Annotated in this window: 176 protein-coding genes, 6 tRNA genes and 7 pseudogenes; 112 read left to right on the forward strand and 77 right to left on the reverse strand. The window is 52.9% G+C overall.

All coding sequences use genetic code 11. The features are described 5' to 3' along the window. Nucleotides 1-2,017 (forward strand): family 78 glycoside hydrolase catalytic domain (locus M3090_RS03540; protein ID WP_249054021.1); only part of this gene is annotated, 2,017 nt, incomplete at its 5' end. A 153-nt stretch (nucleotides 2,018-2,170) separates the two neighbouring features. Here M3090_RS03540 and M3090_RS03545 read toward each other — a convergent pair. From M3090_RS03545 to M3090_RS03585, 9 genes and pseudogenes are all read right to left on the reverse strand, one after another. Beyond that, a complete protein-coding gene (locus M3090_RS03545) occupies nucleotides 2,171-3,367 on the reverse strand; it encodes an acetate kinase (protein ID WP_249054022.1) in 1,197 nt (398 codons plus the stop codon). 21 nt (nucleotides 3,368-3,388) lie between these two features. Continuing rightward, nucleotides 3,389-4,405, reverse strand: a complete 1,017-nt coding sequence (gene pta, locus M3090_RS03550; RefSeq protein ID WP_249054023.1) for a phosphate acetyltransferase — start codon at nucleotides 4,403-4,405, stop codon at nucleotides 3,389-3,391. Nucleotides 4,406-4,542: 137 nt separating this feature from the next. Then, nucleotides 4,543-4,722: pseudogene (locus M3090_RS03555) on the reverse strand (hypothetical protein); the annotation flags it as partial. Nucleotides 4,723-5,494: 772 nt separating this feature from the next. Continuing rightward, nucleotides 5,495-7,903, reverse strand: coding sequence for a DUF4906 domain-containing protein (locus M3090_RS03560; protein WP_249054024.1), 2,409 nt, complete (start codon nucleotides 7,901-7,903; stop codon nucleotides 5,495-5,497). A 5-nt stretch (nucleotides 7,904-7,908) separates the two neighbouring features. Next, on the reverse strand, nucleotides 7,909-9,033 hold the full coding sequence (locus M3090_RS03565) for a hypothetical protein (protein WP_249054025.1): 1,125 nt from the start codon (nucleotides 9,031-9,033) through the stop codon (nucleotides 7,909-7,911). Nucleotides 9,034-9,048: 15 nt separating this feature from the next. Then, nucleotides 9,049-10,065, reverse strand: a complete 1,017-nt coding sequence (locus tag M3090_RS03570) for a FimB/Mfa2 family fimbrial subunit (protein ID WP_249054026.1) — start codon at nucleotides 10,063-10,065, stop codon at nucleotides 9,049-9,051. A 5-nt stretch (nucleotides 10,066-10,070) separates the two neighbouring features. Then, complete coding sequence (locus tag M3090_RS03575) at nucleotides 10,071-11,852, reverse strand: Mfa1 family fimbria major subunit (protein ID WP_249054027.1); 1,782 nt, start codon at nucleotides 11,850-11,852, stop codon at nucleotides 10,071-10,073. A 14-nt stretch (nucleotides 11,853-11,866) separates the two neighbouring features. Then, nucleotides 11,867-13,309, reverse strand: a complete 1,443-nt coding sequence (locus tag M3090_RS03580; protein WP_249054028.1) for a DUF3868 domain-containing protein — start codon at nucleotides 13,307-13,309, stop codon at nucleotides 11,867-11,869. 158 nt (nucleotides 13,310-13,467) lie between these two features. Further along, nucleotides 13,468-14,055, reverse strand: coding sequence for a DUF3575 domain-containing protein (locus tag M3090_RS03585; RefSeq protein ID WP_249054029.1), 588 nt, complete (start codon nucleotides 14,053-14,055; stop codon nucleotides 13,468-13,470). Between the two features lie 1,293 nt (nucleotides 14,056-15,348). Here M3090_RS03585 and prmC point away from each other — a divergent pair. The 7 genes from prmC (at nucleotide 15,349) to M3090_RS03620 (ending at nucleotide 19,654) form a co-directional block, all read left to right on the forward strand. Beyond that, entirely contained in the window at nucleotides 15,349-16,212 is an 864-nt protein-coding gene (gene prmC / locus M3090_RS03590; protein ID WP_249054030.1) for a peptide chain release factor N(5)-glutamine methyltransferase, read from the forward strand. A 142-nt stretch (nucleotides 16,213-16,354) separates the two neighbouring features. Continuing rightward, nucleotides 16,355-16,828: a regulatory protein RecX gene (locus tag M3090_RS03595; RefSeq protein ID WP_249054031.1), complete on the forward strand. Its 474-nt coding sequence runs from the start codon at nucleotides 16,355-16,357 to the stop codon at nucleotides 16,826-16,828. Between the two features lie 103 nt (nucleotides 16,829-16,931). Next, complete coding sequence (gene pyrE / locus M3090_RS03600) at nucleotides 16,932-17,570, forward strand: orotate phosphoribosyltransferase (protein ID WP_249054032.1); 639 nt, start codon at nucleotides 16,932-16,934, stop codon at nucleotides 17,568-17,570. 9 nt (nucleotides 17,571-17,579) lie between these two features. Continuing rightward, complete coding sequence (locus tag M3090_RS03605) at nucleotides 17,580-17,993, forward strand: SRPBCC family protein (protein ID WP_249054033.1); 414 nt, start codon at nucleotides 17,580-17,582, stop codon at nucleotides 17,991-17,993. Nucleotides 17,994-18,050: 57 nt separating this feature from the next. Then, on the forward strand, nucleotides 18,051-19,391 hold the full coding sequence (argH, locus tag M3090_RS03610; protein WP_249054034.1) for an argininosuccinate lyase: 1,341 nt from the start codon (nucleotides 18,051-18,053) through the stop codon (nucleotides 19,389-19,391). A gap of 89 nt (nucleotides 19,392-19,480) precedes the next feature. Continuing rightward, a tRNA-Gly gene (locus M3090_RS03615) sits at nucleotides 19,481-19,553 on the forward strand. A 16-nt stretch (nucleotides 19,554-19,569) separates the two neighbouring features. Then, a tRNA-Leu gene (locus M3090_RS03620) sits at nucleotides 19,570-19,654 on the forward strand. 757 nt (nucleotides 19,655-20,411) lie between these two features. Here M3090_RS03620 and M3090_RS15975 read toward each other — a convergent pair. The 3 genes and pseudogenes from M3090_RS15975 to M3090_RS03630 form a co-directional block, all read right to left on the reverse strand. Then, nucleotides 20,412-21,239, reverse strand: a pseudogene (locus M3090_RS15975) (recombinase family protein); the annotation flags it as partial. Beyond that, the gene (locus M3090_RS03625; protein WP_249054035.1) at nucleotides 21,236-21,373 is read right to left on the reverse strand and encodes a hypothetical protein; all 138 of its coding nucleotides are present in this window, start codon (nucleotides 21,371-21,373) and stop codon (nucleotides 21,236-21,238) included. The gene M3090_RS03625 and the pseudogene M3090_RS15975, both read right to left, overlap by 4 nt. 58 nt (nucleotides 21,374-21,431) lie before the next feature. Next, nucleotides 21,432-22,430, reverse strand: a complete 999-nt coding sequence (locus M3090_RS03630; RefSeq protein WP_249054036.1) for an AAA family ATPase — start codon at nucleotides 22,428-22,430, stop codon at nucleotides 21,432-21,434. Nucleotides 22,431-22,647: 217 nt separating this feature from the next. Here M3090_RS03630 and M3090_RS03635 point away from each other — a divergent pair, with 217 nt between their 5' ends. Next, nucleotides 22,648-23,817 carry a hypothetical protein gene (locus tag M3090_RS03635; protein WP_249054037.1) on the forward strand — a complete coding sequence of 390 codons (1,170 nt, stop codon included), beginning with the start codon at nucleotides 22,648-22,650 and terminating at the stop codon, nucleotides 23,815-23,817. Nucleotides 23,818-23,819: 2 nt separating this feature from the next. On the opposite strand, the gene M3090_RS03640 is transcribed toward M3090_RS03635, so the two are convergent. Next, the gene (locus M3090_RS03640) at nucleotides 23,820-24,065 is read right to left on the reverse strand and encodes a hypothetical protein (RefSeq protein WP_249054038.1); all 246 of its coding nucleotides are present in this window, start codon (nucleotides 24,063-24,065) and stop codon (nucleotides 23,820-23,822) included. Nucleotides 24,066-24,221: 156 nt separating this feature from the next. Here M3090_RS03640 and M3090_RS03645 point away from each other — a divergent pair, with 156 nt between their 5' ends. The 9 genes from M3090_RS03645 to M3090_RS03685 all read left to right on the forward strand — a co-directional run bounded on the left by M3090_RS03645 (nucleotide 24,222) and on the right by M3090_RS03685 (nucleotide 31,219). Next, a complete protein-coding gene (locus M3090_RS03645; protein WP_249054039.1) occupies nucleotides 24,222-24,557 on the forward strand; it encodes an SH3 beta-barrel fold-containing protein in 336 nt (111 codons plus the stop codon). A 238-nt stretch (nucleotides 24,558-24,795) separates the two neighbouring features. Then, the gene (locus tag M3090_RS03650; RefSeq protein ID WP_249054040.1) at nucleotides 24,796-25,113 is read left to right on the forward strand and encodes a hypothetical protein; all 318 of its coding nucleotides are present in this window, start codon (nucleotides 24,796-24,798) and stop codon (nucleotides 25,111-25,113) included. 119 nt (nucleotides 25,114-25,232) lie between these two features. Then, complete coding sequence (locus M3090_RS03655) at nucleotides 25,233-25,814, forward strand: tyrosine-type recombinase/integrase (protein WP_249054188.1); 582 nt, start codon at nucleotides 25,233-25,235, stop codon at nucleotides 25,812-25,814. Between the two features lie 385 nt (nucleotides 25,815-26,199). Then, nucleotides 26,200-27,153 carry a DUF6175 family protein gene (locus tag M3090_RS03660; protein ID WP_249054041.1) on the forward strand — a complete coding sequence of 318 codons (954 nt, stop codon included), beginning with the start codon at nucleotides 26,200-26,202 and terminating at the stop codon, nucleotides 27,151-27,153. 12 nt (nucleotides 27,154-27,165) lie between these two features. Further along, nucleotides 27,166-28,206, forward strand: coding sequence for a hypothetical protein (locus tag M3090_RS03665; protein WP_249054042.1), 1,041 nt, complete (start codon nucleotides 27,166-27,168; stop codon nucleotides 28,204-28,206). Further along, nucleotides 28,200-29,531, forward strand: coding sequence for a hypothetical protein (locus M3090_RS03670; RefSeq protein WP_249054043.1), 1,332 nt, complete (start codon nucleotides 28,200-28,202; stop codon nucleotides 29,529-29,531). Before M3090_RS03665 ends, M3090_RS03670 begins: the two co-directional genes overlap by 7 nt. Before the next feature lie 27 nt (nucleotides 29,532-29,558). Further along, nucleotides 29,559-29,978: a hypothetical protein gene (locus M3090_RS03675; RefSeq protein ID WP_249054044.1), complete on the forward strand. Its 420-nt coding sequence runs from the start codon at nucleotides 29,559-29,561 to the stop codon at nucleotides 29,976-29,978. Then, nucleotides 29,975-30,445 carry a hypothetical protein gene (locus M3090_RS03680; RefSeq protein WP_249054045.1) on the forward strand — a complete coding sequence of 157 codons (471 nt, stop codon included), beginning with the start codon at nucleotides 29,975-29,977 and terminating at the stop codon, nucleotides 30,443-30,445. The genes M3090_RS03675 and M3090_RS03680 overlap by 4 nt, the downstream gene beginning before the upstream one ends. 18 nt (nucleotides 30,446-30,463) lie before the next feature. Then, nucleotides 30,464-31,219 (forward strand): hypothetical protein, encoded by a 756-nt coding sequence (locus tag M3090_RS03685; RefSeq protein WP_249054046.1) that lies wholly within the window; start codon nucleotides 30,464-30,466, stop codon nucleotides 31,217-31,219. A gap of 298 nt (nucleotides 31,220-31,517) precedes the next feature. Here M3090_RS03685 and M3090_RS03690 read toward each other — a convergent pair whose 3' ends face one another. Together M3090_RS03690 and M3090_RS03695 are read right to left on the reverse strand one after the other, a co-directional pair. Further along, nucleotides 31,518-32,438, reverse strand: coding sequence for a hypothetical protein (locus M3090_RS03690; protein ID WP_249054047.1), 921 nt, complete (start codon nucleotides 32,436-32,438; stop codon nucleotides 31,518-31,520). A gap of 104 nt (nucleotides 32,439-32,542) precedes the next feature. Next, nucleotides 32,543-32,710 (reverse strand): NUMOD3 domain-containing DNA-binding protein, encoded by a 168-nt coding sequence (locus M3090_RS03695; RefSeq protein ID WP_249054189.1) that lies wholly within the window; start codon nucleotides 32,708-32,710, stop codon nucleotides 32,543-32,545. A 601-nt stretch (nucleotides 32,711-33,311) separates the two neighbouring features. Between M3090_RS03695 and metF the strand changes: the two genes are divergently transcribed. From metF to M3090_RS03715, 4 genes are read left to right on the forward strand one after another with little or no spacing between them, the layout of a single operon-like run. Next, entirely contained in the window at nucleotides 33,312-34,265 is a 954-nt protein-coding gene (metF, locus tag M3090_RS03700) for a methylenetetrahydrofolate reductase [NAD(P)H] (RefSeq protein ID WP_249054048.1), read from the forward strand. A gap of 21 nt (nucleotides 34,266-34,286) precedes the next feature. Continuing rightward, nucleotides 34,287-35,414: an ATP-binding protein gene (locus tag M3090_RS03705; RefSeq protein ID WP_249054049.1), complete on the forward strand. Its 1,128-nt coding sequence runs from the start codon at nucleotides 34,287-34,289 to the stop codon at nucleotides 35,412-35,414. 37 nt (nucleotides 35,415-35,451) lie between these two features. Beyond that, a complete protein-coding gene (locus M3090_RS03710; protein WP_249054050.1) occupies nucleotides 35,452-36,804 on the forward strand; it encodes a stage 0 sporulation family protein in 1,353 nt (450 codons plus the stop codon). Continuing rightward, nucleotides 36,782-37,276 carry a gliding motility lipoprotein GldH gene (locus tag M3090_RS03715; RefSeq protein WP_249054051.1) on the forward strand — a complete coding sequence of 165 codons (495 nt, stop codon included), beginning with the start codon at nucleotides 36,782-36,784 and terminating at the stop codon, nucleotides 37,274-37,276. Before M3090_RS03710 ends, M3090_RS03715 begins: the two co-directional genes overlap by 23 nt. 38 nt (nucleotides 37,277-37,314) lie before the next feature. On the opposite strand, the gene cdaA is transcribed toward M3090_RS03715, so the two are convergent. Continuing rightward, on the reverse strand, nucleotides 37,315-38,076 hold the full coding sequence (cdaA, locus tag M3090_RS03720; RefSeq protein ID WP_249054052.1) for a diadenylate cyclase CdaA: 762 nt from the start codon (nucleotides 38,074-38,076) through the stop codon (nucleotides 37,315-37,317). An 11-nt stretch (nucleotides 38,077-38,087) separates the two neighbouring features. Continuing rightward, the gene (gene folP / locus M3090_RS03725) at nucleotides 38,088-38,951 is read right to left on the reverse strand and encodes a dihydropteroate synthase (RefSeq protein ID WP_249054053.1); all 864 of its coding nucleotides are present in this window, start codon (nucleotides 38,949-38,951) and stop codon (nucleotides 38,088-38,090) included. A gap of 330 nt (nucleotides 38,952-39,281) precedes the next feature. Here folP and M3090_RS03730 point away from each other — a divergent pair, with 330 nt between their 5' ends. Next, on the forward strand, nucleotides 39,282-40,586 hold the full coding sequence (locus M3090_RS03730; RefSeq protein ID WP_249054054.1) for a UDP-N-acetylmuramoyl-tripeptide--D-alanyl-D-alanine ligase: 1,305 nt from the start codon (nucleotides 39,282-39,284) through the stop codon (nucleotides 40,584-40,586). Between the two features lie 43 nt (nucleotides 40,587-40,629). Here the strand turns inward: M3090_RS03730 and M3090_RS03735 are convergent, their stop codons facing one another. Then, nucleotides 40,630-41,013, reverse strand: coding sequence for a VanZ family protein (locus M3090_RS03735; RefSeq protein ID WP_249054055.1), 384 nt, complete (start codon nucleotides 41,011-41,013; stop codon nucleotides 40,630-40,632). Nucleotides 41,014-41,118: 105 nt separating this feature from the next. On the opposite strand from M3090_RS03735, the gene M3090_RS03740 reads away from it, so the two are divergent. The 10 genes from M3090_RS03740 to murQ all read left to right on the forward strand — a co-directional run bounded on the left by M3090_RS03740 (nucleotide 41,119) and on the right by murQ (nucleotide 55,217). After that, nucleotides 41,119-42,483, forward strand: coding sequence for a sodium-dependent transporter (locus tag M3090_RS03740; protein ID WP_249054056.1), 1,365 nt, complete (start codon nucleotides 41,119-41,121; stop codon nucleotides 42,481-42,483). 10 nt (nucleotides 42,484-42,493) lie between these two features. Further along, complete coding sequence (locus M3090_RS03745) at nucleotides 42,494-43,684, forward strand: exo-beta-N-acetylmuramidase NamZ domain-containing protein (RefSeq protein WP_249054057.1); 1,191 nt, start codon at nucleotides 42,494-42,496, stop codon at nucleotides 43,682-43,684. A 20-nt stretch (nucleotides 43,685-43,704) separates the two neighbouring features. Further along, nucleotides 43,705-45,180, forward strand: a complete 1,476-nt coding sequence (locus tag M3090_RS03750; protein WP_249054058.1) for a sodium:solute symporter — start codon at nucleotides 43,705-43,707, stop codon at nucleotides 45,178-45,180. A 26-nt stretch (nucleotides 45,181-45,206) separates the two neighbouring features. Further along, the gene (locus M3090_RS03755; RefSeq protein WP_249054059.1) at nucleotides 45,207-46,688 is read left to right on the forward strand and encodes a glycosyltransferase family 2 protein; all 1,482 of its coding nucleotides are present in this window, start codon (nucleotides 45,207-45,209) and stop codon (nucleotides 46,686-46,688) included. 109 nt (nucleotides 46,689-46,797) lie between these two features. Then, the gene (locus tag M3090_RS03760; RefSeq protein WP_249054190.1) at nucleotides 46,798-47,772 is read left to right on the forward strand and encodes a DUF4922 domain-containing protein; all 975 of its coding nucleotides are present in this window, start codon (nucleotides 46,798-46,800) and stop codon (nucleotides 47,770-47,772) included. Further along, the gene (locus tag M3090_RS03765; protein WP_249054060.1) at nucleotides 47,769-49,073 is read left to right on the forward strand and encodes a SpoIID/LytB domain-containing protein; all 1,305 of its coding nucleotides are present in this window, start codon (nucleotides 47,769-47,771) and stop codon (nucleotides 49,071-49,073) included. Before M3090_RS03760 ends, M3090_RS03765 begins: the two co-directional genes overlap by 4 nt. Nucleotides 49,074-49,086: 13 nt before the next feature. Beyond that, nucleotides 49,087-50,394, forward strand: a complete 1,308-nt coding sequence (locus M3090_RS03770) for an MFS transporter (protein ID WP_249054061.1) — start codon at nucleotides 49,087-49,089, stop codon at nucleotides 50,392-50,394. Between the two features lie 97 nt (nucleotides 50,395-50,491). After that, the gene (locus tag M3090_RS03775; protein ID WP_249054062.1) at nucleotides 50,492-53,527 is read left to right on the forward strand and encodes an FAD-binding and (Fe-S)-binding domain-containing protein; all 3,036 of its coding nucleotides are present in this window, start codon (nucleotides 50,492-50,494) and stop codon (nucleotides 53,525-53,527) included. Next, nucleotides 53,524-54,366: a BadF/BadG/BcrA/BcrD ATPase family protein gene (locus M3090_RS03780; RefSeq protein WP_249054063.1), complete on the forward strand. Its 843-nt coding sequence runs from the start codon at nucleotides 53,524-53,526 to the stop codon at nucleotides 54,364-54,366. The genes M3090_RS03775 and M3090_RS03780 overlap by 4 nt, the downstream gene beginning before the upstream one ends. Nucleotides 54,367-54,380: 14 nt before the next feature. Further along, a complete protein-coding gene (gene murQ, locus M3090_RS03785) occupies nucleotides 54,381-55,217 on the forward strand; it encodes an N-acetylmuramic acid 6-phosphate etherase (protein WP_249054064.1) in 837 nt (278 codons plus the stop codon). On the opposite strand, the gene M3090_RS03790 is transcribed toward murQ, so the two are convergent. Together M3090_RS03790 and M3090_RS03795 are read right to left on the reverse strand one after the other, a co-directional pair. Next, the gene (locus M3090_RS03790; RefSeq protein ID WP_249054065.1) at nucleotides 55,210-56,283 is read right to left on the reverse strand and encodes a M20 family metallo-hydrolase; all 1,074 of its coding nucleotides are present in this window, start codon (nucleotides 56,281-56,283) and stop codon (nucleotides 55,210-55,212) included. The two genes, murQ and M3090_RS03790, sit on opposite strands and share 8 nt — an antisense overlap. A gap of 73 nt (nucleotides 56,284-56,356) precedes the next feature. Further along, entirely contained in the window at nucleotides 56,357-58,036 is a 1,680-nt protein-coding gene (locus M3090_RS03795; RefSeq protein ID WP_249054066.1) for a S41 family peptidase, read from the reverse strand. Nucleotides 58,037-58,158: 122 nt separating this feature from the next. Between M3090_RS03795 and M3090_RS03800 the strand changes: the two genes are divergently transcribed. Both M3090_RS03800 and M3090_RS03805 read left to right on the forward strand, forming a co-directional pair. Then, nucleotides 58,159-58,232 (forward strand) — tRNA-Asn (locus M3090_RS03800). 17 nt (nucleotides 58,233-58,249) lie between these two features. Then, nucleotides 58,250-58,323: transfer RNA gene (locus M3090_RS03805), tRNA-Asn, on the forward strand. 50 nt (nucleotides 58,324-58,373) lie between these two features. On the opposite strand, the gene M3090_RS03810 is transcribed toward M3090_RS03805, so the two are convergent. From M3090_RS03810 to M3090_RS03820, 3 genes are all read right to left on the reverse strand, one after another. Next, nucleotides 58,374-59,078, reverse strand: coding sequence for a ComF family protein (locus M3090_RS03810; protein WP_249054191.1), 705 nt, complete (start codon nucleotides 59,076-59,078; stop codon nucleotides 58,374-58,376). A 94-nt stretch (nucleotides 59,079-59,172) separates the two neighbouring features. Next, complete coding sequence (locus M3090_RS03815) at nucleotides 59,173-60,123, reverse strand: GNAT family N-acetyltransferase (RefSeq protein ID WP_249054067.1); 951 nt, start codon at nucleotides 60,121-60,123, stop codon at nucleotides 59,173-59,175. A gap of 2 nt (nucleotides 60,124-60,125) precedes the next feature. Then, nucleotides 60,126-60,947, reverse strand: a complete 822-nt coding sequence (locus M3090_RS03820) for a 1-acyl-sn-glycerol-3-phosphate acyltransferase (RefSeq protein ID WP_249054068.1) — start codon at nucleotides 60,945-60,947, stop codon at nucleotides 60,126-60,128. Nucleotides 60,948-61,279: 332 nt separating this feature from the next. Between M3090_RS03820 and M3090_RS03825 the strand changes: the two genes are divergently transcribed. The 16 genes from M3090_RS03825 (at nucleotide 61,280) to M3090_RS03900 (ending at nucleotide 78,784) form a co-directional block, all read left to right on the forward strand. Continuing rightward, nucleotides 61,280-61,783 (forward strand): RNA polymerase sigma factor, encoded by a 504-nt coding sequence (locus M3090_RS03825; RefSeq protein ID WP_249054069.1) that lies wholly within the window; start codon nucleotides 61,280-61,282, stop codon nucleotides 61,781-61,783. 175 nt (nucleotides 61,784-61,958) lie between these two features. Next, nucleotides 61,959-62,495, forward strand: a complete 537-nt coding sequence (locus M3090_RS03830; RefSeq protein WP_249054070.1) for a hypothetical protein — start codon at nucleotides 61,959-61,961, stop codon at nucleotides 62,493-62,495. Beyond that, nucleotides 62,492-62,968, forward strand: coding sequence for a division/cell wall cluster transcriptional repressor MraZ (gene mraZ, locus M3090_RS03835; RefSeq protein WP_249054071.1), 477 nt, complete (start codon nucleotides 62,492-62,494; stop codon nucleotides 62,966-62,968). Before M3090_RS03830 ends, mraZ begins: the two co-directional genes overlap by 4 nt. Then, nucleotides 62,965-63,906, forward strand: a complete 942-nt coding sequence (rsmH, locus tag M3090_RS03840) for a 16S rRNA (cytosine(1402)-N(4))-methyltransferase RsmH (protein ID WP_249054072.1) — start codon at nucleotides 62,965-62,967, stop codon at nucleotides 63,904-63,906. Before mraZ ends, rsmH begins: the two co-directional genes overlap by 4 nt. A gap of 10 nt (nucleotides 63,907-63,916) precedes the next feature. Beyond that, a complete protein-coding gene (locus tag M3090_RS03845) occupies nucleotides 63,917-64,264 on the forward strand; it encodes an FtsL-like putative cell division protein (protein WP_249054073.1) in 348 nt (115 codons plus the stop codon). A 23-nt stretch (nucleotides 64,265-64,287) separates the two neighbouring features. Further along, nucleotides 64,288-66,441 carry a penicillin-binding protein gene (locus tag M3090_RS03850; protein WP_249054074.1) on the forward strand — a complete coding sequence of 718 codons (2,154 nt, stop codon included), beginning with the start codon at nucleotides 64,288-64,290 and terminating at the stop codon, nucleotides 66,439-66,441. A 31-nt stretch (nucleotides 66,442-66,472) separates the two neighbouring features. After that, nucleotides 66,473-67,939, forward strand: coding sequence for a UDP-N-acetylmuramoyl-L-alanyl-D-glutamate--2,6-diaminopimelate ligase (locus M3090_RS03855; RefSeq protein WP_249054075.1), 1,467 nt, complete (start codon nucleotides 66,473-66,475; stop codon nucleotides 67,937-67,939). 29 nt (nucleotides 67,940-67,968) lie between these two features. Continuing rightward, on the forward strand, nucleotides 67,969-69,237 hold the full coding sequence (mraY, locus tag M3090_RS03860; protein WP_249054076.1) for a phospho-N-acetylmuramoyl-pentapeptide-transferase: 1,269 nt from the start codon (nucleotides 67,969-67,971) through the stop codon (nucleotides 69,235-69,237). A 132-nt stretch (nucleotides 69,238-69,369) separates the two neighbouring features. Continuing rightward, nucleotides 69,370-70,743, forward strand: coding sequence for a UDP-N-acetylmuramoyl-L-alanine--D-glutamate ligase (gene murD, locus M3090_RS03865; protein WP_249054077.1), 1,374 nt, complete (start codon nucleotides 69,370-69,372; stop codon nucleotides 70,741-70,743). Nucleotides 70,744-70,755: 12 nt separating this feature from the next. Continuing rightward, nucleotides 70,756-72,069, forward strand: coding sequence for an FtsW/RodA/SpoVE family cell cycle protein (locus tag M3090_RS03870; RefSeq protein ID WP_249054078.1), 1,314 nt, complete (start codon nucleotides 70,756-70,758; stop codon nucleotides 72,067-72,069). Between the two features lie 26 nt (nucleotides 72,070-72,095). Beyond that, nucleotides 72,096-73,259, forward strand: a complete 1,164-nt coding sequence (gene murG / locus M3090_RS03875; RefSeq protein ID WP_249054079.1) for an undecaprenyldiphospho-muramoylpentapeptide beta-N-acetylglucosaminyltransferase — start codon at nucleotides 72,096-72,098, stop codon at nucleotides 73,257-73,259. An 11-nt stretch (nucleotides 73,260-73,270) separates the two neighbouring features. Then, a complete protein-coding gene (locus M3090_RS03880) occupies nucleotides 73,271-74,650 on the forward strand; it encodes a UDP-N-acetylmuramate--L-alanine ligase (RefSeq protein ID WP_249054080.1) in 1,380 nt (459 codons plus the stop codon). A gap of 10 nt (nucleotides 74,651-74,660) precedes the next feature. Continuing rightward, nucleotides 74,661-75,398 (forward strand): cell division protein FtsQ/DivIB, encoded by a 738-nt coding sequence (locus M3090_RS03885; RefSeq protein WP_249054081.1) that lies wholly within the window; start codon nucleotides 74,661-74,663, stop codon nucleotides 75,396-75,398. Nucleotides 75,399-75,573: 175 nt separating this feature from the next. Then, nucleotides 75,574-76,986: a cell division protein FtsA gene (gene ftsA / locus M3090_RS03890; protein WP_249054082.1), complete on the forward strand. Its 1,413-nt coding sequence runs from the start codon at nucleotides 75,574-75,576 to the stop codon at nucleotides 76,984-76,986. Nucleotides 76,987-77,018: 32 nt separating this feature from the next. After that, nucleotides 77,019-78,308 (forward strand): cell division protein FtsZ, encoded by a 1,290-nt coding sequence (gene ftsZ, locus M3090_RS03895; protein ID WP_249054083.1) that lies wholly within the window; start codon nucleotides 77,019-77,021, stop codon nucleotides 78,306-78,308. A gap of 26 nt (nucleotides 78,309-78,334) precedes the next feature. Next, complete coding sequence (locus tag M3090_RS03900) at nucleotides 78,335-78,784, forward strand: GatB/YqeY domain-containing protein (protein WP_249054084.1); 450 nt, start codon at nucleotides 78,335-78,337, stop codon at nucleotides 78,782-78,784. Nucleotides 78,785-78,870: 86 nt separating this feature from the next. Here the strand turns inward: M3090_RS03900 and recO are convergent, their stop codons facing one another. Further along, nucleotides 78,871-79,602: a DNA repair protein RecO gene (gene recO / locus M3090_RS03905; protein ID WP_249054085.1), complete on the reverse strand. Its 732-nt coding sequence runs from the start codon at nucleotides 79,600-79,602 to the stop codon at nucleotides 78,871-78,873. A gap of 370 nt (nucleotides 79,603-79,972) precedes the next feature. Here recO and M3090_RS03910 point away from each other — a divergent pair. The 6 genes from M3090_RS03910 to M3090_RS03935 all read left to right on the forward strand — a co-directional run bounded on the left by M3090_RS03910 (nucleotide 79,973) and on the right by M3090_RS03935 (nucleotide 84,732). Further along, nucleotides 79,973-80,044, forward strand: a tRNA-Glu gene (locus M3090_RS03910). 42 nt (nucleotides 80,045-80,086) lie between these two features. Next, nucleotides 80,087-80,341, forward strand: coding sequence for a 30S ribosomal protein S20 (gene rpsT, locus M3090_RS03915; protein ID WP_249054086.1), 255 nt, complete (start codon nucleotides 80,087-80,089; stop codon nucleotides 80,339-80,341). A 200-nt stretch (nucleotides 80,342-80,541) separates the two neighbouring features. Next, on the forward strand, nucleotides 80,542-82,515 hold the full coding sequence (gene gyrB / locus M3090_RS03920; RefSeq protein ID WP_249054087.1) for a DNA topoisomerase (ATP-hydrolyzing) subunit B: 1,974 nt from the start codon (nucleotides 80,542-80,544) through the stop codon (nucleotides 82,513-82,515). A 204-nt stretch (nucleotides 82,516-82,719) separates the two neighbouring features. Further along, on the forward strand, nucleotides 82,720-83,625 hold the full coding sequence (locus M3090_RS03925) for a helix-turn-helix transcriptional regulator (RefSeq protein WP_249054088.1): 906 nt from the start codon (nucleotides 82,720-82,722) through the stop codon (nucleotides 83,623-83,625). 25 nt (nucleotides 83,626-83,650) lie between these two features. Further along, a complete protein-coding gene (locus tag M3090_RS03930; RefSeq protein ID WP_249054089.1) occupies nucleotides 83,651-83,983 on the forward strand; it encodes a hypothetical protein in 333 nt (110 codons plus the stop codon). Between the two features lie 50 nt (nucleotides 83,984-84,033). Continuing rightward, nucleotides 84,034-84,732 (forward strand): restriction endonuclease, encoded by a 699-nt coding sequence (locus M3090_RS03935; protein WP_249054090.1) that lies wholly within the window; start codon nucleotides 84,034-84,036, stop codon nucleotides 84,730-84,732. Nucleotides 84,733-84,816: 84 nt separating this feature from the next. Here M3090_RS03935 and M3090_RS03940 read toward each other — a convergent pair whose 3' ends face one another. Then, complete coding sequence (locus M3090_RS03940; protein WP_249054091.1) at nucleotides 84,817-88,071, reverse strand: S41 family peptidase; 3,255 nt, start codon at nucleotides 88,069-88,071, stop codon at nucleotides 84,817-84,819. 534 nt (nucleotides 88,072-88,605) lie between these two features. Between M3090_RS03940 and M3090_RS03945 the strand changes: the two genes are divergently transcribed. The 3 genes from M3090_RS03945 to M3090_RS03955 are packed head-to-tail and all read left to right on the forward strand — an operon-like array spanning nucleotide 88,606 to nucleotide 90,501. Then, nucleotides 88,606-89,448 (forward strand): alpha/beta hydrolase, encoded by an 843-nt coding sequence (locus tag M3090_RS03945; protein ID WP_249054092.1) that lies wholly within the window; start codon nucleotides 88,606-88,608, stop codon nucleotides 89,446-89,448. After that, a complete protein-coding gene (locus M3090_RS03950; protein ID WP_249054093.1) occupies nucleotides 89,445-89,924 on the forward strand; it encodes an RNA polymerase sigma factor in 480 nt (159 codons plus the stop codon). The genes M3090_RS03945 and M3090_RS03950 overlap by 4 nt, the downstream gene beginning before the upstream one ends. Then, on the forward strand, nucleotides 89,911-90,501 hold the full coding sequence (locus M3090_RS03955; protein ID WP_087335215.1) for a hypothetical protein: 591 nt from the start codon (nucleotides 89,911-89,913) through the stop codon (nucleotides 90,499-90,501). The genes M3090_RS03950 and M3090_RS03955 overlap by 14 nt, the downstream gene beginning before the upstream one ends. Nucleotides 90,502-90,591: 90 nt before the next feature. Here M3090_RS03955 and M3090_RS03960 read toward each other — a convergent pair whose 3' ends face one another. The 5 genes and pseudogenes from M3090_RS03960 to gpmI form a co-directional block, all read right to left on the reverse strand. After that, the gene (locus M3090_RS03960) at nucleotides 90,592-90,990 is read right to left on the reverse strand and encodes a copper resistance protein NlpE N-terminal domain-containing protein (protein WP_249054192.1); all 399 of its coding nucleotides are present in this window, start codon (nucleotides 90,988-90,990) and stop codon (nucleotides 90,592-90,594) included. Next, nucleotides 90,979-91,587, reverse strand: a pseudogene (locus M3090_RS03965) (hypothetical protein); the annotation flags it as partial. The gene M3090_RS03960 and the pseudogene M3090_RS03965, both read right to left, overlap by 12 nt. A 91-nt stretch (nucleotides 91,588-91,678) precedes the next feature. Further along, nucleotides 91,679-92,260 carry a DUF3109 family protein gene (locus tag M3090_RS03970; protein ID WP_249054094.1) on the reverse strand — a complete coding sequence of 194 codons (582 nt, stop codon included), beginning with the start codon at nucleotides 92,258-92,260 and terminating at the stop codon, nucleotides 91,679-91,681. Nucleotides 92,261-92,526: 266 nt separating this feature from the next. After that, nucleotides 92,527-92,730: pseudogene (locus tag M3090_RS03975) on the reverse strand (four helix bundle protein); the annotation flags it as partial. A gap of 119 nt (nucleotides 92,731-92,849) precedes the next feature. Next, nucleotides 92,850-94,370, reverse strand: a complete 1,521-nt coding sequence (gene gpmI, locus M3090_RS03980) for a 2,3-bisphosphoglycerate-independent phosphoglycerate mutase (RefSeq protein WP_249054095.1) — start codon at nucleotides 94,368-94,370, stop codon at nucleotides 92,850-92,852. Between the two features lie 397 nt (nucleotides 94,371-94,767). Here gpmI and M3090_RS03985 point away from each other — a divergent pair, with 397 nt between their 5' ends. After that, complete coding sequence (locus M3090_RS03985; protein ID WP_249054096.1) at nucleotides 94,768-95,694, forward strand: magnesium transporter CorA family protein; 927 nt, start codon at nucleotides 94,768-94,770, stop codon at nucleotides 95,692-95,694. Here M3090_RS03985 and M3090_RS03990 read toward each other — a convergent pair whose 3' ends face one another. Together M3090_RS03990 and M3090_RS03995 are read right to left on the reverse strand one after the other, a co-directional pair. Next, nucleotides 95,695-96,300 carry a ribonuclease HII gene (locus M3090_RS03990; protein WP_249054193.1) on the reverse strand — a complete coding sequence of 202 codons (606 nt, stop codon included), beginning with the start codon at nucleotides 96,298-96,300 and terminating at the stop codon, nucleotides 95,695-95,697. A gap of 104 nt (nucleotides 96,301-96,404) precedes the next feature. Next, nucleotides 96,405-96,788, reverse strand: coding sequence for a lipocalin family protein (locus M3090_RS03995; RefSeq protein WP_249054097.1), 384 nt, complete (start codon nucleotides 96,786-96,788; stop codon nucleotides 96,405-96,407). Between the two features lie 311 nt (nucleotides 96,789-97,099). On the opposite strand from M3090_RS03995, the gene M3090_RS04000 reads away from it, so the two are divergent. Together M3090_RS04000 and M3090_RS04005 are read left to right on the forward strand one after the other, a co-directional pair. Further along, entirely contained in the window at nucleotides 97,100-97,387 is a 288-nt protein-coding gene (locus tag M3090_RS04000) for a LysO family transporter (RefSeq protein ID WP_249054098.1), read from the forward strand. After that, nucleotides 97,377-97,979 carry a lysine exporter LysO family protein gene (locus M3090_RS04005; RefSeq protein WP_249054099.1) on the forward strand — a complete coding sequence of 201 codons (603 nt, stop codon included), beginning with the start codon at nucleotides 97,377-97,379 and terminating at the stop codon, nucleotides 97,977-97,979. Before M3090_RS04000 ends, M3090_RS04005 begins: the two co-directional genes overlap by 11 nt. Nucleotides 97,980-98,100: 121 nt before the next feature. On the opposite strand, the gene M3090_RS04010 is transcribed toward M3090_RS04005, so the two are convergent. Next, nucleotides 98,101-98,814: a YgjP-like metallopeptidase domain-containing protein gene (locus tag M3090_RS04010; protein WP_249054100.1), complete on the reverse strand. Its 714-nt coding sequence runs from the start codon at nucleotides 98,812-98,814 to the stop codon at nucleotides 98,101-98,103. Nucleotides 98,815-99,052: 238 nt separating this feature from the next. Here M3090_RS04010 and M3090_RS04015 point away from each other — a divergent pair, with 238 nt between their 5' ends. After that, nucleotides 99,053-99,895, forward strand: a complete 843-nt coding sequence (locus tag M3090_RS04015) for a head GIN domain-containing protein (protein ID WP_249054101.1) — start codon at nucleotides 99,053-99,055, stop codon at nucleotides 99,893-99,895. Between the two features lie 222 nt (nucleotides 99,896-100,117). On the opposite strand, the gene M3090_RS04020 is transcribed toward M3090_RS04015, so the two are convergent. The 5 genes and pseudogenes from M3090_RS04020 to M3090_RS15980 all read right to left on the reverse strand — a co-directional run. After that, entirely contained in the window at nucleotides 100,118-100,615 is a 498-nt protein-coding gene (locus M3090_RS04020; protein WP_249054102.1) for a hypothetical protein, read from the reverse strand. Continuing rightward, the gene (locus tag M3090_RS04025) at nucleotides 100,605-101,114 is read right to left on the reverse strand and encodes an RNA polymerase sigma factor (protein ID WP_249054103.1); all 510 of its coding nucleotides are present in this window, start codon (nucleotides 101,112-101,114) and stop codon (nucleotides 100,605-100,607) included. The genes M3090_RS04020 and M3090_RS04025 overlap by 11 nt, the downstream gene beginning before the upstream one ends. A gap of 68 nt (nucleotides 101,115-101,182) precedes the next feature. Further along, on the reverse strand, nucleotides 101,183-101,965 hold the full coding sequence (argB, locus tag M3090_RS04030) for an acetylglutamate kinase (protein WP_249054104.1): 783 nt from the start codon (nucleotides 101,963-101,965) through the stop codon (nucleotides 101,183-101,185). A 16-nt stretch (nucleotides 101,966-101,981) separates the two neighbouring features. Beyond that, on the reverse strand, nucleotides 101,982-103,874 hold the full coding sequence (gene speA / locus M3090_RS04035) for a biosynthetic arginine decarboxylase (protein WP_249054105.1): 1,893 nt from the start codon (nucleotides 103,872-103,874) through the stop codon (nucleotides 101,982-101,984). A 401-nt stretch (nucleotides 103,875-104,275) separates the two neighbouring features. Next, nucleotides 104,276-104,838: pseudogene (locus tag M3090_RS15980) on the reverse strand (IS982 family transposase); the annotation flags it as partial. Between the two features lie 503 nt (nucleotides 104,839-105,341). Here M3090_RS15980 and M3090_RS04045 point away from each other — a divergent pair. Continuing rightward, nucleotides 105,342-106,148, forward strand: coding sequence for a WG repeat-containing protein (locus M3090_RS04045; protein WP_249054106.1), 807 nt, complete (start codon nucleotides 105,342-105,344; stop codon nucleotides 106,146-106,148). Nucleotides 106,149-106,391: 243 nt separating this feature from the next. On the opposite strand, the gene M3090_RS04050 is transcribed toward M3090_RS04045, so the two are convergent. From M3090_RS04050 to M3090_RS04085, 8 genes and pseudogenes are all read right to left on the reverse strand, one after another. Beyond that, the gene (locus tag M3090_RS04050) at nucleotides 106,392-106,559 is read right to left on the reverse strand and encodes a hypothetical protein (RefSeq protein ID WP_249054107.1); all 168 of its coding nucleotides are present in this window, start codon (nucleotides 106,557-106,559) and stop codon (nucleotides 106,392-106,394) included. A 51-nt stretch (nucleotides 106,560-106,610) separates the two neighbouring features. Next, a complete protein-coding gene (locus M3090_RS04055) occupies nucleotides 106,611-106,862 on the reverse strand; it encodes a hypothetical protein (protein ID WP_249054108.1) in 252 nt (83 codons plus the stop codon). A gap of 175 nt (nucleotides 106,863-107,037) precedes the next feature. Next, nucleotides 107,038-107,205: a hypothetical protein gene (locus M3090_RS04060; protein ID WP_249054109.1), complete on the reverse strand. Its 168-nt coding sequence runs from the start codon at nucleotides 107,203-107,205 to the stop codon at nucleotides 107,038-107,040. A gap of 271 nt (nucleotides 107,206-107,476) precedes the next feature. Beyond that, nucleotides 107,477-107,693, reverse strand: a pseudogene (locus M3090_RS04065) (transposase); the annotation flags it as partial. Between the two features lie 219 nt (nucleotides 107,694-107,912). After that, a pseudogene (locus tag M3090_RS04070) lies at nucleotides 107,913-108,206 on the reverse strand (glycosyltransferase family 2 protein). Between the two features lie 151 nt (nucleotides 108,207-108,357). Beyond that, nucleotides 108,358-108,894, reverse strand: a complete 537-nt coding sequence (locus M3090_RS04075; RefSeq protein ID WP_249054194.1) for a shikimate kinase — start codon at nucleotides 108,892-108,894, stop codon at nucleotides 108,358-108,360. 253 nt (nucleotides 108,895-109,147) lie between these two features. After that, entirely contained in the window at nucleotides 109,148-110,386 is a 1,239-nt protein-coding gene (locus M3090_RS04080; protein WP_249054110.1) for an acyloxyacyl hydrolase, read from the reverse strand. Continuing rightward, complete coding sequence (locus M3090_RS04085) at nucleotides 110,370-111,386, reverse strand: hypothetical protein (protein WP_249054111.1); 1,017 nt, start codon at nucleotides 111,384-111,386, stop codon at nucleotides 110,370-110,372. Before M3090_RS04085 ends, M3090_RS04080 begins: the two co-directional genes overlap by 17 nt. Before the next feature lie 323 nt (nucleotides 111,387-111,709). On the opposite strand from M3090_RS04085, the gene argS reads away from it, so the two are divergent. Beyond that, nucleotides 111,710-113,503 (forward strand): arginine--tRNA ligase, encoded by a 1,794-nt coding sequence (gene argS / locus M3090_RS04090; protein ID WP_249054112.1) that lies wholly within the window; start codon nucleotides 111,710-111,712, stop codon nucleotides 113,501-113,503. Nucleotides 113,504-113,629: 126 nt separating this feature from the next. On the opposite strand, the gene topA is transcribed toward argS, so the two are convergent. From topA to M3090_RS04110, 4 genes are all read right to left on the reverse strand, one after another. After that, entirely contained in the window at nucleotides 113,630-116,002 is a 2,373-nt protein-coding gene (gene topA / locus M3090_RS04095) for a type I DNA topoisomerase (protein WP_249054113.1), read from the reverse strand. A 143-nt stretch (nucleotides 116,003-116,145) separates the two neighbouring features. Then, entirely contained in the window at nucleotides 116,146-117,780 is a 1,635-nt protein-coding gene (locus M3090_RS04100) for a TonB-dependent receptor (RefSeq protein WP_249054114.1), read from the reverse strand. 136 nt (nucleotides 117,781-117,916) lie between these two features. After that, nucleotides 117,917-120,946 (reverse strand): tetratricopeptide repeat protein, encoded by a 3,030-nt coding sequence (locus tag M3090_RS04105; RefSeq protein ID WP_249054115.1) that lies wholly within the window; start codon nucleotides 120,944-120,946, stop codon nucleotides 117,917-117,919. After that, nucleotides 120,943-121,485, reverse strand: a complete 543-nt coding sequence (locus M3090_RS04110; protein WP_249054116.1) for an NUDIX domain-containing protein — start codon at nucleotides 121,483-121,485, stop codon at nucleotides 120,943-120,945. Before M3090_RS04110 ends, M3090_RS04105 begins: the two co-directional genes overlap by 4 nt. Nucleotides 121,486-121,744: 259 nt before the next feature. On the opposite strand from M3090_RS04110, the gene M3090_RS04115 reads away from it, so the two are divergent. From M3090_RS04115 to M3090_RS04175, 13 genes are all read left to right on the forward strand, one after another. Then, a complete protein-coding gene (locus M3090_RS04115; RefSeq protein WP_249054117.1) occupies nucleotides 121,745-121,945 on the forward strand; it encodes a hypothetical protein in 201 nt (66 codons plus the stop codon). Between the two features lie 80 nt (nucleotides 121,946-122,025). After that, complete coding sequence (locus M3090_RS04120; RefSeq protein ID WP_249054118.1) at nucleotides 122,026-122,925, forward strand: glycosyltransferase; 900 nt, start codon at nucleotides 122,026-122,028, stop codon at nucleotides 122,923-122,925. 142 nt (nucleotides 122,926-123,067) lie between these two features. After that, nucleotides 123,068-125,302, forward strand: a complete 2,235-nt coding sequence (locus M3090_RS04125) for a glycosyltransferase (RefSeq protein ID WP_249054119.1) — start codon at nucleotides 123,068-123,070, stop codon at nucleotides 125,300-125,302. Nucleotides 125,303-125,394: 92 nt separating this feature from the next. Further along, entirely contained in the window at nucleotides 125,395-127,233 is a 1,839-nt protein-coding gene (locus M3090_RS04130; protein ID WP_249054120.1) for an ABC transporter ATP-binding protein, read from the forward strand. A gap of 101 nt (nucleotides 127,234-127,334) precedes the next feature. Continuing rightward, nucleotides 127,335-130,178: a triple tyrosine motif-containing protein gene (locus M3090_RS04135; RefSeq protein WP_249054121.1), complete on the forward strand. Its 2,844-nt coding sequence runs from the start codon at nucleotides 127,335-127,337 to the stop codon at nucleotides 130,176-130,178. 410 nt (nucleotides 130,179-130,588) lie between these two features. After that, nucleotides 130,589-133,597 carry a SusC/RagA family TonB-linked outer membrane protein gene (locus M3090_RS04140; RefSeq protein ID WP_249054122.1) on the forward strand — a complete coding sequence of 1,003 codons (3,009 nt, stop codon included), beginning with the start codon at nucleotides 130,589-130,591 and terminating at the stop codon, nucleotides 133,595-133,597. 42 nt (nucleotides 133,598-133,639) lie between these two features. Beyond that, on the forward strand, nucleotides 133,640-135,157 hold the full coding sequence (locus tag M3090_RS04145; protein ID WP_249054123.1) for a RagB/SusD family nutrient uptake outer membrane protein: 1,518 nt from the start codon (nucleotides 133,640-133,642) through the stop codon (nucleotides 135,155-135,157). Between the two features lie 12 nt (nucleotides 135,158-135,169). Next, nucleotides 135,170-136,012, forward strand: coding sequence for a LamG domain-containing protein (locus M3090_RS04150; protein WP_249054124.1), 843 nt, complete (start codon nucleotides 135,170-135,172; stop codon nucleotides 136,010-136,012). Nucleotides 136,013-136,018: 6 nt separating this feature from the next. Further along, nucleotides 136,019-137,674 (forward strand): glucoamylase family protein, encoded by a 1,656-nt coding sequence (locus tag M3090_RS04155; protein ID WP_249054125.1) that lies wholly within the window; start codon nucleotides 136,019-136,021, stop codon nucleotides 137,672-137,674. A 176-nt stretch (nucleotides 137,675-137,850) separates the two neighbouring features. Then, the gene (locus tag M3090_RS04160; protein ID WP_249054126.1) at nucleotides 137,851-138,627 is read left to right on the forward strand and encodes a prolyl oligopeptidase family serine peptidase; all 777 of its coding nucleotides are present in this window, start codon (nucleotides 137,851-137,853) and stop codon (nucleotides 138,625-138,627) included. Then, nucleotides 138,624-139,646, forward strand: a complete 1,023-nt coding sequence (locus M3090_RS04165) for a metallophosphoesterase (RefSeq protein WP_249054127.1) — start codon at nucleotides 138,624-138,626, stop codon at nucleotides 139,644-139,646. Before M3090_RS04160 ends, M3090_RS04165 begins: the two co-directional genes overlap by 4 nt. Nucleotides 139,647-139,844: 198 nt before the next feature. After that, nucleotides 139,845-141,419: a sulfatase gene (locus M3090_RS04170; protein ID WP_249054128.1), complete on the forward strand. Its 1,575-nt coding sequence runs from the start codon at nucleotides 139,845-139,847 to the stop codon at nucleotides 141,417-141,419. Nucleotides 141,420-142,059: 640 nt separating this feature from the next. Continuing rightward, nucleotides 142,060-143,796, forward strand: a complete 1,737-nt coding sequence (locus M3090_RS04175) for a family 43 glycosylhydrolase (RefSeq protein ID WP_249054129.1) — start codon at nucleotides 142,060-142,062, stop codon at nucleotides 143,794-143,796. A 31-nt stretch (nucleotides 143,797-143,827) separates the two neighbouring features. Here the strand turns inward: M3090_RS04175 and M3090_RS04180 are convergent, their stop codons facing one another. The 3 genes from M3090_RS04180 to M3090_RS04190 form a co-directional block, all read right to left on the reverse strand. Next, entirely contained in the window at nucleotides 143,828-144,460 is a 633-nt protein-coding gene (locus tag M3090_RS04180) for a viroplasmin family protein (protein ID WP_249054130.1), read from the reverse strand. Nucleotides 144,461-144,534: 74 nt separating this feature from the next. Beyond that, nucleotides 144,535-144,696, reverse strand: a complete 162-nt coding sequence (locus M3090_RS04185; RefSeq protein ID WP_249054131.1) for a hypothetical protein — start codon at nucleotides 144,694-144,696, stop codon at nucleotides 144,535-144,537. A gap of 454 nt (nucleotides 144,697-145,150) precedes the next feature. Further along, a complete protein-coding gene (locus M3090_RS04190) occupies nucleotides 145,151-145,417 on the reverse strand; it encodes an HU family DNA-binding protein (RefSeq protein ID WP_249054132.1) in 267 nt (88 codons plus the stop codon). Between the two features lie 435 nt (nucleotides 145,418-145,852). Here M3090_RS04190 and M3090_RS04195 point away from each other — a divergent pair, with 435 nt between their 5' ends. The 8 genes from M3090_RS04195 (at nucleotide 145,853) to M3090_RS04230 (ending at nucleotide 157,970) form a co-directional block, all read left to right on the forward strand. Next, the gene (locus M3090_RS04195; protein ID WP_410553169.1) at nucleotides 145,853-146,389 is read left to right on the forward strand and encodes a rhomboid family intramembrane serine protease; all 537 of its coding nucleotides are present in this window, start codon (nucleotides 145,853-145,855) and stop codon (nucleotides 146,387-146,389) included. Next, a complete protein-coding gene (locus M3090_RS04200; RefSeq protein ID WP_249054134.1) occupies nucleotides 146,370-147,269 on the forward strand; it encodes a rhomboid family protein in 900 nt (299 codons plus the stop codon). The genes M3090_RS04195 and M3090_RS04200 overlap by 20 nt, the downstream gene beginning before the upstream one ends. Nucleotides 147,270-147,275: 6 nt before the next feature. Beyond that, nucleotides 147,276-148,370 carry an endonuclease/exonuclease/phosphatase family protein gene (locus M3090_RS04205; RefSeq protein WP_249054135.1) on the forward strand — a complete coding sequence of 365 codons (1,095 nt, stop codon included), beginning with the start codon at nucleotides 147,276-147,278 and terminating at the stop codon, nucleotides 148,368-148,370. 166 nt (nucleotides 148,371-148,536) lie between these two features. Then, a complete protein-coding gene (secDF, locus tag M3090_RS04210; RefSeq protein WP_249054136.1) occupies nucleotides 148,537-151,551 on the forward strand; it encodes a protein translocase subunit SecDF in 3,015 nt (1,004 codons plus the stop codon). A gap of 493 nt (nucleotides 151,552-152,044) precedes the next feature. After that, nucleotides 152,045-155,239: a SusC/RagA family TonB-linked outer membrane protein gene (locus tag M3090_RS04215; RefSeq protein ID WP_249054137.1), complete on the forward strand. Its 3,195-nt coding sequence runs from the start codon at nucleotides 152,045-152,047 to the stop codon at nucleotides 155,237-155,239. Between the two features lie 150 nt (nucleotides 155,240-155,389). After that, the gene (locus M3090_RS04220; RefSeq protein WP_249054138.1) at nucleotides 155,390-157,288 is read left to right on the forward strand and encodes a RagB/SusD family nutrient uptake outer membrane protein; all 1,899 of its coding nucleotides are present in this window, start codon (nucleotides 155,390-155,392) and stop codon (nucleotides 157,286-157,288) included. 153 nt (nucleotides 157,289-157,441) lie between these two features. Then, the gene (locus M3090_RS04225) at nucleotides 157,442-157,636 is read left to right on the forward strand and encodes a hypothetical protein (RefSeq protein ID WP_249054139.1); all 195 of its coding nucleotides are present in this window, start codon (nucleotides 157,442-157,444) and stop codon (nucleotides 157,634-157,636) included. Nucleotides 157,637-157,640: 4 nt separating this feature from the next. Then, nucleotides 157,641-157,970, forward strand: a complete 330-nt coding sequence (locus tag M3090_RS04230; protein WP_249054140.1) for a type II toxin-antitoxin system RelE/ParE family toxin — start codon at nucleotides 157,641-157,643, stop codon at nucleotides 157,968-157,970. A 162-nt stretch (nucleotides 157,971-158,132) separates the two neighbouring features. Here M3090_RS04230 and M3090_RS04235 read toward each other — a convergent pair whose 3' ends face one another. From M3090_RS04235 to M3090_RS04265, 7 genes are all read right to left on the reverse strand, one after another. After that, the gene (locus tag M3090_RS04235) at nucleotides 158,133-159,590 is read right to left on the reverse strand and encodes a cellulase family glycosylhydrolase (protein ID WP_249054141.1); all 1,458 of its coding nucleotides are present in this window, start codon (nucleotides 159,588-159,590) and stop codon (nucleotides 158,133-158,135) included. 88 nt (nucleotides 159,591-159,678) lie between these two features. After that, entirely contained in the window at nucleotides 159,679-161,166 is a 1,488-nt protein-coding gene (locus M3090_RS04240) for a glycan-binding surface protein (RefSeq protein WP_249054142.1), read from the reverse strand. 12 nt (nucleotides 161,167-161,178) lie between these two features. Continuing rightward, nucleotides 161,179-162,813 (reverse strand): RagB/SusD family nutrient uptake outer membrane protein, encoded by a 1,635-nt coding sequence (locus tag M3090_RS04245; RefSeq protein ID WP_249054143.1) that lies wholly within the window; start codon nucleotides 162,811-162,813, stop codon nucleotides 161,179-161,181. 22 nt (nucleotides 162,814-162,835) lie between these two features. Beyond that, nucleotides 162,836-165,991: a SusC/RagA family TonB-linked outer membrane protein gene (locus M3090_RS04250; protein ID WP_249054144.1), complete on the reverse strand. Its 3,156-nt coding sequence runs from the start codon at nucleotides 165,989-165,991 to the stop codon at nucleotides 162,836-162,838. A 351-nt stretch (nucleotides 165,992-166,342) separates the two neighbouring features. Then, nucleotides 166,343-167,692, reverse strand: a complete 1,350-nt coding sequence (locus M3090_RS04255; protein ID WP_249054195.1) for a DUF1080 domain-containing protein — start codon at nucleotides 167,690-167,692, stop codon at nucleotides 166,343-166,345. A gap of 13 nt (nucleotides 167,693-167,705) precedes the next feature. Then, complete coding sequence (locus tag M3090_RS04260; RefSeq protein WP_249054145.1) at nucleotides 167,706-169,136, reverse strand: Gfo/Idh/MocA family oxidoreductase; 1,431 nt, start codon at nucleotides 169,134-169,136, stop codon at nucleotides 167,706-167,708. A gap of 268 nt (nucleotides 169,137-169,404) precedes the next feature. Then, on the reverse strand, nucleotides 169,405-171,006 hold the full coding sequence (locus M3090_RS04265) for an alpha-L-fucosidase (protein ID WP_249054146.1): 1,602 nt from the start codon (nucleotides 171,004-171,006) through the stop codon (nucleotides 169,405-169,407). Between the two features lie 314 nt (nucleotides 171,007-171,320). On the opposite strand from M3090_RS04265, the gene M3090_RS04270 reads away from it, so the two are divergent. Further along, nucleotides 171,321-172,199: an AraC family transcriptional regulator gene (locus tag M3090_RS04270; protein WP_249054147.1), complete on the forward strand. Its 879-nt coding sequence runs from the start codon at nucleotides 171,321-171,323 to the stop codon at nucleotides 172,197-172,199. On the opposite strand, the gene M3090_RS04275 is transcribed toward M3090_RS04270, so the two are convergent. After that, a tRNA-Arg gene (locus M3090_RS04275) sits at nucleotides 172,197-172,268 on the reverse strand. The two genes, M3090_RS04270 and M3090_RS04275, sit on opposite strands and share 3 nt — an antisense overlap. A gap of 158 nt (nucleotides 172,269-172,426) precedes the next feature. Between M3090_RS04275 and M3090_RS04280 the strand changes: the two genes are divergently transcribed. The 8 genes from M3090_RS04280 (at nucleotide 172,427) to M3090_RS04315 (ending at nucleotide 181,481) form a co-directional block, all read left to right on the forward strand. Next, the gene (locus tag M3090_RS04280; protein WP_249054148.1) at nucleotides 172,427-174,277 is read left to right on the forward strand and encodes a 2-oxoacid:acceptor oxidoreductase subunit alpha; all 1,851 of its coding nucleotides are present in this window, start codon (nucleotides 172,427-172,429) and stop codon (nucleotides 174,275-174,277) included. A gap of 16 nt (nucleotides 174,278-174,293) precedes the next feature. Continuing rightward, the gene (locus M3090_RS04285) at nucleotides 174,294-175,307 is read left to right on the forward strand and encodes a 2-oxoacid:ferredoxin oxidoreductase subunit beta (RefSeq protein WP_249054149.1); all 1,014 of its coding nucleotides are present in this window, start codon (nucleotides 174,294-174,296) and stop codon (nucleotides 175,305-175,307) included. 504 nt (nucleotides 175,308-175,811) lie between these two features. After that, the gene (gene glf, locus M3090_RS04290) at nucleotides 175,812-176,930 is read left to right on the forward strand and encodes a UDP-galactopyranose mutase (protein WP_249054150.1); all 1,119 of its coding nucleotides are present in this window, start codon (nucleotides 175,812-175,814) and stop codon (nucleotides 176,928-176,930) included. 63 nt (nucleotides 176,931-176,993) lie between these two features. Beyond that, nucleotides 176,994-177,710 (forward strand): glycosyltransferase family 2 protein, encoded by a 717-nt coding sequence (locus M3090_RS04295; RefSeq protein WP_249054151.1) that lies wholly within the window; start codon nucleotides 176,994-176,996, stop codon nucleotides 177,708-177,710. Between the two features lie 4 nt (nucleotides 177,711-177,714). Continuing rightward, entirely contained in the window at nucleotides 177,715-178,488 is a 774-nt protein-coding gene (locus tag M3090_RS04300) for a lipopolysaccharide kinase InaA family protein (RefSeq protein ID WP_249054152.1), read from the forward strand. Further along, nucleotides 178,485-179,381: a glycosyltransferase family 2 protein gene (locus tag M3090_RS04305; protein WP_249054153.1), complete on the forward strand. Its 897-nt coding sequence runs from the start codon at nucleotides 178,485-178,487 to the stop codon at nucleotides 179,379-179,381. Before M3090_RS04300 ends, M3090_RS04305 begins: the two co-directional genes overlap by 4 nt. Before the next feature lie 50 nt (nucleotides 179,382-179,431). After that, nucleotides 179,432-180,466 (forward strand): hypothetical protein, encoded by a 1,035-nt coding sequence (locus M3090_RS04310; RefSeq protein WP_249054154.1) that lies wholly within the window; start codon nucleotides 179,432-179,434, stop codon nucleotides 180,464-180,466. 43 nt (nucleotides 180,467-180,509) lie between these two features. Then, a complete protein-coding gene (locus M3090_RS04315) occupies nucleotides 180,510-181,481 on the forward strand; it encodes a glycosyltransferase family 2 protein (RefSeq protein ID WP_249054155.1) in 972 nt (323 codons plus the stop codon). Here the strand turns inward: M3090_RS04315 and M3090_RS04320 are convergent. Further along, nucleotides 181,400-182,320 carry a capsular polysaccharide synthesis protein gene (locus M3090_RS04320; RefSeq protein WP_249054156.1) on the reverse strand — a complete coding sequence of 307 codons (921 nt, stop codon included), beginning with the start codon at nucleotides 182,318-182,320 and terminating at the stop codon, nucleotides 181,400-181,402. The two genes, M3090_RS04315 and M3090_RS04320, sit on opposite strands and share 82 nt — an antisense overlap. Nucleotides 182,321-182,430: 110 nt before the next feature. Then, nucleotides 182,431-183,348: a glycosyltransferase family 8 protein gene (locus M3090_RS04325; protein ID WP_249054157.1), complete on the reverse strand. Its 918-nt coding sequence runs from the start codon at nucleotides 183,346-183,348 to the stop codon at nucleotides 182,431-182,433. 95 nt (nucleotides 183,349-183,443) lie between these two features. Between M3090_RS04325 and M3090_RS04330 the strand changes: the two genes are divergently transcribed. The 3 genes from M3090_RS04330 (at nucleotide 183,444) to M3090_RS04340 (ending at nucleotide 186,244) form a co-directional block, all read left to right on the forward strand. Next, on the forward strand, nucleotides 183,444-184,454 hold the full coding sequence (locus M3090_RS04330; RefSeq protein WP_249054158.1) for a glycosyl transferase family 90: 1,011 nt from the start codon (nucleotides 183,444-183,446) through the stop codon (nucleotides 184,452-184,454). A gap of 183 nt (nucleotides 184,455-184,637) precedes the next feature. Then, nucleotides 184,638-185,681 carry a 4-phosphoerythronate dehydrogenase PdxB gene (pdxB, locus tag M3090_RS04335; protein ID WP_249054159.1) on the forward strand — a complete coding sequence of 348 codons (1,044 nt, stop codon included), beginning with the start codon at nucleotides 184,638-184,640 and terminating at the stop codon, nucleotides 185,679-185,681. Between the two features lie 83 nt (nucleotides 185,682-185,764). Next, complete coding sequence (locus M3090_RS04340) at nucleotides 185,765-186,244, forward strand: PepSY-like domain-containing protein (protein WP_249054160.1); 480 nt, start codon at nucleotides 185,765-185,767, stop codon at nucleotides 186,242-186,244. A gap of 60 nt (nucleotides 186,245-186,304) precedes the next feature. On the opposite strand, the gene M3090_RS04345 is transcribed toward M3090_RS04340, so the two are convergent. Together M3090_RS04345 and M3090_RS04350 are read right to left on the reverse strand one after the other, a co-directional pair. After that, nucleotides 186,305-186,658: a hypothetical protein gene (locus M3090_RS04345; RefSeq protein ID WP_249054161.1), complete on the reverse strand. Its 354-nt coding sequence runs from the start codon at nucleotides 186,656-186,658 to the stop codon at nucleotides 186,305-186,307. Nucleotides 186,659-186,912: 254 nt separating this feature from the next. Continuing rightward, nucleotides 186,913-187,515, reverse strand: coding sequence for a phosphatase PAP2 family protein (locus M3090_RS04350; protein WP_249054162.1), 603 nt, complete (start codon nucleotides 187,513-187,515; stop codon nucleotides 186,913-186,915). A gap of 204 nt (nucleotides 187,516-187,719) precedes the next feature. Between M3090_RS04350 and M3090_RS04355 the strand changes: the two genes are divergently transcribed. The 4 genes from M3090_RS04355 to M3090_RS04370 all read left to right on the forward strand — a co-directional run bounded on the left by M3090_RS04355 (nucleotide 187,720) and on the right by M3090_RS04370 (nucleotide 191,757). Further along, complete coding sequence (locus M3090_RS04355; RefSeq protein WP_249054163.1) at nucleotides 187,720-188,409, forward strand: succinate dehydrogenase/fumarate reductase cytochrome b subunit; 690 nt, start codon at nucleotides 187,720-187,722, stop codon at nucleotides 188,407-188,409. A gap of 165 nt (nucleotides 188,410-188,574) precedes the next feature. Beyond that, nucleotides 188,575-190,521 carry a fumarate reductase/succinate dehydrogenase flavoprotein subunit gene (locus M3090_RS04360; RefSeq protein WP_249054164.1) on the forward strand — a complete coding sequence of 649 codons (1,947 nt, stop codon included), beginning with the start codon at nucleotides 188,575-188,577 and terminating at the stop codon, nucleotides 190,519-190,521. A gap of 35 nt (nucleotides 190,522-190,556) precedes the next feature. Next, nucleotides 190,557-190,928 carry a four helix bundle protein gene (locus M3090_RS04365; protein WP_249054165.1) on the forward strand — a complete coding sequence of 124 codons (372 nt, stop codon included), beginning with the start codon at nucleotides 190,557-190,559 and terminating at the stop codon, nucleotides 190,926-190,928. Nucleotides 190,929-191,001: 73 nt separating this feature from the next. After that, nucleotides 191,002-191,757 carry a succinate dehydrogenase/fumarate reductase iron-sulfur subunit gene (locus M3090_RS04370; RefSeq protein WP_249054166.1) on the forward strand — a complete coding sequence of 252 codons (756 nt, stop codon included), beginning with the start codon at nucleotides 191,002-191,004 and terminating at the stop codon, nucleotides 191,755-191,757. Nucleotides 191,758-192,256: 499 nt separating this feature from the next. Here the strand turns inward: M3090_RS04370 and dusB are convergent, their stop codons facing one another. After that, nucleotides 192,257-193,243, reverse strand: coding sequence for a tRNA dihydrouridine synthase DusB (gene dusB, locus M3090_RS04375; protein ID WP_249054167.1), 987 nt, complete (start codon nucleotides 193,241-193,243; stop codon nucleotides 192,257-192,259). Between the two features lie 106 nt (nucleotides 193,244-193,349). Here dusB and M3090_RS04380 point away from each other — a divergent pair, with 106 nt between their 5' ends. The 4 genes from M3090_RS04380 to dprA are packed head-to-tail and all read left to right on the forward strand — an operon-like array spanning nucleotide 193,350 to nucleotide 196,665. Further along, entirely contained in the window at nucleotides 193,350-193,811 is a 462-nt protein-coding gene (locus tag M3090_RS04380) for a DUF2059 domain-containing protein (RefSeq protein WP_249054168.1), read from the forward strand. 8 nt (nucleotides 193,812-193,819) lie between these two features. Then, complete coding sequence (locus M3090_RS04385; RefSeq protein ID WP_249054169.1) at nucleotides 193,820-195,088, forward strand: peptidase U32 family protein; 1,269 nt, start codon at nucleotides 193,820-193,822, stop codon at nucleotides 195,086-195,088. Nucleotides 195,089-195,125: 37 nt separating this feature from the next. Then, the gene (locus tag M3090_RS04390; protein WP_249054170.1) at nucleotides 195,126-195,536 is read left to right on the forward strand and encodes an acyl-CoA thioesterase; all 411 of its coding nucleotides are present in this window, start codon (nucleotides 195,126-195,128) and stop codon (nucleotides 195,534-195,536) included. Nucleotides 195,537-195,549: 13 nt separating this feature from the next. Further along, nucleotides 195,550-196,665, forward strand: a complete 1,116-nt coding sequence (dprA, locus tag M3090_RS04395; RefSeq protein WP_249054171.1) for a DNA-processing protein DprA — start codon at nucleotides 195,550-195,552, stop codon at nucleotides 196,663-196,665. 21 nt (nucleotides 196,666-196,686) lie between these two features. Here dprA and M3090_RS04400 read toward each other — a convergent pair whose 3' ends face one another. After that, nucleotides 196,687-197,916 carry an esterase gene (locus M3090_RS04400; RefSeq protein WP_249054172.1) on the reverse strand — a complete coding sequence of 410 codons (1,230 nt, stop codon included), beginning with the start codon at nucleotides 197,914-197,916 and terminating at the stop codon, nucleotides 196,687-196,689. Between the two features lie 326 nt (nucleotides 197,917-198,242). Here M3090_RS04400 and M3090_RS04405 point away from each other — a divergent pair, with 326 nt between their 5' ends. Both M3090_RS04405 and M3090_RS04410 read left to right on the forward strand, forming a co-directional pair. After that, entirely contained in the window at nucleotides 198,243-199,448 is a 1,206-nt protein-coding gene (locus M3090_RS04405) for a THUMP-like domain-containing protein (RefSeq protein WP_249054173.1), read from the forward strand. 118 nt (nucleotides 199,449-199,566) lie between these two features. Beyond that, complete coding sequence (locus tag M3090_RS04410) at nucleotides 199,567-200,265, forward strand: CDP-alcohol phosphatidyltransferase family protein (protein ID WP_249054174.1); 699 nt, start codon at nucleotides 199,567-199,569, stop codon at nucleotides 200,263-200,265. 114 nt (nucleotides 200,266-200,379) lie between these two features. Here the strand turns inward: M3090_RS04410 and M3090_RS04415 are convergent, their stop codons facing one another. From M3090_RS04415 to M3090_RS04455, 9 genes are read right to left on the reverse strand one after another with little or no spacing between them, the layout of a single operon-like run. Further along, nucleotides 200,380-202,950, reverse strand: a complete 2,571-nt coding sequence (locus M3090_RS04415) for a DUF5686 and carboxypeptidase-like regulatory domain-containing protein (RefSeq protein ID WP_249054175.1) — start codon at nucleotides 202,948-202,950, stop codon at nucleotides 200,380-200,382. A 9-nt stretch (nucleotides 202,951-202,959) separates the two neighbouring features. Next, nucleotides 202,960-203,382, reverse strand: coding sequence for an acyl-CoA thioesterase (locus tag M3090_RS04420; protein WP_249054176.1), 423 nt, complete (start codon nucleotides 203,380-203,382; stop codon nucleotides 202,960-202,962). 7 nt (nucleotides 203,383-203,389) lie between these two features. Next, complete coding sequence (gene fabG / locus M3090_RS04425) at nucleotides 203,390-204,118, reverse strand: 3-oxoacyl-ACP reductase FabG (protein WP_249054177.1); 729 nt, start codon at nucleotides 204,116-204,118, stop codon at nucleotides 203,390-203,392. A gap of 16 nt (nucleotides 204,119-204,134) precedes the next feature. Beyond that, on the reverse strand, nucleotides 204,135-205,613 hold the full coding sequence (locus M3090_RS04430) for a phytoene desaturase family protein (RefSeq protein WP_249054178.1): 1,479 nt from the start codon (nucleotides 205,611-205,613) through the stop codon (nucleotides 204,135-204,137). A gap of 15 nt (nucleotides 205,614-205,628) precedes the next feature. Beyond that, nucleotides 205,629-206,006: a beta-hydroxyacyl-ACP dehydratase gene (locus M3090_RS04435; RefSeq protein ID WP_249054179.1), complete on the reverse strand. Its 378-nt coding sequence runs from the start codon at nucleotides 206,004-206,006 to the stop codon at nucleotides 205,629-205,631. 6 nt (nucleotides 206,007-206,012) lie between these two features. After that, nucleotides 206,013-206,486 (reverse strand): beta-hydroxyacyl-ACP dehydratase, encoded by a 474-nt coding sequence (locus M3090_RS04440; RefSeq protein ID WP_249054180.1) that lies wholly within the window; start codon nucleotides 206,484-206,486, stop codon nucleotides 206,013-206,015. Beyond that, nucleotides 206,446-206,688 carry an acyl carrier protein gene (locus tag M3090_RS04445; RefSeq protein WP_249054181.1) on the reverse strand — a complete coding sequence of 81 codons (243 nt, stop codon included), beginning with the start codon at nucleotides 206,686-206,688 and terminating at the stop codon, nucleotides 206,446-206,448. Before M3090_RS04445 ends, M3090_RS04440 begins: the two co-directional genes overlap by 41 nt. 31 nt (nucleotides 206,689-206,719) lie before the next feature. Further along, a complete protein-coding gene (locus M3090_RS04450) occupies nucleotides 206,720-207,940 on the reverse strand; it encodes a beta-ketoacyl-[acyl-carrier-protein] synthase family protein (RefSeq protein ID WP_249054182.1) in 1,221 nt (406 codons plus the stop codon). Further along, complete coding sequence (locus tag M3090_RS04455; protein WP_249054183.1) at nucleotides 207,925-209,076, reverse strand: N-acetyltransferase; 1,152 nt, start codon at nucleotides 209,074-209,076, stop codon at nucleotides 207,925-207,927. The genes M3090_RS04450 and M3090_RS04455 overlap by 16 nt, the downstream gene beginning before the upstream one ends. A gap of 397 nt (nucleotides 209,077-209,473) precedes the next feature. Here M3090_RS04455 and M3090_RS04460 point away from each other — a divergent pair, with 397 nt between their 5' ends. Further along, nucleotides 209,474-212,281, forward strand: a complete 2,808-nt coding sequence (locus M3090_RS04460) for a TonB-dependent receptor (protein WP_249054184.1) — start codon at nucleotides 209,474-209,476, stop codon at nucleotides 212,279-212,281. A gap of 244 nt (nucleotides 212,282-212,525) precedes the next feature. After that, the gene (locus tag M3090_RS04465; RefSeq protein WP_249054185.1) at nucleotides 212,526-213,458 is read left to right on the forward strand and encodes a metallophosphoesterase; all 933 of its coding nucleotides are present in this window, start codon (nucleotides 212,526-212,528) and stop codon (nucleotides 213,456-213,458) included. An 80-nt stretch (nucleotides 213,459-213,538) separates the two neighbouring features. On the opposite strand, the gene M3090_RS04470 is transcribed toward M3090_RS04465, so the two are convergent. Next, entirely contained in the window at nucleotides 213,539-215,203 is a 1,665-nt protein-coding gene (locus M3090_RS04470; protein ID WP_249054186.1) for a BACON domain-containing protein, read from the reverse strand. 244 nt (nucleotides 215,204-215,447) lie between these two features. Between M3090_RS04470 and M3090_RS04475 the strand changes: the two genes are divergently transcribed. Further along, complete coding sequence (locus M3090_RS04475; RefSeq protein ID WP_249054187.1) at nucleotides 215,448-216,584, forward strand: N-acetyltransferase; 1,137 nt, start codon at nucleotides 215,448-215,450, stop codon at nucleotides 216,582-216,584. Nucleotides 216,585-216,731: the final 147 nt, after the last annotated feature.

Consider the following 216,731-nt stretch of genomic DNA (forward strand, 5'->3'; position numbering starts at 1 on the left):
CACGCCCCGCCTTGCCTGGCGCCTGCAAGACCCCAGGCAAGGAGCCCGGCAGACAGCCTATCGCGTGGTCGTAGGCACAGACTCCGCAGCCGTGGCCCGGGGCAAGGGAAACGTGTGGGACAGCGGACGACGGCCCACCCCCGACATGCTGCTCACCTACGACGGACCCGCCCTGCAACCCCTCACCCGCTACTACTGGCAAGTCCGCGTGTGGGACAAAGACCAGGTACCCTCCACATCAGAGACAGCCAGCTTCGAGACCGGACTGATGCAGACACACCCCTGGCAAGGCACCTGGATAGATGACGGACACGACATACACTACCGGCCCGCCCCATCCACCCTCGTCACCGCCCAACAAGCCGTGCCCATCCGCGCCGTCGACACCATCCCCGCCCGCACCTGCCACCGGCTGAACGACACCACCTACTTCTTCGACTTCGGCCAAAACATGTCCGGCGTCACCCACATCCGCGTCGGCGGCACACCCGGCACCACCCTCAGACTGAAACACGGCGAACGGCTCTACCCGGACGGACGCGTCGACCTCTCCAACATCGACGTCTACCACCGCCCCACCGACAACAGCGACCCCTTCCAGACCGACATCCTCATCCTCAGCGGACAAGGCCAGGACCAATTCACCCCCCACTTCAACTACAAAGGCTTCCGCTACGTCGAAGTCACCGCCGACCGCCCCATCCACCTGGACCGCGAGAGCCTCACCGCTTACTTCATCCACAGCGACGTACCCCCCACCGGACACATCGACGCCTCCGACAGCCTCATCCCCCAACTCTGCCGCGCCACCAACCGCGCCTACCTCTCCAACCTCATGGGCTACCCCACCGACTGCCCCCAACGCGAGAAAAACGGATGGACCGGCGACAGCCACTTCGCCATCGAAACAGCCCTCTACAACTACGACGGCTTCACCGTCTACGAAAAATGGATGGCCGACCACCGCGACGAACAACGCCCCGACGGAGTCCTGCCCGACATCATCCCCACAGGCGGATGGGGCTACGGCACCGACAACGGACTGGACTGGACCAGCAGCATCGCCCTCATCCCCTGGCACCTCTACCTCTTCTACGGCGACAGCAAACCCCTGGCCGACTGCTACGACCACATCAAACGCTACGTAGACTACGCCGCCGCCCATTGCACCGACGGACTCACCTCCTGGGGCCGGGGCGACTGGGTACCGGTGAAATCACGCGCCAACAAAGAACTGACCTCCTCCACCTACCTCTACGTAGACGCCTGCATACTGGCCCGCGCAGCCCGCCTGTTCGGCCGGACCGACGACCACGCACGCTACACCGCCCTCGCAGCCAAAACCCGCGAAGCCATCAACCGCAAATACCTCGACCCACAGACCGGCACCTATGCCGACGGCGTACAGACCGAACTGAGCGTACCCCTGTACTGGGGCATCGTGCCCGACAGCCTGCGCCGCACCGTAGCCCGCAACCTGGCCCGCCAAGTACAGGAAGCCGGCTATCACCTCGACGTGGGAGTGCTGGGAGCCAAAGCCATCCTGAGCGCACTGAGCGAAAACGGAGAAGCCGAGACAGCCTACCGCCTGGCCACGCAAACCACCTACCCCTCGTGGGGCAACTGGGTGGTCAACGGCGCCACAACCCTGCTCGAAAACTGGGACCTCCACGCCACGCGCGACATATCAGACAACCACATGATGTTCGGCGACATAGGCGGATGGTTCTTCAAAGGTCTGGGAGGCATCCTCCCCGACCCCGAACAACCGGGCTTCAAGCACATCATACTACGCCCCAACTTCCCCCAAGGCCTGGAACGCTTCGAAGCCACCCACCTCTCGCCCTACGGGGAAATCCGCTCGCAATGGGAACGCCAAGGCAAGCACATCACCTACCGCGTCACCGTCCCGCCCAACAGCACAGCCACGTTCTACCCGCCCGTCCAAGTAAAAGACAGGCAGCCCCTCCCCCTGGAGGCCGGCACGTACGAATGGCAACTGGAGTACGCAGAATAACACAATAAAGGCTGCGCCGGCAGCCTTCAGCAAGCAGAATCCCTTCTTCTGCTCCTCAAGACCGCCGACGCAGCCATCAATGACACACGGGCGAGGTTGCCTCAACCAGACATGCTCCCCGCCCGTGCTCTGTTCACTTGGCCTATCCTATGCTCAGGGTTTCAAGATAGCCATGGTATCCGAAGCAATCATCAGCTCCTCGTCCGTAGGAATGACCACGACTTTCACCTTCGAATCGTCGGTCGAAATCACAGCCTCTTCGCCACGCACCTTGTTCTTCTCCGCATCCAGCTTGATGCCCATGAACTCCAAGCCTTCGCAAGCACCCCAACGGGCCGAAGCCTGGTTCTCACCCACACCGCCGGTAAACACGAGGATGTCCACACCCCCCAAAGCCGCGGCATACGCACCGATATACTTCTTGATACGGTAGAAATACATGTTCTCGGCCAGGCGGGCACGCGGATTGCCGGCAGCCACAGCCGCCTCCAGGTCGCGCATGTCACTCGACTCGCCGAAGATACCCATCACACCGCTCTTCTTGTTCAGCAGATTAGACAGGCCGGCAGCATCCAAACCTTCCTTTTCCATGATGTAAGTCACAGCCCCCGCATCAATGTCGCCACTGCGCGTACCCATCATCAAGCCCTCCAGCGGAGTCAGCCCCATGCTCGTGTCCACACTCTTCCCATCCTTGATGGCCGTAATAGACCCTCCGTTGCCGATGTGGCAAGTAATGATACGCTGTCCCTCCGGATTGACACCCAGGAACTCACAGACACGCTTGGAGACATACCTGTGCGAAGTCCCGTGGAAGCCGTAACGGCGCACGCCATACTTCTGATACAGTTCATAAGGCACGGCATACATATAAGCATAATCCGGCATCGACTGATGGAAAGCAGTATCAAACACGCCCACCTGGGGCACATGGGGCAGGATGGCAGAAATGGCATGCACACCCTTCAGGTTAGCCGGGTTGTGCAACGGAGCCAAATCATTGCAAGCGGCAAAAGCCTCCAAGACCTCCGGCGTCAGCAACACCGACTGGCTGAACTTCTCCCCTCCATGCACCATACGATGGCCCACTGCGCCGATTTCATCCATCGACTTCACCACGCCATACTCTGCGCTGGTCAACGTTTGCAGGATAAATTCCACTCCCACCGTATGCTCGGGAATGTCCTTCTCCAAAACCTTTTTCTCGCCATTCGGCAAAGTCAACTTCAGGAACGAGTCTTTCAGACCAATCTTCTCGATACCCCCTTGGGCAATGACGGCCTTATGGTCCATGTCAAACAACTTGTACTTGATGGACGAACTGCCGCAATTCAACACTAATACTTTCATGTTTATAGATTTTAATGGTTCTCACTTCTGGTGCTTGGCTGCAATAGCCTGGTTGGCCGTGATGGCAATCATGCGATACACGTCTTCAATGGAACAACCGCGTGACAAGTCATTGACCGGACGCGCGATACCTTGCAGAATCGGGCCGATGGCATCGGCATGTCCCAAACGCTGTACCAGCTTATAGGAAATGTTGCCCACCTCGAGCGACGGAACAACCAGCACATTGGCATGCCCTGCAATGGCCGAACCCGGCGCCTTGCTGGCACCCACTTCCGGCACCAGAGCGGCATCAGCCTGCAATTCCCCGTCGATGGCAATGTCAGGAGCCATCTCCTTGGCAATCTTCAGCGCCTCCACCACTTTGTCCACCACCTCATGGCTGGCAGAGCCCTTGGTCGAGAAGCTCAACAAAGCCACTTTCGGGTCAAGGCCGGCCACAGCCTGTGCCGTACGGGCCGTGCACACGGCAATCTGAGCCAACTGGCTGGCATCAGGCACTGGCGTAACAGCCACATCACCCATCACCAGCAAACCATTCTGTCCATACTCCGGAGCATGAGTCAGCAACAACATGGCACCCGACACACACGTAATGCCCGGCGCCGTCTTGATAATCTGCAAAGCAGGACGCAGCACATTGCCCGTCGTATTGCGTGCACCGGCCAACTGCCCGTCGGCATCCCCGTTCTTTATCATCAGACAGCCCAAATAAAGCGGGTTCAACACCAGTTCGCGGGCTTCTTCGATGGTCATTCCCTTCTTCTTGCGCAACTCGCACAATAACTGGGCATATTCCTCTTTCTTAGGATTGTTTTCCGGGTCAATGATAGTAGCCTTATCAATATTTCCCAAACCCCACTCTTTGGCACAAGCACGGATTTCGTCAGGATTTCCCAACAGAATCAAGTCGGCAACCCCATCCGTCAATACTTGGTTGGCAGCTTTCAATGTGCGTTCTTCCGTGCCTTCGGGAAGAACAATGCGTTGGCGGTTCGCTTTGGCGCGCTCAACGATTTCATTAATTAACCTCTGCATGATACTTATGTATATTATACAATATTCACGAACAAATTACACTGTTCACCCTGCAAAAATACACAATTTTGATAGACGCAGATGGCAATACCGGATTGAAAAAAGGCCCGAATGACAAATATTATAATATTTAACATTCAAAAGATAACATCCGGACTCACGTTCTTATATGAATCCATACAACGGCCCACCGGAGCACCTATATACGTAGGGTCACATATCACATACCGGCTCCCGTCGGCCAGCACCACCGCATCGCCGGAAACCTCTTCGGTGAAACACACAGCCGAAGCAATATGGTCGGGATAATCCAACAAATTCACCAACGTGGCAAATCACAACAATTCTCCATCATCCTCTCTCACTAGCCAAGTTTGGCTAACTCCTTGAGTATTGGCAAACTCTCCTCACACAGTCATCTTCATACCTACAAAAAGAGGGCATATCAACCGATATACCCTCACGCAAACAAAACAAATAAACGACAAGGACTTCCTGAGGAATCCTCTGTTCCCTACGATTTCTCTAAACCGCAGGAACATATCCATGCCTCACGGCAAAATAATTACGCAAAATTAGTTTATAAATTATAAATTCTACCCATTTAACCTAAAAAATTAAATTACTTTCCTGTTTTTAACACATCAGTATCCGATGACGAAACAAAAATTCAACCACAGACAACACAGATAAAAGCGATTTGCACAGACGCGAAATCTGCGAAAACCAGTCTTATCGGAGTTATCTGCGGTTCCACGAAGACCATTCCTGCATCTACCCACCCGTCTCCTTTCAAGAAGCGAGGATGCCCCACCGGGCATCCTCAGCAAACAAAACAAACAAACGGTCAGAAATCCCTGTCGGGACTTCTAACACTTCTCTGCCGTATGCAGCAGAGAAGAGGTTCGCGCCTCACGGCGGGAAATTGATTATCCTAACTAAATTCAGGGTTTGTTTTAAACCCCGTTCTCTCTGTCATCCCGAACCCTGCCGAGGGATCTCACTATGGGCATGAGAGGAGTTAGGGAGATGTTTCTACTCCGCTTCGCTTGCTCAACATGACAGAAAGAGCAATTTTTAAACAGGCACTTACAACCTGTCGCGCACACAGCGGATTGGACCGGCAACCGATTTGACATAGTACATATAGTTCGACGTTTCAAAAATCATAAAAGCAGCATTGTTATGGGTGTGCAAAATATTCACACGGTTATTTATGTCGGTAGTAGCATTGTGATAATTCCCACAACGCCCTACTCTAATGCCTCGCCCATCTCCTACACGCGGTCCTTGATTCGGGAAATAAGAATAGGCTCCTGTTTTCCAATCTTGCATATAAATATACATACCTGTATATACCGGAACGCCAGCCCCTGTTCGATCCCAATCCCAACCCTCAATATCAGGATTGAGATTGATATTCGTTTGATAATGACCTTCCGGATTCCGACCATCTATGGTAAAGCCAAGCCACAACTCGCCAGGCGGTACTCTCCATCCCGAAGGACAGGGATCGAATATGGATTTCTCCGTTCCATAGTTATCATAGATATGTGGTCCATTAGGGTCAGTATTATAGCTGTACTTCTTCATCGTACCATCGTCCCTGGGTTTCAATCCGCCCCATAACTCATCATTATGTTGATGTGTCCAATCACCCTGAGCAAAGTAATTCCAACTCGCTTTCACATAGTCTTCATCCCTATCCGCTTGATTTGTCCCACACATGAATACAGTAGGATGTTGAATCGCATAATAAAGTGGATCGGCTATTCCTTGTATATCTTCTCCGGGACAAGAATGGAATAATTGATTCACATCATCAGATGCCGTCATACCTACGGTCGGTAGATTGGCATTGTCATACAGTTGTTCCGTTGTTTCCGGTGTATATTCCGTAGAATAATGACCATCCTGTGTCCGCAGCGGTGGGAAGGGATCTTTCCGTCCCCATTGATACAACATTCCAAACGGTTTGGTATCCCACCCGTCCGTAGGTGTATCGGCCAATGCCCCCAGATTGCAAGACATCACCTGGTAGCCGGAGATACGTGGCTCGCCGGAAGCCACTCCATAGATTCCCTTTTCATCCCACCGGTACGTATAATAGCGGATAGCCTTGCTCAAATTGCCCGGGTCATTGCCCGTCACCCAGATATGCCACGACCAGATAATCTCCTCGTCCCGGTTGTAAGCCGCAATCAAGGCATTGCCTTCCTTGGCAGTCTGGACATAAATCTTCTTTTCGTCCGGCTTATACCAAACAAGATCACCATTGGTATTATCTCCTATGGCCCCTTCCGTCTGCCAAAGTATTTCTACCTTGTCAATCGCCTTCTCCGGCACATCCGGATTCAAGTAATCTTCAATCTTGAATCCGCCTCCCGTTTCCACCCGGTAATAAGGCTCAAACGAAAGCAGGTTCCCCGGTTCGACAATGAAGCAGTTGGAAGACGGGATATGCAGTTCCGCACCTCCCTCACGGATAGTAACAACCACGTTGTACACACAATTCCGCCGGATGTTATAATCGTTCGGGAATTGGTCGTCGTCCGTATCTGTCCCCGGATAAGCATAATAATTGGGTTCTTGCGTAGCTCCCTGTTCCGTTTGCAAGGCCGCCTGCACGCCCAGCCGGAGCGCATTTACAGGAGCCACCTCTTCCTCCGCCCCTATGGCACGCACTCCGCCCTGCATATTCTCCGCCACATAGATGGTATAAGTCGTCCCTGCGCTGACCGGGTCATCGGCACTGCCAAAAGCCCGGGTAGTCCAGTACTCCATGTTTCCTTTCTCTCCGATAGTCTTGTCTCCTTCTTCCCCCGTCCGTGCACGCACCAGGCTCACTTTGGATATGCTGTTTATCTCTATCGAACGAAGTGTCATCCTGTCTGCCAAATCCTCGCCAATCTTCACCCTCACGTTCAGCTTAGCGAACATACGCGTCACCGGCACGGTAATCACACTTTCTGCGCTAACCTCTGCCTCCGCACGCCCTTCCATGGGGATGGAGAGTGTTTCTTCTCCGTCGTTGACGAACTGCGGTTCCAGGTTAAACACGGTCTGTTCCCTAAAGTTGTCCAAACCGCCGACTTCCCTTCCATTCAACCAATCCGCCCTGCCTGTATTGGCCACAATGTAAACCACCGACTTCTCTCCCGCCTCGTCCGGCCGCAGATAGACAGGCAAATCTTCCAGTTGACTTTGGTCGTCGATGGTATAATACCGCGGCTTCGTCAACCGCTTTCCGCTCGCAGCCTCAAACTGGCACACCCAGATGTCATGAATAGCCCGCTCGGCTTCCGTATCCTCGACCGGTGCTTTCGTATCCGCCTGAAGTTCTACCTGCAGTCCCTTGACCGACAGGCTCAGCGAAACCTCCACCAGTTCGCCCTCGTCGAAATCGTCCGCCGTCTGCCCTGTCAACAGTTCGTCACTGCATCCACCGGCCAGCCAGGCCATCAGAGCCAACAAGCCCCAACACCACTTACTTTTCATTGCTTTCAGAAATTAAAGTCATTGTCATATTCATTCTCCCAGTCGGAGACCTCAGCCTCGATTCTTCCGTCCACCAGCTTGAGCCTCACCTTGAAGCGGTAAAGGTTGTTCCGCATGATGTCGAGGCGCTTCGCATCGGCATTATCGGTCACGCCGCCCGTATATTCCGCAAAATAGATGTTATACTTCCCCTCGTCTCCCAGGTCGATTTCGACGTAGGAATACTCATCCCCCACGCCTTTGTTCTGATATTCCGTCAGATAAATCACCCAAACCACCTTGCCCGCCTCTTCGCTGGTCCGCAAGAACTCGGCTCGGTTGTTAGTCGCCCCGTTTTGATTCTTGCCGTCTATCAGATGCAGCGTGCCCAGGTAGTCATTCTCCCAATCTGTCCCTTGCCCGTAATCGTTTTGCGAGTACACACCGCTTGGCGCACAATAGCCCTTGCCGTTAAATCCACGGATATACGTCGTTGGCTTTGCCGGAATCTCCAGCGTCTCCGTGTCATACTCCAGCACCACTTCTACTTTGGCCAGTGCCCTCAACAGAGTGACAGGCTCAGGCAGCATAGTCCGTTTTCCCATCTCGAAGGCCACGTTCTCATATTCATGCACGCCGTAGAATGGAATCAGGTTGCCCGGCCCCAATTGCTGTATGCCGGGCCTCTTGAACTGCGCCCAGTCGGCATTACACAGTTCCTCAATCGTCGTCACGCCCGCCTCCAGATCGCCGTCGTTGTAAGTCGGCCAGTTAGCCAGCATCACCACCTTGAAGTCCCGATAGATGGCCATTCCTTCGGGCACTTCGCCCTGCACGGTATAGTCCACGTAGTTCGTTCCCTCCACGGCCACCACGCCGCTCGGCAGGAAGCGTGCAATGAAACGGTTGTTGCTATCAAAGAAATAAATCCGGTAGTCGCCGCCCGCCACGTCGATGTAGTTCTCATACGTGCTGCCTTCTTCGAAACCGTCTCCTGTTTGCGGATTAAGCGGCACGCGCAGCCCGATGTTGACCTGCATCCGTCCGTCGTCCGGGCTTCCGTCCACAGCCTCCGGGCTGCAAGAAACGGCCCCCAGACTGCAAACAAATGCGAAAGCCATTGCCACGATATGCCGTATCCTCTCTTTCATACGTCTCCTTTCCAATCATAAATCACTGCCCTGCAATACCACCCGCCAAGAGTTGATATAGATATAGGCATCCATCCAACGCTGGTCTTCATCCAGGAAAAACACCAACGAAAACCTGTCCTGCCTGTCCAGATATTCCTGGTCAGACATTTCACGGTCATAATAGCTCTTCACCAACAGCAACGTCTGAATCAACGGTACGGACAAGACAATCTCCTCCGTATCCAGCCGCCGCACAGTCAGGCGCGCCGTCCCGGCATGACCGGTCATCATCCGGGGCACCGTCAGGTCGGCCATCACCGCGCTGAGAGCCGAGGTCGCTTCATCTGCCACCCCGTCTTCGAACTCCGCCACACCCGACTCCGTGTGCCAGGCGTAATAGGTGATGTCTTCGTCGTCCAGCAGCGAGTTGTCCCAGTCCATCGCCCCGTTATCGTCCGTGACGGAAAATTCAAACAAGTCTTTATCCAACGCCTCGCCGGACAAACTTTGCAATACCACGCGAAGATTGTTGGTATTCTTTACCAAGGGTACGGTATAGGTATAGACACCTTCCGTCTCGCCGAACACCTGCTGCTGCACGTAGCCATGATACAGTCTGTCCAGATCGTCCGCACAAAAGGCCGCCCCCGTGGCATCGTGCTCACGACGCAACGTGCAGGTCAGTCCTTCCTTCCGCGAGGCTTCGGGAATCAGGAAAGAGCCTTTATCCGTCGTGCCGCACCAGGCCAGCAAATCATACGTGCCCGGCTCCACATCCACGGTCATGGCATAATCTTCCGACGCCAACGCCGCGCCAGCCTCGGTCTTCTGCCAGGCGATGCGCCCCTGCCCGTCCACGAGGTAGAGCGTCACCGACTCTACCTCGTGGGCAAAGGCATCGGCAAAAGCCATGTTCCAGTCATAGCGGAACTTTACTCGATAGGTCACCGAGCAATCGCCTTCACCGTCGTAGATCACGCTGTCGCAGGCCGCCAAAACCAGTCCGCAAAGCAGCAAACAGTAATTGCGTATGTATGAAAAAATCTTCATTCGCCTTACAAGTCCACACCTTGTTCCACAATCTTCCAAGACAAGATTTGGATGCTGGCACCCAGGTAATAGCGCTCGTCATCCTCATCGCCCGGCACAATGTCTTCATCGGGGTCGTAGATGCCCTTACCCACGTTCTCCAGCGTGTTGACAGTCACTTTGTAGTAATGGTTACGCACCACGCCGTAGTTGGCTTCGTCCACGCTTTCCTGATTAGCTTCGATGGGATTCAGATGCTCAATAGGAATGTTATAATACATCAGGCCGCCCTTATAGCCGATGGCCACGTTAGTTTTGTTGAACGCTGCCAAGGTAGCATCGAGCCCGGTAATGTCAGTTTCCGTAAACACCGTGTACGTATAACTGCCTTCTGTACCGCTCCGCTTATACAGCGTCACTGCGGTTTCTACCGCCTGGCTTTCTCCCGTGTCTTTTTTCTTCAACTGCACCAGCACTTCACCGTTGCCATTATCCACCAGTTCCACACAAGTCTTGTCCATCCGGGTATAAGTAGCACCCGCTTCTCCCGGTGTACCGGCAGAGCAATACCAGGCATCCCAATCGGCCTGTGTGGCGTTGAGCAGGTAATCTATGTACGACTCGTTTTCGAACAACACGCCGTTGTAGCGCACCATGTCCAACGCTGTACCATTCGCATCGCAAATCTTGGCTTTCAACAAGATGCTGGTGCGTGCGGCTGCCTTGGCGGCAATGGTGGCATTGTTTGTGTTTTCGGCACAATAGGCCGAAGCGGTACCCACGGTGTTCGTAATCTCGTCAGACGAAATGTAGTTCAAGTATTGGTTGGTCACCACATCCCCTCCTTCCGTGGGATAACCGTCGATGCCGTAGTTATAGGCCTTGCCCCAATAGCTGCGGTAGTTTGCGGCGTCGTTCCACGCAAAGCCGAGCCCCTGGTCTGTCCAAGTCTGGTCGATGTTCTTCACCAGGTACGAACTCTTGGCGGTGGCGTTCAAGGCCCAACCCAGCAGCTCCACGTAGATATCCTCGGCAGCCACGGCCGGAGTTTCCGTATTGCCTGACTCCGCATCGTTGTCACCCCCGGCCACGGTCACGCTCAGCTTGTAACGGCCATTGGCATCGGCCTTCGCCTTCAGGGCATCAGAAATGCCAAGCGTCACCTTAGCCGCCAGACGCTCCACATAGATATCGACCACGTTAGCCGGATTGGCCACAACCGGCTCCAGGGAGAAGTTGCTCGGTTGCAGTTCCGTCACATAATAGGGCGTCGTACTGCCCGTGCTCCGTGCATAGCTGGTGGTGCTCATGATGAAGTTCTTGGCCGAAGTCGATTTGTAAATGCCCGCTTCGCCTCCGGACAGGGTCTTCTCCATCTCAGTCAAGGTATTTGCCGGCGTAAACCCTGCCGGCACATTGAGTGCCGTCACCAGGTAGTTCGGATAATTGTTGGACGTCAAGCCGCGCAACACAATCACCGAATTGCCGTCGAACTCTATATTCCCATCGCCTTCCACCGCTGTGCCGCCGTTCCACACCGTGGCCTCCGTCACAAAATCGCCGGCCGTGTCGTAGAAGAAGAACCGGGCGTCCGAAACCGTGTGTTCAGTCTCCGAGCCGTTTTCAAAAGGATTGTCCTCGTTGCCAGCCGCCTTCGTACCGGCACCTGCGTTCGTAATGCGTACAGTCAGATAGGCCGTTCCTTCCGTCCCATCGGTCTCTCCATTGCCTGAAGCCACCCCGCTGTCTTCCGTGCAGCTTCCCAAAGCCAGGGTTGCCATCAACCCCCATAAGAAAATCTTTTTCATGTCTGTCTTCTGTTTTAGTTATTTCTACTTGAGTTATCATGCAAATCCATCAGTTCCTCCAAATGTTCCAACGCCTCCTCTGCCTGCTTCACACCGGCCTGTCCGGCCTGCCAGAACAGGGTGCGGGCCTCATCGTAGTCCTCCGTCAGCAAGGCCAGTACCCCCCGGGCATAAACAGCCTCAGGAGCCTGCCCCGCCTTGGCCAAGTAGCGTGCGGCAGCCAGCGTATCGCGCCGTTGCAAGGCTGTATTGGCAGCATTCAGATTGGCCACCGGGTCATTGGGATACATGCGGACAGCCGTCTCGAACACTTCGTTAAACTCCGTCGAACCCGGCTCACAGGTCTGTGCAGCCAGGTAGAACTCGTCCAGGCTCAACTTCTGCGGCTGCGTCAGCAGGATGCGCTTGATTTCGCCCACATCGCTGAAGCGACGCACAGTGTACTCGATACGGTAGTCTGTATGCCGCAGGGCAGGATAGCAGTTCTGCAACAAAAAGCGATAGTCCGCCGGATAAGCAACCCGGATACGGCGTTCCTTGCCGTCTGGTTCGCTGCCGCTGTCAATCAAGGCCAATATCTCCGTGCGATGCTCCAGGTTCGAAGCCTTGACATAGCGGCGCAGGCCTGCCCAGTCTTCCGGCTCGTATTCGGTCTTGATAATGTTTTCATCGAAATCATACAGACGGCAGACATGCCGCTTCAACGCCGCCGTACGCTCACGGGCCAGGTAGGTATTGTGCGCATAGCTGCCTTCGGGCGAAGCATAGCCCTTGAGCCATACCGCCGTGATATGGATATCCCTGTCATTGCGTACCGAATCTATCGTGGCTTGAATTTTGCCCAACTCGGCCTCGTTGCGCCGGTAATCCGGATAAATGACCGTCTGGTCTACGGGGAAATCCACAAAGGCCGAACCGCTGAGCGCAAAGCATTTCTCTCCCTTGGCCTCCGGACGTACATACGCCAAGGCAGGCAGCCAGTCCACGGCTTCCCGATAGCCCGCAAACACCACGCCCTGCTCGGCCAGCAACGTGCGACAACAACCGAAGTCGCGACGCACAAACTCCAACTGCGAGTGGTTCATCCACGATTCATACTCCACCAACGTCTGGTAAGCCACCGACTGCGGCATCTCCGACGCTTTGTAGGTCAGCTCGTCCGGACCGGACAACATGCCCTCATCGCCCCTCACATACTGGTAATAACGGGTGCGTCCATACAAACCAATAGAAGGTAAAGCCAGCGAGTCATCTCCCTGCACGATGCTGGGCGTCAGCAGCACAGCCCGGTTGCGCTCTACCTGCAAACTGTCAAGATGTACCTCCATCTGCACCTTCAGGTAGGCACCGTTGCGCTCCAGGCGCAGGTTCTCCACACGCACGCCTCCCAAGTCTTGCGCACCGATGCCGAGGCTGTTCAGCAGGAAAAAGGTCATGAGCAATATCATTTGTTTCATCGTTGTTCCTTTCTTTTAAGTAGATGTTCAAATTCAGTTTTCGTTATAAAGGGGAATCCAGGTATCTGTCATCCTGAGCGAAGCCCAAAGGGCACAGCCGAAGGATCTCACCATGAGCCATCCCCCTTTGCCCGCGCAAGAAGGTTCCGGCCACTTGCTTAGAATACATATATCAAATTCACAGCCGCTTTGGTGGGGCCGAAATAGTGATGAGGTTTGTCTGTCTCGACTTTCTCGCCGCAACCGGCACAACGGAAGCGGTCGTAGCGGGCATAGACATAACCAAGACCTATCTCTGCTTCCAGGTTCCAATGCCTGCCCAGAATCCAGGAATAACCGTAGCCGACGCCCAGACCACCCACCCAACCCTGGTAGCGGTAATCGGAAAGTTTGGAAAAATCAGTGCCCCAAAAAGAAATGCCATTGTCCACGCCTCCCACGTTGAACTGCCCCGCATGGAGGTGAAGCCCCAGAAAATGGCCGGCAAAGCGGTCGCAAAACCAATAACGCGCCTCGGGCTGGACAAACCAATGCTTCCACCGACGTCCGTGAGAGAAAGTCCAGGCATTGAAATCGCCTGTGACGTCGAGCGACCATTTCGGCGCCAGTCCTACCTCCAAGCCCAAGTTGACATTGGCAAAAGCGTCATAAAGCACGTTGGTCTTTACCGCCACATGCTGTCCATCGGCGGGGAGCCCGCGAAGCAGGAAGATACACAATAAAATAAAGCCGATTTTCAGTTTCATATAGTTTACATATAATAGATGACGAAACAAAAATGCAACCACAGACAACACAGATAAAAGTGACTTGCACAGATGCAAAATCTGCGGAAATCAGTCCTATCGGTGCCACCTGCGGTTACACAACGTTTTTTCATTCAATACTACACTCATACGCATATCCATTTGTTTCTTTGCATGCAATGTTTTCTTTGCAACCACAAATGTAGACATATAATTTATAATAAGTATTGTTACCCAATGGAAAATTAAGCAATATTCAGTTTTTTAACACTTTAAGAGCGTACTTAAAATTCTTTCCCCTGTCATCCCGAGCGTTGTTCTCCCCCGTTATTGGGTGAGCACAATGCCCAACATGACCGAAACTCAACCGGTAATAAGAATCTGTTTCGGAATGAAATGGGGCATTTCCATACCAGATGCAAGATAGGCAACTCAAAGGGATGTATCATAATGACAAACAGCTATCATTCTGTCATGTTGAGCGGAGCGAAGCGAAGTCGAAACATCTCACTTAACCAATCTTGAGATTCCTCGGCTACGCTCGGAATGACAGACTATACCTTAATGAAATAGTCAAAAGAGGTTTTGAGCGAAGCTAATGATAGGTAATCTCTATTTTGATACACCCTCTGGTAGCGATAGATATATCCCATATTTAAAAACATAAAGTATCACTACCACCTCCCCCTTCGGGTACTCCTCCTTCCCTAAGGAGGAGAATCAAGTTACCACGACCAAACTAAAATGTACAAACTCATCCTGCACAAAATTCAAAAATTCATTTCCCTGTCATCCCGAGCACAGTCGGGGGACCTCACTACGCGCCTGAAAAGCATTAGGGAGATGTTTCGACTACGCTTCACCCCCCCTCTTTGCTCCCCCGTTTGGAGGGGGAGAACAATGCCCAACAAGACAGAGAGAGCGATTTTAAAACCGACTCTAAGCATTACCCAACCTTTTAACATTATAACCCTCCTGCCACACTGCACAACAACAGCCCCAAGCTCCTCACAAGACCAGAAATCGTACATATTTATTACCTGTCTATCTCTCCCGAGCCACCCAGGGACCAAAGTCCTACCAAAGTCGTACCAAGTTCGAGTGCTTAGAAACGAACAAAGAACGAACATGGAACGAATTTGGAGCGTACCGATATACAGATTATTTACCATTCCATCTCCCCCACCCATGCGCCCGGCCGGAAACAGGCACCGCTCCCAAACATTTCGAAGAGGAAGGGCGAAGTATTTAAAAGAAAAACATTACTTTTGCGCCCACAAAATCCGGAACAGCATGAACCTGACCCCAGCCAATCTGCGCAACCTGTTGAAAGCCAAATACGACGACCGCGAAGCGGCCGCCTTGGCACGCATCGTATGCTGCGAGATGATGGGGCAGCGGCCGGCAGACTATGTGCTGAACGAGCCGCTCCGCCCGGACGCAGAAGCCGGGCAACGGCTGGACGACATCGTGCAACGCTTGCTGCGCTTCGAGCCTCTGCAATACATAGAAGGGAAAGCCCGTTTCCTGGGACGCGACTTCCGTGTAGGCCCCGGTGTACTGATTCCGCGGCCGGAGACTGAAGAGCTGGTGGAACTCATGCTGAAAGAGACCTCGCCGGGGGCACGCCTGCTGGACATCGGTACTGGCAGCGGATGCATCGCCGTCACACTGGCCCTGGAGGTGCCCGGCGCATACGTCGAGGCGTGGGACATCTCGCCGGAAGCCTTGGCCGTGGCGCGTGCCAACAGCGAAAGGTGGGATGCCAAGGTCACATTCAGGCAACAGGATGTCTTGGCTTGCCCCAAAGAAACTGAGACAGCTTTCGACGTTATGGTCAGCAACCCGCCTTACGTGACCGAATCCGAAGAGGCCGGCATGTCGCCCAACGTGCTGCTGTACGAGCCAGCCGGGGCACTTTTCGTGCCCGACGGTGACCCGCTTCTTTTTTACCGGCACATAGCACAACTGGGACTAAAATGGCTCCGGCCGGGCGGACGGCTGTATTTTGAAATCAACCGCACATACGGCCGGGAAATGGCGGCACTGCTGGAAGGACTGGGTTATACAGACATACGGATTGAAAAGGATTTGAGTGGGAACGACCGTTTCGCCATGGCCCAAGCCCCCTCCCTCCTCCCCCTGTGGGGGAGGTAATCGGAGCATATTAAGAGCATGTTACAGAGATGGTTCGCTCAGCACACCCCCTTCCGCGGGGTAGATAGCCGGAGCATATTACATAAACAATTTGGTTAAGCCCCCTCCCCACGAGGGAAGGATGGGGAGGGGCTATTTACTTATGGACGAGATAGACGAAAACAAAGAACTGAAACGCATGGAGGCCTATTGTGCACAAGCCGAACATTGCCGTAGCGAAGTGACCGACAAGCTCGTGCGCAAGGGAGTGCCCTACGACATGGCCGACCGGATTGCCGACCGGCTGGAGCAAGACAAGTTCATCGATGAGAGACGTTACAGCCGCGCTTTCATCCAGGACAAATTCCGTTTTGCCAAATGGGGGAAACAGAAAATCGGCCTGGCCCTGCGCCAGAAACGGATAGACCCGGCTGTCTACCAGCCACTGCTGGCCGGGATAGACACCGAAGAATATTTGGCCGTACTGAAAGCCCTGCTGGAGTCAAAAAAGAAAAGCCTTCACATCGCCGACGGTTATGAATGTCGTGCCAAACTGACCCGGTTCGCATTGGGACGAGGCTTTTCAGCCGATGACATCCGCCTTTGTATAGGGAGCGTGGACGAAGATGAATGGTAAGACAAATAAACACGCTGAAAAAAATATCGCCTTACTCTTTTCTTATGTCATTCCATTTATTTACTTTTGCACTTGATTTGATCACTTAAACATTTGGTTAGCTATGAAAACCTTAGAAAGACTGTTCGCTGAGAAACTGCTAAAAATCAAAGCTATTAAGATTCAACCGGCCAACCCGTTCACTTGGGCTTCGGGCTGGAAGTCGCCCTTCTATTGCGACAACCGCAAGACATTGTCCTATCCTTCCCTTCGCAGTTTTGTGAAGATCGAAATCACACGCCTGATTCTGGAACGTTTCGGACAAGTGGATGCCATCGCCGGCGTAGCAACGGGCGCCATCCCGCAGGGAGCATTGGTGGCCGACGCATTGAATCTGCCCTTTGTCTATGTACGCTCCACACCGAAAGACCACGGCTTGGAAAACCTGATAGAAGGTGAATTGCGCCCGGGCATGAAGGTGGTAGTGGTGGAAGACCTCATATCGACAGGCGGCAGCAGCCTGAAGGCAGTCGATGCCATCCGCCGCGACGGATGTGAAGTCATCGGCATGGTGGCCGCCTACACCTACGGATTCCCCATAGCCGAAAAATCATTCAAAGAGGCTAAAGTCCCCCTGGTGACCCTGACCAACTACGAAGCAGTGATGGACGTGGCACTGCGCACAGGCTACATCGAAGAGCAAGACATCGAAACACTGAACGAATGGCGAAAAGACCCCGCCCACTGGGACGCAGCCAAATAAAGACCGCGAATGACCAAATTTGAAAGCAGCATCAAACACGTGTCCGCCCCACAGGCGGCCGTGTATGCCAAATTGTCCGACTTGAACAATTTGGAGAAAATCAAAGACCGCATCCCGGAAGATAAGGTAAAAGGACTGACGTTCGACGCCGATTCGCTTAGCTTCGAAGCGGCGCCCGTGGGACGCATTACCCTGCAGATTGTAGAGCGTGAACCGGAGAAGTGCATTAAATTCGGAACAACGGCCTCGCCCCTGCCCTTCAACCTGTGGATACAGATTTTGCCTGTTACAGAAACGGAATGTAAAATGAAACTGACCATCGGCATGGACTTGAACCCGTTCATGAAAGCCATGGTACAGAAGCCTTTGCAGGAAGGCCTGGAAAAGATGGCAGACATGCTGGCCGTGATTCCCTACGAATAAGGAGCAGGGGACGAAAACAGAAGCATCATTATTCTTCATTCATCATTCTTCATTTATATGGCTCTGAAACTTTGGGAGAAATCCGTAGAAATCAATAAAGACATCGAACGCTTCACCGTGGGGCACGACCGTGAGATGGACCTCTATCTGGCCAAATACGACGTGTTAGGCTCCATGGCTCACATCACCATGCTGGAAAGCATCGGCCTGCTGACGGCCGACGAACTGAAACTGCTGCTGGCGGAGATGAAAAACATTTACGCCACGGCCGAGCGGGGTGAGTTCGTGATAGAAGACGGAGTAGAAGATGTACATTCGCAGGTGGAGCTGATGCTGACACGCCGGCTGGGCGACATAGGGAAAAAGATACACAGCGGACGTTCGCGCAACGACCAGGTGCTGCTGGACCTGAAGCTTTTCACCCGTGCCCAAATCAAAGACATTGCCGAGGCGGTAGAACAACTGTTCGGCGTGCTGCTCCGGCAGAGCGAGACCTACAAGGACGTACTGATGCCGGGCTACACGCATTTGCAGGTGGCCATGCCGTCGTCCTTCGGCCTGTGGTTCGGAGCCTATGCCGAAAGCCTGGCAGACGACATGCTGTTCCTGCAAGCGGCCTTCCGCCTGTGCAACCGCAATCCGCTGGGCTCGGCTGCCGGATACGGTTCGTCGTTTCCGCTGAACCGCACGATGACCACGGAGCTGTTGGGTTTCGACTCGATGAACTACAACGTGGTCTATGCCCAGATGGGGCGCGCCAAAATGGAACGCAACGTAGCCTTTGCCTTGGCCACCATCGCCGGGACACTGTCCAAGCTGGCCTATGACGCCTGCCTGTTCAACAGCCAGAACTTCGGCTTCGTGAAGCTGCCCGACGACTGCACCACGGGGTCCAGCATCATGCCGCACAAGAAGAATCCCGACGTATTTGAGCTGACACGCGCCAAATGCAACAAACTGCAGGCGTTGCCGCAACAAATCATGATGATTGCCAACAACCTGCCGTCGGGCTATTTCCGCGACTTGCAAATCATCAAAGAAATCTTCCTGCCGGCCTTCCAGGAGCTGAAAGACTGCCTGCAAATGACTACCTACATCATGCACGAAATCAAGGTGAACACCCACATCCTGGACGACCCGCGCTACGACCCCATCTTCAGCGTGGAAGAGGTGAACCGCCTGGCACGTGAAGGCATGCCCTTCCGCGACGCCTACAAGAAAGTGGGCCTGGAGATAGAAGCCGGCGAGTTCAAACCCGTCAAAGAGGTGCACCACACCCACGAAGGCAGCATCGGCAACCTGTGCAACGACCGCATCGCCGCACTGATGCAACAGACGATGGAAGGTTTCCATTTCGAACGGATGGAACAGGCGGAGAAAACCTTGTTAGGCAGATAAGCCAACATAAACCGAACTTTTCAAGAAAAAAAGTTGCGCAGCAAAGGGAAACTTCCTATCTTTGCAGCCGTTCTACATAAAAAGCCATTGCGGCAATAGCTCAGTTGGTAGAGCACGACCTTGCCAAGGTCGGGGTCGCGAGTTCGAGTCTCGTTTGCCGCTCTTTATTCATAAGGCTGCCCGGATGGTGGAATGGTAGACACGAAGGACTTAAAATCCTTTGGCCAGTAATGGCTGTGCGGGTTCAAGTCCCGCTTCGGGTACTCTAAGGGACGAATCGTTAAAATCACGGTTCGTCCTTTTGTTTTTATCTACATAAAGATTTGTATATGAGCTATTTAACACAAAGAACATATTGATACTCTTAGGTTCAATATCGCCCGAATTCTTATCATAGATAAATCCGTCCGAAAATAAGAGTTTTTGCAATTTCCGTTTTCCTTCAAGTCCTTGTAATTGCCACAATTCAAATAAGTTAGACCTCATTTTAAAGGCAAAATTAATAAATTTATCGAGGTTCAATATTCCCGTATCGAGGTTAGCCAATTCTATCTTCAAATCTTTGATTTCATTCTCTAATCTTCCAATCACCTTTTCACATATTCTCTGTTTCTTAGCATCAGTGCAAAGCACATAGTTCGTTTCAGCCTGCTCTAATTCTTTTTCTTTCTTCTTCACATTTGCTTTGATGCCCTTTACTCTCTCCTGATTTTCCTTATTCATTGCATCAAAAGTCATAGCAAGCTGTATCTTTAACAGATTCTCTACTTTGTCTGACAAAGCATAGCTATTCAGCAAAATTTCAAAAGCCTCATGCACTTTCCGTGTGGAGCTATTGAATCTACACCCCTTGCGCCCACATACATAATAGCCTATGTCAGTGCGTCCAAACCGCTTGCGCATCTTCGTAGAAATGCTAGCAGTCAAGTTATGCCCACAGCAAGGGCATTTAATACTACCTAACAATGGCGCATAGTCTTTATCAATCTTCAACTCATAGCCGCTATGATTCTTACTCAACTCACCATTGACCTTCAAGAAGATTTCTTCCGAAATAAGGGCAGGGTGATTACCCTTTACTATATCGCCCTGTAAAAACTTATGAGCCATATAACCACAGTAGAAAGGATTCTTAAATACCTCTGAAAGTTTCTGCTTGCAGATAATCAAGCCTTCAGAGGCTAACCGATGTCGGATTTCTTCATTAGAAAGTTTGTTATAAGCCTTCCACAAGAAAGCCTTGCGCAACAGTTTTCCTTCTTCATTGATGGTGATAACCTGCTCTTTCTTCGTTGTTTTTTGGTCATAACCCCTTGGAGCTTTCCCAATCCAACGTCCTTTCAATAAGGCTTTTATACTGTTTTCTATGGTAGTAGCTCGCTTTTCATCGTTCTGAAACCTTGCATTAGCCAACTCCATCAACTGCATATACTTTCCTACAGGAGTCCGAGGGTCGTAGGTCGATGTTGCCGACACTACATAAGCTCCCCTTGCCTCCACTTCTTCAATGATTGTCGTGCTTCCCGTCCGACTGAAACGGGAAGTACTAAATACAATTACTACATCAATCTTAATCTTACTTTTCCTAATGAAAGTAAGCATTCTGTTAAACTCTTTCCGTTCCTTATCACTCTTAGCAGATTCATAACTTCCGCCGAATTCACCGAGAACGGTGTAGGAGTGCTTAGCAGCATACTCCCTACACTTTTCTAACTGAACTTCAAGACTTTGACCATCTACCTGTTCGCTTGAACTAACGCGAGTATAGATCAACGCATTTCCGCCCTCTATTCTTTCACTTTCCTTCTCACCTTTTGCAAAATCCTTTAAATCAAATACTTTATTCATGCTACTGCTTTATTATAAATGTTAAACACTAATACTGAATACTCATAGAGAGTATCTACCAACACACTTACTTTTTTATTATCAATGTCAGAAAAATTCTTATCTTCTTTTACCATGCCTATATCTATCTTCATCCTATGATCAAAGTTAAATTATACCTATTATTGTCACAAACCGAAACAGAACATTGACCTAATTATTATCATTCTTTAGATCTATTTCTTTGTTTTCCAAAGAATTATCAGCTTTCTCCATAAAGTAAGCCATATAATCAAGAACCCATGCCTTTGCAGTCTTATCACTTACGCCTATCTTCCTACCTATTTCTCTAAACTTTTTACCTTCTTTATATAGTCTGTAAGCCTGTTCTTTTAGCGGAGTTATATCAGCTTTTCCCTTTAACAACTCTTTTTCTACGGCATATCCTTCTTCTGCAAACTCTATGAAGCCATCTTCCCGCTTTGTCAATGCACCGACAAGAACATGATTCTCATCCATACTGATAGCACAACTCCTTGCTTTAAGCTGCTTGAGATAAACTTTTCTTTCTCCTTCAACCTTGCCGACAGCAAAGCAAGAATCTATGAAGTTAGATAAGTTTTTACTCCCTGAAAGTTTATCTAAGGTAAGTATTGCATTATCCTTAGCCTTGGGAGAATGCCCAAGCAATAGAACACTTATCCCCAGCATCTCCATTTTAGACTTAAAATTAATAATAAACTTTGCCGCTTCATTCCCTTTTTGTAAGTTGGGATTCAGATAAGTTATATTATCCACTATGAAAATCTTAATCCCCAACTTCGTTGCTTCTTCTATCCTCCGAAACAATTTTTCCAAGCGTTCTTTATAAGAAGGACTATACTTATCCATGTCCAAGTTTGGCCGAAGTAAGTTTTCCGAAAAGACATAATGCCTTGCTCCATCTTCAGTTTCATATCTGTCGCTTAGCTGCTGTTCTGACAACTCATAGTCGAAATACATCACCTTCTTACCTTTCTTTGCTATTTCTTCTGCAATCTGAACTGCAATCATACTTTTGCCTACATTGGCTGTCCCAAAGAACACAGTCAATTCCTTCTCAATCCACAGATTTTTGTACAAATACTCACGCTTTTCTGCTTTCATTCCATATTCAACAATCTCATTTAAAGTTGAATATTCAAATACTGTATTATTCTTATATTCTTTCATCTTTTTATATTTTAAATTTAATCTTTGTCGTTTGGATCCTTTCGACATTGCAAAGGTACGTCACTTTACTCTCCTAAAAGTTATTATTTTTCAGACAGAATAATTAACTTGTTGATTATTAGATGTATATCTTAAAATAGGGGATTTTTGAGGGGATTTTATGGGAAAAAAGAAGGGATTTTTCTCAGATTCCGTATATTTGTGATGAAAAGACTTAATGCAAAATAGCAATATGCTCAAATACACTTATCATATAGAATACTACATAACTGATATACCGCAAGAAAAATATTATGGGTATTACAGTTGTGATGATGTATTAGAAAAGAGTATAATTATCACAAGCAAAAATGTGCATTCATTTTATATTGACCCCTTAAGTGTATTAGCATCCTTTATTGTTGAAGGGAAATATCTATCTAACAGTAAGCTGCAAGAGCTATACTTTTTAGGAGAGAATGGAACATATTCTATCCAAATCAACATTCTTGAATCATATACCAACAAATATGAGTCAAACAGATATATTTCAAATGACTTATATCTTATATTAGACAGAACATTTAGAGCCATCAAACTGATGACAGAAAGTGAGATAGAAAGAAACGAGGTTGATAGCATACATAATGTTATAGAAAATAAATTGGCAAAGATAGATTTGTATTCCAACTATTTACTAATAGAAACAGAATCGCCATTTCTTCTACATATTAATCGCACTAAATCCTTACAATATTGCAAGAAGGTTTTAACTGAAATTATTAGATTATTAGATGAAAAATCTATAGCGATTTATGATAGCATAGATTTCGGAAGTTTAGACGATTTACACAGAAAACTATACAAATCACTACAAACATCAATAAGATCCATGAGTCATATTCTGAACTTAATGACATCAATATTAGGATTTAGTTATGAATATACTCCATATATAGATCTACGGGATTACTTTAATAAGATTATGACTTATTTATGCTTAGAGTTAGGTGAGGATATTACCATTAAGAATGAAGAATCTTCAAAGAAAAAAGATCCAATAGAAAAAGAATATAGTAAAAAAGAAATATTAGAAAAATTATGTCCTACTTACTTACATCGGAATAAGGTGGAACAAATTCTAAATGAGATAAATGATTCTTACCATATCAATGAATGTTCTAAAATAGAAAAAGCAAGTTTGGTCTTGCTTATACGAGACCATTGCAATTTTTTAGATCAGAATATTGCAAAGAAATTCAATCAATTACGAAAACTTATTATGCAATATTATGGACAAACGGACATATCATATAAGGAAAATGATTGCCTTCAAAAGAAAGAAGAACTTTACTCACGATATCCAATGTTTTGGAATAAAATGAAAAATAAAGGAAGTTATATGTAATGCTATTTTTTTAATATTTGTCCTCTGCCACCTGCTTTTTGATGTAATACTCCTTTTCTTATGATACACTTATTATTAATATAAGGCTTATTAGGTGATAGGCCGTAATTTCGCAATGAACCATAAGTAATGCCGAGCTCTTCTGCCGAATGAAACTCAAATACATTAGCCACGCTTCCAAAGTATTCATGCACATCACCCATTTGAAGGTGTATAACTGTTCTTTCTTTCTTCTCTGATGTTTCCATATAAATTTGCTTTTTGCAAAGGTATTATAAATATGGCATATAATAAATATAAATCATCTATTTTAGACTCTTTAGATCTACATTTTTGCTTATAATGAATACATGTCATATATTTGTATTGTGATAATCAAGTAAAACTATTAAAAGCAAATAGATATGAAGGCAATACAATTTAGCAATGCAAACGTAGTTAAGTCGGCAATCAAGTGTATGGGTTATGAAATGGATGCGGCAACTTCCATCAGCAAGGGCATGATGATTGAAACATTGAAGAAACGTATGATGCGTGGTGAAGTGGTTAGGTTTTGCTATCAAAAGTTGGATGGTTCAATTAGATATGCGGTTGGGACACTTCAATCGGATGCTGTCAAAGCCAATGTTGTAGGTACAGGGATTCCCAAACGCTTTTATGGAATGTTTGCATACATAGACTTGCAGAAAATGGCGTGGAGAGGATTCAAAGAAGAAAGAATAATCGGTATTGTAGATTAAGTGAATGGGGCTTTATCAAGCTCCATTTTTCGTTTCTTACCTTTCCAAGTCAGAATAATAATGTTCTTCTCTTTTTTTATATTGTTCTGAAATGGAAAACAATATTAGATGATATATAATCAATAAAAGTCATCTCTTTAGATCTCTTTAGCTTGAGAAAATTGTTTATATTAAATAGATGTCATATATTTGCATTGTGATTAAGAAACAAAGTAATGACAATAAATCTTAAAGAGATATGGCAACAATAGAAATCATAAACAAGGCTTTAGCAGTAATGAACAACCACGACTGGTATTGGATGATGGCAGATTATACACACCCTGCAATTGATGAAGCAAGAGGAAGTATGAGATATTTTGTAGAACTTGTTGCCTTAATAAAAGATACAACTATTGAAAAGGCATTGCGTGAACTTTGGAAAGCAACATACGAAAATGTACACGCTAATCTTTGGAGTAAGGACGAAGAAGCCAACAAACAATATGAAATGAAGAAAGCAAAACTGATGGCAATCATACTCCCATCAGGAAACGGCCAAAGGATGGCTGCATAACAATATTCGCTTTTTAAGATATTTGAATATGGATTGAAAATCAGAATATTGTAAGTATAATATACCGAATCTCATTCAATAATAAGTAGAATCGTTTAAAAGTGAATGTTATGAAGCAAATGAATCATAGATACCAAACATCAGACTATATGGAATGGGACACGGCTATGAGCCTTATCCGTAAATTATATAGAGATGGCAATTACCGTATGTCTTTGTTGGTTGGTTGCGGTTGTTTCTTCGGGCTAAGGATATCCGATATTCTTACGCTGACTTGGGAGATGCTGTTGTCGGATGATAAGTTCGTTTTGAATGAGAAGAAAACAGGAAAGCGACGGGTTGTAAAAATCAATTCAGACTTTCAGCAGCATATCCATAAATGCCATGATGCGCTGAATATACAGAATGATAGTGAGAAGTGTTTTATCAGCCAAAAGAAAATGGTATATAGCACTCAGCGTATCAATGTCCTGCTTAAATTGATAAAGAAACAGTATAACTTGAAGATAGAACACTTTTCCACTCACACTTTTAGAAAGACATTCGGACGAAAAGTGTTTGAAAGTGCAGGTGAAAACGCAAATATGGCATTGATAAAGTTGTCTGAACTTTTCAACCATTCTAATGTGTCAATAACCAAAATTTATTTGGGTATCAGAGAAAAAGAGTTGCTTCAAACGTATGATTTGCTTGATTTTTAGGCATTAGAATAATTTATTTTAAGAAAAACGAGCGTTCTTCTCTTGAAAATCACTATCTTTGTGACGTGCATAGCCTAATGGCGCGTGTACGGACATATTGAAAGAAAGCGCATTTTCGCTTATTCTGACCGTGTGAACTTCGACAACTCACCGTATGGTAATATCAGAATAAGATGAGAAGGACGCTCTCTTTGGTGTGTGTATATTGTCTAAACGATATACCATCCAAAGTGGGGTTGTCTATTCTCCTTATCTATATTACAAGGGAGTCGAAGCCCTACACGGTGGATGAGGTGGATGGTGGCCTCACTTTTCTTCTTTATGCCTTTTTAATCTTAAACATAAATCGCATCGCAGGGCCATAGATGCTATCAAGTAAAGCATTATGGCACAAGCTAGACACATTTCTTATTGTAGGGAGTTGGCTATTATAGCTTTGTTAATGTTCTCCCTTTCTATTTTTGCGCAGAAGAAACCCACGCTGATGATTCTTCCAAGTGATAATTGGTGTACACAACGCTATTTTACCACTACCTATGAGAATCAAGGTGAAACCGTGCGAGTACCAAACTATCAGCAAGCCTTTCAAGAGGATTTGGAATTAAACCCTGTAATAAGCAAAGTTGGCGAACTGATGACTGGCTTAGGATATAGCCTCAAGGATGCCGAAATGGAATTGAAAAACATCTCAACAAGGGCTGCCGAAGATAATGCGACATTCAGTAAGTCAAGTGGCGCACAACTGACAGAAAGCCCGTTGGATATATTAAAACGTAGAGCCAAGGCCGATATTATTATTCAGGTGGGTTGGGTATTGAATGACGCTTCTTTGACATTCACGTTAGAAGCATTTGACGCATATACAAGCAAACGTATAGCCACTGCAACAGGCACAAGCCAAGATTATGCAGACGATATACCTTTATTATTGGAAAAGGCCATAAATAAACAAATCAAGCCATTTGACAAACAACTTACCGCTTTTTATGACAGAATGAAAAAAGAAGGCAGGGAAATTGTGCTGACGGTAAGAACATGGGATAGTTGGGATCAGGATTTGGAAAGCGAATATGACAATGATGAGTTGCTTAATCATATTTTAGTTTGGATGCAGGAAAACACGGTTAACCAACAGTTCAACCTGACGGACGCGACAGAGAACTTTGCCCAATTTGAGCAAGTGAAAATCCCTTTGAAAGACGATAGAGGTATCAATATAGACGCTCGCAGTTTTGCAAGGGGACTGCAAAAGTATTTAAGTAAATCACCTTATAACATAACTTCCAAGTTGATGATGAGGGGATTAGGTGAGGCAATTCTTGTATTAGGTGAAAAATAATGTATTTTGCGTATGAGAACGGTACTTTTATTATTCGTTTCTGTTTTCTTTGCCGTTGCCAATGCGCAACAGTTCAAGGACGATGTTGACAGGCTTACCATAAATCCTTATGTTCCGCCTTATGAGGATTTGTCCGATGAAACAGCCAAACTACTTCATACCAAGCTCGCGCAAATTGTTACTGCCAATGGTGTGGCAGACAATGAATATATCACACGTTTTATTCTTACGGCAAGAATTAATGTCCTAACGAAAGACATTGTGGCAGGGCCTCCACAACGCATCTCACAGAAATTGGAAATCACTCTGATGATGGGAGATGTTGAGACCGACAAGCTCTATTCCACCATGACCATAACAGCAATGGGTGTCGGAACAAGCGAGACAAAGGCATATATCGCCGCCATAAAGAGCATAAAACCGAGGAATGCGGAGATAACAGCCTTTATGGAGGAAAGCAAACAGAAAATAGTAGGCTATTATGAAACCAACAGTGAAGAAATCATTGCCGAAGCTAAAAAATTGGCAGGTATGCAAAACTATGAAGAAGCATTAACCTTGCTTTCATCCGTACCAAATGTTTGCAGCAAATGTTACAAGGAATGTTCGGAATTAGCCCCGTCCATCTATTATGATTGGATAAATGCAGATGGAGCATATTGCCTTCAACAAGCCCAGACAATATGGGCAGAGCAACCCAATAAGCAGGGAGCAGAAAAGGCAATGGAATATCTGTCTAAAATCAACTTCGCCGCAAGTTGTATGCCTGAAGTGCAAAAACTGACAGAGCAGATAAAGGAAAAGATGCTTATCGAAGATAAAAGGGAGTGGGAATTCAAGATGCAGCAGTATAAAGACAACATTGAGCGTGAAAAACGCCAATGGGCGCAATATGTGCAGGAATATCAGGACAGGCACGAGCGGATGATGGCACAGGATGCTCAAAGAGCGGCAAACCAACGGCTGATTATCAAGGCGTGTCGTGATATTGCCGTAGAAAGAGCGAAACATCAACCACGTGTAATTAACTATAACAGAATATTGGTATGGTAACTAAAAATTCAATTCGGAAAATAGCAGTATTTTTTATGATACTGTTGGTGAGTCTGCCGTTTGCAAATATTTGCGCGCACAGCTACCGTAGCAATAGCCAATCTTTAAGATGTGCATTGGATTATACAAAAGATTTAAGGGAAAAAGAGAAAAAAGAAAAAAACAAGGATAAACAAAAAAACGAAGGAGATGTAACATTAACCGTAATGGGTGATGGAGAAAACAAGGAACAAGCTATTCAAGTAGCATTGCGAAGTGCTATAGAACAGGCTTTTGGCGTTTTTGTATCAAGTCATTCAGAAATCTTAAATGACGAGTTGGTAAAGGATGAAATTGCCACAATAGCTTCTGGCAATATCAAAGAATTCAAATGCCTATCCGAAAATTATGTGGAAGGTAAATGTTTTGTAACTGTACAAGCTATTGTCTCAACGAACAACTTGATAAGTTATACTAAATCAAAGGGAGCATCGGCGGAATTGGCTGGAGCGACATTTGCAATGAATTTGAGAATGTTAGAGCTGAATAAACGAAATGAGGCTCTTGCAATGCAACATTTAGTCCGTCAACTTGCAGAAATAGCACCTATAATGTTCGATTACGAAATTAAGATAGGCGAATTTAATGCGGGGTTAGGTTGTCCATTAGAAATTTGCATCAACGTAAATGAAAATGCAAAAATTGCGTATAAAATGCTGACGGAAACGTTAGAGGCTTTATCTTTGAAAGAAGTTGAAGTTTCAGACTTAAAGAAGATTGGCATAACGACCCACAAGATGTCTTTTTCTACATATTTTGATGACAAATGGGTTGCTAGCAATACTCGCCCTCCGCATGAAATAATTTATCATTTTAGGCATCCTTATCACAAACTTTTCCATGAGTTATGTAATTGGTTTGTAGCTTGTTCTATGAACTTTAAGTTAACAGATGATTTTGGATCCTATTCGGTAAAATACACAACAGATTATAAAAATAAGGACTTCGTACTCCCTACTCCTATTGGATCCATGTATTTCGATTTTGATTGTAATCACATTAGCATTAATGTTAATGGGCCTCTCAAATTGGAACGGTACGGCCATCATGCACATACGTTTTTCAAAAATTCAGTTTTCTTGTATTTTGCACACGATGGATATTTTCAGGATGAGGTAGCGTTACCATTCCACTATTACAAAAATGGCTCTTCAAATAATAGTGGGCGTAGATTAAAGGCTTCAATACGCATGAGAAACATTGAAGAGTTAAGTACACTTACAAAGATTCAAATTGAGCGAGGACAGGAAATCTTGAAAGTATCAGATTTTATCAAATTTCAGTAGTGTTTTATAAATAAATTTAAGGGTGTTATGAAAATAGAAATTCTATTGCAGACGGGAATGTTTTTAGTAGCCGTTATCACTATTGTATATACTCAATATAAAGATAGGCGACAAAACAAAATATTGATGTTTTCCGAATATACGCGGAGGTATCAAGAGATACTTATCAACATGCCCGAAAGCATATTCAATGGTACTGAACACATAAATGCTAAGGCCCGAATGTATATGCGATTATATTTTGACCTTTGCAGTGAGGAGTATCACTTGTGGAGAAAGGGAATGATACCAAATCAAATTTGGGAGATGTGGAAAGAAGGTATGCAAATTACTACCAATCGGCCAATTTATAAAATGGCTTGGAAAGACTTAAGCGTTGAATACAACAAAGATTTTTGGCAATATTTCAATAGAGAAGTAATAAACAAGAAAGGAGGCGAACTATGAAAAAAGTTCTGATTTTATTTATTTTAGTTGTTTCCGCATTTATGGATGTTTTCGCTCAAAGCTACAATCAAGAGCGTATAGCATTAGAAAACTTCCTTGTAAGGATGTATAAAAACGCACCGTTTGAAGGAGTGAAGATAGTTTCGGATTATAACAATAACTATTTGCTTTCAGTGGTACTTGTGAAGAAGTCGGGTTCGGAGAGTACGATGAATCGCATAGCACAGTTGAAAAGTTCAAGACAAGTAAGTCAATATCTAAATGGCGTCATATCAACGGAAAGTGAGACAATCATCAAAATGACTGAAGATGTAAAGGAAGAAAAAACGATAGAAGAAATAACAGATATTATCAGAGAGAATTCCATTGGCTATACAAAAGCAATGGAAGTATTGAAAGCCTTTGATGCTACTGATAAGGAAAAATGTTATATGTTTTTCCGTAAAGTAGAGGAAATGAAAGATTAATCATTAAAAAGAATCGATATGAAACACTTAAATTTTATCCACATTGGATTAATTGCAGTATTATGTATGTTGTGGGGTTGCAATTCTTCATCAAATCCTCAAGACAGTATTGAGCAAAGTAGCACACAAAAAGTTGCTTCTGCCTCAAAGGGAAAGGATATTGATTTTAGCAAAATCAGAGTGTCAAGCAGAGGCATAGATTATCTTGATGAAGAACGGTCAGCACTTATCATTGAGTGTGGAGGCGGATTGCCTTTTACCCATTGTTCGCAAACTTCTTTATATCCTAAAAGTTCTGATTTTACTGAAAATGAGATGGATGAGACTTATGAGTTTTTTGACCGTTCAGAAGTTGAATTCGCCCAACTTTCAGAAGGTGAGCCATACGTATTGCTGTATAATGGTGATGAATTGATGGTCGCGTTAAAGCCTGACGTTCAAAACTACTCGTGCGATATTTATAGCTCAAAAATCAACACAATAATAGTTTATTCAGATAAATTAAAAATGAGCAATGGCATTCATGCAGGGTTGAGTGCAAAAGAAATGGTTGAAACTTATAATGCCAAAATAAGGTATGAGTCAGGGTCTGAAGTGGATTTCCTCTCTTTCGATATAGAGGGCTTCCCCTCCAATGTAAAGTTGATGGGTAGCTTTGATAGCGTAAATTCACATCTTGAAGGTGATTATGAATACTTGAAATTGGAAGATGTCAAAAACGGGAAGTTGGATGCTATTGTGATACTTCCACAGTGGATGGCCGATAGCTATTAAACAAATATAGTGTGTCATGTTTAAGGTTGGTCGGAAAGCCAACCTTTTCTTTTGTGTCTGAATATTCAAAAATATGTAGAAGTGAATATTTGCATTCTAAACAAATCATTGATATATAGAAACTTGCGATAATTTTTATAGAATGCGCCTTATACGAATATTCTATTTTGTACCTATATCGTTGCTTTTGAATATTTTAAAGGTGCGAAGTGCGAAGTGCGGAATCGAAATTCTCATTTCTTGAAAAAGTGAAAAATCTACTCCGCAACTCCGCATTTCCGCAATCATATCTTCAATCCTAAGCTACTAACGCTCTTATGTCTATGTTGGGAGCAGCTTCTGTTTGTATTTGGCTATACAAGTCTTTATAGACTTTCATCACTCTTGTTATTGAAGTTGTTTTAGCACTCAATGCCCTTACCTTAGCTTCAACCGCACTCATATCATAATCACATTCTTTAAGCAATAAACTATGCTCGTAATCTCTTAATGTCATAGTCCGTTGTTGGCAGGCATTGTATTTAATAGCCTCATCAATAACAGATAGGATTGGGTTTGCCTTTGATGCCAGTACCGCCGATAGAGTATTATTAGGAATGTTCAAGAGGTTTCTGATTTGATCCATGGTGTTTATGTTTAGCTCAAAACGTGTCTTGTCGTAGAAGTATGAAAGTATTTCATTGGGATTTGATACGGCATTCAGAAAGTATCGGTTATCTGCCGATTGTAGTTCTTTTGCCTTATCGTATATGATTAAGCGTTTCTTATATCTTGGAGTCTTTACTACGTTTTCTATTGTTATACCTTCTTTATGGTACGGTCTTGTTATCCATTTCTTGTAGTTGGATAGGTTTTGCCTCACATTGGTAATGATGTTTTGCATTGAGCCGCATTCTATATCTTTGGTAACATCGCATTTCACAACATTAGAATCTATCATAATAGCATCTACATTCAGATGGCAAATACCTAATCTGTTGATTTGTGACAAACAGGCCTTAGCCGTATATATGTCAATAAGGTTTGTATAATTGTCTAAAAGGATTTTTCCCGTAAATTCTAATACCAACTCATTGTGTTGATAGTTCACCATTACTAAAAGGTAGAAAGGTCTTTCTTGCTGATATTTATAATAGAGGATGCTATCCTCTTTGCTATTCAATATAAATTTGCTATAATCTATATCGCTGATGTAATCAATCTTCGTTACTAATTTCATTTTATCAAATTTGAGCATTTCAAATAAGTATATACATATTATTCAGTCTTGCAGAAATGCAAGTTTTGTCACCTTGAGAAGTGGTGATATTTTAAGGTAGGTTCTTAGCCTACCTTATTTTCTGTTGTCGGTTTATTGGGGATAGTTTTCCAATAGTCTTTAAGTCCGTTTGAAATAGCTTCTCTGTGTGTAAAAGACTTGCTTTTCCCTTTCATACTTTGGCTAATCTTAGCTTTTGTCTCATCCGATAATTCTCTGTACTGTCTTTCCATTGTTACTTGTTTATGTTCATTATTACATATATAAATATGGCCTACTTTGGAAAGTTTATCAAGAGTAATAAGTTTATCCACAAATTTTCTATAGAAATTTTTTCGAGAGACATAACAAACCGATTACCCCTTACCGTACTTATCTCTCAAAAATATAATAAGTAACGGGATACATAAGTTAAGGCGCACACCTATAAGGGTATACGCCTTCTTAAATGCTCAAATATGATACTGAAAATAAAATTAGATTTGTAAGGTAAATCTTAAATGGAGTTTATAAGTTTGGTTATACCCTCTACGCTTTGCAAATATTCCACGATGAGGCGAAAATCATTCCAAAGGTTCAACATTTCATCGTTTAAGGGTACTCTAAGGGACGAATCGTTGAAATTACGGTTCGTCCTTTTGTTTTTATCCTCTCAACAAGCTAAAAATAAAGATTCTGCTCGAAAAAACTGATTTACCTGATCTGGTTCAACACGCTCACTATTTTTATATTCTCAAAACCTTTCTATCCAATCATTCTTCCACGACTTGCTGCGTTTCTCAGTTTTTTGTTTTATCTTTGCGCTTATAGTTTTTGCTCAACAGAGATAGGACAATGAAAGTCATCGATTTGATAAAAAGCCAGAAGAAAACGGCATTCTCCATCGAAATATTACCTCCACTGAAAGGTACGGGGATAGAAAAGCTCTATCAATCCATCGACCAGTTGTTAGAGTTCAATCCCCAATACATCAACTTTACGACCCATCGCAGCGAATATGTCTATAAGGAACTGGGAAACGGTTTATTTCAGCGCAACAGATTGCGCCGTCGTCCAGGAACTGTGGCCGTAGCTGCTGCCATACAGAACAAGTATAACATCACGGTCGTACCGCACGTATTATGCAGTGGTTTCACGCGTGAAGACATAGAGTACATGCTGCTGGATTTACAGTTTCTGGGCATTACCGACTTGCTGGTTCTGCGGGGAGACAAAGCCAAACATGAATCCATCTTCATACCCGAGCCGGGAGGCCATACCCATGCGATTGAACTGGAAGAACAAATCAATAACTTTAACAAAGGTATCTTTGTGGACGGTTCGGAAATGACTGTTACCAAAACGCCATTCTCGTATGGAGTAGCATGTTATCCAGAAAAACATGAAGAGGCGCCCAACTTGGATTCGGATCTGTATTGGTTGAAAAAGAAAATAGATGCAGGTGCCGAATATGCTGTCACCCAACTGTTTTATGACAATCGCAAGTATTTCAGCTTTGTGGAACGGGCACGGGCGGCGGGCATCACTGTGCCTATCATCCCGGGAATCAAGCCTCTCAAGAAGCTCTCGCAACTGAACATCATTCCCAAGACTTTTAAGGTTGACATTCCGGAAGAGCTGGCACACGAAGTGGCCAAATGTACTACGGACGCCGAGGTACAACGGTTAGGTATAGAATGGTGCATCCAGCAATGCCGCGAACTGATGGCTCACGGCGTACCGAGTATTCATTTTTATACCATCGGAGCCGTAGACAGTATCCGCGAAATCGCTAAACAGATTTATTAACCCCAGATCATCCGCCAAGAAGTGTTCTATTTTAAAGACGTCATAGGGCAACAGGTAGCTAAAGAAAAGCTGAAACAAGAAGTGAGAGAAGGACGCATCCCTCATGCTCAACTGTTTTGCGGACCGCAAGGTAGCGGCAAATTGCCTTTGGCTTTGGCCTATGCACGCTATCTTTGTTGCAGTAACCGCAACGGGGAAGATGCTTGCGGCACCTGCCCGTCGTGCATAAAATGGAACAAGCTTGTACATCCAGACGTACATTTCATGTTCCCCATCGTAAAAAGTGCGAAGGGGAAGAAGGAGCTCTGTGACGACTATATAGCCAACTGGCGCCATTTGCTGACAACCACTCCTTACTTCAGCCTGAACCATTGGTTGGACGAGATGGGGGCAGAGAATGGACAAGCCATCATCTATGCGAAGGAAAGCGATGAGATAACCCGCAAGCTCAGTCTGAAGTCAGTAGAAGGAGGATACAAAATCACCCTCGTCTGGCTGCCCGAGAAACTGCATGAAGTTTGTGCCAACAAGTTGCTCAAACTATTGGAAGAACCTCCTGAACAAACCATCTTCCTGCTGGTGAGTGAAAATCCAGAGATGATACTCCCCACTATATTGAGCCGCACACAACGTTTCAACGTACCAGGCATTGCAGAAGAAGATGTGGAAATAGCGTTATGCGAACGTTATGGCATACAACCGGAAGACAGCAAAGCCATTGCTCACATAGCCAACGGCAATTTCATCAAAGCATTGGAGACTATCAGCCTGAACGAGGAAAACCAACAGTTCTTCGACCTGTTTGTCAGCCTGATGCGACTGGCCTGGCAACGCAAAATACGTGAAATGAAGCAATGGAGCGAACAAGTAGCAGCTTTAGGCCGAGAGCGGCAAAAGAATTTCTTGGACTATTGCCAACGCATGACACGTGAAAACTTCATCTTCAACTTGCATCGAAAAGAGCTGAATTACCTGACACGCCAAGAGGAAAACTTCGCCACACGCTTCTCTCCGTTTGTCAATGAACGCAATGTGACAGGCATTATGCAGGAACTAAGCGAAGCACAACTGCATATCGGGCAAAACGTCAACCCGCGTATGGTATTTTTCGACTTTGCCTTGAAGATGATTATGCTACTGAAACAATGAACGAACAGATTTTTTATACGATTAACAGAAACAAGATATGAAAGACAATAACGATAACCATACAGCCAAACAACACGAAGTGGCATCCGTCAAGCCCTTCGTCCTGCACAACGGAAGTGGAAACCTCTGTTGTAAAAGCTGCGGACGCCAAGACAAGCAACTGAACACGTATGACTGGTTAGCCGACATCCCGGGCAATACAGACGAATGTGACTTGGTAGAGGTGCAATTCAAAAACACTCGTAAAGGATATTACCGCAACAGCAACAAAATTCCACTGGAGAAAGGAGACATCGTGGCCGTTGAAGCGACTCCGGGACACGACATCGGAACGGTTACCCTGACAGGACGGCTGGTATTGCTGCAACTGAAGAAGGCCAATCTAAAGTCGGAAGCGGACATAAAACGCATCTACCGAAAGGCCAAGGCTGTGGACATGGAGAAATATCACGAAGCCAAAGCCAAAGAGCACAACACCATGATACGTTCCAGGCAAATTGCCAAGGACTTGAAGCTGGATATGAAGATTGGAGACGTGGAATACCAGGGTGACGGAAACAAAGCCATCTTCTACTACATTGCCGATGAACGCGTAGACTTCCGACAGCTCATCAAAGTATTGGCCGATGCTTTCCATGTACGCATCGAGATGAAACAAATAGGAGCACGCCAAGAGGCCGGGCGCATCGGAGGCATCGGCCCTTGCGGGCGGGAACTGTGTTGCGCCACATGGATGACATCGTTCGTATCGGTTGCCACTTCTGCCGCACGTTATCAAGACATTGCACTTAACCCACAGAAATTGGCCGGACAATGTGCCAAGCTGAAATGTTGCCTGAACTACGAAGTCGACACTTACGTAGAAGCCCAAAAACGATTACCCTCGAAAGAAGTTCCTCTGGAGACGAAAGATGCCACTTATTATTGCTTCAAGACCGACATATTAAGCAACCAACTGACTTACTCGACTGCGAAAGATGTGCTGGCCAATGCCGTGACCATCAGCGGGCGCAGAGCATTTCAGGTTATCAACATGAACAAACGAGGCGAGAAGCCTGAAAGCCTGTTGGAAGACTCTCAGCAAGGAATGGAAAAGAAGAGTGTGGACCTGGTAGAACAAGACGAATTGACACGCTTCGACCGCGCCAAGAAGACGAAAAACAAGAAGAAAAAGAAATCGCCGCAACCGCAGGCCGCTGCCAAACAATCCGGGCAACCCAAGCCCCAACAGCCTAAGCCCCAGCAGCAGTCTAAAAGCCAGTCCTCTGCCAAAAACCGGCAGGGAAAGCCCCAACAGCCGCAAGCCGCTGCCCGCAAAACCCCCAAGGCTGCGCCCGACAAGACGGCTAATGAAAAACGACCTGACAATGAAACACCGGACAAAGCATAAGCCGGATTTCCTCATCGCATGGGCCGGTCTGTTCATCATAAGCCTGTTGACGGCTTGCCGGCCACACGTGGTTTGTCACTCCTTTCGCCCCGTCTCTTCGGCGGGGTTGAAATGGAATGACACACTGCGTTTCGAGGCTGTTTTGCCAGACAGTACGTCCGCGTATGCTCTGTGTGTCGAGCTGCGCCACCGTGTGTCTTATCCATACTGTGAGTTACCTTTGCTGTTGGCCATACAGAACGATAGCCTGACAATCTCTTTCACTGACACATTGCAGGTGGTGGTGGCCGACGAACAAGGCCATTGGGTAAGCTCCGGTTGGAGTGACTTGCGCACGGTCTCTTCCCCACTTGTTTTTCTTCCGGCAGGGCTGAAAGATACTTGCCGCATCACCCTTACAAGCCTGCTGCCAGACAGTCTTTTGCCTGGCGTGAGCGATATCGGAATCAAAATCCTTTCCCTAAGACGTTGACCTCCGCCGAGAGCCAAGCCCGGAGCCGACGCTTCATCTCAACCCATAGTCAACATGCTTTCCAGCGCTTCGGCATTGAGGCGCAGGTAGAACTGTCCTTTGTAGGCCACGGAGATTGCCCCGGTTTCTTCGGACACGATGATGGCATGCGCATCGGACACTTGGGAGATGCCCAGGGCGGCACGGTGCCGCAGTCCCAGTTCTTTGGGGATGTCCAGATTGTGTGACACGGGCAATATGCAGCCGGCTGCCTTGATGTGCTTTTTGCTGATGACCATGGCGCCGTCGTGCAGCGGACTGTTCTTGAAGAAGATGTTCTCGATGAGCCTCTGGTTGATATTGGCGTCGATGACCTCGCCCGTACGCACCACGTCGTCCAAAGGCATGTCGTGCTCGATGACGATGAGTGCGCCGACCTTCTGTTTACCCATACTGATACAGGCCATGACGATGGGCATGATGTCTTCGTGCGTCACGTCGGCCTCTTTATTCCCCGTAAAGAAACGGACAAAGCGCTTGATGTGCTGGTGCGAGCCCAGGGTCAAGAGGAAGCGGCGTATCTCTTCTTGAAAGAGTATGATGAGCGCCAGGACGCCCACGCTGACTAACTTGTCGAAGATGGAGCCCAGGAGCTTCATCTCCAGCACTTGCGACACAACCAGCCAAATCAGAATGAAGACCAGGATGCCTATAAAGATATTGAGCGAGCCGGAGGCTTTCATCAGCTTGTACGTATAATACAAGAGCAGGGCGACCAGCAGGATGTCTATGAAATCTTTGATGCCAAATGCGAAAAACACGGAAGTACAGGTTAATGGTTAGCGGTAAATGAAGATTGAGCTTGCATGGCGCCGAACAGGCGGACAGCCTCGACGGCGGGGCGCACGTCGTGCACGCGCAAGATGCGGGCACCTTTCGTCAGGCACAAGGTGTTCAGCACGGTGGTGCCGTTCAGGGCTTGGTCGGGTGTGGTGTCCAGCACGCGGCAAATCATGGACTTGCGCGAAATGCCGGCCAGGACGGGCAGGCCGAACAGAGCCAGTTCGTCCAAGCAGGCCAGCAGGCGGTAATTGTCGTCCACGGTTTTCCCGAAGCCGAAGCCGGGGTCCAGGATGATGTCACGCACGCCCAGCTCGCGGAGCTGCTGCACCTTGCGGGCCAGGTAGAGGATGACTTCGCGCAAGACGTCGTCATAGTGCGGCGCTTGCTGCATGGTCTGGGGAGTGCCCTGCATGTGCATGAGGATGTAGGGGACGCCCAGCGCGGCGACGGTGGAGAACATGTCCGCATCGAGTTCGCCTCCGGAGATGTCGTTGATGATGGCCACGCCGTATTCCTCGACGCAACGCCGCGCCACGTCGGCCCGGAACGTGTCGACGGACAACACGGCCTCTTCACTGACCGCCCGCACGGCTTTCAGGGCCAGGCTGAGGCGTGCCCACTCTTCGTCGGGCGACACTTCGGCAGCACCGGGTCGGGTAGAGTATCCGCCGATGTCTATGATGTCGGCACCATCGGCCAGCAACTGCTCGGCGCGGCGGGCCACTTCGGTTTCGGAAAACGTGCGGCTTGCGGCGAAGAAAGAGTCGGGCGTCACGTTCAGGATGCCCATGACGCGGGGGACGGACAAGTCCATCAGGCGGCCATTCACGTTTATGTACAATGTATCCTGCATAGATAAGAATCTTTTCAACGGATGCGGCCAACGATGGCCCTCCGCATATTTCCTGCAAAGGTAAGGAATTATGCAGTCCCTTCATACGGGTGAAAGAGAAAAAAAATCGCAAGCGCTCGACAGAGCCTTGCCCCGTGTGCGGAAGAGGCACGGCCCGTGTGCGGAACGGGCGCGGCTCGTGTCCGTCAGAGCCACGGCGCTGTTTCGGTGCAAGCAACCACGTCGTGCAGAGCGGGATAGGAGGGACAGGAAAAGCGGCCTCCGGCGATGGATTTCCAAAAGAAAAGACCTACCTTTGCAGCGTTTTTTAATTGGCTTACAGAAAGACGTATGGACATAGATTCACTCTATCGGATATTCCTGCAATCCTCGGGCGTGACCACCGACAGCCGCCGTTGCCCCGCAGGGTCGCTGTTTTTCGCCCTCCGGGGCGACACGTTCGACGGCAATGCCTTTGCCGCCCAGGCTTTGGAGAACGGATGCACGCACGCCGTCGTCGACAACCCCGCCTGCCTGCCGCAAGATGACGCGCGCTATGTGCTGGTGGACGACTGCCTCCGCACGTTGCAGCTTCTGGCACGCCACCACCGTCGCACGCTGGGCACGCGCATCATCGGCATCACCGGCACCAACGGGAAGACGACGACCAAGGAACTGATGGCCGCCGTACTGTCGACCTCCTTCCGCCTGCACTACACGCAGGGCAATCTGAACAACCACATCGGCGTGCCCCTGACACTGCTAGGGCTGCGGCCCGAGCATCAACTGGCCGTGGTAGAGATGGGCGCCAGCCACCCCGGAGACATCCGTGAGCTGGTGGAGATAGCAGAGCCGGACTTCGGCCTTATCACCAACGTGGGCAAGGCTCATCTGGAAGGTTTCGGTTCGTTCGAAGGCGTCATACGCACCAAAGGAGAATTGTTCGACTACCTGCGCAGCCGGGGCGGGGCCACGGTGTTCGTACACGACGACAACGACTGGCTGAAAGACATGGCGCACGACTTGCGGCAAATCCGTTATGGCTCACGCGAAGGACTCTTCGTCACGGGCCGCATGACGCAGAACTCGCCCTACCTGGGATTCGAGTGGAAAGCCGAAGGCGAAAGCGCCGCACACACCGTGCAGACGCGACTCATCGGCGAATACAACCTGCCCAACGCGCTGGCAGCAGCCACCGTCGGACGCTTCTTCGGCGTCCCGGCCACGGACATCGACCGCGCCCTCGAAAACTACGTGCCGCACAACAACCGCTCGCAACTGGTACAGACCGCTGACAACACCCTCATCGTCGACGCCTACAACGCCAACCCCACCAGCATGATGGCCGCCATAGAAAACTTCCGCAAGATGCAAGCACCGAGCAAGATGCTCATCCTGGGCGACATGCGCGAACTGGGCGCAGACAGCGCCGCCGAACACCAGCACATCGTCGACCACCTCGAAGCCTGCGGTCTGACGGACGTCGTGCTCGTCGGCAGCCAGTTTGCCGCCACGCGCCACTCCTGTCCCACCTACGCCGACGCACCCGCCCTCATCGCCGCCCTGGAGGTCGAGCGCCCCACGGGAAAGACCATCCTCATCAAAGGCTCGAACGGCATCCACCTGCAAAGCGTGGCCGAAGCCCTGATGAAATGAAGGATGAAGAATCGCGCTGCGCGCTAAATGAAGAATCCAGAGGCTATTTGAAGAACTTTTTGCGCACCACCAACGCCACGGCCGACGCCAACACGGCGCCCGTGGCGTTCGCCGCAAAGTCCAGCCAGTCGCCGCCCCGGTAAGTCGTGCAATAAGCCTGGAGCAACTCCACCACCCCGCTGAACAGCACCGGACAGAGGAAAGCCCCCACCCACGCATGCCACAAAGGCGTGTGGTCGCGGCGGTGCGCCCGCAGAAATTCGAACCACAACATGCCCGACATGCCGAAGTACATACATACGTGCACCACCTTGTCGATATTGGGGATGCCATCCAACTCCGTGCTGGGCGGACGGAAGAAAGACAGATACACCACGGCCGAAATGACCAGCAGGGACACGGGATATCTTTTCAAGAAATACAGCATAGACTTCGAATTATTTACGTATTGCGCTCCAAAAGTACGGAAGTTTTCCTACATTTGCACGAAACAATCAGCTTTAATAACAATTTGTAAGAAAACCACGAAACAATGGCAAGCAACAACCGGGCCAACTTCGGCACCAAACTGGGCGTGATACTCGCCTCCGCAGGCTCAGCCGTAGGGCTGGGCAACATCTGGCGCTTCCCCTACATGACGGGCGAATATGGCGGCGCCGCTTTCATCTTCGTCTACTTAGGCTGCGTGCTGCTGTTCGGCGCGCCCATCATGATGGCCGAGTTCCTCATCGGGCGACGCTCGCAGTCCAACACCGCCCGCGCCTACCAGAAACTGGCGCCCGGCACCCAATGGCGTTGGGTGGGGCGCATGGGCGTGCTGGCCGGATTTCTTATTCTGAGTTACTACTCCGTCGTAGCCGGATGGACGTTGGAATACATCTGTGCCGCCGGCCTGGGCCACTTTGCCGGGAAAGGCCCCGCCGACTACGTAGCGTTGTACGACACGTTTGTCAGCAATCCCTGGCTCCCGGTGGTATGGACCGTCTTGTTCTTGCTCATCACCCACTTCATTATAGTGAAAGGCGTGGAGAAAGGCATCGAGCGTTCGTCCAAAATCATGATGCCCGCCCTCTTCATCCTGTTGCTCATCCTCGCCGTCTGTGCACTGCTGTTGCCAGGCTCCGGTCGGGGCATCGAGTTCTTGCTGAAGCCCGACTTCGAGAAAGTGGACGGCGGCGTGCTGCTGGCCGCCATGGGACAGGCCTTCTTCTCACTCAGCCTCGGCATGGGTTGCCTCTGCACCTACGCCTCGTACTTCAAGCCCGACACCAACCTGCCCAAGACAGCCTTCAGCGTCGCAGTCATCGACACCTGCGTAGCCATCCTGGCCGGCGTCATCATCTTTCCGGCCGCTTTCGCCGTGGGCATCCAGCCCGACTCCGGCCCCGGCCTGCTGTTCGTCACCCTGCCCAACGTCTTCCAGCAAGCCTTTGGCAACGTGCCCTTCATAGCCGCCCTGCTGGCGGTGATGTTCTACATCCTGCTGGCTCTGGCCGCACTGACCTCCACCATCTCGCTCCACGAAGTGGTGACCGCCTACCTGCACGAAGAGTTCAACCTCTCGCGCGGCAAGGCCGCCCGCCTCGTTACAGCCGGCTGCATCATTCTGGGCACGTTCTGCTCGCTGTCGCTGGGCGTGGGGCGGGAGTACACCCTGTTCGGCATGACACTGTTTGACCTCTTCGACTTTGTCACAGCCAAGCTGATGCTGCCGCTCGGCGGACTGTTCATCGCCCTCTTTACGGGCTGGTATCTGGACAAGAAGATTGTGTGGGAGGAGCTCACCAACCGCGGCACCCTGAAGGTACGCATCTACCGCCTCATCGTGTTCCTGCTGAAGTTCGTCGCCCCAATAGGCATCGCTTTTGTCTTTATCAACGAATTGAAACTCTTGTAAACACCCCGCTATGAAAGGAATCCGACCCTTACGAATCAGGCAACGCCTGTGGCTCGCGCTTCTGCTGCTGTGTGTCGGCCTGCCCGGCGCGGCACAGTCCCGTGTCATCCCCGGCGACGAACAGACGGAACGCTACTTTCCCCTGCTGGAAGGGAAACGCATCGCCATCTTCTCCAACCACACGGGCATGATTGGTGACAAGCACCTGCTGGACCTGCTGCTGGAAAACAAATTCAACGTCGTGGCCATCTTCTCGCCCGAACACGGGTTTCGTGGCAATGCCGACGCCGGCGAACACGTGTCCAGCTCGACCGACCCGCAGACGGGCGTCCCCATCCTCTCCCTTTATGACGGAAAACTGGGCAAACCCAGCGCAGCGTCCATGAGCAAGTTTGACCTGCTCATCGTAGACATACAAGACGTGGGCCTGCGCTTCTACACCTACTACGCCTCGATGTGCCGCCTGATGGACGCCTGCGCGGAACACGGCAAGCAGATGCTCATCCTGGACCGCCCCAATCCGAACGGTCACTACGTCGACGGCCCCTTGCTGGACATGCGCTACAAGTCAGCGGTGGGCTGGCTTCCCCTGCCCGTAGTGCACGGCATGACCTTAGGAGAGTTGGCCCGCATGGTGAACGGCGAAGGCTGGCTGCCGGAAGGGCGGACGTGCGACATCACCGTCATACCTTGCCGGAACTACACGCACCAGACGCCTTACCGACTGCCCGTCCCGCCCTCGCCCAACCTGCCCAACATGAAAGCGGTGTATCTCTACGCCTCGCTTTGCTATTTCGAAGCGACACCGGTCAGTCTGGGGCGCGGCACGTCGCTGCCCTTCCAGGTCTACGGCCATCCGGAGATGACGGGCTACCGCTACAGCTTCACCCCGCACAGCCTGCCCGGCGCCAAGAATCCTCCGCAGAAGGATAAGCTGTGCCACGGCGTCGACCTCAGCCAACTGAGTGAAGAGGAGCTCCGCCACAAAGGCATCGACCTGTCTTACCTCATCGACGCCTACCGCAACCTGAACCTGGGCGACCGCTTCTTTACGTCGTTCTTCGAGAAACTGATGGGCGTGGCCTACGTGCGGAAGATGATAGAAGACGGGCGTAGCGCGGAAGAGATAGAGGCGACGTGGGCCGACGACGTGGCGCGCTTTAAGCAACAACGCAAACCTTACCTGCTTTATGCAGAATAACCCTTAACGAAAGAAGACTTATGACCACTGCATGGATTGTCCTGATGACCATCGCGGGCTATTTCGCCCTGCTGTTCCTCATCTCCTGGCTTACGGGACGGAAAGCCGACAACGCCGGATTCTTCAACGGCAACAGGGGGTCGAAGTGGTGGATGGCTACGGTAGCCATGATTGGCGCCAGCATATCGGGCGTGACTTTCATCTCTGTGCCAGGTGCCGTACAAGCGGGAGGCTACAGCTACCTGCAAATGGTACTGGGCTTCTTCGTGGGATCTGTGGTCGTGGCGTGGGTACTGATTCCGTTGTTCTACCGCATGAACCTCGTCAGCATCTACGGCTACCTGGAGAGCCGCTTCGGACTGGTGGCTTACCGCACAGGCGCATGGTTCTTCTTCGTGTCGAAGATGTTGGGGGCATCGGTACGCTTTTTCGTGGTGTGCGTCGTGCTGCAAACGCTGGTATTCCAGCCGTTGAACATTCCGTTCGCCCTCAATGTCGTGCTGACGGTGGCGCTCATCTGGCTCTATTCTTTCCGGGGCGGGGTGAAGTCGCTCATCTGGACGGATTCACTGAAAACGCTGTGCCTGGTGCTTTCCGTAGTGTGCTGCATCGGTTTTATAGCCTGGAGCCTGGGCATCGGGCTGAGTGACCTGCCTGCCGCCGTCGCGGCTCATCCGACCAGCCGTACCTTCTTCTTCGACGACCCTAACGACGGGCACTACTTCTGGAAGCAATTCGCGGCAGGCATCTTCATGGTCATAGCCACCACGGGACTGGACCAAGACCTGATGCAGCGCACGCTGAGCTGCCGGAACTTCCGCGAATCGCAGAAGAACATGGTGCTGAGCGCCTTCATCCAGATTTTTGTCATCGGACTGTTCCTGGTCTTGGGCACGTTGCTCTATATGTATTCCGAAACCCGCCTGCCAGCGACGGAACAGGTGACGGGAGACGCCCTGTTCGGCGCAGTGGCGTGGAGCGACGGTTTTCCGCTCTTCATCGGCATTGTCTTCATCATCGGACTGATTGCGGCCGCTTACTCGGCGGCAGGCTCGGCGCTTACGGCACTCACCACGTCGTTCACCCTCGACATCCTGCGCGCCGGCCAGAAGCAGGACGAACACCACCTGACCCGGACACGCCAGCGAGTGCACGTAGCCATGTCCGTGACGATGATGGCCGTCATCATCGTCTTTTACGAGCTGAATGACGACAGCGCCATCAACGCCGTCTACAGCCTGGCGTCCTACACCTACGGCCCCATCCTGGGCATGTTTGCCTTCGGACTGGCCTGCAAACGGCCGGTGCGCGACCGTTGGGTGCCTGCGGTGGCCGTCCTGTCGCCCTTGCTGTGCTACGTCCTCCAGTCGAACAGTGAACGTTGGTTCGGCGGCTACCAAATCAGCTTCGAACTGCTGCTTATCAACGCTGCCCTTACCGTCGTGGGGCTTTGTCTGCTGATACGTCCCCGGACACTCCGAAAAGACTCTGAATGAATATCGAAACAAAACCTTATACAGTTATGACAACGAAACGAATCAGTTGCTTTGTGCCCTATGCCGACGAAGCACAAGCGGCAACTACCGTGTCCGAACTGCGCACATCCGATGCGGTAGGCGAAGTGTGGCTGCTGACCGCCGATGGGACGCTGCCCCCGCTGCCGGGCTGCCGCCTGCTGCCGGTACAGGATTTCTCCTCCAGCGAGACCGTGCGCCGCATGGCGCAACACGCCGACGGCGACTACGCACTGTTCTACCTCAAAGAAACGCACCTGAGCCTCGGCCTGTTTGCCCTGGAGCGGATGGTGCGCATCGCCGAAGACTCGGGCGCAGGCCTGGTCTACGCCGACCACTACCGGCTGAGCGGTGGCCGACGCAGCGAGGCGCCCGTCATCGACTACCAACCCGGCTCGCTGCGCGACGATTTCGACTTCGGCCCCCTGTGGCTGCTGCGTACCGACCGTCTGAAAGAGGCCGCTGCCCGCCTGACGACCGACTATCGCTACGCCGGCTTCTACGACCTGCGCCTGAAGCTGAGCCAGCGCGCCCCGCTGGTACACGTCAACGAATACCTGTACACCGAAGTGGAGGACGACATGCGCCCCAGCGGCGAACGTCTCTTCGACTATGTGGACCCGCGCAACCGGGAGCGGCAGGTGGAAATGGAGCAGGCCTGCACGGAACACCTGAAAGAAGTGGGCGCCTACCTCGCCCCGCAGTTTGAAGAACCGGACCTCGACGCCGGACAGTTCGAATACGAAGCATCGGTCATCATCCCCGTGCGCAACCGCGTCCGCACCATCGGCGACGCCATCCGTTCGGTGCTGGGCCAGCACACCAGCTTCCCGTTCAACCTCATCGTGGTGGACAACCATTCGACCGACGGCACCACGGAAGCCATCGACCGCTTTGCCGACGATCCCCGCCTGCTGCACCTCGTGCCCCGGCGCGAAGACTTGGGCATCGGCGGATGCTGGAACCTGGCGGCTGCCCACCCGCAGTGCGGACGCTTCTGCGTACAACTGGACAGCGACGACCTCTATGCGGACGAAGAAACGCTGGAGAAGCTGGTGGCCGCCTTCCGCGAGCAGCGTTGCGCCATGGTAGTCGGGACGTACCGCCTGACCGACCTGCAACTGCGCCCGCTGCCGCCCGGCATCATCGACCACCGGGAATGGACACCCGACAACGGGCGCAACAACGCCTTGCGCATCAACGGTCTGGGTGCCCCGCGCGCGTTCTACACCCCCCTGCTGCGCGAACTGCGGCTGCCAGACACGTGCTACGGCGAAGACTATGCCGTAGGATTGGCCATGTCGCGGCGATTCCGCATCGGACGCGTCTACGACGTGGTCTACCTCTGCCGCCGGTGGGAAGGCAATTCGGACGCCAACCTGGACATCATCCGCACGAACCGGAACAATCTGTACAAAGACCGCATCCGGACATGGGAACTGCAAGCACGCATCGCCCTGAACCGACGCAAGGAAAACGCTTGTGAATAAACCACTTGCTTCCCCCGAACAAGAGCCGTGCCCCGTGTGCGGAAGAGCCAAGCCCCGTGCGGACAAGAACCGCGGCCCGTGTGCGAGAGAAACGCCCAAGAACAACCGTATGAACGAAGACATAGATAACTTTCTGACCGGCCAACTGGCCCACTGGCCCACGGCGCAACACAACTACGCCGCCCTGAGCCGGGTGCGCGTAAAGACGCTGGACGTGGACGGGACGGCCTTCCGCGTGCAATGCAACCCGGCCCGTATCGTTTCGTCCGCCGCCCGCGTAGACGAGCGTTCCATCCGCCAGCGGGCGTGCTTCCTCTGTGCGGCGAACCGCCCGGCGGAACAAGAAGCCATCCGGGCGTTGGAAGGACGCTACGACATTCTGGTCAATCCCTTCCCCATCTTCCCGCGCCACCTGACCTTGGCCGCTACCGACCACATGCCCCAGCGTATCGCCCCGCGCCTGGCCGACCTGCTGTGCCTGGCCCGGATGTTGCCCGGCTACACCCTGTTCTACAACGGCCCGCGCTGCGGAGCTTCCGCCCCCGACCACGCCCATTTCCAGGCGGGCAGCCGAGGCTTCCTGCCCATTGAGACACAGTGGACATCCCTCCCGGCAGAGCGGTTGGGCGGCTGCGGACACTCGTCGCTCTACGGCTTGAATGGTGACCTGCGCCGTCCGCTGGTCATCGATACTGCCGACGAGGCGGAAGCCGCCGCCCTGTTTCACGCGGTCTGCCAAGCCCTGCCCGTGCCGCCCGGCCACGCCGAACCGATGCTGAACCTCCTTTGCTGGTACGACACGCCGCACTGGGTACTCATCCTCTTTCCCCGCCGTCGTCACCGTCCTTCGTGTTATGATGCGCCGGGCGACGGACGCCTGCTGTGCAGCCCCGCGTCGGTAGACATGGGTGGCGTGTTCATTCTTCCCATGGAGAAAGACTTCGAGCGCATCAACGCTGCCGACTTGCGACAGATACTCAGCGAAGTGTGCCCGTCGGCAGCGGACTTCGACGAACTGAAACAACGGATACGGTCTGCATGGGCCGCCTCCACCTCCAACCCTCTTTTAAAAGAAATCCCATGAACGAACCTCGCGTACAAGTAGGCATCCTGAGCCGCGAACGGATAGACTTCGTGCTGCACGGCTCTTACCACGCCGATACCATCCCGGTCAGCGGCCGGCAAACCGCCATCCTCGACCAAGGGCGCATCCGCTGGGGCGGCACCCTCTGCGACGAACTGCTGTTCACCCCCGATGACGAAGCCACAGACGCTTTCGACCTGCTGCAAGTCACCATCGGCATCGGCTTCCACTGGGAGCGGCACGAAGACCAACGCTTTCGCGGCGCCCTCCGCCTCCTCGTCGAAGACGGACGCCTGACGGCAGTCAACATTGTCCCGGTCGAAGCATACCTGACCTCCGTCATCTCCAGCGAGATGAGCGCCACGGCTTCGCCCGAACTGCTGAAAGCACACGCGGTCATCTCGCGAAGCTGGCTGCTGGCCAACCTGCAACACAAGACCGCTGCGCCGCTGCCCACCCACGAAGACGTGGAAGGCGGACGGCTGGTGTGGTACGAGCGCGATGCCCACACCCGCTTCGACGTCTGCGCCGACGACCACTGCCAGCGATACCAGGGTATCACGCGGGCGTCGACCGATGCCGTGCGGCAAGCCGTGGCCGCCACGCGCGGACAGGTGTTGGCTTACGAGGGACGGATTTGCGACGCACGTTTCTCGAAGTGCTGCGGCGGTGCCCTCGAAGAGTTCGCCACCTGCTGGGCGGACACATCCCACCCCTACCTGCGGCGGAAGCGCGACTGGACATCGGCCGGACTGCCCGACCTGACGCAAGAAGCCGAGGCCGAACGGTGGATACGCTCCGCACCCGACGCCTTCTGCCACACGACGGACGCGCACATCCTCCGCCAAGTGCTGAACAACTACGACCAGGAGACGACGGACTACTACCGCTGGCGCGTGGAGTACACGCAGGAAGAGCTGGCCGACCTCGTCCGCCGGCGTTCGGGTACGGATTACGGGGGCATCGTCGACCTCGTGCCCGTGGCACGAGGCACCAGCGGACGACTCTGGAAGCTGCGCATCGTGGGCACGAAACGGACGGCTGTCATTGGCAAGGAACTGGAAATCAGGCGTACGCTCTCGCCCACCCACCTGTACAGTTCGGCTTTCGTGGTGGACAAGACGGGGGGCTGCACGCCCGAAGGACTGCCCCGCCGGTTTGTCCTGACCGGTGCGGGCTGGGGACACGGCGTGGGGCTCTGCCAGATAGGCGCCGCCGTGATGGGAGAGCAGGGGTATGCTTACGATGCCATCCTGCGGCACTACTACCCCGGAGCCACATTGGAAAAGAAATACGAATAAAAATCTGTTGCCCATGAAACCTACTACCCCTTCGACCCGCCGCCGCTCGCCCTGGACCTGGATACCGACCCTGTACTTTGCCCAAGGCCTGCCCTACGTGGCGGTCATGACCATCTCCGTCATCATGTACAAACGCCTGGGGCTGTCGAACACCGACATCGCCCTGTACACCGGATGGCTGGGACTCCCATGGGTCATCAAGCCCTTCTGGAGCCCCTTCGTCGACATCGTACGGACGAAACGCTGGTGGACCCTGACGATGCAGGCCGTCATAGCCCTGGCGCTGGCGGGCATCGCCTTCAGCCTGCCCACGCCGTTCTACGTGCAGTTCACGCTGGCGGTCTTCCTGCTGATGGGACTCGCGTCGGCCACACACGACATTGCCGCCGACGGCTTCTACCTGCTGGCCCTGAACGAACACGACCAGTCGTTCTACGTGGGCATCCGCAGCACGTTCTACCGCATCGCCATGGTCGTGGGGCAAGGGCCGCTGGTCATCCTGGCCGGCCTGCTGGAGACAACAACGGGCGACATACCGCTGGCCTGGTCGGTGGTGTTCGTAGTGCTGTCGGCCTTCTTCTTCCTCGTCGTCATCTACCATCACTGGACGCTGCCTCGCCCCCCGGTGGACACCGAACACCGACACACCGATGTGCGCGGCATCGTGCAGGGATTTGCCGACGCCTTCCGCACCTTCTTCACCAAACGCCGCCCCTTGGAAACCGCCGCCGCCCTGGCCTTCATGCTGCTCTACCGCTTCCCCGAAGCACAACTGACCAAAATCATCCAGCCCTTCCTGCTGGACCCGACGGATCGGGGCGGCCTGGGGCTGAGCACCGCCCAAGTCGGACTGACCTACGGAACGGTGGGCGTCATCGGCCTGACACTGGGAGGCATCATCGGCGGCATGGCGGCCGCACGCGGCGGGCTCAGGCGCTGGCTGACCCCTATGGCGTGGAGCATGTCGCTTACCTGCCTGACGTTCGTCTACCTCAGCTACGCCCCGGCACCCTCGCTGCTGACGGTGAACCTCTGCGTCTTCGTGGAACAGTTCGGCTACGGCTTCGGCTTCACCGCCTACATGCTCTTCCTCATCCATTTCTCCGACGGGCCTTACAAAACCTCCCACTACGCCATCTGTACCGGTTTCATGGCACTGAGCATGATGCTGGGCATGATGGCAGGCTGGCTGCAAGAGCAGATAGGCTACCGCCACTTCTTTATCTGGACGGTGCTGTGCTGCGTCACGACCATCGGCACCGCCCTGCTGGTGAAATCGGCCTCCGGTCTCGGACAAAAAGGAAGCGGGGAAACAAACTGAACGGCGAGATAGACAGGCGAATGTTTGCACTCCCATCAGAAATGTGTAACTTTACCGCCGAAATCAAGGAATCTCCTGAAAAGACAGCTTTATAAGTATGGAACAGAATCGTTACACAGAGTTCTTACGCGAAGCACAAACCTTCATTCCGCAGGAACGTATTTATACCGACGAACTGCGCCGCCTGGCCTGGGGCACAGACGCCGGCTTCTACCGCCTCATTCCGCAGATAGTCATCCGCTCGAAAGACGAAGGCGAAGTGTCTCAACTTCTCCGTCTGGCCACGCGCTACAAACTGCCGGTCACTTTCCGTGCCGCAGGAACCAGCCTGTCCGGACAAGCCATCAGCGACTCCATCCTGATTGTGGCAGGCAAGCACTGGGAAGGATACAGCATCAGCCCCGACCACGAACAAGTCACTCTTCAGCCGGGGCTCATCGGCCAGCGCGTCAACGAACTGCTCGCTCCCTACGGGCGTAAGTTTGCTCCCGACCCGGCATCGGTGAAGAGCGCCATGGTAGGAGGCATCGTCATGAATAACGCTTCGGGCATGAACTGCGGCACACATGCCAACAGCGACCGCATGCTGCTGTCAGCCCGCATCGTACTGGCAGACGGAACGGTGCTCGACACGGGCGATACCGTCAGCCGTGCTTCGTTCGAAGTGACCCACCGCGAGTTCCTGCAACGTCTCTGCACGCTGCGCGACACCATCCGTGCCAACGAAAAGCTGAGCGAACGCATCCGTTATAAATACTCCATCAAAAACGTCACCGGACTGAACCTGCTACCCTTTGTCCGTTTCGACGACGCGTTCGACATCATCGCACACCTGATGGTGGGCAGCGAAGGAACACTGGCGTTCTTGTCCCAAGTGACCATGAAGACAGAGTACGACTACCCGCACAAGGCCAGTGCGATGCTCTACTTCACCAACATCAAAGAGGCCTGCCGCGCGGTGGTGGCCATGAAGAAACTGGTGAACGAGCAAGGCGAATGGCTGGTAAAGGGAGCCGAACTGCTGGACTACAAGAGCCTGTCGTCCGTAGACGACCCTATATATATAAAGTATGAAAAGGAAGCTGCCGACCCGTCGGGGCTGACCGCCATACTCGCCGAAACCAAAGCCCGTACGCCGGAGGAACTGGCGCAGAACATTGCACGGATAGAGACATGCCTCGCAGCGTTCAACACCTACATTCCCGTGCGCTTCACCGACAAACCGGAAGAATATGGCAAGTACTGGGCCATACGCTCGGGCATCTTCCCCTCGGTGGGCGGCACACGCCGGCCCGGCACGACCTGCCTCATCGAAGACGTGGCGTTCCACATTGACGACCTGCCCGAAGCCACCGCAGACCTGCAACAGCTCATTGCCCGCCACGGCTACGACGACGCCTGCATCTACGGACATGCCTTGGAAGGGAACTATCACTTCATCCTCAACCAAAGCTTCTCCACCGACAGCGAAGTCAAACGCTACGCCGACCTGATGGAAGACGTCAAACAACTGGTGGTAGACAAATACGACGGCTCGCTGAAGGCCGAACACGGCACCGGACGCAACATGGCTCCCTACGTGCGCTACGAATGGGGAGACGAGGCTTTCGGCTTCATGGAAGAGGTCAAACGCCTGTTTGACCCGCTGAGATTGCTCAATCCAGGCGTCATCTTCAACGATGACCCGGAATGTCACCTGAAACACTTCAAGCCGCTGCCACTGCTGTTTAATGAAGAACGAAGAATGAAGAATGAAGAATGGATGACTTCCAACGAACATTCTTCATCCCGTCCCGAAGGGACTATTCTTCATTCTTCATTAAAAAAGGTAGACCGCTGCATCGAGTGTGGCTTCTGCGAGGTGAATTGCGTATCATGCGGCTTTACCCTGTCTTCGCGCCAACGCATCGTCATCCAACGCGAAATAGCACGGTTGCGACAGAGCGGCGAGAATCCGGCCCGACTGGCTTTGCTGCTCAAGCAATACTACTATCCCGGCAATCAGACTTGTGCAGGCGACGGACTTTGCTCCATGTCCTGCCCTATGGGTATCAACACCGGTGACTTGACACACTTCGTCCGCCAGCAACTCCTGCCTCCCAAGAGCTTGGGCTACAAGACCGGCGACTACGCAGCCCGCCACCTTGCCGGCATCGAAAATGCGCTTCGCCCAGTCCTCACCCTGGCAGATGCGGCACACACAGTGTTGGGAACCACCACGATGAGCAAACTGACACGCAGCCTGCATCATTTACTGGGCATCCCCCAGTGGACACCTGCCATGCCCAAAGCTTATAAAATGAAGAATGAAGAACGAAGAATGGAGAATGAAGAACGGGCTGCTTCCAACAGTGATTCTTCATCTCCCCGCGAAGCAGGTATTCTTCATTCTTCATTAAGAAAGGTTGTTTACTTCCCCAGTTGCATCAATCAGACAATGGGACTGCCCCACAAATCGCCAGTAGAGCAACCGCTGGTGGATAAAATGCTAAAGCTGCTGCACAAGGCAGGCTATGAGGTCATCTTCCCCGAACACATGGACAAGCTGTGTTGCGGCACCATCTGGGAGAGCAAAGGCATGCCGGACATTGCCGACCGAAAAAGCGCCGAGCTGGAAGCTGCTCTTTGGAAAGCCAGTGAAGAGGGAAAATATCCCGTCTTGTGCGACCAAAGCCCTTGCCTGCACCGCATGCGGCAAACTATCCGGAAAATAAAATTGTACGAACCGGCGGAGTTCATCTATAACTACCTGCGCCCGTATCTCAAGTTCGTACCGACCAACCGTCCCGTCGCCCTGCACATCACCTGCTCTACGCGAGAAATGGGACTGGCAGACACCCTGGTCAAACTGGCCAAGCTTTGCACCACCGGACTTGTATTGGTGCCTGAAGAAATCGGCTGCTGCGCCTTTGCCGGCGACCGAGGCTTCACCCATCCCGAGCTGAACGCCTACGCCCTACGCAAACTACGCCCACAAATCGAAGCCAATGGTATACAGATTGGTTACTGCAACAGCCGTACTTGCGAAATAGGACTGACTACCAACAGTGGTATTCCTTATGTCTCCATTGCTTATTTGGTGGATGAATGTACAGAACCTGTCGGAAAAGAAAACGGAGGAGAAACAGCATGATACTGGTAGCAGACAGTGGTTCGACCAAGACAGACTGGTGCCTGATGGAAAAAGGCGGAGAGGCTGTTCAACGCTTTACGACCAAAGGCACTAACCCTTTCTTCCAAACCCAAGAGGAGATAAGCACTGAAATAGCAGCTTTAAAACCTCGCTTACAAGGAAAACTGCCCGAGGCCGTGTATTTCTACGGTGCAGGCTGCGGCTTCCCGGACAAAATAAACACAGTGACCCGCATCCTCCAACAACAACTGCAAACCAATCTCGTAGAGGTAAATACCGATATGCTGGCCGCAGCCCGAGGATTGTGCGGACACCATGCGGGAATAGCTTGCATACTGGGAACAGGTTCAAATTCATGCTTCTATGACGGGGAAAAGATTGTGGCCAACGTCTCCCCATTAGGGTTTATCCTAGGTGATGAAGGCAGTGGAGCTGTATTGGGCAAGCTGCTGGTAGGCAATCTGCTGAAGAATCAGATGACACCCGGACTGAAAGAAGAATTCTTGCAACAAACCGGACTAACCGTGGGAGAGATTATAGAACATGTCTACCGGAAACCATTCCCCAACCGCTTTCTGGCTGGGCTCTCACCTTTTCTGGCTAAACATGTCCACGACCCTAGCGTACACAACCTGATATGGGAAAGCTTTTGCGAGTTTTTCCGGCGCAACGTCATGCAATACGAGGGTTACCAACAATACAAGGTGCACTTCACCGGTTCCATCGCTTTCTATTACCAAGAAATATTGTACGCAGCAGCCAACCAAATGAACATCTGCATCGGCAACATCTCCCAAAGTCCTATGGAGGGATTATTACGATATCACACAGACCACTAATAAAGTTTATTGATATGAATGATACTTCGGACAGGGCTTTTATCAACATCTCAGAGCAGTCTTCACTTTATAATGACTTGGAAAAGAAATCTGTACGAGAAATACTGGAAGACATCAACAGAGAAGACCAAAAGGTTGCATTAGCTGTCAAAAGAACTATACCACAGATAGAAAAATTAGTAAATGAAATCGTCCCACGCATGAAACAAGGAGGACGTATCTTCTATATCGGTGCTGGCACAAGCGGTCGGTTAGGAGTGCTTGACGCCTCTGAAATTCCTCCTACCTTCGGCATGCCCCCCACGCTGGTCATCGGCCTCATCGCCGGAGGGGATAGCGCGCTGCGCAATCCTGTAGAAAAAGCAGAAGACGACACCCGACGCGGCTGGCAGGAACTGACTGAACACAATGTGACAAACAAAGATATTGTCATTGGCATTGCCGCATCTGGCACCACGCCTTACGTCGTGGGTGCTTTGCATGAAGCAAGCGCACACGGCATCCTCACTGCCTGCATCACCAGTAACCCCGGAAGCCCAATGGCAGCCGAAGCCGACATAGCAATCGAAATGGTGGTCGGACCAGAATTTGTTACCGGAAGCAGCCGCATGAAATCTGGCACAGGGCAGAAATTGATTCTCAACATGATTTCCACCTGCGTCATGATTCAATTGGGCCGCGTAAAAGGAAACAAAATGGTGAACATGCAATTGACGAACCAGAAACTTATCGATCGAGGAACACGTATATTGGTAGAAGAACTCGGACTGGATTACGGAAAAGCACATGCCCTCTTATTGATGCATGGTTCTGTCAAAGCAGCGGTTGATGCCTACCGAGGTACTACCTAAGAGTTGCTCCATCTAACAGCTTCAAGTACAATTCGATTGCCTCTGCTATCTCGTGAACAAAAACAAATTCATCAGCCGTATGCGAGCGACTACTTTTACCCGGTCCCATTTTCATGGAAGGGAAAGGCATCAATGCCTGATCTGACAAGGTAGGAGAACCGAAAGGCTTTCGACCTAATTCAATCGAACGCTGAACCAAAGGATGCTGTAATGAAACATGCGACGAACTAAGCCGGAAACTACGGGCACGAGCTTCACATTTCAAATGGGAAGTTATGATATCAAACAGTTCTTGATTAGTATAACATTCATTACTGCGTATGTCCACAACAAAAGTACAACGATCAGGGATAACATTGTGTTGCGTACCAGCATTAAGCATCGTCACGCTCATCTTAACAGGCCCTAACAACGGCGATACCTTCGGAAAGCGGTAATCTCGAAACCAAGCTATGTCTTCCAGCACCTTATAGATAGCATTATCTCCTTCCTCGCGTGCAGCATGTCCGGAACGTCCCGTTGCTGTAACATCCAATACCATCAATCCTTTTTCTGCAATGGCAGGCTGCATCTCGGTAGGCTCTCCCACCAACGCGAAAGCAATAGGAGGCAATTGAGGTAAAACACTCTCAATACCATCCCGACCAGAGATTTCTTCCTCGCAAGATGCCAAGAACAAAAGATTATACGATTGGGTAGTACGACACAGGGTAAGAAATACTTGTAACAGGCTGACGATACTGGCACCTGCATCATTACTGCCTAGCCCATAGAGTTTCCCATTGCTTTCCAGCTTCGGCATAAAAGGATCATGTCGCCAACCGCTTACAGGTTTAACTGTATCTATGTGTGAATTAAGAAGCAATGTCGGTTTCCGAAGATCAAACATCGGACTAAGGCTCCAGACATTATTTCCTTTACGGCCGGTCTCCATACCTTGACATTCGATGTATTGTTGTAAATAGTCCGCAGCTTTCACCTCTTCACGACTCACTGACGGTATGGCAATCAATGACTGTAGAAGATTAACAGCATTGGAAGTCAACTCTGTTACACTTGTTTCCATTTTGACAAATCTTAATTTAATCGCAATAATCTTCGTTTAAAGAAACGGTACCGCCCTAACCACCGCTTTATTATCAAGAAGCCACAGGAGCACTCAGCATTTTCTTATAAGATAACGAATCACCCAAAATCTTTATGGCTTCCTTCAAGTCAGGGTCATCCTTCAACTGCTGAATAATACTGCCACGTTGATAATAGTAGCGTTTAATAATCTCAATAGCCAACATGCTTTTTATTTCTTTTGAAAAATGATCCAAATCACGCTCCAGATTATGTTGTAACTTCTTCTCTAACGCATCGAATTCTGTAGATGCATCATCCAAATAGCCTTCAAATTCCGCCATCTCCTTCAGACTCTTCAATATTTTCTCGGTCTGTTGGTCATATTTAAAATCAGCCGCTTTCACCTTTTCCTTAAATTCTGCATAGTCGGCATCAGTTACTTCAAATTGTTCCGGCTGAGGCACAGTAGGATGCTTCAAACAGTAATCTGTAGCATAGTCAAAGATAAGATTATCATTTACTAAATAGAATAAGATATTCGGAAGTTTCTCGGCTTCGACTTCTATATCTGGAGTGACACCTCCTCCATCACGTACTACACGCCCTGCCCGTGTGTGAAAAACCGTAGTCAGGCTATCGGGAATACGCCCTACACTTCCATCTTCATTACGGTGAGTATAATCAATAGCTTGTACACACCGACCACTGGGAATATAATATTTAGAAGTAGTAATTTTAATAGTGCCTCCGTAAGGCAACGGACGTGTAGTCTGTACCAGTCCCTTACCAAAAGTACGATTTCCAATAATGACAGCCCGATCTAAATCCTGCAAAGAGCCTGCCAGAATCTCAGACGATGAAGCCGTAACGCTGTTTACCAGTACAGCCAGCGGAATATCCAAATCTAATGGCTCACGCAAGGTTTTGTACATATTACTAGACTGTTCCAGTTTACCTTTTGTCGTTACTAAGGTTTCTCCACGTGGCAAAAAATAATTAGCAATCTTCACAGCTTCATCCAACAATCCACCCGTGTTGTTGCGCAAGTCAATGACCAGCGAAGTAATGCCTTGCTTTTTCAAATCAAGAAAGGCTTGCTTAAATTCTTTCGACGGATTGCCAGAAAAAGTACTCAGACTGATGTATCCCACATTATTGTCTAACATGCCATAATACGGAATGATGGGTAACTGTATGGAACGCCTCACAATATCAAACTCCATTGGTTTCTTTTGACCCGGACGCTGTACTTTTAACTTAAAACTGGTTCCTACCTGACCACGCAACATTTCACTGACTTCTTGGTTATTTTTCCCTAACAAATCTTCGCCATCTATTTCCAGCAAGATATCTCCCGGTTTCAAACCGACCTCTGCTGCGGGCATGCCCTCATAAGGTTCCGCTATCATTGAACGCTTCAGTTTGGTATTCCAAGTGATGACAGAACCAATGCCACCATAAGAATTCTTCAGCATTTGCTCCAACTCGCTTTGATCTTCTTCCGGAAAATAGTTTGTGTATGGATCTAAAGAATAAAGCATGGCATCAATACCTTCGCGAATGGTTTTATTAGGATCGATGGAATCCACATAAAACAAATCTAACTCTTTCACTATGGAATTAAAGATATCTATATTCTTAGCCAATTGAAAACTTCGGCTGTCCCCGCTTGCGAACCCCCAGATGGCTGCAGTGCCTAACACGATCGCCAACACGAGAAAAACCTTACGAATCTTCAAAAATCGTTTCATATGCTCCTGTTTTTAGATGAAATTACTGTTATTCGGTTCTTTTTCTTCTTTTTTTCTGCAAAGATATTGCATATTTCAAAATATCCTATTACTTTTGCACCGCATTTGAGAAAAAACAACACTCTTCGTTAGCTCAGTCGGTTAGAGCATCTGACTGTTAATCAGAGGGTCCTTGGTTCAAGTCCAAGACGAAGAGCTATCATCAAATGCTATTCTTCGTTAGCTCAGTCGGTTAGAGCATCTGACTGTTAATCAGAGGGTCCTTGGTTCAAGTCCAAGACGAAGAGCAAAAGGCTGGGATATGACTTCATATCCCAGCCTTTTTTATTCTCAGTCCTCAACTGGTGGCCATTGCCAACGTCAGCACACTGACACGCAGCCCTTCCACATTTTCCAGCGCATCGGCCAAAGCTGTAATAGTAGCTCCCGTAGTCAATACATCATCAATTATCAAAACGTGACGATTCTGAAAGGCGGATGAATCACGCAATGCAAAAATGTCTTTCACATTGTCCCAGCGTTGAAACGCGGATTTGCGGGTTTGCGACTCTGTATTTTTAATACGGACCACTGAAACAGAATCTACAGGAATCTCTGTCAAAACAGATATCCCACTTGCTATACATTCACTTTGATTGTATCCACGACGACGTTTTTTAGACGGATGAAGCGGTACGGGCAGCAAGACATCCACTCCTTCAAAAAAGCCCGTCCTGAGCAGATCTGCCGCCACCATTCTCCCCATCGCCACACCTATATCTTTACGGCCTTCATACTTAAGTTGGTGTAGAATATGACAATACTCATTTCCTTTCTGATAGAAGAAATAAGAAGTAGCCCGCCCCAGAGGAAATTTTCCCCAAAAAGCGCGTTCCACCGGATTGTCTTTCCACAGATGATAGTTGGTGCGTGGCATCCCCATGTTGCATCGCAAGCACAAGACTTCCTCTTCTTCACACAAGCAGGCACCACACACCACGCAATGCCTCGGAATAAAGAGCCGGACTAAAGACAGAAGCCCCAACTTACAAAGCTTCCACATTTTATATATAAGAGCCATATTACTGAAAGCTATTCAGGAGGCATAAGCTATATCAGAGAGTGTATGGCGCAAAAGTGCGCAGAGCACCCCGCAATCACTTACTGTGACGTTTGGCTTCGTTCTCAACGTACGACTGAATGTGGCGCATGCGTTTCTCCACCAGGATTTCGTCTACGGCGATAAGGATGCCTGTCTCTTCTACGTTGCCAAACTCTGGATTGATGGCAGTGCCAAACATGCGCATAGTAGGACTGAGGCTCATGTAGGCATTGACCAGCGGGGGAATGTTGTAGCCCAAGCGACGCACTTCGGCATTCAGTATCTTGTAGTTGTCTTTGAAAGTATCCTTGCAGAAGAGAGCTTCCAGTTGGTGTTCGTCGGTTTCGATTTGCAACGGGTGAATGGGAGTTACCAATCCTTCTTTATCACCGAAATGCTTGCGAAGGAAATAAAGTATCATATCGCGCCCCGGGCGTGAGTAGTTGGGGTACATGGTAACTTTGCCAAAGAAGTAACGGACATTCGGCATGACGACAGTCAGCGCACCCAGCCCGTCCCAAAGATTGTCCAAAGCAAAGAGTCCCTTGCTGTCCACCCGGGTAGACTGATATTCGAGGGTGACAAAGGAGCGGGCCAGCTCAATGGTAGTGGGGAGGTAATCGCGCAGGAATTTGTCGGAGAAATGGAACATGTGCGCCGTAGCCAGCAAGGGCTGCCCTTTTTCGTCGAAGCGGACATCAGTGCCCAAGATATAGCGGTAGCCGCCTAATATTTCTTCGGCTTCGGGATTCCATACTATGAGCTGCTTATAAGGATTCTCCATGACATCAAACTCGTCAATGTCCACCGACTTGCCTGTTCCTCCGCCGGCGGCACGGAAGGCGATTTCGCGGAGCCGTCCTATCTCCTGCATCACGTTGGGTGAGTCATGAGCCGTGACAATGTATATCTGGTTGTTGCTGCGGTTGGTCATACGCAGACGTTTGTCCTCGGTCAATTCCGCCTTCAGCAGTTCTTTGCTTATCGGTGCAATGATTTCTTCCATATTCAGTTCAAATTATACACGATGTCTTTAACGTATTGTGCCCATTGCAGGGGTGTCTTCGACTTGTCGAAAGTCTGCCAGGGGATGGGCTTCCCGATGGTGATGGTAAATGTCTTGTGACGGTTCTTCAGCATCTCGTCGGCCAGGTAGAGCATGGCGATGTTGAATTTGATGCCCAAAGCCTTGCACAGATTGGCCAGGTTGTAGAAGAAGTTGGAGTTGCGCCCGTCAAAATGTATGGGCACCACATCGCGCTGATGCTGCACGCTCTTCACGATGAAGGCTTTCTTCCATTCCAAGTCACGGATAACACCGTGCCGACGGCGCGAACAAAGGCCTGCGGGGAACATCAGCAACTGGTTGTCCGAAGCGAAACCGGCCTCTACCATGCGTGGGAAGTCTTTGGCTTGCCGACCCGTCTTGTTGATAGGTATGCACAGAGGTGCCAGCCCGTGCAGGTTCATCAGCAGGTCGTTGACCAGATACTTTATCTTTCCGTCGTAGCGGGTGCCCAGCACGTAGCCCAAGGCTAGTCCGTCTTGCCCACCCAGGGGATGATTGGACACGAAGGTGCACAAGCCTTGTGCCGGCAGGTTTTCTTCACCCTTTACCACAAGCTTGGCGTCCAGAAAGTCGAGGCTGGCCTTCAGGAAGTCCACGCCGACTTTGTCTTGTGCGTCCCGCAGAAAGCCGTTCAGCTCGTCTTGGTGAACAATGCGTTTCAGGTAGGACACAACGAAGCGAGGGATATATTTAGACTTCTGCGGAGCCTTCTCGCGCAGTATCTTATCTATATCGATTAAAAACAGTGAATCGTCAGCCATTCTTGTTCAGATGAATTAACAGCGCAAAATTAAAGCATCTTTTTAATTTATTGCAAGGATTAGACAGAAAACTGCGTCTAAAATCTGTCAAAACCTACATCCGGCCTATCAAAAGCTCGTTTTGGGGCCCTGAATTGCTCAGAATGTGCCAGAATGTGCAATGTGAAGGAAACGGACAAAAAGGGACGAAAGAAACGCGAAAACGGGCGGTTAACAGATTTTTCTTAAAGATAATCGGGATTTGTCTTGCTAATGTGAAGATTATTCCGTAAACTTGTAGAAAATATCCGCCCCGAAAGACGGGAACGGCCTGAACCTAAAACAAGAATTTTATGAGTACTGCAACATTTGCCACCGAGCTGGTCGGCGTACAAGACGATTTGTTACGCTTTGCCTACAAGCTCACCGCAGACCGCGACGAAGCTAACGACCTACTGCAAGACACTTCACTGAAAGCGTTGGACAACGAGGAGAAATACGAACCTGCAACCAATTTCAAAGGTTGGATATACACTATCATGCGCAACATCTTCATCAACAATTACCGCCGCATCGTGCGCGAACAGACTTTCATCGATACGACGGAGAACCAGTATCACTTAAACACGCCCCAGGGAGAGGCCTTCGAGAGCACCGAAAGCACTTATGACCTGAAGGAGATGCACCGCATTGTCAATGCTTTGCCCAAGGAATACCGCATACCTTTCTCCATGCACATTGCCGGATTCAAGTACCGCGAGATTGCCGAAAAACTGAACATCCCGCTGGGAACGGTGAAAAGCCGCATTTTCTTCACCCGGCAACGGCTGCAACAGGAGTTGAAAGACTTCCGGTAGTCCGGTGAAGACAATTCGCCGAAGAATGGCTGTGACAAACTGACCAATCTGACAGATTGATTCCGGAACGGCGTGAGAATCGCCTGTTTCCACCCTCAGGCAAGGCTCTTCCGCATTTTTCAAGCGGAAGAGCCTTATTTTGTTAACCACCAGCCCGATAGCAAAATATTGACACTTGAAACAGAAAAGAAAAACCTATTTTCCCCACCCTTCGACCACCCGAAAACGGGGCAAACGGCATTTCCCGCCCCACGAAACCACTAATCAGGCACAGATTCAGCCCGCAAACACCCCGCAACAGCCGCGCCTCTGGCGGGTGACGGCCATGCTTCGTGCGCGTCATCACCCGCCCCAAACCGCGCCACAGCCGGGACAAGATTTCACACAGCCTCCATTTCACGTCCGGATGCAATTTTTCAAAAATCCGCCTTGTCAGATAATCCCACGGAAAGACATCTTTTTGACAGCAAAACACCCATATCTGCAACATCCTGACAATGCACATTTCTCCACCCACAGGCGTGCACCTCGCATGCAGAGGGAAGAAACGCTTTTCAGAATAAAACACCGTTCATTATCAAACGGATATGCTATCAACACACTGTTGAAAACTTCTCCGAAAGTTTTTCCGGCAAACATAGTGGGGAATTGTGGGGAATTGTGTACTTTTACCCCCGTTTATTATAATAAGGTAAAAAGAAACAAAACATGACACGTTTTTTGGGCAACATCGAAGCCAAGACAGACGCCAAAGGCAGGGTCTTCATCCCCGCCACCTTCCGGAAGCAGTTGCAAGCCGCATCCGAAGAGCGCCTCGTGCTGCGCAAAGACGTGTTTCAGGACTGTCTGGTGCTATATCCGGAAAGCGTCTGGTTCCAGACCCAAAACGAGCTGCGCCGCCGCCTGAACAAGTGGAACGCCCAGCAGCAAGCCGTCTTCCGCCAGTTCGTCAGCGACGCAGAAGTGGTCATGCCCGATGCCAACGGCCGCATCCTCATCCCGCGGCGCTACCTGCTGATGGCAGGCATCCAGAGCGACGTGCGCTTCATAGGCATGGACGAAACCATCGAAATCTGGGCCAAAGAGCGGGCAGACGCGCCCTTCATGGAAGCGGAAGACTTCAGCCGCGCGCTGCAAGAAGCACTGAAAGACAATCTGCCGAACGAACAGGAGGAACAGACATGACACAGGAAGCCACCACATACCACATCCCCGCGCTGCTGAAACCCAGCGTAGACGGACTGGACATACGCCCGGACGGGACGTACGTAGACGTCACCATGGGCGGAGGCGGACACACGCGCGAAATACTCTCGCGCCTGGGTCCCGACGGACGCCTGCTGGGATTCGACCAGGACGAAGACGCTGAACGGAACATACCCGACGACCCGCGCTTCACCTTCGTGCGCAGCAACTTCCGCTACCTGCGCAACTTCCTGCGCTACTACGGCGTCACACGCATAGACGGGCTGCTGGCTGACCTGGGCGTATCCTTCCACCACTTCGACGACAGCGAGCGCGGCTTCTCCTTCCGCTTTGACGGAGCCCTGGACATGCGCATGAACAAACGGGCGGGACAAACCGCGGCCGACGTCGTAAACAACTACGACGAGGAACGGCTGGCACGCGTCTTCTACCTCTACGGAGAGCTGAAAAACAGCCGCCGCCTGGCCGCCACCCTGGTCAAAGCACGCGCCAACAAGACAATCGGCACCATCGGCGAGTTTCTGGACATCGTGAAACCCCTCTTCGGGCGCGAACGCGAAAAGAAAGAACTGGCACGCGTCTTCCAGGCCCTCCGCATCGAAGTGAACCAAGAAATGGACGCCCTCAAAGAAATGCTCCAAGCCGCCACCGACGCGCTGCGACCCGGAGGCCGCCTGGCCATCATCACCTACCACTCGCTGGAAGACCGTCTGGTAAAGAACCTGATGAAAACCGGAAACGTAGAAGGAACCATACAGAAAGACTTCTTCGGCAACATACAGTCACCCTTCCGCTTGGTCAACAACAAAGTACTGACACCAGACGAAGAAGAAGTGGCACGCAACCCCCGCTCGCGCAGCGCCAAACTGCGGATTGCCGAAAAGAAAGAAACGGAAGAAAAGAATAACGACCACTAAACGACGCATCATGAAGAAAGAAGATACAAACAACAAACGCCGCCCGAAGCGCACCTCGTGGAAAAGCTTCATCGGAGGAGACATACTGGCCACCGACTTTGTCCGCCGCCAGGCCAAACTGCTGGGACTGATCATGCTCTTGGTCTTGTTCTACATACACAACCGCTATAAGTGCCAACAACAGATGATTCGCTTGGAAGACCTGAAAGAACAGCTAACCGACATCAAATACGACGCCCTGACACGCAGCTCGGAACTCATGGAACGCAGCCGCCAGTCACGCATCGAAGAATACATCGCCACCCGGGAGAGCGACCTGCAGACAGCCACAACCCCGCCCTACCTGATAAGAAAATAACCGCAAGAAAGGAGACACAAGATATGGCCGTAAACCGGAAAAGCATTATCAACCGCTACTTCTTCATCGTCGTAATCATGTTGTTGCTGGGCGTATTCATCATCGTCAAGGCAGCCATCATCATGTACGCCGAACGAGAATACTGGCACGAAGTGGCCAAGCGCTTCGTGCGCGAAAACGTGACCATACGTCCCAACCGGGGAAACATCCTTTCGGCCGACGGCAAACTCATGGCAAGCTCCCTGCCCGAATACCGCATTTATATGGACTTCATATCCGGCGAAAAAGACCCTGAACGCCGAGCCAAAGACCAGCGTCGACGGGACACAGCCCTCAAAGACAGCCTGGACAGCATCTGCACCGGCCTGCACCGCATCTTCCCCGACAAAAGCACAGCCTACTTCAAACGCCACCTGCAACAAGGGCGCAAGAAGAAAAGCCGCCACTGGCTCATTTATCCGGGACGCATCTCTTACATCCAATACAAAGAAGTGAAGAAACTGCCCGTCTTCCGCCAAAGCATCTACTCCGGCGGCTTCCACGCACAAATCTACAACCAGCGCAAGAAGCCCTTCGGCTCCCTGGCCTCGCAGACCCTTGGCCGCCTCTATGCAGACACAGCCATGGGGGCACGCAACGGCATTGAATTAGCCTTCGACTCCGTGCTTCGCGGCCGCAACGGCATCACCCACCGCCAAAAGGTCATGGACCGCTACCTCGACATAGTCGACATTCCTGCGCAAGACGGCTGTGACGTGGTTTCGACCATTGACGTCGGCATGCAGGACATTTGCGAGAAAGCACTGCGTGACGAACTGGAGCGCATCAACGCTTTCGTGGGCGTCGCCGTGCTGATGGAAGTTGCCACCGGCGAAGTGAAAGCCATCGTCAACCTGACCAAAGCCAGCGACGGACAATACTACGAGATGAACAGCAACGCCATCAGCGACCTGCTGGAACCCGGCTCTACCTTCAAGACGGCCTCTATCATGGTGGCCTTGGAAGACGGAAAAATAACGCCACACACCCTGGTAGACACCGGCAACGGGGTGATGAACATGTATGGAAGCAAGATGCGGGACCACAACTGGCACCGCGGAGGCTACGGCCAGATAGACGTGACACGCATCCTGGAAGTGTCGTCCAACGTCGGCGTGTCCTACCTCATCGACAAATACTATCGCGACGACCCACAAAAGTTCGTGGACGGGCTGAAGCGCATGAGCCTGGACCAGCCGCTCCATCTTCAGATTAAAGGCGAGGGCAAGCCTTATTTGAAAGGACCGGACGAACGCTACTTCGCCAAGACCACCCTGCCGTGGATGAGCATCGGGTATGAAACGCAACTGCCGCCCATGAACATCCTGACGTTCTACAACGCCATAGCCAACAACGGTGTGATGGTGCGCCCCAAATTCGTCAAAGCATTGCTGAAAGACGGAGAGGTGGTAAAGGAATACCCTACGGAGATTATCAATCCTAAAATCTGTTCAGATTCGACGCTCACGAAAATACGAACCATCTTGCGCAGCGTAGTGAAGAACGGCCTGGCCAAACCGGCCGGAAACAACCAGTTCTCCGTGTCCGGCAAAACAGGGACAGCCCAGATTTCAAAGGGTAAGGAAGGCTACAAGTCGGGAAGGGTGAACTACCTGGTCAGCTTCTGCGGCTACTTTCCTTCCGAGGCACCGCGTTACAGTTGCATAGTCTCCATACAGAAGCCTGGACTTCCGGCCTCGGGCGGCCTGATGGCGGGCAGCGTCTTCGGCAAAATCGCCGAACGGGTGTTTGCACAGGACTTGCGTTTCGACCTCTCCGCTGCCGTCGACAGCACGTCGTGCCCCTTGCCGAATGTCAAGCAGGGTGAACTGCAAGAGGCGCTGGCTGTGCTAGACGAACTGAACATCCCGGTAGAAGAAGAACGGACGGACAACAATCAGCCATGGGCTTGGGGCACCGCACAGCCGGACAGCAGTGAAATCCGGTTGCAAGAGCACGAATCGAAAGCCGGCCTCGTACCCAATGTCATAGGCATGGGCGCCAAAGATGCGGTCTACCTGCTGGAAAGCCACGGGCTGAGGGTACGCCTCAACGGCATAGGGCGAGTCAGAAGGCAGTCACTGCAGGCTGGAAGCCACGTGCAGAAAGGACAGACCATCGCGCTGACATTAAAATAAGAAGATAAACCAATACACATTATTATATATAATGAAACTGAATGAGCTACTAAAGACGGTGCAACCGACGGAAATCATCGGCAGCACGGACATCGAAATAACGGGTGTGAACATTGATTCGCGCCTGATAGAGAAAGGCCATCTTTTCATGGCCATGCGGGGCACGCAGACAGACGGGCACGCCTACATCCCGGCAGCCATCGAGAAGGGTGCCTGTGCCATCGTGTGTGAAAAACTGCCCGAGAACAGCCAGGCAGCAGACGTGTCGCCGAAGGTCACCTACGTAGTGGTGAAAGACAGCGAAGAGGCCGTAGGCCGGATAGCCACGTTGTTCTACGGCGACCCTACGTCGAAGCTGGAGCTGGTGGGGGTGACGGGTACCAACGGCAAGACAACGACGGCCACCCTGCTCTACCGGCTGTTCCGCTACTTCGGCTACAAGGCCGGCCTGATTTCGACCGTCTGCAACTACATAGACGACCAGGCCGTGCCCACGGAACATACCACTCCCGACCCCATCACGCTGAACCGCCTGCTGGGCCAAATGGCCGACGCCGGCTGCCAGTATGCGTTCATGGAGGTCAGTTCGCACGCCATCGCGCAGAAACGCATCAGCGGCCTGCGCTTTGCGGGAGGCATCTTCACCAACCTGACGCGCGACCATCTGGACTATCACAAGACGGTGGAGAACTACCTGCGTGCCAAGAAGAAGTTTTTCGACGACATGCCGAGCAACGCCTTCAGTCTGGTGAACGTGGATGATAAGAACGGCATGGTAATGGTACAGAACACACGCTCGCAAGTACGGACTTACTCCTTGCGCAGCCTTTGCGACTTCAAGGGCCGTGTCCTGGAGAGCCATTTCGAAGGCATGTTGCTGGACTTCAACGGTCAGGAAGTGGCCGTACATTTCATCGGCCGGTTCAATGCCTACAACCTCCTGGCCGTGTTCGGCGCAGCGGTACTGCTGGGTCAGAAGCCCGAACAGGTGCTCATCGGCCTCAGCACGCTACACCCCGTGGCGGGGCGTTTCGAAGCCATCCGCTCGCCGCAGGGCTATACGGCCATTGTCGACTACGCGCATACGCCTGACGCACTGGTGAACGTGCTGAACGCCATCCACGGCGTGCTGGAAGGGCGCGGCAAGGTCATCACCGTGGTGGGTGCCGGCGGCAACCGCGACAAGGGGAAACGCCCCATGATGGCCAAAGAGGCTGCCCGGCTGAGCGACCGCCTCATCATCACCAGCGACAACCCGCGCTTCGAAGAGCCGCAGGCCATCATCGACGACATGCTGGGCGGACTGAACGCCGAAGACCGGCAGAAGACGCTGTCCATCGTCGACCGCCGCGAAGCCATACGCACCGCCTGCATGTTGGCACAGCGGGGAGACGTCGTCCTGGTGGCAGGCAAGGGGCACGAGGACTATCAGGAGATAAAAGGCGTGAAACACCACTTCGACGACCGGGAGGAACTGAAGAAGATTATGAACAACTGACTACTAACCACTGAGGACTGAAGACTGATATGCTGTATTATTTATTCCAATGGCTCGACCAATATGACTTTCCCGGTGCCGGGATGTTCTCGTACACGTCTTTCCGCTCGCTGATGGCGGTCATACTGGCACTGCTCATCTCGAGCATCTGGGGCGACCGTTTCATTCACCTGCTCAAGCGGAAACAAATTACAGAAACGCAGCGCGATGCCAAGATAGACCCGTTCGGAGTGAACAAGGTGGGGGTGCCATCCATGGGAGGAATCATCATCATTGTGGCCATCCTGATTCCCTGCCTCCTGCTGGGGCGGTTGGACAACATCTACATGCTGCTGATGCTCATTACCACCGTGTGGCTCGGCTCCCTGGGGTTTGCCGACGACTACATCAAGATATTCAAGCGCGACAAGGAAGGGCTGCACGGCAAGTTCAAGATTATCGGACAGGTGGGGTTGGGACTGATTGTGGGGCTGACGCTCTACCTGAGTCCCCAGGTAGTCATCCGCGAAAATATCGAACTGGAGAAGACAGACGGCAGCATGGAAGTGGTGCACGCAGCCAAAGAAATCAAGGCCACGCAGACCACCATCCCGTTCTTCAAAAGCAATAACCTGGACTACGCCGACATCATGGGTTTTCTGGGCGAACATGCCCAGACGGCGGGCTGGATACTGTTTGTCTTCGTCACCATCTTCGTAGTGACAGCAGTCAGCAACGGGGCAAACCTGAACGACGGCATGGACGGCATGGCGGCGGGCAATTCGGCCATCATCGGGCTGACCCTCGGCATACTGGCCTACGTGTCGAGCCACATCGAGTTCGCCGGTTATCTGAACATCATGTTCATCCCCGGGTCGGAAGAGCTGGTTATCTTCATCTGCGCCTTCATCGGCGCACTGATAGGCTTCCTGTGGTACAACGCCTACCCCGCCCAAGTGTTCATGGGCGACACGGGCAGCCTGACCATCGGGGGCATCATTGCCGTCTTCGCCATCATCATCCACAAGGAACTGCTCATCCCCATCCTGTGCGGCGTGTTCCTGGTGGAGAACCTGTCGGTCATCCTGCAGCGCGTCTACTACAAGGCCGGCAAACGCTGCGGACGGAAGCAACGGCTGTTCAAGCGGACGCCCATCCACGACCACTTCCGCACGTCGCTGTCGCAGGTGGAGCCGGGATGCCGCGTAGTCTTCTCGAAGCCGGACCAACTGTTCCACGAGTCCAAGATAACCGTCCGCTTCTGGATAGTCACCATCGTGCTGGCAGCGATAACCATCATCACGCTGAAGATAAGATGACGGAAACGAAAACGAAATACAAGCCCGGCTGTCGTCCGCAAGAAGCGCGCCTCTTCCGAACCGAAAGCGCCGTTCGTCCGGACAACAGACAAAGCACATCCGCAGGGCCACGAGAAATGAATAGAAACTGATATGAAAAAAACAAAAGAAAAAGACATGGAAACCGAAAAGAAGAAACGAATCGTCATACTGGGTGCCGGAGAAAGCGGCGCCGGAGCAGCCGTGCTGGCACGGGTGAAGGGACTGGACACGTTCGTATCCGACCAAGGACCCATCAAGGACAAATACAAAGCCCTGCTGGACCAATACGGCATCGAATGGGAAGAAAACGGACACACGGAAGCCAAGATTCTGAACGCCGACGAGGTGGTGAAAAGCCCCGGCATACCGAACGATGCACCCATCATCCGGAAACTGAAGGAACTGGGCACGCCCATCATCTCCGAGATTGAGTTTGCCGGACGATACACCCATGCCAAGATGATTTGCGTCACCGGCTCCAACGGCAAAACAACCACCACGTCGCTCATCTACCACATCTTCAAGAGCGCGGGGATGAACGTGGGACTGGCCGGCAATATCGGCAAAAGCCTTGCGTTGCAAGTAGCCACGGAAAACTTCGACTACTACGTCATCGAGCTCAGCTCGTTCCAACTGGACAACATGTACCGCTTCCGCGCCAACATCGCCGTGCTGATGAACATCACGCCCGACCACCTGGACCGCTACGACCACTGCATGCAGAAGTACGTGGACGCCAAGTTCCGCATCACACAGAACCAAACGCCGGAAGACGCCTTCATCTACTGGAACGACGACCCCATCATCCGCCGCGAGCTGGCACGCCACGGACTCCGGGCACACCTCTACCCCTTCTCGGCCGTGAAAGAAGACGGAGCCATCGCCTACGTGGAAGATGACGAAGTGAAGATAAACGAGCCGATAGCCTTCAACATGGAGCAGGAAGAACTGGCCCTGACCGGCGTACACAACCTCTACAACTCCCTGGCAGCCGGCATCTCGGCCAACGTGGCGGGCATCGCCAAGGAAGACATCCGCAAGGCGCTGTCCGACTTCAAGGGAGTGCCCCATCGCTTGGAGTACGTGGCCACCGTGCGCGACGTGCGCTTCATCAACGACTCGAAAGCCACCAACGTGAACTCCTGCTGGTATGCCCTCCAAAGCATGAAGACGCCTACCGTGCTGATTCTGGGCGGCAAGGACAAAGGAAACGATTACCGCGAAATCGAAGAACTGGTGCGCCAGAAGTGCCGCGCCCTGGTCTTCCTCGGACTGCACAACGAGAAGCTGCACGCCTTCTTCGACCCTCTGGGCCTGCCCACGGCAGACGTGCAAACGGGAATGGAAGACGCCGTAAACGCAGCCTACCGGCTGGCACAGCGCGGAGACACGGTGCTGCTAAGCCCCTGCTGCGCCTCGTTCGACCTGTTCAAGAGCTACGAAGACCGTGGCGACCAGTTCAAGAGTTATGTCAGAGCATTGTAATTCCTCATCAGAATGGACCTTTTACGCAACATATTCAAGGGCGACAAAGTGGTATGGATCATATTCCTCTGCCTTTGCCTGATCTCCGTAGTCGAAGTGTTCAGCGCTTCGAGCACGCTGATTTACGACTCGGGCAACCACTGGGCGCCCATCACGCGCCATGCGAGCTTCCTGGCCGGCGGGGCCTTAGTGGTTATCTTCTTCCACAACGTCCCCTACCGTTGGTTCCAGCTCCTGCCCCGTCTTCTGTTGCCCTTAGCCGGCATATTCCTGATACTGCTGCTTGTCTTTGACAACCTGCACCTGGGCGGCCTGCTCGTCATCGAGAAGACCAACGAGGCAGGCCGCTGGGTCAAGCTGCTGGGCATCCCCTTCCAGCCATCCGAGTTCGCCAAGATGGGGGTCATCATCGCCACCGCCTACTACCTGTCCCGAGGACAGAACGAAAAAGGAGCCTCGCCCAAAGCCTTCTGGCAAATCCTTCGGGTGGCAGGCATCACTTGCCTGCTCATACTGCCGGAAAACTACTCCACCGCAGCGCTGCTCTTTATAGTGGTTTACATGATGATGATTGTCGGACGCATACAGGCACGCAAGCTGCTGGCGCTGGGAGCTCTGCTGCTGGCCGCCGCACTGCTGTTCGTAGGCTTCCTGTTCGTCACGCCCGACAGTTCACTGGAGAAAATTCCGTTGGGCCACCGTTTCACCACAGTCAAAGGGCGCATAGCAGACTTCGTATCCAGCGAAGAAGTGCCTCCCTCGAAATACAATATCAGTGACAACGCACAGGTGGGGCACGCACGAATCGCCGTGGCCACCAGCGGCATCCTTGGCAAAGGCCCGGGCAACTCGGTGCAACGCGACTTCCTGAGCCAAGCCTACTCGGACTTCATCTTCGCCATCATCATTGAAGAGCTGGGGCTGCTGGGCGGCGGGTTCGTGGTCTTTCTTTACTTGTGGCTGCTCATCCGTTGCTGGCGCATCGCCAACAAGTGCGAACGAACATTTCCGGCCTTTCTGGTGTTAGGCATTGGACTCATACTGGTCACACAGGCCATGTTCAACATGATGGTGGCCGTGGGGCTGGCCCCCGTCACCGGACAACCGTTGCCACTGATCAGCCGAGGCGGAACGTCCACCATTATCAACTGTGTGTACATCGGGCTCATCCTCAGTGTAAGCCGCTACAACATCGAACAGCAGCAACTCCGTGAAGCCGAAGAAGCAGCCGCTGCTGCCCAGGCGGAGCAGGTCGAGACACAGGACGTGCAGGCTCCGGCCGAGCCCAGTGCCCCTTCGCTGAACAATGACGATGAATTGGTATAGAATATAAACGATATAAAATTAGCATTATGGACACGAAAGACATACGTACAGACAAAGCCTCGCCCCGCATCATCATCAGCGGCGGAGGTACTGGAGGGCATATTTTCCCGGCCATCGCCATCGCCAATGCTCTGAAGGAGCTGTGCCCCCAAGCGGAAATCTTGTTCGTGGGAGCGGAAGGGCGCATGGAGATGCAACGTGTGCCAGACGCGGGCTACCGCATCGTAGGTCTGCCCGTGGCGGGATTCGACCGCAAGCGTCTTTGGAAGAACGTGGCCGTCGTTGTTAAGTTGCTGCGCAGCCAGTGCAAAGCCCGGCGCATCGTCAAGCAGTTCCGGCCCCAGGTGGCCGTGGGCGTGGGCGGCTATGCCAGCGGGCCCATGCTGAAGGTGTGCGCCCTGATGGGCATCCCCACCCTGATACAAGAGCAGAACTCGTACGCAGGAGTGACCAACAAGCTGTTGGCTCGGCAGGCGGCCAAGATTTGTGTGGCCTACGACGGCATGGAACGATTCTTCCCCGCCGAAAAGATTATTCTGACGGGCAATCCGGTACGCCAGAACCTGCTGGACACGCACATCGGCCGTCCCGAAGCGGCGGCACATTTCGGCCTGGACCCGCAGAAGAAAACGGTGCTCGTTCTGGGAGGAAGCTTGGGAGCCCGCACGCTGAACCGCACCATGGAAGCCGGACTGGGCACCATCGCATCGCATCCCGACGTACAGTTCATCTGGCAAACGGGCAAGATTTATATTGAAGAAGTCAAGGCAGCCATCGGGAAATTCACAGGCCGGGCGGTGGAAGGCACCCGGGTGCCGGAGATGCCCAACCTGTTCGTATCCGACTTCATCCGGGAAATGCCGATGGCCTACGCCGCAGCCGACCTGGTGGTGTCACGCGCCGGGGCTGGCTCTATCTCGGAGTTCTGTCTGCTGGGCAAGCCGGTTATCTTGGTACCTTCTCCCAACGTGGCCGAAGACCACCAGACCAAGAACGCGCTGGCGCTGGTCGAGAAAGATGCCGCCCTCTACGTGAAAGATGCCGATGCGCCTGCCATCTTGCTGGATACGGCCTTGCAGACCGTGGCCGACGACGGAAAGCTGGACGGACTGAGGCGGAACATCTTGCGGCTGGCCTTGCCCGACTCGGCGGCTGTCATTGCAAAAGAAGTCTTGAAACTGATTCACTAAACAAGAACAAAATGAACATCGAAAGCATAAAATCTGTTTACTTCGTCGGAGCCGGGGGCATCGGCATGAGCGCCCTCATCCGTTATTTCCTCTCGCGGGGGAAACACGTCGCAGGCTACGACCGCACGCCCAGCGAGCTGACGGCCCGGCTGGTGGAAGAAGGAGCCGACATACACTACGAAGAGAACACCGACTTGATTCCTGCCAACTGCCGCGACCCGCAGTCGACGCTGGTGGTCTACACGCCCGCCGTGCCCCAGACTCATGCCGAACTGACGTGGTTCCGTACACAAGGATTCGAGATACACAAGCGGGCGCAGGTGCTTGGCCTGATTACCCGCAGCAGCAAGGGGCTGTGTGTGGCAGGCACGCACGGAAAGACCACGACCAGCACGATGGCCGCCCACCTGTTGCACCAGTCGCACGTAGGCTGCACTGCCTTCTTAGGGGGGATTTCCAAGAACTACGGCACCAACTTGCTGCTCTCGCAAACCAGCCCTTACACGGTAATCGAAGCTGACGAGTTCGACCGCTCGTTCCACTGGCTGTCCCCGTGGATGAGCGTCATCACAGCCACCGACCCGGACCACCTGGACATCTACGGCACACGCGAAGCCTATCTGGAGAGTTTCCGCCACTACACGACCCTTATCCGCCCGGGGGGGGCGCTGATTATCCACCGGGGACTGGCCTTGCAACCCGAGGTGCAGGACGGGGTGACCGTCTATACATACAGCCGGGACGAAGGCGACTTCCACGCTAAGAACATCCGTATCGGCGGCGGAGAGATTACGCTGGACTTCGTGGCGCCCCGGACACGCATCAAGGGCATCCGCCTGGGCGTGCCCGTCAGCATCAATATTGAGAACGGCGTGGCAGCCATGGCGCTGGCGCACCTGTCGGGGGCGACGGACGAGGAAATCAAACGGGGCATGGAGACATTCCAAGGCGTGGAGCGACGTTTCGACTTTAAGCTGAAGACCGACCATTCGGCCGTGCTGAGCGACTATGCCCACCACCCGGCGGAGATTGCGCAGAGCATCCGCTCGGTCCGCGAACTCTACAAAGGGCGAAAGATAACCGTAGCCTTCCAGCCGCACCTCTACACGCGCACCCGCGACTTCTACCGGGAATTTGCCGAAAGCCTCTCGCTGGCCGACGAAGTGATACTGACCGACATCTATCCGGCACGCGAAGCGCCCATTCCCGGCATCAGCAGCCTCCTTATATATAACCTGCTGCGACCGGGCATCGAGAAACGCCTTTGCCGCAAAGACGAAGTAGCCGAGCTTGTAGGGCTAGAAGACATCGAAGTATTAATCATACTGGGAGCCGGCGATCTGGACAACTATGCGGCCGACATCGCACAAAAGCTCGCAGCCAAAGGATAAAGAGAAAACCATGTTCAAGAAGATTCTGATCATCCTCTGCACCACGCTGGCCGCCGGCTACCTGCTGCTGGCCATCACGGCTTTCAACCGCCGGGCGGCCGGACAGGTGTGCACCGGGCTGGAACTGCTTATCAAAGACAGCCTGAACGCCAGCTTCATCACCAGCCAAGAGCTGCTGTCGCTGCTGGACAAAGAAGGCCTGAACCCCGTAGGCAAAAAGCTGGACGAGGTGAACACGCAGCAGATGGAAGCAGCCCTGGACAAACATACGCTGATTGATGCCGCCGAGTGCTACAAGACCCCGGGCGGCAAGGTCTGCGTCGAAGTAATACAGCGCATCCCCATCTTGCGCATCATGAGCGACAACGGGGAAGACTACTACATCGACAACAAAGGCCACGAAATGCCCACCAGCACCAAGTGCACGGCTCATCTGGCAGTGGTGACCGGCCATGTCAGCAAAGAATTTGCCGCCCGAGAGCTGTATCCCTTCGGTCTCTTCTTGCAAGAAAACGACTTCTGGAACGCACAAACGGAACAGATACACGTACTGGCAGACCGTACCGTAGAACTGGTTCCCCGCGTAGGCGACCACCTCATCTACCTGGGCAAACTGAAGCACTACCGGAACAAACTGCAACGGGTGAAACTGTTCTACGAAAAAGCCCTGAGCCAAGTGGGATGGAACAAATACTCGCGTATTAACGTTGAGTTCGACAACCAAATCATCTGCACCCGCCGGGAATAAGACAAACCATACGCCCCTGAGACCCGCTCCAGAGGCCAGTGCATGACAGGCCAGGCTCTTGCGGACAACAGCCGCGCCTCTTCCGGACAACAGCCACGGCCGCCACGCACGACAAGCAACAGCCCAATAGGACAAAAACAAAAGAAAACAATAAACAACTATAACAACTATAACTATGGCAACAACAGACTTTATCGCAGCCATCGAGCTGGGTTCGTCACACATCGCCGGCATCGCCGGACGAAAGCATAGCGACGGAAGCATCGAAGTCCTGGCCTACGCCTGCGAAGACTCGGCCGCCTTCGTGCGCAAAGGACTTGTGTACAACATCGACAAGGCCGCCCATGCCATACGCTGCATCATCGCACGCCTGGAAGGGCAAATGCAACACTCCATCGCCAAGGTCTACGCCGGCATCGGAGGACAATCACTGCGCACGGTAGAAAACCAAGTCAGCCGCACGCTGGACGAAGAAAACATTATATCCAGCGAACTGGTCGACCAACTGTGCGACGAGAACCGCGACTTGCCGCTGGCCGACATGTGCGTACTGGACGTCGCCCCGCAAGAATACAAGATTGACAACACCCTCCACACAGACCCCGTCGGAGTGGCAGGCCAACGCATCACCGGCAGATACCTCAACCTCATCGCACGCCAGTCGCTCAAGAAAAACCTGGAGCAGAGCTTCGAGAAAGCCGGCGTCAAAATAGCCGACCTGCTCGTGGCTCCCACCGCCCTGGCCCACGCCGTCCTGTCCGAGAACGAAATGCGCGCCGGCTGCGCCCTGGTCGACCTGGGAGCCGCAACCACCACAGTCCAGGTCTACAAGAACAACATCCTGCGCTACCTCAGCGTCCTGCCACTGGGAGGAAACAACATCACGCACGACCTCGCCAACCTGAAGATAGAAGAAACCGAAGCCGAACAACTGAAACTGCACTACGGAGACGCCTTCTACCAGGAAGCCGAAGACGAAAACGCAACGCCCGCCACTTGCCTGCTGGACGACGGACGTAGCGTGAAACTGCGCGAACTGAACGACATCGTAGGAGCACGGGCCGAAGAAATACTGGCCAACGCCTGGAACCAGATTCAACTGTCGGGCTACGAAAACGAACTCTTCTCCGGCATCGTCCTCACCGGAGGCAACGCCAACCTGACCAACACAGAAACGCTCTTCCGAAGCCTGAGCCACACGGAAAAGGTACGTACCGCCCACTCCATACAAGAAGCCGTGCAAGGAGAACGCCTGCCGGAAGACGGACGGCAGAACACCCTGCTGGGACTGCTGGAGGCCGGCACCGAGAACTGCTGCGTGCCCGAAAAGCCCAAACCCTCGCCCGAACCCGAACAAGGCTCGCTGGACCTCGACGTAGAAGTCGTCCAGAAGCCTGAAGAACAGAAGCCCGCCGATGCGGAAAACAGCAAAGGACACAAGACAGGCAGCACCACATCCCAAAGTCAGAAGGAAGAGACGAAAACGGGCAAACAAGAAAAGAAAACATGGTTCCGAAGCCTGTTCGACAACATTCAGAAAGAAATGATTGAAGACAGCAGTGACTCCATGGACGACCGCAAGCATTGAACCGAACGTATAACGAATTATCAAGAAACAATATGGACGACAGAGTACAATTCGACTTCCCAACCGACTCACCAAAGATCATTAAAGTCATCGGCGTAGGAGGAGGCGGCGGCAACGCCGTCAACCACATGTACCGCGAGGGCATCCATGAAGTGACATTCGTGGTGTGCAACACGGACCGCAAGGCACTGGAAGAATCGCCCGTGCCCGTCAAACTGCAACTGGGGCACGAAGGCCTCGGAGCCGGCAACCGCCCCAGCAAGGCCAAAGAAGCCACCGAAGAAAGCATCGAAGAAGTGAAGGAGATGCTGAACGACGGCACGAAGATGGTGTTCATCACCGCCGGCATGGGCGGAGGCACCGGCACCGGAGCCGCCCCCACCATCGCCCGCATCACCAAAGAGATGGACATACTGACGGTGGGCATCGTCACCATACCGTTCCGCTGGGAAGGGGACAAGAAGATTGACCAGGCCCTGGACGGGGTGGAGGAAATCAGCAAGAACGTGGACGCCCTCTTGGTCATCAACAACGAAAAGCTCGGGGAAATCTATCCCGACCTCTCCGTGAAGAACGCCTTCGCCAAGGCCAACGACACCTTGCTGGTGGCTGCCAAGAGCATCGCCGAAATCATCACCATGCGCGGCATCATTAACCTGGACTTCAACGACGTCAAGACGGTCATGAAGGACGGAGGCGTGGCCATCATGAGCACGGGGTACGGCGAGGGAGAGAACCGCGTAAGCAAGGCCATCGAGAACGCCAAGCACTCGCCGCTGCTGAATAACAACGACATCTTCAACTCCCAAAAGGTACTGCTCAACATTGCCTACAGCCCCGACCACGAACTGATGATGAGCGAAATGGACGAGGTGAAAGACTTCATGAACCAGTTCAACCGCGACTTCGAAACCAAGTTCGGCATGGCCGAAGACCCAGCACTGGGAGAACAGGTGAAAATCACTCTGCTGGCCACCGGATTCGGCATCCAGGACATCCACATGAAAGAGATGGACGACCGACTGGAGCAACGGAGCCTGGAGGAACAGAAAAGAGAAGCCGAACTGGCCGCACGACGGGATGACTACTACGGCAAGGACGCCCACGGCAAATACCGTCCCGGACGCCACCGCCAAATATACCTCTTCAACCCCGAAGACTTGGACAACGACGACCTCGTGGGCATGGTGGAAAACTCACCCACTTACCGCCGCACGAAGATTGCCTTGAACAACATCCGCGCCAAGGCCGAGCAAGACATGCAGCAAGCCGAAGCCGCCACGCCCTCGGCGGGAGGAGAAGAGGGACTCATTGTATTTTAATTTCTTTATTCTTCATTCAACAGATCATGGATTTATTTGACAAAGTCAGCGAAGACATTAAAAGCGCCATGAAGGCCAAGGACAAAGTGGCCCTCGAAACTCTGAGAAACATCAAGAAAGTATTCCTGGAAGCAAAGACGGCTCCCGGAGCAAACGACACTCTGAGCGATGCCGACGCCCTGAAGCTCATACAGAAGCTGTCCAAACAGGGCAAGGACGCCGCCGCCATCTACGTGCAGCAGGGCCGCCAAGACCTGGCCGACGAAGAGCTGGCCCAGGTGAAAGTGATGGAACGCTACCTGCCCCAACAGATGACGCCCGAAGAGCTGGAAGCCGCCCTGCGCGACATCATCGCCCAGACGGGAGCCACGAGCGGCAAGGACATGGGCAAGGTGATGGGCGTGGCCACCAAGCAGTTGGCCGGACGTGCCGAAGGGCGCGCCATCTCCGCCAAGGTGAAAGAGCTGCTGGGCTGATGCCCGGAGACGGACGCTAAAAGAGACATCCCCACGAAAGAGCCTGAACAGAGGTTCTTCCGTGGGGATGTTTTTTCAGACGGGATTCAGTCGAACAGCTCCTTCAGCACCTCCGGCGACTTGAGCACAGGGAAAGCGGGCACATGCAGACGGTAGTAAGACAGGATGACTTCCAGGCAGCGCGCCCGCTCGGCACGGCTCAGGCGGAAGAAGCGCATGGTATCGTAGTTCATGCGCATCAGTCGGGCCAGATGGCTCGCCTCGGCCGGCGGCAGGCAGTCGGCGTGGGCAGAAGGGCGCACGGGTGTGAAGCAGGCCGCCCGCAAATCGAAATAATCGCCCGCGCGATAGTGCTCCAGGTTGGGATAAAGCCCCAGGAAACGTGACAGACGCATCAGGAAGACCAGGTGGAAATTGGAGAAATCGGCCTCGCACGCATCGAGCCACAGCAACGAATGTCGCAGGTAGGCAAACAAAGGGCGGTTCTCGGCCTCCTCGCGCAAGGCGTGATAAAGGAACTCGGCCAGAAACAGGGCGATGGCCGCCTTGCGGGGGTCGAACGGCAACGACGAGAAAGGATGCAACAGCTTCACGTCCTTCAGCCGGTGCACCGACGCCGTGGGGCGGAAGTCAGCCTCCATCTCCAGCAAAGCCAATGGCTGCAACAAAGCCCCCCGCGCACCCGACTTGCGCCCCCGTTGCGGCACAGACACCGCAAACGACGTCCGCCCTCCCGACTCCGTGTACACGGTAGCCATCACGCCCGTATCCTTATACTTCACCGTGCGCAGCACAATGCCGCATGTCTTTTGCCACATAACCGTATCCTTTCGTTTTTCAGCAGGCAAAGCTACAAAAAATAACAGGCATTCGCACGACAGACGGTGCAGAAAGATGCCGCATCGTCCCGTCGGCCCCACACCGAAACAGAGGCATGCCTCTTCCGAACACAAGCCACGGCTTTTCCGAGCACCAGCCGCGCCTCCGGTCCGGAAGAAGCAAGTGCCTGATAATAAAGCCCCCTTCAGCCCTCCCAAACACCCCGTTCCCCACATCCCATCCGTGAAAAAACAGCATCCGACAGAAAAATTTCTTCCGAATGTTTTGCCAATTCAAAAATAGTATCTATCTTTGCACCCGCAAACGAAGGAAAACAGGTTTGCACGAACCGAAAGGTTCCCAAAGGCCGGCCCCTTCGTCTATCGGTTAGGACGCAAGATTTTCATTCTTGAAAGGGGGGTTCGATTCCCCCAGGGGCTACAAAAAACATAAAAGGTAAACGAAATTAAAAGATTAGTCGAGATGGCAAATCACAAATCATCACTGAAAAGAATCAGACAAGAAGAGAAGAGAAAGCTTCACAACAGATACTATGCAAAGACCATGCGTAACGCTGTGAGGAAACTCCGCGCAACAAGCGAGAAGGATGCGGCTGTTGCCATGTATCCGGGCGTAGCCAAGATGTTGGACAAGTTAGCCAAGAAGAACGTTATCCACCGGAACAAGGCTAACAACCTGAAATCGAAGCTGGCTCTGCACATCAACAAGCTGGCGTAAGCAAAGAGCTGTACAACTACATAATAAATAGCAGGTTGGACTCCATACAGAGGGTTCAACCTTTTTTTGTTCCCCCTCAGCGTCCTTTGCCTCTCCAAGCCCCGAAAGCCAGTCAGAAAAGGAATTTATAACACCCTTTCACGCGGTTATTCCGGAGATTTTCACTACTTTTGCCTGTTATTTGGAAAATAGGTTTTAGTATGACAGCAGAAGAAAAGATAATGGGCGAGAACAACTACTCGGCCAGCAACATCCAGGTGCTCGAAGGCCTGGAGGCCGTGCGCAAACGTCCCGCCATGTATATCGGCGACATCAGTGAAAACGGCCTGCACCACCTGGTCTACGAAGTGGTGGACAACTCCATCGACGAAGCCATGGCAGGCTATTGCGACCACATCGAAGTAACCATCAACGCCGACAACTCCATCACCGTCCAGGACAACGGCCGAGGCATCCCCGTCGACTTCCATGAGAAGGAAAAGAAATCGGCCCTGGAAGTCGTCATGACCGTGCTGCACGCAGGCGGCAAGTTCGACAAAGGCTCCTACAAAGTGTCCGGCGGATTGCACGGCGTGGGCGTATCGTGCGTCAACGCACTTTCTACCCACATGACCACGCAAGTCTTTCGCAACGGTAAAATCTACCAACAGGAATACGCCTGCGGCAAACCCCTTTACCCCGTCAAGGAAGTAGGGACGTGCGAACCCGGCCAGACGGGCACCAAGCAGACTTTCTGGCCCGACGGCAGCATCTTCACCGTCACCGAATACAAATTCAGCACGCTCGAAAACCGTCTCCGTGAACTGGCTTACCTGAACAAAGGCATACGCATCACCCTGACGGACATGCGGCAAACGGACGACGAAGGAAACCCCGTGACCGAACAGTTCCATTCGGAAGAAGGAGTGAAAGAATTTGTACGCTACCTGAACAGCAACAACACGCCGCTGTTCAACGACGTCATCTACCTGAACACCGAAAAAGCCGGCGTCCCCATTGAATGTGCCATCATGTATAACACGGGCTACCGCGAAAACCTTCACTCTTACGTCAACAACATCAACACCAAAGAAGGCGGCACACACGAGGCAGGCTTCCGCGCCGCACTGACCCGCGTGCTGAAGAAGTATGCCGACGACAACTGCGCCAAAGCCTTGGAGAAAGCCAAAGTAGAAATCAGCGGCGAAGACTTCCGCGAAGGGCTGATTGCCGTCATCTCCGTCAAAGTAGCTGAACCCCAGTTCGAAGGGCAGACCAAAACCAAACTGGGCAACAACGAAGTGAGCGGCGCCGTCAACCAAGCCGTGGGCGAAGCTCTGACCAACTACTTGGAAGAGCATCCGAAAGAGGCTAAACTCATCGTAGACAAAGTATTGCTGGCAGCCACCGCACGCGTAGCCGCCCGCAAAGCCCGCGAATCGGTACAACGCAAGTCGCCCATGAGCGGAGGCGGACTGCCCGGCAAACTGGCCGACTGCTCCAGCAAAGACCCGGACGAATGTGAACTGTTCCTGGTCGAAGGAGACTCGGCAGGCGGCTCGGCCAAGCAAGGCAGAAACCGCATGTTCCAAGCCATCCTGCCCCTGCGCGGTAAGATACTGAACGTTGAAAAAGCCATGTGGCACAAAGCTTTCGAAAGCGACGAAGTGAACAACATCATACAGGCCCTCGGCATCCGCTTTGGCGTGAACGGAGATGAAAGCAAAGAAGCCAACATCGACAAGCTGCGCTACAAGAAGATTATTATCATGACCGATGCCGACGTCGATGGCTCACACATCGACACACTCATCATGACGCTGTTCTTCCGCTACTTCCCGCAACTCATCGAACAAGGATACCTGTACATCGCCACCCCGCCGCTCTACCGTTGCACCAAAGGAAAAGTCTCGGAATACTGCTGGAACGACCAGCAACGCCAACGCTTCATTGACACCTATGGCGGAGGCTCGGAAAATGCCATCCACACGCAACGCTATAAAGGTCTGGGTGAAATGAATCCCCAACAATTGTGGGAAACAACCATGGACCCCGAAAACCGTATGCTAAAGCAGGTAACTATCGAGAACGCTGCCGCTACAGACTATATCTTCTCCATGCTGATGGGCGAAGATGTAGGCCCGCGCCGCGAGTTCATCGAAAAGAACGCCACCTACGCCAACATCGACGCTTAAACATAAAATAAACAGGGGAACTATATTTCTTCACTCACATCTTACAAACTTATACGCCGGACGGAAAGTTCCCCCCGCCCGGCGTTTTTTCACCCCAGACCCATTATCCCGGGATTATACCTTGTCTTTTTATCTTCAAACGACACGTTTTGTCGTCCGCTCCCCTTATCTTTGCGAAAAAGTATAACGAAAAACACTATACCTATGGGCAAACGATTGGAAGGCCTGCAACGGATGCTGGTCATCGTCAATAAACTGAAAGAAAGCCGTTCCTATATCCCCGTGGAAGAACTGGAGCGCTATGTCACTCTCCGCATGGAGGAGCGGGGCTATACGGGTGTCAACCTGCGCACCCTGCAACGCGACCTGCAAGGCATCGCCTCCCTGTTCGGCATCCGGATAAAGCACGAACACGGGGGCTACCACATTGTTGAAGAAGACGAACTGGAGTGGAACCGCTACGAAGAGCTCTTGCTGAACTTCGACCTGCTGAACGCCCTGGAGGGCGACAGCACGCTGGCTTCATACGTCCTGCCTGAGCATCACCGCCCGCTGCACAGCGAATGGCTGGCCGCGCTAATCGGTGCCATCAAACACTCGCATCCCGTCACATTCCAATACACGCTGGTGCGGCACGATGACCGGCTGGTGGAAAAGAAAGTCCTACCGCACTTCCTGAAGGAGTCCAACCAACGCTGGTATCTCCTGGCCTACGAGGACAACACGCTAAAAACCTTTGGCGTGGACCGTATCCGCGACCTGCATGTGCTGGACAACGAGCATTTCCGGCGCAACACTTCGATAGACATACAGGCCCTCTTCCGCGATTGCTACGGCATCTGGGACCAGGCAGACATCCCCGTCGAAGATATCGAACTGCGTTACGATGCCTTGGACGGTAAATTCCTCAAATCCGTCCCCCTGCACCATTCGCAAGTGGTACTGGCCGACACGCCCGAAGAGTTCCGCATCGCCCTGCACCTGCGCATCACCAACGATTTCGTAATGGAACTGCTCTCGCGCAGCCGCTCACTGGAAGTCATCCGTCCCCAGCACCTGCGCGAACGGATACGTAACATTTACGAAGCGGCTTTGCAAAGAAATTCCTAATGCACCAGTTAAACCGATACCAACCATGACTACCAAAATCAAAAAGTTTCTAGGCTATTCCATCGTTGCCGCAGTACTCATCGGATTGGGCAAGCAATGCCGCCGCGAGATACCGACAGACAGTGTTAATTTTCCACCGGAAGTTTCCTCTTCGCGCAGTGCCCCTCTTCGCCAAGGGAAAGCATCGCCTTGTCCCCGGCAAGGTTCGTCCCCGCCTTCCTACACAGAATCCGACCTCTGGAACCGTCCCAACATGACTATGGATGGCGACGAAGGCATCAATCCCGCGGACGCCGAACCAACGGAGTACGACCTGATGCAAGAGGACCCGGATTTGTATGACTTCATAGCAGACTAAAAATAAGATTGAATGATTTCAATATGATTAATCATAAAAAGCGTTTAGATATGACCCCAAGAGAATATGAAGAATACGTTGGAAATTATTTTAAAGAACAAGGATATAAGATTGAGTTGACCCCTCAAAGCGGAGATTACGGAATTGATGTATTTGCTTACAAAGAGCATGAAAAGATAGCTATTCAAGCCAAAATGTATGGCAATTCTACAAGAAAAGTAAACCGGCAAATGATTATGGAGCTACAGGGTGCCAAAGAATACTTCGACTGTACAAAGGCTATTTTAGCGACTGATGGTGAGGTAATGCCTGATGCAAAAGAAGTCGCATCGAAATTGGGCATTGAGATATTGATAATTCAAGCCCACACAGATATACCCAAGCCCCAAGTCCGAACTGTCAATACCCAGAAAGAAGAACTCTTAGAAGAATACAGTTTTGATAATATCTGGGAAAAGTACATTTTTCCATTAAAAGGGAAAACACTACATAACTCCCGAGGAATCAACCAAATTACTGACGTTGATTGGAGTGGAATAAGCAGAATTACTTCTAAAGGAAATGACGGACGAATTAATATAGAGACTTTCAAAATGGCAATTAACAAATTGCTTACAGAAAAAGTAGTCACCAGAGATTACATCAATCAAAACTCTAAACGGGTATCTTCTGGAGTTATATTAATCCTGTCACAAGTACCCTTCTTTAAGCTTGAGGAAAAACCGTTAAGATTGATTTTTACCAAATAAACAATAAAAATTTACCTATAAAGAAAGGGATTGTCAGTCTGAATCAAAAGATAGAAACTTGCAATCCCTTTCTTTCAGTTCAGATCACTCTACCCCCAAATCCTTCATCGTCCGTGCCGCAGGCACACCCGGCAGCGGCTTGCGGTCCTTCAGTTGTTCGAGGGCCACTTCGATGGCTTTCTCCAACTGCTGGTCTACGCCGGATTGCTCCTGGATGGGGTCATTGTCGATGAGGATGTCCGGGTCAACGCCGTGGTTCTCCACAATCCACTGGCCGGTCTTGGCGTCGTAGTTGGTAAAGAAAGGTACGCGGATGTCCGTACCGTCCATGTAGGGCAGGGAGCCGCTGATGCCCACGATGCCGCCCCACGTGCGGGTACCGATGACCGTGCCCAACTTGTTGGCCTTGAAGCTCCAGGGGAAGAGGTCGCCATCCGAAGCCGAATACTTGTTGATAAGCAAAATCTTCGGACCGTATTGCGTGGCATCGGGGATGGTGCCGGTCTTGGTGGAGACGCGCGACATGGTCATGCGGTAAGGCTTGCGGAGCAGACGCTCGATAATCATGGGCGATACGTTGCCGCCGCCATTGGCGCGGTCGTCGATGATGAGGGCTTCCTTGTCGAGCTGCGGATAGAAGTAGCGGGCAAACTCGTTCAGGCCTTCCGGTCCCATGTCGGGGATGTAGATGTAGCCCACACGGCCATCGGTAGCTTCTTCCACACGGCGCAGGTTCTTCTGCACCCAGTTGTAGTGATAAAGCGGATATTCGTTGTCCGTGGGTTCCACCACCACTTTGCGGGCACCGTCGGCGGAGGCTTTGGTATTGACGGAAAGTTCGGTCAGCACGCCCGCCTTGCCGATGAGCAACTGGTAGATGTTCTTCACGGAGGCAGTAGATATGCCGTCGATGGCGGTGATGTAGTCGCCTTCCTTGATCTCCATGCCCGGCTCGGTAAGGGGCGAACGGAGTTTCTCGCTATACGGTGCGCCGGGCAGAATCTTGTCGATGCGATAGAAGCCCGACTTTTCGTCGCGGCTCAGCTCGGCGCCCAGCAGACCCATGTCGATACGTTCGGGCTTGGCATATTCGCCGGGATTGACGTAGGCATGTCCGCAAGCCAGTTCGGCAATCATCGCACCGATGATGTAGTTCAGGTCGAGACGCGTCTTGACATAAGGCAACAGCACAGCATACTTCTCCTTGATGGCTTTCCAATCCACGCCGTGCATGTTCTCCACATAGAAGCCGTCGCGGTAGGCACGCCAAGCCTCGTCGAAGATTTGCGCCCATTCCTGCTCGTAGTCTATCGGGGCTACCATGTCGCTCAAGTCTACCTTATCGTCCAATGTTACCTTGCGCGTAGAGAGTTCGCCCACGTAAAGAGAATTGCCGCGCATGTAGAGTGCCTTCTTGCTGCCGCAGACGGGTGCCAGGGCAGCACCTTCTGCCACCAGCTCGTCTTTCTGCTCCTTCAGGCTGAAAGCGTGCGTGCCACCATCGCCGTAGTACCACACCGTCTGCCCGTCGCTATACAGGTTCCAGTAATTGCCTGCCCGGAGGGGCAGCTTGACGATACGTCCCTCGATGCCTTCGGGGTCAATCTGCACCGTCTTGTCCTCGGCTTTCGTGTCTTTTTTCTTCTCGTTCTTGGCGGGGGCAGGTTTCTCTTCCTCCTTGCCGCTGTTCACCGCCTCATCTGCGGGCAGGAAGGGCGAGGGCGTATCGTCCGCCAGCATGGCCAGGTAGATGCCGCCCATACGGGTATAGACGTGGTTCCACTCCAGACGTCCGTAGATGGGATTGAAGTCTCGGTCGGACTCAAAGACCAGATACTGGCCGTCGGTACTGAAGACAGGCGACGAGGAGTTGTACCACTTCTCCGTCACGGGATATTCTTTCTTCTCCACCAGGTTATACACATATACCACGGAGAAGTCGTTCTTGGCGGGCTTGGTGTAAGTAATCCAACGGCTGTCGGGCGAGAAAGCCACGCCGTAGAATTCCTGTTCGAGGTTCTGCATCACCACGGTCTTCTGCTTCGAAGCCACGTCTACAGTGACGATGCGGTTCTTGCGGTCGGTGTAGAGCACGGTCTTGCTATCGGGACTCCACAGAAGGCTGCGGATGTAGGTATCATTGCCCGTAGTCAGCTGGACGGGGTCGCCTCCCTCGGCAGGTTGCAGGTAGATTTCCGTTTCGCCCGTGCGATCGGAGATGTAAGCAATGTACTTGCCGTCGGGACTCCAGTCGGCTCCGCGCTCGTTGGCGCCGGGCGTGCGGGTGATGTTGCGCGTCACTCCCTTCGTGGCAGGCACGTCGAACACCTCGCCGCGGGCCGTCACAGCCAGGCGTTTGCCGTCGGCAGAGAGTCCGGCAGCCGTCACATAGTCCGCCACGTGCTTCTGCTCGGTGCGGGCGTAGACATTCTCCGCATGAAGCGTGATGTGAATCTGCTCGGCGCGGCGCGTCTGCGGGTCGAAGCGGTAGAGATAACCGCCGTGCTCGTAGACAATCTGCCGCCCGTCGGTGCTGGGAAACTTGATGTCGTAGTCCGTATAGTCGGTCACCTTCTCCGTCTGCCCGTTAGCGGTGTGGTAGACAAAGAGGTTCATCGTCTTGTCGCGGTCGGAGATGAAGTAGATGTCCTCGCCAATCCACATCGGGCAGATGTCCTGCGCCACATTGTTGGTCAGGTTCTCCACTTTCTTGGCCGCAGGGTCGTACAGCCAGATGTCGTCGGCCATGCCGCCGCGGTAGTACTTCCAGTTGCGGAACTCGCGGAACACGCGGTTGTAGGCCATGCGCTTACCATTGTCCGGCGAGAAGCTGCAAAATCCGCCCTCGGGCAAAGGCAGGGCATGGGACATGCCACCGGAAAGCGGCGCCACCCACAGCCGTCCGTCGAAACCGTCGCTGATGCGGTTACGATAGACCACTCCCTCACCGTCCGGCGTCCAGGTCATCACGATGTTGTTCGGCCCCATGCGGTCGCCCACGTCGTCGCGCGCATTAGTCGCCGTGTAGGTCAGTCGCCGGGGTTCGCCGCCCTCGGCAGGAATGACGTAGACTTCGCGGTTGCCATCGTATTCGCCGGTGAAAGCAATGGTCTTGCCGTCGGGCGAGAAACGCGGAAAGATTTCATAACCCACGTGCGACGTCAGCCGCCGCGCTTCGCCACCCGTCAAAGGTGCCGTGTAGAGGTCGCCGGCATAACTGAACACCACGTCCGTCCCGTTCGTTGCAGGGAAGCGGAGCAGACGTGCCTCGTCGCCGTCGGCCTTGGCTCCTGCCGCCACGCTGAGGGCGAGCAGGGAGAAAAGGAATTGCTTCTTCATATTGCTTCTGTATGTTTTTTGATTAAACCACCACAAAGTTAAGACGAAAAAATCGAAATCCGGTGCCGTGCCACCTGCTTTTTCCTGCCTGTCTGTACGTTTTGCAGCAGTAAGAGAGGGTCGTGGCAGTAGCTTGAGTCGTGCTTTGTCCTGCAATAATTTTATAAAGAAGGCTGTTTTATCATATATAACAGGCTTCTTTATGCCATATAACAGCCTGTTTTATGGCATTAAACAGGCTTCCTTCAAATGCTAAAGTAAAGGGAAAGGCACCTCTTGGCAGAAGATAAAGCTGCTCATAGACTTGACAGGATGACATTATGCAGTCCAACGTAAATCCTCGATGTATTCTAAATAAAATTCATACCTTTGCTGGTAGTCCGCATCGTTGGCAAGACGAATGGCGATAATCAGAACAACCGGACATATTGTGGAGTATGAGATAGCTGGAAATGCAAAGACAAAAAGAACGCCGTCGGTTGTAACATTTCCACCGATTCTTTATCTAAAGGGCAAAGACAAAAAGAGAAAACAATGAAACAGCTTATCTTTGTATGGTTGCTCCTCTGCATGGGGACAGCCACTTATGCCCAGGCCTATCCCTTCGCCGTCAAGACATACGGCACGGGAACACAAGCCCTCGTCTTTATTCCCGGCTTTGCCTGCTCCGGCGAAGTATGGCAGGAAACAGTCACTGCTTTACAAGACCGCTACACGTGCTACGTACTTACCATGCCCGGCTTTGCCGGTGTGCCGCCCGAGACCTCTCCTTCGTTTGAAGGGTGGAAGAAACAAATCATCCATTTCATCCGTGACAGGCAGCTCCGCAAGCCTTACCTCGTGGGGCACAGCATGGGCGGAGGACTGGCTTTGGCCATAGCCGCCGATTGTCCCAACCTGTTGCAAGGCGTAGTGGTGGTAGATGCCTTGCCCTGCCTGGCAGCCCTGTACCGCCCCGATTTCCAGCCTTCGCTAGAGGAACAGACCCAAGCCTGCAACAGCCTGCTGCAACAACTCAACGCGATGAGCGACGAGCAATTCATCCGCCAACAACGCCTCAGCGCCGCTACCTTGTGCGAAGATTCCACCCGACAGGAAGCATTAGTGCGCTGGAGCACAGCTTCGGATAAACGAACCTTCGCACAGTTGTATGCCGACTATGCAAACACAGACCTAAGACTCCGGCTGTCTGCCATCCACGTACCGGTACTTGTATTGCTGGAACCTTCATTCCGCCGGGTTGAACCGCTGGTGCGCGAACAGTTTGCCGGACTGCCCGATGTCCGGCTGGAATATGCCTCGCAGGGCCTGCACTTCCTGATGTTCGATGCGCGGGATTGGTTCCTGCAGCAGCTTACCGCCTTTATACACCCATGAAGATGGATTTCGACGAGATATACAAACGCTATTGGGACAAGGTGTACCGCCTCTGCATGGGTTACTTCAATCGTCCCGCCCTGGCGCAAGACCTAACGCAAGATACTTTCGTGCAGGTATGGAAGCACCTCTCCTCCTTCCGGCAACAGGCAGACGTCGGCACATGGATTTTCCGCATCGCCACCAACATCTGCCTGCGCCAGTCCCAACTGCAACAACGCATGCCTACCACAGAACTGACTACCGAAATTGAGGAAAAAGAAACGGTGGAAACCGACCACCGTGTCCACCTGTTGTATCAATCCATCTCCCAACTGCCGGAAATAGACCGTCTGCTCATTTCCCTTTATCTGGAAGAAGTGAAACAGGCGGAAATTGCTCAAATCACCGGCCTATCCGAAACCAATGTGCGTGTCCGTATCCACCGCATCAAATCGGCCTTGGCCCAACAAATGAAGAAATATGAGACAGAATAACGATACCGACCTACAGGCGCTCTGGAGCAAGCAGACCGTCCCTTCTGCTAATCTGCAGAACATCCGACAGGAAATCAGATGTTTTCGCCGCCGCCAAATCGCCTTTTACCTGATAACAGGACTGCTGATGTTGCTCACCATAGGCTTTGCCCTCTTCATCGCTTTCTATTTCCGTCCCCGCCTGACAAGCACTTACATCGGGCTGGCACTGGGCGGTAGCGCTTTTCTGCTGGCACTATTCTCTGCCGGAAGGAGTGCACGCCTATATCACAGGCTAAACGATACTTGCCCCAACACGCAATACCTGCAAGCTCTGTCATCCCTCCGGAAGCAGGAGTATTTTCACCGTCACACGATGCTGACCGCGTACTTCGTTCTTCTGTCCCTGGGTCTGTGCCTATATATGTATGAATACACCTTTGCCCGCTCCTGGCCAACTGGCATAGCAGCATACGTCGGTCTGGCCGGATGGATTGCTCTCAACTGGTTCTACTTCCGTCCGCGCATTTTGCGAAAGGACAAACAGCGGCTGGAACAGTTCATCGGCCGAAACAAGGAACTGAGACAGCAATTGTAAATTCCCTATGTCACTTCGTTGAAATAAACCTATCAGCGTTAACCGCATAATCCATGTGTTCCGCGCAGTATGAAGCAAGATACGATGAGCTTATTCCGTGCGCTTCAAGCTGTAATTCAGTTGGGAATCGTTCTTCTCGAAATCCTTGTTCAACAGCGTCAGCGTCTGGTCGTCCTCACGCAGAAAGTTAAACACGTCTTTCTCCTTGCCGTCCACCAGCAGTTGCCAGACGGTGGCATCGGCGTCGGAGGAAGTGCCGCGCAGGGTCAGCCGCCGCCCGGTATAGGAGAAAGTGACATCTTTGCCGTCTTCTGCCTCCAAGTAAGTCATTTGCAATTGGAAGGTGCCGTCACCGCTGTGCTCGCGATGACGGAGCGTAAGCGCATAACGGATGCCCGGACAATCGGCTGCCGGAAGAAGTCCTTCGTAGTGAAGCTCCTGCCAGGCACCCAGATGGGCGTCATTATCCGCTTGGGGTTGGCTGAAGATAAGCTTCCCGCGGCGGCTGATGGTCCATACACCGTCGGTGTAGCGCAGGTTCTTGGTATCGTCGTCTTCCACGTTCCACACGTGTCCGCCGGAGGGCAAGGTGCGGCGATCCAACACCTCGCTTCCCTCCGATTCGCTGCCGAACAGTTCGGCTTTCAGCGAGTCAGGGCTGAAGACCACGTACATCACCTCCCCGCTCCCGTCGACTGCTTCCGTACGAATACCGTCTTCGAACAGGCGGATGCAGTCCTTACGCACTTCGCTCCACGTATAACCCGCCGAACCTATGCAGCCGTGCTCGTCGCGGTCGGCACCGACCAATGCCGCAGGATGTAGCACTAACTTCACGGCTTCCATGCCCGGCTGGTACTTGCCGGAATATGACACTTCCAGCGTATCGCCCAGCCGCAAGCCTTGTGCTTCCGTCCGGTCGGCATTCATGGTGCTGAAAGACAATGTATCTCCTCCGTCTACACTGACCACGGTCACCGTATTCATTGTTGCATCCGTCAAGATGCCCTTGACATTTCCCTTTCCGGCGGAACCGGCACAGCCGGCCAATAGGATGCCGCCCATCATCCAAAACAAACTCTTCATAACATTTCGTGTTTAGTCCGACCCAAAAATAAGACAAAAAAGAAAGACAATCAACAGGAAGCCCGATAAAGAACAAAAAGCCCGATAAAGGCTACAGCAACTTTTGCTTTTTCAGTTCTTCCACCGCCGTCTCCAACTCAGCATACCAATCGGCTCCAAACTTGCGGATGAGCGGTTCCTTCAAGAACTTATAGACAGGCAGGTTCTCTTTCTGCCCCAACAGCATGGCCGCCTTGCAGACGTCCCAGCGGTGGTAATTGACGCCCTTGAACTCGCCGAAGTCCTTCACCCGTATGGGATAAAGATGGCAGGAAACGGGTTTGAGAAAGTCGGTCTTACCCTCGCGGCAAGCCTTCTCGATGGCACAATAGCAGCAACCCCGGTCGTCATAACAGGTGAACACACAGTCCTTGCCATTGACGATGGATGTCACCAGGTCGCCTTCCCGGTCCACGTAGGCCACGCCCTGCTTGTCGATAATAGCCCGCGCCTCGGGCGACAATTCATCCCAAATGAGAGGCAGGACTTCTTCAATCTTTTCTATCTCTTCCAGTTCCAGGGGAGCACCGGCATCACCCTCGATGCAGCAGGCACCGCGACAGGCGGACAAATCACACAGGAACTTCTCTTTCAGTACGTCGAAACTGACGACAACGTCTCCAATCTGTAACACTTCTTAAATTGAGAATTGAGAATTAAAAATTAAACGCACGAAACTATCTGCCCAAGTTATTCTTCATTGATTTAACGATACTCACCAATAAGTAGCCCGGCATAATTAGTTTATACTATAATGGAGAATGAAGCATCTGTCATTCTGAGCGAAGCCCGTAGGGCGTAGCCGAAGAATCTCACTACATGCACTGCCCAAGAAGATTGTGTCCTTCGGGAGATGTTTCGACTTCGCTGCGCTCCGCTCAACATGACAGATACACATCCTATATTCATCTTATTCAAAAAATCGGCTTTGCTTTGGGCATGATGGGCTTCTGCCACCAATGCACCAATAGCCGTCCCGCTACGAAGCATCTGCTTGGAAAGGACATACTCTTGTTGAGAATTGCATAAAAAACGATATGCGTTCACTACGCGAATAGCGAACGCATACGTTTTAACACGGATAACATTATCCCTGTCCACCATTTCTTAAATTGAGAATTGAGAATCGAAAAATAGAATGTCCACGCTTTCTTGATATAAGAATAGAGAATTGAGAAATCAAGAGCAGTTCTGCGCTGCCATTATCTCTCAATTCTCAATTTTCAATCCTTAATTAAGTCCTTGCCCGTCATGTCAGCCGGCTGTGCCAGACCCATGATGTGCAGGATAGACGGAGCCACGTCGGCCAATACGCCGTTCTCTACCTTGGCGTCCTTGTTCGCAGTCACGTAAACGAAAGGCACGGGGTTGAGCGAGTGAGCCGTGTTGGGCGTACCGTCTTCGTTGATGGCGTGGTCGGCATTGCCATGGTCGGCGATGATGATGACCTCGTAGTCATTAGCCTTGGCAGCCTCTACGGTGTCGCGCACGCAGTTGTCGATGGCAACCACGGCCTTCTCGATAGCTTCGTAAACGCCCGTATGGCCCACCATGTCGCCGTTGGCGTAGTTCACCACGATGAAATCATACTGCTGCGTGTTGATAGCCTCCACCAGCTTGTCCTTCACCTCGTAAGCGCTCATCTCCGGCTTCAGGTCGTAGGTAGCTACCTTGGGAGAGGGCACCAGGATGCGGTCTTCGCCTTCAAACGGAGCCTCGCGTCCGCCGTTGAAGAAGAAGGTCACGTGCGCATATTTCTCTGTCTCGGCGATGTGCAACTGTTTCTTGCCCTGCTTGCTGAGGTATTCGCCCAGTGTGTCGGCCACGTTCTCCTTGTCGAAGATGATGTGCACGCCCTTGAACGAAGCATCGTACGGCGTCATGCAGTAGTATTGCAAGCCGGGGATGGTCTTCATGCCTTCCTCGGGCATATCCTGCTGGGTCAGTACCACGGTCAGTTCCTTGGCGCGGTCGTTGCGGTAGTTGAAGAAGATGACCACGTCGCCTTCCTTGATGGTGCCGTCGAAAGCGCAGTTGTTGATAGGTTTGATGAACTCGTCCGTCACGCCCTCGTCGTAGGATTCCTGCATGGCTTTCACCATGTCGTCAGCCTGCTTGCCCTGACCATTCACCAGCAGTTCGTAAGCCTCCTTGATGCGTCCCCAGCGCTTGTCGCGGTCCATGGCATAAAAGCGGCCCACGATGCTGGCAATGCGTCCGGCACTCTGTGCGCAGTGGTCGGTCAACTGCTGGATGAAGCCCTTGCCGCTCTTGGGGTCGGTATCACGGCCGTCCATGAAGCAGTGGATGAAGGTGCGTTCGCCGATGCCATATTCCTTGGCAATGTCGCAGAGCTTGAAGAGGTGGTCCAGCGAAGAGTGTACGCCACCGTTGGAGGTCAGGCCCATGAAGTGGATGTTTTTGCCGTGCTCCTTGGCGTAAGAGAAGGCAGAGACAATTTCCTTGTTCTTCAAGATGCTGCCGTCGGCACAGGCGCGGTTGATCTTCACCAAGTCCTGGTAAACGATGCGTCCGGCGCCGATATTGAGGTGTCCCACTTCGGAGTTACCCATCTGTCCGTCGGGCAGACCCACATTCTCACCGCTGGCCTGGAGCTGTGAGTGCGGATAGTTGGCCAACAGGCTGTCCCAGTAAGGAGTGGGGGTTACATAGATTACATCGTCTTTCTGGCGGTCGCCAATGCCCCAACCGTCCAGAATCATTAAAAGAGCTTTCTTAGCCATAGTATGTAAAAATTTAAATTGAACTTTTGCCTTTATGCGGCACAAAGTTACAAAAATCCCGGCGGGTAGCAACGGCACAGAGGCATAAAAGAACTGAAAATGTGGAAAGAGGCAAGGAGGGCACCAGACGCAGGCATCCGGAGGAAGCCCCGAAATGGCCTCCAGAGGCTCTGTGGAGCGGCTTCAGAAAGGTATATTACCTTTCGTAGAAGCCTTTGGGGGAGATGCCGGCCAAGGTCATGATTTGTCAGGAAAACGGTCAAAAGATTTGCCCTGCCGGATGCCGACCGGAAGACCGGAAAGACATCACCCGAAGGATGAACGGGGAGAACCGCCTTACCGTACCAAGATTTTTCCTACCTTTGCCGTACCGAACCCTACTAAATGACCTGTAACGATGAGAAAATACCTCTTCAGCGAGAACGGCTTCGTCGAACGGCCGGAATGGGCGCCCAACTGCTGGGTGAACGTGGAGTGCCCGGACAACAACGACTTCGACTTCCTGACCCAACAGCTACGGGTGCCCGAGGCTTTCCTGACAGACATTGCCGACGTGGACGAACGCCCTCGCACCGACACCGAGGGCAACTGGCTGCTGACCATCCTGCGCATACCCATGCAGAACGACAAGCCGGACATCCCGTTCGTCACCGTACCCATCGGCATCATCACCAACGACGACGTCATCATCTCCGTCTGCTACCACCGCACGGAGATGATGAGCGACTTCGTGGCACACACCCAGCGCAAGGGCATCGCCGTGAACAACAAGCTCGACCTCATCCTGCGCATCATTTACTCCTCGGCCGTATGGTTCCTGAAATACCTGAAACAGATTAACAACGTCGTCACCGAGGCGGAAAAGGAACTGGAGCGGAGCATCCGCAACGAAGACCTGCTGCGGCTGATGAAACTGCAAAAGTCGCTGGTCTACTTCGATACAAGCATCCGCGGCAACGAAGTAATGATTGGCCGCCTGAAAAACATCTTCCAAGACACAGACTACCTGGACATGGGCCTGCTGGACGACGTGCTTATCGAACTGAAACAGGCCGTAAACACGGTGAACATCTACAGCGACATCCTGACTGGCACGATGGACGCCTTTGCCTCCATCATCTCGAACAACGTGAACGCCATCATGAAACGCATGACCAGCCTGAGCATCACGCTGATGATTCCCACACTCATCGCCAGCTTCTACGGCATGAACGTGGACGTGCACATCGAGCACATGCCCTACGCCTTCGCGCTCATCGTGGTCGTATCGGTGCTGCTGTCGGCGGGCACCTTTGTGCTGTTCCGCAAAATCAAGTGGTTCTGATTACTCAAACTTCAGTTCCAGTTGTCCATCGCCCAACAGATTGAACGAACGGCGATGGTAAGGCGTCGTGCCATGCAGGGCGATGGCGGCACGGTGCTCGCGGGTGGGATAGCCCTTGTTGCGGTCCCAGCCATAGTCGGGATACTCGGCATGGAGGCGCAGCATGTAGTCATCACGATAGGTCTTGGCCAAGACAGAGGCGGCAGCAATCGAAAGATACTTGCCGTCGCCCTTGACCACGGTGGTATGAGGTATGCCGGGATAAGGGCGGAAACGGTTGCCGTCGATAAGCAGGTGCTGCGGGCGGACTTTCAGCGCATCCACAGCGCGGTGCATGGCCAGAAAGGAGGCGTTGAGAATGTTGATTTCGTCTATCTCCTGTGGCGAAACCACCCCCACGGCCCAGGCCAAGGCTTCGCGCTGGATGACAGGGCGCAGGTCGTAGCGTTGCCGTTCGGTCAGTTGCTTGGAGTCATTCAGCAGTTCGTTTCGGAAGTCCGGAGGCAGAATGACGGCAGCAGCATAGACGGCGCCCGCCAGACAGCCTCGGCCGGCCTCGTCGCAGCCGGCTTCTATCAAATCTTCGTGTAAATAGGGCAATAGCATGGTGCAAAGTAAACGGATTTTCCGGACATACGCTTCACGAAGTCCGAAAAATCCGTAGAAAAACTCTCTCAAAAAAATGATTGTCTCCGAAAAAAGCCAGTGCTTTATTCCACACGGTGGAAGATGGTACGGTCGAAGTACTCGCCATATTCGTCGCGGCCGGATACTTCCAATATCAATTCCGTCGAAGTCAGAGAAGCCACCGTAAATGCCCCGGAGGCTTCCGTCCCGTTTACAATCAGGCGATTGCCCGACGCGTTCCAGGTGCCGTTGTCACCGTCGAAGTAAACTGTGCCGTCTTCAAAAAACTCGGCATATTCGCCGTAGACAGGTTCTTCGTAAGGAATGCGTTCTCCATCGGGCGTGTAATAGTACCCTTCGTAACTCACCAGTTCCCAGCGGCCTATCAGCAGCCTGGTATCAAAGCCTTCTTCGTCGTCGCTGCACGACACGAACCCTGCGCTAAGTGCCAGCAGACATACCAGCATGGATCAAACTCTCAATGTTTTCATGTTCTTTTGTTTTTCGAACCCGCGGTTCCTGCGGGCAGTTAACCATTCAAACAAGAAATGCAAGAACCGACAGGACAATAAGCATCCCGCTGCAAATCTCCCCTAACAACAGACAAATTTAGAAAAAACGATAAGAAATGCCAAAAAGGGTTTCATACACATTTGCACCAAAACAAACGGACGATGCACCAAGCACGCGAAAAAAAGGACTAAGTGGATGAAAAAAATTCGGGACGTAATGCCTATTTTTGCAACCGCTTATGTAAGAACCGTTCTATAAGAGAAATATGTTCACCGTCATCTCACTCATGCTGGCCGGCATTGCGGCCGGATTCTTGCTGCGCCGCCACCGGCTGGGGGCCGTGCGGCGTCTTGTCACCGTGCTCATCTGGCTGCTGCTCTTCCTGCTGGGCGTCGAGGTAGGGGGCAACGAGCGCATCGTCCGCGGCCTGCACACGCTGGGGCTGGAGGCACTGGCCATCGCCACGGCGGCCACGCTGGGCAGCGTACTGGCGGCCTGGGGATTGTGGCGATGGGCCAACCGCAGAAAGGAGGGTGCTGGCCATGAAGGGTAGCCTCATCATCGTGGGATTTTTCGCACTGGGCGTGGCGTGCGGACTGGGCCAGGTCTTCCCCATCGACCCGGCGCAGACGGATGTCAGCTTCTACGCCCTCTGTGCGCTGATGTTCTGCGTGGGCTTGGGGCTGGGCAGCGACCCGCAGACGTTGCGCAACTTCCGCTCACTCAGTCCGCGGCTGATGCTCCTGCCGCTGGGCACCGTCGCAGGCACGCTGGCGGGTGCGGCCGCAGTCAGCCTGATGCTGGCCCACCGCTCGGCGGGCGACTGCCTGGCCGTGGGCGCGGGCTTTGGCTACTACTCGCTGTCCAGCATCTTCATCACGGAATACAAGGGGGCGGAACTGGGCACGGTGGCACTCCTGGCCAACATCATCCGCGAACTGCTGACGCTGCTGCTCGCCCCGCTGCTGGCCCGGTGGTTCGGTCCGCTGGCACCCATCTCGGCCGGGGGGGCCACGACGATGGACACGACGCTGCCTGTCATCACGCAGGCATCGGGCCAGCGCTTCGTCATCGTCTCCATCTACCACGGCTTTCTGGTCGATTTCAGCGTGCCCTTCCTCGTCACGCTATTCTGCAGCCTCTGAGACGAGATACCACTTTTCCACCCCCGGAACCGCTCTTCCAGACCGCCACGCTTCTGCCGGACAACAGCGATGCTTCCGACGGACAAGAGCCGCGTCCCGTCCGGGCCATAGCCCAGCCTCATCAGAACGTGCAGCGATGCTTCCCCAGCTCGTCGCGCAAGGCATGTGCCCGTCCGCCCGTCAGCGTGTCCAACAAATCCCAGAAACGCGGCCCGTGATTCATCTCGCGCGTGTGCGCCAGCTCGTGCAACAACACGTAATCTATCAGCGGCAACGGCAGCAGCAAGAGATGGAGCGACAGATTGATATCGCCCCGCGCCGAACAACTGCCCCATCGCCCGGTGCTGGAATTTATCTTCACTGAACGAAACGTCAGTCCATGCGCACGGGCCAGCATCTCCAGCCGCACGGGCAACACCTCCTTCGCCCGCCGGCGCATGGCCTCGGTGATGACCCGGCGCAACCACGCCTGCCGCGAAGCATCGCCCCAATCGGTCTGCGCAGGATAGAACAGTCTCACCCCGCCATCAGGCTCACGACGCAGCACGAAACGCGTCCCCGTCCCCTCGGCCAGCGACAGCCGGAAACACGGGGCATCGATGCGAAAGTCCGGCCCGATGGCCACCGGACGAAAAGCCGCCGACAGCATCCTGCGCAAGCGCGGGCGCAAGCCCTCGACAGCACGCTTCAACTCCTCCGTCCCCACACCAAGCGGAATGGTCACCCACAACTCCCGCTCCTTGGCACGAAACGTCAGGCGGCGCGCCCGGGCATTGACGCGGATATGAAAACGCCCCAGCTCAGGGTCTTCGTATATATATTCCAACTGGCTCATCGGCTGCAAAAAAACGAATAAACCGCGACATCGACAAGAAAAAAACGCACATTCCGAACACTGAAAACGGACGGCTTGTCCGATTCCGGACACTCGATAAAAAGCAAAGCACCTCATTATCACACGATTAACAGTTTGGCACAAATCTTGATACAAAAAAAAGTGAGACGCACGTGCAACTTTCTCCAACCGCCCTGCGTCTAACAGACAAAAGGAACACCCATTAACAAATAAGACAATGAAAGCAAAAACAATCCTCGGCAGCCTGCTCATCCTCTTGGCAAGCTGCCAGACAAGCGCCCAAGGATGGTTCGGACAAGAGACCATCAAAGAAAGCAAAAACTACGTGACGAAGGAAATCAACGTGAAAGACTTCACGCGCATCAGCCTCGCGGGAAGCCCCACCGTCACCTACACCCAACGGGACGGCAAGCCGGAAGTCGTCGTCTACACCTCCGACAACATCGCCGAAGCGCTGGACATCCACGTCAGCGAAAATACCCTGTACATCGGCTTCAAGAAAAACCTCCGCGTCTCCTACAAGAAGCTGGACATCCGCGTCTCCTCGCCCCGGCTGAATGCCGTCAACATCGCCGGATCGGGCGAAGTGCACATAGCCGACGGCCTCCAGACCGACGACCTGCAACTGAGCCTCGCCGGCTCGGGAGACCTAACCGGACAAGGCATCCGGTGCAACCAACTGAAGACCTCCGTAGCCGGGTCGGGCGACCTGCACCTGACGGACATCCGCTGCGTACAGACCACAGCCTTCGTGGCCGGTTCGGGCGACCTCTCGCTGAAAGGCCTCCTTTGCCAATCCGTCGGAGCCTCCGTAGCCGGTAGCGGCGACCTCGTGCTGAACGGCACCGCCGACCAGGCCAACTACCACGTATCCGGCTCGGGAGACCTCTCCGCCTCGAAGCTCAAGGCCCAACAGGTAGAAGCCTCGGTGGCCGGCAGCGGCGACATCACCTGCCACGCCACGGACCTCCTGAAAGCCAACATCTCAGGCAGTGGCGAGATAGGCTACGCCGGGAGCCCGCGCTTAGAGGTCCCCAAGAAAGGCATCTACAAACTCTGACCATTCTCTCTTAACAACAGCCCCCGCTCCTCTCCGGCGATGGAAAGGCGGGGGCACAAAATGACAAAAGGGACGCTGCTCACGCGGCATCCCTTTTATGTTAGTTTTTTCATAAGATTTTGAGAGAGAATTGAAACTTCACAGCCTCAATCATCCTAATAAAGCACACTAACTATATTTAAAGCAAATGAAAATGTTATATGAAACGCAAACGAAAAAGCGTCAATGCTCATTAATGGATTCCAGCGGCTTCTCCATGCCCTTCTTCAGACTGTCCATTTTCTGCTTCTCCATCGCCACGTCAGGCACCTCGCCCGACAAGGCCACGGACGGAGCCGAAATCTGCCGCCCGATGGTATCGCTCACCGCCACCTCCGGCACACTGCCGAAGAAAGAACGTTGCACCACACCACCCAATCCTATCACTATGGCCACCACAGCCACAGCCTTCAGCAATGGGAAGAAACGTGCGGACATCGTGACACGCCGTGCTTTCACCACCGGCATCTTCACCCGGCTCAACAACCGGGCATCGAAATCCTCACCCAAACTCTCCTGCTGCAAGCCTTCAACATACGTGAACCACTCCTTGCTGCGGCGCAACCTTTCAGGTACCTCACCATCGGCAAAGAACGCCCGCAACTGCGCTTCCTCCTCCAACGAAGTTTCGCCCAGCCAGTAACGCTGCAACAGGTCCTCTATATGTTTGTCAAAGTCCATAGCTATCTATATCAATAAACTGTTGTTTCACTTTCTGCCGCGCCCTGAACAGATTCACCTTCACTTGCTCTTCGCTGATGTTCAAGATTTCGGCAATCTCCTTATAGCTCTTCTCCTCGACATCCCTCAACTGCAACACCGTGCGCTGTTTCTCGGGAAGACGGGCTATCAGACGATGCAATAGCTGCAACCTCTCTTTTCCGACCAGACGTTCATGCGGACTCGAAGCATCAGGCATTTGCTCCGTTTCGGGCGTCAGCTCCACATTCCGCGCTTCCATCCGTTCACTCCGGTCAATAGCCAAATTCCGCGCCACTGTCAGGCAATAAGCCTCTACGGACGAGAATTGCGGCCATTCATCACGCTTGCTCCACACCCGAATCAACGTCTCCTGCACAATGTCCTCCGCCTCAGCCCTGTCGAACGTGATCCGCAAAGCCAACCGAAAGAGCTTGTCTTTCAACGGCAGGATGTCACGACGGAAATCGAGTGTTTGCATCTCTAAAAGATTGACGGTTGAAAAAGCGAAAAGTTACAGGCTGCCTCGCGGTTTTCACATTTATTTAATTATTGACAGATACGTGTCCCGCTACCGCTCCCCAGAGCAGAAGCCGACGTAATAATCACCTGGCTCACACCCGCCCTTAATGCCTCGAACGAGTTCTCCAGTTTGGGAATCATGCCTCCTTGTATGACGCCTTCGGCCACATAAGCCTGGAAATCACCCGGAGTAAGAACAGGAATGACACTTTCGTCGTCGTTCTCGTCACGCAACACGCCTTTCTTCTCAAAGCAGAATACCAACGTGACATCAAACAGCGCAGCCAGCCCCTTGGCAGTCTCTCCGGCGATTGTATCGGCATTGGTATTGAGTATATGCCCCTCCCCGTCATGGGTCAAAGGAGCCATGACAGGCACAATGCCCTGAGCGATAAGGCTGCCCAATCTGGCAGCATCCACTTGCCGCACATCACCCACAAAGCCATAGTCCACACCCTCTTTCACCGGCCTTTTGACAGAACGGATTACGTCCATATCTGCCCCCGTCAGCCCCAAGGCATTGACGCCCCGTGCTTGCAGACCGGCCACAATGTTCTTGTTCACCAAACCACCATAGACCATGGTGACTACCTGCAACATATCGGCATCAGTGATGCGACGCCCATTCAGCATCCGGCTCTCGATGCCCAAACGGGTAGCCAATTTCGTGGCCGAACGCCCGCCGCCGTGCACCAGCACTTTGTGGCCTTCGATTGCTGCAAAATCGTCCAACAACTGATGCAGGGTATTTTCCTCTTCTACGATTTTACCCCCCACCTTAATCACCGTAAGTTTCTCTTTCTGTGCCATCGCTTGTGTGTCGTGCTTATTCTAAATAAGTATATCCATAAAGTCCGGAACGGTAATTGGACAAAAACTCCTTACCTTCTTCCAACGAGATTTTCCCTTCTTTCACCGAATGAGACACCCATGTCTCCAATGTACGCACCAGTTTCTTGGCACTGTACTGCACATAGTCCAACACTTCAGCCACCGTCTCACCATCTATCACCTGGTCTATGGTGTAGCCTTTGTCATTGACAGAAACATGCACAGCATTCGTATCGCCGAAGAGGTTATGCAGGTCTCCCAGAATCTCCTGATAAGCACCTGTCAAGAACACCCCCATGTAATAGGGTTCCTTGGCTTTTATGGAGTGGACAGGCAAATAATGCGATACATTCTTGGCAGTGACGAAATTGGCAATCTTACCGTCCGAGTCGCAAGTGATGTCCTGCAATGTCGCCTCGCGGTCGGGCTTCTCGTCCAAGCGCTGGATAGGCATAATAGGAAATATCTGGTCAATGGCCCAAGTATCGGGCAACGACTGGAAGAGAGAGAAGTTGCAGAAATACTTATCGGCCAACAGCTTCGGAAGTCCGCGCAACTCGTCGGGCACGTGCTTCAGCCCGCCGGCAATCTGGTTCACCTCGCGCATGATGCTCCAATACAGACGCTCAATCTTGGCCCGCGTCTGCAAGTCCACAATGCCGTGGCTGAACAAGTCAAGAGCCTCTTCACGAATCTGCTGTGCATCATGCCAAGCCTCCAGCATCCGGTTCTGGTTCAGCTTGTCCCAGATATCATACAGCTCGCGCAACAATTCATGGTCATTCTCCGTCACCTCGTCCTCGTCGTCCCATTCCGGCAAAGTAGCCGTCTCCAGCACCTCGAAGATAAGCACCGAATGATGAGCCGTCAGCGCGCGTCCGCTCTCCGTGATGATATTGGGATGCGGGATACCTTTTTTGTCGCTGGCATCTACCAACGTAGAAATGGAGTCGTTGACATATTCCTGGATAGAATAGTTCACACTGCCCTCGCTGTTGCTGGAGCGCGTACCGTCATAATCCACACCCAGTCCACCACCAATATCTACAAACTCGACGGCAAAGCCCATCGAGTGCAACTGCACGTAAAACTGCGACGCCTCGCGCAAAGCCGTCTTGATGCGACGTATCTTCGTAATCTGGCTGCCGATGTGGAAATGAATCAGCTTCAGGCAATCCTTCAGGTTCTTTTCTTCCATGAAATCAAGCGCCTCAAGCAATTCGCTGGAACTCAACCCGAACTTGCTGGCATCGCCGCCCGAGTCTTCCCACTTGCCACTGCCCGACGAAGCCAGCTTGATGCGTATGCCTATGTTGGGACGCACACCCAACTGCTTGGCCATGCGGGCAATCAGACGCAACTCATTCAGCTTTTCCACGACCAGGAAGATGCGCTTGCCCATCTTCTGCGCCAGCAAAGCCAGTTCGATGTAATTCTCATCCTTATACCCATTGCAGACGATAATAGAATCAGAGTCCATATTAATGGCAATCACCGCATGCAACTCAGGCTTCGAACCAGCCTCCAGCCCCAAATTGAACTTCTTGCCATGGCTGATGATTTCTTCCACCACAGGTCTCATCTGGTTTACCTTGATGGGATAGACCATAAAATTCTCGCCCTTGTAGCCATACTCTTCAGAAGCCTGCTTGAAACAGCTCGAGATTTTCTCAATGCGGTTGTCGAGGATATCCGGAAAACGCACCAACATGGGAGCCGTGACATCACGCAACTGCAACTCGTCTACCAGCTCTTTCAAATCGACGGCCACATCGTCCTTGCGCGGCGTCACCACCACATGACCCTTCTCATTGATGCTAAAATACGAAGTGCCCCAACCGTTGATGTTATACAGCTCTTCCGAATCTTCAATACGCCATTTTCTCATTTTCTGTTACTTTGCTGTTGTTAAATCATTTTAGTTTCCCGGCAAAGGTACGCATTTACAAAAAGATAGGAAAGAAGTATCGACATTTTGTTGGCAAGGCACCTTGAAATTAAACGAATATCCGCATCATACCAACGTTGTGGCCACCGTCTATGTCGTGCATGAAGGAGGCGAAGCAAGCAACAAGGAAAGGAATCAAGTTACTTGATTTCTCTTCTACTCCTCACCTGAGGGAAGACGAAGACTGTTTAACTGACCATTATTACTATTTAACGTGAGTTCGATATAATTCAAAACATCACAAGTTGCCTGTCTTTGACAAAACAAAGGTCAATAGCGGGCTTCTCTTCAAAAAAGCAGTATACAGCTATGCAGAAAGCAAGTTGGCAATGAAATTATTGAAACCAGGTTTGTTTCAACGGTTCACGGTCATCCACATTTCCGGGTGTGAACATGAAATTGAGGATTTCTCCCTTTGTCATTGATAATCAGGTGCAGTTTGAAGCCGAAGAATCACCTCATGGAACATTTTCCACGCTGTGCAAGACCTTCAAAGGTTTTGTGAATCAAGATGCGCTGGTTACGACATACCCGTAAAGGAGTGGAATCCACGAAACTAATTCCGGTACAAATACCCAGCAAGACCTCCTTGATGAAAACGGTCAGTTGTAACAGGACTTCCTTCCCCAGTTCCACAAAACGGTTATAGGACACACGACTGGGGAAGAGGTGCGTCAGATGCTTGCAGACATATTCTTTGTAAGTAACGCTTGAAGCATCTGGAAACCTCCCGAGCGGAACAGAATCATGATGACCATGATTCCGCATCGCTCATCCAGTTAGGCTTATTCCGATACTTATGATTCTTGTCGTCAACCAGATATTTTCCTTGTACTTCGGCAAATTCTTTGCAAAAATCATCCGCCATACAATAAATCTCTGTAACTTTGGCTTTCGAGAACATAGTGCTAATTGCTTAAATGTTATAATTGAGCACTACAAATTTGATGTTCTTATTGCTATTTTCCTAATTCTCAAACGAATATTTTTACTCCTTATATCGAACTCACGTGAATTTACGTTTGATTCGGCAGAGGGAATGGTGAAACTTGCGGCGATAAAAATGTTGTTGAACAAAATCTAAACAGGCTCTTTGAAAAATATCAATTCTTGAGCATCGCTTTTTTTCGAAAAATCCTATCTTTGCAGCATTAACCCTAAAAAGTGAACAGCGAATGAAGTAAAAGTATAACAAAGACATATTAGAAAAAGAAGTGTTTGCTTCTTGCTCGAAGTTATTCGAAAAATCGCCAATTAGAAGAATATGCCCTCAAAAGCAAGAGTGAATGCCTATGTCGCCAAGTGTGGACTTTCCTTGTTTGCATGATTATAGGCGTTTGGCAATGCCTCCAAATGGTTATAGGCCAAGTTGATATTTTTTATAGTATGACAATTTAAAGGACAAATATGACTGATCTTATAAATCGCATAAAAGAACTGCAGCAAAAAAATATAAAGATTTTAATTGATCCAAGAGAAGTTTTTCTATTCCCAAGAAACTTATTTAGACTAAAAGAAGTACTACCTATAATTCAGCACCATAAATATGGATTCATGGATAAAAAAGGCAATATTGTCATACAGCCCATATACGATGATTTCAAGGGGGAATTCTCTCGTATTAAGACTTCTATTTGTGTCAAGAAAAAAAATAAATGGGGTATAATTACATTAGATGGTCAGACTATTGCAGATTTTGAATATGACTTCATTTTCCCGAGTATAGTAAACTATGCAAATTATCAGAAAGTCTGCCCATATTATAATCAATTATATACCGTTTGCAGAAAACACCAATGGGGTATTTTGAAAAATGACGGTAGTATATTTGTAGAATTCGGAAAATACGATTGGATTGATGGATATGATTCGGGACTGGCCAGAGTAAAGAAAAAGGATAAATGGGGAATGATTGACTTTATGGGACAGATTGTTATACCTCTTAAATATGACAATATTTGGAATTTCTACGATAAAGGTAGGATTGATACCATAATAGAACAAGGAGATGTTCAGCATACAGTATTATTTAAAGATTTACTTTCCAAATATAATATTGAGTTCATAAACAATGAGTTTGATATGATTGATTTTGAAATTGCTGAAATCAATAAAACTCTTACAGTCCGTTCTGTTCAATCTATAAATGAAAATACATATAATGAGAATTTAGATTTTGATCAACAAGACCCTGAATTTTGGGATTCATTTTAGAGCTTATCATTTCAATTTTAAATGAATATCCGCATGTTGCCAATAAGCCAATCACATAGGATGATACAGATAGGAGGTGCCACATTCTTGCGGCATATGCATGGTAAACACACCGCAGGATGCGGTACCTCCTACAGTCTATTTGGCAATTTGCAAACATTCTTTATAAAATAAGAACCGTGGTTATCTCGTTAAATCTGTGTCATCTGTATGCCATATACACCTTTAGGATAAACTAAAGAACTATTGCAAACTTGTCAAGACCGGGTTCTCCAAATAATTGAAGAACCGGTGTACTTTACTTGGTTTACGCGGGTCGAGCATCTGAGGAGAATCCAAATCAAACGTAACGATTTGGCGCATGTCTTCTGCCGAAAGTTCAAAATCCCAAACGGACCGGTTCTCTTCCATACAGTTGAAATGGACGGACTTCGGAAAGACGCTTACACCTCGCTGAATATTCTACCGGAGGATGACTTGCGTTACCGACTTGCCATGTACTTCCGCGCTTCCTTTCAGCACGGAGTTGGTGAATATGCCGTTCATGCCTTCGGCAAAAGGTGCCCATGCTTGCGGCGCAATCCCATATTCTCGTAAAATCGCTAATTCATCTTCCCTTTGGTAAAACGAATGGAGTTTCAGTTGGTTTACCATCGGCTTGATTTCTGCCGTATAGCACAGGTCGATGATACGGTCGCTCTGGAAATTGCTCACACCATTGGATATGCTCTTTCTCCGACCCGTCTGTTATTGACAGATGTACCAAACGGCTTTCGGGAGTAGCGCCATGCCAATGCTTCACATTGGGGAAGGTCTTGATGACATCTCATTTTTTTCATCAACTGCTTTGGCTTCCCTTCTTCCTGATAATACCCCTCGCCATCCAGTATCAGCAACACTTGAGAAGCATCGGGATGGATATGCCAGTCATTATGGCTGCCTGCCTCGAACACCACAACTGACCGATGTCATAGCCCGTGTTCCGAAGCAATCCGGATATATAGACATCGCCTGCATAATGCTCGGATATGACTTTCTGTCCGGGTTGGAATATCATGTCTTTATCCTCCTTCCCGGTATCAGACACAACATTTTCCGTATATTGAACCAATGTCGGCATTCAAGAAGAACATTGATAACAAAATGAAAATTGCACTTAACCTTGAAATTTGCATACTTCATATTATTTAACGTGAGTTCGATATAATTCAAAACATCACAAGTTGCCTGTCTTTGACAAAACAAAGGTCAATAGCGGGCTTCTCTTCAAAAAAGCAGTATACAGCTATGCAGAAAGCAAGTTGGCAATGAAATTATTGAAACCAGGTTTGTTTCAACGGTTCACGGTCATCCACATTTCCGGGTGTGAACATGAAATTGAGGATTTCTCCCTTTGTCATTGATAATCAGGTGCAGTTTGAAGCCGAAGAATCACCTCATGGAACATTTTCCACGCTGTGCAAGACCTTCAAAGGTTTTGTGAATCAAGATGCGCTGGTTACGACATACCCGTAAAGGGGTGGAATCCACGAAACTAATTCCGGTACAAATGGCGGGCGGGATGCTGTCGCGGTTCAATTCTTGAGCTGAAATAGTGGCTATCCCATACATGAAAATTGAAAGAAAAATGATAATATTGTGTTTCATAAGGCTAAAGATTTTATGAAGAATAAGCTATAAGGATTTTTTTAGTTCTTCTTTTACCGGTAAATGCAAATACACCTTTATCGGTCAGTTTGGCGCCAGAACAGAAAGAAAAAGTCTTCAGACACACGGCAGATAAGCTATGTAAGGGTATTTGGCTGCATCGATCCCCCGATTGAGCGCTTGTCCCAATCCTTGGTTAGTTTCATTTTTTATATAAGCAACGCGCTTGTCTTCTAAATAATCAGTGATGAACTACTCTGTACAGTCCGTACTCCCATCGTTTATGATAATGAGTTCGAAGCAGGGATATGTTTGCATCATTAAACTCGCTATGGCACGACGAATGAAAGATGCTTGATTATAAACAGGCATTAAAACAGAGAACTGAATGTTGTCACTTATGTGCTGCATAGCAATAGTTAGATTAATTTGCCAAACTGCCTATTATATTTTCTGCATGCACAAATTTATCGATTATTCCTCAAAGACCCAAATTGGAGTTAACAAAAATGTAAGTTCTTGGTTAAAAATTCTTTTTGATTTTGGCCGTCACTTCGCCTCCTTATCCCTTCTTCAGACCCAGCACTTCCCTCAGCCGCTCCACCGACTCGTCAATCTGCTGGAGGCTTTCCAGCCGGCTTCCGTCAAACCGGTAACGAGCCTTCTCATAATAAGGCATCCGCCTGGCCAGCGCCTCGCTGATGAAAGCCCTCAATTCGGCATCCGACTTGCCCCGCAGGATAGGACGCTGCGCCGTAGCCACCCGCAAACGGCGGAACAAAGTCTCTTCGTCCACATCCAGAAAGACCGTCTGCCCCTGAGCGTTCATATAGTCCATGTTGTCGAAAAAGCAAGGCGTCCCTCCCCCCGTCGAGATGACCACGTTCTCAAAATCTCCCACCTCGTGCAGCATTTTCTGCTCCAGGCGCCGGAAGCCATCTTCCCCGCGCTCGGCAAACAACTGGCTTATCGTCTGGTGGAACCTCTCTTCCAGGTACCAGTCCAGATCGATAAACGACAAGCCCAACTCACGGGCGAAAGCCTTTCCCAAAGTCGTCTTGCCGGCACCCATATAGCCGGTCAAGAATATACGTACCATCATTTGCTCTGCGTTTGTGTGCAAAGGTACGCATTTGCAGGAAGATGCAAAAGGGAAAGTCTTATTTTATTCCCATTCTTTCAGCAAATAAGCACAGAGCGTTCAAATATCCTTACTTAATGTCCCTATTTCCGCCCGGACCAAAGTCCTACCAAAGTCGTTCCAAAGTCGTTCCACGTTCGAGTCCTTAGAAACGGAAAAAATACGAACAAAGAACGAATTTGGATATAACCGTTCCGGACAAAGACAAGGCTTATCTGCCTCCGAAACGGAAACCAAGGCCCAACATCAGGTTGTTCGGGTCTTTGAACTTGTAGAGCTGATAACCCACGTGCAGGAACAGACGGCGGGTCAGGTCTGTTTTCAGGGCCAGAATCTGGTAAAAGGAATTGGTGTCCACTCCACGGCAAAGCAAGTTGCGGCCAATGCCAAAATTGATGGAGAAGATGGGCATCACGATTTCCGCCCGGGCAGAGAGGCCTACGGCAAACTGCTCGATGAAAGGCGGACGGTGGAAGCGGATGTTAGCTGCATCGGGCGTTTCTTGAGTGTTGGCGATATGGGCGCCGATGTTGGCACTTTCGTCATACTGGGCATCCAGCGACAGGCCGGCGCGGAAACAAGGGCTGAAATTGTACATAGGGGTAAAGTTGAAGCCTGCGATAGCAAACGAGCCGGGCACCAGCACCGGTGAACTGTCCTCGGGAAATATCCCTTTACGGCGGGTAGCGCCATAGAAGATAAGGTCGTAGCTGAAGTAAGGCTTGAAAGAGACGGCCCGCGGAATGGAAACGGACGAAGGGGCTGCTTCTTCCCGCCTCTGGCCGGAACCGAAACGGCGGATGATGCCGATACTGCCTTCCAGCGTGTTCACTCCCCCATTGGGATAGTTCGTGTTGCCATTCGAAAAATGGGTCACACCTATGCCTGCCCTCAGGCTGGTTCGCGAGTCCAGTTGCCAGCAAAGCAGCAGTCCCAGGTTGATATAGGCATTGATGCGCGAACCTACGATGCTGTTCATCGGATTGTCTGTCGCATCATATTTCTTCCAGCCCCAAGACACGCCGAAGTTCCATTCGTAATCCAACGACAAACGCGGGCTGAACGCGGCAATCTGCGACGTCTGAAAGACATAAACGGCCAACGGGTTTCCCAACTCCGAGGAATTGAAAAAGGTATTGTAGCTCACGCCGATGCCTTGTATGGCATGGGGATAGACTTTTCCAAAATAACTGTCCGGAGAGAAGCGGAAGCCGTACTTCAAGTGGCCGGACAAGTTCGTCCGTATCGGCTTTTGGGCAGCGTTCTGCCCATCCAGGAAAGAATGGGTAGGAAACGTATAGGCCGGACGAAAGTCCAGGCCAAGGTAATGGGTCGGCTTGCGCGAGGTGCTGTCGTTTGGAGCCGTGGCGCCGGCACACGGCAAAACGGCCAGGCACAAGAAAGCAGCCAGCCAAAGGCAGCATAGTTTCAGCTTAATCACGTTCCTCATAAGTGTCGGTCTGGTCGGTTCGGGTGATGAAATGTTCCGGGGTCGGACAGTCGCTGTACAGCGTCCCGCTGAAGGTGCGCGTCCTCCCGTTCTCGGGATTGGAGCAGTAGACGGTGTAGGGGACGCTGTAATCCACAATGCCCACGTAGACGTCGATGCGTTGGTGCTTGCCGCCGGGAACGCCCACAAGACGCGATGCGTCCTTATCCAAGTCTGTCTCCAACTGCTGTTCTTGGATGCCGAAGGCCACGCGGGTGTCTTGCATCACCGGCTTCCCGTCCACGACGTCGGGGATAGCGATGGTGGGCAGGGGCTGGCCCAACAGGCGGGTGTAGTGCGTTTCGTCCCAAACAGGGCCGGGCGAGAAGAAACTTATCTTCCGCCGGATGTCCCGAAAGGGGTAGACCGTCCACCAAACCGTGTCGCTCCCCTGGCGGTTGTCTATGGTGAATGAGGCCACTTCTTCAACAGTGTAGTCGTGGGTAGAGAATTGCTTCCAGTCGTAGGCCACGCTGTCCACGCGATACTTGCCCGTGGGCAGGGCCGAGAGGCTGATGGTCTTCTCTTCGTACTCGTTGCCCACAGCGAGGGTGATGTCGACGGGGTTGTCGTAAAGGTTTTCATGGAGATACATCTCCAGTTCACGCCTGCTTTCTTTGCGGACCTCGAAGTCGAAGTAGTCACTGCGGAAGCGGACGATGCCCGTGGCTCCCTCGGCAAAGGGGAAGTTCCGGCTGTTGCCGTCAAGGTCGGTGGAGTAGACGTCAAGGTTGTTGGGCAGATAGTAGGCGTTGCGTATGCCCCAGTTATCGGCTTCAAAGGAGATGGTGACGCTCTCCCCGACCCCGGCGAGGGACACGGCCGGCGGTTCGCCGGGCAGAAAGTCGTCGATGAAGACATCGCTGTTGCAGGCGCCCGCCAGAAGTGCAATGGCCAGACAGGCCAACGGGGCGGCAAGCCGCAGGCGGAGGGATTGCAAGGTTCGTTTGATGGCAGTCATCGGATGCATGTGTTTGTTGGTGTTATCGTCGGCAAAGGTAAGATATTATTTTGTTCACACTTTGTTTTCCCTGCCTTTTATTCCGTGCGGAAGGGATATTTCTCTGCTATTAACATAAATACACATTCCGCTCCCCGCGTTAACAGTTATTGGCTGTTGCACTAACATTTAGTGCAGGGTGCACTAAGCGTTCGAGCAGAGTTGCCCGAACGTTTAGAGCAGGGTGCCCGACGGTTTCGAGCAGCTTTACCCGCCGGGGGCATGCTATGTCGTTTTTTTGTATTACCTTTGTCGCCACAGAGAAACAGTTTATATCACCACTCATGAAGATAGAAGAAAAACTGACCGCCGCCGTCGTGAGCGGCCTCAAGGCACTCTACGGGCAGGACGTGCCCGCCAAAGATGTGCAGTTGCAAAAGACCAAGAAAGAGTTTGAAGGACACCTGACGCTGGTTGTCTTCCCCTTCCTGCGCATGTCGCGCAAGGGGCCCGAACAGACGGCGCAGGAGATTGGCGAATATCTGAAGGCCAATGAGCCCGCCGTGGCAGCCTTCAACGTCATCAAAGGCTTCCTGAACCTCACCGTTGCCTCCTCCGCCTGGATTGAACTGCTGGACGACATCCACGCCCGGGAGCACTACGGACTGACCGCCGCCACGCCCCAGTCGCCCCTGGTGATGATAGAATATTCGTCGCCCAACACCAACAAACCCCTCCACCTGGGACACGTGCGCAACAACCTCCTGGGCAATGCCTTGGCCAACATCATCGCCGCCAACGGCAACCGCGTGGTCAAGACCAACATCGTCAACGACCGTGGCATACACATCTGCAAGTCCATGCTGGCCTGGCTGAAGTACGGCAACGGAGAGACACCCGAATCTTCCGGCAAGAAGGGCGACCACCTTATCGGTGACTACTACGTGGCTTTCGACAAGCACTACAAAGCCGAGGTGAACGAGTTGATGGAGCAGGGCATGACCAAGGAAGAGGCCGAAGCCGCCTCGCCCCTGATGAAAGAGGCCCGCGAGATGCTGGTGAAGTGGGAAGCCGGCGACCCCGAAGTGCGCGCCCTGTGGAAGAAGATGAACGACTGGGTGTACGCCGGATTTGACGAGACGTACCGCATGATGGGCGTCAGCTTCGACAAGATATACTACGAATCCGAGACCTACCTGGAAGGCAAGAAAAAAGTGCTCGAAGGCCTGGACAAAGGTCTGTTCTACCGCAAGGAAGACGGCTCCGTGTGGGCCGACCTGACGAACGAGGGCTTGGACCACAAGCTGTTGCTCCGTTCAGACGGCACGTCAGTTTACATGACGCAGGACATCGGCACCGCCGAACAGCGCTTCGCCGACTACCCCATCGACAAGATGATTTACGTGGTGGGCAATGAGCAGAACTACCACTTCCAGGTGCTCAGCATCCTGCTGGACCGCCTGGGCTTCGAGTGGGGCAAGAGCCTGGTACACTTCTCCTACGGCATGGTGGAACTGCCCGAAGGCAAGATGAAGAGCCGCGAGGGCACCGTGGTGGATGCCGACGACCTCATGGCTGAAATGATTGCCACCGCCCGCGAGACCAGCGGCGACCTGGGCAAGCTGGACGGACTGACGAAGGAAGAAGCCGAAGAAATCGCCCGCATCGTAGGATTGGGCGCACTGAAGTATTTCATCCTCAAGGTGGACGCCCGCAAGAACATGACGTTCAATCCGAAGGAATCCATCGACTTCAACGGCAACACGGGTCCCTTCATCCAATACACCTACGCCCGCATCCGCTCCGTGCTGCGCAAGGCCGCCGAGGCTGGCATCACCCTGCCCGACACGCTGCCCACAGGCATCGAGCTGAGCACCAAAGAGGAAGGCCTCGTGCAGATGCTGGCCGACTTTGCCGGGGTGGTGCGACAGGCTGGCACAGATTATAGTCCCTCGCTCATCGCCAACTACTGCTACGACTTGGTGAAGGAGTACAACCAGTTCTACCACGACTTCAGCATCCTGCGCGAAGAGAACGAGGCCGTGCGCCTGTTCCGCCTGGTGCTCTCCGCCGAAGTGGCGAAGATGGTGAAGCTGGGCATGGGCCTGCTGGGCATCGAGGTGCCGGAGCGGATGTAAACAGAAACGGCTGCAAGCCAAGAGAAATAAATAAGGCGCGGATTGCGCGCGGGCTTCACGGATGTTTTTATAGCTTCCGTGCTCCCTGCGCAATCCGCGCCTTCGTTTGTTTTTGTTCCCTACACTCTATTTGCTTGCCTTCACGGGCTTTTCTTTCTTCTGGGCTTTGGGCGTGCGTTTCTTGCGTGTAGAACCTTTTTCTTCCTGCAATTTTATCAGCTCCATGCACGATGCCAGGCTAAGGTCGGCCGGTTCGATGCCCGCAGGAATCTTGTAGTTATTGCCTTTATACGCTATGTAAGGACCGTAACGCCCGTTCATGATTTCGAGTTCGGGCTCTTCGGCAAACTGCTTGATATGGCGCTTGGCCTCTTCTTCCAGTTTGTTCTTCAACAGTTCTGTGGCTTCTTCCAACGTAATGCTCATAGGGTCCATTTCTTTCGGCAGGGTGACATAGATGCCCCGGCCGTGTACGTAAGGTCCAAAGCGTCCGGAACCGACAGTGACAGGTTGGCCGTCGTAATCGCCCAATGTACGCGGCAGTTTGAACAGGTTCAGGGCTTCGTCCAGCGTGATGGTCTCAATGGATTGGTCTCTGCCCAACTGGGCGAACCGTGGTTTTTCGGTCTCACCGGCTATTCCAATCTGTACCACAGGGCCGAAACGGCCTATCTTGACCGATACTTGCTTACCGCTCTTGGGGTCGGTGCCCAACACACGTTCGCCGGCCTTGTGGACGCTTTTAGCGGCCAGCGTGCTTTCCACAGAGGGATGAAACTTGTCGTAGAAGGTGTGCAAGACGCCTGTCCATTTCTTGTCGCCTTCGGCTATCTCGTCGAATTGTTTTTCCACGGTGGCGGTGAAGTTATAGTCCAAGATGTCGGGGAAGTATTCGGTCAGGAAATCGTTTACGACAAGCCCCGTGTCGGTGGGCAACAATTTGGACTTTTCCGCGCCGACCACTTCGGTGCTCATCGTATCCGTGATGTTTCCGTCTTTCAGGCAGAGGACGTTATAAGGACGTTCTTCGCCGGGCTTGTCCCCTTTCACCACGTATTCGCGCTGCTGTATGGTGGAGATGGTGGGGGCGTAGGTAGACGGGCGTCCGATGCCCAGTTCCTCCAGTTTGCGCACGAGGCTGGCCTCGGTATAGCGTGGCGGATGCTGGCTGAACCGTTCGGTGGCGGTGACATTGCTGCAAGTCAGTTGCTGTCCTTTTTCCAGAGGCGGCAGCAGTCCGGCTTCGTTTTCGTGGTTTTCCTGTTCTTCGTCCAGCGAATCGCGGTACACGCGCAAGAACCCGTCGAATTTCACCACTTCGCCCGTAGCTGTGAAGGCGTCGCTTCCTTGGTCGGTGCTGATGGTGACGGTTGTTTTCTCCAGCTCTGCGTCAGCCATCTGCGAGGCGATGGTGCGCTTCCAAATCAGTTCGTAGAGTCGTTTCTCCTGATGCGTCCCTTCTATCTTGGGGTTTTGCATGTTGGTGGGGCGGATGGCTTCGTGCGCTTCTTGTGCTCCTTTGGTCTTGGTGGCAAAGTGGCGCGTGCAGACGTAGCGTTCGCCCATCAACCGGGTGATGGTTTCGCGGCAACCGTTCAGGGCAAAGGTGGACAGGTTGACCGAGTCGGTTCGCATGTAGGTTATCATTCCGGATTCATAAAGGCGCTGTGCTACCATCATCGTCTGAGCCACGGTGAATCCTAATTTGCGGGCTGCTTCTTGTTGCAGGGTAGAGGTGGTGAAAGGGGCAGAAGGACCTTTGCGCAAGGGACGGGTGGTGATGTCGCTGATGGTAAAGACGGCCGAACGGCAGTGTTCCAGGAAAGCTTTTGCTTCGGCCTTGTCTTTGAAGCGGCGAGGCAGCTCGGCTTTCATCTCTACTGGTTTTCCGTCGGCATCGGGCACCAGAAAGACGGCTGTCACGCGGTAGGCCGCCTCGGTCTTGAAGGCGTTGATTTCGCGCTCGCGCTCTACGATGAGGCGCACGGCTACGGACTGCACGCGTCCGGCCGAGAGGGCCGGTTTGACCTTGCGCCACAGCACGGGCGACAATTCGAAGCCTACGATGCGGTCCAGCACACGACGGGCCTGCTGGGCGTCCACCAGGTTGAGGTCTATGCTTCGGGGATGTTCGATGGCGTTCAGTATGGCGTTCTTGGTGATTTCGTGGAACACGATGCGCTTGGTATGTTCCGGGGTCAGCTTCAGCACCTCGTAAAGATGCCACGCGATGGCTTCTCCTTCGCGGTCTTCATCGGAAGCCAGCCACACGGTGTCCGCCTTGGCGGCTTCTTCTTTCAGTTGGCTGACCAGGGCACGCTTATCGGCAGGTATTTCATATTCGGGCTTGAAGTCGTGCGCCAGGTCTATACTGAATGCTTTCTTCTTCAGGTCCCGTATGTGTCCGTAACTGGACAGTACCTTGAAGTCTTTCCCAAGGAACTTTTCGATGGTTTTTGCTTTTGCCGGAGATTCGACGATGACAAGGTTCTTCTGCATAAAATTCTTCGTTATTAATGACTCTTTCCATTGAATCCACGGCAAATGTAGGAAAAAAAGGAGGTTATTACCTTATAATATAAAGAAGTTTTAGAAAAAAAATTGTCCGGGGCCTCGTTTCTGCGGTCGGAGGCCCCGTTTTTTCAGAATCGGAAAGTCACTCCGCCCACCAGGTTGAAGCCTTCCGTGGGGCGGAACCAGACGTACTGATAGGTCTTGTTCAGCAGGTTGTCCAGGCGGGCATAGACGCCGATGCCGGGGAAGAGGTCGTAGGTAGCGCCCGCATAGAGGTTGTCGATGGGGTTAATGCGTTCACCCTCCACCTCGGTGCGAGTCACCTTGCGGTAGCCGACGTGCACGCGCAAGGGACGGACGGGATGGATGTCCAGTTTGAAATCGAACGTCACGGCGGGTTTGAAGGCCAGGACGCCCATCTCCTTTCCCGCGACGTCGGTGTCCCAACTGCGGTAAATGCTTTGCGCACTCAGGCGGAAGATGTCGCGATAGTCGTAGCTTAGTTCGGCGCCAAAATAGAAGTTGTCCGTGTCCCATGTGCCCAGACCCAGGGCGTGAGCGGAGGTTCCGACGGGCAGGTCGCAGTAGAACACATCGTCCTGCAGGTTCTGGTAGCCGCCGAACAGGTGCATCCAGTATCCCCATGCAGTGCCCCACTTGACGCCCAGCGCGGCGTTGACCTGCTCGTAGGTGGCGGCCAGTTGTCCGGTGGGTTCGGCATAGGGGCTGACCGACTCCAGGCGGCGGAAGTCGTTGAGCAGGCGGCCGCCCGTGGCTTGCAGGTAGAGGACGGCATTGGCAGGGAAGGCATAGCGCACGTGCACGTCGGGCGATACGCACAGTTCGTTCGTGAAGCCGAAGGCCGGGTCGACGTGCACGCCGGCGCGGATGTCCCAACGGCCGTTCTCGTATTGATAGTAGGGTGTGAGGCTCAGGGCGGTGTAGTTGTCGAAGTCGTTCTTGCTGTAAACAGCATTGTCCATCTGCAAGGCCAGGCCGACGGATTGCCCTTCGGAGATGATGCCCCAGACATCGGCCTTGGTGCGGGCCAGAACTTCTTGCGCGCCATCATAATCCGGACCGTGCTGCCGCTGATAGAGCATCAGGTTGGTTTCGGCACGGTATTGCACGGGCAGGTCGGCAGCGGTGGAGGCCACGCCCACGTGCACGTCGCCCGAAGTGAATTTCTGCTTACCGGCGTAGCTGTCCGGCAAGAGGTTGAAGTTGCGCAGTCCGAAATGCCCGGCCACGTTCAGGTCCAGGCGGCCGAAACGGTGGGTGTAGTCCACGGCGGCGCGGGTGCGATAGTCGAAGGCGTTCCACTTCGGCGCGTCATCGCCCCAGTCCAGCTTGCCGTCCATGCCGTCCATGCTGAAAGTCAAGCCGAGGCGGTCGGCAGAAGAGAGACGGAAGAGGTAGTTGGCATAGACGTCCAGGTTGTTATAGTTGCCATAGCCCGCCCGGACGTAGCCCGGTGTGGCTTGCTCGGGCACCTCGTCGGCGGCAAAGGCCTGCATGGTGTCTGCCGGGATTTGCGCAGCGGGGGACAGGGCGATGTCGTATTCCACCTGCCGGGGCGTCACCTGCGGCTCGTCCACGCGGGGCAGGACGTTGACCTTGGCGGCGTCGCGCAGGTGGGGGGCATATTCTTGTTCCACCACCACGGTGCGGTTCAGGGTGGTGTCGGGATTCTGAGTCTGAGCCGTCAGAGCTGCGGGCAGCAGCAGAAAGGCGGCGAGGGTGTATTGTATTTTTGTCTTCATTTTACGATAAGAAATAGGTAGTTGCAATCAGTCTTTTAAGAAGCCTGGGAACAGTGCGGTCCGTTGTCCGAAAGAAGCCCGCTTACCGTTCGGCAGAAGCGCGGCCCTTGTCCGGCGGAGGCACTTCCCCGGCGCATCACTTCAGTTTCTCCAGCCTTTCGTCAATCATCTGCTGAATGTCGTCGGCCTCCTGGTAGTTTTGTTGCAGGCTCAACAGGTATTGGCGCGCGTCGAGTTTCTTGTCCATCGCCACGTAGACGTCGGACAGGAGGACGAAGCTGCGTGCCAGCCAGTAGGCATGCGGCGTGCTCTGTTCGATGAAGTCCAGCACCTCTTTCTCGGCAGCGGCATAGTCGCCCTTGTCATAGAGCAGTTGCGCCAGCCGGTACTTGGCCTCGGCTCCTTGCAGCGTGCGCGTGTCGGTGGCCAGTTGCTCCAGGTCGGGCACGGCCTTGTCTGCATCATTCTGAGCCAGCCAGGCCTTCGCGCGGTCGTAGAGCGCCTCGTTCTTCAGCTCGGGCGTCAGGTTGCTCTCGGCCAACAAGCGGGTGGCGGCATCGACAACGGCCGCCTGCTGGTCGGGCAGCAGGAAGGCGCAACGCATCTCGCCCACGATGCCCAGCCGGCGACGTTCGGGCGTGGTGGCCTTCGTCTGCAATTGGCGGTAGTCGGCCAAGGCCTGTTCGTATTGCTTGCGGTTGAACAGGACTTCGGCGTGCAGCAACAGGGCTTCTTCGGAATACGGATTGTCGGGATACTCCAGCAACTTGCCCGCGTGCGACAACACGCCTTCCTCGTCGCCCCGCTGCTTGGCCAGGACGCAAAGACGGTAGTGCACATCGAGGCTGAAGGCTCCGTCGGGATATTTCTGCAAGTATTGTTCGAAACTGGTCTGCGCCGATGCCGCATCGCCCTTCATGTAGAGGCGGTCGGCCGCCACGTAGGTCAGCGAATCTTGCTCGCCTGCCTCGAAGCGCAGGCCTCCCGGCAATTCGGCCATCAGTTGGGCGAACTGGTCGACGCGATTGGTTTCAACGTAGATGGACTTCAGGTCGCGCACGGCCAGACGGGCCTCCTCGCTGCCCGGATAGCGCTTGACGACGTAGGTGTAGGCCTCGATGGCTTTGGCATAGTCATTGTCCTGGTAGTAGAGCAGGCCGATTTCGGCGGCAGCCTTGCGGCTGACAGGACTTTCCGGATGCTGCTCCACCAGTTGGCGGAAAGTGGCGATGGCCTGCACGCGCTGGTTGCTCTGCACGAACGAGCGCCCTTTCTCGTACATGGCGTCGATGGCATAAGGCGAGTCGGGATATTTCTCAGCCAGCTCATCCAGCAACGTCACCTTCGTGCCGTAGTCTTTCTGCAAGCCGGCCACCAAAGCCTGCTGGTAATAAGAATAATCGCCCGAAGGCATCCCCAGTTTCTCGGCCGTGGCATAATACTGTTTGGCCTCGTCGAAGCGGCGGACACGCAGACAGCAGTCGCCCAAGCGGTTGTAGGCATCGGCCAGAGCCTCGCGGTTGTCGCCCGTCTCCAAGCGGACATAGCTGGCGAAACGGCTTTCGGCCGCGGCATAGTTCTTCTGTTGGAAAGCGATATAGCCCAAGTTATAGTATGCCAATGCATACATCTCGCCACGACGTTGCGACGTAGTCGACAGATATTCGTCGAAAGCGGCAGCCGCCTGCGCCAGATGGCCCAAACGGTATTCGGCCTCTCCCTCCCAATAGCAAGCCTCGTCGCGCAGGCCCTGCCCGACGCTGCCCAAAGCAGGAGCCAGCTTCTTGGCCTGCCGGAAACGTGCGGAAGCTCCGGCAAAGTCGGCATTGGCAAAAGCCTGGGTGCCCAGTTGGAAAAGGATGCGCGTCTTGGCCCGCAAGATGTCGGTATTCGGTTCTTTGATGCGTTCGATGGATTGGAGAGCGGCCTCGTAACTGCGGGTGCTCATGTAGACATCCACCAGATAGCTGCTCACCTTGTCGGCATAGGCAGACGAAGGAAATTCGTTCAGGAAGTTTTCGAACACTGCGACCGACTCGCCGAAAGCCGAGTAAGCAGTCTCGTGTATGCAGAGCGCGTAATTGTAGGCCGCCTGCTCCTTCAGATGGCGGTCTGCCTCCGACACGGCCGCCTGTTCGAAAGCCATGCGCGCCTTGTTCTTGTCGCTCATCTGAAGATAAGCCAGCCCCATGTGCAGGTAAGCGTTCTGCGCCAAAGCATCATCTTCCAGCGTCACCCGACCCAACCACTCGGGGACCTTGGAGTAAACCCCGCACCGGTAACAGGCCATGCCCAGCATATAGCAGGCATCACGGCGGGGCTGACCGGACGAAACGGCATACTGTTCGAGCGGTTCCATAGCTTCCAGGAACTTGCCGTAGTGATAGAACGCCGTGCCCAAGACGCGCTGCATCTCGACAGCATGCACATCGGCGGGATGCGCCGAGAGATAATTCTGCGCCACAATTTCGGCCTTGTCATACTGCTGCTTGGCCAGGTAGATTTCGGCAATGTAATAAGGTACCAGCGCTTCGTACTTCTCATCTTCCTGCAAGCTGAGAAAGCCCTTCAGCGCCTCATCATAACGCTGTTGCGTATAGCGTATATAAGAAAGATAATATGTGCAGTCGGCAGCATAGCGCGGCGAAGTGGCCCGCAACGTCTCGAACCAGATGGCAGCCTCTCGCAAGTCACCCGTCAACAGGTAACAAGTGGCCAGGCGATACGTCATATCGTCACGCTCGTCGGCAGCCAGCCAGTCCAGACGCGCCTGCCCGAAGGCCTGCAAGGCTTGCTCATAGTCTTCGTCAAAGAAATAAGTGGAAGCAATAAGTGCCTGTATGCGGTTGGCGTGAGGAGTGTCGGGATATTCCGCCAGGAAACCTCGGAGCAAGTCCGCGCTCTGCGGGTCACCCAGTTCATAAGCGGCACAGGCCAGCATGTAGGCCGCCTCTTCGGCAGCGGCATCGTTACAGTCGCCGGCATTGCCCTGCAAGTAAGCCCGCAGGGGAGAGATGGCGGCCGAATAGGCTTTCTGTTCAAACAGCATGCGGCCTTCCGAATAAAGTTCTTGGGGAGTGGCCTTCTTTTCGAGACTTTGTGCCAGTCCTGCCGAAGAATAGCAACAAAGAGCCAGCCCCAGTAAGCGTGTAAATGTATGTTTCATTGGTTGTGCATATAAAAGTGTGGTTGTTTCAGAAAAAGTCCCAAGCCTCGGCGCACCGAATCCAGTCCGAAGTCCTCCAGGCGGATGTCCCGGCAGGGCAGGAAAAAGACATCGGCCGCATCGTCCATCGCCTGGAAATGAGCCGTGTCAGTCACCGTACAAAGGAAAAACATATCCAACGTATGAACCAAGAAACCGGAATACAGATAGAGGTTGGGCAGCGAAAAGAGGTATTCCGCTTTCTCCACCTCCAACCCGGTTTCTTCCTTTACCTCGCGGATGACGCCTTCTTCCCCGGTCTCGAACATGTCGACAAAACCTCCGGGCAAATCCAATGTACCTTTGGCCGGGTCTTTGGCGCGGCGGCACACCAGCAGCTCGTCTTTCCCGTTCAAGATAAGGGCTACCGTGGCCGACGAAGGATTGAAATAATACGTGAAGCCGCAATCGGCACAGTGTTTCGACTTGGCGTTATGCTCCTCGAAATGCGGCGACCCGCACTTGGGGCAATATCGGAATTGAGAAAGCGGATGTTCCATAAGCAGTTCGATACAGTATACGTTATCGGGACAAAGATAGGTATTAGCGACGTAACTTAGTACTTTTACCGAAGTTTTTTAGGGATTCTTGGCCGTAACTTTCCTTCGAAACAGAAACTTATTCTTTATGTTATTGTTTTTTTATTACAACGGTATGCAGTATATTTCGTAACTTTGCATTTCCAAAGACGAAGCAATATTTATCTGAACCCGCAGCATATGGTTCACATGTAGAGAAATAGATTAGAAAATGACGAGTATGATGAAACAAAATCCTTTGGTCAGCGCCATAAATCCTGATTATGAGAACATTCAATTCTCTCTGCAATACATTAGAGTCATCCTGCTCCAAGTTTTCACTGGCTATGAACTGAAATTGCAGGAAGAAGTTCCTACGGATGAAAACCGTGCTACCTTAGAATTTTATGGGAATAAACCGTATGCCAACAATAAAACCTAAACTTACTTGTTTGCCCAATGGCAACAGGAATCTCTGCTGGCAAGCGATAAATATTTTATGTAAAAAACAAAATTAGACATATGTTTTCCATCATCATTTGTTCTATCTCCCCCGAACGCTTATCACAATTGAAAGCGAACATACAGAAAACCATAGGGGTCGAGCACGAAATCATAGCCTTCGATAACCGAGAAAAGCGATATCCCATCGCCAGGGTCTATAACGAAGGAGCCCGTCAAGCACGCTACCCTTATCTTTTCTTTGTACACGAAGATGTTCTCTTTCATTCCGAAAATTGGGGAGAGGTAATTGCTGGAAAACTAAAAGAGCCTGATTGTGGCGTTATAGGCTTCGTAGGCAGCAAAATGAAGCTGAAAGTATATTCCGGTTGGATGCAATCAGGTGAAGACAGATGCGGTTTCTTATACCAAAGAGTTGGGAAAAACGCAGAATTTTGCGCTTTCAATGTTCTTTTGGAGCATCCCTTTGAAGAAGTCATTACAGTAGATGGCCTAGGGATGTTTGTACGCAAACAGCTTTGGGAAAAATATCCTTTTGATGAAAAAATGCTGACCGGTTTCCATTGTTATGATTTGGATTTTTCGTTGCAAATTGCTGCAACAAAACAGTACAAGAACTATATTTGCACCTCTCCCAAAGTATTGATAGAGCACTTCTCACTCGGAAACTTTGATTGCCAATGGGTAGAAAATACTATACGTATGCACAAGCAAAAATGGAATGCCTTCTTACCGCTAAAAGTACCTGGATATAAGATATCCAAATCGCAAGAGAAGAAATTAACAGAAAGATGTTTCAGCAATTTTATGCGGCACATGCTGAAAAGTGATTACCCACATAAATTGACAGTGATGAAGGAATTTATGCTTTGCCCTTTCTCTTGGAAACATTTCGGACATTGCTGGGCACATCTGTTTAGATACATAAAATATAATCACCGGACTCTGCAGAAGCAATAGCCTAGAAAAGAATCAAATAAAATAAATAAAAAAGATTATCCTTGATTCAGCAATTGTTACGGCGCTGAATCTTACATAATCAGAAAAAGGTGGTGCTAAATTGATAAATATAAATAGCTGTATAACTAAAATCGTTTTTAAAATGGCAGGCTTTAGAGCTAAAATAAAATCATGGGTGTACAAGAAAAAATTGTATTCAACAAGCTTGCGCACTATTGAAAAACGAAAAGTCTTGGGATTTACAGTCTTCAAACGGGTAGTAACAGAAGAGAAAATAGAAACTATCTATTTGAAGTCACTACATTTAAAAAAGAAGTTCCAGACAGAAAGTGTGTATCGGAACCTAATCCATGGCCAATTTAACGTAGTCGATTTGCCATTAGAGCCGACAACAAAGCCTTTGGTCAGCATCATTGTCCCCAACCATAACCAGGCTTCTTGCTTGACACAACGTTTAAACTCTATTTACCAACAGACTTACAACAATATTGAAGTGATTTTGCTGGATAATGCCTCTTCAGACAATAGCGTAGAAATAATGAAAGCCTATGCTCAAAAATATCCGGCAAAGACCCATTTACTCGCAAAGAAAAAGGAAACGACACAAACTTTCCAACTATGGAATGAAGGCCTTGCAATGGCACACGGTGAATACGTCTGGATTGCCGAAAGCGATAGCATCTGTGACACCAAATTCCTGGAAGAAGTTCTCAAAGGTTTGCTTTTCCAATCGGTCATGCTCTCGTTTGGCAAATGTGTATTTATGCAGGATGGCAAAAATATAGATAAGCTGCCTATATATCCAGCCAACTCTTTCGTATCATGGGCAAGACCTTTTGTGATGACAGCACATTTTTTCGTGAGCAAAATATACGCCACGAAAAACGTCATACCCAGCACGAGTGCTGCCGTCTTTAGGAACATAGGCACTATTCCCGATGAGATAATAAAAGAATGGGAAAAAATGCCTTCACTTGGCAACTGGTTATTCTTTTTGTGGTTAATTCGAGGAGGAGGAGTCAACTACACCCCCCGTGCACTCTGTCATTGCAATTTTTCTGGAGAAAACAAAATCTTCAAACAAGAATACAGACCAGAAGATTGCCGTGAGATATTTCATTTATCTTCCTTCATAGCCTCTCATTATGCCATAGATCTAGAAGCGTTCAGAGGCATTCAAAAAAATTTGCGCCAACATTATGTAAATACCCTTACCCAAGAATCAGAGTCCTTAGAAAGTATCTATGATTTGACTCAACTTGCCGCCCAGGCCCAAAAACGCCTCCCCAACATCGTCATTTGTGGTGCAGCTCTGACACAAGGTGGGGGTGAGATATTCCCTATTTATTTAGCAAATGCCATGAGAGCACTCGGAGCACCGGTGACTTTTATTGATTTCAGAAATGTCCCCTATGATAAAAATATCCGAAAAAAACTGGATGCCACCATCCCACTTATAGAATTAAGTAGTGTCACTTATTTATCAGACATTTTTGCTTGTTTAGGGACAGAAATCGTCCATACTCACGAAGGCAACATAGACCGTGCTGTTGGGCATGCCATAGGTAATAAACAAGGACGTTGCAAACACATCATCACGCTACATGGCATGTATGAAGCCATTGACAAAGATGGATTGAACTATATTTTGCGAACTGTATTGCACAGTTGTTCAACTTTTGTCTACATCGCAGATAAAAACCTGAAACCTTTGCAAAACATCTTACCGAAATTACGTTTACACAAGATAGGAAACGGCCTACCGGAAATTCCAGTTACACCACACCGACGGGAAGATTTAGGAATAGAGCCCAATGCCTTCTGTATCACCTTAGCCAGCCGAGCCATATATGAAAAAGGATGGAAAGAAGCCATTAAAGCTGTCAAAATAGCACACACCTTTTTAGAGAGACCAATACATTTAATATTACTCGGAGACGGAGAATGTTATAACGAATTGGAGAAAGACAAAGATTTACCACCATACATACATCTATTGGGCAGAAAAGGCGACGTGCGAAGTTATTTCGCCATGTCAGACATTGGTCTGTTACCTTCTTATTTCAAAGGCGAAAGTTTCCCATTGGTATTGATAGAAAGCCTTATGAGCGGCACCCCAGTCATAGCTAGCGACATTGGAGAGATACGCAACATGCTAACCAATGAAGCTGGAGAAATGGCCGGCATCGTATTCAGTTTGAACGACGGGAAAGTACCAGTAGAGCTTTTGGCACAGCACATCCAAGAATTAGCGTCCAATGAAGCATTATATCAAAAGCTAAAGGCCAATATTCCTAGCATTGTACAGAAATTTGACATATATAATACAGCTCGTCAATATCTTAAAGTTTATGAAGAGGCATTACATTCGAAATAACGTAAAATAGTCCGGCAGAAAAAAGCGACACCTCAATGTGTTGCCTGCCGTATATTTTTCGTACCTTTGCCCCCGCTATTCAACAGATTATTATGCTGAAACAATTCTTCACCCTTTTGGGCCGCTATATCAAGCCCTACCGAAAGTATATTACTTGGGCCGTAATATTGAACTTTGTGTCACAATGGCTCAATGTATTTTCTTTTGCAGCTATTATCCCCATCCTGAATATCCTGTTCAAAATAGACAAAGAAATCTATCAATACCAAGAATGGGACTGGAACAATTTGGACAAAGACGTAATTATCAACAACGCTTATTGGTGGATTAACAACTTCATCAACGAGCATGGAGCTTTTCTTACACTGGTCATGCTGGGTGGATTACTCATCTTCATGACGCTGCTAAAGACAACAGGCTACTTCGCCTCCTCGGCTGTCATGGTGCCGCTACGTACCGGTATCGTGCGCGACATCCGCATTGAGGTATATAATAAGGTATTGAAGCTCCCCCTCAGTTTCTTCTCCGAAGAGCGCAAGGGAGACATCATCGCCCGCATGAGTGCGGACGTCACCGCAGTAGAAAATTCTCTGACCAGTTCCATAGACATGCTGCTGCGCAACCCCATCGCCCTGATCATCTATTTCTGCACCCTGTTCACCATCAGTTGGCAGATGACGCTCTTCGTCATCGTCGTGCTGCCTCTGGCGGGCTGGGTAATGGGTATCGTCAGTCGCAAGCTGAAACGCCAGTCACTGACGGCACAAGCACAATGGGGCGACATCATGTCGCAACTGGACGAGACACTGGGTGGACTGCGCGTCATCAAGGCTTTCATTGCTGAGAAAAAGATGTCTGCTCGTTTCGTAAAGATAAACAACGAGTTCCGCGATGCAGTCAACACCATGGTTATCCGTCAAAGCTCGGCCCATCCCATGAGCGAGTTCCTGGGCACCTGCGTCATTGTCATCGTGCTGTGGTTCGGCGGCTCGCTCATCCTGAACAAGACCTACGCGCCAATGGACGCCGCCACGTTCATCTTCTACATGGTCATCCTTTACAGCATCATCAACCCGCTGAAGGAATTTGCCAAAGCCTTCTACAACGTACCCCTCGGCTTGGCCAGCATGGACCGTATTGACATGATTCTCAAGGCAGAGAACCCTATCAAGGATCCCGTTAAGCCATTGCCGTTGAAAGGCTTCGAGCAACAAATCGAGTTCCGCAATGTCAGCTTCAGCTACATACCCGACCGCCCGGTTCTGAAACACATCAACCTGGTGATACCTAAAGGGAAAACCATTGCATTGGTGGGGCAGTCAGGTTCCGGCAAATCGACCATGGTAGACCTCGTTCCACGTTACCACGACGTGAAAGAAGGTGAACTGCTTATCGACGGGAAGAACGTGAAAGACGTTTCCATCCAGAGCCTCCGGACACTTATCGGCAATGTGAATCAGGAAGCCATATTGTTCAACGATACGTTCTACAACAACATCACCTTCGGCGTGGAAAATGCTACGATGGAACAGGTCATCGAAGCCGCCAAAATAGCCAATGCGCACGACTTTATCATGGAGACGGAGAAAGGCTATGACACCATGATAGGCGACCGGGGCGGACGCCTGTCTGGCGGACAACGTCAGCGCGTAAGCATCGCCCGGGCCATTTTGAAGAATCCTCCCATTCTGATTTTGGACGAAGCCACCTCGGCGCTTGACACTGAATCTGAGCGTCTGGTGCAAGAAGCTTTGGAACGCCTGATGAAATCACGTACCACCATCGCCATTGCCCACCGTCTGAGCACCATTAAGAACGCCGATGAAATATGCGTGCTCTATGAGGGCGAGATTGTAGAACGGGGCACACATGAAGAGCTTATTGCCCTGAACGGCTACTACAAGAAACTGAACGACATGCAAAGTCTGTAAGAGGATACGCATGGCGCATATAAGGCCCGAATGGCTTGCCTGCAGCAAGCCATTTTCCTTTTCTGAAGATTCACGAGTTAAGACTATGCAATTATATTATAATGACAAATAATAGAGGTTACGTCAGTCTTTTGCTACTATTTCTTTGGAGCGGTCTTTTACAGGCGGCTTCCGTTTCGTTCGCCCCTGTCGTGCGCAACTTTTCCGTCTCCGATTACCATGCCAGGATACAGAATTGGGCGGTTGCACAGGATGCGGACGGCGTCATGTATATCGGCAACAGTAAAGGTATGCTGGAATATGACGGGAATACCTGGACATTGCACGAACTCCCCACGAAGGAAATCGTCCGTTCCATTTATGTAGCCGACGACGGGAAAATCTACGTAGGCTCTTACGAAGAGTTTGGCTACTTCGAGCGCACCTTTCCCGAAGGGCTCACGTATCATTCGTTGAAAAGCGAATTAGGCGAGTTCAAATTTCACAACGATGAAATCTGGAGCATCCTGCCAGTGGGCAATAAAATCATCTTCCAATCGTTCTGTTCCTTTTTCTTTTACGACGGAAACCGGGTCTGGGGAGAATACAGAGGAGAATTGCCTCTAAATCTGTTTCAAGTGCATGATACCCTCTACACGTGGCTCATCGACAAAGGGCTTTTCATCTACTCCAACGGGCTGCTGAAACCATTGTTCTCCAACCAAGACATCAAAAGCCCGGTGGTGGGAGGCCTGCCTTACAGGGAAGGAGTACTGTTCTTCACGGTCAATGCCGGCGTCTTTTACTATCATGACGAGAAGCTGGAACCTTGGCAGACAGCATGCGATGCCGACTTAAGGCGATACAGCATCAACCGTGTCTCCATGAGTCAAGATTCTTGCTACATTGTGGGAACGCTTTCTAACGGGCTATACGCCATCAACAAATCGGGCGGACTGCAATGGAAACTGAACACTGACGGCGGACTGCTCAACAACACGGTATTGGGTATCTGCTGCGACAGCAGCAACAACGTCTGGGCCGCCTTGGACAACGGCATTGCATACGTACAGAACACGCTGCCCATCTCTTACTACACACCGCCCTACGACAAGATAGGAATGGTCTACGATGTGCTGGTACACAAAGATGCCATGTATATCGCCTCCAACCAGGGACTATATTATTGGAAAGACGGAAAAATCAGCCTGGTCCCGGGGTTGGAAGAGCAAGCATGGTTTGTGGATGAATACAACGGCCAGGTGCTTTGCGGACATAACAAAGGCACATTCCTCATCTCGCAAGGCAAAGCCCGTCTGCTATCAAGCGCCACCGGCGCTTTGTGCATGCGGGAGATAACGCTCAACGGGCATCCATACTTATTGCAAGGCAGCTATTCGCCACTGTGCCTCTTCAAACAAGACCACAACGGCAGGTGGGTGTTCTCGCACATAGTGAAGGGGTTCAGCCACATGGCCAGTAACATCGAGACCGACCACCGGGGCAACATTTGGGTGGAACACATGAGGAAGGGGCTGTTCAGGCTACGCATCAGCCCTGACCTGAAGGAACTGCAAGAGGTGAGGCCGTACATGAAACTGGGCAATGTGGAAGATGCACATTTTACCCTTTTCAAAGTAAACGGCCGCGTGGTATTCTCCAACGGAGAAGCGTTTTATACGTATGAAGACGTGAATGACTCCATCGTCCCCTACGATTCAATGAATGAGCAGCTTGCCGAACTCAAAGACATCCAGAGCGTGAAGCATGGAAGCGGGAACGACTACTGGTTCCTGAACGACCGGATGGCTTACCTGGTGGAGTGCGAGATGAACCAATTCCACATCCGTTACCGCATCCCCTACGCCTTGTTTGAGGACCAGTTGCTGGAAGAACGGGCCACCATCAGTTATGACGCCTCCCAAGAGACTGCCTACTTATGCCTCAACAATGCCGTCGCCCGCATCATTTCGAAAGAACTGCCCACACATACCCCAGTCCCACCCCAGGCCGTACTGTCCATACTGCGCATGGAGGCCAAAGACGAGGAGAGTGGCGAAGAAAGACTTCTGGCAGTGGGGGCGGACAATCGGATAGACGGACATCTGAACACTTGGACGTTCACCCTGCGCTACCCGGCCTACAACAATTACGCCTACAAGGTGAGATACCGCCTCCAGGGCTTTTCCGAACAATGGACAGAGGCAGGACGCCAACTGTCACAAAGCTACGCGCGCCTGCCCTATGGAGACTATACGTTCCAGGCAGAAGTGTATGACGAAAACGGCACCCTGGCCTCCGTCGAATGTCCCTTTGTCCTGTTGCCTCCCTGGTACCTTTCCGGCTGGGCGATAGCCGGCTATATTCTGCTGGGCATAGCGCTCCTGTTCTGCCTGCAATATACGTTCTACTGGGCCATGAAACGGAAAAAAGACCACGCCATGGAGCACCAGCGCATCTTGCACCAGGCCGAACTGGAGAAACATGAAAAGAAAATCGTGGAGCTGGAGAAAGAACGGCTTGAAACCGACCTGCGTACCAAAAGCAAAGAACTGGCAGGCATGGTGATGACAAACATCGTACACCAGGAATTTCTGAACCAACTGAAGGAAGAGATACAAAAGCAACGCCTGGCACCCCAGTTCACACGCAAAAGCCTGGACAAGTTACTTTCGCTGGTCAACAACAACATTGTCTCCGACGAAGAAAACTGGCAAGTCTTTCAAGCCAACTTCGACCGCATCCATGAAAACTTCTTCCGCAACCTGAAGCAGCAATACCCGTCGCTGACCTCCGGCGACCTGCGCGTGTGTGCCCTCTTGCGGCTCAACCTGCCGACCAAAGAAATAGCCAAGCTGCTGAATCTCTCCATCCGTGGCGTAGACGCAGCCCGTTACCGCCTGCGCAAGAAGTTCAACCTCACCCCTGAAGACAGCCTGACAGCCTTCATGATTAGCTTCAAATAACCTCCTGCCCACCCCTGCTACGCGGCCACCGTCTGCCTCTCTTCGGCCGCCACGAAGCACAGCCGCCCTTGCCGCCCGCAAGAGCCCGGCCCGGTATGCGCAAGCAGCAAACACCTCAAGAATCTCCCCGCCGACCCATACGCCACCACCCCGTGAAGATATCGTCTTGTTCGAATCAGTCCGTCACATAAGGTAACGGGACGAGGAAAAGAAAAGGCATCCGCCTGACTCCAGCATCGCACAGTACATCAGAGAATTAGCACCAATTAAAGTAGTAAAAAAGTACCTCAGATTTGGGATACGGTAGTAATGTGTTAGGCTTTTAATTGGACTCAAAACCCATAGTTTTATAATTTTGCCCGAAGAGTTAGCTAATCTAAGTTCTAATATCAATTAAACATTCTTTCGTAATGAGAAAAAATCTCTTTGTATTTAGTTTGCTGCTGCTGATAGCGGTATTCGCGTCGGCACAAAACAAGATTACCGTCTCGGGCACGGTTACCGACCAGGCGGGAGAATCTATTATTGGAGCGTCTGTCCACGTAGACGGACAGAACACGCTGGGTGCTATTACAGACATAGACGGGAATTTCCAGATAGCAGGCGTCCCGTCTGATGCTACGCTGGTGATCACATACATCGGCATGAAAACTCAAGAAGTGGCCGTCAACGGGCGCAATTCCTTCAAGATTGTCATGCAGGAAGACTCGAAACTGATAGACGAAGTCGTGGTCGTCGGCTACGGTACAGCCAAGAAACGCGACCTGACAGGCTCTATCGTCACAGTAGGAGGCGAAGACATTGCCCGCAAGCCTGCCACCAACCCGCTGGCCTCCATCCAAGGCAAAGTAGCCGGCGTGCAAGTAGTCAACACCGGACGTGCCGGACAAGACCCTGAAATCCGTATCCGAGGCACAAACTCCATCAACGGCTACACACCGCTGTACGTCGTAGACGGTCTGTTCACCGACAACATCAACTACTTGAACTCGGCCGACATCGAATCGATGGAAATCCTGAAAGACCCTTCCTCGCTGGCCATCTTCGGTGTACGCGGTGCCAACGGCGTCATCATCATCACCACCAAGCGTGCCAAGGAAGGCAAAACACAAGTCAACATCAACGCATCAGTTGGCTGGAAAGCCATCTACGACCGCGTGGAACTGACCAACGCCGCCCAATTCCGCGAATTGTATAACGAGCAACGCATCGAGCAAGGCGTAGACCCCTACGACTACACCAACTGGGGAGGCGACACAGACTGGCAAGACGAAATGTTCCGAACGGGCTTCCTGACCAACAACAGCATAAGCATTACCGGCTCGACAGACAAGAGCAAATTCTATCTGGGCTTGGGCTACGTGATGGAAGAAGGCTCCATAGACACAGAAAAGCTAAACAAGTTCACGGTCAACCTGAACAGTGAATACGAAGTGACAGACTTCCTGCGTTTCGGCTTCCAGGTGAACGGCGTACGCGCCAAATACCCGGACGCCAAAGGCGTAGGCTCCGCACTGAAAGCCGCCCCCATTGCCCCCACGCACGATGCGGAAAGCGGATTGCTGCACACGATGCCCGACTTCCAACGCGCACAGGTGTGGAACCCACTGATTGATACCGAGCTGCGCGGTGCACACAACAAGTCGGAAAACTACCGCCTGACCGGAAACATCTGGGGCGAGATAGACATCCTGAAAAACCTGACGTTCCGCGCCACCTTCTCGTTGGACTACGGTTCCAGCCAGTCGCGCTCTTATTCCCCGCTGGTATATGTCTACAATCCCGACCTTGAGGGAGGCCCCGGTGCCGAAAGACTGGTAGACCGCGAAAGCATCAACCAAAGCAAATCGAACTCAATGGCCGCACAGTCTGACTATGTGCTGACCTACACCAACCAGTTCGGCGACCACGGCCTGACGCTGACCGCCGGTCTGACCACCAACTACAACTCCAGCTCCAGCCTGAGCGGCGGGCGTGACCAGATGGCCGGCTATGGCATCGAAATCGGCAACGACGTAGACAAATGGTGGATTTCCAGCATCAGCGACTCATCGACAGCCTCCAACGGCGGTTCACAGTGGGAAAGCTTCACCATGTCTTACCTGTTCCGCGCACTCTACAACTACAAGAACCGCTACCTGTTCAACGCCTCTTTCCGCCGCGATGGTTCTTCCAAGTTCTATACAACCGGCAACACCTGGGACAACTTCTACTCGTTCGGTGCCGGCTGGGTAATGAGCGAAGAGAAATTCATGCAAAACCAAAACGTCATCGACTACCTGAAGCTGAAAGGCTCTTGGGGATTGCTGGGCAGCCAGAACGCCGGTTCCAACTATCCCGCCTACGCCAACATCGTCAGCTCCGGCTCTGCCGTGTTCGGCGACAACATCATCAGCGGCCTGGGACCTGACAAACTGATTTCCGAAGACCTGGGCTGGGAGCACAACTACTCGTGGGAAGTAGGCTTCGACATGAACCTGTTCAACAACCGCCTGGCCATCTCGCCCGTCTTCTACAACAAGTCCACGCGAGACATGCTGGCAACGATACCGGGCATCTCGGGCACCAAGCCGGGCGTGCAGAACATCGGCGAAATCCGCAACCGGGGCTTCGAGCTGACCGCTTCGTGGAACGACCGGATAGGCGAAGACTGGACATACGGCATCAGTGCCAACCTGACGACCATCGACAACAAAGTATTGTCACTGGCCACCAAAGACTACGCCATCATCAGCGGCCCCTCGCGCACGGAAGAAGGTTACCCCATCGCCTACTTCTACGGCTATAAAGTGGCCGGCGTCTACCAGAACGAAAACGACATCCGCTTCTCGCCCATCAACACCCTGGCAACCGTGGCACCGGGCGACCTGAAGTTTGCCGATATCAACGGCGACGGCAAAATCACAACCGACGACCGCACCATGATTGGTAATCCGACTCCCGACTTCACCTATGGCTTCAACGTCAACGTAGGCTGGAAGAACGTCTACCTGAGCGTCGACATGATGGGCGTCTACGGAAACGAAATCTACCGCAACTGGGACAACAGCACCTTTGCGCAGTTCAACTACCGCATCGAACGACTGGGCCGCTGGCACGGTGAAGGCACATCCAACTGGGAACCGATTCTCGACCCCTCGCGTGCCATCAACTACGAAGATTCGGAATATTTCCTGGAAGACGGCAGCTTCTTCCGCATCCGCAACATCGAAGTGGGCTATAACTTCGACACTCGCCTGCTGAGCCGCATCAAACTGCAATCGCTGCGCGTCTACGCCAACGTGCAAAACCCCAAGACTTGGAGCCGTAGCTCCGGCTACACGCCTGAAGTGGGTGGCGGTTCAACGTCATTCGGCATAGACAGTGGCGGTTACCCGATGCCAACCGTATATACATTGGGCTTCAATCTTTCATTCTAACAGACATGAGCAACATTCAAAAAAACTAAAGGAATCCATATTATGAAAAGATACAAGATTTACGCAATAGCCCTTTTGACGGGTTTATTCCAGACAGCGTGCAGCGACATGTTCGACAAAAAACCGCTGGGCGCCTATACCGAAGACGATTTGACCGGCGGTACCTACGAAACGGAAGTCTTCAGCATGTATGCAGACTTGCGTGGCTTCCACCTGACCACAGGCAACACAGCCATGGCCATCCACAGCTACCGCTCGGAAGACGCGGAAAAAGGCAGTACAGCCTCTGACGGCGCTGCCACCGGACTGATGTATGACGACTTTGAATACTCTGCCAGCGACGGCATGCTGCAAAGCTACTGGACAGCCAACTACAACCTCATCCACAAGGTAAACAGCTTGCTGGACGAAATGAACCAGAACGAAAACCTGACGCAAGGCGACCTTGTCAACGAAGGAGAAGCCCGCTTCATGCGTGCCTTCTGCTATTTCAATCTGGTGCGTGCTTTCGGTGAAGTGCCTCTGATAGACTTCAAAGTGAACGAAGCCGGCGACGCCAACGTCCCCAAATCATCCGTGGCAGACATCTATAAACTGATAGACAAAGACCTGCAAGTAGCAGAAAGCAACCTGCCGCCCACATGGGAAGCCCAATACGTAGGCCGCCTGACGTGGGGCGCCGCCCGCTCACTGCATGCCCGCACCTACATGATGCGCAACGACTGGCCTAACATGCGCGCCGCCGCAGAAGCTGTAATTACTTCCGGATTGTACGACCTGAACACGCCTTACGACAAGATTTTCCGCGAAGACGGCGAAAACTGCTCAGAGTCTATCCTCGAACTGCAATGTACCGCCACCGAAGCCTTACCCGGCTCTAACGAAATCGGCAGCCAGTATGCCAGCGTACAAGGCGTACGCGGAGCAGGCGACTGGAACTTGGGCTGGGGGCACCACACACCTACCCAGAACCTGGCTGATGCTTTCGAAGAAGGTGACCCGCGCAAAGACGAGACACTGCTCTACTTCTACCGCACGGGCGAAGACCCCAGCACTTGCCCGGCCAACGAACCTTGGGGCGAAAAGCCCGTGGCCAACGCCGACGTGCTGAACAAATATTACAACAAGAAAGCCTACACCAATCCGGAGTGGCGCACCCGCTTCACCAAAGGAGGCTATTGGGTCAACGTCCGCCTCATCCGCTATGCAGACGTCGTACTGATGGCAGCCGAAGCCGCCTGCGAACTGGGCGACCTGGACACAGCCAAAGACTACTTAGAACAGGTACGTGCCCGAGCCCGTGGCACAAACATCGGCATCCTGCCCGAAGTGACCACCGACGACCAGGCCGAATTGCGTGATGCCATCCGCCACGAACGCCGTGTCGAACTGGGCATGGAAGGTGACCGTTTCTATGACCTGGTACGTTGGGGCATCGCTGCCGAAGTGCTGCACGCCGCCGGCAAAACCGGTTATCAAGAAAGACACGAACTGCTGCCTTTGCCTCAAAACGAAGTGGATAAATCGAATGGAGTATTAGTACAGAATCCTAACTATTAAAGAAAAACGATTATGAAGAAACATTATATGTCATTGCTGGCTTGCTGCCTGACAATGTTTATGCTGCAATCTTGCTTCCAAGACATGGACCATCCGGGCTTCGACTATCCGGAAAGCACAGGCGAAGCTCCCGACACCCCTCTGCTGATGTATTTGCCTTTTGACGAAGAAGACATTCGCGACAAAGGCGACTGGGGCTTCATCGTGGCCGACAACGGAAATGCCAAATTCTCGACTGACGCCGTCAGCGGCATGTCCTACCAGGGCGCTTCCGACGCTTACATACTGGCACGCACCCCCTCCATCTTAGGAGACGGCCTTCTGGACTTGGGCAGTTGCACAGTAGCCTTTTGGATGAAGGCAGAAAAAAACAACCCGGCCTACGGCATTTTCAGCATCCCTAATACCAAAACGTTCTGGGGAAATTTCGATATCTATCTGGAAAACCACAACAGCCAGACCGAGGCTTTCTTCAAGATACACTTATACACCTGCAACGCGACACAAGACAACATAGAGAAATGGGTAGAAGCTAAAGTTGAAAACGTGTTCGGTACAGAATGGGTACACATGGCTTTCGTCTATGACGGAAACACCTCCATCATGACAGTGTATCGCAACGGAGAAGTAGCTCTCACATCAGACTTGGCAGGCTACGGCCCGCTGAAGTTTAAGGATACAGGCGAAACGCTGGCCGTCGGTGCTTTCCAGTTCTCGACCACTCCCAGCCTGACGGAAGGAACAGGTGCACAGACATGGGCCTCCAACTTCATCGGACAGTTAGACCAATTCCGTTTCTACAACACAGCCCTCTCTGCCGATGATATCCGCGCCTTGTACGGAAACAAAGAATAAGACAGCATGAAAACGAAAGTATTCTATCTTTTACTATACGTGGGGACATTGCTGACTGCATGCAGCAGTAGCGAGGACGGCTCAGAGAGCCGTCCCCCTTTCAAGCTGGAAAGCATCACTGTCGGCGAAGCTGCCAATCAGGCAAACTTCACGGATGTCCCCCTCGATGCCTCCATCGAATTACAGTTCTCGGACGAAGTAGATGAAAGCACCATCAAAGCAAACATCCTGCTGACCACTGATGGCACAGATGTAGAATACACCTATACGCTTCCATCGCCCGAAAAGATTAGCATAAGCCCTTCGGAAAAGCTGAAAAACTTCACTACCTACAAACTGGTGGTGAATCCGGGTATAAAGTCTGTATCGGGGGCATTGCTGGAGAGCGGACAAACGTGTACCCTGCAAACAAGCATAGACAACTCGGATAAATTTGAACGTATCCCGTTGGAAGAACTGCTTACACTGGTACAAAAACAGACATTCGATTATTTCTGGAAATTCGGGCACGAACACAGTGGCATGGCCCGCGAACGCAGCACCTCTGGCAATACAGTCACGACCGGCGGGACTGGATTTGGCATTATGGCTATGCTGGTAGCTGCAGAACGCGGTTTTGTGAGCCGTACAGAAGCATTGCAACGCGTCCAACGGATTGTCACCTTCCTCGACGAAGAATGTGAAAACTACCACGGTGCTTTCTCTCATTGGATAAATGGAGAAACAGGAGACACACAACCGTTCAGCCCAGCAGACAATGGTGCCGACCTGGTAGAAACATCCTTCCTGTTCGAAGGACTGCTCACAGCCCGCGCCTACTTTGACGGGGCAGATGCCGGCGAAACAAAACTCCGCGAAGACATCACCCGCTTGTGGGAAGCAGTAGAATGGACTTGGTTCCAGAAAGACGGTGAACAAGTACTTTATTGGCATTGGAGTCCCAACTATGGTTGGACACAAAACCTTCCCATCCGTGGTTGGAACGAATGTCTGATAACCTACGTATTGGCAGCCTCCTCGCCCACTTACCCCATCAGCCGGGAAGTCTACGAACAAGGATGGGCTAAAGGAGGAAACATCCAGAACGGCAATTCTTATTACGGCATAACCTTGCCACTGGGTTCGGAGAAAGGTGGCCCGCTGTTCTTCACGCACTACTCCTTCCTGGGACTATGCCCCGAAGGCTTGCAAGACCAATATGCCGACTATTGGGAACAGAACCGTAATCACACACTTATCAACTATAACCACTGTGTGGAAAATCCGAACGGATACGCCGGATACAGTTCCTCTTGCTGGGGATTGACAGCCAGCGATGGCGATGACGGCTATTCAGCCTGGTCACCCACGAATGACCACGGAGTCATTGCCCCCACAGCCGCCCTGTCTGCCTTCCCCTATACACCGGAGGAATCGACAGCCGCCTTAGAATTTTTCTACTACAAACTGGGCGACAAGCTGTGGAAAGAATACGGTTTTGTAGATGCCTTCAATTTGGGTAAGGATTGGTACGACAACCAATACCTGGCCATTGACCAAGGCCCCATCATAGTCATGATAGAGAACTATCGAAGCCAATTACTCTGGGACTTGTTCATGAACATACCGGACATACAGACCGGACTGAAGAACTTGGGATTCACTTCTCCTTACTTGAAGTAACAACATGCGAAAGGGTTGCCCTTTCTGTCAGACGTAAGAAATGCCACATATGGCTACCGCCACGCGCGGACAGCCTGTTTCAATAGGGAAAAAGGATAATAGGCATAATCTGTCAAGATCATCTGACAAGGGCAGCCCTTTCGCTTTCATTTATCCAATTACTAACACATACTAAAATGAAAAGAATTTTTATAAGCTTGCTGGTATCTCTGCTTGCGTTCAACATCTTGTCAGCCCAAGACACTTTCGAAAAAAAGACCTATATTTCCACCTCAGGTGACACGCTGCGTTATCGTCTGCTCACACCATTAAACATGCAAAGCGGACAAAAATATCCATTGGTACTTTTTCTGCACGGTGCCGGAGAACGTGGCTGTGACAACGAAAAACAACTGACTCACGGAGGCCAGATGTGGTTGAACCCCGTAAACCGCGACCAATACCCAGCTTTCGTACTGGCTCCTCAATGCCCGCCTGACGCTTATTGGGCCTACACGGCACGCCCCTCATCATTCACCCCTGCTCAAATGCCGGCGGAAGCGCCTCTGTCTCCTATCTTCCGCACATTAAAAGAACTGCTGGACAAATTCTTGGCTGATTCCAGAGTTGACAAAAGCCGAATCTATGTCATTGGCCTATCTATGGGTGGAATGGGAACCTATGACTTAGCAATCCGCTATCCGGAAATATTTGCTGCGGCAATCCCCATCTGCGGCACCGTTAACCCAGCCCGTCTGAAAGAAGCAAAAGATGTCAAATTCCGCATCTTCCACGGCGATGCAGACAATGTAGTAACCGTAGAAGGCTCACGCCAGGCCTATCGTGCCCTGAAAAAAGCCGGTGCACAAGTGGAATACAAAGAATATCCCGGCTGCAACCACGGCAGTTGGAACCCCGCGTTCAATGAACCAGACTTTATGGAATGGCTATTTACACAGAAAAAAGAACGATGAAGCAAAAACTGACCCTCGCAATATTTCTGTTGACCGGATACCTGCTGACAACCGGATGCCAACCAGCGGAAGAATCATTCACCATCGTCGTCTTACCGGACACACAAACCTATCTGGAACAATGCCCGGAAGTGTTCGATTCGCAAATAGATTGGTTACTGGAACACCGGGATAGCATCGACGCCGTACTACAAGTAGGTGACCTGACACAAGACAACCGGCCGATTGAATGGGCCTACATGCAAAAAGCCTTCACGCACCTAGACAAAGCCCGCATCCCCTACGCTGTGGTGTGGGGTAATCATGACATCGGCAGCCGACCGGGAAAATATTCGGACGTGCACGACACGTCGCTGGCCAACAAATATTTTCCTCTTGCAGACAAAGCCCGGCAGCCTTATTGGGGAGGCAGTGCAGATGGAAAATCTTTGGACAATTACTTCATCACCTTGCAAGGTGCCGGCAAAAAATGGCTGATACTGAACCTGGAATTCGGACCGACGGACGGAGCCTTGGCATGGGCCGACTCACTACTGGCGTCACATGATGATTGTTATGTAGTGCTGAATACGCATGCCTACCTGTATTGTGACAGTACACTGCAAGATAGTACAGACTGGTGGCGTCCCCAAGACTACGGAATAGGGAAAATAGAAGGACGCCCCGTAAACGACGGAGCAGGCATTTGGAAAAAACTGGTAGAAAAACACCGAAACATCATAGCCGTATGCTGCGGACACGTACTAAAAAGCGGAGTCGGAACCTTAGTATCTACCGGAAATAACGGGAACAAAGTCTACCAAATGTTGGCCAACTTTCAGCGGGGCGTAGACGGCAGCCAATTGGGCGGTGAAGGCTATTTGCGCATCCTGACCTTTGTCCCCGCCGCCGGCGAAATCCGGGTGAAGACCTATTCCACGTGGAACAAAACCTACCACCCATCGCCCGCACATTGTTTTACATTCAAGGAAGTTAATTTCGATGACTATATATCTACAGGGGGAAAAAGTATTTCTTAAAGCCTGTCGTTTAAAATTCATTTTCCTGTCACCCCGAGCGTTGTTCTCCCCCGCCAAACGGGGAGGCAAGAGGGGGTATCGAGGAACCTCACTACGCGCCTGAAAAGTATTAGGGAGATGTTTCGCTTCCGCTCCAACAAGACAGAAAAAGCGATTTTTAGACAAACTCTTATTCACTCACATTTAAACATACCAACCATGAACATTTTACACAAGACATCGCTGGGACTGGCATCTCTCTCCGCCGTTCTCCCCGCCTGTGCGGAAGAACGGAAGCATCCGGCAGAAGACGAGCGCCCTAACATCATCTTCATCATGAGCGACGACCACGCCCGCCAAGCCATCAGCATCTACGGACACCCCATCGGCCAAATTGCACCAACACCTCATATCGACCGAATCGGGAAAGAAGGAGCTGTCTTCTATAATAATTATTGTTGCAACTCTATTTCCGGCCCCAGCCGTGCCGCCATACTCACAGGGAAACACAGTCATAAAAACGGATTTATGAGAAATGGCAACAAAGGATTTGACGGCTCTCAACAGACATTGCCCAAGATTCTGCAAGCCAACGGATATGAAACAGCCATTATCGGCAAATGGCATTTGATATCCAAACCTACCGGATTCGACCATTGGATGATACTCAACGACCAGGGCGATTATTACAATCCGGAATTTATCACAGAAAACGATACGACCAGACATCTGGGATATGTGACAGATTTAATCACACAATACTGTGAAGAATGGCTGACAAAACGGAAGAATCCGCAGAAACCCTTTTTCTTGATGATGCACCACAAAGCCGTACACCGCAATTGGGTACCTGCCGAAAGGCATTATCGGCTTTATGAACACGTATCGTTCCCGGTTCCTGACAACTATTTCGACACATACGAAGGACGATATGCAGCACAGCGACAAAAAATGAACATCTACCGCGACATGTATGAAGGCCACGACCTGAAAATGGTAGCAGGCATCGGCAGTGACAGCCTCCTTTACGATCCTTGGCCACATGCCTTCATGGGCACCATGACATCGGAAGAACAACAACGTTTCCTGGAGGCCTATCGCGAACGGAATGATGAATTTTATGCGCAAAAACGCTCCTTCAAAGAAGTGGCCGAATGGAAATACCAACGTTACCTGCAAGACTACATGGCGTGCGTAGCCAGTATAGACGAAAGCGTAGGAGAAATCTTAGACTACCTCCAGCGCACAGGGCTCGACAAAAATACAATCGTGATTTACACCACAGACCAAGGGTTCTATCTGGGAGAACATGGTTGGTTCGACAAACGTTTCATGTATGAAGAATCTTTTGGCATGCCCATGCTGATGCGCTGGCCCGGACACATTAAACCGGGAACCAAAGTGACGGGATTGACACAAAACATCGATTTCGCCCCCACTTTCCTTGACATGTGTGGCATCAGAATCCCCCAAGACATGCAAGGAGTTTCTTTCCGTCGCTTGGTCGAAGATGGAAAGACTCCCAAAGACTGGCGCAAATCTCTGTATTACCACTATTATGAATTTCCAGGCTTTCACAGTGTGCGTGCCCATTTTGGGGTAAAAATGGAACGATATAAACTGATATACTTTTATAAAGAAAAAATCTGGGAGCTTTATGACCTGAAAGAAGACCCGTCTGAGATGAAAAATCTATACGGCAAAGAAGGGATGGAGAAAATTACAGAACAGTTGAAAACCGAACTTGCCCGGCTGCAAGAAGTTTACCAGGTTCCACCTAAATTATGTCGCTAAAAGACGGAAAAACCGCATACCGATAATTTTTTCAGAACCTGTTTAAATTCATTTTCCTGTCATTCTGAGCGTTGTTCTCCCCGACAAACGGGGGAGCAAAGAGGGGGTTGAAGCATAGTGAAGAATTTCCCTAAGGGCTCTGCCCGTCTGGCAGCGCAAGAAAGAGATGTTTCGACTTCGTTTCACTCCGCTCAACATGACAGAAAGAACGATTCTTAAACAAACTCTCAAGTAAATGTTGATATTAAGTTTATACATGAATGGGCACCTCCTACTGCTAAAGTGTCAATTGATTTTGCATAAGTATATGTTCACATTTAGTTTTCTTTCATGATAGTATAAGCTATATTTCAGCATCTACTTAAGTAGCCGTTCATAATTAGTTTATACTATAATGGAGAATGAGGTATCTGTCATTCTGAGCGAAGCCCGTAGGGCGTAGTCGAAGAATCTCACTACATGCACTGCCCAAGGGAATCGTGTCTTTCGGGAGATGTTTCGACTTCGCTTCACACCCCCTCTTACCTCCCCCGTTTGTCGGGGGAGAACAATGCTCAACATGACAGATACACATCATATAAACTAAATATCAACAACTACTTACATACTTACAACAGAACAATTTTAAACACTTACGACAATGAAAAAGACCACCCAATCTCTACTGTTCGCATGCTTGGGATTGTCCATCGGCCTTCACGCCCAAGACATGCGCATGGACACCTATTGCAACCCTTTAAACGTAGACTATACCTACATGATTTACAACGCTGCCAAGGACATTTCTTACCGTTCAGGAGCAGACCCGGCAGTAGTAGAGTTTCGAGGAGAATATTATATGTTTGTCACCCGCACGCACGGCTATTGGCATTCCACGGATTTACAGAACTGGGATTTTATCAAGCCTGGCACAAACTGGTATCCTCAAGGATGCAACGCACCGGCAGCGCACAATTATAAAGACTCAGTGCTGTATGTGTGCGGCGACCCATCCGGCTCCATGAGTGTGCTCTACACAGACGACCCCAAGTCCGGAAACTGGAACGCCACTCCGGCCATCATCCACGGACTGCAAGACCCTGATTTATTTTTAGACGATGACGGCAGTGCCTATATGTATTGGGGATCTTCCAACAAATGGCCCATCCGTGCCATGCGCCTGAACAAGAACCACCGGTTCATCCCGGAGGAAGGAGAACCTGTCGAACTGTTCAACCTTGTGCCGGAGGAGCACGGATGGGAACGCTTCGGCGAAAACCACACAGACACCGTACTGGCAGGATATATCGAAGGCCCCTGGATGACCAAACACAACGGGAAATATTACTTGCAATATGCCGCCCCGGGGACAGAGTTCAATGTCTACGCAGACGGAGTGTATGTCGGAGACAATCCGCTGGGGCCTTTCACCTATCAAGCACACAACCCCATATCCTACAAACCCGGAGGATACATCAACGGAGCCGGACACGGCAGTACAGTACTGGGCCCCGGAAAACAATACTGGCATTTTGCTTCCATGTCCTTGCCGATAAACATGAATTGGGAACGCCGTCTTTGCATGTTTCCCACCTATTTTGACGAAGACGGCATCATGCACTGCGACACCCGTTTTGGCGATTATCCCCGCTACGCCCCTACTGTGCCCGGAAACAAAGGGAAATTCCGTGGATGGATGCTGCTTTCTTACCGGAAACCGACCAAAGGCTCGTCGGCCATAGAGGGACACACGGAAGAGGGCATCACCGACGAAAATTGCAAGACTTACTGGATAGCATCATCCAATGACAACACACAATGGGCAGAAATAGACCTGGAATCGCCGGCAACGGTCAACGCCATCCAAGTGAACTACAATGACTACAAGTCCGACATGTATGGGCGTTATCCCGACCTGTACCATCGCTACACCATCGAAGGCTCTTTAGATGGAACAAACTGGATAACACTGGTCGACCGCAGCCACAGTTTCAAAGACACCCCTAACGACTACGTGGAATTGGAATATCCTGCCCGCGTACGCTACATACGCTATAACAACATCCATGTGCCGACCCCCTATCTGTCCATCTCAGCCATCCGCATCTTCGGACTGGGAGAAGGAAAGGCCCCCCAACAAGTCAAGGACTTTACAGCCACGCGCCATTCCGACCGCCGCGACATCACGCTGACCTGGAAGCCGGTGGAAGGCGCACAAGGATACAATATCCTGTGGGGAATCGCTCCGGACAAGCTCTACAGCTCGTGGATGGTATATGGCAACGAAGGGAAACACCTGATGAAATGCCTTTCCACCGGCCAGAAGTATTATTTTGCCATCGAAGCTTTCAATGAAAACGGAGTGTCCAAACTCTCCAACTTGCAAGAAGTAGACTAAAAGAAACAAGCCATTCCGGCAGTCCGCCTTCTTATTTCCTGCCGAAATCCGCCGGGATTTCCCCCCACTGCTCCGTCTCCCACTTCCGTATGGGCGTGGAGCAGTCATTCTCGCGCAACCACTTCTCCGCACGCTCTATCAGTTGAAACAACGGTTCACTCCGGGCATCGCGGGGAAGCTTGGTTTTGCACTTCTTCTGCCGCACCCAGGCGATGGCATTCCGGCTGTCGCTGTAAACAGGCATCTCCAACCCCTTCTGCTTCAACCAGGCCAAGGCATGAACGATGGCCAGAAACTCGCCGATGTTGTTGGTGCCATATTGCGGACCGAAATGGAATACTTGCTGGAAACTGGGCAGATGGACACCCCGGTACTCCATCCGGCCCGGATTGCCGCTGCATGCCGCATCCACCGCCAGCGCATTGCCCTCCAGACCGGGAGGCAAAACCGGCACGTCCGGCTTCCGGACAGGATGCGAAGAGGACACGGGGCGGATATAATCCGCGTACGCCGAAGCGAAAGCCGCTTCCGCTTCCGGCAACGTATCGAACGACTTGTACTTGGCGCCCGCATACCCTTTGGTCTGCAACTGGCACTCCGTCCAACTGCGATAAATGCCCGGGGTGACCCCGACCCAGACAACGTAGAACTTCTGTTTTTTCATCTTACAAGTCTTTCAAAAACGGTTCGGAATGCCGGCAGACGCTATCAATGCCCACGCTCTCCGTCTGTTTCCACCTATATCGGTTTTTGACGGTATGCTCCACGGCACATGGCATCCGGCAACGCACCGGGCGCAAAGATAAGCAAAATCAAGATACGAACCCACCACCCGACATAAAAACCGTTCCACAAGGAAGCGGGGAAAGTCAATATTCTTTCCTTCCAAATTCGTTCCATGTTCGTATTTTGTTCGTTTCTATACGCTCGAAAGTGGAACGAACTTGGAACGACTTTGGTACGAATTTGGTACGAATTTGGCCGGAATCGTTTTTTAGGAAGGCCGGACGAAGGAGATGTAAACATTTCTCCCAAAAGACATGCCGGTAAGCCAACCGAGAGGCTGTTTAAAATTCGCTTCCTGTCATGCCTGGCAGAGCGCAGCGGGGTCGAAACGTCTCACTAACGCCTGGCAGGCACGCGGTGAGCACTCCCGCTGCCCCGGAATGACAGAAAGAAAATAAGATTTAAACAGGTTCTTAACGGCAAACAAGAAACAACGCCACCACGAACAAGAGGCAAAGCCATGAGACGAAGCCTGGGAACGGACACAAAAAGACGCCCAAGCCTGCACCCGCAAGAGGGGTACGGACTTGGGCGACTGTTCTGTCATTCTGCCCGGGCAGAATCGTCCTCAATCAATAGCTAAATCGGTTCCCGGTTTGAATTTCACCACTTTCTTGGCCGGGATTTTGATAATCTGCTTCGTAACGGGATTGATGCCGCTACGTTCTGCACGCTCGGACACGGCGAAGGTGCCGAAACCCACCAAAGCGACTTTATCGCCTGCTTTCATTGCTTTCGTTACTGCTGCGATAAACGCATCCAACGCATTCTTGGCTACTGCCTTCGACATTCCGCCTTCGGCGGCCATGGCGCTAATTAACTCTGACTTATTCATAACTATATTGGTATTAAAAAAAAGATGCGACGGAAGCGGCAGGCCCTTGCACTCTCTCCGGCTCTCTCCTGCATACGCTGTTCAAGGCAAAAGTAAGCAATATTTCTGAATATCAAATAAAAACGGTGAAAATTAACGTGAAAAAGCGGATTTTCCGGGAATCCGCCCGACTTTTTCTGTTGTAGAACAGAATTTATTCGTACTTTTGCCGCCGAGAACGACAAACCACCTTTTATGAATCCACTACCGACTGTCACCAAGAACCTGCTTATCATCAACGTGCTGATGTATCTGGCCACGCTGGCCGCCGAACGCTACGGCATCGACCTGGGCGACTACCTGGGGCTGCACTTCATCCTGTCCGACCGGTTCAACGCCGCACAGCTCATCACCTACATGTTCATGCACGGCAGCTTCTGGCACGTGTTTTTCAACATGTTTGCCGTGTGGATGTTCGGACGCATCCTCGAGCAAGTATGGGGGCCGAAGCGGTTCCTGTTCTACTACATGATATGCGGCATCGGAGCGGGACTCATCCAGGAAGTCGTGACCGGCATACATTATTATACCCTGCAAGCGGGTCTGTCGCCCGAAGCCATCGAGACGGTGATGCGCGAAGGGGCAAACGCCCTGCGGGAATACAAAAACTTTGTAGACCCGGCTCTGGCCAACCTGAACCTGACACTGAACAGCAGCACCGTGGGCGCCTCGGGTGCAGTCTACGGCATCCTCTTGGCCTTCGGCATGTTGTTCCCCAACGAGCGGATGTTCATCTTCCCCCTGCCCTTCCCCATTAAGGCCAAATGGTTCGTCATCGGCTATGCCGTCATCGAGCTGTATGCCGGACTGGCCAACAACCCTGCGGACAACGTGGCCCACTTCGCACACCTGGGAGGCATGATATTCGGCTTCCTGCTGATACTGTACTGGCGTAAGAAAAACAACGGAAACAATGGCTACTATTATAACTGACCTGAAAGAAAACTTCCGCCGCGGCGGCATACACGTCCGGCTCATCTACATCAACGTGGCCGTCTTCATACTGGTGGCGCTGACGGGCATCGTGCTGCAACTGTTCAACCTGCCGCCCACAGGCTTCCTGCAATGGTTCGAGCTGCCGGCCTCGCCCGCCAACTTCCTCCTCCAGCCGTGGTCTGTGCTGACCTACATGTTCCTGCACGCCAACCTCTGGCACCTGCTGTTCAACATGCTGTGGCTCTACTGGTTTGGCGGTCTTTTCCTGCAGTTCTTCTCGTCCAAGCACCTGCGGGGACTCTACCTGCTGGCCGGCATCTGCGGCGGTGCGCTCTACATGTTGGCCTACAATGTCTTCCCCTACTTTCAACATCAGGTAGACTACGCCTTCATGCTGGGCGCATCGGCTTCCGCACTGGGCATCGTGGCCGCCACCGCCTACCGTGAGCCCAACTACCCCATACGGTTGCTTCTCATCGGCACCATCCGCCTGAAATACCTGGCGCTGATAGTCATCGGCTTGGACGTACTGTTCATCACCTCCGAAAACGCCGGCGGACACATCGCCCACCTGGGCGGCGCACTGGCCGGACTGTGGTTTGCCGCCGGGCTGAGCCGGGGCACCGACCTCACCCGCTGGATTAACCAGGCCGCCGATGCACTGGCAGCCCTTTTCCGCCCCCGGCCCCGCAAGCCGAAGATGAAGGTGCACTACGGCGCCGGAACCAACGAACGGCAGAAGGACTACGACTACAACGCACGCCGGAAAGCACAAGCCGACGAAATAGACCGCATCCTGGACAAGCTGAAAAAGTCGGGCTACGAGAGCCTGACCACGGAAGAAAAGAAAAGCCTGTTCGATGCCAGCAAACGCTAATACGGCATGAAGCACCTGGGCAAACTTGTCATCCTGCTGCTTCTGGCCGCCAACCTCGCCGTCACCGGCCTGCTGCTGGCCACCGCTTACAGCCCTTACCTACAACCGACGCAGCACCCCGTGCTGTCGTGCCTGGGACTGGCCTTCCCCATCTTCCTGCTGCTCAACACAGCCTGCCTGCTCGGCTGGCTCATCATCCAGCAATACAAATGCGCCCTGCTGCCCCTGGCAGGACTGCTGCTCTGCCTGCCCCAAGCACGCACCTACCTGCCCCTCAACCTCCGCACAGAACGGCTGCCGGAAGACAACCTCAAGATACTATCCTATAATATCATGGGATTCGGCGCCTCTTCGCCCACCGACAGACAAAACCCCATACTGACGTACCTGCAAGAAAGCCGGGCCGACATCATCTGCCTGCAAGAATACAGCACAGGCAAAACCTCGAAACACCCCACGCAGAAAGCCATCGACAAAGCCCTGGCCGAATATCCCTACCACCGCATCGACGCCATAGGCAAGCAAAGCGGCAACAAAGTGGCCTGCTACTCCAAACTGCCCATCCTGTCCGCCCGGCCGCTGAAATACGCCAGCGCCAGCAACGGCACTCTGGTCTACGAACTGGCCTGGGGCGATGATACCCTCTTGCTCATCAACAACCACCTGGAGTCCAACAAACTGACCAAAGAAGACAAAGTAGTCTACGAAGACATGCTGCGCGACCCGGAGAAAGACAAAGTAGAAAGCGGCATGCGCCAACTGGTCGGCAAACTGGCCGAAGCCGCCGCCCTGCGTGCCCCGCAGGCCGACTCCATCGCCCGCGAAATAGAGCGCTCGCCCCACCGTGACATCATCGTCTGCGGCGACTTCAACGACTCGCCCATCTCCTACACACACCGCGTCATCGGACAAGAACTGGACGACGCCTTCACCCACTCCGGCCGGGGCCTGGGCATCTCATACAACCAAAACAAATTCTATTTCCGCATAGACCACATACTGACCAGCCCAAGCCTGGAAGCGTTCAACTGCACCGTCGACCGCAGCATCGCGGCCTCCGACCACTACCCCGTCACATGCCGCATAGCACGACGCGAATGACAGCTCCGAAGCATTTGTCCGTCCTTTTCCAAACAACGGCACAACACGACGTTTTCTAAAAAATAATGGGTCAACGACTTAGATTTGTGAAAAAAAAACTATATTTGCAGCCTTGTAAACAGCAGAAAACAATTAAAACAAGTAATCATAATAAACTAAAAGTAACATGCAAAACAAAGGATTTGTAAGGGTTTTTGCAGTACTGCTCACGTTGGTGTGCCTCTTCTACCTGTCCTTCTCTTTTGTCACTCGCCACTACACAAACAAGGCGAAAGAATACGCGAAAGGGGATGCACAGTTGGAACAAGACTACCTGGATTCACTGGCCAACGAGAAAGTGTACTTCGGCAACTGGACCCTGAAAGATTGTCGTGAGATGGAAATCAGTTTAGGTTTGGACTTGAAAGGCGGTATGAACGTCATTCTGGAAGTATCCGTGCCCGACGTCATCCGGCTGCTGGCCGACAACAAGCCAGACGAAGCCTTCAACCAAGCCCTGGGCAACGCTGCTCAGCAGGCCAAGACCAGCCAAGAAGACGTAATTACCCTGTTCATCCGGGAATATCACAGACTGGCACCTGAAGCAAACCTCGCACAACTGTTCGCCACCCAACAACTGAAAGACAAAGTCAACCAGCAATCTACCGACAAAGAAGTGGAACGCGTACTGCGGGAAGAAGTGAAGGCAGCCATTGACAACTCATACAACGTGCTGCGCACACGTATCGACCGCTTCGGCGTAGTACAGCCCAATATCCAAAGTCTGTCCGACAACTTGGGTCGCATCATGGTAGAACTGCCCGGTATCAAGGAGCCCGAACGTGTAAGAAAATTACTACAAGGCTCGGCCAACCTGGAATTCTGGGAAACTTACAATGCCAGAGACATTGTACCCTACCTGCAAACCGCCGACAGCAAGCTGCACACGATGCTGAGCCTGCAAGAAAACGCTGAAAAAGCTCAGCAAGACAGCACAGCAGCCCCGGCCGTGAAGGAAGAAAAAACCATCAGCACAGCCGACAGCCTGGCCGCCGCACTGAAAGGCGAAACCACCAACGCTGCTGCCGACCTGGAAGCCTATAAGAAACAAAATCCGCTGCTGGCCATCCTTCAGCTCAATCCCAGTGCACAAAGCCCCATCGTAGGTTTCGCCAACTATAAGGACACGGCAGAAATCAACCGCTACCTGGCCATGTCGGAAGTAAAAGCAGGATTCCCCAAAGACTTACGCCTGAAATGGGGTGTCGCCGCTTCGGATTATGACCCGAAAAAGCAAACCTTCGAGCTGTATGCCATCCGTTCGACACAGCGCGACGGCCGTGCCCCGCTGGAAGGTGACGTTATCTCTACCGCCAGCGACGACTACGACCAATACGGCAAGCCCTGCGTCAACATGACGATGAACAACGACGGCGCACGCCGCTGGGCACAACTGACCAAGCAGAACATCGGCCGTTCCATCGCCATCGTCCTGGACGGTTACGTATATTCCGCTCCGACGGTACAAAACGAAATCACGGGTGGAAGTTCAGTAATCACGGGTTCCTTCACGCCTGACCAGACCAAGGACTTGGCCAACGTGCTGCGTTCCGGTAAGATGCCCGCTCCGGCGCACATCGTGCAGGAAGATATCGTAGGCCCGTCGCTGGGCGCTGCCTCCATCCAGGCCGGCTTCATCTCGTGCGTAGTGGCCTTTATCCTGCTGATGGTTTACACCTGCTCCATGTACGGTTTCATCCCCGGCATGGTGGTGAACGCTGCCCTGTTGCTGAACGTGTTCTTTACGTTCGGTATCCTGACATCTTTCCAGGCAGCACTGACCATGAGTGGTATTGCAGGTATGGTGCTGGCCATCGGTATGGCGGTGGACGCAAACGTGCTGATTTACGAACGCACGAAAGAGGAGCTTCGCAATGGCAAGACGGTTAAAATGGCCTTGCAAGATGGTTACAAGAACGCTTTCTCGGCCATCTTCGACTCCAACTTTACATCTATCATCACCGGTGTCATCCTGTTCTACTTCGGTACGGGTCCCATCCGCGGATTCGCCACGACACAGATTATCGGTATTGCCATCTCGTTCTTCACGGCTGTTTACCTGACCCGTCTGGTGTACGACTACTTTATGAAGAAAGACAAGTGGCAACACTTGACGTTCGAGACGAAGCTGTCGCGTGGTGTGCTGCAAGACACTCACTTCGACTTCATGGGCCGCAACAAGACATGGGCTGTGGGCACTATCGTATTCGTAGTGCTGTGGGCAGGCTTCTTGGGCATACGCGGATTGAGCCAGAGCATTGACTTCACGGGCGGCCGCAACTATCAGGTGCGCTTCGACAAACCGACGGAACCTGAGCAGGTGCGCGAGCTGATGGAAGGCAACATGGGCGACGCTAACGTCAGCGTCATTGCCATCGGCACGGACGGACGGACGATGCGTATCAGCACCAACTACCGCATCGCGGAAGAGGGAAGCAACGTGGATACGGAGATTGAAGCCAAACTGTATGAACTGCTGAAACCGTTGCTGACAGAAGGCACGACGCTGGAGCAATTCGTAGACCGCGACAACCAAGAGGGCGGCACCATCATCAGTTCACAGAAGGTAGGCCCGAGCATCGCGGATGACACGACAGTGGCTGCTTTCTGGGCCGTATTCTTCGCTCTGATTGCCATCGGCCTGTACATTCTGTTCCGCTTCCGCAACATCGCATTCAGTATCGGCTCCATTGCCGCGCTGGCTTTCGACACGGTGGGCATCTTGGGTATCTACTCCATGTTCTGGGGTGTGCTGCCGTTCTCGATGGAAATCGACCAGACGTTTGTGGGCGCCATCTTGACTGCCATTGGTTACTCCATCAACGATAAGGTGGTAATCTTCGACCGCGTGCGCGAGTTCTTGCACCTTTACCCGAAGCGCAACAGCTACCAACTGTTCAACGACTCGCTGAACTCGACGTTGACGCGTACGTTGTTCACCGGTTCGTCCACGTTGATTGTACTGGTTGTCATCTTCTTCTTGGGCGGTGAGAGCATCCGCAGCTTCTCGTTCGCCATGATTCTGGGTGTGGTTATCGGTACGTTCTCGTCACTGTTCATCGGTTCGCCCATTGCTTATGCGCTGATGCACAAGAAGCGTGATGCCGGCAAAGGCATCGAACCGGCTCCCGCAGCCAAATAAAAGACACAATCATATCGTCTGAAAAAGGGGCGCTTCCTTCGGGATGCGCCCCTTTTGTCTTTCTCCGCTCCCGACGGGAAGTGACAGCCTGCACTTCCACTTTCAGAGGCTTAAAGGCACGTATCAAAAGTTGCCGCCCGCACCAGGGGAAGAAGCCGATATCCTCAGACCCGGTAACTGATGGCAACACGATGTCCTCCCACTGGCCGGCCACAGAATCCCAACAAACCGTGCGATAAAGCGCCGAATCCCAACTGTATTCCGCCGTCTTCGCCACCACCTCAAGGACAGGTTCTTTTCTCTTACGAAATCTTTACAATTACCCCGAAAACAGCGCGAACATAGCCAAATTTTGAAACAATCTCTTAACAAAACCGAAACAAGAGCCACACAAACATGTAACACGGGTGCCGTTATTTTGCGTTCGAAAAAACAAGTGCACAAGTTTCATCATCAATCAACACGAACCTAAGACTAAAAAAAAGGTATTATTATGAAGAGTAGAACAAAAGAACACATTCTGTTGCCCGTGTTCCTGTTAGGCATGGCAGCCTTCGCCCTGCCAGGCTGGAGCCACAACGGCGAACCCGGCAAGGTAGACCCTGTCGTGGAAGAAGAGATATTGCCCGACGGCAGAAAAAACGTGAAAGGTTTCATCTGCGACGAGAACGGCGAGGCCATCATCGGCGCCAGTGTCGTGGAAAAAGGTAAGCGGCAAGGCGTCATCACGGACGTGGACGGGACTTTCACGTTGCCGGTGACAGCCAATGCCAGCATCGTCATCAGTTACATAGGCTACCAGACGAAGGAAATCTCCGTAAAAGGCAAGTCGGCTTTCATGGCCATCCCCTTGCTGCCGGACACGAAGATGCTGGACGAAGTAGTGGTTGTCGGTTTTGGTAAGCAGAAGAAAGAGTCGCTGGTGGGCGCCGTGCAGTCGGTAAAGCCCGAAGACCTGAAAATGACCTCCAGCAGCCTGACCACCTCGTTTGCCGGAAACGTGCCGGGCATCATCGCCCGACAGACCAAAGGTGAACCGGGCTACGACGAGGCCGAGTTCTACATCCGTGGCGTGTCTACCTTCGGCTCGAGCACGGCACCGCTCATCATCCTGGACGGTGTGGAAATCAACGCCACGATGATGAACAACATACCTCCCGAGTCTATCGCATCATTCTCTGTGCTGAAAGATGCCACGGCCACTTCGCTGTATGGTTCGCGCGGTGCCAACGGTGTCATCATCATCACGACCAAGCAAGGAAAGATTTCCGAGAAGATGAGCGTGGACATACGCTTTGACAACACGTTCTCCATGCCTACCTTCATCCAGCAGATGGCCGACGGCCCGACGTACATGGAGATGTATAACGAGGCCAAGTATAACGATGCCAAACAGAACGGTACGGAATATACCCCTTTCTACAGCCAGGACAAGATTGACAAGACCCGCGCCGGCGCCAATCCGTACCTGTTCCCGAACAACGACTGGTACCACCTGCTGTTCAAGGACTTTGCCGTCAACCAGAACCTCAACCTGACGGTGCAGGGCGGCAGCAAGAACGTGGACTACTTCCTGAACGCAGGCATCTTCCTGGAGAACGGTATCACCCGCTCGCCCAAGGAAGCCGTGATGGACGTGGGCATGTACAGCAAGAAATACCTGTTCCAAAGCAATGTCAACGCCCGACTGACGCCGACCACCAAAATCGGCCTGAACATGAACGCGCAGATTTCGCAATACCATGCCCCCTTTGCCGGCACCGACTCGGGCGACCTGCGCGGCGAGATGCAGGTGGAAGACTTCTTCTACCTGGTGATGCGCGGCAACCCCGTGCGTTTCCCGGCCACGCTGCCCGCACAACCGGGCGACAGCTTCGTGCGCTACGGTAACAACACGTCGTGGGACGTGGGCAACGTGGATGTCAACCCTTATGCCAAGATGAGCAGCGGATACACCGAACGCAGCTACGTGTACATGACCACGGCCTTCAACATCGAACAAGACCTGAAGTTCATCACCCCGGGACTGAAGATCAGCGGCCTGGCCTCGTTCTACAATTACAGCTACAGTTGGCTGAACCACTGGATACAGCCCTACTACTTCAAGGTGTCGGACGACTATACGGTAGATGCCGACGGCAACTACCAGTACACCACATCGACCATCGGCACGGCTGGCAACACGGCCATGAAGTCATCGTCCGGACAAGACCCCACCAACCGCGTGTGGTCGCTGCAGGGCAAGCTGGATTATGCACGCACGTTCGGCCCGCACGACGTAGGCGCAACGTTCGTCTATCAGATGAAAGAAACGCGCAATGACAAAAACGGTGGCACGGAGAAGGAACTGCTGCCCTACCGTCAACAGGGGCTGGCCGGACGTTTGACCTACAACTACGACCTGCGCTACCTGGTGGAAGCCACCTTCGGCTACAACGGCTCGGAGAACTTCATGGAAGGCCACCGCTTCGGCTTCTTCCCCGCCATCGCTGTGGGCTGGACTGTGTCGAACGAACGCTTCTTCGAACCGCTGAAGAAGGTGGTCAACAACCTGAAGCTGCGCGCCACCTACGGTCTGGCCGGTAACGACGCCCTGGGGACACGCTTCCCTTACTTGACGGAAGTATCGCTGGGCAACTCGCTGAACTACTGGTACGGCTCGGACTACGGCAAGGCCAGCGGACCGCTGATTAACGTCTACGGAAACCCCGACGCCACCTGGGAGAAATCGAAGAAGCTGAACGTAGGTTTGGACCTCTCGCTGCTCGAATCGCTGGACTTCAGCATCGACTACTTCCACGAAGACCGTTCGGGCATCTTCATGCAACGCCGCTCCATCCCCTCGACCGTGGGCTTTGCCAACAAACTGCCGTATGCCAACATCGGCAAGGTGAAAAACATGGGCGTGGACATGAGCCTGACCTACAACAAAGTGCTGAAAAAAGACGTCACACTGAGCCTGCACGGCAGCTTCACCTACGCACACAACGAGGTGGTGGACAAGGACGAACCGTCGAACGTAGAAGCGTACTATTCGGAAATCGGCCATCCGGTGAACAGCCTGCGCGGATACATTGCCGAAGGCCTGTTCACGTCGCAGGAAGAAATTGACAACTCGCCCGTGCAGACGCTCTCCAATTATACCGTCGGCGACATCAAGTACAAAGACCTGAACGGCGACAACAAGATTGACGGCAACGACATCACGACCATCGGAAACCCCGAAATCCCGGAAATCGTCTACGGCTTCGGAGGCACGCTGAAGTGGAAGAAGTGGGACTTCTCCGTCATGTTCCAGGGCGCAGCCAAAGTCAGCCTGATGATGGAAGACCACCATCCCTTTGCCGACGCCGCACACCAGGGCTACAACATCTCGCAAGCCATCGTGGACAACCACTGGTCTGAATCGAACAACGTGGCCAACGCCGCCTACCCGCGCCTGACCTCGAACTTCCTGGAGAACAACATCCAGCCCAGCACCTTCTACCTGCGCAACGCAGCCTACCTGCGACTGAAGACGGCCGAAGTGGGCTACACCTTCACCCCCTGGCTGCGCGCCTACGTCGCCGGCACCAACCTGCTGACGTTCTCGCCCTTCGACGCCTGGGATCCCGAAATGGGCAGCGGCAACGGACTGAAATATCCGTTGCAGCGCACGGTGAAAATCGGCGTACAGTTCCACTACTAAGCCGATGCGCCCGGAACCATAGTGCGGAAGAAGCGCGGCCCTCGTCCGACGGAAGCAAGCCCCTACCGCACTCCCGGCCATCCGGCACCGGAACAGAAACGTAAACCAACCCAAAACAAGAAGAAACAAAAAACAACAAGAAGCAGATTTATGAAAAGAAACAAACTATACCAAACACTGGCCGTGGCAGCTACCTGCCTGACGCTGGGCTCCTGCGAATTTCTGGACGTGGTGCCCCAAAGCTCGGCCACGATAGACGACATCTACAAGACGCAGAACCAGGCCGAACAGATGGTGCTGACCTGCTACAAAGAAATACCCAACTACTTCCACCCCCAACAGTTCCCCGACTGGACGGCCGGCAACGACTTCGTCACAGGCTGGTACGGCTCCGTGCGCTACTTCCACTGGAAAAGCCTGGCCTACGGCAGCGAATCGGCCACGTCGACCTACTACTCGCTGTGGAGCAACAACGCCGCCTCCTACCCCACGGGCTACGTCAGCAAACTGGTCTGGGAAGGCATCCGCTACTGCTACAACGTGCTGAACAACATCGACCGCGTGCCCGACATCACGCCCGAAAACCTCAACTACTTCAAAGGCGAGGCACTCTTCCTCATCGGCTACTACCACCAGATTATGCTGGAGTATTACGGCCCCATCGTGCTGGTGAAGAGTGAAATGTCTGTCAACAGCACCCCCGCCGAGATGAACGTCCCGCGCTCGACCTACGACGAATGTGTCGACTTCATAGCCGACAAATACACCGAAGCCGCCCAACTGCTGCCCGCACGCTGGAACGACACCGGACACTACAACCGCGCCACTGCCGCCGCCGCGCTGGCCTTCAAGGCAAGACTGCTGCTCTACGCCGCATCGCCCCTGGTGAACGGAAACTCTGAGTTCTACGCCGACTTCAAGAACCCCGACGGCACGAACCTCATCAACCAAAGCTACGACCGCGAGAAATGGAAACGGGCCATGGACGCCGCCAAAGAAGCCATCGACTTCTGCGAACAGAACGGATACAAACTCTATGGAAACGCCACCACCGACCCCAAGGAAGGAAAAGACAACTACCACTACACCTTCACCGGACCTTCGGGCGAGTTTAACATGGACAACTGGAACGAAGTGCTCTTCGGTTATGGCAACCAAAGCGACCTGAGCTATAGCATCAAGAACATGGGGCCGCGCATCGGCATCAGCCAGTACTCCGGCGAAGGATTCCGAGGCTACCTCTTCCCCACCTTCGACTGCGTCAGCCGCTACTACACCAAGAACGGACTGCCCTGGAACGATGACCCTGAGACCAAAAACCTCAACCCCTACGAAATAGCACCGGGCGACAGCACCGTCCGCTTCCACCGCAACCGCGAACCGCGCTTCTACGCCTCCGTGGGCTTCGACCGCGGCGAATACGAGATACAGGGCGGGACGCGCATCCTGCACTGCCGCCGGGGCGAAGAACAGCAGAACGACGGCGACGTCAGCCACGAATACCAGACCGACAACGGCTACTACTGCCAGAAGTGGGTGTCCATCAAAGACTCGTATGACTGGAACAGCAAGACCTACACCAACAGCTCTTACGCATTTCCCTTCATCCGTCTGGCCGAAATGTACCTGAGCTACGCCGAAGCCGACTTCGAATACAACGGAAGCCTCAGCGCCCTCAGCCTGACCTACCTCAACAAAGTGCGCAACCGCAGCGGCCTGCCCAACTTCGAAGACTCATGGGCCCTGGCCGGAGGCATACCCACCGGCGAAAAACTGCGCGAAGTGCTGCACGACGAGCGCAGCATCGAGTTCGCCATGGAAGGCCGCCGCTTCCACGACATCCGCCGCTGGAAGATTGCCGAGACCGAAATGATGCGCACGCAGAAAGCTTGGAACCTGGCCGGAACCACCGCCGAAGAGTTCTACCAACTGACAGACATGAAAGAGGGCGGCACGCGCAACTTCGTTGCCCCCAAAAACTACTGGCTGGCCATCCCCCTGGACCAGATTCAGGTGAACCCCAACCTGGTGCAGAACCCGGGATATTAATAACAAACGGGGGCATCGCAGCAGACAAAAGAACCGCTTCTATTATCCAAACGTCTCGGACATTGACTCCGAGACGTTTTTTTGTGCGCGCATCAGTTGCATATTTCATTCGGAATCCTTAAATTTGTAGAGAACAACCAAAACATTGGCCTTATGAGCAAGCACATGACCATAGAAGAAAAAGACGGCCGCGTACGCGTGGAAATGAGTGCCCGCAAATGGCGGGAGTACGAACGCCTCATGGCCACTTACCAACTGGCACGGAAAATTGCCCGCGCCAACCGTCAAGCAGACAAAGCACCCGTGCACACCTTAGAAGAAGCTGAAGAAATCATCAATAACTTGTGAGAAGATGATCAACAGCATCAGTTACACGGAAGAATTTCTGGCCGAGTTCAAGCGACTGAGCAAGAAATATCGTTCCCTGCGCGATGATTTCAAGGAGTTGCAAGCCTCCTTGTGCGAGAATCCCAACCAAGGAAACGCTTTGCCCCTGCACTTGAGAAAGGTAAGGCTGGGCATCGCATCCAAGGGGAAAGGAACTCGTGGCGGCGCACGGGTGATTATCCGCTACTCGGTGGTAGACGGCGTTTTGCGCTTCATCTACATCTATGACAAATCCGAGATGGCCAACGTACGCACCGATTTTCTGAAAGACATTCTAAAGGATCTGGAGAACTGATAGGCGTCCATACCCCCGCTTCCCCTTTGCAAACAGGAGGATTCTTTTTGACCATCGACGCCGATACCCGAACATCTCCGGCGGAAAAAGAAAGAGGCACACCCCCGCGGGTGTGCCTCTTTTTCGTCATAATAATCACTGAGGTTCCTATATATTGCGGTGTCAGAAAGGATATTGCCCGGCAGCAGCACCTTCCATGATTTGGTCATGGATGGTGGGCAGGATGATCTGCAAGGTGGTGCGGTCATACAAACGATGTCCCGAGACATCCCACAGGAAAGGCGCCAGACCATTGTTCTTGGCCTGTTTCGTCACGTAGCCTAAGTAATAGCCTTCCGATTCCTCGCATTCGGCCTGCAAATCGGGGTCAGGATGCGTGCGATAGACCAAACCGTATTCACCCAGAATAACGGGAATGCCGCGGTCTACGAAGTTCTCCTTCATCAGAGCGAACTGCGAGTCTACATAACCTTCCTGATAAGCAGCGTCCATCGGAGCATATTTCGGGTCATCCAGATAACGCTCACCCCAGAAATAGTTGCAAGTAGCCGGATCTTCGTCCAGCGCAAAATTCCAAGGATAGAAGTGCACTTCCAGCAACAGGCGTCCCGGTGTCGGGTCTTCTGGAAATTCCATCCATCTGAGAGTTTTATCAATGTCAGTCGTGGGTCCTTGTACCACCAAGTTACGCCACAGGTTGTTGCCTCCCGTGGCCCGCACGGCATCCACAAAAGCCTGTTCGTAGCGTTTCAGGATGGCCATGTCATCCCGATTGTTCACCGGCGGCTCGTTCAGGCCGGCAAAGAGCAGCTTCCCGTCGTAGTCGCGGAAATTCGTGGCGATCTGCGACCAGATGGCATACAGTTTACTTTCCAAGGCTGCAATGTTGTCTTCCGTCTCCACGGCAGCGTTGATGTGGTCGTCCACCCAGCCGCCGTCCCAGTGAATGTTAAGGATAGCATACATGCCGGCATTCATGCAATAATCCACCACTTCCGTCACGCGGGCCATCCACGAAGGCTGGATGGTAATCCCGTCCGCCTCCAGATACTGGTTCCACGAGCAAGGAATACGCACCGCATTGAAGCCCATCTCCTTCATATAGTCAATGATGGCCTGCGAAGTCAGTGGAGCGCCCCAGGCCGTTTCCCCGCCGGTCGACTCCAACGTATTGCCCAAGTTGATACCCGCATAGATGTTTCGCGCCACGGTCAGGGCATCTTCCTCCATGCCTGCGGGATAAGTGTCCGCGCCCTCGGCCGTCTGCGTCACGGTGTATTGGCGTACATTGCCGCCCGCGTCAAAAGTCAATTGGGCGGTGCGGGTCTGCCCCGTCGTGTTCCGCAACACGGTCACGCGGATGGTCTGTCCCTCCGTGGCATTGCCCGACACGTTGGACAGCGTGCACCACGGCTGATTGCTGTTCAACGACCAGCCCGTGTTCGAACTGAGCGTCACTAACTGATGCATTTCACTATAGCCGAAGGTGAATGCCGTCACCTCCTGCCCGTCACGGCTGAGCGAGAACTCAGCCCCTTCTACCTTGTCATCCGAGCATGACTGTACGCACAGGGCCAACGCCAAGAGGACGAATTTTATACAAGAGAAAAGTGTTTTCATATCTTTCCTGATTAAGTGAGGTGTACCGCCCCGACAGCTAAACCGTCAGACGGCACACGCTCGTAATGTTAATGTTCTGAGTTATTCTTCAATCTTCAAGGGGAACTACACGGAAGTTATCCATGTGCATGCCGATATATACATCGGCAAAATCCGTCGGATTGGTGTAATAAACACCCAAATCACTGCTCCCTCGATTAATGAATTCTTGCCAAGTAGACTCTGCCACAATTTGCGACAACGGAACGCTGACTTGCATCCAATGGCCGGTTTCCATCTCACCACTGAAGGCACTGACCGGCACATAGTTCGTCAGACTATAATCGAAGTTACCGCCCATCTGTATTTGTACAACCGGACCTTCATAAGGTTCTTCAATATAGCATTCGAACTGCAATTCCAGATCTGCTATTGGCGTACCGCCTGCAATGGCATCCGTGGTATAAACCGCATTATTCACACTCTGATGCCACCAATAGTTCCAAGCGGAAATTGTACCCGTAATAGAAGTGAAATTACCCGTTGACACAAATGGAGGAGCACTTCCATCGGCAGTAAACACGCCAGAACCGTCACCCCAACTAAACGAACCTACATTGTCGAAGTCCAACACAACGTTTTCTACCGGATAGAACGTGCCCGGCAACTCTGCTGCACCACCGGCAGCATTAACCGTCAACGTACCTGATTGCGTAGGAGCTTGCGGCATGACAAAGGTCAGTTCATCGAAGGCTTCGGACACGGTAATATCTTCAGCCGGAATGGTGAATTCCCCATTCACGTCAATATTCGTCAGTGAAATAAAGTTCTGTCCTGTAATGGTCACCTCACTGCCCACTACCGGCATGGTGGAACTGATGCCCGTAACCGCCGGTTTAGGTGCATTGCGAATGAAGTCCACTACCGCCGTGTCCGTATAGCAGACCACGAACAGGAAGCCTTCCTCGATCACCGTAGATGGCGCGTTGAACGTAATCTCGTCATAATCGGCATTCACGGTGTAGTCACTTACCTCTTGGGCTACGGTGATGCTATCCTCCGAGAAATAAATCTTCTGAATTTCATAGAAATTGGCACCCACAACCGTCATTTCCTCACCTGGTTCTACCGGATAATCCACCGCCAGACGCGTGATGTACGGTGCCGGCGAAAGGATATGGAAGGCATAAGTAGCCGTTCCGTGATCGGTCACCACCCGGATTTCCGACGGCAGGTCAGGATTCGTGCCCACTAACTGAAACAGGTCGGGATTGTCCTCGTCCACTGACGGAATGGTCACAATAATACATGTCGACGTATTATACGTAGGGTTGAAACTTACTTGATAATTATTGATATAAAGTTCCTTTACTCCCCCCAAGTTCTCGCCGATGATGGCAATCATCGTACCGGGATAGGCATCCGTAAACGTACTGTCGGCTAAAGCCGGGTCGGTCACCCGCACGTAATGGATCACGGGCATGCCGCCCCCGTCTTCATCGTCCTGGCAGGCTGCCACGCCAAAGGCCGCCAACAGCACCAGCAGCAGCACGGCCCACCGGCCACTGTTCATTGTCTCGTTTAATATTCTTTTCATGATCGTATGGAATTATTCGTTAAACTCATAAGGTACAGGTTCCTCGTTCAGCAACGGGTTCTGGATTACGTCCGATTCAGGATAAGGCATGAAAATATCTTGATCACCACGTACATAAATATCAAAGTTGGGTTTATTCCAATAATCAGGTCCTTCCAAAAGAGTAATTCCATCAGCATCATAGCGTCCGAAATGCAAGTATCCTTGTTTATCTTTCACTATAGCATCGCACTTATAACCACGGTACTGACTATTAAAATAATCCAGCATCTTCTCCGGCTGCCAACAGTACCACGACACCATGTCGTACCAGTTGCAATACTCCATGCAGAACTCGATGCGCCGCTCGCGAATGATGTCGTCTATCGTGATGGATCGTTTAGTAGAGATCTTGGCTCGCGTACGCACCTTGTTGAAGTACGTCAGTCCCGGGCCAGACGACAGCGAAGCATTGTTGCCCAGACATGCCTCGGCATAGGTCAGATAAACGTCCGCCAAGCGCAGGATGTACGTATTCAGTGGCGAGTTCATCGACTGCACATAGCCGTCGTTGTCGTCGTCCGGACCTCCTACTACCCCTTTCTTAATGGGAGCCCCCGTGCCCGTGTACGTGTATCCGCCATCGGCGATACAGATATAGTCGTAATACGAACCTTGCGTGAAAAACGTAGCATTTCGACGAATAGTATCACCCAACTCATATTGTTGCAACATATCAATAGTACCGTTTAAGCCGCCACCCCATACGTTGACGCCACCCGTCACTTCTGTAGAGAAAGCCAAATCTGCATACATTGCATTACACGTGCCCCAGTCGCCCAGCGGCACCCATTGCATGGCCAACAGAGACTCCTCATTATTATTCTGCTTGTACTTGAACAAATCCTCGTATTCCCCCAGCAAGTTCAGTCCGCTGTTCTCGCAGACGTCCCCTGCATACTGGCGCGCCAATTCCAAATCTGCTTCATCGCGCTGGCCTCCCTTGCGCCAACCCGAACGAGCTAAATAGACCTTAGCCAGCATGCCCCTGGCCGCCCAGCAAGTAGCCCGTCCAGCTGTAGCTGTAGTCGGCAAGTTCTCGGAAGCATAAGTCAGGTCATTAATTATAAACTGAAAAACGTCTTCTTCACGATTAAGCGGACGCACAGGATTATCCACCAGTTCTTGGTTATCCTCAATTAAAATGACCGGTCCCCACAGACGTAGCAGATAAAAATAAGCACAAGCGCGCATCAGTCTAGATTCACCAATTGCTGTACGCTTTGCTTTTTCCGAGACATCTCCCGAGGTCTGCGTATTTACAGCCGTTATTACTGAATTAGCCATCGTAATTACCGAATATAAAGATGTCCAAGACAACGACAGATATTCATGTAATGCCGATACACGGAAAGTAGTAAATTCCGGAGTCATATACGGATTATAGGCGTCATTGGCACGCATACTACCTAAAGATAAAGCAGGACGATGGTAATCAAACCACGCGCGGTTGTACAACGGAGCCGTAGCGGCTTCCAGTGCTTCGTCGGAAGTATAGAACGTGGCATCCACGTAAGAGCTTTCGGGCACACGATCTAGGAAGCTGTCCTTACATCCGGACAACACACCTGCCGTTGCCATCAAAAGAAGTAATATTTTAGTTTTCATGTTTGTTATTGTATGTAAAGGTTTATAACGTAAAGTTCAAGCCAAACGTGAAGATACGTTGCGACGGGTAGCGGGCATAGTCCACCCCGCGCAGCAGCACGTTGTAGTTATAGGCGCCCACCTCGGGGTCGTAACCCTTGTATTTCGTAAAGGTGAAAGCATTCTGGATGTTCATGTACACCCGCAGGTTCTCGATCTTCCACTTGCGCAACAACTTCTGCGGGAAGGTATAGCCCAACGAGATGTTCTTGATACGCAAATAAGAACCATCTTCCACAAAACGATCGCTGAAACGGTTGTTTTGGTTACCATCATTAGTATTTATACGTTGTACTGTAGCTGAATTAGCATTGACCACATGCACGTTCCATATTTCCTCAGGTTGTGACGGGTCTATCAATTCTACGCGAGCAATATTAACAACTTCTTTCAACAAACCGCTATTGCGCATAGGATTTGTGAAATCCTGACGAAACATGTTGACCAGTTTATTGCCATACACACCGTTGATAAAGATATTCAAATCGAACCCTTTATAAGTAAATGTATTATTAAACCCATAAGAGAATTTCGGTTCCGGATTACCTATAAAAGTACGATCCTTCTCGTCAATAACCCCGTCATTATTAATGTCTTCAAACATAAAATCTCCTACCCAAACATCATTCCTGGATACTTGACGATCAGTAGGAAGAGGTACCTTTATACGATTACCTCTACTGTCTAACAGGAAATTGCCATTAGCATCTTTTCTATAGAAATCGCTTTCATCCATAAACATCCCCTTCACCTTATAACCGTAGAACTGTCCGACAGGCTGCCCCACTACAGAGTAAGTATAAGTCTGCGTATTAATGATACCCGACAGGCTTGCGGTTTCGGTATAAAGGTCGGTAATCTTATTGCGATTCAACGAAAGGGTAATTCCCGAACGCCATACAAAATCTTTGGTGTCTACATTCACCGTATTCAATGTAAACTCGATACCCTTGTTGGTCATGGCACCCGCATTGACCCACGGTGAAGAGATGATACCATTCACATACGAAGGCAGTGAAGCCTGCATCAGCAGGTTGTCCGTATTCTTGTAGTAAGCATCCACGATAAACTCCACACGGTTGTTGAACATATTCAGGTCCAAGCCCACGTTCCAAGCCTCTGTTTCCTCCCATTGCAGGTTTTCGTTCCGATAATTGCCTGCATAGAAGCCCGTTCCCCAGATGGTGGCTACCGATGTCATGGTAGTACCGTAGGCATACGCTCCGGCCGCCTGGTTACCCACAACGCCCCAGCCCAAGCGCAGCTTCAGGTTGTCCAGCCACGAAACATCCTTCAAGAACTTTTCATTCTTGATTTTCCACGCCAAAGCCGCCGAGGGGAAGTAACCCCAACGATTGGCGGGGCCGAAGTTCGACGAACCGTCGGCACGCAAAGTAAAAGTAACCAAATAACGGTCGTCGAAACCATAATTCAGTCGACCATAGTAAGACTCGATGGCCGATGAACCGCGCGAACTTCCATTTTTAGCAGTCAAGGCATCACCGACATTCAGTTCATGCACCGAATTCAAGAAAAAGTCTGTACGACTACCATTCAAATTTTCCCACGTATTTTCTTGAGCCTCATGTCCCACCATGGCCGAAACATTGTGCTTGCCAAAAGTACCGTTGTAGGTCAGGTAAGTCTTCAACGTCCAGTTACCACCATTATTAGCATTACGCGTACTAGACGATTGCTGAATATAATTACCATAATCATACGATGGCGTAAACTGGTAATCCGTGTTGAAATTATAATTGGCGGCATACTCTGCACGGAACACCAAACCCTTCCAGATATTGATGTCGGCAAAGAAATCGACATACATCTGCGTGCTACGATTGTAATTCTCGCGCAGCATAGCCTCAGCTACAGGATTTGTAAAATATGTACCATACATATTCTCCTGCTGCGCGCCATAACTGCCGTCCGGATTACGGACTGGTGTATCAGGCATCTGCTCAATAGCCGTACGAACTACATTACCATTGTCCACCGTGTTATGCTGCGTGCTACGCGACACCGTACCGCGCAAACCTGTAGTCAGCCACTTCGTAATTTTGTTGTCCATGTTGACACGCAACGAGAAACGTTCAAAGTCCGAACCGATGGCAATACCTTCTTGCGACAGGTAACCGCCTGAGAGCGAGAACCGGTTATTATCGTTGCCACCGGAAATATTCACCTGATGGTTGTGCATCAGCGCATTTTGATAGATTTCATCCTGCCAATCGGTTCCCTCGCCCAACAGACTGATGTCGGCAAACTCTTTGCGTGCGCCAAAGCCGATGACTTCGGCACGCAGGTTCTGGTATTCGGCATACTCCCGCAAATTCAGCACATCCAGCTTCTTCGGCAACTGCTGGATACCGAAATAGCCCTCGTAGGAGATGCGCGTCTTGCCTGCCTGTCCCTGACGGGTGGTAATCATGACGACGCCGTTCGAAGCACGCGAACCGTAGATGGCCGTAGCCGAAGCATCCTTCAGGATTTCCATGGAGACAATGTCCGAAGGGTTGATGGACGACAAGGCATTGGTGTTGTTGTTGGCATTACCCGAGATGGCCACACCGTCGATGACGTACAACGGCTCATTACCATTCAGCGAGTTGATACCACGGATACTCACCGAAATACCGCCACCCGGGGCACCGGAGTTCTGCGTTACCTGCACGCCGGCCGCACGGCCCTGCAAAGCCTGGTCGAGCGACGTGATGACAGACTGCTTGATTTCGTCTTCACCCACCGACACGACGGAACCCGTCAGGTCGCTGCGCTTCATCGTACCGTAACCGACCACGACCACCTCGTCCAGCAACTCGGCGTCTTCTTTCAGTTCCACATTCACCACCGAGCCTTCCACTTTCACCTCCTGGGTGGTAAAGCCCACATACGAGAATACCAGCGTAGCACCCGCCGGCACGGTCAGCGAATACTGCCCGTTCAGGTCGGTAACGACACCCTTTCCCGTATTTCCTTTCAGGTAAACACTCACGCCAATCAGAGGTTCTCCATCCGCCTCGGAAACTACGGTTCCTGAAACCGTCCGGCTTTGGAGAGGATTGGCCACCGAGAAATCAACAGCCGCAGGGCTCAACAACAAGAGCACCAATGCGACTCGGCACAAACAAATGTCCATGCTCTTTTTAAAAGACACATTCCTCATGATACAATCATTTTTTAAAGTTAACATTAATTGATTCCTTAATCTTATTCAAGAACTAAGAACGTGCAACGCCGTCAATGCAAAAGTACGTAACCAGCGTTGCAAAATGCCTAAAAAATGTTGCAGAAGAAGGTATAATTTGTGGCAGAGAGGGGATAAAATGTTGCCAAAAAGGGTATAAAAATAATCACGAGGCTTTCACTAAAGCCTTCTGAAGCCTCTAACGAGCGCCATCAGGGCAGAAAAAAGGAAGCTGTACAGACATACACAGAATCCCCGCCTGTCTGACGGGGATTCTGTGATATATCGCACGAACGGGTTACTTCAATCCAGTTCCTTAATCAAGATGTTCTTGAACCAGACCTCGTCTCCGTGGTCCTGCAAAAGAATGTAGCCCTCGGCCGCATTGCCGAAGTTGGGCCAGTCCTTGTATTTGCTGTAAGCTACCAGCGCATTCCACATGGCGTTGTTCCGCTCATACTCCAACAGTTTCACGCCGTTCAGCCAGTGTTCCACGTGATTGCCTTTCACGACAACGACAGCCGTGTTCCAGCCTTTCTTATCCACGGGTTTGTCCTCGGGGGCAGGAATCAGGTCGTACAACGAACCCAGACGGCGGTTGCCCTTCACGCCCAGCTTGGCGTCCGGGTGCCGGTTGTCGTCCAGAATCTGGAACTCGCAGCCGATGGCCGAGCCTGCTCCCTGGTTCATCTCCGGGTCGACAAAATACTTGATGCCGCTGTTGGCCCCTTCCGTTATCTTGAAGTCCACGCGGAGGATGAAGTCTTTATAAGTGCGGGGCGTCACGATGTCACCGCCGTTGGTCGATTCGCCGCCATTGCCCTTGCAGACTTTCAGCACGCCGTCTTCCACGACCCAGCCTTTGGAGGGGAAGGCAGTCAGCCGGGCACCTCGCCAGCCTTCGGTGGTCTGTCCGTCCCACAACAGTTTCCAGCCTTCTGCTTTCTGAGCCGGGGAAAGTGTGTTGTCAATCAGGTTCACTTCGGGAGCCGACTGGGCGTCGGGCGTCACATAGCGTGCCACGTCTTCCGTACAAATGCGGATGTCGCGCCAGGCCACCGTCTTGCCCGCTTCTTTTTCACTGCCGACGGCATGCACCTGCAAGGCAATGAAACCGCTGGGTGTGGCATCGTCCCAGATGCGGGCGCAGGGCACTCCGTTCAGCCACGTGCGGATGGAATGGCCCAGGCACTCGATGCGCACCTTGTTCCACTCACCGTGCCTGAAAGCCGTGCGGGCCTGCGGGTTCCGGGTCAGCGGATAAATCCACAGGCGGCGGGCCTCATCGTAGATGCCACCGCTCCAGGCGCGTTCCGAAGGGTCTATCTCGAACTGATAGCCGTGTACCCGCCCGTTCTGGTAGTCCTTCTTGCTTTCGCTGCGGAACTGGATGCCCGAGTTCATCGTCTCGTCCACCTTGAACTCCAGTTCCAGGATAAAGTCTCCGTAATTCTTCTTCGTCGCCAAAAACGTATTCGGCGTGTTCGCCCGTGTATAACCGACGATAGCATTGTCTTCCACCTTGTATTCGGCCTTACCGTTCAGGCGTTTCCACCCGTTCAGGTTCTTGCCGTTGAACAAAGGTTCCCAGGTCTGCGCCATCACCGAAGCGGCACAACCCATCAACAGAGCCAAAAGCAGATTCTTTTTCATCATTTCCTCCGTCTTATAGTTTATAGAATTGTTCCCAACCTCTGCGGGGCGGCATGCCGGCCAGCAGGGCATTGGCAAAGGCATTGTTGGTGAACTGCTTCGTGCGGGGGTCGAAGAAGAGCTGTGTGTTCAGGCGCTGCGCGATGACACCCAGGCAGAACACCTGGCTCAGCACGCCGTTGATTTCAAACGGCGAACGCGTCTTCTCCACACCCTGGCAGGCCAGCAGGAAGTTCTCGAAATGGTTGGACGGACTGGGCGGCACCTCGGGCAGCTTGTCTGCCATCTCGCGCGCCTTTTTTTCGGGGATGATGGAAAGCGTGCTGCCATGCGTGGCCCCCTTGAATGTCAAGTCTTTCGAATAGATAATCTTGCCCGGGTTCAGCTTTTCGTTCTGTGCATCGCCCTGGTTGGAGGAAGGGATGTTGGGGTCCAACGCAGAAACCCCGTAGCCCTCCGGCAGCGGCGGCAGGTTGTCCAAGCCGTCGTACCACGTCACGTCTACCGGCGGCATGCCGCGACGCTGGGCGAAACGGAAGAGGATGGTGGAAGAATAGGGGAAGAAATAGTCGTTGTGGCCCTTGGCATAGAGCATGTTGATTTCGTAAGGCAAGCCCAGCTCCAGGAACTCGTGCGCGGTGTCCAGGATGTGCGCACCCCAGTCGCCCAAGACGCCCATGCCGAAGTCGTACCAGCAACGCCATTGGCCCAGGTGATACTCCTTATTATATTCATGATAGGGGACGGCGCAGAGCCACGTGTCCCAGTCCAGGTCAGGAGGCAACTGCTGCCCTGCCGGATAGCGGCTGATGTTGCTGTCCCACGAGTGCCAGCGGCGCGGATTGTTCATGTGTGCGGTGATGGCCGTGACGTCTTTGATGATGCCGGCCTCCATCCACGCCTTGAACTGGAAATAGTTGGCCTCCGAATGGCCTTGGTTGCCGACTTGCGTGGCCAGTTGGGGGCGTTTGCGGGCCGCCTCCATCAGCAGTTCGGCTTCGTAGAACGTGCGTGCCAAAGGTTTCTCCACATACACATGCTTGCCCGAGGCCAGCGCCAGCATCGTGATGGGGAAGTGCGAATGGTCGGGCGTGGCAATGGCCACGGCGTCGAACTCCTTCCCCGCCTCGTCAAACAGCTTGCGGAAGTCCTTGAAACGTTTGGCCTTGGGATACATCCCCATCACCTTCCGCGTGTGCGCGGCGCCCATGTCCACATCGCACAAGGCCACGACCTCCACCATGTTCGTGCGGGCAAAGTCCTGGATGATTTGCTCTCCGCGGTTACCTATGCCTATGTAGGCAATCTTCACTTTCTCGCCTTTAGCCTTTCCCGACGCGCGTCCGGCCCCCAGAGGCATGCCATTCAACACGCTGCCGCTGCCCAATGCCACTCCGGCCGATGCCAGCGACAACGTCTTCAAAAAGTCTCTTCGTGTTGTCATGTTTTAAATATCTTTGTAATCTCACGAAGATACCCTCTTTTTACACAAAGGCTCAAACAAATTTCGATTCGTTAAACGTTTTTTGATTTACTTACGACAAATCCCGACTTCCTACCGGCACGAATACAGACAAATGACGTTTTTCCCATGAGTTGCCCGGCGGCCCACCAAAGTCGCCCCTCGGTCTTACCTCGCCCTCATGCAAGACAAGAGCGAGGTGCGGACCAGGCAGAGCTCTGATGCGGATCAGCCTCCGCTCTTCCGGCCGTCAGGCACCGTGCTTCAGCACTTCGTTGGAGGCTTCGGAAGGCAGGTCTTTGCCCACTTCACGGTCGAAGGCAATTTTGAAGGCATAGGCGTAGTCGCAGGGCTTCTGCTTGGGGAAGTCAATCTTCAGGCCTTCAGATGTCTTTTCCCAGCGGATGGCCTCGTCAGAACCCAGCATCGAGATGCTCTTGATTTGGGCGTCTCCGATGACGGCGGGCGTCAGCGACTTGACCAGGATGTGGCCGGCGTCCCAGTTGAGAGCGATGACATAGAAGTCGTTGCCCTTGGTGGTGAAGCGCAGGTCGCGCGAGGTGTAGGCCGTGGGTTCGTTGTCAGAGAAAGAGCCTTTGGAGACGACAGCATCGCCCTCGCCGAACTTCTTCCAAGGGCGGGTACCGTAGATGGCTTCGCCGTTCACCCGGAGCCACTGGCCGATGGAGAGGAGCACGCGCTTCTGCTCGTCGGTGATGGAGCCGTCGGCCTTCGGGCCTATGTTGAGCAAGAGGTTGCCGTTCTTACTGACAATATCCACCAAGTCTTGCACAATCTGGCCGGGCGTCTTGTTCTGCTCGCCCTCTACATAGCTCCACGAGCATTTACCCACCGACGTGTCTGTCTGCCAGGGGAACACCATCATTTTGTCGGACTTGCCGCGTTCCATGTCCCACACCTGAATGTCGGTAGGGTAACCCTGCTTGGTGCAGGCCGTCACCTCCCGGCCCCAGTCGAGAGCGTTGTTGTAGTAGAAAGCCAGAAAACGGTTGAAGTAAGGCATCAGGACGGGATGGTTGACCGTCCAATCAAAGTAGACCATGCTGGGCCGGTATTTCACTACCAGTTCGTAAGTGTGCTCCAGCCATTCACGGGCCACATCGTCGTTGTAGTTCACATATCCCGGCAGGCGGCGTCCGTAAAGAGTAATGGTAGAATCCTGCACATCGGAGGGAAACTCCATGCCTCCGTTGAAGAACCAGGCATTCTCGGCACGATGGGTGGAGACGCCGAACACCAGGCCCTGCTTCTCGATGGCAGCCTTCAGCAAACCGATGATGTCCTTGTGGGGTCCCATGTCTACGGCGTTCCAAGGGTTCAGGTCGCTGTCGTACATGGCGAATCCATCGTGATGCTCGGCCACGGGGATGACATACTTCGCTCCTGCCTCGCGGAAAAGCTGCGCCCACTCGTCGGCATTGAACTTCTCGGCCTTGAACATCGGGATGAAGTCTTTGTAACCGAACTCGGTGTGCGGGCCGTAAGTCTCGATGTGATGCTTATACTCGCGCGAGTCCTTGATGTACATGTTGCGCGAATACCATTCGCTGCCGAAAGCCGGGACCGAATAAACACCCCAGTGGATGAAGATGCCGAACTTGCCGTCGCGGAACCATTCGGGAAAGTGGTAATGGGCGGCGATGCTGTCCCAGTCGGATTGGAAGACCTCCGTACCTTGCTCCGAGGCCACAGAGTCGATGTTGTAATGAGGTTTCTTGGGAGCAGAAGTGCAGGCCGCCAGCGCGAAAGCCGCACAAGCGAGAGTCACACAAGCGAGGACGGGAAAGCAGACGACTTTCTTCGCACTCAGAATGGATAAACAGTTGTTCATACAAAATAAGAGTTTAAGATAAATATATGTGTTGAGTGGCCGAAGAAGCAAAGCCTCAGGCTGCCGGGCACGGCCGCACGGAATCGCCAACTTCTCCTTGGTCCACAACAAACTGTACATTTGACAAGGCAAAGTTAAGGACTTGTCCGCCGCAAGAATAGGACTTCATCCGTAAAGGATAGTACAAAATCGACATTTTACCCGCCTTTCCCGCTTATCCGGGTATAAAAACGATTCTTACCGAAAATACGGCTAAACTTTTGCAACAGGCGGAAGAATGGCTTACCTTTGGACACCTAAAATGAATCCTGGCCATGAACCCGCAAATAGAACAACTGAATCCCGTCGTGCTGAACACAGGCCTGGCCCTGCACGATGCGGACTGGAACTGGAAGAACGTGTACAGTCCTTTCACCCGTCTGTACTACGTGACAGAAGGCGAAGCACAGGTGGAATTGGAAGACGGCTTGCATGACTTGACACCGGGACACCTGTATATCATCCCCGCCTTTTGCCGGCACACAAACATCTGCCACGGCCCTTTCGTGCATTATTACCTGCACCTGTATGAAGACAGCCGCATGGACGAGAACCTGCTGGAACAATGGAACTTCCCGTTCGAAATCGAAGCGGGCAGGCTGGAATTGGAATTGTTCAGGAGACTATGCGAGATAACGCCACAGATGAAACTGCCCCAATCCGACCCGACGACTTATGACAATCACCCGACCTTGGTAAAGACGTTGGCCAAGAACCAGCAACTGGCTTTTTGCGACAAGGTGGAGTCGAGGGGCATCGTGCTACAACTGCTGGCCCGCTTCTTCCGGAAAGCGCAGCGAAAGCATACGGCGAAAGACGAACGCATCGGCAAGGCGATAACCTACATACGGCAGCACATGGATGAGGAAATCAGCCTGGAGGTATTGGCCAACCGGGCCTACCTGTCGAAAGACCACTTCATCCGCCTCTTCAAACAAGAGATGAACATGACTCCCCTGAAATACATTAACCTGAAGAAAATAGAGAAAGCCCAACTGATATTGGCCACCGAAGACTTGCCGGTAAAGGAAGTGGCTTACTGCCTGGCTTTTGAGGATGACTCTTATTTCAGCCGGCTGTTCAAGAAGATGACGGGGATGACTCCACAGGAATACAGAAGCAATATTTATAAGACAGGGAATCAACGCCAGTAGTCTCGCCGGGAATCGAACCCGGATCTAAAGTTTAGGAAACTTCTATTCTATCCGTTGAACTACAAGACCATTTTTCGGAAGCAAAGCGGAAAAGGCCCCGCTTGCGGGCGCAAAGATAATGCTTTCCACTGATTTTACGAAGAAAAGTTTTGAGAATCCGATTAACTTTCCGAAATTTGTCGGCCAAGTATAAGCTGAATCATATCATATTACTAATATAGAAGATTATGGAAAACGACATCAGGGTCAAAGAGCTGGACGAAGTGGTAGTCCGGTTTTCCGGCGACTCCGGCGACGGTATGCAGCTCGCCGGCAACATCTTTTCAACAGTTTCGGCTACGGTGGGAAACGACATCAGCACCTTCCCCGACTATCCGGCAGACATCCGAGCCCCGCAGGGTTCGCTGACAGGTGTTTCGGGATTTCAGGTACACATCGGCGCCCGCAAAGTGTACACTCCGGGCGACAAGTGTGACGTACTGGTGGCCATGAACGCTGCCGCCCTGAAGACGCAATACAAGTTTGCCAAGCCGGGCGGATGTATTATCATCGACACAGACGCTTTCCAGAAGTCCGACTTGGACAAGGCGGCTTTCACCACCGACGACCCTATCCAGGAACTGGGCATCAAGCAGGAACTCATCGCCGCACCCATCACGAAGATGGTGAAGGACTGCCTGGCAGACACGGGCATGGACAACAAAGCGATGCTGAAATGCCGCAACATGTTCGTCGTCGGGCTGGTGTGCTGGTTGTTCGACCGCGACCTGGCCATCGCCGAACTGTTCCTGCGCGAGAAATTTGCCAAGAAACCCGAAGTGGCCGAAGCCAACATCAAGGTGATACACGCCGGATGGGACTACGGACACAACACACACGCCTCCATCGCCCACTCCACCTGGCGCATCGAGAGCAAGGAGAAAGTGCCCGGCCGCTACATGGACATCACCGGCAACAAGGCCACGGCCTACGGCTTCATGGCAGCTGCCGAGAAAGCCGGGCTGAAACTGTTCCTGGGCTCATACCCCATCACACCGGCCACGGACGTGCTGCACGAGCTGTCGAAACACAAATCGTTGGGCGTGATGACAGTCCAGTGCGAGGACGAGATTTCGGGCTGCTCCACCGCCATCGGCGCTTCGTTTGCCGGAGCGCTGGCCGTCACCTCCACCTCGGGTCCGGGCGTCTGCCTCAAGTCGGAAGCCATGAACCTGGCCGTCATCACGGAGCTGCCCTTGGTAGTATTGGACGTGCAGCGCGGCGGCCCTTCGACGGGATTGCCCACCAAGTCCGAACAGACAGACCTGCTGCAAGCACTCTTCGGACGCAACGGCGAAAGCCCCATGCCGGTCATTGCCGCCACATCGCCGACGGATTGCTTTGACGCCGCCTACATGGCCAGTAAGATTGCTCTGGAACACATGACTCCGGTCGTGCTGCTGACGGACGGCTACGTGGCCAACGGCTCGGGAGCCTGGCGCCTGCCCAAGCTATCGGAATATCCCGACATCCGCCCGCCCTACGTCACCGAGGCCATGAAGGGACATTATGCACCCTACCAACGCAATGCCGAGACGGGCGTGCGCTACTGGGCCATCCCCGGACAAGAGGGCTTCGCACACATCCTCGGCGGTCTGGAGAAAGACAGTTGGACGGGAGCCATCTCGACCGACCCGGAAAACCATAACCTGATGTGCCGCCTGCGTGCCGAGAAGGTGGCGAAGATACCCGTGCCCGACGTCCGGGTGTATGGCTGCGCCGACGACGCCGACCTGCTCATCGTGGGCTTCGGAGGCACGTTCGGACACCTCTATTCGGCCATGGACGAGCTGAACAAGGCCGGGCGGAAGGTAGCCTTGGCCCACTTCGGCTACATCAACCCCTTGCCCAAGAACACGGCCGAGGTGCTGAAGAAATATCCGAAAGTCGTAGTGGCCGAACAGAACCTGGGGCAGTTTGCCGGATACCTGCGCATGAAGGTAGATGGCTTCGTGCCCTATCAGTATAACGAGGTCAAAGGACAACCGTTCGTCGTAAGCGAACTGGTAGCTGCCTTCACCGAAATCTTAAACCAATAATCAGGAGGACTACATCATGGACAACAACAATACTTACACAGCTAAAGACTTCAAGAAAGGGCAGCCCCGTTGGTGCCCCGGTTGCGGCGACCACTTCTTCCTGGCCTCCCTGCACAAAGCGATGGCCGAGCTGGGCATTGCCCCGTGGCAGACGGCCGTCATCTCGGGCATCGGCTGCTCCAGCCGCTTGCCTTACTACATGAACACGTATGCCATGCAAACCATCCACGGACGTGCCGCCGCCATCTCGACGGGCGCCAAGGTGGCCAACCCGGAGCTGACGGTATGGCAGATTTCGGGCGACGGCGACGGCCTGGCCATCGGCGGCAACCACTTCATACACGCCGTGCGGCGCAACGTAGACATCAACATGATTCTGCTGAACAACCGCATCTACGGCCTGACCAAAGGACAATACTCGCCCACGTCGCCCCGCGGCTTCGTCAGCAAGTCGTCGCCCTACGGCACGGTGGAAGACCCGTTCCATCCCGCCGAACTGTGCTTCGGCGCCCGCGGCCGCTTCTTTGCCCGCGCCGTCGCCACCGACGCGCAGGGCACGGTGGAGATTCTGAAAGCCGCCGCCCGGCACAAGGGAGCCGCCGTGTGCGAAATCCTCCAGAACTGCGTCATCTTCAACAACGGCACCTACGAGTCGGTGTACAACAAAGAAGGACGCGCCAAGAACGCCATCTACCTGGAACACGGCAAGCCGATGCTGTTTGGCGAGAACCACGAATACGGACTGGCCCAAGAGGGCTTCGGCCTGAAGGTGGTGAAGCTGGGCGAGAACGGCGTGACGGAGAAAGACATCCTCGTCCACGACGCCCACTGCATGGACAACACCCTGCAACTGAAACTGGCCTTGATGGAAGGGCCGGACTTCCCCGTCGCACTGGGCGTCATCCGCGACGTCTGCGAGCCGACCTACGACGAGGCCGTGCATGCGCAGATAGAAGAAGTCAGCGCCAAGAAGAAATACCACAACTTCGAAGAGCTGCTGCTGACGAATGATACGTGGGAGGTGAAGTAAGCCCAGCTCTTCACCACCGCAAAAAGACTCAGACAGAGGCTGCATCCACACAGGAGCCGACCGAAAGGCGTACATTCTCCTGTTTCCGGTGCAGCCTCTTCTGCGTGTCGGCCACAGTGCGCCGGAAGCATGGCCGCAACACCCGGGAAGCACGGCCGTCGCCCGCCGTTTGCCCCCGGAAAATGCACACCCGAATGTGCTGCAAAAACAGGCGAAAAGTACGTTTTTAGGTACCAAATGTACCTAAATCGTGCAAAAAAGGGCCAAAAATGCCGTTTTTACGCATTTTGGTACACAAAGCAAAGAAAAGAAAAGCAAAAAAAAGCACAGCAAACCTCCTCCTAAAAAGGTTCCCCCGAAACCGGGGAAACCGGAAGGACGGCCGGAGGCCGGAGGAAGGAGGGATGAAGGAAAGGGAAGAAGGACAAGACTGCAACTTTTGCGGGCAAGTTGTTGGAGTTGTGGAAAAGTTTGCATAGCTTTGCATCCAATGAAAACAGGCTTATGAACAACAAAACCTACGACTACCTTATCGTCGGTGCAGGACTCTTCGGCGCCACTTTTGCCCACGAAGCACGCCGGGCAGGCAAACGTTGTCTGGTCATCGACAAACGCCCGCACCGTGGAGGCAACCTCTATTGCGAAGACGCAGACGGCATCCACGTTCACAAATACGGCGCCCATATCTTCCACACAGACAACCGGGAAGTCTGGCAGTTCGTGAACCACTTCGTGGAGTTCAACCGCTATACGAACGCGCCGATGGCCAGCTACCAAGGCCGCTTGTACAACCTGCCTTTCAACATGAACACCTTCTACCAGCTTTGGGGAGTGACCACACCTGCCGAAGCCCGGGCACAGATAGAGAAGCAACGCGCAGCCTACGCCCACATCGCCGAGCCGGCCAACCTGGAGGAACAAGCCCTGAAGCTGTGCGGACGCGACATCTACGACCGTCTGATAAAAGGATATACCGAAAAGCAATGGGGACGTGCAGCCACCGAACTGCCGGCCTTCATCATCCGCCGCCTGCCCTTCCGCTTCACGTTTGACAACAATTACTTCAACGACGCCTTCCAAGGCATCCCCATCGGCGGATACAACCCACTGATAGACGGTCTGCTGGAAGGGACGGAAGTCCGCCTGGAGACAGACTACCTGACCCACAGAGCCGAACTGGACAAGTTGGCCGAAAAAACACTCTTCACAGGCTGCATCGACGAGTTCTTCGACTACAGCCTGGGACGGCTGGAATACCGCAGCCTGCGCTTCGAGGAACACCGGCTGGAGGATACGGACAACTTCCAGGGCAACGCCGTGGTCAATTATACAGAACGCTCCGTGCCCTACACCCGCATCATCGAACACAAGCACTTCGAGTTCGGCCGCCAGCCACACACGGTTGTCACCTACGAATATCCCGACACCTTCGCTCCGGGCAAGGAACCTTACTATCCCGTGAACGACGAGCGGAACAGCCACCTCTACGCCGCCTATCGCGAGATGGCCGGCACACAGCCCAATGTGCTTTTCGGCGGACGGCTGGGCCAATATACCTATGCCGACATGGACGACACGGTGGCCGCAGCCCTGGAAATGGCACGTAAAGTATTCGGACAATGATTTGCGCATTAGGCGGAAAAACCATACCTTTGCAATATTAACCCAACTATTGCGCACTGAATAATGGATTGCCTGCACATACTGACCCCTGTCAAAGACTCCATAGACCTGACGCTGGACACCATCCGCGCCATCACCGCTTCCCGGCTGTCCGTCCCACACACCTATACGGTGTACAACGACTTCAGCACGCCTGAAAACACGGCACGCCTGGAAGAAGCTGCCCGCGAGTATGGCTTCCGCCTGGTCAACCTGGCCGACGTGACCGACCATCCTTCGCCCAACTACCTGCTGGTGCTGCAAACAGCGCAACGCGAAGCCTTGGAAGCCAATGCCGGCCTGCTCATTGTCGAATCGGACGTAGTGGTACGGCCCGACACCCTGCAAGGCCTCTTCGACGGTGCCAACGACCGAAAGCAATGCGCCATAGCCGCCGCCGTCACCGTGGACGAAAACGGAGCCATCAACTACCCCTACCTGCACGTCAAAGGCAAAGAAGGCACAGTCTATGCCGAAAAGAAACATTGCAGCTTCTGCTGCTCGCTGCTGACACCGGAATTCCTGCGCGCCTTCGACTTCCAACGGCTGGACCCCGAAAAAAACTGGTTTGACGTCACCATCTCGCACGAAGCCCTGCAAGCCGGTTTCCACAACTACGTCTTTGCCAACCTGCCCGTCTGGCACCGCCCGCACGGCAGCCGCCCGTGGAAACAACTGAAATACAAAAATCCCCTGAAGTACTATTGGCTGAAATACACCAAGGGACTGGACAAAATCTGACGGTATGGGACTGTTCAATCATCAGACACTGGTGCTCCACCCGGACTATGACCGGCTGCATGACTTCATGCTCAGCCTGCCGGAACGCTTTGCCCGCGGCGAAGGCATACTGATTCACAACGGCCGCAACCAACTGAGGCGCATCCGCTACGAAGGTACAGACTACGTGGTGAAATCCTTCCGCCGCCCCAACCTGGTCAACCGCTTTGTCTACGGCATCTTCCGAGACTCCAAAGCCAAACGCTCGTACGACCATGCACGGCTGTTCCAGCAGATTGGCGTAGGCACTCCCCAACCCATAGGCTACCTGAACATCCGGCACGGCCTGCTGTTCGACCAAAGCTATTTCGTCACGCTGGCCTCCACCTGCCCCTATCGCTACGAAGACCTGTTTCACCGGAAGTTCGACTACGAAGACGACGTTCTGCGCGCCGTGGGACACGTCACCGCCATCCTGCACGAACACGGCTACGCCCACAAAGACTACGGCCGTGCCAACATCCTGTTCGACAAGACGCCCGAAGGCATCCGGCTGGACATCGTAGACCTGAACCGCCTGGCCATCGGCCCGCTGGACATGAAAGCCGGCTGCAAAAACCTGGAACGGCTACCCGCCACTCCGGCCATGCACCGCGTGATTGCCGACGAATATGCCCGCATGCGCGGCTTCGACCCCGAAGCCTGCTTCCGCCTGATGGTGGCCTACCGCAGCACCCAGCCAGGCAAAGAGCAGCAAGAAATAGATGCATTAAAGAACTATAACCTCCCCAAGATATGAAAGTCATCGCAGTAGTAGTCACCTACAACCGGCTGGAGCTCCTGAAACGAAACATCCATTGCCTGCGCCAAAACAAGCCCCTGGACTCCATCCTCGTGGTCAACAACGGCAGTACGGACGGCACCGGCCAATGGCTTGCCACACAGCCCGACCTGCACGTGCTGACACAGGAAAACGTGGGAGGCTCGGGAGGTTTCTATACAGGCATCCGGGAAGCCTTCAGGCAAGAAGCCGACTGGATTTGGTGCATGGATGACGACGTCTTCCCACGCCCCGACTGCCTGGAACAACTGCTGCGGCACGCCTCAGCCCCCCGCGTCGGCATCCTGGCACCACGCCGCCTGCTGGAAGGACACATCTTCACCAACGACTTCCAGCAACTGAACCTGACCAACCCCTTCGCCTCCATGTACCGCCGGAAACTGAAGAAACAAGCAGTGAACGAACCGACAGAAATATGCGGCACCGCCTTCGAAGGGCTTTGCATCAGCAAAGAAGCAGTCGCAAAAATCGGTTTTCCCAACAAAGACCTGTTCATCTTCTGCGACGACACAGACTACTGCATACGCGCCGTCTTATCCGGCTACAAAATACTATATATCCCCACAGCCCTCATGGACAAGCAACGGTTCTTCTCGGAAGACAACTGGGCCACACGCAACCAGAAAAAAAAGTGGAAACGCTTCTACCAAGTGCGCAACTCCACTTACCTGAATCATCACTACGGGCACAACTGGGCCGTACGATACCTACGCAGCTTCAATGGCGTAATAGGCTACATCCTGATAGCACTCCTCAGTTGCCCATTCTCAAAAGCATACAGAGCATCCGACATTCCACGCTTCTGGAAAGCTTATCAAGACGGACTCCGCGAAAAATTAGGAAAGTATTAAACAAGTATTGACAAACCCAAACAGTACCACCAACATAACACGCACTATTCATGAAAAAGCTGCACGACGTTTCTCTAATCTATGTATTCTCACCTGGTAACTCGACCACTGGCGGCATAGAATTGTTGCACCAACTGGTAGACTACTTGAGAAACCAGAAACAGAAAGCTTACATCTACTACTATAACGACCCCTCTGCCCATATCCCGGATGCCTACCAAAAATACAACATAAGCGTAACGACCACCATCGAAGATGCGGAAAACAACGTTATTGTACTGCCGGAAATATGCTTTCACCTGAGCAAGAACTACACGCACACACAAACCGTTTTATGGTGGCTCAGCGTAAATAACTACTACCACCAGGAGAAAAGGCACATCCCGCTCCACGAGATATTCTCTTACTCCAGGACTTATGGACTAAAACAAATCTGGCATAGAATCGCCGGACTGTTCCTCCTTCAATGGAGGTTCAAGACCGATTTCTCCATCAAAGACTCCATAGACAAAGAATACATCCACGCTTACCAGTCCGAATATGCCAAACGGCATCTGCAGGAACGCGGGGTAAGCAACTTATATCCACTGAAAGATTACATTAACACAGCGTTTATCTCCAACGAGACATGCCGAAACAAAAAGCCGGCCATACTCTATAATCCCAAGAAAGGCCTGAAGTTCACACGCAAGCTGATGAAAGCTGCTCCGGACCTGAAATTCATCCCCCTGCAAAACCTCTCCAGAGCAGCCCTGCAAGAGATACTTTCCGGCAGTGCACTGTACATCGATTTCGGGAACCATCCCGGAATGGACAGGCTGCCCCGGGAAGCTGCCGTCAACGGCTGCTGCATCATCACAGGCAGACAAGGAGCCGCCCAAAACGACATAGACATCCCCATACCTGTTGAATACAAGTTCGACGAACGCACAGCATCTGTACAAGGCATCACACAGCAGATCAGAAGCATACTGGCTGATTATGAATCGCACACTATCCATTTCGAAACGTACAGAAACAGAATCAAACGTGAACAGGAAACATTCTACAAACAAATAGATAACTTATTCCAGTTGAATACCTGAAAAAATGACGCCAAACTTATCCTCCCATCATACACAAAAAGCCATGGAACAGCCCATCGTCAGTGTCATAGTACCCAATTACAACTACGCCCGCTACTTGCCCCTGCGTATCGAATCCATCTTAAAGCAGACTTTCACCGAGTTCGAACTGATTTTGCTGGACGACGCCTCCACCGACGGCAGCGTGCCCATCTTGGAAACCTACCGGAACAACCCGCACGTGTCACACCTCATCGTCAACAGCGAAAACACGGGAAGTCCATTCAAACAATGGATGAAAGGAATCTTGCTGGCCCGGGGGAAATATGTCTGGATGGCAGAAGCAGACGACCTGGCCGAACCGCTGTTCCTGGAGACCTGTGTCCGGCTGGCGGAAGCCTACGCGGACACGGCTATCTGCTACACGGGGTCTGTGCTGATGGACGAGAAGGGAGAAACAGAAAAGCGGGACATCAACCATTGGGGGAAACGGGCCAGAAAAGAACATGCCTATTTCGACGGCCCGTCGTTTGCAGCCCATAACCTGTATTGGAAGAATTATACGGTCAACGCAAGCGGCATCCTGTTCAGGAGGGAATACGCGGCCGAGCTCTCGCAATCTGAGTTCTTGGACATGCGCTACTGCGGCGACTGGCTGTTCTGGTTCCAGATGGCCATGCAGGGCGGAGTGGTCGAAGTCTACCGCAACCTGAACTACTTCCGGCAGCACACGCAGAAAGTCACCCTGAAATCGCACCACGCCGGCAAAGGGATAGAGGAAGACATCTTGGTCTTGCAATACATGGAAAGCCGGCTGCCCGGGCTGAGCACTTACAAGAAGCGCCTGCGGCACGGGCTGGTTTACCAGAAAATCAACCGGGCACACCTGAAGCGGGAGGACAAACTGGCGTTGTACGAACTGGCGCGCCGCATGCTGCGCTCGACCACGGCCGACTACCGTCTGGAGCGCCTGAACCAGTTCCTGCGCCTGCTGTCGCCCACCTTGCTGACAAGGAAAAGAGACCGCCTGAAATAAGCACGCCCTCCCCTTGGCTCTCCTCGGTCTGGCCCATACGTCTCCATGATGTGCCCGTAATAAGTATTCTTACCCTCGGGGGTTGTTCTTTGCAACTTTATCTTGTACGTCAGCTTGTGGAAATCGTAATCCGTGCAGAAACGCCGCCATTCCCCATCCACATACTCGTCGTTCAGGCACTTGCCCAGCGGCCCCATCGCCGTGACAGGCACCTCTTCCACCATCCGGCTGATGGAGGGGATATATTTCCGGGCGATGGCAAATGCGTAATCTATCAGCAAATAGACAATCAGCTTGGTTTGCGTCTTCCAGTACAGCAGAAAGAAATCGTTCATGAACGACGGTAGCAGGTTGTTACGGCCGCAAGCCACAAAAAAACCGACCCATCCGCCCCGCGAGATATTATGGTAGATGGGGACATGGTGGCAAGTCCAGAACTTGCGGTCCGGCCTTATGAAAGAGTTAAAATGCTTGCAAGGAATCAAGACCGTGCTGTCTATCCAGATTCCCCCATGTTTGGCCAGCAAAGCCATCCGCAAGATGTCGGACAAATGCGTCAGGCTGATTTTCCCCTGCTTGACCTTGGTTCTGATATAGTCGGGTAAGTCAACATAGTCCCCGTGGTTGGCCTCCGTGATTACAATCACCGGATGCCTGTCGGCATGCATTTTTATCGAGTTCAAACAAGCCTTGGCAACGTCAGGCATGGTCTCCTCTCCCTGCCACCAGCAGAACCACACGGGAGAATCCTCCTCGATGGGCTCGCAAGCCTCGTTCGAGCGGTCCTTGTAGCGCTCCACAAGTTCTTTCCCTCCGGCCCTGTATAACAGAAACCACACGATGTACCGCTGCTTGACGGACGAAAGCCCCCTCCACTCGCTTAAAGAATCGCTTTACCTTGCCTTGTTTCTTTCTCATCTCCAACGACTGTGTTGTGTGACAAAAAGGACTATTTCAACCGCACGTACTTCGGCCGCCGCAATCCCACGTAGAAAGGCAACAGGCGGAAGAAACGGCGGACACGCCACCAAGGCCGGTCAAGAATACGCTCTCCTTGCCAGGGCGTCAAGTCCTGGTACTTGAAGTAAACCTCGCGCAACGGGTGCTGGCTGTCGTATTCCCACGGCTTGCGGTTGGTGAAATGCAGGATGACGGGATGACTCAACACTTCGGTCAGCCGCCCGCGCCAAGCCTCGTCCTGCTGCAAGGACAGGCGGTAGAAAGCGTCCTGCACGTTCCATTTCAAATCGACCAAACGCTTATGCCCGTGCAAGACGCTGTTCAGCAAATCCTGGTCGTTGAAGAGGATGCGCTCCGGATAGCGGTGGTAGTAGTCAGCGCACGCCCGGGGCACGTCGTGCTCGCGCCACCAGTCCAGATTGACCAGCAGCACGCCTGCGTTGAAATAAGAGTCCTCCATCGGATACTTCAGCACCTCGTAGCGCGCTGCCTCGCGGCAACCCATGTCTTCCACCGCCGCCACGCCCACGCCGTCCAGCGGAGTATCCCACAACGGGCGGACATCGCCCGTCACCACGATGTCGCAATCCAGGTAAAGCACCTTGTCGACCTCCCGTGGCAACAAGGCCGACAGGATACAGCGGTAGTAAGTGGCCATGGAGATGCGCTTGCTGAACTTGCGGATGGTGAATCCCTCCAACAACCGGAGGTCGGGCTCATAGAACAGCACCCGGCTGCCATACTTTGCAGCCAACTGTGTCAGGATGTCTTTCTCGCCGCCCGACAACCCGCGGGCAATGACATGGACGGAGAACTCTTCGCGACGGTTGTTTTCGAACAGCGAAACCAGCGTCACCGCGCAATGGCGGACGTAATGGGAGTCTATGTTGCAAGCAATGTGTATCATAATCCTGCTAATCGTTGCTGCAAAGATATAGATATAAAGAATAAAAACACTACCTTTGTCGAGAAAAAAACTTAACCGTCACAATCTATCACCCTATGAGCGACAGCATCTTCTACAAACTGCACAGCGGGAAACCTGTCAAGGCCTTGTATTTCCTGCGGAAATTCGCAGGCCTGGCCGTCCCCGACTGCTGGTATCGCGCCCGTCTGGAACGGAAATTGCAGCAGGCAAAGACACGCCCGGATTACGAATATCTGCAACAGCGCGTGGCCTACTACAACCGCATCAACACCCCGTGGCACGTCTCCGCGCCAGACAGCCTGCAACGCGACCGGAGCTGGATACACTACACCGGCGCCTTGGGCGACTACCGCCGCAAGCTGTTCCACACGGCCTATTACTTCGACCAGCACGACGTCACCCGCTGGTTCCCGCCACGCTTGCGCTGGAACTTCTGCCCCGGCGACGTCTACTTCACCCCCTCCGTGCCCACCATCGTGAAAAGCCGCCTGCTGACGGCCGACAACCAAAACTCGGTGGTGCTGAAGCTCGACAAGCTACGCCACTTCATGTACGTCTACGACACCAAACCCTTCCGCGAGAAAAAAGACTGCGCCATCTTCCGCGGGAAAATCCGTCAGAGCCGCCTGCGCACCCTCTTCCTGGAGAAATTCTTCGGCCATCCGCTGTGCGACTGCGGCGTGGTGGGACGCAACGAAGGCTGCCCCGACGAATGGATGACCCCCAAAAAGACCATCCGCGAACACCTGGACTACAAGTTCATCATCGCGCTGGAAGGAAACGACGTAGCCTCCAACCTGAAATGGGTGATGTCGTCCAACTCATTGGCCGTCATGACCCGCCCCACCTGCGAGACCTGGTTCATGGAAGGCACACTGAAGCCCGACTACCACTACGTAGAGGTCAAAGAAGACTTCTCGGACTTTGAAGAAAAACTGCGCTTCTACATCGACCACCCGGAAAAGGCCGAAGAAATCATCCGCCATGCCCACGAATACGTGGCCCAGTTCCGCGACAACCGGCGCGAAGAACTGCTGCAACTGATGGTGCTCGACCAGTACTTCAAGACCAGCGGACAACGGTGACACACCCAGGCGCTCTCTCTGCCCCGGACAAAGCCCGCCCCTGGCGCAGCACAGCCATGCTTCCTGTCCGCCAGCACCATCTGCGGTAAAGAATCTTGCAAAAAAAGGAACCATCCGAGCCGTTTTCCGCCCAAGAAAGCGTATATTTGCAGCCCGAAAACCGAAAGGAGACAAGAATAATATATGAGAATCATTGTCGATAACAAAATCCCCTTCATCCGCGAAGCCGTGGAAAGTATTGCCGATGAAGTAATCTACGCCGCCGGCAACGAATTTACGCCGGAACTTGTCAAAGAGGCCGATGCCCTCATCATCCGCACACGCACACGCTGCGACAGGCAACTGCTGGAAGGCAGCCGCGTGCAGTTCATTGCCACGGCCACCATCGGCTTCGACCACATAGACACCGACTATTGCCGCCAGGCCGGCATCGAATGGGCCAACGCACCGGGATGCAACGCCGCTTCTGTGGGCCAATACATCCACTCGGTCCTGCTGCTGCTGCAACTGAAGCGCGACAAACCCCTGGCCGGACTCAACATGGGCATCGTAGGCGTGGGACACGTGGGCAGCATCGTAGCCGAAGTGGCCAGCGACATGGGGCTGAAAGTCCTGCTGAACGACCCCCCACGCGAAGAAACAGAAGGCTCCGGACGCTTCCACTCGCTGCACACCCTGGCACAAGAATGTGACATCATCAGCTTCCACACCCCACTGGCGCGCGAAGGGAAATACCCCACCTACCACCTGGCCGACGCATCATTCTTCGCCTCACTCCGACGCAAACCCGTGTTCATCAACACCTCGCGCGGAGAAGTGGCCGACACGCAAGCCCTGCTGGCAGCCCTGGACAACGGACAGGTGTCCGACGCCGTCATCGACGTCTGGGAAAACGAGCCCGACATCGACCGCACCCTCCTGCAACGGGCCTTCATCGGCACCCCACACATCGCCGGCTACTCGGCCGACGGCAAAGCCAACGCCACACGCATGGCACTGACCGCCCTGTGCCGCCACTTCGGCATCAAGCCCGACTTCCACATCGTACCGCCCAAACCCGCCAACCTCATCATCACGGCCTCGAACGAAACAGAAGCCTGCCTGCAAATCTACGACCCCCGACGCGACAGCAACGCGCTGAAAGAACATCCCGAACGCTTCGAGGCACTGCGAGGAGACTATCCCCTGCGGCGCGAACGGCAAGCCTACTTGTTCAAACAAGGATAAAGGAGCTAAAAAATCCAACATTCCCAAATCTTTCCCAAATCGCTTCTTACCTTTGCCACAGAAACCTAAAACAAATAAGTGATATGAAAAAAGAAGTGATAAAAAGAGTAAAGAACGTGTGGATGCTGCTCCTGGCAGGCATACTGACCCTCGGGCTGCAAAGCTGCGACGACGATGACAACAACGACAACGTGGCACCCACCACAGAACTGCAAGCCGCCTTCAGCGCCCGCTTCCCAGGCGTAGACCCCAACCGCGTGGAATGGGAATGGGACGGACAAATGAACGCCTACGAAGCCGACTTCTGGGAAAACAACCTGGAGAAATCGGCCTGGTTCTCCGAAGCCAACGAATGGCTGATGACAGAAACAGACTACAACTATCCCTACACCGGAGTGCCGCAGGCCGTGATAGACGCCGCCAATGCCTCCAACCCGGACTACCGCCTGGAGGACATCGACCTCATCGAAACCCCGGACGGCTCTTACTACCTGGTGGAAAAAGAGTTGGGCGAACGTGACATCTACCTGTCCTTCGCCGCCGACGGCACGCCGCTCTCCTAAACCTCGACAAATGATTTGCCAAACAATCAGGGTGGAAGTTTCCTAAGCTTCCACCCTGATTCATGTCACCCCCAAGTCGCGGTACACCCGCCCGGCATAATAATAAGCCTCGGGCAACAGTCGGCGGTCGCCCTCCTGCTCGTAATAATCCAACACAGGGCGGATAATACTGTCCGACATATGGGTGACATACGCCTTGTCCGCCGCCTTCACCGTCAGCAGCCGGTAATACATCCGCACCCGTTCGGGCACGGTCGGAACACTGTCTGCCCACCCGTCCAACAGCCGCAGCGCACTGTCCGGCGCCACTTCTGCCAGCGAATCGGCCTGCAACAGCACACGGGGATACCTACCCTCACGGCAAGCGCAAAGGCAGAGGCAGCAGGCCAGAAGCACGTAAAATGAAGTCGGCATTTTCATAAGCACAAACATAGCAACCTGCTGCAAAGATAAGCATTAAAAACTGCCAACCACCTTGTCTGCACAATTTTTTGTCGGAGACAGAAAGACGGCATCCGCCCCCATCTGCAAGGTTGCATTTACCTTCCAAAGTCGTACTTTTTCCGTTTCTTGTTCGAGTCTATGGACTCGAACAAAGAACGACTTTGGAACGAATTTGGTACGACTTTGGTAGGAATCGAGTAGGTAGTGTACTTGTGTAAAGATTTTTAATCACCGAAGAGCCAACGGTTCAGCCAGCGGTTGATGTAGACATTGGCCACGGCCAGCCCTGCGCCGATGGCCGCGCCCGCCAGTACGTCGGACGGGTAGTGCACGCCTTCGTTCATGCGCGACACGCCTACCGAACAGGCCCACAAGGCGGAGGGGGCTATGACGTACCACTTGGGGTAGCGGATGCTGAGCGAAGTGGCCAGGGCAAAGGCCGTGGCCGTGTGGCCGGAGGGGAACGAGGGACTGCTCTCCAGGCTGTAGGGATGCACGCGGTCGGGATAGCGTTCGTAGGGGCGGTCGCGCCCCACGAGGTACTTCAGGCCGTAGGTGACGACAAAGGCGCCTGCCACACTGGTGCCTACGTAGACGGCGTCTTTCAGCAGGTCGCGGTCGTCCTTAATCCAAGCCGTCAGGGCCATGGCCACAGGGATGCCCACGGCCAGGTAGGGTTCGGACTTCGACACCACCTTATTATAATCGCGTATGAACCGCCCGTCCCAACTGTTGACACGGTGCACGGTATTGATGTCCCAGTTCTGGGCCGACAGGGGGCACAAGAGGGGAAGCAGGAAAGCGAAGAATAAAAGATATCTTTTCATAATCAACACATCGACCGGGCAAAGATACGCATTTTAACGATAGAGCCAAGAGGCAGGCTGCCGATAATGCACCTACAATGCGGAATTATTTCTTTAATCGCTTGTTTGATAAAGGTTTTTCATATACTTTTGCAAGGAGTTAGCAGAATCGGCCTTGCCAATGACATTTTCTAAACAATTTAAATAACTTTAATTCAATCATTTATGTGGTTAAGTAATTCATCTGTAGGAAGGAAAGTGGTGATGAGCGTTACCGGTATCGCCCTTGTCCTGTTTCTGACGTTTCACATGGCGATGAATCTGGTTGCCCTCATCTCTGCCAACGGGTACAACTGGATTTGTGAGTTCCTGGGAGCAAACTGGTATGCGCTGGCCGGCACCATCGGCTTGGCTGTTTTGTTCATCATCCACATCATCTATGCTTTCTGGCTGACGATGCAAAACCGCCGTGCACGCGGCAGCGAACACTATGCTGTGACAGAACGCCGCAAGGAAGTGGAATGGGCTTCGCAAAACATGCTGGTGCTGGGGCTCATTGTCATTCTCGGACTGATTCTGCACTTGGTCAATTTCTGGTCGAAGATGCAGTTGCCTGAACTGATGCACCAGATGGGCATGCATGCCGATACGCTGACGCTGGCTTATGCTGCCGACGGCGTGCATCACATCGCAAACACGTTTGCCAACCCCGTCTTTGTCATTCTGTACCTCATCTGGCTGGCAGCCCTGTGGTTCCACCTGACTCATGGCTTCTGGAGCGCCATGCAGACGCTGGGCTGGAACAACAAAGTCTGGATCAACCGCTGGCAGTGCATCTCCAACATCTATTCTACCATCGTCGTATTGTGCTTCGCATTGGTAGTTGTTGTATTCTACATCAAATCACTCATTTAATCAGTTAACGAGTTAACGAGTCTACAAGTTAACAAGTTAACGAGTCAACAAGAAGACAAGGCCCTCGTAGTCTGAAGCTTCGCCAACTCGTCAACTAAAAAAAGGTACATGGTTCCTCATAGCCTGAAGCCTTGTCAACTCGTCAACTAAAAAAAATAAGACATTATGACCAAGATAGATTCAAGAATACCGGAAGGTCCGGTAGCTGAGAAATGGACCAACTATAAAGCTCACCAGAAATTGGTTAACCCCGCCAACAAGCGCCGCCTGGACATCATCGTGGTGGGCACGGGCCTGGCAGGTGCCAGCGCAGCCGCCTCGCTGGGCGAAATGGGTTTCAAAGTATTCAACTTCTGCATCCAGGATTCTCCCCGTCGCGCACACTCCATCGCCGCACAGGGTGGTATCAATGCAGCCAAGAATTACCAGAATGACGGCGACTCTGTGTACCGCCTGTTCTACGACACAGTGAAGGGCGGTGACTACCGCGCCCGCGAAGCCAACGTTTACCGCTTGGCCGAAGTCTCCAACAACATCATCGACCAGTGCGTGGCACAAGGCGTGCCTTTCGCCCGTGAATACGGCGGTACATTGGCCAACCGCTCGTTCGGTGGCGCACAGGTATCGCGTACGTTCTACGCCAAAGGCCAGACGGGCCAGCAGTTGCTGCTGGGCGCTTATTCGTCTTTGAGCCGCCAGGTGGCAGCCGGCAATGTGAAGCTGTTCACACGCTACGAAATGCAAGACGTGGTCATCATCGACGGACGTGCACGCGGTATCATTGCCAAGAATCTGGTGACGGGCAAACTGGAGCGTTTCGCCGCACACGCTGTGGTCATCGCTACCGGTGGTTACGGCAATACTTACTTCCTGTCTACCAACGCTATGGCCTGCAACTGTTCGGCTGCTATGGCCTGCTACCGCAAAGGTGCGTTGTTTGCCAATCCGGCATACGTACAGATTCACCCGACATGTATTCCCGTACACGGCGACAAGCAGTCTAAGCTGACGCTGATGTCCGAGTCTCTGCGTAACGACGGCCGCATCTGGGTGCCCAAGAAGCTGGAAGATGCCAAGAAGCTGCAGGAAGGCACGCTGCAAGGCAAGGACATCCCCGAAGAAGACCGCGACTATTATCTGGAGCGCCGTTATCCGGCCTTCGGTAACCTGGTGCCGCGCGACGTGGCCAGCCGTGCCGCCAAGGAACGTTGCGACAAGGGTTATGGTGTGAACAACACAGGCCTGGCCGTGTTCCTGGACTTCTCCGAGGCTATCAACCGTCTGGGCAAGGATGTGGTGGCACAGCGCTACGGCAATCTGTTTGACATGTACGAGGAAATCACGGACGTATCGCCTTACGAGAACCCGATGATGATTTATCCCGCCATCCACTATACAATGGGCGGCATCTGGGTAGACTACGAACTGATGACCACTATCAAGGGTCTGTTTGCCATCGGCGAATGTAACTTCTCTGACCACGGTGCCAACCGTCTGGGTGCATCGGCTCTGATGCAGGGTCTGGCCGACGGTTACTTCGTATTGCCTTACACCATCCAGAACTACCTGGCTGACCAAATCACGGTTCCCCGCTTCTCGACAGACTTGCCTGAATTTGCCGAGGCAGAGAAAGCCGTACAAGCCAAGATTGACCACCTGATGGGTATCAAGGGTAAGAAGTCTGTTGACTCTATCCACAAGGAACTGGGCCACGTGATGTGGGAATACGTCGGCATGGGCCGCACGGAAGCCGGTTTGAAGACTGCCCTGACCAAGCTGAAGGAAATCCGCAAGGAGTTTGAGACCGAGCTGTTCATCCCGGGCGACAAGGAAGGCATGAACGTCGAGCTGGACAAGGCTATCCGCCTGAACGACTTCATCACGATGGGCGAACTGATTGCCTACGATGCCCTGAACCGCAACGAAAGCTGCGGCGGCCACTTCCGCGAAGAATATCAGACGGAAGAAGGCGAGGCTAAACGTGATGACGAGAACTACTTCTATGTGGCTTGCTGGGAATACCAGGGCAGCGATGACAAGGCTCCGGTGATGTACAAAGAGCCGCTGGTTTATGAAGCCATCAAGGTACAGACGCGTAACTATAAATCATAAGTTTTTGAGTTTATAAGTTATTGAGTTTATAAGTTATGGGAACTTATAGGGATTTATTGGCATGGCAGAAAGGCATCAAGCTGGCCAAAGCTGTTTATCAGCTTACTGCCAATTATCCCTTAGACGAACGCTTTGGATTGTCAAACCAAATGCGAAGATGTGCCGTTTCAATTCCTTCCAACATAGCAGAAGGATTTGGAAGAAGTTCCAATAAGGAATTAATTCAATTCTTATATATATCCTTAGGTTCTTCAAACGAACTGGACACGCAACTGACCATTTCTTACGAACTGTCCTACATATCAGGGAACCAGTTCCAAGAAATAGGAAAATTAAACTGCGAGGTCAGCAAAATGTTGCAGTCCTTGATCTATAGAAGAAAGGATGGATTAGACTCAAACTCTTAAAACATAATCAAAAATTCGGTGAGTGTAAGAACTTATAAACTTAAAAACTCACCAACTAAAAAACTTAAAAGCTATGGATAAAAATATATCATTCACCCTTAAAGTTTGGCGTCAAAAGGGCCCGAAGGCACAAGGCGCATTCGAAACCTACGAAATGAAGGACATCCCGGGCGATACGTCGTTCCTGGAGATGATGGACATCCTGAACGAACAACTCATCAGCGAAGGTAAAGAGCCCGTGGTGTTCGACCACGACTGCCGCGAAGGCATCTGCGGCATGTGCTCGCTCTACATCAACGGTCATCCGCACGGCCCGGCACAAGGCGCTACGACGTGCCAGATTTACATGCGCCGCTTCAACGACGGCGACGTCATCACCGTAGAACCGTGGCGTTCGGCCGGTTTCCCGGTCATCAAGGACCTGATGGTGGACCGCACGGCATACGACAAAATCATGCAGGCCGGTGGTTACGTAAGCGTCAACGCAGGTGCTGCGCAGGATGCCAACGCCATCCTCATCCCGAAGACCATTGCCGACGAAGCCATGGATGCCGCCAGTTGCATCGGTTGCGGTGCCTGCGTGGCTGCTTGTAAGAACGGCTCGGCCATGCTGTTCGTGTCGGCCAAGGTGAGCCAGTTGAACCTGCTGCCGCAAGGCAAGCCCGAGGCTCTGCGCCGCGCCAAGGCCATGCTGGCCAAGATGGACGAGCTGGGCTTCGGCAACTGCACCAACACCCGCGCCTGCGAGGCTGAGTGCCCGAAGAACGTCTCCATCAGCAACATCGCCCGCCTGAACCGCGACTTCATCCGCGCCAAGCTGAAAGATTAATCAGACTCCTTTCTACATTTGATTAATATCAACAAGAAGTCTCCTCATGCCCTCAGAGGCGGAGGGGACTTTTTTTATGGAAACGGCCTGGAAGGCACAAAAGGGGAATAAATGGCTGTCCGGGCAACTAACCGGCAGGAGAAAAAGCGAAACGGAAGCGCGACCCGGGGTAAAATGAACTTTAAAAGCATTTAATAGATTTAAAATTCCGGACAAAAACGAGAAGATTATTTGCAGTAATAATCAGAAAACGCTATTTTCGCACCGTGATTTTTTTCATAGTATTAGATTTAAGGTTAACAAAAGGTTGGGCTCGGCGGAGCCCATTTTTATTTTCTGCCCTCTGCAACGCTGTCCTTGAAAAATCTTCCCGACAATAGAAAAAACGCCTCTGACCGGCAAGTAAAAAAGCCGGCCGCAAGTGAGGCCGCGGCAGGCACCAGCCACGGCTCTTCCGAACAGGGAAGCCCGCTCTTGCGGGCAAGTGCCAAACCCTCGTTCAGCCGATGCCCAGCAGGGGTTCTATCTGCCGGAAGATGTCATACAACTCGGCCTGCGTTTCGGCCCGCAGCATGGCAATGCGCGTCTCGCGAAAATTGGGGATACCCTTGAACAGCGGGCTGGCGGCCAAGTGGCGACGGACGTGCAAGATGCCGCGCCGCTCGTCCAGCAGGCGCACGCTGTCGTCCACTTCACGGCGGAGCACATCCAGTTTCCACGCCGGTGTCAGTCCCTGCAACTCCTCCCCGGTCTGCAAGTAATGCTTGATTTCCTTGAAAATCCACGGGCGGCCGAAACTGGCACGCCCCACCATGATGCCGTCTACGCCGTAACGCTCAAAACATTCCTGCGCCCGCTGGGGGGTAGTGATGTCTCCGTTGCCAATGATGGGGATGTGCATGCGCGGATTGGCTTTCACCTCGCCGATAAGCGTCCAGTCTGCCTCACCCGTGTACATCTGTGCGCGGGTACGGCCATGGATGGTGAGGGCGGCAATGCCGCAATCCTGAAGCTGTTCGGCCAGGGTGACGATGATTTTGCTGTCTGCATCCCACCCCAGGCGCGTCTTGACGGTGACGGGCAGGCGGACTGCCTCGACCACGGCACGGGTGATGTCCAGCATGAGCGGGACGTTGCGCAACATCCCGGCTCCGGCGCCTTTGCCTGCCACACGCTTGACGGGACAGCCGAAGTTGAGGTCGATGACATCGGGCCGAGCCTGCTCTACGATGCGGGCAGCCTCGACCATCGTATCTACGTCGCGCCCGTAGATTTGAATGGCCACGGGACGTTCGGCATCGCTGATGTTAAGCTTCTGTTCGGTCTTGCTGACCGCACGTATCAGGGCATCGGCCGAGACAAACTCGGTGTACACCATGTCGGCACCAAACTCCTTACACATCAGGCGGAAGGCCGGGTCGGTGACGTCTTCCATCGGGGCCAGCAGCACAGGACGCTCGCCCAAGTCAATAGAGGCAATCTTCATATCTTCGTCGTTTTTAGGGGGCAAAGGTACGGAAAATCCACGCCCGCCGTATGGCAATCACGGGAAAAGCCGTATCTTTGTCCATCAATCTTTAAATTCAAACAACATGAAAAAGTTATTCATAGGAGCACTTGTCCTGGCAACCGCTCTGTTCATCCACATTCCGAACGCCGCGGCACAGGAGGCAAACAGTGAATACAAACAAGCATTGCAGGAGTTCATGAGCGCTTCGGGATCGCTGGAAAGCATGAACCAGCTCCTCCCGCAACTGATCAACATGGTTAAGACAACCGGTCCCAGTTTGCCCGACAGCTATTGGAAATCCGTGGAAGATAAGATGCGAGGCAAATTCAAGAACAAGATAATCGAAGGCTACGTGCCCATCTACCAGAAATACCTCACGCTGGACGAGCTGAAGCAAATCACCGCGTTCTATCAGACACCCATCGGGAAGAAGCTCGCCAAATCTTCTCCTGCCATCATGATAGAAGGCGCACAGTTAGGGCAGAAGCTGGGCATGGAAATGTTTAAAGAAATAGAGGAAGAAGCCAAAAACTACAAGCCGTAACCGCAAGAATGAATCAGAAAGACTTCGAAATAATGGCCCCCGTAGGCTCGCGCGACTCACTGGCCGCTGCCATCCAGGCCGGAGCCGACTCCATCTACTTCGGCATCGAGAACCTGAACATGCGCGCCCGTTCGGCCAGTACGTTCACCATCGACGACCTGAAGGAGATAGCCCACACGTGTGAACAGCACGGCATGAAGAGCTACCTGACCGTCAACACCATCATCTACGACCAGGACATCGCGCTGATGCGCACCATCGTCGACGCTGCCCACGAGGCCGGCATCTCCGCCATCATTGCCGCCGACGTGGCCGTGATGACCTACGCCCGCAGCATCGGTCAGGAGGTGCACCTCAGCACCCAGCTCAACATCTCGAACGCGGAGGCCCTGCGCTTCTATGCCCAGTTTGCCGATGTCGTCGTGCTGGCCCGCGAACTCAATCTGGAGCAAGTGGCCGAGATTCACCGCGCCATCGTTGAAGACAACATCTGCGGCCCCTCGGGACAGCCCGTACGCATCGAAATGTTCTGCCACGGCGCCCTGTGCATGGCCGTCAGCGGCAAGTGTTACCTCTCCCTGCACCAGATGAACCACTCGGCCAACCGCGGCGCCTGCATGCAAGTGTGCCGCCGCTCGTACGTGGTGCGCGACAAAGAGACAGACGCCGAACTGGAGATTGACAACCAATATATCATGTCACCCAAAGACCTGAAAACCATCCACTTCCTCAACAAAATGATGGATGCCGGCGTGCGCGTCTTCAAGATAGAAGGCCGGGCACGCGGACCAGAGTACGTCCGTACCGTCGTGGAGTGCTACAAGGAGGCCATCCGCGCCTACCTGGAAGATTCCTTCACCGACGAACGGGTGGAAGACTGGAACCGCCGGCTGGCCACCGTCTTCAACCGCGGATTCTGGGACGGCTACTACCTGGGGCAACGCCTGGGAGAATGGACACACCACTACGGTTCGGCAGCTACCGAGCGCAAAATTTACGTAGGTAAGGGTGTGAAATACTTCTCCAACATCGGCGTGGCCGAGTTCTTGGTGGAAGCCGCCGAACTGAACACAGGCGACAAACTGCTCGTCACCGGTCCCACCACAGGAGCCCTCTACCTCACCGCCGACGAGATGCGCGTCGACCTCCAGCCCGTGGCCACCGTCCACAAAGGGGAACACTTCTCCATCAAATGCGACAAGATACGCCCCAGCGACAAGCTCTACAAGCTGGTTTCGACGGAGGAACTGAAACGGTTCAAAGGACTGGCCAACTAACCAACTAAAGAATAAAAAACACGTATACCCCCAGCTTATGACCCACTATATCCACGAACTCCGACTGAAGGTACGCGACTACGAGTGCGACCTGCAAGGCATCGTCAACAACGCCAACTACCAGCACTATCTGGAACATGCACGCCACGAATTTCTCCTCTCTACGGGAGCCGGCTTTGCGGAACTGCACCGCCAAGGCATCGACCCGGTCGTGGCACGTATCACCCTGTCTTTCAAGACACCGCTGCGCAGCGGTGACGAGTTTATCTGCAAACTCAATTTGCGGAAAGAAGGCATCAAATATGTCTTCGAACAGGACATCTATCGCGCTTCGGACAATAAACTCGCTTTGAAAGGAATCGTAGAGGCTGTATGCGTGATTAACGGGCGCCTGGGGCAAAGCGAACTGTTCGACCGACTGTTTGCCCCTTATTTGAAAGAAGCTTAACCTTGCAGATACCATGAACTACTCTGACGAACGCCTTTGTTGCATAGCATTGACTCTTTGCGAAGGCATCGGAACGCTGACCGCACAGCGTCTGGTGAAGGTTGCAGGCAGTGCGGCCGATGTCTTTGCCCGGCGCAACGAACTGACTCAACTTTGTCCCGATATACAGCCCAATGTCTTGAAGGCCCTTGACACTCCGGGGACTTTCGACCGCGCCGAACGGGAACTTGCCTTTGCCGAAAAACATGGCATCGACTGCCTTACGCCGAACGATGTGCACTATCCTGCCAGGTTACGGCAATGCGAAGATGCCCCGCTTTTCCTTTTCTCCAAAGGGAACGCCGACCTCAATAGCCTGCGTGTAGTCAGCATAGTAGGCACGCGCCATGCCACAGAGTATGGCAGACAATTCTGCAACGAATTCATACGCGACATCGCTGCGGTTTGCCCCGACCTGCTCGTGGTCAGCGGACTGGCCTATGGCATTGACATCGCCGCCCATCGTGCCGCCTTGGCAGAGCAGCTTCCGACGGTAGCAGTCCTGGCTCACGGATTGGACCGCATCTATCCGTCTGCCCACCGGAAAACGGCCACGGAAATGCTGGCACGCGGCGGTTTGCTGACGGAGTTTCTGACAGGAACAGAACCCGAACGTTACAATTTCATCAGCCGGAACCGCATCGTTGCAGGCATGGCCGATGCAGTCATTGTGGTGGAATCCGGCGCGAAAGGTGGCTCACTCATTACTGCTGACCTGGGCAACGGATACAACCGGGAATGTTTCGCCGTCCCAGGCCGGGTGAACGACGAGCAATCGGAAGGTTGCAACAGCCTCATCCGGGACAACAAGGCTGCTCTGATAGAAAACGCAGAAGATTTCGTAAATGCCATGGGCTGGAACACAACGGCCGCCAAACCTGCCCCGATACAGCGCACCCTGTTTCAAGAACTGACGGAAGAGGGAAACCGCATCGTGCAGTTGCTTGCACAGCACGGGGACTTGCAAATCAATGCCCTGACGGTGGAAAGCAACCTGCCCATCAGCCAACTTAGCGGCGTACTTTTCGAACTGGAGATGAAAGGCATCATAAAAGCCCAGGCAGGCAATGTATATCACCTCCTGGGCTAAAAGAATGGTTGCACAGCCGATTTACTTGAACAGCTTTTGCGTGAACTCGGTCAGGTAGATGCGCCAGTTGCGCCAGATGTGTCCGCCCTCCGTCTCTACATATTCATACGGATACCCCTTCGCATCGAGGAACCGACGATAGTCGGCATTGACCTGATAAAGAAAATCGTCCTTGCCAATGGCAATCCAATAAAGTTTGGGACGGGCGCCAAACAAGGCCGCCATCTCCTGCCCGAACTGCGGGTCGCTGTTCATTTGGTCTAACGCAGAACCTTTGCGGTCGTTGCTGCCACCCAGGAAGATGGCCGAAGAGAACAGTCCCACGTAGTCGAACATCGTCGGATACATTTTGGAGATGGCAAACGAATGACCGCCGCCCATCGACAGTCCGCAGATGGCACGATGGGCCTTTCCCTTCAGCACACGATAATGCTTCTCCACATACTTCACGATGTCGGGGAAACTTTCTTCCATCGAAGCGACAGGCTTGGGCGACATGTGCCCCATGAACGTGGGTTTGTACATGCCACGCGACCATTCGCCCGGTGCAGCCTCGCAGTTGGGGTTGCCGTTGGGCATCACCACAATCATGGGTTTCACGCGTCCGGCCGCAATAAGGTTGTCCATAATCTGTGCGGCACGCCCCAACGTAGTCCATGCGTCCTCATCGCCTCCGGCGCCGTGCAGCAGGTAGAGCACCGGATACCGGTGTTTTCCGTCCTCATAGCCCGCAGGCGTGTAGACGGTCATGCGGCGGTTCATCTTCAGCGTGGGGCTTTCGTACCAGACTTTGGAGACATTGCCATGCGGCACGTCGTTCACGCTGTACAGGTCGCCCGTGTCGCCCGGCTCGTCTTCCACAATAAAGATATTGGTATAAGAAGCGATGTCGCGACACATGTAGACGTTGGACGGGTCGAGATAGTCCATGCCGTCCACCCGGAACTTATAAGAATACAATTCCGGCGCCAGAGGTTGCGACGTGTAGGTCCACAGGCCGTTCTTTCCTTCTTTCAGCGAAGCCACGCCCGGCGCTTCCATCTCGCCTTCGGGAATAGAAATCTTCGCAGGCGGCAGGAAATCGCCTGTCACCTCCACCTTCACCGCTTTGGGAGCGTAGAGGCGGAATGTCACTGTGCCGTCTTCCTTCACCTCGGGCGAGACAATCTCGTTGCCGCTGAACAAGGCTTGCTGTGCCCACGAAGCAAGAGCCAGCAACGAGCTAAGCGCTAAAGTCAATAATCTTCTCATACGAATCGTTTTTTAAAGTTAATAATATAGACATTCATTATACCCATAGAGCAACTTGCCAGGCCGGACGTTTCCGATGGCCGCCAAGCCACCACGCTCCAGCAAAAGCTTCTGGAGGCCGGATGCCACGCACAACGAGACTCCATGCCGGCACATGCAGCAGAAGCTGATGGCGGTCTGCACCACCGAAAGGCTTGGGCTGACTTCTGCTCACAAAAGTAATAAAATCAGATGAAACTTCGTCCGGCTAACAACAGAAAAGAAGCCCGAAGCCGCCGAAGCAGCGAAAAAATAACCTATCTTTGCATTTGTAAACCGATTTCTCTATGCTTCTGAACGAAGAAACCCTCCGCTTCATCCGCCAGCATGCCGCAGACGACGCGCGCACCCTGGCCCTGCACGCCCACCCCGAACCCGGCGTCGACCTGCCGGCAGCCGTGGCGCAGATTGCCGGCCGAAAGGTGCTGGCCGACAAGGTGCCGACCTGGGCGGCCGTCGACGACATTGTCTGCCCACCGCGCCTGTCTCTGGAGCAATGCTCGTCCGAGGCAACGGCACACCACAAGGCCGGCATCGTGCAACGGTTCGGCGGAAAGCGCCAACGGCTGGCCGACCTGACGGGCGGACTGGGTGTGGACTGCTCTTTCCTGGCGCCACTCTTCGAAGAAGTGGACTATGTGGAACGACAAGAGGTGCTTTGCGAACTGGCCGCACACAATTTTCCCCGGCTGGGCCTGACGCACATCCGCGTGCACCGGGCGGAGGCTACGGAGTTTCTGGAAGGGCTGTCCGCCGACTGGATTTTCCTCGACCCGGCGCGGAGAGACGCGCACGGGGGCAAGACGGTGGCCCTGGCCGACTGCGAACCGGACGTCACGCGGCTGGAAGACCGCCTGCTGGCCTGTGCGCCCCGCGTGCTGCTGAAGCTGTCGCCCATGCTGGACCTGACGCTGGCCCTGCACCAACTGGGGCGGGTGTGCGAAGCGCACGTCGTGGCCGTGGACAACGAGTGCAAGGAACTGTTGCTGGTGCTGGAGCGCGACTGTCCCGCCGGAGATGCCGACCGCGTGCCCATCCACTGCACCAACCTGCGCAGCGGCGCTCCCGCACAAACCTTCACCTTCACCCGACAGGCCGAGCAGAACGCCGCCTGCCCGCTGGCCGAAGCGCCCGGCATCTATCTCTACGAGCCCAACGCTGCCCTGTTGAAAGCCGGTGCTTTCCGCAGCCTGACGCAAGCATACGGAGTGAGCAAGCTGCATCCCAGCAGCCACCTCTACACGTCGGACTGCCTGGCAGAAGACTTCCCCGGCCGCCGCTTCCGCATCGTGGGCTGGAGCGGTTTCGGCAAGAAGGAGCTCAAGGCATTGCTGGGCGGCGAGCGGCAGGCCAACCTCAGCGTCCGCAACTTCCCCGCCCCGGTAAGCGAACTGCGCAAACGGCTCCGCCTGGCCGACGGGGGCAGCATCTACCTGTTTGCCACCACCCTGTCCGACGGACGGAAGGCGCTGATTCGTGCCGAAAAAGCCTGAATCCTTCCCCACGGCCAACCATCAGACCATTTGTAAGCCCGTTTACGACACTGTTTTGTGAAGCGGATGCCCTACTTTTGGGTTCAATTCATTTCAGTCAAAAAAAACAGAATACGTTATGGGAAAAGAAACATCTCGGAGGATACAGACCTCTATACTGAATGCAGGTGAAAAGAAACTGTTAATCTGGCTGGCCCGGCGTCAGCCACGTTGGATGACCTCGGACACACTGACCTATCTGGGCGTGTTCGGTTCGCTGTTGTTCGTCGTGGGAGGCGTCCTGTCCAACCAATGCGTCGAATGGTTGTGGCTGTCGTCTTTCGGCCTCTTCATCCATTGGTACGGCGACAGCCTGGACGGCACGCTGGCGCGCGTTCGCAACACCCAGCGCCCGGTCTACGGTTTTTTCATCGACCACACGCTGGACGCCATCACCACGTTTTTCATCTTTCTGGGCGCCGGCCTTTCGCCAGTGTTGCGCATGGACGTGTCGCTGTTGGGACTGGCCGGATACCTGTGCCTGGCCATCTACACCTATGTCTGCACCATCCTGAAAGGTGAGTTCCGGCTGACGTATGCGGCTTTCGGGCCGACGGAGTTCCGTTTGCTGCTCATCCTCATCAACACGGTCTTCATCTACGCACCGTGGGCCAAGTTGCGTTTCGACGTGGGTGGCGGAATCATCTTGGGAACGTTCGACTTCGTCGGTCTGGGTGTGGCCCTCATCTTGTTCCTGATATTCCTGGTACAGTTCCTTCGCGACAAACGCGAACTGGGCACCCAAGACCCGCTGAAGCCTTTCGACGGCGAAAAGTAAACGCCGGACACGAGGCACAGCTCTTCCGAACACGAGGCACGGCTCCTGCGCACTCCGGGCAAAACCGTTGTGGGCAAGAGGCGTGCCTCGCATTTTACAGCCGGCAGGCATGTGTCAGAAAGAAAGCTGCATGGTGGCCCTGACGCCGCGCACCTGAATGTCGGGATGATTCCGATAGTTCAGACGCCAGACGTAGTCCAGGCGAAGGAAGTTGAAGATGTTTTCGATGCCTACGCTGGCTTCCATATAAGGCGCCCGCCCCATGCGTTGGGTGACAGAAGGGAAAGCGTATAGTCCTTCGCCGTTCTGCGCCGGGTCGTTCTTGTCCGTCAGATGCCCCCAAAGGCCGCGGAAGCAGAACACCTCGCGCCAGCGCAGTTTCTTGATGAGCGGGATGCGGTTCAGCAAGGCGCCGTTCATGTAGTACGTCAAGTCCCACGACAAGTATTCGTCGTTGATGAACTCCAGCGCGTTCATGTTGGTGTAAGTTTCCGGCTGGATGGTGTAAGTCGTATTGGCGTTGGGCAAAATCAGCAGCGGATAGGGCACGCGCGTCCACACCTTCCCTCCCTTCAGCAAGGCATCCAGGTAGCCGAAGGCGGAAAACCAGAAGCGCTTCCGCATCCCCACCTCCGTGCGTTGGTAATCGAAAGACGACCCACAGAAACCTTTCTTCGCCATCACGTGGCTCAGGTTGAAGATGAGTGCGTCGTAGGTGATGGGGATGCGTTGGGTACGGGTCTGGTAGAACTTCTCCCCGCGCCCGTAGCGGAAGCGCAATTCCAGCTCTGTCATGTCGTAATGAGCCACCGGAGTCAGCGTCGTGCCGTCCGCGCCGATGCGGTCGAAGCGGGCATAAGGCGTGGCCTCTTCGCGCAGGTTGCGCACCGTGGCGCCGTACGAGATGCCGTTGTAGTGTTCGCGCGTATAAGTCAGTTCGGCTTTGCGCAGGTAGGTGGCGATGTTGTCCTTCTTGCGTTTGATGGCCAACATCACGTTGTCCTTGCTCGTGTACATGTAGTTTTGCCCCAGCTTGTTGAGGTCGTACATGTATTCGAACCTGAGCGAGTGTTGCGGAAACTCCAGCCGGAAATCCTTCCGCGGGGTGAAAGAATACTCCACCAGCCCGTCGTACTTCATCTTCCGGTCTTTCGTGCCATAGGCGGCATAACCCTCCAGAAACCAGTGGCGGTCGAACTGGGGCGTCGTCCCTCCCCCCAGACGGAAGCGGGCACCCTCGATGGCATTGCCGTTGATGGTACTGTTCATCGGCCCCAAGTCAAACTTGTTCTTCTCCGGGTTCTTGTTCGTAGGGATATAGCCCGACACGAGGGTGGTCACCACCTTCTCGGCAAAGTAGAAAATGGGGACAGAGCGCAGCCGCTGCATCAGCTTGTCCACGCCGTTGGGATTCTTCCGGCGTGCCATCTCCGGGCGATTCTCCGTCCAGAACATATCGGAACGCCGGTAAGCATCTTCCTGCTCCACCACGGGAGCCGGCTGGTCGAAAAGAGCCGCCTCTTCGGCGCCTGGCGGCTCAAAGCTATGCCCCCTGTACACGTTCAACCGTTGGGCATACATCCCCTTCGATTTCTCCGTCAGCTTGAAGTTCACACGGATGTCATCCTTCGTGATAAGGCGCGTGCTGTCGGCCGTACGGCGGAACTCCTGCTCTATGCTCATGTGCGAGACGAAGTTGAGGTTGATGTCCTTGGCCACATTCAGTACGGCGCGCCTCACAAAGTAAGTCGAGTCGAGCGCCACATAAAGATGGCCCGTGAAACCAAACGATTCGGAGTTGAAAGGCACGAAGCCCAAGTCCATGCACGGCTGGCCGGCCACCTGCACCGTGTCCAACAGGTAATACTTGTAGAAGGCAGGACCCAACGTAGACAGCGGACTGACGAAACGTTGCAGAAACAAGGGAATGTTGTTCTGAAAGATATCCACCTCGCGGAACGCTTCGTTCAGGAATTGCTGGATGCCCTCGCGCGAGAACACTTCGTCCACACCTGCCGACTTGCTGCCCAGCAACAAGACTTTCTCACTCTTCGGGTCGCGGCGGTAAAAGACGCGCTCCAAGCGTTCGCGCTCCGACACTGGCAGAACGGTCGTTCCGGTCTCCAGCGTATCTACGAACTCGTTCACAAAATCGAACTTCCCCGACGTTTTCCCCTCTTTCTTGGGCTTTGGGGTATATTCGTTCAGGGCAAAAATCATGCGCTGGTAGCGTTCGTAGCTGAAATAGTCGTGGTCGCGGGGCACATGGGCATCGCGGCGGGCAATGACCTTCCGGACAAATTCCACCGCCGGATTCCCCCGCCGCCGGTAACGCTCCCGGCCGGGCTTGATGACCACTTCCTCCAAAGCGATGCTGCTGGGCGACAAACGGATGTCCAGTCCGCGGGCAGCCTCCTTGCGGACGGGTATCCGCTTCGTGTCATACCCCATGTAGGACACTTCCAGCACGTGGCTGCCCGCCGCATTTGAAAAGGACAAAGAGAAGCGCCCCGCGTCATCGGTCTGCGCGCCAGTGTACGTGCCCTCCCACACCACTGCGGCGTAAGGCAAGGGCTCGCCCGTGATGGAGTCTGTCACTGTACCGGTGACAGACAGGCGCTGCGCCAGAAGCCAGGTTGTCCCCCAGTAGAGAAAGAAACATAACAGTAAGATTTTCTTTGTCATAGTTGCAGTTTAATCCTTCAAGAAACGCGCTTGCCAGCGGGTGTAATAGTCAGGCTTGTCCGTCAGCAGTTCGCCGTGCGGGTCGATGAAAAGCTGCGTGGTCTCTGCCGTGCAGCACAACGCCCCGTCGCGTTCCCGGTAAATCTCATAGCTGAAGTCCAAGCGGGCACCGGGTTTGCAGACATAACGCGTATGCACCTCTGCCACATCGTCCAGGCCCAACGGGGCCAGGTAGCGCACGTGCAAGTCGTAGACCGGAGCGTAAATGCCCGACCGGCTGATGTCGGCATAGCCTATGCCCGGATAACGCCGGCCGAACGACTCGCGCCCGTCTTCCAGGTAGCTGACGTAAGAGCCGTGCCAGACGCACCCCATAGCATCGGTCTCGCCGAACTTCACGCGGATGCGACAGATGTCTTCCAAGAGTTTCATAGATGGTTCAAGTATAAAGTCCGCCATTGATGGATACTACCTCACCCGTGATGTAAGCCGCAGCAGGCGACACCAGAAAGCCTACCAGCTCGGCCACCTCGTCGGGTGTACCCAGACAGCCCAGGGGGATGGCCTTTTTCAGTTCGGCCTCGTCCAGCCCCTCCAGCATGTCCGTCTGGATGAAACCGGGTGCCACGGCGTTGACAGTGACGCGTTTGCGGGCAACCTCCAGCGCCAACGACTTGGTGGCGGCAATCAGTCCGCCCTTGGCAGCGGCGTAGTTGCTCTGTCCCGCCATACCCTTGAGGCCGGTGACACTGGCCACGTTGACGATGCGCCCGTTCTTATGCAACTGCATGGCCGGCAAAAGGGCCTGCGTCACGTGAAAGAAGCCGTTCAGCGTGATTTCGAGCACCCGGCTCCAGTCTTCTTCGGGCATCAAGGCCATCACATGGTCACGACGGATGCCCGCATTGTTCACCAGCACTTCGATGTATTCGTCGGGGTGTTCCGTCTCCCAGGCTTCCAAGGCGCGGCTCACCTGCTGGCGGTCTGCCACGTCAAACATCAGAATCTCGCCGTCGCCCCCTTCGAGGCGTACCTGGTCGAGCGTATTTTTGGCCTCCGCCGCGTTGTGCACATAGTTAATGAGCACCTTATAGCCCATTCGGGACAACTTCAGGCTGACAGCCCGCCCGATGCCGCGGCTTCCTCCTGTAACCAATGCGTACTTCATTCTTCTTCCTTATTCTTTATTTATTTAATACATTGTTCCATATCCATTCTTTCCCCAACAGCTCCGCACACGTCTGCAAGGCCGTCATGGTGACTCCGTGTACTCCGTGCAACGCCAGGTTTTGCCCCGTCAGCCAGAGATTGGGCAAAGGGGTGCGGGGCGACAGCAAAGCCATCAGCGGCTGGCGGAAATCTTTCTGCAGCCCGTAGGCCGAACCTTGAGGGGTGCAGGTGTAATCGCGGAACGTCAGCGGTGTACTGACGTAACACGCTTCCACCAGCGTACTGATGCCCGGAATGACGCGTCCGGCCAAAGCCAGACATTCGTCGGCCAGGCGACGCTTCAAAGCCAGATAGTCTTCGCCCCGACGGCCCACCGTAGTATCGGCCCAGCGCCGGCAGTGTTCCCACGTCAGGGGAGTGAGCAAATCCAACTGCCGCGCATAACCGTCGTCCGGCACGGGACTGCTCAGCAAGACGCCTCCCACGGGACCTTCGTCCAGGTAAAATTCCCACGCATCGCGCCCCGCATAGACATAATGGTTGCAGTTCCGGTAGGGCAAGGCGCGCGGCTTCAGACGAAGCGACACGGTGCAAAGCCCGAAAGTGTTGTCTGCTGCCGTCAAGCGATGGCGATAGGATTTGCGCAAGACGCGGCTGTTTTCCAACCACGTGCACGTGACGGCGGGATGGACGTCGCTCAGGAAAGCGTCGGCCTCGTAGACCTCTCCGTCGGCGCAGCGTGCCGCCACCAGGCGCCCGTCTTTCTCCACCAGTTCCTGCACCTCGGCCCGGCAAAGCACCGTGCCCCCGCATTGCCTGATGCCGGACACCAGGCGCCTGACGATTTGCTCGCCACCGCCCCGCAAACGCCAGCTTCCTTCCAAATAGCCCGCCTGGCAATGAGCGAAAGAGAACAGGGGCAAGGACTGACGGCGCAATTCCATGGTCAATGCGTTGCCGCCCAAGACTTCGCGCAACAGCGGGTCGCGAAAGTGTTCCTGCACATAGTCCCAGGCACCTGTCTCCAGCAAACGTCCGAAGAAAGCAGCCGACTTGCCGTTGTCCGCCGGGGTCCATTCGTCAAACTGCCGACGCAACACTTCTTGCAACAGGTCCGCATAACGGCGCAGCGCCTCCCGTTCGGCCGGGAACTCGGCGGTCAAAGCCTCGACAAACGCGTCGAAACCCTGCATGATGGGAAAAGTGCGCCCGCCAATCATCACCAGGTCAAAAGCCTTGTCCATACGCTGCCAAGGCAGGTCGGCCAGGCCCAGGTAGCAGAAGACGGGGTACAACGATTCGCCCTCGCCCACTCCGCCTACGTAGTGAAAACCCGTGTCGAAAGACAAGCCGTCGCGCCGGTAGCTCTGCAAGCAACCGCCCGGCTGGGTGCCGCGTTCCAGCACCAGCACGCGGCGTCCTGCCCGCGACAAGAGGTAGCCACACTCCAGACCGCCCAAACCGGCTCCTATGACGATAACATCGTATTTCATCCTTCCGTTCTTTGCTCAATAGGGCAGCATCTCGCCCTTGTATTCCACGTAGACGCAGCCGCCACTGCTCACACGCGCCACGACCTGCCACTTACCGGAAGCAGGCGTCGCACTCAGGCTGACATCGACTTCGGGAGAAAGGTCTGGCGAGGCTATTGCCGTGAAGCGGCACTGCGAAATGGTATGAATGTGCAGCCGTTGCCCCACGAAGCGCTCGGCACACCGACGTATCAGCTCGACGTTGCAGACACCCGGGCACACCGGATGACCGGGAAAGTGTCCGCGATAAACCTCGCAATCGGGCAACAATGCCACGCGGAACATGGCGCCGCTGTCTGACGGAGTCGTGCCCAACAGGCGGTAATAACTGTTTTCAAAGGATTGTACTGCCATAAGCTGTTATTCGTCAGAACGGATGGATACTTTCATTTGCGTGTCGGCCACGGGTTGCCCGTCTGCCCGCACTTCGGCGGAGACAACCAGGATGCCTTCGAACTCGGTCTGTATGGTGACCACCGTGTGCAGCTCGTCGCCCACACGGGGCCGCCGGTGACAGTGAAACTTCTTCACTTCGCCGATGAATCCCAGCGGCGGCCGGGTAGCTCCCGCCTGCACGGCCCTCCATCCGGCAAAGGCCGATGCCGACTGGGCGATGTGCTCCAGCACACCGGTCTCGGCCAGGCAACCCTCGTCGTCCAGAAAAAAGTTTCCGGAGCAGACGGTGAAGCACGCCTCTGCCTCGTCGTCGGTTGCCCGCAACAAACGGTCTACCATGATGATGGGAGTCCGCTGGGGTATAAGTGCCCGGATGTCCGTTTCCTTGGGTTCCACGTCAGGCCAGGTGAGATTCAATGTAATTGTAAAGGTCGGCAAACGTTTTTATTTCGCGCAGTTCTCCGACGGGAATCTTTATCTTGTACGTTTGTTGGATGATGGCCACCAGGTCGACCAGGCTCAGGCTGTCCAGTTGGAGCGTCTCCCGCACGTTGGCTTCGGGCGTGAACAAGGCTGCATCTACTTCAAATTCATCAGCCAGCAGGCTGTTTACTTTCTCTACTATCTCTTGACGTGTCATAGCAATGGTGTTTTAAAAGTTCTTCTTATGTTTACAGATTTCTTACAATCAGGGTGGAATTGGTCCCTCCAAACCCGAAGGAGTTGGAGAGGAACAGGTCGAAATGCGCCTCGCGCGTCTCGGGCAGCACGTTGATGCAGGCCGTCTCTTCGTCCGGTTCTTCGAAATTGATGTTTCCCGCAATAAAGCCGGCCTTCATCATGAGGATGGAATAAATCAGCTCGCTTCCGCCCGCCATCCACATTTCGTGCCCCGTCTGGCTCTTGGTTGAGGTGACGGGCACCCGGTAGTCGCCGAAAAGGCGTGCGATGGCCTGTGCCTCGCGGCTGTCGCCGATGCGGGTGGAGGTGGCATGGGCATTGACGTAGCCTATCTGCGCAGGCGTGACGCCGGCGTGTTGCAGGCACAGTTCGAGCGAGCGTGCCGGACCGTCGACATTGGGCGTAGAGATATGGTCACCGTTTCCGGAGAAACCCCAGCCGACAATTTCAGCCAGGATAGGTGCACCGCGGCGCATGGCGTGTTCGTAACTCTCGACAATCAGCGTAGCTGCTCCCCCACCCGGCACCAGGCCGTCGCGGCTGCGGTCGAAAGGCCGGCTGGCACGCTCGGGTTCGTCCTCGCGAAGAGAAAAGGATTGTATGCCGTCGAAGGCGGCCACGCTGTACATGTTGTTCTCTTGGGCGCCGCCGCAGACGACGCAATCTTGCAAGCCGTCGCGCACCAGCAGGTAGGCCAGTCCCACGGAATGGGAGCCCGAGGCGCACGCGGCCGAGGCGGTGAGGTTGATGCCCCGCAAACGGAACAGGCAGGCCAGGTTCATGGTGACGGTGGAGTTCATCGACTGGAAGATGCTGCCGCTGCCACACGCAGCGGTGTCGTGGAACTCGCGGAACTTGTCCAGCCCTTGCATAGTGGCCTCGGCCACCGAGTCGTTGCCGTAGACGATGCCTACCTCGTGGGCGGCGACATAGTCGGGGTCGAGGCGGGCGTGTTGCAGGGCGTCGCGGGTGGCCATGTAGGCATATTGTGCTTCTTCGGGCATGAACTGCCTGAGGTTGCGTGAAACATAAGGCTTCAAATCGGGACGGGGCACACGGGTGCACAAAGCCGAACGGAATCCCGCCGCTTTCCGTTCTTCGCTAAAGACAACGCCGCTGCGCCCTTCATAAAGAGCCTGGCGGACGTCGTCCAACGTCGTACCGAGGCAGGACCAGATGCCCATGCCTGTGATTACTACTCTTCTTTCCATGTCAGTATTTTCTTATAGCACCGCCGCCGTTTGCCCACAGTCGGGTGGAGGGGCTTCCATTGCGACAGTTCTTTCAAGTTAGTTTCCAGTTGCGGCCCGGTTTCAGCCTGTTTGAAACCAAGCTTATTATATATAGGAAGCAAGTCGGCGAAGAACAGGGCGTTCACGCCCAAGCCCTGGTAGTCCGGGCGAACGGCCACGAGGTAAAGGTCAGCCTTGTCTTCTCGCTTCCACTTCAAGGCACGGAGCAAGTGAAACCAGCCCCAGGGCCACAGGCGTCCGCCGCTGCGCTGCAAGGCGCGTGTCAGGCTGGGCATCGTGATGGCAACGCCCACCAGCTCGCCTTCGGCATTTTCGACCACCGGCACCATGCGCAGGTCCAGCAGGGGGATGTAGCGGGCCAGATACTCGTCTATCTGGCTGTCTTGCAACTCGGTGTATCCGTACAACGGGGCATAGGCCTCATTCAGCAGGCGGAAGACGCGGCGCCCGATGTCACTCTCGCGCAACTCTTTGTGGGTCAGTTTGCGCACCCGCAGGCCGAACATCTCCTGCGCCAGCGCGGCTGTACGGGCATAGCGCTGGGGCAACTGCTTCGGAATCTCGATGTGCGCCTGCACCCAGTCTACTTCTTTCTGGAAGCCCAATGCCTCCAGATGCCGGGGATAGTAGGGCGGGTTGTAGATGGTGATAGAAGAACCGGGACGGTCAAAGTCCTCCAGGAGCATCCCTTCTTTGTCGAAATCGAAGATGGCCATCGGACCGACCATCTCCTCCATGCCCTGTCCGCGCCCCCAATCGGCCACGGCGTCCAGCAGGGCGGCCGAGATGCGGAGGTCGTCTTCAAACTCGATGAAGCCGAAACGCACCTGGCGCGTACCCCACTTCTGGTTGGCACGACGGTTGATGATACCGGCCACACGGCCCACCGGACGGCCGGAGCCGTCGTAGGCTACAAAGGCACGGATGTCTGAGAACTCCAAAGCAGAGTTCCGCCGCACGTCGAACGTGTTGCGGACATCACTCTCCAAATCGGGCACGTAACAAGGAAAATCCGCATACAAACGCCTGGGAAGACGGACAAAATCATCCATCTCACGACGGCTCTGCACCTCTTTTACTATTACTTCTTCCATAACAAAACGCGAAAGTATAGAAAAGTTTTCTCCATGCAAAAACATCATAACTGTCAGAGCATTTTTAAAGAATTAGAGACCAATACCTGCACGCCCGCCCAATGAAAGAAACGGACATCTGGCCACGGCGGCCGTCCGCCACGCCTGCGGCGCACACGGGGCACGGCCGTCACGAACACGGGCCGCGCCTCGTGTCCGCAAGAGGCACGCCCCTCGCAAAGCAAGCCCAGTCTTCATACATATGACAACCCGCCAGGAACTAAACACTCGTTACATTTCCGATGAAGGGGAAACAGGTTTGTAACAAGTCTGTCACTTTCTCTTCAAGATTCCGTAAGGAACCTGTAACACGCACCACGTACTTTTGCAGCAAAATCAAAAAAGAACTTTAAACAATATGAAACAAATCAAACGAGTATTTCTATCACTACTAATTCTCTTGATGGCCGGACTACCGCTGCTGGCCGATGAGAACGTGAACGAAACCAAACAAGGTGCCATCCGCGGACGCATCGTCGACAACACGCAGCAAACCCTTCCGGGCGCCACCGTCTACATCGAATCCCTCCACACAGGCGCCATCAGCGACGTGAACGGCTTCTACACCCTGGCCAACCTCGCAGCCGGCACCTACCGGGTGAAAGTCTCCTACGTAGGCTACTCGCCCGCCGAATTTACCATTACCGTCCCCGAAGGGAAAACCGTCGAACGCGACGTCACCCTGAACGAAGGCATCGAACTGCAAGAAGTCGTCGTGGGCGGCGCCTTCACCGGACAACGACGCGCCCTCAGCTCGCAGAAAAACGCCATGGGCATCAGCAACGTCGTCTCGGCCGACCAAGTGGGCAAGTTCCCGGACTCCAACATCGGCGACGCCCTGAAGCGCATCTCGGGCATCAACGTACAGTACGACCAGGGCGAGGCACGCTTCGGACAGGTGCGAGGCACCAGCGCCGACCTCAGCTCCGTCACCATCAACGGCAACCGCATACCTTCCGCCGAAGGTGACACGCGCAACGTGCAGCTCGACCTCATCCCCGCCGACATGGTGCAGACCATCGAAGTCAGCAAGGTAGTGACCGCCGACATGGACGGCGACGCCATAGGCGGCTCCATCAACCTCATCACCAAGAACACGCCTTACCGCCGCATCTTCAACGCCACGGCCGGAAGCGGCTACAACGCCGTCAGCAAGAAGGCGCAAGTGAACCTCGGGCTGACCTACGGAGACCGCTTCCTGAACGACAAACTGGGACTGATGATTTCCGGCTCTTACCAATACGCACCCGGCGGCTCGGACAACGCCGAGTTTGAATACGACGTCGACGACGACCAAGTCGTACTGAAAGAAGCACAAGTGCGGCAATACTACGTCACCCGCGAGCGCCAAAGCTACTCGCTGGCCCTGGACTACGAATTTAACGCAGACCACAAAATCTCCTTCAAAGGCATGTACAACCGCCGCAACGACTGGGAAAACCGCTACCGTGCCGTCTACAAAGACCTGGACGAAAGCGACCCCGCCGAACAGTCCATCGAACTCCAGACCAAAGGCGGAGCCAACGACACGAAAAACGCACGCCTGGAACGCCAACAGACCATGGACTTCACCCTGGACGGCGAACACAACCTGGGCGGACGTGTACTGATGGACTGGGCTGCCTCCTACTCACGCGCCAGCGAAGACCGACCCAACGAACGATACTTCGGACTGAAGATGGACAACAACACGGGCAGCAACCTGCTCAGCACCTTCCACGGCGTAGGCGGACGCACCCCCTACTCCACCCTGGCCATCCCCGCCCTGAGCGACGAAGCCTGGGAGCTGGACGAACTGACCAACAGCGACCAGAGCATCTACGAAAACGAATGGAAATTCCGCCTCAACTTCGAACTGCCCCTGGCCAAAGGCCTCTTCGGCAATACCCTGCGCTTCGGCGGGAAATACACCAACAAGACCAAGGACCGCGAGACAGAGTGGTACAAGTACGACGAGGCCTTCGACGACAACGACGCCTGGCGCAACAACGGCGCGGCACAAATACGCAGCGGCTTCATGGTGGGCGACTTCTATCCCGAAGGCACACAATTCGTCAGCAAGGAATACCTGGGCGGCATCAACTTCGGCTCCATGGAAGGAGAACCCGACAACGAGGAGATGTCCGGCAACTACCACGCCAACGAGCAAATCACCAGTGCCTACCTGCGCTTCGACCAGAAACTGGGCCGCAAACTCAACCTCATGCTCGGGCTCCGCATGGAACACACTGCACTGGACTACCGCGGCCTGAACTGGGTGGTAGACGAAGAAGAGGAGGAAAGCCTGGCCCCCACCGGCAACCGCAAGAACAACTACACCAACTGGCTGCCCAGCGTACTGCTGAAGTACGACGTCAACGACGACTTCAAGCTCCGCGCCTCGTTTACAGAAACGCTCTCACGCCCCAAATACGCGGCCCTCATTCCCAGCGTCAACTACAACAGTGCCGACGAAGAGGCCACCATCGGCAACCCGGACCTGAAGCCGACTACCTCGTACAACTTCGACCTCAGCGCCGAATACTACTTCAAGTCCATCGGCCTGGTCAGCCTGGGATTCTTCTACAAGAGCGTCAACGACGTCATCGTGGACGAAGCCTGGCAAGGCATGGCTCCCGAGATACCCATCAGCGGCACCTACGAGTATGACATCACCAAGCCCATCAACGCCTACGACGCCAACCTCTATGGCATAGAGGCAGCCTACCAACGCGACTTCAGCTTCATTGCCCCCGCCCTGAAATGCCTCGGCTTCTACGGGAACTATACCTACACGGCCAACAAGACCAAGAACCACCACTTCGAACACCGCGTGCTGGAAGAGGGAGAAGAAATCGACATGATAGGCTCGCCCGAACACACGGCCAACGCCTCGCTCTTCTTTGAGAAATGGGGCTTCAACCTCCGCCTCTCCTACAACTTCGCGTCGGCCTTCGTGGACGAAATGGGCGAAGTGGCCCAGCTGGACCGCTACTACGACAAGGTGAACTACCTGGACCTGAACGCCACCTACACCTTCGGCAAGCGTTTCAAGACGACCATCTACGCCGACGTGACCAACCTGCTCAACCAGCCCCTGCGCTATTACCAAGGCACCAAGGACCGCACCATGCAGGTGGAATACTACGGCGCACGCTTCAACGCAGGCATCAAAGTCAGCTTCTGACCACGCGAAGACTCATCGCAGCCCTGTACGAAAAGCCATCATAGCCTCGAACGAAAGTGTCTCACTGCCTCGTACGAAAGTCTTTCGCAGCCCTATACGATGAGCCTTCGCAACACCATACAATAGTTCTTCCGGGAACAGACACTGCCTTTTCCCGGAAGATTCCAGATTCGCGCCCCATCTTTGCAGGCCGAAAACAAAAAAAACAGAAGATATCAACACTAAAAACAGAAAGGAAATGAAAATGAAGAAAACACTCCTCCTGCTGCTCCTGACCCTCTGCGGCACATGGGCAGTGGCACAAGAGAAAATCGATTACAGCGTCTACGACGACAAATGCAACTTCTACATCGCCAACGACCTGGGCCGCAACGGCTACTACGACCAGAAGCCCATCGCCGAACTGATGGGCACAATGGCCGAGGAAGTAGGCCCCGAATGTGTCATCGCTGCCGGCGACATCCACCACTTCGACGGAGTCGCCTCGGTAAACGACCCCTTGTGGATGACCAACTACGAGCAAATCTACTCGCACCCCGAACTGATGATTGCCTGGCATCCCATCTGCGGCAACCACGAATACCGGGGCAACACGCAGGCCGTCATTGATTACAGCCGCGTCAGCCGCCGCTGGGAAATGCCCGCCCGCTACTACACCAAGACTTTCAACGAAGAGGGAACCACCATACGCATCGTATGGATTGACACGACCCCGCTCATCGACAAATACCGTCAGGAATACGACAAGTATCCCGACGCCTGCCAGCAAGACATCAACACGCAACTGGAATGGCTGGAAGCTACCTTGGCAGCAGCCAAAGAAGATTGGGTAGTAGTGGTAGGCCACCACCCCATTTATGCCGAGACATCAAAAGACGACGTAGAACGCCAAGACATGCAGAAACGGGTAGACACCATCCTGCGCCGTCACCGCGTGGACATGTACATCAACGGACACATCCACAACTTCCAGCACATACGCGTGAAGGGCAGCACCATCGACTACATCACCAACTCAGCCGGCTCGCTCAGCCGCAAGGTGAAGCCCATTGAAGGAACGGTATTCTGCAGCAGCGAACCGGGCTTCTCCATCCTGTCCGCCACACCCAAAACATTGGAGCTGCGCATGTTGGACAAGCACGGAAAAGTATTGCATACCGTCACACGAACTAAATAATACTTGAAAAAACGACTGATTATTGCTTCTTTTTCTGTCCCCCGCCTACGGCTTGGTGCCGCGCAGCGGGGGATTTTTCTTTATTCGCCCGACAGACGTTCCAACGTCAAGACCCTGGGCCTTGCAAACGGACGGCTGGGCGTTTCTGCCGCACGGGTCTGCGGTACAAAAGTCTGCTGGTCAAAAGCGATGAATTCCTCCAAACTGGGCGTATAGCTTTCGCCGCGCTGCAACACATTGTTATAAATGGCCCGGCGCGACGGGGCATTGAATCCCAAGATGTTGCTGCGCATCATGCTCTCTTCCGTCGAGCGGTAAGCCCCCGACCAATACGTGCAGGCACCCTCGATGACGCCCAAGCCCTGCCCGTCATAGCGCGGGTCGAACAGGAAGTCCGCCCAAAGCACTGCGTTCCAGTCCGCTGTGAAGTCCACGTTCATCCACCAGCCGAAGTCCCGCTGCTGCTGTTGGCGGTCGGCCATCTCGTCGGCCGGCATCGCGCCCTGCGTCTCGTAGGAATACTCATCGTCCAGCTTGCCGATGCCGTGGCCCACCACCTCGTGCACCATCACGCGACGGAAGTTTTCGCTGCCCAGCTCCTCAATGACGGGACAATAGGCCACGGAAAAGTCCACCGGATTGCCGCGACCGTCCGTATAACTGTAATTGGTGCCGCCATAAGCGTCGGTGTTCAGCACCACGACCACCTGCGCATTGTTCAGGTCGATGCCCTCCACGGCCCGCGCGTACTCCTGCACCGCCTCGTCGTCGCCGCCCACCAGCGTGCTGTTTCCGCCCTCCATCCAGCAGCCCAGGGCCGTCTCATAGCCCTCGGCAAAGATGTTGTGGCGCGACACGGCCGTCACGGAATAGATGTCGAAATAATCCTGCAACGAACGGATAGGCTCTTCGGTGAACAGATTCTCCACGGCCTGCGCCATCACCTGCCCGTAGTACCCGCTGCTAATCTCCGCGTCGATGAACCCGTCGCCCATCAGCACCAAGGAGATGCCGTTGCCCTGCGTATGGGGTTGCAGCAGCTCCACCGCCTTGTCCATCGAGTAGTCGATGCTTTCGCCCGTTCCCTGCCCCACCTGCGTAATGGTCGCTGTAGCCAGCAGGTTCTTCTCGGTCAAGGGGTCTTGCTCGCTCGACACCTTGCCAAAGTAAACCACCGTAGTCCGCGCCTGCCGCCTCTCGTTGGGCAAGACGTACAGGGGCAGGTAATAAGTCGCCTCGCTCGCCGCCCGGGTGTCCGGCTGCGAAGTGATCCAGTCGCAATCGCTCTGCGTATAAACGGCAAACTTCCCTTGCGGCAGGGTAGTGCGGAAATAGATGTCCAGGTTGCCCCCGTACGCATCGTGGGTGATAAGCGGTTCTTCCACAAAGATATATTCCTCCTGCCGCACGTCGATGCTGACAGAACTTTCTCCCGACGCCAGCTTCACCACGGCCTTGCGCGCCTCGCCCGTGTCGTTCGGTTTGAGCACGCTCAGCGTCACCTGCTGACGGCCGCTCCCTCCGCTCTGCGGCGACACTTGCAGCCAATCGGCATCGGCGCTCGCGCTCCAACTGTCCGCAGCCGTAAACGACAGGGTGTAAACGGCGCCCGCTTCCGCGCCGATGGAAACTTGCCTGTTGGAAGAATAATCGACTACGATACCTCCACCCGGCTCTTCGTCCGCACAAGAACAAACTAAGACCAACAGTCCCCAAAGGAACGACAGAAAAACTTGATTCTTCATAAACTCTTCAATTGAACAAGAAATAAAATAAGTCATCACTCACCCGCCCACCCCTTCCGGCATGAGCACGGCCTCAAAAGTAGGCAACCGGACTGAAATATAAAAGGAAAACGCCGGGGAAATGGCTTCGCGACGGCAAAAACCCGGAAAAGACAAGCGCCGAAGCAAAAAAACGACCCGCCAAATCTTCCTTTTCCTCCCGAATTAGCGTATCTTTGCCGCCAAATAGACACAATAGAACATCATGGCTGTAACCATCAAGAAAATAACCGACCGACGGGACCTCAAGCGGTTCATCCGCTTCAACTACGAATTGTACAAAAACAATCCCTACTCCGTGCCCGACCTCTACGACGACATGCTGCGCACACTCAGCAAAGAGAAAAACGCCGCTTTCGAGTTTTGCGAAGCCGACTACTTCCTGGCCTACAAAGACGGCAAACTGGTGGGACGCGTGGCCGCCATCATCAACCACCGCGCCAACCAGGCATGGGGCAAACAAGAAGTACGCTTCGGATGGATAGACTTCACGGACGACACAGAAGTGTCCGAAGCACTGATCCGCACCGTCGAACAATGGGGACGCGAACGGGGCATGACCCACATCCAAGGCCCCCTGGGCTTCACCGACATGGATGCCGAAGGCATGCTGATAGAAGGATTCGACCAACTGGGCACCATGGCCACCATCTACAACTATCCCTACTACGCCGCACACATGGAACGCCTGGGATTCCAAAAAGACGCCGACTGGGTGGAATTCAAAATCTACATACCCGACGCCATCCCCGACAAACACCGCCGCATCTCCGAACTGGTACAGCGCAAATACGGCCTGAAAATCAAGAAATACACCTCAGGCAAAAAAATCGCCCACGACTACGGACAAGCCATCTTCGAACTCATCAACGAAGCCTTCGCCCCCCTGTACGGCTATTCCGCCCTGTCACAACGGCAGATAGACCAATACGTCAAAATGTACCTCCCCATCCTCGACCTGCGCATGGTCACCCTCGTCACCGACGCCGACGACCGCCTGATAGCCGTAGGCATCTCCATGCCCTCCCTGTCGCGCGCCCTCCAGAAAGCACACGGCCGCCTCCTGCCCTTCGGATGGTTCCACCTGCTCAAAGCCCTCTACTTCAAGCGCCGCTCACACATCCTCGACCTGCTGCTGGTGGCCGTGAAGCCCGAATACCAGAACAAAGGCGTCAACGCCCTGCTCTTCTCAGACCTCATCCCCGTCTACCAGCAACTGGGCTTCGAATACGCCGAAAGCAACGTCGAACTGGAACTGAACGGCAAGGTACAGGCACAGTGGGACTACTTCAAGACCGAGCAGCACAAACGCCGCCGGGCATTCATCAAAGAGATAGGCTGAGCGGAGCATCCGGATGCGTGTTCTTGAACGTGTAGAGCATATAGTCCAAGCAGGCCCGCTCTTTCCCCCTCATCCGGCAACAGCCGGAGACACCCACCGGCCATCACTCGTCCGCCCCGGTTGCGAAGCTATCGAATTAAAACAAAT

It is taken from the genome of Bacteroides sp. ET71, assembly GCF_023336905.1.
Classification (GTDB): Bacteria; Bacteroidota; Bacteroidia; order Bacteroidales; family Bacteroidaceae; genus Bacteroides.

Excerpts from the sequence above, each read along its gene's own strand:
- M3090_RS03545 (WP_249054022.1), bottom strand. The coding sequence starts at position 3,367 with ATGAAAGTATTAGTGTTGAATTGCGGCAGTTCGTCCATCAAGTACAAG.
- pta (WP_249054023.1), bottom strand. The coding sequence starts at position 4,405 with ATGCAGAGGTTAATTAATGAAATCGTTGAGCGCGCCAAAGCGAACCGC.
- M3090_RS03560 (WP_249054024.1), bottom strand. The coding sequence starts at position 7,903 with ATGAAAAGTAAGTGGTGTTGGGGCTTGTTGGCTCTGATGGCCTGGCTG.
- M3090_RS03565 (WP_249054025.1), bottom strand. The coding sequence starts at position 9,033 with ATGAAAGAGAGGATACGGCATATCGTGGCAATGGCTTTCGCATTTGTT.
- M3090_RS03570 (WP_249054026.1), bottom strand. The coding sequence starts at position 10,065 with ATGAAGATTTTTTCATACATACGCAATTACTGTTTGCTGCTTTGCGGA.
- M3090_RS03575 (WP_249054027.1), bottom strand. The coding sequence starts at position 11,852 with ATGAAAAAGATTTTCTTATGGGGGTTGATGGCAACCCTGGCTTTGGGA.
- M3090_RS03580 (WP_249054028.1), bottom strand. The coding sequence starts at position 13,309 with ATGAAACAAATGATATTGCTCATGACCTTTTTCCTGCTGAACAGCCTC.
- M3090_RS03585 (WP_249054029.1), bottom strand. The coding sequence starts at position 14,055 with ATGAAACTGAAAATCGGCTTTATTTTATTGTGTATCTTCCTGCTTCGC.
- prmC (WP_249054030.1), top strand. The coding sequence starts at position 15,349 with ATGAACCTGACCCCAGCCAATCTGCGCAACCTGTTGAAAGCCAAATAC.
- M3090_RS03595 (WP_249054031.1), top strand. The coding sequence starts at position 16,355 with ATGGACGAGATAGACGAAAACAAAGAACTGAAACGCATGGAGGCCTAT.
- pyrE (WP_249054032.1), top strand. The coding sequence starts at position 16,932 with ATGAAAACCTTAGAAAGACTGTTCGCTGAGAAACTGCTAAAAATCAAA.
- M3090_RS03605 (WP_249054033.1), top strand. The coding sequence starts at position 17,580 with ATGACCAAATTTGAAAGCAGCATCAAACACGTGTCCGCCCCACAGGCG.
- argH (WP_249054034.1), top strand. The coding sequence starts at position 18,051 with ATGGCTCTGAAACTTTGGGAGAAATCCGTAGAAATCAATAAAGACATC.
- M3090_RS03625 (WP_249054035.1), bottom strand. The coding sequence starts at position 21,373 with ATGAAGATAGATATAGGCATGGTAAAAGAAGATAAGAATTTTTCTGAC.
- M3090_RS03630 (WP_249054036.1), bottom strand. The coding sequence starts at position 22,430 with ATGAAAGAATATAAGAATAATACAGTATTTGAATATTCAACTTTAAAT.
- M3090_RS03635 (WP_249054037.1), top strand. The coding sequence starts at position 22,648 with ATGCAAAATAGCAATATGCTCAAATACACTTATCATATAGAATACTAC.
- M3090_RS03640 (WP_249054038.1), bottom strand. The coding sequence starts at position 24,065 with ATGGAAACATCAGAGAAGAAAGAAAGAACAGTTATACACCTTCAAATG.
- M3090_RS03645 (WP_249054039.1), top strand. The coding sequence starts at position 24,222 with ATGAAGGCAATACAATTTAGCAATGCAAACGTAGTTAAGTCGGCAATC.
- M3090_RS03650 (WP_249054040.1), top strand. The coding sequence starts at position 24,796 with ATGGCAACAATAGAAATCATAAACAAGGCTTTAGCAGTAATGAACAAC.
- M3090_RS03655 (WP_249054188.1), top strand. The coding sequence starts at position 25,233 with ATGAATCATAGATACCAAACATCAGACTATATGGAATGGGACACGGCT.
- M3090_RS03660 (WP_249054041.1), top strand. The coding sequence starts at position 26,200 with ATGGCACAAGCTAGACACATTTCTTATTGTAGGGAGTTGGCTATTATA.
- M3090_RS03665 (WP_249054042.1), top strand. The coding sequence starts at position 27,166 with ATGAGAACGGTACTTTTATTATTCGTTTCTGTTTTCTTTGCCGTTGCC.
- M3090_RS03670 (WP_249054043.1), top strand. The coding sequence starts at position 28,200 with ATGGTAACTAAAAATTCAATTCGGAAAATAGCAGTATTTTTTATGATA.
- M3090_RS03675 (WP_249054044.1), top strand. The coding sequence starts at position 29,559 with ATGAAAATAGAAATTCTATTGCAGACGGGAATGTTTTTAGTAGCCGTT.
- M3090_RS03680 (WP_249054045.1), top strand. The coding sequence starts at position 29,975 with ATGAAAAAAGTTCTGATTTTATTTATTTTAGTTGTTTCCGCATTTATG.
- M3090_RS03685 (WP_249054046.1), top strand. The coding sequence starts at position 30,464 with ATGAAACACTTAAATTTTATCCACATTGGATTAATTGCAGTATTATGT.
- M3090_RS03690 (WP_249054047.1), bottom strand. The coding sequence starts at position 32,438 with ATGAAATTAGTAACGAAGATTGATTACATCAGCGATATAGATTATAGC.
- M3090_RS03695 (WP_249054189.1), bottom strand. The coding sequence starts at position 32,710 with ATGGAAAGACAGTACAGAGAATTATCGGATGAGACAAAAGCTAAGATT.
- metF (WP_249054048.1), top strand. The coding sequence starts at position 33,312 with ATGAAAGTCATCGATTTGATAAAAAGCCAGAAGAAAACGGCATTCTCC.
- M3090_RS03710 (WP_249054050.1), top strand. The coding sequence starts at position 35,452 with ATGAAAGACAATAACGATAACCATACAGCCAAACAACACGAAGTGGCA.
- M3090_RS03715 (WP_249054051.1), top strand. The coding sequence starts at position 36,782 with ATGAAACACCGGACAAAGCATAAGCCGGATTTCCTCATCGCATGGGCC.
- folP (WP_249054053.1), bottom strand. The coding sequence starts at position 38,951 with ATGCAGGATACATTGTACATAAACGTGAATGGCCGCCTGATGGACTTG.
- M3090_RS03730 (WP_249054054.1), top strand. The coding sequence starts at position 39,282 with ATGGACATAGATTCACTCTATCGGATATTCCTGCAATCCTCGGGCGTG.
- M3090_RS03735 (WP_249054055.1), bottom strand. The coding sequence starts at position 41,013 with ATGCTGTATTTCTTGAAAAGATATCCCGTGTCCCTGCTGGTCATTTCG.
- M3090_RS03740 (WP_249054056.1), top strand. The coding sequence starts at position 41,119 with ATGGCAAGCAACAACCGGGCCAACTTCGGCACCAAACTGGGCGTGATA.
- M3090_RS03745 (WP_249054057.1), top strand. The coding sequence starts at position 42,494 with ATGAAAGGAATCCGACCCTTACGAATCAGGCAACGCCTGTGGCTCGCG.
- M3090_RS03750 (WP_249054058.1), top strand. The coding sequence starts at position 43,705 with ATGACCACTGCATGGATTGTCCTGATGACCATCGCGGGCTATTTCGCC.
- M3090_RS03755 (WP_249054059.1), top strand. The coding sequence starts at position 45,207 with ATGACAACGAAACGAATCAGTTGCTTTGTGCCCTATGCCGACGAAGCA.
- M3090_RS03760 (WP_249054190.1), top strand. The coding sequence starts at position 46,798 with ATGAACGAAGACATAGATAACTTTCTGACCGGCCAACTGGCCCACTGG.
- M3090_RS03765 (WP_249054060.1), top strand. The coding sequence starts at position 47,769 with ATGAACGAACCTCGCGTACAAGTAGGCATCCTGAGCCGCGAACGGATA.
- M3090_RS03770 (WP_249054061.1), top strand. The coding sequence starts at position 49,087 with ATGAAACCTACTACCCCTTCGACCCGCCGCCGCTCGCCCTGGACCTGG.
- M3090_RS03775 (WP_249054062.1), top strand. The coding sequence starts at position 50,492 with ATGGAACAGAATCGTTACACAGAGTTCTTACGCGAAGCACAAACCTTC.
- M3090_RS03780 (WP_249054063.1), top strand. The coding sequence starts at position 53,524 with ATGATACTGGTAGCAGACAGTGGTTCGACCAAGACAGACTGGTGCCTG.
- murQ (WP_249054064.1), top strand. The coding sequence starts at position 54,381 with ATGAATGATACTTCGGACAGGGCTTTTATCAACATCTCAGAGCAGTCT.
- M3090_RS03790 (WP_249054065.1), bottom strand. The coding sequence starts at position 56,283 with ATGGAAACAAGTGTAACAGAGTTGACTTCCAATGCTGTTAATCTTCTA.
- M3090_RS03795 (WP_249054066.1), bottom strand. The coding sequence starts at position 58,036 with ATGAAACGATTTTTGAAGATTCGTAAGGTTTTTCTCGTGTTGGCGATC.
- M3090_RS03810 (WP_249054191.1), bottom strand. The coding sequence starts at position 59,078 with ATGTGGAAGCTTTGTAAGTTGGGGCTTCTGTCTTTAGTCCGGCTCTTT.
- M3090_RS03815 (WP_249054067.1), bottom strand. The coding sequence starts at position 60,123 with ATGGAAGAAATCATTGCACCGATAAGCAAAGAACTGCTGAAGGCGGAA.
- M3090_RS03820 (WP_249054068.1), bottom strand. The coding sequence starts at position 60,947 with ATGGCTGACGATTCACTGTTTTTAATCGATATAGATAAGATACTGCGC.
- M3090_RS03825 (WP_249054069.1), top strand. The coding sequence starts at position 61,280 with ATGAGTACTGCAACATTTGCCACCGAGCTGGTCGGCGTACAAGACGAT.
- mraZ (WP_249054071.1), top strand. The coding sequence starts at position 62,492 with ATGACACGTTTTTTGGGCAACATCGAAGCCAAGACAGACGCCAAAGGC.
- rsmH (WP_249054072.1), top strand. The coding sequence starts at position 62,965 with ATGACACAGGAAGCCACCACATACCACATCCCCGCGCTGCTGAAACCC.
- M3090_RS03845 (WP_249054073.1), top strand. The coding sequence starts at position 63,917 with ATGAAGAAAGAAGATACAAACAACAAACGCCGCCCGAAGCGCACCTCG.
- M3090_RS03850 (WP_249054074.1), top strand. The coding sequence starts at position 64,288 with ATGGCCGTAAACCGGAAAAGCATTATCAACCGCTACTTCTTCATCGTC.
- M3090_RS03855 (WP_249054075.1), top strand. The coding sequence starts at position 66,473 with ATGAAACTGAATGAGCTACTAAAGACGGTGCAACCGACGGAAATCATC.
- mraY (WP_249054076.1), top strand. The coding sequence starts at position 67,969 with ATGCTGTATTATTTATTCCAATGGCTCGACCAATATGACTTTCCCGGT.
- murD (WP_249054077.1), top strand. The coding sequence starts at position 69,370 with ATGAAAAAAACAAAAGAAAAAGACATGGAAACCGAAAAGAAGAAACGA.
- M3090_RS03870 (WP_249054078.1), top strand. The coding sequence starts at position 70,756 with ATGGACCTTTTACGCAACATATTCAAGGGCGACAAAGTGGTATGGATC.
- murG (WP_249054079.1), top strand. The coding sequence starts at position 72,096 with ATGGACACGAAAGACATACGTACAGACAAAGCCTCGCCCCGCATCATC.
- M3090_RS03880 (WP_249054080.1), top strand. The coding sequence starts at position 73,271 with ATGAACATCGAAAGCATAAAATCTGTTTACTTCGTCGGAGCCGGGGGC.
- M3090_RS03885 (WP_249054081.1), top strand. The coding sequence starts at position 74,661 with ATGTTCAAGAAGATTCTGATCATCCTCTGCACCACGCTGGCCGCCGGC.
- ftsA (WP_249054082.1), top strand. The coding sequence starts at position 75,574 with ATGGCAACAACAGACTTTATCGCAGCCATCGAGCTGGGTTCGTCACAC.
- ftsZ (WP_249054083.1), top strand. The coding sequence starts at position 77,019 with ATGGACGACAGAGTACAATTCGACTTCCCAACCGACTCACCAAAGATC.
- M3090_RS03900 (WP_249054084.1), top strand. The coding sequence starts at position 78,335 with ATGGATTTATTTGACAAAGTCAGCGAAGACATTAAAAGCGCCATGAAG.
- recO (WP_249054085.1), bottom strand. The coding sequence starts at position 79,602 with ATGTGGCAAAAGACATGCGGCATTGTGCTGCGCACGGTGAAGTATAAG.
- rpsT (WP_249054086.1), top strand. The coding sequence starts at position 80,087 with ATGGCAAATCACAAATCATCACTGAAAAGAATCAGACAAGAAGAGAAG.
- gyrB (WP_249054087.1), top strand. The coding sequence starts at position 80,542 with ATGACAGCAGAAGAAAAGATAATGGGCGAGAACAACTACTCGGCCAGC.
- M3090_RS03925 (WP_249054088.1), top strand. The coding sequence starts at position 82,720 with ATGGGCAAACGATTGGAAGGCCTGCAACGGATGCTGGTCATCGTCAAT.
- M3090_RS03930 (WP_249054089.1), top strand. The coding sequence starts at position 83,651 with ATGACTACCAAAATCAAAAAGTTTCTAGGCTATTCCATCGTTGCCGCA.
- M3090_RS03935 (WP_249054090.1), top strand. The coding sequence starts at position 84,034 with ATGACCCCAAGAGAATATGAAGAATACGTTGGAAATTATTTTAAAGAA.
- M3090_RS03940 (WP_249054091.1), bottom strand. The coding sequence starts at position 88,071 with ATGAAGAAGCAATTCCTTTTCTCCCTGCTCGCCCTCAGCGTGGCGGCA.
- M3090_RS03945 (WP_249054092.1), top strand. The coding sequence starts at position 88,606 with ATGAAACAGCTTATCTTTGTATGGTTGCTCCTCTGCATGGGGACAGCC.
- M3090_RS03950 (WP_249054093.1), top strand. The coding sequence starts at position 89,445 with ATGAAGATGGATTTCGACGAGATATACAAACGCTATTGGGACAAGGTG.
- M3090_RS03955 (WP_087335215.1), top strand. The coding sequence starts at position 89,911 with ATGAGACAGAATAACGATACCGACCTACAGGCGCTCTGGAGCAAGCAG.
- gpmI (WP_249054095.1), bottom strand. The coding sequence starts at position 94,370 with ATGGCTAAGAAAGCTCTTTTAATGATTCTGGACGGTTGGGGCATTGGC.
- M3090_RS03985 (WP_249054096.1), top strand. The coding sequence starts at position 94,768 with ATGAGAAAATACCTCTTCAGCGAGAACGGCTTCGTCGAACGGCCGGAA.
- M3090_RS03990 (WP_249054193.1), bottom strand. The coding sequence starts at position 96,300 with ATGCTATTGCCCTATTTACACGAAGATTTGATAGAAGCCGGCTGCGAC.
- M3090_RS03995 (WP_249054097.1), bottom strand. The coding sequence starts at position 96,788 with ATGCTGGTATGTCTGCTGGCACTTAGCGCAGGGTTCGTGTCGTGCAGC.
- M3090_RS04000 (WP_249054098.1), top strand. The coding sequence starts at position 97,100 with ATGTTCACCGTCATCTCACTCATGCTGGCCGGCATTGCGGCCGGATTC.
- M3090_RS04005 (WP_249054099.1), top strand. The coding sequence starts at position 97,377 with ATGAAGGGTAGCCTCATCATCGTGGGATTTTTCGCACTGGGCGTGGCG.
- M3090_RS04010 (WP_249054100.1), bottom strand. The coding sequence starts at position 98,814 with ATGAGCCAGTTGGAATATATATACGAAGACCCTGAGCTGGGGCGTTTT.
- M3090_RS04015 (WP_249054101.1), top strand. The coding sequence starts at position 99,053 with ATGAAAGCAAAAACAATCCTCGGCAGCCTGCTCATCCTCTTGGCAAGC.
- M3090_RS04020 (WP_249054102.1), bottom strand. The coding sequence starts at position 100,615 with ATGGACTTTGACAAACATATAGAGGACCTGTTGCAGCGTTACTGGCTG.
- M3090_RS04025 (WP_249054103.1), bottom strand. The coding sequence starts at position 101,114 with ATGCAAACACTCGATTTCCGTCGTGACATCCTGCCGTTGAAAGACAAG.
- argB (WP_249054104.1), bottom strand. The coding sequence starts at position 101,965 with ATGGCACAGAAAGAGAAACTTACGGTGATTAAGGTGGGGGGTAAAATC.
- speA (WP_249054105.1), bottom strand. The coding sequence starts at position 103,874 with ATGAGAAAATGGCGTATTGAAGATTCGGAAGAGCTGTATAACATCAAC.
- M3090_RS04045 (WP_249054106.1), top strand. The coding sequence starts at position 105,342 with ATGACTGATCTTATAAATCGCATAAAAGAACTGCAGCAAAAAAATATA.
- M3090_RS04050 (WP_249054107.1), bottom strand. The coding sequence starts at position 106,559 with ATGGAAGAGAACCGGTCCGTTTGGGATTTTGAACTTTCGGCAGAAGAC.
- M3090_RS04060 (WP_249054109.1), bottom strand. The coding sequence starts at position 107,205 with ATGATATTCCAACCCGGACAGAAAGTCATATCCGAGCATTATGCAGGC.
- M3090_RS04075 (WP_249054194.1), bottom strand. The coding sequence starts at position 108,894 with ATGGTACGTATATTCTTGACCGGCTATATGGGTGCCGGCAAGACGACT.
- M3090_RS04080 (WP_249054110.1), bottom strand. The coding sequence starts at position 110,386 with ATGAGGAACGTGATTAAGCTGAAACTATGCTGCCTTTGGCTGGCTGCT.
- M3090_RS04085 (WP_249054111.1), bottom strand. The coding sequence starts at position 111,386 with ATGACTGCCATCAAACGAACCTTGCAATCCCTCCGCCTGCGGCTTGCC.
- argS (WP_249054112.1), top strand. The coding sequence starts at position 111,710 with ATGAAGATAGAAGAAAAACTGACCGCCGCCGTCGTGAGCGGCCTCAAG.
- topA (WP_249054113.1), bottom strand. The coding sequence starts at position 116,002 with ATGCAGAAGAACCTTGTCATCGTCGAATCTCCGGCAAAAGCAAAAACC.
- M3090_RS04100 (WP_249054114.1), bottom strand. The coding sequence starts at position 117,780 with ATGAAGACAAAAATACAATACACCCTCGCCGCCTTTCTGCTGCTGCCC.
- M3090_RS04105 (WP_249054115.1), bottom strand. The coding sequence starts at position 120,946 with ATGAAACATACATTTACACGCTTACTGGGGCTGGCTCTTTGTTGCTAT.
- M3090_RS04110 (WP_249054116.1), bottom strand. The coding sequence starts at position 121,485 with ATGGAACATCCGCTTTCTCAATTCCGATATTGCCCCAAGTGCGGGTCG.
- M3090_RS04115 (WP_249054117.1), top strand. The coding sequence starts at position 121,745 with ATGATGAAACAAAATCCTTTGGTCAGCGCCATAAATCCTGATTATGAG.
- M3090_RS04120 (WP_249054118.1), top strand. The coding sequence starts at position 122,026 with ATGTTTTCCATCATCATTTGTTCTATCTCCCCCGAACGCTTATCACAA.
- M3090_RS04125 (WP_249054119.1), top strand. The coding sequence starts at position 123,068 with ATGGCAGGCTTTAGAGCTAAAATAAAATCATGGGTGTACAAGAAAAAA.
- M3090_RS04130 (WP_249054120.1), top strand. The coding sequence starts at position 125,395 with ATGCTGAAACAATTCTTCACCCTTTTGGGCCGCTATATCAAGCCCTAC.
- M3090_RS04135 (WP_249054121.1), top strand. The coding sequence starts at position 127,335 with ATGACAAATAATAGAGGTTACGTCAGTCTTTTGCTACTATTTCTTTGG.
- M3090_RS04140 (WP_249054122.1), top strand. The coding sequence starts at position 130,589 with ATGAGAAAAAATCTCTTTGTATTTAGTTTGCTGCTGCTGATAGCGGTA.
- M3090_RS04145 (WP_249054123.1), top strand. The coding sequence starts at position 133,640 with ATGAAAAGATACAAGATTTACGCAATAGCCCTTTTGACGGGTTTATTC.
- M3090_RS04150 (WP_249054124.1), top strand. The coding sequence starts at position 135,170 with ATGAAGAAACATTATATGTCATTGCTGGCTTGCTGCCTGACAATGTTT.
- M3090_RS04155 (WP_249054125.1), top strand. The coding sequence starts at position 136,019 with ATGAAAACGAAAGTATTCTATCTTTTACTATACGTGGGGACATTGCTG.
- M3090_RS04160 (WP_249054126.1), top strand. The coding sequence starts at position 137,851 with ATGAAAAGAATTTTTATAAGCTTGCTGGTATCTCTGCTTGCGTTCAAC.
- M3090_RS04165 (WP_249054127.1), top strand. The coding sequence starts at position 138,624 with ATGAAGCAAAAACTGACCCTCGCAATATTTCTGTTGACCGGATACCTG.
- M3090_RS04170 (WP_249054128.1), top strand. The coding sequence starts at position 139,845 with ATGAACATTTTACACAAGACATCGCTGGGACTGGCATCTCTCTCCGCC.
- M3090_RS04175 (WP_249054129.1), top strand. The coding sequence starts at position 142,060 with ATGAAAAAGACCACCCAATCTCTACTGTTCGCATGCTTGGGATTGTCC.
- M3090_RS04180 (WP_249054130.1), bottom strand. The coding sequence starts at position 144,460 with ATGAAAAAACAGAAGTTCTACGTTGTCTGGGTCGGGGTCACCCCGGGC.
- M3090_RS04185 (WP_249054131.1), bottom strand. The coding sequence starts at position 144,696 with ATGGAACGAATTTGGAAGGAAAGAATATTGACTTTCCCCGCTTCCTTG.
- M3090_RS04190 (WP_249054132.1), bottom strand. The coding sequence starts at position 145,417 with ATGAATAAGTCAGAGTTAATTAGCGCCATGGCCGCCGAAGGCGGAATG.
- M3090_RS04195 (WP_410553169.1), top strand. The coding sequence starts at position 145,853 with ATGTTTGCCGTGTGGATGTTCGGACGCATCCTCGAGCAAGTATGGGGG.
- M3090_RS04200 (WP_249054134.1), top strand. The coding sequence starts at position 146,370 with ATGGCTACTATTATAACTGACCTGAAAGAAAACTTCCGCCGCGGCGGC.
- M3090_RS04205 (WP_249054135.1), top strand. The coding sequence starts at position 147,276 with ATGAAGCACCTGGGCAAACTTGTCATCCTGCTGCTTCTGGCCGCCAAC.
- secDF (WP_249054136.1), top strand. The coding sequence starts at position 148,537 with ATGCAAAACAAAGGATTTGTAAGGGTTTTTGCAGTACTGCTCACGTTG.
- M3090_RS04215 (WP_249054137.1), top strand. The coding sequence starts at position 152,045 with ATGAAGAGTAGAACAAAAGAACACATTCTGTTGCCCGTGTTCCTGTTA.
- M3090_RS04220 (WP_249054138.1), top strand. The coding sequence starts at position 155,390 with ATGAAAAGAAACAAACTATACCAAACACTGGCCGTGGCAGCTACCTGC.
- M3090_RS04225 (WP_249054139.1), top strand. The coding sequence starts at position 157,442 with ATGAGCAAGCACATGACCATAGAAGAAAAAGACGGCCGCGTACGCGTG.
- M3090_RS04230 (WP_249054140.1), top strand. The coding sequence starts at position 157,641 with ATGATCAACAGCATCAGTTACACGGAAGAATTTCTGGCCGAGTTCAAG.
- M3090_RS04235 (WP_249054141.1), bottom strand. The coding sequence starts at position 159,590 with ATGAAAACACTTTTCTCTTGTATAAAATTCGTCCTCTTGGCGTTGGCC.
- M3090_RS04240 (WP_249054142.1), bottom strand. The coding sequence starts at position 161,166 with ATGAAAAGAATATTAAACGAGACAATGAACAGTGGCCGGTGGGCCGTG.
- M3090_RS04245 (WP_249054143.1), bottom strand. The coding sequence starts at position 162,813 with ATGAAAACTAAAATATTACTTCTTTTGATGGCAACGGCAGGTGTGTTG.
- M3090_RS04250 (WP_249054144.1), bottom strand. The coding sequence starts at position 165,991 with ATGGACATTTGTTTGTGCCGAGTCGCATTGGTGCTCTTGTTGTTGAGC.
- M3090_RS04255 (WP_249054195.1), bottom strand. The coding sequence starts at position 167,692 with ATGAAAAAGAATCTGCTTTTGGCTCTGTTGATGGGTTGTGCCGCTTCG.
- M3090_RS04260 (WP_249054145.1), bottom strand. The coding sequence starts at position 169,136 with ATGACAACACGAAGAGACTTTTTGAAGACGTTGTCGCTGGCATCGGCC.
- M3090_RS04265 (WP_249054146.1), bottom strand. The coding sequence starts at position 171,006 with ATGAACAACTGTTTATCCATTCTGAGTGCGAAGAAAGTCGTCTGCTTT.
- M3090_RS04270 (WP_249054147.1), top strand. The coding sequence starts at position 171,321 with ATGAACCCGCAAATAGAACAACTGAATCCCGTCGTGCTGAACACAGGC.
- M3090_RS04280 (WP_249054148.1), top strand. The coding sequence starts at position 172,427 with ATGGAAAACGACATCAGGGTCAAAGAGCTGGACGAAGTGGTAGTCCGG.
- M3090_RS04285 (WP_249054149.1), top strand. The coding sequence starts at position 174,294 with ATGGACAACAACAATACTTACACAGCTAAAGACTTCAAGAAAGGGCAG.
- glf (WP_249054150.1), top strand. The coding sequence starts at position 175,812 with ATGAACAACAAAACCTACGACTACCTTATCGTCGGTGCAGGACTCTTC.
- M3090_RS04295 (WP_249054151.1), top strand. The coding sequence starts at position 176,994 with ATGGATTGCCTGCACATACTGACCCCTGTCAAAGACTCCATAGACCTG.
- M3090_RS04300 (WP_249054152.1), top strand. The coding sequence starts at position 177,715 with ATGGGACTGTTCAATCATCAGACACTGGTGCTCCACCCGGACTATGAC.
- M3090_RS04305 (WP_249054153.1), top strand. The coding sequence starts at position 178,485 with ATGAAAGTCATCGCAGTAGTAGTCACCTACAACCGGCTGGAGCTCCTG.
- M3090_RS04310 (WP_249054154.1), top strand. The coding sequence starts at position 179,432 with ATGAAAAAGCTGCACGACGTTTCTCTAATCTATGTATTCTCACCTGGT.
- M3090_RS04315 (WP_249054155.1), top strand. The coding sequence starts at position 180,510 with ATGGAACAGCCCATCGTCAGTGTCATAGTACCCAATTACAACTACGCC.
- M3090_RS04325 (WP_249054157.1), bottom strand. The coding sequence starts at position 183,348 with ATGATACACATTGCTTGCAACATAGACTCCCATTACGTCCGCCATTGC.
- M3090_RS04330 (WP_249054158.1), top strand. The coding sequence starts at position 183,444 with ATGAGCGACAGCATCTTCTACAAACTGCACAGCGGGAAACCTGTCAAG.
- pdxB (WP_249054159.1), top strand. The coding sequence starts at position 184,638 with ATGAGAATCATTGTCGATAACAAAATCCCCTTCATCCGCGAAGCCGTG.
- M3090_RS04340 (WP_249054160.1), top strand. The coding sequence starts at position 185,765 with ATGAAAAAAGAAGTGATAAAAAGAGTAAAGAACGTGTGGATGCTGCTC.
- M3090_RS04345 (WP_249054161.1), bottom strand. The coding sequence starts at position 186,658 with ATGCCGACTTCATTTTACGTGCTTCTGGCCTGCTGCCTCTGCCTTTGC.
- M3090_RS04350 (WP_249054162.1), bottom strand. The coding sequence starts at position 187,515 with ATGAAAAGATATCTTTTATTCTTCGCTTTCCTGCTTCCCCTCTTGTGC.
- M3090_RS04355 (WP_249054163.1), top strand. The coding sequence starts at position 187,720 with ATGTGGTTAAGTAATTCATCTGTAGGAAGGAAAGTGGTGATGAGCGTT.
- M3090_RS04360 (WP_249054164.1), top strand. The coding sequence starts at position 188,575 with ATGACCAAGATAGATTCAAGAATACCGGAAGGTCCGGTAGCTGAGAAA.
- M3090_RS04365 (WP_249054165.1), top strand. The coding sequence starts at position 190,557 with ATGGGAACTTATAGGGATTTATTGGCATGGCAGAAAGGCATCAAGCTG.
- M3090_RS04370 (WP_249054166.1), top strand. The coding sequence starts at position 191,002 with ATGGATAAAAATATATCATTCACCCTTAAAGTTTGGCGTCAAAAGGGC.
- dusB (WP_249054167.1), bottom strand. The coding sequence starts at position 193,243 with ATGAAGATTGCCTCTATTGACTTGGGCGAGCGTCCTGTGCTGCTGGCC.
- M3090_RS04380 (WP_249054168.1), top strand. The coding sequence starts at position 193,350 with ATGAAAAAGTTATTCATAGGAGCACTTGTCCTGGCAACCGCTCTGTTC.
- M3090_RS04385 (WP_249054169.1), top strand. The coding sequence starts at position 193,820 with ATGAATCAGAAAGACTTCGAAATAATGGCCCCCGTAGGCTCGCGCGAC.
- M3090_RS04390 (WP_249054170.1), top strand. The coding sequence starts at position 195,126 with ATGACCCACTATATCCACGAACTCCGACTGAAGGTACGCGACTACGAG.
- dprA (WP_249054171.1), top strand. The coding sequence starts at position 195,550 with ATGAACTACTCTGACGAACGCCTTTGTTGCATAGCATTGACTCTTTGC.
- M3090_RS04400 (WP_249054172.1), bottom strand. The coding sequence starts at position 197,916 with ATGAGAAGATTATTGACTTTAGCGCTTAGCTCGTTGCTGGCTCTTGCT.
- M3090_RS04405 (WP_249054173.1), top strand. The coding sequence starts at position 198,243 with ATGCTTCTGAACGAAGAAACCCTCCGCTTCATCCGCCAGCATGCCGCA.
- M3090_RS04410 (WP_249054174.1), top strand. The coding sequence starts at position 199,567 with ATGGGAAAAGAAACATCTCGGAGGATACAGACCTCTATACTGAATGCA.
- M3090_RS04415 (WP_249054175.1), bottom strand. The coding sequence starts at position 202,950 with ATGACAAAGAAAATCTTACTGTTATGTTTCTTTCTCTACTGGGGGACA.
- M3090_RS04420 (WP_249054176.1), bottom strand. The coding sequence starts at position 203,382 with ATGAAACTCTTGGAAGACATCTGTCGCATCCGCGTGAAGTTCGGCGAG.
- fabG (WP_249054177.1), bottom strand. The coding sequence starts at position 204,118 with ATGAAGTACGCATTGGTTACAGGAGGAAGCCGCGGCATCGGGCGGGCT.
- M3090_RS04430 (WP_249054178.1), bottom strand. The coding sequence starts at position 205,613 with ATGAAATACGATGTTATCGTCATAGGAGCCGGTTTGGGCGGTCTGGAG.
- M3090_RS04435 (WP_249054179.1), bottom strand. The coding sequence starts at position 206,006 with ATGGCAGTACAATCCTTTGAAAACAGTTATTACCGCCTGTTGGGCACG.
- M3090_RS04445 (WP_249054181.1), bottom strand. The coding sequence starts at position 206,688 with ATGACACGTCAAGAGATAGTAGAGAAAGTAAACAGCCTGCTGGCTGAT.
- M3090_RS04450 (WP_249054182.1), bottom strand. The coding sequence starts at position 207,940 with ATGGAAAGAAGAGTAGTAATCACAGGCATGGGCATCTGGTCCTGCCTC.
- M3090_RS04455 (WP_249054183.1), bottom strand. The coding sequence starts at position 209,076 with ATGGAAGAAGTAATAGTAAAAGAGGTGCAGAGCCGTCGTGAGATGGAT.
- M3090_RS04460 (WP_249054184.1), top strand. The coding sequence starts at position 209,474 with ATGAAACAAATCAAACGAGTATTTCTATCACTACTAATTCTCTTGATG.
- M3090_RS04465 (WP_249054185.1), top strand. The coding sequence starts at position 212,526 with ATGAAGAAAACACTCCTCCTGCTGCTCCTGACCCTCTGCGGCACATGG.
- M3090_RS04470 (WP_249054186.1), bottom strand. The coding sequence starts at position 215,203 with ATGAAGAATCAAGTTTTTCTGTCGTTCCTTTGGGGACTGTTGGTCTTA.
- M3090_RS04475 (WP_249054187.1), top strand. The coding sequence starts at position 215,448 with ATGGCTGTAACCATCAAGAAAATAACCGACCGACGGGACCTCAAGCGG.